Consider the following 226,147-nt stretch of genomic DNA (forward strand, 5'->3'; position numbering starts at 1 on the left):
GGTCGACGAAGTACTTGATCGCGAACGCGGCGAGCACGAAGGAGACGAGCGCGCCGGCGACCATCGCGCCGAGGAGCCCGACGTAGGGGCTGCCCGTGAGCGTGCCGAGCATCGCGGCCATGAAGGCGCCGCCGAGCAGCTGGCCCTCGATCGCGATGTTGACGACGCCCACGCGCTCGGAGATCACGCCGCCGAGCGAGCCGAAGATGAGCGGGGTGCTCACGGTCAGCGCTCCGGCGAGGAGGCCGATCATCGGCACGGTCGCTCCGGCGGCCGCCCAGGTGAGGAACCCGACGAGGAAGAGCACGGCGAAGATCGTCGTGAGCCACAGCGGGACCCGGACCGCCGCCCGCGCGAGCAGGAAGGCGCCGATCGTCGCGGCGACCATGAGGATCACGACGACGATCGTGGTCTCGGCGAGGCCGAGCGTGAGCGGCGGCAGCTGGATGGCGTCCCGCGCCTCCGAGAGCCGGTAGATCGTCGTCGGGTTGCCGCCGTCGAGGTCGGGGCGACCGACGATGAAGAACAGCAGGATCGCGATGACGGTGAAGATCGCGAAGGCGATGGGCGCCTTCCAGCTCCTCACGACGATGGGGGATGCCCCACCGGGCGTCGTCGCCGCGGACGCGGTGGTCGCGGGTGCAGCGGTCACTTCGACACCTCCGCCTTGCGGGCGATCACGGGCTTGCGCCACTGGAAGCTGCCGTCGGGCGTCGGCAGTCGGAAGATGGCCCGGACGAGCGGCGGCGCGGCGATGAAGAGCACGATGAAGCTCTGCACGACGAGCACGATGTCGACGGGGATGCCCTCGGCGCTCTGCATCGTGAACGAGCCCGCTTTGAGCGCCCCGAACAGGATGCCCGCGAAGAACACGCCCCACGGCTTCGAGCGCCCGAGGAGCGCGACGGTGATCGCATCGAACCCGATGCCGGCGTCGAGCCCGGCCGCGAATCCGCCGGTGAAGTTGCCGAGCACCTGCTGCACCCCCGCGAGACCGACGAGGGCGCCCGCGATGAGCATCACCTTCACGTAGACGCTCTTGACGTTGATGCCCGCGACCTGCGCGGCGTGCGGGTTCTCGCCGACGGCGCGGAACTGGAATCCCATCGCCGAGCGGTTGAGCAGGTACCAGACGTAGATCGTCGCGACGATCACGAGGATGAAGCCGATGTCGAGGTTGTACTGCGGGCCCAGCAGGCTCGGGTACTGCGCCGACTCGAGCATGGGGCCCGACTTCGGGTTGTTCTGGCCGGGCGCCTGGAGCGCGCCCGGGGTGCGCAGCAGGAAGGACACGAGGTAGAACGCGATGTAGTTGAGCATGATCGTCACGATCACCTCGTGCGCGCCGGTGCGGGCCTTCAGGAGACCGACGATGCCGCCCCAGAGGGCGCCGCCGATGATGCCGACGATGAGCGCGACCACGAGGTGGATGACCGGCGGGAGCGGCACGTATGCGCCGACGTAGCCGGCCGCCGCCGCCGCGATGAGCATCTGGCCGCGGCCGCCGATGTTGAACAGGCCGACGCGGAACGCGAGCGCGACGCCCAGACCCGCCGCGATGAGCGGGGTAGCGAAGGTGAGGGTCTCCAGCAGCGGGCGGATGGCGATCGCGAACCCGCGATCGGTCTCGTAGTTGAAGATCGAGCCGCGGAAGAGCGCGGTGTACGCGCCGCTCACCGCCTGCCAGGCGGCGCCGAGGGTGTCGGAGGGGCGGGAGAAGAAGTACCCGGAGGTCTCGGCGACCCGCTCATCGGTCAGGATCACGAGGATCCCGCCCGCGATGAGCGCGAGCACCACGGCGAGGACGGAGATCGCGGCGGAGCCGCCGAGGATCTCCTTCATGATCTGGTTGGACCGCGGTGCGGCGGGCGTCTCGGGCGCGCTCGCCGGGGTCGCGGGGCTGGTCGTCGTGCTCATGCGGCCACCTCCGCCGGCGTCTCGCCGGCCATCATCAGTCCGAGGACGCTGCGGGGGGTATCGCCCGGCACGATGCCGACGATGCGCCCGCGGTACATGACCGCGATGCGGTCGGCGAGCGCGACGACCTCGTCGAGCTCGGTCGAGACGACGATGACGGGAACCCCGGCGTCGCGCGTCTCGACGATGCGCTTGTGGACGAACTCGATCGACCCGACGTCGAGCCCACGGGTGGGCTGCGCCGCGATGAAGAGGCGCAGCTCGCGACTGAGCTCGCGAGCGAGGACGACCTTCTGCTGGTTGCCGCCCGACAGGCGGCCCACGCGCGTCGTGATGCCCTGCGCGCGCACGTCGAACTCGCGCACCTTCTCGGCGGCGAACCGCGCGAGGTCGGCGAGCTGCAGCGTGCCCCGCTTCACGAACGGCTCACCGGTCGAGCGGTCGAGCATGAGGTTCTCGGCGATCGTCATCTCGCCGACGAGGCCGTCCTCCGTGCGGTCCTCCGGCACGAAGCCGACGCCCGCGTCGAGCACGCCGCGCGTGGAGCGGCCGATGAGCTCCTCGCCGTCGAGGGCGATCGAGCCGTGGACGCGGTGCTGGAGACCCATGATGGCCTCGGTGAGCTCGGTCTGCCCGTTGCCCTGGACACCGGCGATCGCGAGGATCTCGCCGCGGCGCAGCGTGAACGAGACGCCGTCGACCAGAAGCTGCCCGTTGTGGTCGGTGACCGTCAGGTCGCGCACGACGAGCGCGTCGTCGCCGGGGGCGGCCGGGTCCTTGTCGACGGTGAGGTCGACCGCACGACCGACCATGAGGGAGGCGAGCTCGGCGTTGGTCGCGGTGGGCGAGGCCTCGCCGACGACCTTCCCGAGGCGGATGACCGTGATGCGGTCGGCGACCTCGCGGACCTCGCGGAGCTTGTGGGTGATGAAGACGATCGACGTGCCCTCGTCGCGGAGCTGGCGCATGATGGCCATGAGCTCGTCGGTCTCCTGCGGCGTGAGCACGGCGGTGGGCTCGTCGAAGACGAGCACGTTCGCGTTGCGCGAGAGGGCCTTGATGATCTCGACCCGCTGCTGCACCCCGACGGGGAGGTCCTCGATGAGGGCGTCCGGGTCGATGTCGAAGCCGAACCGCGCCGAGATCTCGACGACCTTCGCGCGCGCCGCCTCGAGGTCGAGGAGGCCGCCGGGCTTCGTCGACTCGTTGCCGAGCATGACGTTCTCGGCCACCGTGAAGACGGGGATGAGCATGAAGTGCTGGTGCACCATGCCGATGCCGGCGTTCATCGCGTCGCCGGGGCCGGTGAAGCCCTGGACGACGTCGTCCAGGAGGATCTGACCCTCGTCGGCCTGGTACAGGCCGTAGAGCACGTTCATGAGGGTGGACTTCCCCGCACCGTTCTCGCCGAGCAGGCAGTGGATCTCGCCGGGCTCGACCACGAGGTCGATGTGGTCGTTGGCGACCAGGGCGCCGAAGCGCTTGGTGATGCCACGAAGCTCGAGTTTCATGCTCCGCGCCTTCCCGCGCCGTCGGGTGGAGTCGGCGCTGTCCGTGAGCTGGTGTCGGAGGATGCCGCGTTCAGGGCGACCGCGGCGGGCCCGACTGCTCCACTGTACGGGAGCGTCATGGCCGGGATCTGAGCAGATGCGCGCGCATCTGAGCACGGCGTCGCGCGCGGGCGTCCTGGCGGATTCCCTCCGGAAACGGGCCGGGGGAGGCCAGCATCGCTGGCCTCCCCCGGATGGATCCGGTTGCGACTACTGTCCGGGCGATGCCGGCGACGTGACCTCGATGTCACCGGCGACGATGCCCGCGGTGACCTCCTCGAGCTCGGCGGCCAGCTCGGCGCTGACCTTCGACTCGAAGTCGTGGAACGGCGCGAGGCCGAGGCCGCCGTTCTCGAGGGTGCCGACGAACGGCGTGTTGTCGAAGTTGCCCTCGGCAGCACCGGTCGTGACGTCGTACACGCCGACCGCGATGTTCTTCAGCACCGACGTGAGGAGCAGGTCGGCGACCGAGGGGTCGGTCTCGTAGACGTCGGAGTCGACGCCGATGAGGGCGATCTCACGGTCGGAGTCGCGGATGGCCTCCGCGGCGCTCTGGTAGATCGGACCGCCGACGGGCATGAGCACGTCGACGTTCTGGTCGATGAGGCCCTGGGCCGTCGTGAGGGCCTCGGTGCCGGGAGCGAAGCCGCCGGTGAAGGCGCCGGTCTGGCCGTCGAAGTCCCAGCCGAGGGCCTGGACGTTCGTGCCCTTGACCTCGTTGTGGTACTCGACGCCCTGCACGAAGCCGTCCATGAAGATCGTGACCGGCGGGATCTGGATGCCGCCGAAGGTGCCGACGAAGCCGGTCTTCGAGTAGCTCGCGGCCGCGTAGCCGGCGAGGAACGCCGCCTCGACGGTGTTGAACTGGATCGGCTTGACGTTCTCGCCCTCGACGAACTCGTCGATGATGGCGAAGTTGATGTCGGGGTTGGCCGTCGACGCCTCGGTCGTGGCCTCGGCGAGGAGGAAGCCGACCGTGACGATCAGGTCGCAGCCCTCGTCGACCAGGCTCGAGACGTTCGGGCCGTAGGCGTTCTCGTCGGCCGACTCGACCGCGTTGAACTCGACACCGAGGTCGTTGGCCGCGTCCTCGAGGCCCATGAAGCCGGCCTGGTTGAACGACTTGTCGTCGAAGCCGCCCGCGTCCGAGACCATGCAGGGGTAGAAGTCGGGCGCCTCGTCGGTGGGCGCGGCGCCCGGGGTCTCCTCCTCGGGTGCTGCGGCGCAGCCGGCGAGCACGAGCGCGCTGGCGCCGATGAGGGCGAGACCGCTGAGGGCGGTCTTGCGGGAAGTGAACGTCACTGTGTCCTCCAGAAAGCAGGGCCCAGCGGGGGCGCTGGGGTGGTTGCGCTTTACGTTAGCGCCCGTGATCACTGCTCAGCAGTGCCTTTCGGCCGCGGTGACGCAAGCGTTACGGAACTGCGACGAGGGCGAAATCCCGCGGAAATCCGGGCTTCCCGCCGGTGGATGCGCGGCTCCGTGCGCGAATGAGCACCGGATGCGCGGCGCGAGGCGCATCCGCCCCGCCCCTCAGAACGGCTAGAGGAGGTCGTTGCGCCCCGCCGACTTGATGGCGTCGACGACCGCCTTGACGCGCTGAGCGTGCTCGCGCGTGGTGACCAGCAGCGCGTCGGGGGTGTCGACGACGACGATGTCGGTGACGCCGATGAGGGAGATCAGGCGCGGGCTCTGGCTCACCACGACGCCGCTGGAGGAGTCGGACAGCACGCGCGCCCCCTCCCCCAGGATCGCGAGGTCGCCGGGGCGGCCGCCGGAGAGGAGCTTGGCGAGGGAGGAGAAGTCGCCCACGTCGTCCCACGGGAAGTCGCCGCGCACGACCGCCAGGCGGCCGGCCTCGGCGGCGGGCTCGGCGACGGAGTAGTCGATGGCGATCTTCGACAGCATCGGCCAGATCGCGTCGACGACGTCCTCGCGCGCCTCCGTGTCCCACGCCGCCGCGATCTCGACCAGGCCCTCGTGCAGCTCGGGCTGGGTGCGGGCGAGCTCCTCGAGCAGTCGATCGGCGCGCGAGATGAACATGCCCGCGTTCCAGAGGTAGTCGCCCGAGCGCACGTACTGCGTCGCCGTGTCGAGGTCGGGCTTCTCGACGAAGCGGTCGACGAGCTCGGCGTGCGGCGCGCCCTCGACCTCGAGCGGCGCTCCGCAGTGGATGTAGCCGAAGCCCATCGACGGCTCGGTCGGCGTGATGCCGATGGTGGTGATGAGGCCGGTGCGCGCGACCGCGACGGCCTCGGAGACCGCGCGGCGGAAGCGCTCGGCGTCGGTGATCACGTGGTCGGCGGCGAAGGAGCCGATGATCACCTCGGGGTCGCGGCGATGAAGGATGGCCGCCGCGAGGCCGATCGCCGCGGACGACTCCTTCGGCTCGGACTCGAGCACCATGTTGGCGTGCGTGAGCTCCGGCAGCTGCTTCTCCACGGCCGCACGGTGGGCGCGTCCGGTGACCACCATGATGCGGTCGCTGCCGGTCAGGGGCAGGATGCGCTCCCACGTCTCGCGCAGCAGCGTCCGCCCGGTGCCGGTGAGGTCGTGGAGGAACTTCGGAGCCTCCGCGCGGGAGAGGGGCCAGAGCCTCGAGCCGACGCCGCCGGCGGGGATGATCGCGTGGAAGTCGGGCAGTGCTCCCTCGAGTTCGCGCATGCCGGTCACCCTAGCGCGGGGCGCGGAAGCACTCAGAAATCTCGACGTAGGATGGAATTCATCGGCGGCCACCAGTCGAGACCGGTATTCATCGGAGTTCAAGGACGCAGTTCACTGCGCCCGTCGTCCTTGCCCTGAGGAGGGTTTCTCGTGCCAGCGAAGGTAGCGGGAGCCGGAGCGAGCAGCTCATCGGCGCCCCTGACCGTGCCCGCCCCCCGACCACCCGTCATCGCCGGAACCCTGTACCGCGGCCATGAGGGAATGTGGTCCTGGGTCCTGCACCGCATCACCGGTGTGGCGATCTACTTCTTCCTTCTCGTCCACATCCTCGACACCGCTCTCGTGCGCGTCAGCCCCGAGGCCTACAACGTGGTCATCGAGTCGTACAAGACGCCCATCATGGGTCTCGGCGAGCTGGCGCTCGTCGGTGCGATCGGCTTCCACGCCCTCAACGGGCTCCGGATCATCCTGGTCGACTTCTGGTCGGTCGGGACGCGGCACCAGCGCGCGCTGTTCTGGGGAGTCCTCGGGCTCTGGGCCGTCCTCATGATCGGCTTCGCCCCCCGCCACCTCATCCACGTGTTCGGAGGCTGAGCATGACGACCATCGACGCACCGCGCTCCTCCGCCGCACGCACGCGCAGCGGGATGAACCTCGAGAAGTGGGGCTGGATGTACATGCGCGCCTCGGGGGTCGTCCTCGTCGTGCTCATCTTCGGCCACCTCTTCGTCAACCTCGTCGCGGGCGACGGCGTGAGCCAGATCGACTTCGCGTTCGTGGCCGGCAAGCTGAGCGACCCGTTCTGGCAGGTCTGGGACACGCTGCTGCTGTGGCTCGCGCTCATCCACGGCGCGAACGGCATGCGCACTCTCGTCAACGACTACGTGACGAAGCCGAAGGTGCGCTCGGCGCTCCACTTCGCGCTCGCCTCCTCGACGGCCGTGCTGCTGATCCTCGGCACGCTCGTCATCTACACCTTCGACCCGTGCCCGGCCGGCGCGGACCCCGAGCTCATCGCCTCGTTCTGCTCGACGCTCTGAGCGTCGGCATCCGAGCGCTCGACACCTGACATCGCGGAGACATCCTGTGAGCACTGAGACCACCATGACCCCGACCGCATCCGCGGTCCACCATCACCAGTTCGACGTCGTGATCGTCGGCGCCGGCGGCGCCGGCATGCGCGCGGCCATCGAGGCCGGCCCCAACGCGAAGACCGCCGTCATCTCCAAGCTCTATCCGACGCGCTCTCACACGGGCGCCGCGCAGGGCGGCATGGCCGCCGCCCTCGCGAACGTCGAGGAGGACAGCTGGGAGTGGCACACCTTCGACACCGTCAAGGGCGGCGACTACCTCGTCGACCAGGACGCGGCGGAGATCCTCGCGAAGGAGGCCATCGATGCGATCATCGACCTCGAGAACATGGGCCTGCCCTTCAACCGCACGCCCGACGGCAAGATCGACCAGCGCCGATTCGGCGGTCACACGCGCGATCACGGCAAGGCGCCCGTGCGCCGGGCGTGCTACGCCGCAGACCGCACCGGTCACATGATCCTGCAGACGCTCTTCCAGAACTGCGTCAAGCTCGGCATCGACTTCTACAACGAGTTCTACGTGCTCGACCTGCTGCTGAGCGAGGTCGACGGCGAGCGACGCGCCGCCGGCGTCGTCGCCTACGAGCTCGCCACGGGCGACCTGCACGTCTTCCACGCCAAGAGCGTCGTCTTCGCCACGGGCGGCTTCGGCAAGATCTACAAGACCACCTCCAACGCCCACACCCTCACGGGCGACGGCGTCGGCATCATCTGGCGCAAGGGCATCCCGCTGGAGGACATGGAGTTCTTCCAGTTCCATCCGACCGGGCTCGCGGGCCTGGGCATCCTCCTCACCGAGGGCGCCCGCGGAGAGGGCGCCATCCTGCGCAATGCGAGCGGCGAGCGCTTCATGGAGCGCTACGCGCCCACGATCAAGGACCTCGCGCCGCGCGACATCATCTCCCGCTGCATGGTGCAGGAGGTCGCCGAAGGCCGCGGCGCCGGCCCGAACAAGGACTACGTGCTGCTCGACTGCACCCACCTGGGCGCGGAGGTGCTGGAGACCAAGCTCCCCGACATCACCGAGTTCGCGCGCACCTACCTCGGCGTCGACCCCGTGGTCGAGCCGGTGCCGGTCATGCCGACCGCGCACTACGCGATGGGCGGGATCCCGACCAACATCAAGGCCGAGGTGCTCGCCGACAACGACACCGTCATCAAGGGCCTCTACGCGGCCGGCGAGTGCGCGTGCGTCTCGGTGCACGGCTCGAACCGCCTCGGGACGAACTCGCTGCTCGACATCAACGTCTTCGGCAAGCGCGCCGGCAAGTACGCCGTCGAGTACGCCAGCTCGGCCGACTTCGCCCCGCTGCCTGAGGACCCGGCCAAGGAGGTGCGCGAGATGGTCGAGCGCCTCCGGGTCGCCGACGGCCCCGAGCGCCTCGCCCCGCTGCGCAAGACGCTGCAGGAGGAGATGGACAAGAACGCGCAGGTGTTCCGCACCGAGGAGAGCCTCGGCAGCGTGACCACGACCATCCAGGAGCTCCGCGACCGGTACCAGAACATCGGCATCCAGGACCGCGGGAAGCGCTTCAACACCGACCTCCTCGAGGCGATCGAGCTGGGCTTCCTGCTCGACATCGCCGAGGTCGTCGTGTTCTCGGCGCGCAACCGCAAGGAGAGCCGCGGCGGTCACATGCGCGACGACTTCCCCGACCGCAACGACGCCGACTACATGCAGCACACGATGGCCTACCTCGTGGGCGACCTGCACTCGGCGAACCCGGAGGACCACATCCGCATGGATTGGAAGCCCGTCACGATCACGCACTACCAGCCCATGGAGAGGAAGTACTGATGGCCACGACCGCCCCCGAGGCCCCCGCGCAGGAGGTCGGCGCCGTCCAGGCCTTCACCGTCACCCTCATCGTGCGCCGGTTCGACCCCGAGAAGGACGCCGAGCCGCACTGGCAGGACTTCGACGTCGAGATGTACTCGACCGACCGCGTGCTCGACGCCCTGCACAAGATCAAGTGGGACCAGGACGGCACCCTCGCGTTCCGCCGCTCGTGCGCCCACGGCATCTGCGGCTCGGACGCGATGCGCATCAACGGCCGCAACCGCCTCGCGTGCAAGACGCTGATCAAGGACCTCGACATCTCGAAGCCGATCTACGTCGAGGCAATCAAGGGCCTGCCGCTGGAGAAGGACCTCATCGTCGACATGGAGCCCTTCTTCGAGTCGTACCGCCAGGTTCAGCCCTTCCTCATCGCGAGCTCGAAGCCCGAGAAGGAGCGCCTGCAGACGATCGAGCAGCGTGCGCGCTTCGACGACACCACCAAGTGCATCCTGTGCGCCGCGTGCACGTCGTCGTGCCCCGTGTTCTGGACCGACGGCCAGTACTTCGGCCCCGCCGCGATCGTCAACGCGCACCGCTTCATCTTCGACAGCCGCGACGACGCCGCCCAGGTGCGCCTGGACATCCTCAACGACAAGGAGGGCGTGTGGCGCTGCCGCACGACCTTCAACTGCTCGGAGGCGTGCCCGCGCGGCATCGAGGTCACGAAGGCGATCGCCGAGGTCAAGCAGGCGATCCTGCGCGGCAAGCCGTAGCGAGGGACGGCGCGTCGCGAACGCGCCGATCGAGGGCCCCGGGGATGCTCCCCCGGGGCCCTCTCCCGTTCCCGGTCCTGCCCCAGCCTGCGACGAGCCTGGACATCCGAGCGCGGCCTTCCGGACGGGCTCGTTAGGGTGTCGGGATGCCCGGACGGAAGCCCCACGAACGACCCGAGGTCGACTCCCCCGCTATCTCCCCCGCCGCCGACGCGCCGAGCGCCGTCGATCGCGCCAAGGCCCTCGTCGCTCGCGTGATGCGCTCCAAGCCGGTGCGGGTGTTCCAGCACTACGGGCGCGAGCGCGGGCCGATCCTCGCCTCGGGCCTGGCGTACTCGGCGATCTTCTCCGTCTTCGCCGCGCTGTGGGTGGGGTTCTCGATCGCGGGCGCCATCGTCTCGGAGGATCTCGGACTGCGCACCACGGTCATCCGCGTGCTCGCCGATGCGGTGCCGGGCCTCATCGACACCGGGATGGGCGACGGCGCGATCGACCCGAACGACCTGCTCGACACGGCCGCATTCACGTGGACCGGCGCGCTCGCGCTCATCGGCCTGCTCGTCACGGCGCTCGGCTGGCTCGCGTCGGCCCGAGACGCGGTGCGCGTGCTGTTCGACCTGCCGCCCGCCGAGGGCAACGTGATCGTCCAGCGACTGAAGGATCTCGTGATCGCGATCGGCTTCGGAGCCGTGCTGATCCTCTCGGCGGCGCTCACGGTGATCGGCACGCAGGCGACCGATCTGGTCCTCGGGTCGTTCGGGCTCGGCGAGACCGTCGTCGCGACCGCGCTCTCGCGAGCCGTGTCGCTCGTCGTCATGTTCGCGCTCGACGCGGTCGTGCTCGCGGCGCTGTTCCGCGTGCTCGCAGGGCTGCCGATCCCCCTCCGGCGACTGCGATCGGGCGTGCTCATCGGGGCCGCTCTGCTCGGCGCGCTCAAGATCCTCGGGTCGGCCCTGCTCGGCGGCGCGACCTCCAACCCGCTGCTCGCCTCGTTCGCCGTCATCATCGGCCTCCTGATCTTCTTCAACCTGGTCTGCCAGGTGATCCTGGTCTCGGCCGCGTGGGTCGCGGTGACGGTGCGGGATGCCGGACTCGTGCTCGACGAGTCGGTCGCCGCGCGGCGGCTCCAGGCCGCGCGAGCCCTCGTCGCCGAGCACGACGACGGGGCCGATGAGCCGGCCGGGTTCTGGGCGCGACGGCGCCTGCGTCGTGCGCGGGCGCGCGCGGAGCGCGCGAGCCAGAACGCCGCCGTGCGCGCGGCCGGCGCCGAGCGCGGGCGTTCGAGCGTCCGTGGCCGAACCTAGGATGGAGGCATGCCGAACCCGGTCCGCATCGCCTCCGTCAACGTCAACGGCGTCCGTGCCGCGTACCGGAAGGGCATGGGCGAGTGGCTCGCGCAGCGCGACGTCGACATCCTCGCGCTGCAGGAGGTACGAGCATCCACCGAGGACGTCACGGGGCTGCTCGGCGAGGGCTGGACGGTCCTGCACGACGCCGCCACAGCGAAGGGCCGCGCGGGGGTCGCGATCGCGACGCGGTGGCCCATCCACGCGCACCGGGTCGAGCTCGGCGACGAGGACTTCGACTCGGCCGGCCGCTGGCTGGAGGCCGACCTGCACGTCGGCGACGTGCCCATCACGGTCGTGAGCTGCTACGTGCACTCCGGCGAGGTCGACACCCCCAAGCAGGTCGAGAAGTACCGCTTCCTCGACGCGATGGAGGAGCGCCTGCCCCAGCTCGCCGCGCACAGCGAGCACGCCCTCGTCGTCGGCGACCTCAACGTCGGCCACCGCGAGCTCGACATCAGGAACTGGCGCGGGAACCGCAAGAGCGCGGGCTTCCTGCCGCGCGAGCGCGCCTACTTCGACCGCTTCCTCGGCCCCGTCGGTGAGAGCGTCGAGTGCGTCGACGGCACGACGGGCCCCGGCCTCGGCTGGGTCGACGTCGGGCGCGCGCAGGCCGGCGAGGTCGACGGCCCCTACACCTGGTGGTCGCAGCGCGGGAAGGCGTTCGACACCGACACCGGCTGGCGCATCGACTACCACGTCGCCACCCCCGCGCTCGCAGCCGCCGTCACCGGCTACGCGATCGACCGGGCGCCGTCGTGGGACACGCGATGGAGCGACCACGCGCCCGTGGTCGTCGACTACGCGCTGTAGCCCGACTCGCGCCCAGCATCCGCCGCTTCGATCTCCGAGAAGGACCGCCTCATGACCGCACCCCGCCTGTTCTCGGGCATGCAGCCCTCGGCCGCGAGCCTGCACCTCGGCAACTACGCCGGAGCCCTGCTGCAGTGGCGCGAGATGCAGGCGACCCACGACGCCGTGTTCTGCGTCGTCGACCTGCACGCCATCACCGTGCCGCAGGACCCGGCAGAGCTGCGCGAGCGCACCCGGCGCACCGCGGCCCAGTACATCGCCGCGGGCATCGACCCCGAGCACTCGACCCTCTTCGTGCAGTCGCACGTGCCCGCGCACGCGCAGCTCGCCTGGGTGCTCAACACGATCACCGGGTTCGGCGAGGCGTCGCGCATGACGCAGTTCAAGGACAAGTCGGCGCGCGGCGGCCTCGATGTGGCCTCGGTCGGGCTGTTCACGTACCCGATCCTGCAGGCGGCCGACATCCTGCTCTACGACGCCGTCGTCGTGCCGGTCGGCGAGGATCAGCGCCAGCACATCGAGCTCACGCGCGACCTCGCGACGCGGTTCAACTCGCGCTTCGGCGACACGCTCGTCGTGCCCGAGGTGCGGATCCTCAAGGAGACCGCGAAGATCTACGACCTGCAGAACCCGGGGGCGAAGATGTCGAAGTCGGGCGAGAGCCCCGCGGGCATCCTGTGGATGCTCGACGACGACAAGGCGCTGACGAAGAAGATCAAGTCGGCCGTCACCGACTCCGAGGGCGTCGTGCGGTACGACCCGGCCGAGAAGCCCGGCGTCTCGAACCTCCTGTCGATCCTCGCGATCGTGACGCGGCGCTCGGTCGCCGAGGTCGAGGCGGAGTTCGACGGGCTGCAGTACGGGGCGCTCAAGGGCGCCGTCGCCGAGGCCGTCGTGGAGGAGCTGCGGCCGATCCGCGAGCGCACGCTCGAGCTGCTCGACGACCCGGCCGAGCTCGACCGGCTGCTCGCGATCAACGCGGACCGGGCATCCGCCATCGCGGACGCGACGCTCGCCCGCGTGTACGACGCCGTCGGGTTCCTGCCGCGCGCATGAGGCCCGTCGTGCTGCGGACGCCGCGGCTCGTGCTGTCGACGCCGGTGGCCGCCGACGCCCCCGCCGTCTACGCGCACTGCCAGGACGCCGAGCTGCAGCGCTGGACGACCGTGCCCGTGCCCTACACGACCCAGGACGCGCGCTCGTTCGTCGAGGAGTTCGTGCCCGCCGGCTGGCGCGACGGCACGGAGGCGATCCTCGCGCTGCGCCCGGCCGGCGGCAGCGAGCTCATGGGCGTCGTCTCGTGGCAGCGGCGGCGCGGCCACGTCGGCTACTGGATGGGCGCCGAGCATCGCGGGCAGGGGTACCTGGCCGAGGCGCTGCGCGCCCTCGTGGAGTGGGTGCTCGGGCCCGAGCACGACGTCGACGCGCTGCGCTGGGAGTGCGTCGAGGGCAACCTCGGCTCAGCGCACGCCGCGCGGGCGGCCGGGTTCCGGTGGGCGGGCTCCGGGCCGTGCGACGTCGTCGACCGCGACGGTGCGCACCCGCCGGGCTGGCACGCCGAGCTGCGCCGCGAGGACCTCGGCACGGTGGAGGCTCTCGAGCGCTGGCCGGTGCTCGCGTGACGAGCGAGCCCCGGTCGAGCATCCGCGTCATGCTCTTCGATCTCGACGACTGCCTCATGGCGCACTCGCGCGCCGTCGCGATCGGGCTCGCGCGAGCGCGAGCGGAGACCGGCGGCGCGGTCGCGGCCGCCGACGACGCCGCCGAGCTGCGGCGCTGGCGCGACCTCGAGGAGCACCACTACGGCCGCTGGCTGACCGGCGAGATCGACTTCATCGAGCAGCGGCGCGAGCGGGCGCGCGCATTCCTCGCGCCGTTCGGCATCGTGCCGACGCCCGACGAGGCGCTCGCGTGGTTCGACCGGTACATGGTCGGCTACCGCGCGTCGTGGAGCCTCTTCGACGACGTGCTGCCCGCGCTCGGCGCGCTCGAGGAGGCCGTGCGGGGCATCCGCCTCGGGGTGATCACCAACGGCGACCTCGCCTTCCAGACCGAGAAGCTCGAGGCGATCGGGCTCGCCGACCGCATGGAGCACGTCATCGCGTCGGGCGAGGTCGGCGTCGCGAAGCCTGCGGCGGCGATCTTCGAGCTCGCCGCCTCGGCGTTCGGCGTGCCGGTGGCGTCGTGCGCGTACGTCGGTGACCGGCTGCGCACCGACGCGACGGGGGCGGATGCGGCCGGGATGCTCGGCCTCTGGCTCGAGCGGCCGCTCGAGACGCTCGGAGTCCCCGTGGAGGCGGGAATCGTGCCGCCCGGGGTCGTGCGCCTCACGTCGCTGCTCGACCTGCCCTCCGCCCTCGCCGCGATCTGAGGCCCGCTGACGTCCGCACGACGTCGCTGGCGGATGCAAGCCCCGGCGCCCGTGTGGTCGAGGCTCGCCGTGCACCGACTCCGGAGACCGCGCGGCGCGCATGACCACCGGTACCGGTCACTGCTGAGCGGCGGCACTTCTCCGGAGAACGTGCACGCCGGCGGGCGCCGCACGACTCGTGGCGCGGAGCACCGCCTCCACCACGGTGTCGATCCGCGACACGACGTGCGCGTAGTCGACGCGCACGACGATGTACCCGTGACGCGCCAGCTGGAGGTCGCGCCAGTAGTCGCGTTCCTGCTCGCCCTCGTGCCAGCGTCGGCCGTCGACCTCGACCACGACGCGACCCTCCACGAGAAGGTCGACTCGGCCCACCCCCGGGATGACGACCTGCACGTCCACCGCCAGGCCGACATCCCGAAGTGCGACGCGCACGAGGGACTCGATCCCTGACTCGCTTCTGCCGTCGAGATGGACGAGCTCAACGCAGAGTCGGTGCGGGGCATGCCGGACAAGGTCGTCGACCTCCGCATGCGTCACCACCCGTCGGTGGAGGGCGCTGTCGAGGACAGCGATCGCCCGTGGCCGCGAGAGGCATCGGAGAAGCTGGCGGATGGCGTCCGATGGCGAGGCGACAGCCACCGAGGGTGGAGCATCCAGCGGGACCCAGTGAAGAACGAGGTCGATCGGATCTCTCCCCGACCCGGCGGGTCGACGAAGGCGCGTCGCATCGGGGGCGACCTGCACATGGAGACCCGCGCCTGGCTGCTCGAAGCACCCGAGCAGCGCCAGCGCGGAAACGCAGGTGAGCCGACCGCCCACCACCGCCGCCTGCCGGGCTGGCGCGGGCATCCACCTGCTCACGTAGACGCCGCGGCGGGCCCGAAGGACAGTGCCGTCGGCGAGCGCCCGCCCCAGGGCCTGACGACTCACGCGATCCAGGAGCTCCTGCCTCGAGTAGGGACGACGTGGGTCCAGGGCAACCATCTGAGCACTGTCGCGGGCCGACCGCCAGGTCGTCGCGAAGCCGACGGGATCGGTGGAGACCCCGGCACCTGCGCGATGGTGGAGGAGTCTGTGTCACGACTCCGGAGAACCGTCGATGCGCGTGCTGGGCACAGGAGCACGGCGGCGCCCCGGCCCGAATCTCCGGAGAACGCACACGCACACGGGCACCCACGCGGCCACGGACACGGCCACGACCGCGCGAAGGACGCACCTGGCCGGCAGCGGCGGGCGAGCGGTGCAGGCCGCTCCCGCGTGCGGCGAACGCCGGCCGAGGCCCCACGCACGCGGAAGGGGCGGGGCGCCTGCGCGCGCCCCGCCCCTCGTGCGGCCCTACCACGGCCGCGGCGGCTCCGGAGAGCCGCACACCCGACCCGCTCGCGCGGGACGGACTGCTAGTTCACGTCGTCGTCGACCCAGTCGAACGTCTTCGTGACGGCCTTCTTCCAGTTGCGCATCTGGCGCTCGCGCTCGGAGTCGTCCATGTTGGGCGTCCAGCGCGAGTCCTCCTGCCAGTTGGCGCGCAGCTCGTCGAGCGAGCCCCACACGCCGACCGCGAGGCCCGCGGCGTAGGCGGCGCCGAGCGCGGTCGTCTCCGCGACGACCGGACGGACGACCGGCACGCCGAGGATGTCGGCCTGGAACTGCATGAGCGTGTTGTTCGCGATCATGCCGCCGTCGACCTTGAGCTCGGTCAGGTCGACGCCCGAGTCGGCGTTGACCGCATCCAGCACCTCGCGGGTCTGGAAGGCGGTCGCCTCGAGCACGGCGCGGGCGATGTGGCCCTTGTTGACGTAGCGGGTGAGTCCCACGAGCGCACCGCGGGCATCCGACCGCCAGTACGGGGCGAAGAGGCCCGAGAACGCCGGCACGAAGTAGGCGCCGCCGTTGTCGTCGACCGTCTTGGCGAGCGTCTCGATCTCGGGGGCGTCCTTGATGAGGCCGAGGTTGTCGCGCACCCACTGCACGAGCGAGCCCGTGACCGCGATCGCGCCCTCGAGCGCGTAGTGCGGCTTGGCGTCGCCGAGCTTGTAGCCGAGCGTCGTCAGCAGGCCGTTCTTCGAGTGGACGATCTCCTCACCGGTGTTGAAGATGAGGAAGTTGCCCGTGCCGTAGGTGTTCTTCGACTCGCCGGCGTCGAACGCCGCCTGACCGAACGTGGCGGCCTGCTGGTCGCCCAGGATGCCCGCCACGGGGACCTCGCGCAGCAGCGAGCTGCTGTGCACGGTGCCGTACACCTCGGAGGAGGAGCGGATCTCGGGGAGCATCGACGCCGGGACGTTGAACGCCTCGAGGATCGAGTGGTCCCACTGGAGGGTCTCGAGGTCCATGAACATCGTGCGCGAGGCGTTCGTGACGTCGGTCGCGTGCACGCCGCCGTCGGTGCCGCCGGTGAGGTTCCAGAGCACCCACGTGTCCGTCGTGCCGAACATCAGGTCGCCTCGGTCGGCGGCCTCGCGGGCGCCGTCGACGTTCTCCAGGATCCACACGATCTTCGTGCCGGAGAAGTAGGTCGCGAGCGGAAGGCCGACCTTCTGCTTGAACCGCTCGACGCCGCCGTCGGCCGCGAGGCGGTCGACGATGGGCTGCGTGCGGGTGTCCTGCCAGACGATGGCGTTGTAGACGGGCTTGCCGGTCGTGCGGTCCCACACGACCGCGGTCTCGCGCTGGTTGGTGATGCCGACGGCGGCGATGTCGTGACGCGTCAGGTTCGCCTTCGACAGCGCGGCGCCGATGACCTCGCGCGTGTTGCCCCAGATCTCCATCGGGTCGTGCTCGACCCAGCCGGCCTTGGGGAAGATCTGCTCGTGCTCGAGCTGACCGGTCGAGACGATCGAGCCCTTCTGGTCGAAGATGATCGCGCGGGTGCTGGTCGTGCCCTGGTCGATCGCGAGTACGTAGTTGGCCATGAGAGGTATAACTCCTTCGTTATCGGGTCCGGCGTGAGCCGGGGTTCATGAGGGGTGCCGCGTCGACCTAGAGGACGGGCAGGAACGGGATGGCCGCGAAACCGGCGAGCGCGCCGCCGATGAGCGGGCCGACGACCGGCACCCACGCGTACGACCAGTCGCTCGATCCCTTGCCCTTGATGGGCAGCACGGCGTGCGCGAGGCGCGGACCGAGGTCGCGGGCGGGGTTGATGGCGTAGCCCGTGGGGCCACCGAGCGAGGCGCCGATTCCGACGACGAGCAGCGCGACCGGCAGGGCTCCGAGGGCGGCGAGACCGGCGCCCGGTTCGGCGCGGCCGAAGCCGATGACGACGAAGACCAGCACGAAGGTGCCGACGATCTCGGTCACGAGGTTCCAGCCATAGCTGCGGATGGCGGGGCCGGTGGAGAACACCGCGAGCTTGGTGCCGGCGTCGGGCTCCTCATCGAAGTGCTTCTTGTAGGCGAGGAAGGCGAGCGTCGCGCCGATGAACGCGCCGATCAGCTGTCCGCCCATGTAGACGAGGATCGAGACGAGGTTGACGGGAACCCCCTGGCCGAACTCGGTCGCGCCGTTGGTGACCAGTCCGAGGGTGACGGCGGGGTTCAGGTGAGCGCCGGAGGCGTAGGAGACGGTCACACCGGCGAAGACCGCGAGGCCCCAGCCGAAGTTGATCATCAGGAAGCCGCCGCCGAAGCCCTTGTTCTTGATGAGCACGGCGTTGGCGACGACGCCGGCTCCGAGCAGGAGCAGCATGGCGGTGCCGACGACTTCCGAAAGGAAGACCACTGCGAGATTGTCCACGTTGACTTGTTCCTCTGTTCAGGGTTGTCTCCCCGACCTCGGTTCCGGTCGGGGAGGGTGCTCGACGGTCGGGACCATCGGGCGGTTCCGCTCCGGGCAGTGACGCTCGGGGCGGGGGCTGAGAGGGGATGCGCAGTCCCGGGGGTGATTCCTATGGGGTCAGGATGCTCTACCGAGCCTCCTGCGGATGATCGACTTCCACACCGTGGTGATCGGCCAGGTACTCGGCCGCCGCCGCACGCTCGGCGCGGCGCTGCGTCGCGTCCCACCCGAGCACGTCCCCGACGATCTCGGCGAGCTCGTCGAGCACGGCAGAGGTGACGGCGCCGGTGAACGCCATCGAGGTGCGGCGGAGGACGACGTCGACGAGCCGGACGACCTGCTCCGTCTCGACGAGGTGCTGCACCTCCAGGCGCGAGTAGGCGGGCGCGGAGTCGAGGGCGGAGTCCTCCCCGTCAGCGATCCGGGCGATGAGCGACTCGGCGCTCGTGCCGTACCGGTCCAGAAGGATCGCTGCGCGGTCGCGACCGATGACGGCGCCGTGCTTCTGGAGCCAGGCGGCCCGCTCGGCGTCGGTGGTCGGGTAGCCGACGGCGCCGCCGATGAGGCGCCCGTCGGTGCTCACGCTCCGCGAGCGGCGGAGCTTCTTCATGACCTCATCGGCGAGGTTCTCGCCGAGGGCGCGGAAGGTGGTCCACTTGCCTCCCACGAGGCTCAGGACGGGCACGCCGCCCCGCTCGCCGTGCTCGATGCGGTAGTCGCGCGAGATCTGACCGGTGGAATCGGCGTCCTGGCGCGGCAGCGGGCGGACTCCCGAGAAGCGGAACACGATCTGCGAGCGGTTGACCTCGATCGTCGGGAAGACGTGCTTGACGAGGTCGAAGAAGTAGTCGACCTCCTCGTCGGTGCAGCGGATGGGCTGAGAGATGTCGTGGGCGAGGTCGGTCGTCCCGACGAGCACGCGGCCCTTGAGCGGGTAGATGAGCACGATGCGGCCGTCGGTGAACTCGAAGAAGATCTCGCGCCCGTTGCAGGCCTCGAGCAGCTCCGGGTGATCGAGGACGATGTGCGAGCCCTTCGTGCCGCCCATGAACTGGGAGGGCTGGCCGAGCGCGTCGTTGGTGAGGTCCGTCCACGGGCCCGAGGCGTTGACGACGAGCTTCGCGGCGATCTCGAACTCCTCGCCGCTGACGACATCGCGCATGCGCACGGCGCCGCTCTCGCTCATCCCGATGGCTTCGACGTAGTTGGCGGCCCGAGCGTGCGCACCGGCGGCGAGTCCGTCGTTGAGGACGTCGAGGGCGAGTCGCTCCGGATCGTGCATCGAGGCGTCGTAGTACGTGGCCGTCCACTTCACGTCGTCGCGGAGCTTGGGCAGCTCGCGGCGCGAGGCGGCGGAGCCGCGGAACTGGTGGCGGGGGACACGACCGCCGTCGCGCGAGAACGTGTCGTAGATGGTGAGGCCGACCTTGATGATGAGCGCGCCGCGCTCCTTCTTCGCACCGCCCTTGATGCCGATGAACTTCAGCGGGGCGGAGAGCAGGCTCGAGAAGGTCGAGAAGATCGGGATGGTGGTGCGCAGCGGACGCACGTAGTGCGGCGCGAGGCGCAGGAGCGCGTTGCGCTCGTGCACCGACTCCTGCACGAGGCGGAACTCGCCGTTCTCGAGGTAGCGGATCCCGCCGTGCACCATGTGCGAGCTGGCGGCGGAGGCGCCCGCGACGTAATCGTCGCGCTCGACGAGGACGACGTCGACGCCGTTGAGCGCGAGATCGCGGAACGTCGCGATCCCGTTGATGCCGGCGCCGATGACGACGACGTCGGCGGAGGGGCGCTCGGTGAGCGCGCTCACGGTCGCGCGTGCGGGGGACGACTTCTGTGTCGGCATCGGTGGACTCTTCCTCGATCCAGCCGACGGCGGGTCGGCGGTGGAATAATCCTGTGACGGTCGCGAACGATCGACCAACTTGATTGCACAAACGTGCAGAGACGCGGAGGATCCGATGGCGACGACCGCGCAGCCCTCCGGACGGATGCGGGACGCCCTGCGGGCCGCCCATCTGTACTACATGCAGGACCTCACGATGGAGGCCATCGCCCGCGAGCTGAAGACCTCGAGATCCTCGGTCTCCCGCCTGATCTCCTACGCGAAGGAGACCGGACTCGTGGATATCCGGATCCGCTCGCCGTTCGAGCTCTCCACCCGCTGGGAGCAGGACATCGCGCGCCGTTTCGGCGTCTCGGCGCACGTGATCCCCGTCCCGAGCGGGTCGTCGGACGTCGATCGGCAGGACCGCGTGGCGCGCGGCGCTGCACGAATTCTCAACTCGTACTTCGACTCCAACATGTCGATGGGCGTCGCCTGGGGCTCGACGATGAGCGCGATCAGTCGGCACCTCGTGCCGAAGGAGACCCACAATTCCGACATCGTTCAGCTCAACGGGGCAGGGAACACCCACACGACCGGCATCGACTACGCGAGCGAGATCCTCCGGCGATTCGCCGAGTCGTACACCGCGCGCCTCCAGCAGTTCCCCGTCCCGGCCTTCTTCGACTCCTCGGCGACCCGCGAGCATCTGTGGAAGGAGCGCAGCATGCGTCGCGTGCTCGACATGCAGACGCACCTCGACATCGCGCTGTTCGGCGTCGGGTCACCGTTCGCGGACATCCCGAGCCACGTCTACATCGGCGGGTACCTCGACCCGGAGGACTACCAGACGCTGAGCGATCAGGGCGTCGTCGGCGATGTCGCGACGGTGTTCTTCCGCGCCGACGGCTCCACCGACGGGATCGAGCTCAACGCGCGCGCGACCGGACCGGACTTCGATGTCCTCCGGCGCATCCCCCGACGGGTGTGCGTCGTGTCGGGCGTCTCGAAGCTGCCCGGGCTCTCCGGGGCCCTCGCGGCGAACCTCATCACCGACCTGATCATCGACGAGGCCGGAGCCCGCGCGCTCATCGACTCCGCGGCGGGCTCGGTGCCGACGACGACGGGCGCCGTCACGGTCGTCGACATGACGTCGGATGACGCCGATCAGTTCCCAGGAGCCGTTCGGGAATAACCCAGGGCCGCCTGCGTTCAATACACTCGAACACGAAACGCACTTCGGGGTCGGTGAAAGTCCGAGCCGGCGGTCATAGTCCGCGACCCGTGGTCGAGCTCTCGGGCTCGGCACCGGTTGAGCTGGTGGAACTCCAGCACCGACGGTGAGAGTCCGGATGGGAGAAGTGCGGTGCACGGCTTTGCCGTGCGCCCGCGACCCCGGACTGCGCCCCGACTCACCGAAGGGCCCTCACGGGATGACCGCCATCGCCGCACCGATCGACGCCACGCGCGTCGAGGCCGCGATGCGCCGCGCGCTCGCTCTCGCCGAGCGGGGCCCGGCCGTCGGCGACAACCCCCAGGTCGGCTGCGTGCTGCTCGACGCCTCCGGCGCCATCGTCGCCGAGGGCTGGCACCGCGGCGCCGGAACCGCGCACGCGGAGGTCGACGCCCTCTCGAAGGTCGCCGACGCGCGCGGCCTCACCGCCGTGGTGACCCTCGAGCCCTGCAACCACACCGGCCGCACCGGCCCCTGCGCCCTCGCGCTCATCGATGCCGGCGTCGCACGCGTGATCTACGCCCTCGCCGACCCGAGCGAGCTCGCGAGCGGTGGGGCCGAGCGTCTGCGGGCCGCGGGCATCGTCACCGAGCGCGGCCCTCTCGCCGACGAGGCGGAGGAGCTCCTACGCCCCTGGCTCGCGAGCGCGCGCCTCGGGCGCCCCTTCGTCACCGTCAAGTGGGCGTCGACGCTCGACGGGCGCGCCGCCGCCGCCGACGGCACGAGCCAGTGGATCACCGGCGCCGCCGCCCGTCAGCGCGTTCACGAGCAGCGCGCCCGCCACGACGCGATCGCCGTCGGCACCGGCACCGTCCTCGCCGACGACCCGAGCCTCACGGCGCGCGGCGACGGCGGCGAACTGCTCGCGCACCAGCCGATCCCCGTCGTCTTCGGCGCAACGCCCGTTCCCGCGGATGCCGCCCTCCGCGATCACCCGGCCGGCCTCATCGAGGTGGGCCACCGCGATCTCGCCGCAGCGCTCCCCGATCTGCTGAGCCGCGGCATCCGCCGCCTCTACGTCGAGGGGGGCCCGACCCTCGCGAGCGCGTTCCTGCGCGCCGGGCTCGCCGACGAGGTGCTGGTCTACCTCGCGCCGATGCTGCTCGGCGGTCCGCGCACGGCCCTCGACGACCTGGGGGTCAGCACGATGGCGGAGGCCCATCGGCTGAGCATCCGCTCGATCGAGACCCTCGGGGACGACCTGCTCGTCACGTGCCGCCCCCTCCCCCGCGACTCCGCCCCCACCGCCCCGCACAGCTAGGACCCCGCAATGTTCACCGGAATCATCGAAGAGCTCGGCGAGATCGTCGACTGGCAGACGGACGGCGACGCCGGCCGCGTCACCGTGCGCGGTCCGCTCGCCGTGAGCGACGCGAAGCACGGCGACTCGATCAGCGTCAGCGGCGTGTGCCTCACCGTCGTCGAGCAGGGCCCCGACTGGTTCACCGCCGACGTCATGGGGCAGACGCTGCTCATGTCGAACCCCGCCCAGTGGGCCGCGGGCCGCACCGTCAACCTCGAGCGCGCCGCCGCCGTCGGCGACCGCCTCGGCGGGCACATCGTGCAGGGGCACATCGACGGCACCGCGGAGGTGATCGACGTGCGCGACGAGGGAACCTGGCGCGTGCTGCGCTTCTCCCTCGCACCGGAGCACGCCCCGCTCGTCGTCGACAAGGGCTCGATCGCCGTCGACGGCATCTCGCTCACGGTCAGCGCCGCGGGCGACGACTGGTTCGAGGTCTCGCTCATCCCCGAGACCCTCGAGCGCACGACCCTGGGGCGCCGCGTCGGCGGCGACCTCGTCAACATCGAGACCGACATCCTCGCTCGACACGTGGCGCGACTGGCGCGCCTCGACGGAAGGATCCCCGCATGAGCATCGGAACCATCCCCCAGGCGCTCGCCGCGCTGCGGCAGGGCCGGCCCATCCTCGTCGCTGACGACGAGAGCCGCGAGAACGAGGGCGACATCATCCTGTCCGCCGAGCTCGCGACGCAGGAGTGGGTCGCGTGGACCGTCAAGAACTCGAGCGGCTACCTGTGCGCCCCGATGACGAACGAGCTCGCCGACGCGCTCGAGCTGCCGCTCATGGTGGCCGACAGCGAGGACCCTCGCCGCACGGCCTACACCGTAAGCGTCGACTCCGCTGACCGCATCTCGACGGGCATCAGCGCCCGCGACCGCGCCCACACGCTGCGCGTGCTCGCCGACCGCGCGTCGACCCCCGCGAGCCTCATCCGGCCCGGTCACATCCTCCCGCTGCGCGCGGTGGATGGCGGCGTGCGCGAGCGCGCCGGCCACACCGAGGCGGCGGTCGAGCTCATGCGCCTCGCGGGCCTGCGCCCCGTCGCGGTCATCGGCGAGGTCGTCGCCGACGACGGAGAGATGATGCGCCTGCCCGAGCTCATCGAGTTCGGCCGTGCGGAGGACGTCGTCGTGATCACGATCGTCGACCTCATCGCCTACCTGAACTCGGGCGAGGAGTTCGCCGCGGGCGCCCCCGGTGCCCCCGCCGAGCAGCTCTCGAGCGTCTCGTTCGAGGTCGCCACGACCGTGCCGACGACGCACGGCCCGTTCTCGATGCGCGCCTACCGCGACCGCAAGACCGGCGCCGACCACGTCGCGATCGTGAGCGGGATGCCCCACGACGACATGATCGTGCGCGTCCACTCCGAGTGCCTGACCGGGGAGGCCTTCGGCTCGCTCAAGTGCGAGTGCGGGCCGCAGCTCGACGCCGCGCTCGACGTCATCCAGCGCCAAGGCGGTGCCGTGCTCTACATGCGCGGCCACGAGGGCCGCGGCATCGGCCTCATCAACAAGCTGCGCGCCTACCGCCTGCAGGAGGACGGCTACGACACCCTCGACGCCAACCTCGCGCTCGGCCTGCCCGCCGACAGCCGCGACTACCAGGCGGCGAGCGACATGCTGCGCGACCTCGGCGTCGGCCGCGTCCGCCTGCTGTCGAACAACCCGGAGAAGCAGCGCCAGCTGACCCAGTACGGCATCGAGGTCAGCTCGCTCGTCCCGCTGCTGGTGGGCGTCGGCGACGACAACCAGGGCTACCTGAGCGCCAAGCGCGACCGCATGGGCCACCGCCTTCCCGATAGCATCACGAGCGCACCCGTGTACGCGCAGATGGAAGGACGCACCGCATGAGCGGAGCCGGAAGCCCCCAGCTCGACGTCGACGGAACCGGCCTGACGGTCGCGATCGTCGCCGGCCAGTGGCACGCGGAGATCAGCGCGGGCCTCATCGCCGGCGCCCGACGCGTGCTCGAGGCCTCCGGGGCGACGGTCGTCGAGTACGCCGCTCCCGGCTCGTTCGAGCTCCCGGTCATCAGCAAGGCCGCGCTCGAGAACGGGGCGGATGCCGTTGTCGCCCTCGGCGTCATCATCCGCGGCGGCACCCCTCACTTCGAGTACGTGTCCGCGGCCGCGACCGACGGGCTGACGCGGGTCGCCCTCGACACGGGCAAGCCCGTGGGCTTCGGCGTGCTCACGCTGGACGACGAGAAGCAGGGCCTCGACCGCGCCGGCCTGCCCGGGTCGAAGGAGGACAAGGGCGCGGAGGCGGCCGAGGCCGCCCTCGCGACGGCGCAGGCGCTGCGGATCATCCGCGGCTGATCTCGCCCGGAATCGGCCCGGAGACGGGTCGGTTCTGGAAGCGTTTTCTTCTCCTGTCGAAGGGCCTCGTTCCACAGGGAACGGGGCCCTTCGGGGTGGAACGACCGGGTATCGCCATGGAACGACCGTGTCGAATTCTGAAGCTTCTGGAACCGTTTGCATGACCGCCGTCAACGGGTGATACTCCCCCTGCGAGGGGCCCAGCGCGACGACGATGTCGCCCTCCTTGCGGATGGAGAATCAATGCGAACTCGATCTGCACGATCCGCGACAGGGGCCATCGGCCTCGGGCTCGCGATCATCGCATCGCTGCTCGTCGCGCCGACCTCGGTGTCGACCGCGACCGCCGCGACCGCCACCGGCAATCCCGACTTCACCGCCAACGTCATGGCGCCGCTCGAGGTCACTGACTGGACCCAGTTCAGCAGTCAGCTCGCGACCGTCAAGTCGTACGGCGTCGACGCCGTCTCGGTCGACGTCTGGTGGGGCAAGGTCGAGGCCGCTGGCGACAACCAGTTCAACTGGAGCTACTACGACCAGGTCTTCTCGACCATCACGAGCCGCGGGCTCGACATCGTGCCGATCCTCTCGTTCCACCAGTGCGGCGGAAACGTGGGCGACACCTGCAACATCCCGCTCCCTGCGTGGCTCTGGGGCAAGTACACCGGTGCGGTCGTCAACGGCGTCACGCTCGACGCGAACGGCCTCAAGCACCGCAGCGAGCAGGGCAACGTCTCGAGCGAGACGGTGCAGGGCTGGGCCGACAGCGCCGTTCTGAACGAGTACCAGGCGTTCACGCAGTCGTTCGTGGCTCGGTACGGCACCAACTACGCGACCCGAATGCAGGAGATCAACGTCTCGCTCGGCCCGGCCGGCGAGCTCCGCTACCCCTCGTACAACAGTCATGACTCCGGCACGGGCTACCCGACGCGCGGCGCCCTGCAGGCCTACTCGCCGCTCGCGGTGAAGAGCTTCCAGCAGTGGGCGGTCGCGAAGTACGGCACGATCGCCGGCGTCAACGCCGCGTGGGGCTCGACCCTGACGGCGCAGACGCAGATCCAGCCGCCGAGCAACGCGGGCTTCTTCTTCTCGTCGGACGACTACCGCAGCACGACCTACGGCAAGGACTTCGTCGACTGGTACAACAAGAGCCTCGTCGACCATGGCGAGCGGATGCTCGATACCGTGCTCGCTGCCCTTGGCACGTCCTTCCCAGGCGCCGAGATCGGCTACAAGATTCCCGGAGTGCACTGGTCGATGACGGGCCCGACCCCGCGTGCGGCGGAGGTCGCGGCGGGACTCGTGCAGACGAGCGTCGACATGAACGCCGCCGGCACCGGCCGCGGGTACGCGACCATCGTCGGGCTCGCCAACCGCGTCGCCGACTCGGGCCGCGGCGTGATCCTGCACTTCACGTGCCTCGAATTCAACGATGAGAACTTCGCGCCGCAGTACTCGCAGGCGAAGACCCTCGTCGGCTGGATCGGCGCCGAGGCCGGCCGCCAGGGCGTGAAGATCAAGGGCGAGAACGCGCTCGCCGGCGGCATCACGTCGAACAACGGATGGGACAACGTCAACCAGGCGTTCGACAACTACCCCTACCTCGGCATGACCGTGCTGCGGGTCGGCGAGGTCGCCTCCGGCACGGGCCAGACGCGCTACGCCCAGTTCATCCAGAAGTACCGCCCCGCGGGCAGCGCCTGGACCTCGCTCTACGTGCGCGGCACGAACAACAGCTGGGGCCTGTCGACGCCGATGACCAAATCGGGCGACGTCTGGACGGCCTCCAACGTGTCGTTCGGCTCGGCCACCGGCCAGCGCTTCAAGTTCGACGTCAAGGGCGACTGGAGTCTGAACTACGGCGGCACCGGCCTGACCGGAACCGCTGTGCAGGGCGGCGGCGACATCGCGGTGAGCGCCAACACCACGTACACGATCACCTTCAACGAGAGGACGAAAGCGTACGCCGCGACCCCGAGCACCCCGCCGCCCCCGCCGCCGCCCACGTCGGGCGTCACGGTGCACTTCGCCGAGTGGCAGTCGGCGACGAGCTACTCGATCCACACCTGGAACGGGATCAGCGGCACCTTCCCGATGGCGTACGAGGGGTTCATCAACGGCCGCCACTGGTGGAAGGTGACGCTCGCGAACGCGCCGAGCTCGTTCGGCTTCACGTTCACCAACAGCAACGGCAACTGGGACAGCCCCGACCGCGCCTACACGGGCCAGGCGGGCACGATCTACGTGCTGCCGGGCAACGGCACGGTGTACACCGCGCGGCCGTAGTCGCAATACCGAAACGGACGGCGCCCGCACCCCGCGAGGGGGGCGGGCGCCGTTCGCATCCGTCGCCTGCCGCGCGAGCGGCGCTACTTCAGGAACAGCGCGCGCAGCCGGTTCGTCGTGAACACGATGCCGATCGCGATCATCACGAGGTAGTAGCCGACGTGCACGAGCATCATGCCGCTCAGGGCTCCGGTCGTGAGGCCGCGCACGAGCTCGACGCCGTGCCACAGCGGCAGCGCCTGGATGAGCCACTGGATCGGCTCCGGGTAGACCGTGATCGGGTAGAACGTCGCCGAGAACAGGAACATCGGCAGCATGATGAACGTCACCCACTCGATCTGCTGGAACGTCTTCATGTAGCTCGTGATCGCCATGCCCAGGCTCGCGAAGCCGAACGCGATGAGCAGCACCGCGGGCAGCGCGAGAAGGGCCGTCCACGCGAGGTTGAGCCCGAAGAGCTGCATGACGACCATGAAGCCGACCGCGTACATCGCGCCGCGCAGGAGGGCGAGGAGGATCTCGCCGAGCGCGACGTCGAGCGGGCCGAGGCTCGTCGTGAGCATGCCCTGGTAGAGCTTCGAGTAGTTGAGCTTGAAGAAGACGTTCCAGGTCGAGTCGTAGACGGCGCCGTTCATCGCCGAGACCGCGAGCAGCGCCGGGGCGATGAAGGCCGCGTACGGAACCTCCTGCCCCGTCGAGGTCTGCACCGTGCCGACGAGGGCGCCGAAGCCGATGCCGAGCGACAGCAGGTAGAACACCGGCTCGAAGAAGCCGCTGAGCACGACGAGGTAGTTCGTGCTGCGGGTCGCCAGAAGACCGCGGTGGATGACCGCACCGGTGTTGCCCGCATACAGGGCGCTGCGCTGCCGGGTGAGGGGCGCGCTCGTCGTCGGGGAGGCCGCGGTCACTTGTCGAGCCTCCTCGTGAAGTGGCGGCGCGTCGCCCACAGGCCGATCGCGAAGAGCGTCACGAGATAGCCGACGTGCGTCGCGGTGAGCCACGCGGGCTCCTCCATGCCGTACGTCAGCACGCGGCCGAGCTCGGTGCCGTGCCAGAGCGGCGAGATCCAGCCGATCGGCTGCAGGAAGGGCGGGAGCTGCTCGAGCGGGAAGAACGTGCCCGAGAAGAGGAACAGCGGCGTGATGCCGAAGCGCTGCAGCATCGCCATCTGGCCGCGGTCCTCCTGGATCGTGGAGGTGTAGCTCGAGATCGCCGCGCCGATCGCGAGACCCGTCGCGGCGGCCGCGAGGATCGCGAGCCAGCCGAGCGGCGAGGTGATCGCGCCGAAGAGGGCGATGACGCCGCAGTAGATCGCCACCGTGACGACCGTGCGCAGCGCGATGTGGATGAACATGCCGTTGACGATCTGCGCGCCCGTGATCGGCGAGGCGTTCATGCCGAAGAAGATCGGGTTCCACTTGAAGCCGAGCAGGATCGGGTAGCTCGTCTCGTTCGCCGTGACCGTCATCGCCGCCGACGCCATGAGAGCGGGCGCCACGAACTGCAGGTAGCTCACGCCGCCCACGCCCTGCGGCACGAGGCTCGCGAGCCCGACGCCGAGCGCGAAGAGGTAGATGAGCGGGTTGCCGACGCTCTGGAAGATCGCGTCGCCGGCGTAGCCCTTCATCGCGCGGATGCGGTGCTCGGCGATGTACCACGAGCCGAAGCGACGAGGGGCGGCGCCGGCGGCGAGCGCGCGCCGGGCATCCTCTCGATCGGGAGTGCGGGAGGTGTCGGTGGTCGTCATTCGATCAGGCTCCGGCCGGTGAGGCGGAGGAAGACGTCCTCGAGGCTCGAGCGACGCACGAGCGAGGTGATCGGCTCGAGGCCGAGGTGCGTGATGCGCTCGAGCTCGGCCTCGCCGTTGGCGCTGTAGACGAGGATGCGGTCGGGCAGCACCTCGAGGCGCTCGCCGATGCCCTTCAGCTTCTCGGCCGCCTCGGCGTTCTTGTCGCTGCCGAAGCGCACCTCGAGCACCTCGCGGCTCGAGTACTCGCGGATGAGCGCGGCGGGCGAGCCCTCGGCCATGATGCGGCCCTTGTCGACGACGACGAGGCGGTCGCAGAGCTGCTCGGCCTCGTCCATGTAGTGGGTCGTGAGCACGAGGGTCGTGCCCTGCTCCTTGAGGCGGAACAGGCGGTCCCAGAGGATGTGGCGGGCCTGCGGGTCGAGACCCGTGGTCGGCTCGTCGAGCAGCAGGATGCGCGGCTCGTTGATGAGCGCGCGGGCGATCGTGAGGCGGCGCTTCATGCCGCCGGAGAGGTCGTCGACCTTGGCCTTCGTGCGGTCGGCCAGCTGCGCGAACTCGAGCAGGGCATCCGCCCGCTCGGCGATCACGGAGCGCGGCAGACCGAAGTAGCGGCCGTAGACCAGGAGGTTGTCGCGGACGCGGAGCTCCTGGTCGAGGTTGTCCTGCTGCGGGACGACGCCGAGCTGCGAGCGGATGTCGGGGCCGTGGTCGTTCGGGTCGAGGCCGAGGATCTCGAGGTCGCCGGCGGTGCGCGTGGAGACCGCGCCGACCATGCGCATCGTCGTCGACTTGCCGGCGCCGTTCGGGCCGAGGAGGCCGAAGGACTCGCCGGGCGCGACCTCGAAGTCGATGCCGTCGACGGCGGTGAAGTCGCCGTACTTCTTGGTCAGGTTCCGGGCGGTGATGACGGGCTGCGGCACGAGAGTCGAGCATAGCCCCGGTGTGCGACACCCGCTCGGCGGCGGCCACGGCGCGCGCGAAGGCGCACTCGGCCAGGATGGAGCCATGAGCTCGACCTCCGCCTCCGCTCGCCCCCGCCGAGGATCCGCCCGCGATCGCGACGCCGACGCCGGCCCGCGCGCGACCTTCGGCCAGCTGCTGCCCTACCTGCTCGAGCACCGCACCGTGCTGTCGTGGGTCATCGTCATCAGCATCCTCGGCGCGATCGCCTCGCTCGCCCAGCCGCTGCTCGTCAGCCAGGTCATCACGCGCGTGGAGGCCGGTCAGGCGCTCGGCCCGCTCGTCGCCGGACTCGTCGCCCTCGTCATCGCCGCCGCTCTGCTCAGCGGCTTCGGCCACTACCTCCTGCAGCGCACCGGCGAGGGGGTCGTGCTGTCGAGCCGCCGCACCCTCGTGCGACGGATGCTGCACCTGCCGATCGCGCAGTTCGACGAGCGGCGGACGGGCGACCTCGTGAGCCGCGTCGGCAGCGACACGACGCTCCTGCGCGCCGTCCTGACCCAGGGCCTCGTCGAGGCGATCGGCGGCAGCCTCACCTTCGTCGGCGCGATCATCGCGATGGCCGTCATCGACCCGACCCTGCTCGGGCTCACCCTCCTCGTCGTGGCCGTGTCGGTCGTCACGGTCGTGCTGCTCTCGCGGCGCATCCGCGTCGCCTCGCGCAAGGCGCAGGAGAAGGTCGGCGACCTCGCCGCCGCGGTCGAACGGGCGATCTCCTCCGTGCGCACCGTGCGCGCCGCGAACGCGACCGACCGCGAGATCGCGGCCGTCGAGAAGGATGCCCGGGGCGCGTGGGAGCAGGGGATCCGCGTCGCGCGCATCTCGGCCCTCGTCGTCCCCCTCTCGTCGATCGCGCTGCAGGTGTCCTTCCTCGTCGTCCTCGGCGTCGGCGGCTTCCGGGTCGCGACGGGCGCGATCGAGATCGGCGACCTCGTCGCGTTCATCCTCTTCCTCTTCCTTCTCATCGGGCCGCTCGGCCAGGCGTTCGGCGCGATCACCTCCGTGAACTCGGCGCTCGGCGCGCTCGGGCGGATCCAGGAGATCATCGCGCTGCCGAGCGAGGCCGAGGGCGACGTCGGCGTCGTGCCCGAGCCGGACGAGCCGACCGATGCCGCCGTGTCGTTCCACGACGTGCACTTCTCCTACCCCGAGCGCGCGCACCGCACGGAGGCCGAGAAGGCGGCCGCGGAGGCCGAGGCGGCGAGCGTGGCGCGCGGGGCGGGCGCGGGAGCGGGAGCCGGCGCCGACGCTCGCGGGGATGCCGACGGCTCCCGCGAGGCGCGGGTCCTCCGCGGCATCTCGTTCGCGGTGCCGCGCGGCGCGCGGGTCGCGCTCGTCGGCCCGAGCGGCGCCGGCAAGTCGACGGTGCTCGCGCTGATCGAGCGCTTCTACGACCCGACCACGGGGGTCATCCGCATGGACGGCGTCGACATCCGCGCGCTCGACCGGACCGAGCTGCGGAGCCGCATCGGCTACGTCGAGCAGGACGCCCCCGTGCTCGCCGGCACCCTGCGCGACAACCTGCTGCTCGCCACGCCCGGGGCGAGCGACGAGCAGTGCGTCGCGGTGCTGCGGTCGGTCAACCTCGGCGAGGTCCTCGACCGCTCACCCCTGGGTCTCGAGGCGCCCGTGGGGGAGGACGGCGTCATGCTGTCGGGCGGCGAGCGGCAGAGGCTCGCGATCGCGCGCGCGCTGCTCGCGGCGCCGCCGATCCTGCTCCTTGACGAGTCGACATCCTCTCTCGACGGCCGCAACGAGCAGCTCATGCGCGAGGCGATCGACGCGGTCGCGGAGGACCGCACGCTCATCGTGATCGCGCACCGGCTGTCGACGGTCGTCGACAGCGACGTCATCGTCGTGCTCGACCACGGGCGCGTCGTCGGTACCGGCTCGCACAGCGAGCTCGTGCGCGACGTGCCGCTCTACCGCGACCTCGCGAAGCACCAGCTGCTCGTGTAGCGCGGGCGGCGAGATCGCAGCGGACGGTGCGCGGTCAGGATGCCGCGGGCGCGACCTCTCCGCCGGCGCCGACGATCTCGGCCAGCGCCGCCGCGCTCGGGCCCGGCGCCACCCCCGCCACGAGGTCGCTCAGGACCCGCACGCTGCGGCCCGCGGCGAGGGCGTCGAGCGCCGAGGCCCGCACGCAGTGGTCGGTCGCGATGCCGACGACGTCGACCGCGTCGATGCCGAGCTCGTCGAGGGCGGCGACGAGCGGGCGACCGTCATCGGTCGTCCCCTCGAAGATCGAGTACGCCGGCACTCCCTGGCCCTTGAGCACGTGCAGGTCGATGAGCGCGACGTCGATGGCCGGGTGGTAGTCGGCGCCGGGCGAGCCGGCCACGCAGTGGACCGGCCACGTCGTCACGAAGTCGGGAGCGGCATCCGTCGCGAAGTGCCCGCCGTTGTCGTTCGCGGCGTCGTGCCAGTCGCGCGAGGCGACCACGAGCGCGTAGTCACCGGCGTGGGCGCGCAGGTGCGCGGTGATCGCCGCGGCCGCGGCCGCGCCGCCGTCGACCCCGAGCGCGCCGCCCTCGGTGAAGTCGTTCTGCACGTCGATGATGAGCAGGGCGCGGGGCATGGCATCTCCGTGTATCAGGCCGGGCGCGGTGCGCCCGGGCGCGTCAGGTGTTGGTGAGGTTGTCGCCGCAGCGGTAGGCGCCCGCCGTGAGCGAGTCGAGCGCGGCGCGCGCCGAGCCCTGCACGTTGCCGATCGCGGAGAACGCGAAGGTGAGCACTGTGCCGTCGGCGGCGGTGATGATGCCGCTGAGCGAGTAGGCGGTGTTGATCCAGCCGGTCTTCGCCGCCACGCTCCCCCGGGCGATCGCCGCGTCGCCGGCGAAGCGGCTCGCGAGCGACCCCGAGCGCCCCGCGACGGGCAGCCCCGCGGTCAGCACGGGCAGATCTCCGCCGCCGGCGGCGATGACGTCGAAGAGGCGTGCGTAGTACAGGGGCGAGACGGCGTTCAGGTGGCTGAGCCCCGAGCCGTCGCGGATCACCATGCCGGGGTCGAGGGTCACGCCGTAGGGCTGCAGCGCGGCGGCGAACGCCTGCGTGAGCGACGCGGCCGAGCCATCGAAGCCCGACTCCTTCGACACGACGCGCGCGAGCATCTCGGCGAGCGTGTTGTCGCTGTTCATGAGCATCTTCTCGATGAGCCGGCTCACCGGCTGCGACCGGACCACGGCGAGCTCGGCGCCTCCGCTCGAGACCCCCATGGCCACCGCGGGACGGCCCCCCGAGTTGCCCGCCGCGCCGAGGGCGAGCGCGAAGGCCTCGCCGGCGCGCGTGATCGGGTCGGTCGAACGCGGGCTCGTGTCGAGAGCGGGGTTCTGCCGATCGCCGTCGACCTGGAGCGCCGTGACCTCGGAGTGGTAGCCGATCGCCTGCTCGCTGCGCTCCCACGACGAGTCCCACTTGTCCGCCGGGTTCCAGTAGGTGGCGTCGAGCAGCACCTCGGTGATCGCGGGCGCCTCGGGGTTCGCGGCGGCGTAGGCCGCCACGGTCTGCGCGGCGAGGTCGGCGAGCTTGGGGGCCCCGCGGTAGACGCTCTCCTGACCGGGGGCGAGGGCGCTCAGCGTGGCGTCCCCGCCGCCGACGAGCACGACCTGCCCGGGTCCGGCGCCCTGCTCGACCCGCGTCGAGAGCTGGTAGCCGGGGCCGAGGACGCGCAGTGCGGCCGCCGCGGTGAGCACCTTGAGCACGCTCCCGTGGCGGGCCGGCGTGGAGGCGGCGCGGTCGAAGAGCACCTCGCCCGTCTCGGCGTTGACGACGGCGCCGACGAAGTCGCCGAGTCGGCCGTCGGAGGCGAGGCCGGCGATCGAGCACGTGCGCACCCGCGTCGGGGCGGTCGCGATCGAGGGCCCGGCGCGCGTCGGCTCGGGCTCGGGCGTCGGCTCGGCGCTCGTCTCGGCCGGCTCCGGCTCGACGTCGGGCTCGGCGACGGCAGCCGCCGCGGCCTGCTGGCCGACCGCGACCCCCGCGGCGACGGCGCCGGCTCCGAGGACGGAGAAGGCGGTGGCGATCGCCGCGATCGCGAGCGCGCGCGGGTGGCGCCTCCGTCGGGCCGCGAGGCCCGCGCCGCGGGGCGGCGCACCGGCGACGGGCGTCTCTCGGGCATCCGGGGCTGTCACCCGGCCATGATAGTCGCGGCCGATCAGGCGTCGTCGTCGGGCGCGTACCGCACGCCGATCTGGCGGCGGACCTCGTCGAGGACCCCCATGATCGCGACCGTCTCCTCGATCGGGAGGCTCGTGGGCTCGGCGCCGGCGACGCGCGCCTCGAGCTCGGCGGCCTGGAACTGCATGCCGCGCTGCGCGACGACCGGGGCGATGCGCTCGACGACCTCGCCGCGCTCGTCGAAGAGCGTCGCGACGGTCGGCGCGTAGAACGTGCGCTCGATCTCGAGGTAGCCGCGCGTGCCGATCACGGCGGCGCGGTTCGGGCCGGCGGTGTCGAGCGCGGTGTGCAGGACGGCCTGCCGGCCGTCGGCGTAGTCGAGGATCATCGCCGTCTGCCGGTCGACGCCCGTCGCGGTGAGGGCGGCGTGGGCGCGGATGCCCTGCGGGAGCCCGAGAACGTCGACCGCGAACGACACCGGGTAGATGCCGAGGTCGAGCAGCGCGCCACCGCCCAGCTCCGGGTTCTGCAGCCGGTGCGCGGGGTCCAGCGGGAGCGACTGCGTGTGGTCGGCGAGCACCGTGCGCACCTCGCCGAGGGCGCCGGAGCGCACGAGCTCGCGCACGCGGATCATGTGCGGCAGGAACCGCGTCCACATCGCCTCCATGACGACGACGCCGGCCTCGGCGGCGGCGTCGGCGACGCGGCGCGCATCCCGCTGGGTGAGGGTGAACGCCTTCTCGACCAGGACGTGCTTGCCGGCGGCGATCGCGAGCAGGGCCGACTCGGCGTGGTGCGAGTGCGGGGTCGCGACGTAGACGATCTCGACGGCGGGGTCGGCGACGAGCTCCTCGTACGACCCGTGCGCGGTCGGGATGCCGTGCTCGGCCGCGAAGGACCGTGCGGCCTCGAGGCGGCGGGATCCGACCGCGGCCACGGTGAACCCCTCGGCGATCAGGTCGCGCGCGAACGCGTGCGCGATGCCGCCCGTCGCGAGAATGCCCCAGCCCGGTCGCGCCATCGTCGTCCTGCCCTCCGCCCGCGGTCGAGCGCCGGCGGATTCGGCTGCGGCGAGCAGGGCGAGGGCGCGGGGGCGCGGCGCACCGGGGCCGCGGTCGCGGGCGAGGTCGGCGCGCTGGGTGGCCGGCACGCCGCCATGGGTCATCGCGAAGAGGATGCAGACGCCCGCGGTGCTGCCGGTGTAGGTCGGCTTGTAGAGCGAGGTGCGGTGCCCGGAGGAGTCCCACCACTTCTGGGCGACCGTGGAGCCGGTGTTGTTCGAACCGCCGGCGAGGTTGCCGTCGCAGCCGACGCTCGGCACGCCGTCGCTGCGGACGGAGCCCATGTGGCCCCAGGCACTCATCGGGTCGGTCGACGGGTCCTCCGCCATCCAGAACAGGCGGTCCTCCATGCAGGAGTCGTAGCGGATGTTCGCCATCGGGACGGGAGGCAGGCAGTTGGCCACGCGGATCTCGTTGTAGCGCTGGGCGAACTGCGCGAGGTCGGCGGAGGTGGTGCCGGCGACGCCGCCCTTCGAGGTGCGGCTCGGAGCTCCCGCGGTGCTGCCGCCGGGCATCCCGGCGCAGGCCGGGGTCGTGACGGTCGGCGACGGGCTCGGAGCGGGCGCCGCGGGTGCGGGCGCCGGCCCGGAGGGCTTCGGCTGGATGGCGGTCGAGCCGGTGCCCGAGGCCGCGGCGGTGCCGCTCGGCGCGGACGAGGTCGCCGACGGTGCGGGAGCGGGCTTCGCGGTCGCGGGCTTCGGAGCGGTGCGCGTCGGCGCGCTCGGGGCCGAGGCCTCCACCGTGGCGGGCGCGGCCTCCGCCGTCGGCGACGGCGACGGCGAGGCGCTCGGCTCGACCGCGGGCGCGGCGTCGCCGGCGCTCGCAGCGGAGTAGGTCGCGCGCTGGCGCGGGTCGAGGAAGCCGCTGCCGTCGACGACGGAATCGGGCTCCACGACGGTGATGGCCGAGGCGCCGGCGGTGAGCGTACGAGCGCTCAGGACGTCGGTGACGTCGAGGCTCCCGCCCACCACGGGCGCGAGCAGGATGGCGCTCGTCGCGAGCGCGGTCCCCACAAAGATTGAACGCAGCATGTCAGGTTCCCCCCGAAACCTTGAGATGTATCCGTCAGCCCCCCGGCTGACATCTCCGACGGTACGACCCCGAGGGCCCGGGTGCCAACCCGGGGTGGTCGGAAAACGAACAGAACACCCCAGGACTGGGGGAGACGCGGCCCGGATCGGCCCCCTGATCGGGGGTATTGCCCCTCGGGGCGGGCCGTGCAGCGGCCCTGTGGAGCCCCGTACAGGATTCGAACCTGCGACCTGCTGTTTACAAGACAGCTGCTCTACCAGCTGAGCTAACGGGGCGCTGCGGAGGGCCCCAGCCTACCGGCCGGGGGCCCGGCCTAGGGGGTCGGCGACGGGGACGGGGAGGGGCTCGCCGCGAAGTCGTCGCCGGCGGCCGACAGCACGAACTGCGAGAACTCGGTCGAGTCGAACGGGTACGACGGGGTGTAGAGCTCGCCGTTGACCAGGATGGTCGGAGTGCCCTGCACGCTCTCGACCTCGGTGCCCTCGACGGGGAGCGGGCCGTTCCCCGCGCGGGCCGTCGCCGCCTTGACCCACTCGTAGAAGCGGCCGTCGTCGATGCAGCGCTCGAGCGAGGTCGAGGTCGCCCCGGAGTCGCGCGCGAGCTCCAGGAGCCGGTCGTCCGTGAGTCCCTCCGAGCCCTCCTCCGGCTGCTCGGCGAAGAGCGCGTCGTTGAAGTCGAAGAACGCGTCCGGGTTGTAGTTCGAGACGCACGCCGCGGCATTGGCGGCGCGCAGCGAGTACTGGGTGCCGGCGGAGAGGCTCGTGAGGATCGCGATCGGGTGGTACTCGACCGTGGCGGCCCCCGACTCCACGAGTCGGCGGATCAGCTCGCCGTTCTCCTGCTCGAACTCGCCGCAGACGGGGCACAGGTAGTCGACCCAGATCGTGATCGCGACCACGCCCGGCTCGTTCGGCGCGCTGGGGACGGGCGTCGCCTCGGGGGCGATGCCGGGGGTCTGCACCGGGGTCAGCCCCTCCCCGATCAGGATGCCGTCACTCGCCATGTTCCGGGGCCCGTTGCGCTCGGGCCTGATCGAGTTCGTGATGACGAGCGCGACGATCGCGATGATGGCGATGAGCACGACGGCGATGCCGCCCTGCAGGAGCCACCGGTTGCGGCGCTCCTTCTTCTTGTGCTCGGCGCGAAGCTGGCGGGCCTTCTCGCGGGCTTCGTCGCGGCGCGCAGTCTTCGACTGCTTCGCGCGGGCTGATCCGCTGTCGGTCATGGGTCCTCTTCGTCGCTTCCCGGGCGCGCCCGGCGCAGCCCGAATCGGGTTCAGGCGCACTGCGCCCCGAAGGATAGTACGGCGACGAACGATGCGCGGCCAGTCGAGGGGGCCTCGCGACCGGGCGCGCGGGGCCTCGCGGGGCCCCGCGGGCATCCCCTCGATGCGGCGCCGGCGGGCGCAGGTGGCATACTGGGCCTCGATGACCAGCGTCGCTCATCGATGACAGCGTCATCAATCCATTCACAACGGATCGTCCGGCACGTACCTGCCGGTGAAGAGGAGAGTTAATCAGCATGGCTTCCGTCACGTTCGACAAGGCGACCCGCCTGTACCCCGGCTCGACCGTTCCCGCGGTCGACGCGATCGACCTGCACATCGAGGACGGCGAGTTCCTCGTCCTCGTCGGCCCCTCGGGCTGCGGCAAGTCGACCACCCTCCGCATGCTCGCGGGCCTCGAGGAGGTCAACGACGGCGCGATCCTCATCGGCGACCGCAATGTCACCGACGTCCCGCCGAAGGACCGCGACATCGCGATGGTCTTCCAGAACTACGCGCTCTACCCGCACATGACCGTCGCCGAGAACATGGGCTTCGCGCTCAAGATCGCCGGCATCGGCAAGGAGGAGCGCGCCACGCGCGTCCTCGAGGCGGCCAAGCTCCTCGACCTCGAGCCCTACCTCGACCGCAAGCCGAAGGCCCTCTCGGGCGGTCAGCGCCAGCGCGTCGCGATGGGCCGCGCGATCGTGCGCCAGCCCCAGGTCTTCCTCATGGACGAGCCGCTGTCGAACCTCGACGCGAAGCTCCGCGTGCAGACGCGCACCCAGATCGCCTCGCTCCAGCGCCGCCTCGGCGTCACCACGGTCTACGTCACGCACGACCAGACCGAGGCCCTCACCATGGGCGACCGGATCGCGGTGCTCAAGGACGGCGTCCTCCAGCAGGTCGGCACCCCGCGCGAGCTGTACGAGACGCCCAACAACGTCTTCGTCGCCGGATTCATCGGCTCGCCCGCGATGAACCTCTTCCCCGCGACCGTCGTCGACGGCGGCGTGGAGTTCGGCTCGGGCGTCGCGGCCGTCGAGCGCGAGACGCTCGACAACGCCAGCGACAAGTCGGTCACGGTCGGCGTCCGCCCGGAGGACCTCATCGTCGGCGCGCCCGGCTCGCAGGGCCTCTCGGTCGAGGTCGACGTCGTCGAGGAGCTCGGCGCCGACGGCTACCTCTACGGCCACACCGAGGTGCAGGGCCAGCGCGTCGACGTCGTCGCCCGCGTCGACGGCCGCGTGCACCCCAACGCCGGCGAGACGGTCGTGGTCACGCCCGAGCCGAAGCACGTGCACGTGTTCGACACGGCGAGCGGCCTCCGCCTGAACCGCACGGCGATCACCCACTGAGACTCGGTCTCGACCGCAGCGAGGGCGGGCCGCGTCGCATGACGCGCCCGCCCTCGTCGCGTTCCCGCCCCGACGAAGGGAGTCCGCCCTCATGAGCGCCTCGCTCAGCATCACCTCGGCCGTCGTCGACCCCGGCCTGCTCGACCTGCCCTGGAACCTGCCGCTCGACACCTGGCCGGATGACGCGATCGCCTCGCTGCCCAAGGGCATCTCGCGCCACCTCGTGCGCTTCGTGCACCTGAGCGGCGCCGTCGTCGCCATCAAGGAGACGACGGAGGAGATGGCGCGGCGCGAGTACGAGATGCTCCGCACGCTGCAGCGGCTGGAGATCCCCTGCGTCGACCCGGTCGCCGTCATCACCGGTCGCGTCGACGACGACGGCACGCCGCTCATGCCGGTGCTCGTCACCCGGCACCTGCGATTCTCGTTGCCGTACCGCGCGCTCTACTCGCAGACGCTGCGGCCCGAGACCGCGACGCGGCTCGTCGACGCCCTCGCCGTCCTGCTCGTGAGGCTGCACATCGCGGGCTTCTTCTGGGGCGACGTGTCGCTCTCCAACACCCTCTTCCGCCGCGACGCGGGCGCCTTCGCCGCGTACCTCGTCGACGCCGAGACCGGTCAGCTCTACGAGGGCGGGCTCTCGAACGGGCAGCGCGAGAACGACCTGGAGATCGGCCGGGTGAACATCGCCGGCGAGCTGCTCGACCTCGAGGCCGGCGGGCGCCTCGACGGCAGCATCGACGCGATCGAGGTCTCCAACGGCATCATCGACTCCTACCGCACGCTCTGGAAGGAGCTCACCGGATGGGAGTCGTTCGACCGCTCCGAGCGCTGGCGCATCACGCAGCGGGTCGAGCGCCTCAACGACCTCGGCTTCGACATCGAGGAGCTCGCCATCCGCACCGACGGGGACTCCACCGAGGTGCGGATCCAGCCCAAGGTCGTCGACGCCGGGCACCACACGCGGCGCCTGCTGCGCCTCACCGGTATCGACGCGGGAGAGAACCAGGCCAGGCGCCTGCTCAACGACCTCGACTCGTACTCGGCCGCGACCTACCCCGACCGGTCGGTCGACGAGGAGCAGGTCGCTCACGAGTGGCTCGTTCGCGTGTTCGAGCCCGTCGTCCGGGCGATCCCCCGCGAGCTCAAGGGCAAGCTGGAGGGGCCGGAGGTCTTCCACCAGCTGCTCGAGCACCGCTGGTTCCTGTCGCAGAACCAGGGCAGGGCGATCCCCCTCGCGGAGGCGCTCAGCTCGTACATCGACACCGTGCTGCGTCACCGCCGCGATGAGGCCACCATGATCGCCCCGCCGACCGAGTCGATCGGGCTGCCCCTCGACACCGACGCGATCGGGATCGTCGACGACGACGAGACGCCCCGCGGGTCGTGGCGCGACAAGGTGTGAGCAGGCGCTGAGACGACGCACGGCCCCGTCCGCGATGCGCGGCGGGGCCCTGCGTCGGTGCGCGAGCGATCAGGCGAGGATGCTCAGCGGGCTCTCGATGCGGGCGACGAAGGCGGCGAGCCAGCGCGCGGCGAGCGCGCCATCCCACGCCCGATGGTCGGCCGAGAGCGTCACGGTCATGACCTGGCCCACCTCCAGCGCACCGTCGACGACGACGGGCCTCGCCGACGCGGCGCCCACGGCGAGGATGCCCGCGTGCGGCGGGTTGATGATCGCCGAGAAGGCCTGCGTGCCGAACATGCCGAGGTTCGAGACGGTGAAGCTGCCGCCCTCGAGCTGGGCGAGCGTGAGGCGCCCCTCACGGCCGCGACCGGCGAGCTCGGCGATGCGGGCGCCGAGCGCCGAGACGCTCAGGCCCTCGACGCCGCGCACGACGGGGACGACGAGTCCGTCCTCGAGCGACACGGCGATGCCGATGTCGACGCTCGAGTGCACGTGCATCCCGTCATCGCCCCACGTGCGGTTCGCCTCGGGGACGTCGGCGAAGGCGCCGGCGACCGCCTTGACCACGAGGTCGTTGACGCTCACCTTCACCTGACCGCCCGCGTTGATCTGCCTGCGCATGTCGAGCAGCGCGTCGACGCGGCAGTCGGCGGTGAGGTAGAAGTGCGGCACCGAGCTCTTGCTCTCGGTGAGGCGCCGCGCGATCGTCGCACGCATGCGGCTGTGCCGCACGACCTCGACGCCCTCGGGAGCGGGGGCGGCAGCGGCGGGGACGGCAGCGGCGGGCGCCGGGGCCGGGGTGGGCGCGGCCGGTGCCTGAGCGGCCGGTGCCGCGGCGCCGCCCTCGAGCAGGGCGGTGATGTCGCGGCGCACGATGCGACCGTCGGGGCCGGAGCCCGTGACGCCGGCGAGGTCGATGCCGTGCTCGCGCGCCAGGCGCCGCACGAGCGGGCTCACGAATCGGCGGGCGCCGTCGTGCGGGGCGGATGCCGGGGTCGGCTCCGCGACGGGGCCGGCGGCGCCGGCGGCGCTCGACGCGATCGCGGCGGCGTCCACCGCCGGGGCCGCGACCTCCGCGACGGGAGCGCCGGATTCGGGATCCGACGGGGCCGCCGGAGCGGCCCCGTCGGACTCCTCAGCGGCCGGAGCCGCTGCGGGGCTCGCGGGAAGTGCCACCTCCCCCGCTTCACCCACGATCGCGATGGGGGCGCCGACGTCGATCGAGTCACCCTCCCCCACGAGCAGTTCGAGCACGGTGCCCGCGGTCTCGGCCGCGAACTCCACGACAGCCTTCTCGGTCTCGATCTCGGCGAACGGCTGGCCGACCTCGACCGCGTCGCCGGGGGCGACGAGCCACTTCTGGACGGCGGCCTCGGTGACGTTCGCGAGGACCTCGGGCATGCGGATGGTCGTCGACATCAGGCTGCTCCCCCCGCACTGCGGCGCACGGTCTCGATGCCGACCACGACCTCCTCGGTGCGCGCGATCGCCGCGCGCTCGAGGATGCGCGAGATCGACGGCGACGACTCGGCGCCGGTCACGCGCTGCACGGGCTGGTCGAGCCAATCGAACAGTCGTCGCTGGATCTCGTCGGCGAGCCAGGCCCCGTACGAGGTTCCCTGGGCTCCCTGCTCGACGATGAGCACCGCGTTGGTCTTCTTGACGCTGGCCTCGATGGTCTCCCAGTCGAGCGAGGCGCGGTCGAGCCAGCGCAGGTCGATGAGCTCGGCATCCGCCCCCGTCTGCTCGATCGCCTCGGCGCAGTGACGCACCATCGACAGGTAGCTGATGACGGTCATCTCGCTGCCCTCGCGACGCACGGCCGCGGTGCCCGGCGGGATGATGTAGTCCAGGTCGCCCGCGAGGATCTCGTCCTTCTCGTTGTACAGGTCGACGTGCTCGATGACGAGCACCGGGTCCTGCAGGGCGAGGGCGGCGTTCATGAGGCCGACGTAGTCGGCGGCCGACGAGGGGGCCACGATGCGCCAGCCGGGGCTGGTCGCGAAGACGCCGGCCGGGTCCATGAGGTGCTGCGAGCCGTAGCCCGATCCCATCGCGACCTTCGTGCGCAGCACGAGCGGCACGGGGTTGTCGCCGCCGAACATGTGGCGCGCCTTGCCCACCTGGTTGAACACCTGGTCGGCGGCGACCCACATGAAGTCGGGGTACATGAACTCCACGACCGGGCGGTACCGGCCGTCGAGGGCGAGCCCGCCGCCGAGGCCCATGAAGGCGTTCTCGCTGATCGGGGTACCGAGCACGCGGCCGGGGTGCGCGTCGGCGAGGCCCTTGGTCGCGCCGTTCGTGCCGCCCTTGAGTCGGTGGATGTCCTCGCCGAGCACCACGATGCGCTCGTCCTCGCTCATCCGGCGGTCCATCACCGCGGCGACGGCGTCGACGAACTTCATCGACTCGCGCGCGGCGTCGGAGACGCTCGGGTCGAGCACGCGCAGCGACTCGAGCTCGCTCGCGTCCCCGCGCACGCCGACGTTGACGAACTCCGGGTCGGGCCAGAGCTCGGGGCGGATGCGCCGGCGACCCTGCTTCTCGGGGTCGGCCTCCAGCAGCTCGGCCGTGGCCGCATCCATCGCCGCGATCGCCTGGGCGCGCACGCTCGCGACGCCCGCCTCGTCGATGAGTCCGCGCTTGATCATCTCGCGCGCGACGCGGTCGAGGGGGTCGCGCTTCTTCCACTCGGCCTCCTCCTCCTTCGTGCGGTAGCCGAAGGCGCTGCCCGGGTACGGGCCGTTCTGGTGGAAGAACCGGTAGACCTCGGCCTCGACGATCGTCGGACCGCCGCCGGAGCGCATGACCGCCGCGGCCTCCTCCATCGCGAGGTGCACGGCGAGCGGGTCCATGCCGTCGACGCGCCAGGAGGGGATGCCGAAGCCCTGGCCGCGGACGGAGAGGCGCGTGTCGGCGACCGACTCCTCGATGCGGGTGGCGACGGCGTAGAGGTTGTTCTCGATGAAGAAGCAGACCGGCAGCTTCCACGCGGCGGCGAGGTTCATCGACTCGAGCACCGAGCCGATCTGCGCGGCGCCGTCGCCGAAGTAGTTGATGGTGAAGTCGGTCGTGCCGGCCTCCTTCTGGGCCCACGCGTTGCCGGTGGCCATGGGCGCACCGCCGCCGACGATGGCGTTGGTGCCGAGCGCGCCGGCCTCGAACCACTGAAGGTGCATGGAGCCGCCGCGGCCGCGGCAGTAGCCCTGGGCGAGGCCGAGGATCTCGGCGAGCGTCTTCTGCAGCACCGTCTGGATGTCGGCGGTGACGAGGGCGTCGAGCGCCAGGCCGTCCTGCGCGACGTGCGCGAGCGCCTTGGCGAGGAACTGGTGGTGGCCGCGGTGCGAGCCGTTCACGGCGTCGCTCGAGCGCAGGGCGACGATCGAGCCGACCGCTCCGCCCTCCTGCCCGATGGACGAGTGGGCGGGGCCGTGGACGAGGCCCTCGCCGGCCAGGTCGAGGACGCGCTCCTCGAAGGCGCGGATGAGATGCAGCTGGCCGAGCATCGTGGCCAGAAGCGCCGGATCGGCCTTCTTCCAGTCGGCTGCGGTGGTGGTGAGCTCGACCCACTCGGCGGTGGTGTCCAAACGGCGGCGTTGGGGCATGTCGACACTGTACGCATGATTGCATCCAATCTCAATCGCTTTTCGCGGTTTTCTTTCGCGGATGCCCGTCTGGGGGGTACGGTTGCATCCAGTCACGACAGCGAAGGGTGGAGAGCGATGGCGCTTCCCGGCATCCGCGGCACCGAGCACATCGGCTTCACCGTGCCCGACCTCGACGAGGCCGAACGGTTCTTCGTCGACGTCATCGGGTGCGAGCTCGTCTACTCGCTGGGCCCGTTCGTCCGCGACGACGACTGGATGGCCGAGCACCTCAACGTCCACCCGCGCTCGGTCATGCGCGAGCTGCGCTTCTTCCGCTGCGGCCACGGCCCGAACTTCGAGGTCTTCCAGTGGGAGCCCGCCGACGGTCAGGCGCCCCAGCCCCGCAACAGCGACATCGGCGGCCACCACCTCGCCTTCTACGTCGACGACATGGATGCCGCGGTCGCGTACCTGCGCGAGCAGGGCGTCCGCGTCCTCGGCGATCCGACCGCGAGCCGGGGTGCGAGCGAGGGTCAGCGCTGGGTGTACTTCCTCTCGCCGTGGGGCATGCAGCTGGAGCTCGTGAGCTTCCCCGGCGGCAAGGCCTACGAGACGAGCTCGAGCGTCCGGCTGTGGGACCCTCGGGATCCCTCGGCATGAGCGGAGCATCCGCCCCGATCGATCGCGCGCGCCCCGCGCGGGCCGCACCTCCGGCGACGCGCGACGGCAATGCCAGCGCCCGTGTCGCGGATGCCCTGCGCGAAGCGATCGTCGGCGGCGAGTACCCGCCCGGCAGCCGGATCCGCCAGGAGGAGATCGCCGAGCGGTTCGGAGCGAGCCGCGTACCGGTGCGGGAGGCGCTCAAGGCGCTCGAGGCCGACGGGCTCGTGACGCTCGTCGCCAACACCGGCGCGTGGGTGACGCGCCTGAGCCTCGCCGAGTGCGAGGAGGTCTACCAGACCCGCGAGCGCGTCGAGCCGCTGCTGCTGCGCTACTCGGCGCCTCACCTCGACGAGGCCGCGCTCGACGGGCTCGAGCGCCTCGCCGAGCGCATGGCCAAGACGACCGACGTCGAGGAGTTCCTGCGGCTCGACCGCGAGTTCCACCAGCGCTCCTACGCCGGGGCGGAGACGCTCGTGCTCGGCGACCTCGTCCGGCGGCTCTGGAACACGACGCAGCCCTACCGACGCGCGTACACGCTCATGATCGACGCGCACAGCCAGCGCATCGTGCACGACGAGCACCACATGCTCGTCACCGCCCTGCGCGACCAGGACGTCGACACGGCCGAGCGCGTCATCGAGGGCCACATCCGCCGCACGCGACGTCTGCTGGCGAGCCACCCCGAGGTCTTCGAGACCCTCCCCACGATCCCGTAGCAGACCGAGCCAGTACCAGACCGAGCCAGTACCAGTCAGAGAGACGAGGAGCCCCATGGCCATCGCGACGATCAATCCCGCCACCGGCGTCACCGAGCGCGAGTTCGAGGCGCACACCGATGCCGAGATCGACGCCCGGATCGGGCAGGCGCACGCCGCCTTCCAGGCGATGAAGGCGACCACGTTCGCCGACCGCGCCGGCTGGATGCGCGCCGCCGCCGACCTGCTCGAGGCCGAGGTCGAGCCCGCCGCCGCGATGCTCACGACCGAGATGGGGAAGACCATCGGGCAGTCGCGCGCCGAGGTGCTGAAGTGCGCCAAGGGCATGCGCTTCTACGCCGACCGCGCCGAGGAGTTCCTCACGGGCCGCACGCTCGACGACCCGAGCGCCGTGAACGCCTCGGCGGCGCACACGCGCTACGACCCGATCGGCGTCGTCCTCGCCGTCATGCCGTGGAACTACCCGCTGTGGCAGGTCATCCGCTTCGCCGCGCCCGCGCTCATGGCAGGCAACGCCGGGCTGCTCAAGCACGCCTCGAACGTCCCGCAGGCGGCGCTCTACCTCGACACCCTCTTCGAGCGCGGCGGCTTCCCCGCCGGCGCCTTCCGATCGCTGCTCATCCCCGCCGGGAAGGTCGAGGGCGTGCTGCGCGACCGCCGCGTCGTGGCGGCGACCCTCACGGGCTCCGAGCCCGCCGGTCGTTCCGTCGCCTCGATCGCCGGCAGCGAGGTCAAGCACGTCGTGCTCGAGCTCGGCGGCTCCGACCCCTTCATCGTGATGCCGAGCGCCGACCTCGAGAAGGCCGTCGCCACCGCCGTCTCGGCGCGCACCGCCAACAACGGCCAGGCCTGCATCAACGCCAAGCGCTTCATCGTGCACGCCGACATCCACGACGCCTTCCTCGAGCGCTTCACCGCGGCGATGAGCGACCTCCGCGTCGGCGACCCCATGGACGAGTCGACCGACGTCGGGCCCCTCGCGACCTCGTCCGGGCGCGACGACCTCGTCGGCCTCGTCGACGACGCGCTCGCCAAGGGCGCCGTCGCGACGACGGGCGGTGCGGTGCCCGACGGCGCCGGCTGGTACTACCCGCCGACCGTCCTCAGCGGGATCACCGAGGACATGCGCCTGTACGCGGAGGAGGCCTTCGGGCCGGTCGCCTCGGTCTTCCGCGTCGACAGCGCCGAGGAGGCGCTGCGCGTCGCCAACGACACGACCTTCGGGCTCAGCTCGGCCGTGTGGACGCGCGACGAGGACGAGGAGGCGCTCTTCGTGCGCGGCCTCGACGCCGGCGCCGTCTTCATCAACGGCATGTCGATCTCGTACCCCGAGCTGCCGTTCGGCGGCATCAAGGACTCGGGCGTCGGTCGCGAGCTCTCGGCCGAGGGGATCCGCGAGTTCGTGAACCTCAAGAGCGTGTGGAAGGCGTGAGCGCGGAGGAGTCGCGCGTCACGCGCGAGCCGAGCCCGGGCATCCCCGGGATCTCGGACAGCGTGCGGGTCTCGGCGGGAGACCTGCTGTTCCTCTCCGGCGTGGTCGGGCTCCGACCCGGCGGGGAGCCAGCGCGCGACCTCGCGGAGGAGATCGACCTCGTGTTCGGCGAGCTGGAGCGCGCACTCTCCGCGCGCGGCGCGACGCTCGCGAGCATCGTGCGGGTGACCGTCTACATCGTCGGGCTGACCCCGGAGAGGCTCTCGACCTACCGCGCCGTGCGCGATCGCTGGATCGACCCGGAGCACGTCCCGGCGAGCACGCTGGTCGGGGTCGCCGCCCTCTACTCCGACGCCGTCACGATCGAGATCGACGCGATCGCCGCGGTCTGAGCGGCGATCGGGCCGCGGGCATCCCCCGCGGCCCGATCGCAGAGCTCAGTAGGGGTTCGCGACGAAGGGATCCTGCGCGGGGAACTTCGTGAGGACCTCGATGCCGTAGTCGGTCACGACGACCTCCTCCTCGATGCGCGCGGCGGACGTGCCGTCGGACGCGGGGCAGTAGGTCTCCATCGCGAAGACCATGCCGGGCCTGAGCTCGACCGGGTCCTTCATCGAGTTGAGACGCGAGATGATCGGCCGCTCGTGGAGGCCGAGGCCGAGGCCGTGGGCGAACTGCAGCCCGAACGCCGCGAGCTCGTTCTCGAACCCGAAGTCCTCCGCCTTCGGGAGGACGGCCGCCACCTCGTCGGTGCCGACGCCCGGCCGCAGCGCATCCAGCGCGCTGTCCATCCACTCGCGCGCCTGCTTGTAGGCGTCGCGCTGGCTCTCGGTCGCCCAGCCCACCCCGAAGGTGCGGTAGTAGCAGGTCCGGTAGCCGTTGAACGAGTGGATGATGTCGAAGAAGGCCTGGTCGCCGGGGCGGATGATGCGATCGGTGAAGTTGTGCGGGTGCGGGTTGCACCGCTCGCCCGAGATCGCGTTGATCGCCTCGACCTGGTCGCTGCCGTACTCGTACAGCCTCTTGTTCGCGAGCGCGACGATCTCGTTCTCGCGCACCCCCGGCTTGAGCGCCTCGGCGATGTCCTGGTACACGCCGTCGACCATGGCCGCGGCCTGGTTGAGCAGCATGATCTCGTCCTGGCTCTTGATCACCCGGGCGTCGAGCATGTGCTGCTGGGCGTCGGCGACCCGCAGGCCCTGGCGCTCCATCTCGAACAGGAAGGGCGGCTCGACGATGTCGAGGCCGATGGGCGCGTCGGCGAGCCCCTCCGCCGTGAGCAGCGACTTGATCTCGGCGACCGCGTCGCGCATGAGACCCGCCCCGTCGGGCGCGACGGCGCCGCGGAATCCCAGGAAGCCCGCGCGATAGTTCTCCTCCGGCACCCAGTCGGAGTAGAGCTTGTGGTGCCGCACCGCTGAACCGAAGTCCCAGAGGATCGGGTCCTTGCCGCGCATGAGCAGCGCGTACCGGATCATCTTGTCGCCGAGCGCGCCGCCGATCCAGGTCTGCGTCGTGTAGCGGATGTTATAGAAGTCGAAGAGCAGGAAGGCGCCGCACTCGCTCGCGTCGAGCGCCGCCTTCGCCCGGTCGACGCGGTAGCTCCTCAGCCGGTCGAAGTCGACGCGGTGCTCGTAGTCGACCCCCGTCTGACCGGGCGCCCCGAGCGGGCGCACGCCGGCGGGCCGGGAGGACGGGCGCTCGAAGCGCCGCCCTCCCGCGCCGTGGTCGTGGCCGTGGCCGTGGCCGCTCACCGGACCTCGAGACCGTCGCTGACCGCCGCCTGCTCGGAGACCAGCTCGAGGCCGGAGCCGTGGGCGACCGTCACGATGAGGGAGGCGAAGTCCTGCTCGACGTTGCCGTTGCCGACCTCCTGAGCGACGAGGTTGCGCGTGACGCTCGCGACCGGCATCACGACGCCCATCTTGGCGGCGGCGGCGAGACCCAGGTCGAAGTCCTTCTGCAGCAGGACGTTCGTGAACGTGGGCGTGAAGTCCAGGTTGACCAGAGCGGGCGTCTTGTACTGCGTGAACACCGAGCCCATGACCGAGTCGTTGAGGAAGGTCAGGAAGGCCTCGCGCGTGACGCCGGCCTTCTCGGCGAGGACCGTGATCTCGGCCATCGACTGGATCACGACGCCGAGGAAGACGTTGTGGGCGATCTTGACGATGCGGGCCACCTCGCCCTCGCCGACGTACGTGACTCCGCGACCCCAGGTGGCGAGCAGCGGGGCAGCCTCGTCGTAGACCCCGCGCGGGCCGGAGGCCGCGACGGTGAGCTTCCCGACGGCGATGACCTTCGGGTTGCCGGAGACGGGGGTGGCGAGGAAGCCGACGCCGCGGGCCTCGGCGGCCGCGCGGACGGTCTCGCTCGCCTCGACGGAGACGGTGGAGGCGTCGCCGATGATGCGCGGGGCGCGCGCGGGATCCGACAGCAGGCCGCCCTCGCCGAGCATGACGTTCTCGAGGTCCTTCGAGGCGGAGACCATGCTGAAGACGATGTCGCGGTCGGCGAGGTCCACCGGTCGGTCGACGACGGTCGCCCCGAACTCGGTCAGCGGCTCGGCCTTCGCGCGCGTGCGGTTGTAGACCGCGACCTCGTAGCCGGCATCCAGGAGGCGCTTGGCCAGCTGGAATCCCATGCGGCCGGTTCCGATCCACCCGACGGTGGGCTTGGTGTCAGTCATGGTTCTCTCCTTGCGTTTCTGTGCGTCCGGTGAGCCCCGGTGCGGGTTCACAATCGATTGCATTATGGAATGGCGGGCCGGGCGGCCGTTCGCCGCCCGGACGATCAGGCGGGGGCGGCGGCGACCACGTGGAACTCGAACCGCAGGCGCGGGTCGGTCGCGAGCCGCGAGATCTCGAGGGTCGTGCTCGTCGGGATGTGCCCGCCGAACCACTCCCCCTGGTGCTTGTTGACGACGTCCTGGTCGGCCTCGATGTCGGTGAAGAAGCGGATCATGTTGACCACGTCGTGACGCTCGCAGCCGGCCGCGGCGAGCGCGAGGTCGAGGTGGTCGAAGGCGTTGCGCACCTGACCCGCGGCATCCATCGGCATCGAGTCGAAGACCTCGGGCCGGTGCGGGTGGTCGTGGTAGACCGGGGCGCCCGTCACGCCGCTGATGAACACCAGCCGCGCGTTCGAGACGACGCGAATCGCGGGCACGAACGGGCTCACGATCGACGCGTCGTACCCCTCGTGGTGGATGACCTCCGCATTGCCCACTCGTCGTGGACCGGGAATCGCGCTCATCGCGCCCTCGCCTTCATCGTTCGTCCGCCCCGACGCGCGAGAGCGCTCCGGAGTCGTGGGTGATGCGCCCCGCCATGATGGTCAGGTCGCTGAGGATGCCGCGCAGCTCGTCGTCCGCGCAGTCCAGCGGGTCGGCCGTCGGCACGCACGCGTCAGCGTCGTAGCCGGGCAGCAGCCGGCCCCGGTGGGCCTGCTCGCCCGTGAACCAGGCGGCATCGCGCGTATAGGCGGCGATCGCCTCGAGCCGCGACATCCGGTGCCGCTCGTCGCGGACGCCGCTCCCGTCCACGGTCCCCCCGGTGACGAGCCACCAGATGGCCGACCAGGGCGAGAACCAGTTCGCGCGCGTCGCGTCGGTGCCGGCACCGATGATGATCCCGAGATCGCGCATGTCGCCGATGGGCGGAGCCGACGCGGTCGCCTCGGCCCCCCACGCCTCGACGTAGTCGGCGCCCTTCAGCACCAGACGGCTCTGAACGAGGATGCCGGCCCCGAGGCGCGCGATCCGCTCGAGGTTCTCGCGCGTCGCCTCGTCGGCGTGCACGATCGAGAAGCCGCGCCCGGCGACGAGCCCGGTCTCGCGCTCGACCTCCTCCCACGCGTCGAGGACGCGGCCGAGGGTGTCGTTGAGAACGGCGTGGATGCTCATCCGCCAGCCGCGCTCGGCGCACAGCCGCACGATCTCGACGAGCTCGCGGTGCGCGGCCTCGGTGATCTCGAAGGGGTCGAGGCCCTCCATGTCGTGGCAGCCCAGGTGCGGGATCTCCCCGACGCCGGCGATGCGGAGCATCCCGTCGCCGCTGCCCGCCTGCACGAGCGCGGTGAGCCGGTCGATGTCGTCCACCTCGCCTCCGCGCGTCCAGGCGGAGATGAACAGGCGCGTGCGGACATCGAGCTCGCCGCGCCGCCACACGGCGTAGAGCGGGTCGTAGTCGCGCGGGGTGACGAGCAGGCCGCCCGCGTCGACCACGCCCGTGAGACCGTGGCGGGCGAGGACGGCGTTCATGGCGAGGATGCCCTGCTCGCCCTGCCCTTCGTGCCCGGCGAGCGCGAGACCGAGGGGGACGGCGAAGGCGCCGACGCCGCGCAGCTCGCCCGTCAGGCGGCCGCCGTCGTCGCGCAGGAGAGCGCCGCGGGCCGGGTCCGGCGACTCGTCCGACCACCCGCAGGCCGCGAGACCCGCGGAGTTGACGACCCCGCGGTCGTAGAGCTCCTGGACGTACACGGGGTTGTCCGGGGCGGCCTCGTCGAGCTCGGCCCGAGTGGGCGCTCGGCCCTCGGCCAGCTGCCGCGAGTGCCAGCCGCCGACGACGCTCACCCATTCCCCGGGGCCGCGTCGACGGGCATCCTCTCGAATGAGGGCGAGGCCCTCGGCGAGCGAGCGGACGTCCTCCCAGTGCACGGTGCGCGTCCAGGACAGGCCGCCGCGCATGGCGTGGATGTGGGCGTCGTTGAGCCCCGGGATGACGCGACGGCCCCCGAGATCGATGACCCGCGCGGCGAGGGGGGCGTAGTGGGCGAGCTCCGCGTCGCTGCCGGCGGCGATGACCCGGCCCTGGGCGATGGCGAGGGACTGCACCTCGGCGGGCCCCTGATCGGGGTCGGCGAAGGTCATCACGCGCCCCCCGGTGAGCAGGAGGTCGACGAGGGGCAGAGCGGTCGCGGCGGACATGGCGGAGACTCCCTAGATGCTCAGGTAGCGCTCGAGCAGGGCTGCGTCGGTGCGGAGCTCGTCGGCGCGGCCCGACCACGGGATGGTCCCGCTGTCGTCGAGGATGATGACGCGATCGGCCATGTCGAGAGCGAGGTCGACGTTCTGCTCGGCGATGAGGGTCGACAGCCCCGTGCCGCGGAGCCCCTCGATGCGATCGTGGATGACGTCGAGCACGCTGGGGGCGAGCCCCTCGCTCGGCTCGTCCATGATCAGCAGGCTCGGGTTGGTCATGAGCGCGCGCCCGATGGCGAGCATCTGCTGCTCGCCGCCCGAGAGCGACCTCGCCATCGAGGACTGGCGCTCGGCGAGGCGCGGGAAGAACTCGAACACGCGCTCGACCGTCCAGCGCTCCCCCGCGATCTCCTTGCGCTGGGGGATCACGGAGAGGTTCTCCAGCGTGGTGAGCGACCCGAAGACGCGGCGGCCCTGCGGGACGATCGCGATGCCGAGCCGGGAGATCTGGTGGCTCGACCTCTTCGTGATGTCGACGCCGCCGAAGGTGATGCCGCCCGCGGTGATCGTCGGCGGCCGCAGCCCGCAGATGGCGCGGACGAGCGTGGTCTTGCCCATCCCGTTGCGGCCGAGGAGGGCGACGGTCTCGTTCTCGCCGATGGTGAAATCGACTCCGTGGAGGACCTGCGCCGTCGCATAGCCGACGTGCAGTCCCGTGACGTTGAGGCTCACTTCTTGTCGCGCCTTCCCAGATAGATCTCGCGGACGGTCTCGTTCTCGCGGACCTCCGCGGGCGAGCCGGTGACGACGTGGTGCCCGTTCTCCATGCACATCACCCGGTCGGTGAGACCGAGGGCGAGAGTCATGTCGTGCTCGATCAGCAGGATCGGAAGCGATCGCGGAAGGCCCTCGATGAGCGCCTTCAGGGTGGTGCGCTCCGCGGCGGAGAGCCCGGCCGCGGGCTCGTCGAGGAGCAGGATGCTCGGCTCGCCCACGAGCGCCATCGCGATCTCGAGCTGCCGCTGCTCGCCGTGGGAGAGGTTGGCGACCGTGAGGTCCCGGCGGTCGGCGAGGCCGACCGACTCGAGAGCCGCGAGCGAGCGCTGGGACGCATCGTCCTTCGCGCGCTGAGGGCGCCAGAAGACGCGTGCGGTCGCGGTGCCTCCGCGCGCGGCGACGCGGACGTTGTCGAGCACCGTCATCTCGCGGAACAGGTTCGAGATCTGGAAGGTGCGGCCGACGCCCATCCGCGCGCGGCGCGCGGTCGACATGGTCGTGACGTCCCTGCCGAAGAGGTGGACGGCGCCCGCGGTGGGCGTGACGTCCCCTGCGATCATCTTGAACAGCGTCGTCTTGCCCGCGCCGTTCGGCCCGATCACCCCGAAGCGCTCTCCCGGCTCGAGCACGAGAGAGATCCCGTCGACGGCCTGAACGCCGCCGTAGCGCTTCCCGAGATCCTCGATGACGAGCACGGGGGCACCAGCCCCGGACCCGCGAGGGTCCGAGGCCGGCGCCATTTCCGTTGCAGTGCTCACTAGCCCTGGAAGTCCTGCGAGTAGTTCGGCTGCTGCAGCGCTTCCTCGGGGTCCTGACCGAACCACTGGTCGACGTCCTCGTAGGTCGCGATCGGCGTGTTGTACAGGTTGCCGTCGTCGCGCTTGACCACCTCGCGGATGTAGACCGGTCCGACCGTGTTGTTGTACTCGTCGAACGAGACCCGGCCGAAGATGTTGTCCTCGAAGGTGGACTCGGTGATCGCGGAGACGAGCTCCTCACCCGTGAGGTAGCCCTGCTCCTCGAGAACCGACGCGACGAGCGATGCCGTGATGTAGCCGCCGGCGATGTAGGCACCGGGCACGTTGCCGCCCGAGAACTCCTTGTACGCCTCGATGAGCTCGGCGACGGCCTCCGACTCGCGGCCCTCGGCCCAGTAGCTGACCGACTTCAGGCCCACGATCTGGTCGCCCATCGCCCGCAGCGTGCCCTGGTCGGCGGCGCAGCAGTTGAGGAGCAGCTTGTCCATGTCGAGGCCGAGGCCCAGGTAGGACGTGAGGAAGTTCGGTCCGGGCGCGCCACCGGCGGTGGCGACGTAGACCATGTCCGCACCGGCGGCCTGGATCTGCGAGACGTAGGTCGAGAAGTCGGTGGTGGAGTTCGGGAACCACAGCTGCTCGACGACCTCGCCGCCGTTGTCCTGGAAGCCCTGGACGAATCCGGCGCACGACTCCCAGCCGAAGGCGTAGTCGGCGCACAGCGTGACGGCGGTGTCGAACCCGCCCTCCGTGGCAGCCCACTCGCCGCCGGGGTAGTTCGCCTGCGAGCCGCCCATGGAGCCGGTGCGGACGGTGAGGCCGTTCGCGTTGCGCTGCGTGAGGTCGTCGGAGGCGGCGACGGGGTGGAGGTTGGGGACCCCGACGCTCTCGGCGTACTCGGCGACGGCGAGCGCGGTGTTGGCCAGGAGCGGCCCGACGAGCACGTCCACCTCGTCCTGCTCGACGAGCTTCGCCGCCTTCGTGAGCGAGATCTCGGGGTTGCCCGCGTCGTCCTCGACGATCGTCTCGACGGTGACGCCGTTGACCTCGTTGCCGTTGAGCTCCCAGTAGAGGTTCCAGCCGTCCACCATCTCCTGGCCGGCGACGGCGAAGTTGCCGGTGACGGGGGAGATGTAGCCGACCTTGAGCGTCTCGCTCACGGCCGCCTCCGTGCCGCCGCCCGCATCGGGCTCGGGCTCGGCGGCCTGGGGCGGCGCGCACGCGGTGAGCACCAGTGCGGCCGTGGCGGCGAGGCCGACGAGGCCGATCCAGCGCCGGGGAGCCGTTGTCATCGTTGACGTCATGGCAGTTCCTTTCGATTACGGATTGTGATTGCGGTCGGGCACTGCGGTGCCCTCGGGGGAACTCCGGTCGCCCGGTGGCGTGGCGGAGGGCGAGCGCCCCCGGAGCTTCGCCAGCACCTTCGGCACGCTGCCGGCGACGCCGGCGCGCGCGAAGAGGATGACGAGGATGAAGATGAGCCCGAGCGCGGTCGGCCAGCGGTCGACGTAGCTCGAGAGGACGTTCTCGACGAGCACCACGACGGCGGCGCCGATGAGCGGCCCGAGGAGCGTTCCGATGCCGCCGAGGATGACCATGACGACGAGCAGGACGGAGCGCTCGACGCCGGCCGACGACGGGCTGACGAAGTTGGTGTGCCAGACCGCGAGAACGCCGGCGATGCCCGCGACGGTTCCCGAGATCATGAACGCGCTGAGCTTGTACTGGGCGACGCTGTAGCCGAGGCTGCGCATCCGGCTCTCGCTGTCGCGCAGGCCGCGCAGGCTCGCGCCGAAGGGCGAGCTGCTGACGACCCAGAGGGCCCCTGTCGTGATCACGAAGATGCCGAGCACGACGTAGTAGTAGATCCACTCCTCGTGCAGGTTCCCGGGAGCGGCGATGCCGGAGATCCCGTTCTCTCCCCCGGTGACGGACGACAGGCGGAAGGCGAGGCCGTAGATGAGCATGCCGAGCGCGAGCGTGACCATGAGGAAGTAGATGCCGCTCGTGCGCATCGACAGCAGGCCGTAGAGGAACGACACCACAAGGGTGACCACGAGGGCCAGCAGCACCTGCGTCATCGAATCGAGACCCTGGCGGGATGCCCAGCCCACGGCGTACGCGGACGCCGCGGCGATCGCGCCATGGCCGAGCGAGACCATGCCGCCGTCGCCGCCGAGGAAGTTGACGCTCGAGGCGAGGACGGCGGCGATGAGGATGGTCGAGGCGAGGCCGAGGACGAAGTTGGAGACGCCGAAGTAGGGCAGGGCCAGGAGCACGACGAGCAGCAGGCCGAGCAGAGCGAGGTTGACGAGCATCCGACGGTTCATGCGGTCCTCCCGAAGAGACCGGTGGGCCGGAGCACCAGGACGAGGGCCATGGGCAGGAAGATCGTGAAGTAGGCGAGCTCGGGGATCCACGCCTTCGCGAACGCGTCGATGAGCCCGATGAGCACGCTGCCGACGGCCGCTCCGGTGACGCTGCCGAGGCCGCCGATGATGATCACGACGAGGGCGTAGAGCAGCACCTCGTTCTGCACGCCCGGCAGGATGCTCTGCATGCCGGAGCCGATGGTGCCGCCCAGTGCGGCGAGTCCGGCGCCTACGACGAACATGCCGGTGAAGACCCAGGCGATGTTGACGCCCATAGCGGAGATGATCTCGCGGTCGTCGACGCCGGCGCGGACGACGGCGCCGATCCGCGTCCGGGTCTGCACGAAGGCGAGGCCCAGGCCGATCGCGACGGCGACGCCGATCACGAAGATCCGGTACCAGGGGTAGACCAGGTCGCCGATCATGAGCGCGCCGGGGATCGTCGCCGTCGTCGGCAGGTTCTGCGGGTCGCCGCCGAAGACCGCGAGGCAGAGGTCGGCGATCACGAACGAGACGCCGATGGTGAGCAGCACCTCCGGCAGCTCCTGCCCCCGCACGAAGCGGAGGAGGACGACCTCGACGATGAAGGCCGTCGCGGCGACGACGATCACCGCGGTGATCACCGCGAGCAGCAGGTTGCCCGTCAGCCCGGCGATGACGACGCCGATGTACCCGCCGAGCAGGTAGAAGGCGCCGTGCGCCATGTTGACGATCTTCATGAGACCGAAGACCAGCGTCAGACCGCTGGCCAGCAGGAAGAGCAGGGCGCCGAAACTCAGCCCGTTCAGCACTTGCTGCGCCAGGAACACGGGTTCAAACACTCAGAACCGAACCTTCCACGTCGTTGAGGAGTTGGTGCATGGCGGTGTGGTGCCCCAGTAAAGCAACCGATTGCAGAAGTGTCAAGGACTACTGCACAAGTGGTGCGTCATCGACGCAGGAGGAGGCGGGGAAGCCCCGCTGGGGATCCGTCCTGCCGCCGCTGCGTCGTCAGCGCAGGCGCGGCGGGGCGCCGGTCGAGCCGCGCACCACGAGGGAGACGGGGAGCATCACCCGCTCCTGCGTGGGCTCGCCCGTGTCGAGCATGCGGAGGAGCAGTCGCGCCGCCTCCTCGCCCATCGAGCGGGCGGGCACCCGTACGGTCGTGAGCGGCGGGTGGAAATCCTCGGCGAAGACCATGTCGTTGAAGCCCACCACCGACAGGTCCGTCGGGCACTCCAGGCCGTGCCTCCGCAGCGAGCGGAGCACCCCGAGCGCGATGAGGTCGTTCCCCGCCACGATCGCGGTGGGTCGATCGGGGAGGCCGGCGATGACCGCATCGGCGGCGCGCTCCCCCGCCTCGGCGGTGAGTGCGTTCACCTCCATCAGTCGCCCGCGCACCCCCGCCTCGGCGCACGCGGACTGGAACGCTACGCTCCGCGCCTCGCTCGTGGAGAGGCTGGCCGGGCCGGCGATGTGGAGGAGATCCCGGTGGCCCAGCTCGACGAGGTGGCGGACGGAGGCGGCGATGCCCTGCGCGTCCTCCCCCGACACGAGCGGGTACGGCACGCCCCCGGCGTCGCGGTTGAGCATCACGGCGCGCACCCCTGCCCGGTGGATCTCGCTGAGGGTGGGGTCGCCCCGGTGCCCCGAGCCGATGATGAGCCCATCGACGCGGCGGTCGAGGAGGGAGGCGATGGCAACGCGCTCGCCGGACTCGTTCTCGTCGGTGTTGGCCAGGAGCGCGGTGTACCCGCGGGACTGCAGGTGGCTCTCGATCCCGCGCACGATCGGCGGGAACAGCGGGTTCGTGAGGTCGGGGATGACGACGCCGATCGTCATGGAGCTGTCGGTGCGGAGCCCGCGCGCCATGACGTTGGGCACGTAGCCGAGCGACTCGGCGGCCTCGCGAACGCGCAGCACCGTGTCGCGGCCGACGAGGCGCTCGGTCCGCTGGTTGAGAGCACGCGAGACCGTCGCCTTGTGGACGCCCGCGAGCCTCGCGACGTCATCGATGGTCGGGCGTGCGCCCATCTGGGCATCCTCTCGGATCCGCCGGCGGGGTCGCTCGGCTGTCGGTCATCGTATATACCGACAGGGCGAACCTTGCTGAACGCGACGGTGTCGCCCGCCCCGGACTCACTGAGATGCGATGCGGGCAGCTAGGCGCGCTGCTCCGGGCGCATGTTCTTCATCGCCTGCAGGACGTCGACGGCCGAGGTGATCGGCCGCGATCCACCCGGATGCTCGTGGCCGAGATCGGCGAGCGACTGGTAGGTGCCCTCACGGCTCCCGATCACGAACCAGATCCCCCGCGCCGTCTGGTCGGACTGGTTCACGTAGAGGTGCGGGCGGTTCGCGTCGAAGCAGAAGGAGTCCCCCGGCTCGAGCTCGTAGCTGTCGAAGTCGATCTTGAGCGTGAGCCGGCCCTCCAGCAGCACGCCGTACTCGAGCGCGGCGTGGCGCATCATCTTCCCCTCGACGGAGGAGGAGCCCGCGGGCGCGTAGCTCACGATGAGCGGGTCGGCGATCCCGGACTGGCCGACGGCCATGCGCTCCCAGGTGACGCCGTTCTCCATCTCGATCACCGGGTTGTCCTCGCGCCGCTGCACCACCGAGTCCGTCCGCCGGTCGGGTCCGGGCTCCGGTGCGCTCGCCGACGAATTGAGAAGGAGCGGGGTCGCGGCGGGCCGCGGCGCGCCCATGAGACCGTCCAGCGAGATCCCCAGGTGGTTCACGAGGGCGTAGAGGGTGCTCACCGAGGGCTGGGTCTTGCCGGTCTCCACCTGGGAGAGCAGACTCGCCGAGACCCCGACCGCCGAGGCGACGGCGCGCAGGCTGAGCTTGCGGGCCTCGCGCACGCGACGCAGTTCCGAGCCGACGTCGAACTGCATCGTCCGTGTCCTTCCGAGAGGGGGCCGATCAGCCCGAGTGCAACAGCCCTGGTGAACATCGAGGGTTCCGCAATGGTATATGACGCAGAGTTCCCCTGGGTCGGACTCCGTCGTTTTCCCGGGAAACGACGCCATTGCGGGGCCCGTGTGTGAAGCATTACTGTACAGACGTCCATCAGCCCGCTCGGTCGGAGCGGAATCGAGAGGAAACCCGTGGAGCCCACGTCACCCCGACACCGCGACGACGCCGCCGTCGCCTTCCTCGGCCTCGGCGCGATGGGCGCCGCCATGTCCTCCCGCCTCGCCGACGAGGGGTTCGCCGTGTCGGTGTGGAACCGCAGCGACGGCCCGGCGGCCGAGCTCGCGCAGCGCGACGGCATCCAGGTGGTGTCGGGGCCCGCGGAGGCCTTCGCCTCGGCGGAGGTGGTGCACTCCATGCTCGCGAACGACGCGGCCGTGCTCGCCGTCTTCGACGACGCGCTGCTCGACGCCGCACCCGCGGGTCGCGTCCACGTCAACCACGCCACCGTCGCTCCTCAGACCGCGGCGACCCTCGCCGAGCGCCACGCACGGCACGGCGTCGGATACGTCTCCGCTCCGGTCCTCGGCCGCTCGACGATCGCCGGCACCGGCGCGCTCCTCGTCGTCGCCTCGGGAGAGACCGCGAGCGTCGAGCGCGCCCTGCCATCGCTCGAGGCGCTCGGCCAGCGCGTCTGGAACCTCGGCACGGATGCCCGGCTCGCGCCCGTCGTGAAGATCGCCGTGAACTACTCGCTCATCAGCGCGATGCAGTCGATGGCGGAGTCGGTCACGCTCGTGGAGGCGGCGGGGATCGACTCCGGCACGTTCATCGAGGTGCTCACGCACACCGCGTTCAGCGGCTCCGCCCACCGCGGTTACGGGCCGATCATCGCCGAGAAGCGCTACGAGCCGGTCGGCTTCGCGATGGCGCTCGGCCTCAAGGACCTCGGGCTCGCCGAGGGCACGGCCGCCGACCTCGGCGTCGAGCTGCCGGTCGCGCCGGTGCTGCACGAGCTCTTCGAGGCCGCGCTCGCCGACCCGGCGCTGCGGGAGCTCGACTGGTCGGCCGTGGCCGAGATCACCCGCCGACGCTCGGGCCGGGGCTAGACCGCGAGGAGTGCGGCGAGGTTCTCCGGGCGGGCCTCGAGCTCGCCCGCCTCGATCATCAGCGACAGCTCCAGCACGCGCTCGTTGCACGGCGCGGAGCCGCCGTGCTCTCGGTGGACGGCGACGACGAGGCCGTTGATCTCGCGCACCTCGCTCCGGCGCCCCTTCATCCAGTCCTGCAGCACGGTCGTGCGGGTGGTGGGCAGCGTGAAATCCGTGAGGACGCGATCGAGGAGCGTGACGGCGTAGTCGTCCGGCTCCGCGATGTCGGCCTCGGTCATCCCGAAGATCGGCATCAGGCGACTGCCGGCGGCGAGGCACGCGCGGATCGCCTCGCGGCCCGTCTCGATCATGAACTCGCGCATGCCCGGCAGTCGCACGGCGTCGTCGAGAGGGAGCCCGAGGACGGCCGAGGGCACGAGCTCGGCGGCGTTGGCGACGAGCTTCATCCACTTCGACGAGCGGATGTCCGGCGACACCTCGACCGTGCCCGCCGCGCGCAGGACGCTCGCCGCCTCCTCCTCGCGACCGACCGTGGCCGGGTGCATGCTGCCGATCGCGAACCACGACGACGATCGGGGGCTCTGACGCTCGACCACGCCCGGCTCGAACATGTTGGCGGTCACCTCGATGACGGCGCCGAGCGTGCGCTGAGGGCCGAGGATGCTCGCCATGTCGTCGAGCGACATCCCGTTCTGCACGCCGATCGCGAGCCCTGACTCGGCCAGCAGCGGGGCGATCAGCTCGCTCGCCCATCGAGTGTCGTAAGCCTTGACGAGCACGAAGACGAGATCGAAGGGCTCGCGCAGCTCGGCGACCTCGCACAGGTGATGGACGCGGACCGGCGTGATCGCCGTCTCGTCCGGCAGCTCGACGCGCACCCCGTGCCTGCGCATCGCCTCGACATGCGCGGGCCACTGCTCGATGAAGGTCACGTCGTGACCGGCACGGACGAGGTCGGCCCCGATGCCCGCGCCGTTCGCCCCCGTGCCGAGGACGGCGATGCGGGGAGCGCCCGGCGCGGGGCTCACGGACGGGCGGTCGCGCGGCGCCGGCGCTTCGACCGGGCGATCGCGTAGAGGATCGCCGCGGCGAGGATGAGCACGCCCTGGAGGATGTACTGCCACATCTGGTCCAGGCGCAGGAACACCGTCGCGTTGAGCACCTGGATGAGCAGCATCGAGCCGAACAGGGTGCCCACGAAGGTGCCGCGGCCGCCGAGGAGGCTCGTGCCGCCCAGCACGACGGCCGTGATGCTCGAGAGCGTGTAGGCGACGCCCTGGGCGGGGTCGCCGACGCCGATCTGCGTCATGAGCATGATCGCGCCGAGGAAGGTCAAGGCGGAGGTCGCGACGTAGCCGAGCACGACCGTGCGATTGACCTCGACGCCGACGCGACGCGCCGACTCCTCGTCGGAGCCCGCCGCGCGCAGGCGCCAGCCCCACGGGGTCCGACGCAGCGCGACCTCGAGCCCGATGACGACGAGCACGAGCACGATGAAGGCGATCGGCACGGGGCCGAGCTTCGTCGTGATCGCGCGCGAGACCTCGGAGTTGATGAAGCCCTCGGCCGTCGGCCGCAGGAGGAAGCTCAAGCCCTGGAGCGCGATGTACACCGTCAGGGTCGCTGCGATGGCCGTGAACTTCACGTACCTGATGAGCGCGCCGTTGACCAGTCCCACGACGATCGACGCCGCGAGCATGGCGGCGAATCCGAGCAGGATGGACGTCGTCGGCGACTCGTTGAGGATGAAGAACGACCCGACCACCACGAGGAATCCCACGAGGGGTCCGACCGACAGATCGATGCCCCCGGTCAGCAGCGCGATCGTCTGCCCCATCGCGATGAATCCGAGCGCGGAGGTGAGCAGCAGCATCGACGAGATGTTGAAGTCGCCGAGGTAGCGGTCGTTCTGGGCGAAGATGAAGGCGCCGAGCGCGAGCATGACGATCGCCAGCAGCACGGGCGGCGCGTAGTCGCCCTGCAGGAACCGGCGGACGGATGCGCGACGGCCCGCCGCGCGCTCGTCGGCGCCGTCGTTCCTGACGTCGTCGACGTTGACGGTGCGCGTGGTCGAGCTCACCGCGGAGTGGATCATCCGCTCCTCGGTGATCTCGGCGCCGCGCAGGGTGTCGACGACGTGGCCGCGCGACATCACGATGACCGTGTCGCAGAGGCCCTCGAGCTCTTTCGCGTCGGACGACGCGACGATGACGGGGATGCCCGCGGCCGAGACCTCGCGCAGGATCCCGTAGATCTCCGCGCGCGCTCCGACGTCGACGCCCTGGGTCGGCTCGTCGGCGAGGATCAGCACCGGCTCCGAGAGCAGCGCCCGCGCCATCATGACCTTCTGCTGGTTGCCGCCCGAGAGCGAGGAGACCGGGGCGTCGAGGGAGGCCGCCTTGACCGAGAGGGAGCCGAGCGTGTCGCCGAGCATCCCGAGCTCGCGCTTGCGACTGATTAGGAGGCCGCTGCGGAAGCGCCGCAGCGCGGAGACGGCCGCGTTCTCGCGCACCGACAGGCGCATCATGAGTCCCTCGCTCAGGCGGTCGGCGGGGAGGTACGCGGCGCGCGCGAGGAGCTCCTTGCCGGTCACCGCCCGGCCCTCGATCTCGACCGCTCCGTCGAAGGAGGCGAGGCCGGCGAGGGCGCGCAGCAGGTCGCTCTGGCCGTTGCCCACTACCCCCGCGACGCCGATGATCTCGCCGCGCTGCGCGCTGATCGAGACCTCGTTGAAGCCGGGGCCGGTGAGGCCGGTGGCGGCGAAGCTCGTCGCCCCCTCGCGCGGACCGTCGAACTTGGGCGGGAAGGTCGAGTCGAGCTGACGCCCGACGATGAGCGAGAGCAGCTCGCGGTCGCTGATCTCGTCGACGATCGCGGTGGCGCGAAGGCGCCCGTCGCGGAGGACCGTCACGCGGTCGGCGAGCTCGCGGACCTCGGCGAGGCGGTGCGTGATGTACACGACGGAGGTGCCCTGGGCGACGAAGTCGCGCACGAGGGCGAAGAGCATGTCGACCGAGTCCTGGCCGAGCGGGGCGGTCGGCTCATCGAGGACGAGGAGCGAGGGCTTGACCGCGAGAGCCTTCGCGATCTCGAGCAGGTGCTTCTGCGCGACGGAGAGGGTCTCGACGCGGTCGGAGAGGTGGACCTTCAGACCGACGGTCGCGAGGAGCTCGTGCGCGACGTCGAGGCGCGAGGCTCCGCGCGGGAGGATCGAGGCCGGCAGCGCGACGAGGAGGTTCTCGAGCACGGTCATGTCCGGCAGCACGGCGGGGTGCTGGTGGACGAAGGCGATGCCGCGGCGCGTAGCCTCCCGCGGGTCGAGGACGTCCACGACCTCGCCGCCGATGGCGATGATGCCCCGATCGGGGCGGATCGTCCCGGTCGCGACGTTCATGAGGGTCGACTTGCCCGCGCCGTTCTCGCCGAGCAGGGCGTGGACCTCTCCCGGCAGCACCTCGAGGGACACGTCGGTGAGCGCCGCGGCGCCGCCGAAGCTCTTCGAGATCCCGGTCATGGAGAGCGTCGCCACGGCGGCCGGCGCTTCGGTGGTTGGCATGTTCACGAGAAAACCCTCACTCGCAGCTCTGGGGCAGGTTCGGTATGGGAGGGCTCTCCGGCCCGGCGGCGCGCGCCGGACCGGAGAGCCCGATGGAGCAGGATCAGTCGAGCAGGGCGGCCTGGTCCTCGGGGCTCATCTGAGCCGAGAGGTAGATGTCGCCCGGGAGGTCGTCACGGCAGGTGACGGGGTTCGGGCTGCCCGAGACGCTGTCCTCGAACACCGGAGCGGCGAACGCGGTCTCGCTCGGGATGACGCCGCCCGTGGCACGGGCCACGGCGTGCTGCACCGCGAGACGGACGTTGTCGTTGCCCGTCGCGACCGTGAAGAGCTTGAAGTCGGGGTTGGCGTCCTTCTTCTCCTCCCAGAAGCAGGAGAGCACGTTGCCGTCCGAGGTGACGAGAGCGGGGATGGAGCGACCGCTCTTCTCGAACTCCGGCAGGGCGCCGACGAGCGACGGGCCGAAGTCCGAGACGATGACGTCGATCTGGTCGTACTTCGCGATGGCCGCCGTGAGCACCTGCTGCGTGAGCGCCGGGTCCCAGTTCGTGACCTCGTACGGCTGCTCGCCGATGAACTCGTAGCTGTCGTCGGTCAGGACCGACTCCAGGCCCTCGCGCTCGTCGATGCCCTGGCTGTTGCCGGCCGGGCCCGAGAGGAAGAGGATCTTCGCGCCGTCGGGGAAGTTCTCGGAGATCCACTCGCCCCACGCGACGCCGTCGGCGACGAAGTCGGCGCCGACCCAGAGGTCGAAGTCCTCACCGTCGGTGCCGTTCGGGTCGACGCGGTAGGGAACCGTGACGACGCCGGCCTCGTAGGCGCTGCGCAGGGCGGGGAGCATGGCCTCGCCCGCGTCCGGGAAGACGACGATGGCGTCGGCACCCGAGGCGACCATGCCCTGGATGTCCGAGATCGACTTCTGCGTGTCGCCCTGGCCGTCGGCGTAGAGGTACTCGACGACGCTCGGGCACTTGGCGACCTCATCGGCGCCGGCTGCCGTGGTGACCAGGCGCCAGCTGTTGCCGCCGAAGCCGTCGAGCAGGCCGACGACCGCCTCGTCGGGACCGCACCAGTCAGGTGCGCCCTCGACGGGGGCTCCCGGCTCGGCGCCGGGCTCGTCGGATTCGGCGGCGCAGCCGCTCAGGATGAGGGCTGCGAGGCCCGCGACGGCGATCGCCGTCGACATTTTGCGGTGGATCATGTTCTCCTCCATGGGTCCGCGCGACGACCGTGTCGCACGTGTTCTTGGTGCGTCCGCTCCGGTGGAGCGGACTGTCAGGGTGTTGCGATTGCAGCCGGAGCGCTCGCGCGAGCGAATCGCTGCCGGAGGGCTGCCCAGTTGACCGTGTAGATCGCGACTCCGATCGCAAGCGCGGCGGCCTGGACGAGGGTGCGCACCGCGAACGGCACGCCCAGAGCGAGCACGAACTGGTCGAGCTGGCTGAGGAACAGGGCGGCCACGACCGTGGCCACGGGGAAGCCGCGACCGCCGAGCAGCGACGTGCCTCCCAGCACCACGACGGCGACCGACGTGAGCAGGTAGGTGTTGCCCTGGAAGGCGGTGGGCTGGTTGGTGATGCCGGCGAGCAGGATGCCCGCGGTCGCGAAGAGCAGCTGCGACCACACGTAGGCCGCGCCCTGGTGGGTGCGGTAGCGCAGGCCGGTGGCCCTGGCCGCCGCGGGGCTCGCGCCGACGGCCTCGAACCGACGGCCCGCCACGGTGCGCTTGACCAGGATCGAGACGAGGATGAGCGCCCCGAGCGCGAACAGCACGGCGTGCGGGATCCCGAGCGTCTGCCCGCCACCGATGCTCGCGAGCAGTCGCGTCGTCGTGCGGGGGATGCCTCCGGAGATGCCGAGCACGGCGCCGAAGAGCAGCGCGTTCGTCCCGAGGGTCGCGATGATCGGGTTGAGGCCGAGGCGGCCGACCATGAACCCGTTGAGGAGCCCCGCGCCGATCGCCCAGGCGAAGGCGGCGAGCACGGCGGGCACCAGCAGCGCGTCGTTCTCGTTGGGCATGTGCGTCACGAGCACGACGGCGAGGGACACGCCGCCCGGCACCGAGAGGTCGATCCCGCCCTGCTGGACGACGAGCATCTGGCCGAGGCCGACGATCGCGAGGACGGCTGCGAACGGCAGCATCCCGAGGACCGCGCCCGGGGACACGCTGCTCGGCGCGAGGATCGCGCTGACGACCACGAGGACGACCAGCGAGATGGCGACCGTGAGCAGGCCCTTGGAGATGCTCACCCGCGCGCTCGTGAGGCTCCGCGGCATCGAGGTGTCGGCCATGCTCTCCCCTTCGAAAGTTCTGGTCTCCACCGTCCGGTGTGACCGAACGGGGTGTTGAGTCACACTTTATGGAAAGTCGGCGCTGTTCACAACCACCGATGGTAACGATTCGGCAGAGCGCACAGACAGGGCCGAACGACCCGTCGTTCCTGCGGGGCGCGAGTCCTCCAAAAGGAGGACAATGGATTTCCATGCATCCGCATATATTCGACCTTCTTGCCCCATTCTGAGGCGGCAGGAGGCCGATCGTGCGGCGTGCAGGACCGCGCGTATCGACGTCGGGGCGACGGTGCGCTAGCGTTTATCTTCACTGAACAACGCCGTTCGAAAGGTGGCATTTCGATGAACACAGCTTCTCCGCGCCGCGCCCTCGTCGTCGGGGCGACCGGCATCGCGGGTCAGACGGTCTCCCGCCAGCTCGTCGACGCGGGCTGGGAGGTGCACGGCCTCGCCCGTCGCGGCAACAGCATGCCGGCAGGCGTCATCCCCATCCAGGCCGACCTGCTCGACGCCGACGCCACGCGCGCCGCCCTCGCCGGCCTCCGCCCCGAGATCGTCATCATCACGGCGTGGATCCGCAAGGACACCGAGGCCGAGAACATCGCCGTCAACAGCGCGACGCTGCGCAGCCTGTTCTCCGCGCTCGAGGCCGACGGCGGGGTGCGCCACGTCGCCCTCCTCACCGGCCTCAAGCACTACCTCGGCCCGTTCGAGGACTACGCGACGGGCGTCAAGGCGGAGACCCCGTTCAAGGAGTCGGAGCCGCGACTGCCCAGCCCGAACTTCTACTACGCCCAGGAGGACGAGCTGTTCGCGGCCGCTGCGCGCATGGGCTTCACCTGGAGCGTGCACCGCTCGCACACCGTCTTCGGCTTCGCCGTCGACAACGCCATGAACATGGTGCTGACGCTCTCGGTCTACGCGACCATCTGCAAGGAGCTCGGGCAGAAGTTCGTCTACCCCGGCTCGGTCGAGCAGTGGAACTTCATCACCGACGTGACCGACGCCGAGCTGCTCGGCGAGCAGCTGGTCTGGGCCTCCACCCACGAGAACGGCGAGAACGAGGCCTTCAACATCGCCAACGGCGACGTCTTCCGCTGGCGCTGGCTGTGGCCGCAGATCGCCGAGCACTTCGGCGTGGAGTGGGAGGGACCGAGCGGGACGCCGCGCACCCTCGTCGAGGCGATGACGGATGTCGCCCCCGACGTGTGGCGACGCATCGCCGAGCGCGAGCACCTCGTCGAGTCCGACGTCAGCAAGCTCGCGTCCTGGTGGCACAGCGACAGCGACCTGGGCCGCGAGGTGGAGTGCGTCACCGACATGACCAAGAGCCGCGAGGCCGGGTTCCTCAACTTCCGGTCGACGCCGAAGAGCTTCTTCGACACCGTCGCCCGCTACCGCGAGGCTCGACTGCTGCCCTGACCGGCGAGCGTGCGAAGGGGGCGGGCGCCGAAGCGCCCGCCCCCTTCTGCGTGCCGACCGGACGGCCCGGATTCTCCGGTCTGCCCTCCGCCTCAGAGCGCGGCGGAGAACTCGATGTGCGCCTTGATGGTCTGCGCGGGGTTGCGGGCGGCCTCGACGGCGTCCGTCGCGGTCGCGACGTCGAAGCGCTGCGTCACCAGGGACGTCAGATCGATGCCCGCCTGCGCCATGAAGCGCAGGGTGTCGGGCCACACGCCCGGCGAGCCGATCGAGCCCGTGATCGTGAGCTCCTTCGACTGGATGAGCCCCAGCTTCGCGGGAGCCTCGCGGCCGACATCGATGCCGATGTAGCCGACGCGACCCTTGAACGCGGCGATCTCGAGCGCCTGCGCCATGACCTCGGGGCGCCCCGTGGCCTCGATCACGACGCTCGCGCCGCGCCCGTCGCTCTCGCGAGAGAGCACGGCCTCGAGCTCGTCGGGCGACACCGCGACGTGCGCCCCGAGCGAGAGCGCCTTCTCGCGGCGGTGCTCGCTCGGCTCGACGACGATCGTCTTCGCGCCGAGCTTGGCCGAGGCGGCCGTGACGCACAGGCCGATGGGGCCCGCGCCGAGGACGACGAGCGTGTCGCTCGCGTTGACGTTCCCGACCCTCATGAGGGCGTAGTAGGCGACGCTGAAGGGCTCGACGAGGGCCGCGTTCGTCCAGGAGACGCCCTCGGGCAGCTTGTGCAGCCACGACTCCTTCGCGACGAAGAACTCGGCGGCGGCGCCGCTGATCGAGAAGCCGAAGTGGTCGTCGCCGATGACGCACTCGCCGACGACGCCGTCGCCCTTCTGCAGTCCGGTGACCTTCGAGCCGACCGCCATGACCTCGCCCGACCACTCGTGGCCGGGGATGATCGGGTACTGGAACGGGATGATGTAGCGGCCCTCGAGCAGCTCGATGTCGCTGTGGCAGACCCCGACGGAGCGCGCGGCGACGAGAACCTCGTCGTCGGCGATCTCGGGGATCGGCAGCTCGTCGACCTGCGGGGTGTCTTGCGCGACGTAGCGCAGTGCCTTCATGGCGATGCTCCTCGGTTCGGGGGTGATTAGAAGGCGCGGACGAGGACCTTGACCTGGTCGCCCGTCGGCGAGAGGAGGGTCTCGAAGCCCTTCTCCACGATGTCGGCCATGTCGATCTTGGCGCTGACGACCTTCTCGACGTCCATGCGGCCGCGGCCGATGAGGTCGATGATGCGCGGCCAGTCGGTCACCGGGTAGCACCAGGTGCCGCGGAGCGTGATGTCGCGCTCCGACAGGACCATCGGGTCGATCGCGGCGGGCTTCGTGTGCAGACCCGTCTGCGAGACGCTGCCGGATGCCCGCACCGAGGCCAGCGCCGTCTGCAGCGCGATCTCGTTGCCCGAGCACTCGATGACCGCGTCGACGCCGATGCCGCCCGTGCGGTCGCGGAGCTCTGCCGCGACGTCGGTCGAGCGCGGGTCGAGCAGCTCGCCCACGTCGAGCGAGCGCGCGAGCTCCTGGCGCTTCGGGTTGACCTCCGACATGAACACGGTGGCGCCGAGCGAGGCGGCGTACATCGAGGCGAGCGCGCCGATCGGGCCGAGGCCCGTCACGAGCACGGTGTCGCCGGGGCGCACCTGCGCCTTGTCGACGCCGTAGGCGGCGACGGCCGTGGGCTCGACGAGGGCGCCCTGGATGTCGTTCATCGAGTCGGGCAGCTTCGCCACCTTCGACTCGTGGACGATCGCCTGCTCGGCGATGCCGCCCCAGCTGTCGCTCAGACCGACGCAGGCCATGGAGGTGCAGAGGTGGTTGAGGCCGCGCTGGCAGAAGTAGCAGGCGCCGCAGAACAGCAGCGGCATGACCGAGACGCGGTCGCCGGCGCGGACGCTGCGCACGTCCTTCCCCACCTCGAGCACCTCGGCGGAGAACTCGTGCCCGAGGATCTGCGGTGCGGTCGACCCGTTGAGCCTGTGCGGCTGGGTCGGGATGACGATCGGGCCCACGGCGTACTCGTGCAGGTCGGTGCCGCAGATGCCGCACCAGAACGGCTTGAGCCGCACGTCGTTCGCGCCGAGGGCGCCGGGCTCGGCGACCTCCTCGACACGGATGTCCTTGGCGTCGTGGAAAACGGCTGCTCTCATCGCAATGGCCTCTCTGTGGGTAGCGGCGGTGTCAGGACGTGCGGGTGGGGTCGAACAGGACCTTCCCGCGGATCTCGCCGGCGGCGAGCCGAGTGAGCTGGTGCGGAACCTCGTCGAGCCCGAAGACGGCCTCGACGAGCTCGTCGCCGAGGTTCGTGCGCGCGAGGATCTCGAGCGACGGCGCCATGTCCTCGCCGCACACGTGGGCGACCGTCGTGGCGATCGTCACCTCGCTCAGGACGAGGTGGTGGACGTCGAGCTCCTGCGGCTTCGAGGGCAGGCCCACCCCGAGGATGGTCCCTCCCTGCCGCACGAGGTCCACGCACAGCTCGAGCTGGCCCGGAGCGCCAGTGGCCTCGATGACGACGTCGGCGCCGACCGGTCCGACGATCTCGCGCAGGGCATCCTTCAGGCCGTCGTCGACGGGCACGACGCGCGTGGCCCCGAGACGGAGGGCCCGGTCCAGCCGCTCCCCCGCGAAGTCGACGACGGTGATGTCCGCATCGGCGAGGGAGGCGAGCCCGGCGAGGATGAACGTGCCGATCGCGCCCGCGCCGAACAGCACGACGCGGTCGCCGTCGGCGACGGTCGACCGGCGCGCGGCGTGCAGGCCCACCGCGAGCGGCTGCGCGACGCCGGCGGCGTCGAGGTCGCAGTCGGCGGGGATGCGCACGAGCGTCGACGTCGCGACGGCGACGTACTCGGCGAGACCGCCGTCGATGTTGAGCCCGTGCGTGACGTAGTGCTCGCACAGGTTCGTGCGACCCTGCCGGCAGCGCAGGCACTCGCCGCACGCGACTCCGGCGCCCGAGGCGACGTGGTCGCCGATCACGAGTCCGCTGTCGGAGCCGCCGGGGAGGTCGACGATCTCGCCGACGAACTCGTGGCCCATGATCAGCGGACCGTGGTGGCCGCTGTGCGGGTGGGGCCGATCGATCGGGAACATGATCGGGCCGGCCTTGTACTCGGTGGCGTCCGTGCCGCAGATCCCGCTGCGGAGGACGCGGACGAGCGCCTGGCCCTCGACCGCGATCGGGACGGGGACGGTCTCGACGCGCACGTCGCCGCGGCCGTGGTAGACGGCTGCGCGCATGGTTCCGGTGACTGCGGGCATGGTGATCGCCGTCACTTCCCGCCGCGGCCGTCGAACGTGTTGAGGTGCGACTGCGAGTCGCGCAGCGTGCTCAGCTCGCCGCCGACCGAGTAGTAGCGCTTGCCCGCGACGAGCAGCTCCTCCGCGGGGAACTTCGTGATGACCTCGCAGCCGGTGGCGGTGACCACGACCTCCTCCTCGATGCGGGCCGCGCCCCAGCCGTCGGCCGCGGGCCAGTACGTCTCGAGGGCGAACACCATGCCCTCCTCGAGCACCTCGGGGTGGTCGAACGAGGTCAGGCGCGAGAAGATCGGCTTCTCCCAGATCGACAGTCCGACTCCGTGCCCGTACTGCAGCGCGAACGCGGCCTCCTCGTTCGGGAACCCGAACTCCTCCGCCTTCGGCCACACCGCGACGACGTCGGCCGTGGTCGCGCCGGGCTTCACGAGGGCGATCGCGCGATCCATGTACTCGCGAGCGCGGGTGTACGCGTCGCGCTGGGCGACGCTCGCCGAGCCGACCGCGAAGGTGCGGTAGTAGCAGGTGCGGTAGCCGTTGTAGCTGTGCAGGATGTCGAAGAACGCCGGGTCGCCCGGGCGGATCAGCCGGTCGCTGAAGACGTGCGGGTGCGGCGAGCAGCGCTCGCCCGAGATCGCGTTCACGCCCTCCACGTACTCCGAGCCGAGGTCGTACAGGGTCTTGGCGACGAGGCCGACGGTCTCGTTCTCGCGCACCCCGGGCCGCAGGAACTCGTAGAGGTTCTCGTAGGCGGCGTCGACCATCGAGGCGGCCTGGGTCAGCAGGCGGATCTCGTCGTGGGTCTTGATGCGGCGGGCCTCGAGGAAGATCTGCTGGCCGTCGACGACCTGGATGCCCTCCCGCTGCAGCGCGAAGAGGATGGGCAGCTCGATCACATCGACTCCGAGCGGCTCGTTCGCGAGCCCGAACTTCTCGAGCTCGCGCTTGACCTTCCGCGCGACCTCCTCGGCGATGCCCGCATCCGGCGGGAACGCGCCGCGCAGGGTCGAGATGCCGGCGCGCGAGCCCGACTCGAGCCGCGGGCGCGTCGCGCCATGGTGCGGCGCGTGCGGGTCGGCGTCGGCCTCGGAGTGCGTGTGGTCGAGCCACGGGTTGTAGAGCGAGTGGTGCTTCGCCGCCGAGCCGAAATCCCACACGATCGGGTCGGTCTTGCGCGTCAGCAGCGAGAAGCGGATCAGCTTGTCCATCGCCCACGTGCCGATGTGCGTGGCCGACATGTAGCGGATGTTCGAGAAGTCGAACGCGAGCACCGCGCCGACATCCGACTTATCGAGCTGCGCCTTCAGCCGCATCAGCCGCTCGGTGCGGAGGCGATCGAAGTCGACGCGCGCCTCCCAGTCGACGGCGTTCGTGCCCGTGGTACCAGTGCTCTTCATGGTCGTCGCTCTCTCTGCGAGGGAGGGAAGGGTGATCTCGTCGATCAGACGAGGATCATCCCGCCCTCGATGGGGATGATCTGCCCGGTGATGTAGTCGGAGTCGCTGCCCGCGAGGAAGATCCCTGTGGGCACGATGTCGGAGGGGTCGGCCGGACGACCGAGGAGGATGCCCGACGACATCGACGCGAAGTTGTTGTGCGCCTCGCCGATCGCCTCGAGGTCGCGGTCGAGCTTGTCCCAGAGCGGGGTCGCGACCACGCCCGGGGCGAACCCGTTGACGGTGATGCCCTGATCGGCGAACGCTCGCGCGCCCGACTGGGTGAGCGAGATGACCGCGGCCTTCGCGGCGCTGTACGGAGCGAAGGAGGAGAAGCCCTGGCGGCCGGCGATCGACGCGGTGTTGACGATCTTGCCGCCCCCGCCCTGCTCGAGGAACTGCTTCGCGGCCTCCTGGGTGCCGACGAGAACGCCGAGAACATTGACCTTCATGAGCAGCTCGAAGTTGCTCTCCGTGATGTCGAGGTACTTCATCGGGGCGTTCATGCCGGCGTTGTTGAAGTAGGCATCGAGCCGTCCGAAGCGCTCGACGGCCGCGGCGATGCCTGCGCGCACCTGGTCGCGATCGGTGATGTCGACCTTGACCGCGAGAGCGCTGCCACCGGAGTCGCCGATGCGGTCGGCGAGCGCCTGGCCCGCCTCGAGATTCAGGTCGGCGATCACGGCGTTGGCGCCTTCGGCTGCGAAGCCCTCGCACAGCGCTGCGCCGATGCCCGAGGCGCCGCCCGTCACGATGATCGTGCGGCCGTGCAGTCGTCCAGCCATGAGGAGGCTCCTTTGCGTCCGGGTGTGCAACCGTCGAGCCCTGCGGCTCGTGTGTTCACTATAAGTGAACTTACCCAGCGTCGCCATCCAAATCAAGTGAACACGGATGCTCGATCCGTGGCTTCCAGGACGGCTCCAGCGAAGCCAACTCGGGAGCGATGCGTCCCCGCTTCCGGGGCGATCGGCGGGATACCGGCGTTGTGCGCCTTGCCGGGGCCCCATCGAGTGGTGTTGAGTCTGGGTACAAGCCGTTCAGCGAGCATCCGCTCGATCGAACGAGCTCAGACCCGCAAGGAGCGACCATGGCGTTCACCGTCACCGGCGTGCACCACGTCGGCATCACCGTGCGAGACATGCAGCGCTCGTTCGACTGGTACACCCGCATGTTCGGCGTCGAGCCCGGCCCCGTCAACCACGGCGAGGGCCCCGACCTCGAGCGCGGCGTGCAGGTGCCGGGCGCGAAGCTGTCGTTCTCGATGATCCGGATCGGCAACGTGAACGTCGAGTTCCTCGAGTACCACGAGCCCGAGGGCAAGGAGTGGGATCGCACCAACGGCGACGTCGGCTCGGCCCACATCTGCCTCGAGGTCGACGACATGGACGCCGCCTACGCCGAGCTCATCGAGCGCGGGGCGGTCTTCAACGGGCCGCCGGTGACGCTCGCGGACGGCGACCTCGCCGGCTCGCAGTGGGCGTACCTCCGCGACCCCGACGGCATCCAGCTCGAGATCTGGCAGTACCCCAAGGAGTAGGGGGCGTCCGTCGGGAGACGAGCCCGTCAGCTCGGGATGCGCGGCGGCGGCCTTCGGGCCGTCGCCGCGTTCTTGTTCACAAAAGCTCAACAGAACGGTCGGATAACGCTTCTAGATTCAGTTTGGTCGAACTCTTTCCATGTGAACGCATGAAGATGTACAGTGCGGCTGAATGCACCGCCCGACGATCACCGTCGATCGTCGCTCCCCCTGCATCGGTTTCAAAGGAGAAATCACATGAGGAAAGCACAGCCGGCGCGGTTCCGCCGACTTCTCGCGGTCAGCATGACCGCCGTCGCCGCTCTCGCCCTCGCGGCGTGCGCGAGCGCCGAGCCCGCCCCCGTCGCCGACGGCGACGCCCCCGCCGAGGAGACCCTGCAGGTCGCCTTCATCTCGTTCGCCGTCGCCAACACCTACGACGAGCCGATGCTCGCCGAGATCGAGCGCGTCGCGGCCGAGAACAACATCGAGATCACCGTCTTCGACGGCAACCTCGACCCCAACCTCCAGGTCACGCTCATCCAGGACGTCATCGCCTCGGGTCAGTACGACGGCATGATCACCCAGCCCGTCTTCGGGCCGGCGCTCGTCGACGTCGTGCAGCAGGCGATCGACGCCGGACTCACGGTCGTCAACATCGACCAGATCCTCGGCGACGACTTCACCACCGGTGCGACGCAGCTCGAGGGCCTCGCGGCGAACGTCGTGTTCGTGCCGAGCGACCTGGGCACCAAGCTCGGCGAGCAGGTCGTCGACGCGTGCGCGACGCAGGACCTCGACCCCTGCAACGTCGCCTTCCTGCACGACGTCAAGGCCTCGGCCATCGGCATCGCGCTGTACGACGCGTTCAACGCCGTCATCGAGGGCACCCCGGTGACGATCGTCGCCGAGGGCGAGACCTTCTACAACCCGGCCGCAGCGCAGACCGCGGTGAGCGACATCCTCACGGCCAACCCCGACATCGACCTCATCGCGACGTCGGACCAGGGCCTGCAGGGCGCCGTCCAGGCGATCGAGTCGGCCGGCGGGGCGCTCAGCGACTACCTCATGGTCGGCTACGGCGGCTCGGTCTGGTCGCAGCAGCGGGTCTCCGAGGGCGCCGTCTACGCGAACGTCCTCCAGGTCCCCGCGACCGAGGGTCGCCTCGGCATGGAGGCCATGGTCGACGCTCTCCGCAACGGCAACAACCAGGGCGACGTCGACCCGTTCGCCGACCTCCCCGGCGGTGGCGTGATCACCCAGGAGAACGCGGCCGAGTTCACCGGCGAGTGGGCCGGATAATCCATGCCCCACACGGCAGCCGCCGGCGCCCCGCAGCTCCTCGTGGAGCTGCGGGGCGCCGGCAAGTCCTTCGGCGGTCTCCCGGTCCTCTCCGACATCGACCTGCGGCTCGAGCCCGGCTCGGTGCACGCGCTCGTCGGTGAGAACGGCGCGGGCAAGTCGACGCTCAGCAAGATCATCTCCGGCGTGTACACGGCCGACTCCGGTCAGCTGCTCGTCGACGGCGAGGAGGCCAGCTTCAGCTCGCCCCGCGAGGCGCTCGACCGCGGCATCGCGACGATCGCGCAGGAGCTCGCCCTCGTGCCCGAGCTCTCCGTCGCCGAGAACGTGTTCCTGGGGCGCGAGCCACGCACGCTCGGCTTCATCGACCGGCGTAAGCTCCGACGTGACTACCTCGCGATCGCCGAGAGCACGGGCTTCGAGCTCGATCCCGACGCGCCCGTCGGGGGGATGCGCACGGCCGACCAGCAGAAGGTCGAGATCATGCGCGCCCTCGCGCGCGGGGCATCCCTCATCATCATGGACGAGCCGACGGCGGCGCTCTCGGCGCACGACACCGTCCTCCTCCACGGCGTCGTGCGGCAGCTCGCCGCCTCGGGTCGCACGGTCGTGCTCATCTCGCACTTCCTCTCCGAGGTCCTCGACCTCGCCGACACCATCACGATCCTGCGGGACGGTCGCCTGATCCGGACGGCCCCGGCCTCCGAGGAGACCGAGTCGACGCTCATCGAAGGGATGCTCGGCCGCTCGCTCGGCTCCGTATTCCCCGACAAGCCCGACGTCGTGTCGCAGGGCGAGGTCGTGCTCACGGTCACCGACCTCGTGGCACCCGGCGTCTACGGGGTCTCGTTCGAGGTGCGGGCCGGGGAGATCGTCGGCCTCGCCGGCCTCGTCGGCGCGGGCCGCAGCGAGATCGCCCACGCGATCTTCGGCTCGGTCGCCCGCGCTGCCGGCACCGTCGAGATCGACGGGGTGGGGGCGCCCGCGTCCGTCCCCGGCGCGCTGAAGAGCGGCATCTTCCTCATCCCCGAGTCGCGCAAGGAGCAGGGGCTCGTGCTCGGGCGCCCGATCCGCGACAACGTGACGCTCTCCAACATGGGGCAGGTCGCCACGGGCGGATGGGTGTCGGCCGCGGTCGAGCGCCGCGCCTCGCGCACGCTGCTCGACCGCGTCACCGTCGCGGGCGACGACCGCCGCAGCATCTCGGCTCTGTCGGGCGGCAACCAGCAGAAGGTGCTGTTCGGCCGGGCGCTCCAGCGCACGCGCAAGCTGCTCATCGCCGACGAGCCCACGCGCGGCGTCGACGTCGGCAGCCGGCGGGCCATCTACGACCTCATCGTCGAGCAGGCCGCGAACGGCATCGGCGTGCTCGTCATCTCCTCCGACGTCGAGGAGGTCATCGGGCTCGCCCACCGCGTGCTCGTCGTCCGCGGCGGCACGATCGTCGGCGAGTTCGCCGGCCGTGCCATGACCGAGGAGAACATCATCACCGCGGCCTTCGCGGATCCGATCACGAACGGGAGCGAGTGAGCCCATGAGCAACGACACCCTCGAGAAGCCGCGGGCCGCATCCCCCGCCGGTCTCCGTCCTCCGACGCGCCGCATCCCCTGGCGATCGCTCGCGATCGTCGTGCCCTTCCTCGCCGTGTTCCTCGCGCTGACGATCGGAAGCCCCGCCTTCTTCTCGGTGCAGAACATCGGCAACGTCCTCGACCGCCAGTCGGGCATCCTCATCGTGGCGGCGGCGGCGACGCTCGTCCTGATCGCGGGCGGCATCGATCTGTCGATCGGTGCGACCTACATGTTCACCGCGGTCATCTGCGGCACGATCATCGTGCGCGTGGGCGGGGAGACCGGAGCGGCGCTCGGCATCATCGCGGGCATCCTCGCCGGACTCATCGTCGGCCTGCTGAACGGCGTCATCAGCACGTACCTCAAGATCAATCCGCTGATCGCCACGCTCGCGATGAGCTTCATCATCCTGGGCGCGACGAAGCTCGTGTCGCAGTTCGGCAAGGAGGGCATCGGCCAGATCCGCGTCGACGTGCCCGAGTTCCGCTGGCTCGCGCTCACGAAGCCGCTCGGCGTCTCGCTGCCGACCTGGATCGCCCTCATCGTCATCGTGATCCTCGGCGTCGTGCTGTGGCGCACCACCTTCGGCCGCTACGTGTACGCGGCGGGCGGCAACGCCGAGGCGGCGCGGCTCGCGGGGATCCGGGTCAACGTGGTGCGGATCACGACCTTCGCGCTCGCCGGCACCGCCGCCGGGCTCGCGGGCGTGATCGACCTCGCGCGCACGCCCTCAGCGCCCGAGAACGACGCGATCGCGACGACGCTGACCTTCACGGTGCTCGCGGGAATCGTCGTCGGCGGGACCTCGATCATGGGCGGCGAGGGCGCCGTCTGGCGCACCGTGCTCGGCATCCTGTTCATCGCGATGCTCTACAACGGCTTCACGCTGCTGCGCATCGACCCGCTGTTCCAGGGAATCGCGCTCGGCGTCATCATCCTGGTGGCTGTCGGGTTCGACGCCTGGTCGAAGGTCCGACGGACCTGAGGCGTCCGCTCCTGTGGTGAGGGGCGACGGATGGCGGCCGGGGTGCTCACGCACCCCGGCCGCTTCGGTGTGCGGGCGCGCGCTGCTCGCCCCACTCCGCACGAGCGGCAGCAGAGGGGGAGGCACCGCGCCCGCCGTCGGCGGTGCAGTGCTGCCTAGTGCTGGTGCCCGTCGTCCTCCGAGAGGTACATGTACGGGTTCGCGATGGGCTCGTCCTCGAGCAGAGCGGGGTTCATCCACTCCTTCCAGGCGTCCTCGCCGAGCTCGCCGCGCACGTACTCGACCGAGGCCGCGACTCGGTCCGCGACCGGCTTCAGGGGCAGGCCGATGCGCTGACCGTCGTACTTGACGACCTTGCCGTTGACGACGACGGTGTGCACGTCGGCGGTGCCGGCCTGGTACACGACGTGCGCGTACGGGTTGAGGATGGGCGTCATCGCGGGCGACTCGTCGTTCTTGAGCAGCACGAGGTCGGCCTTCTTGCCCACCGTGATCGAGCCGATCTTGTCGGCCATGCCGAGCGTGTGCGCGCCGCCCATGGTGGCCTGCCACACGGCGTCCTCCGCCTTCATGCGGTTGACGTTGACGGTGTCGCCCTTGCTCTGCGCCTCGAGGTGGTCGCGCGAGCGGAACGACGACAGGGTCGCCCGCATTGCCGAGAAGAAGTCGGCGCTCCACCACACGCTCGTGTCCATCGACAGCGACGCGGTGATGCCGTACTTCTTGGCGACCCACGCCGAGGGGTAGCCCTGGCCGGCGCTCTGCTCGCTCTCGGTGGCGATCGAGATCGTCCCGCCCGTGGCGGCGATCTTGTGGTAGCTGTCCGGCCCGAGCGACGAGGCGTGCACGTACGTGACCGTGTCGGTCATGAAGCCGTTGTCGTACATGTACTCGATGTTGGGATCGCCGTTGACGCCCCAGACGCCCGCGTGGGTGGTGACGCGCAGGCCCAGCTCGCGCGCCGCCTCGAAGGCCGCCTTCTCGTGGAAGTCGGGGCCCGAGTTGACGTCGAAGGCCACCTGCAGGCCCATCATGTCGTCGGCCCTGAAGTTCTTGACCCACTGCTGGAAGCCGGGCTCGTTCATCCACTCCCACGGGGCCCCGAGGTAGTTGCCGTACGCGAGCACGAATCGACCGGGGATGCTCCGCAGAGCCTCCACGGCCGCGTCGGCGTAGTCGGGCGTGCGCAGGGCGTGCGACCAGTCGACGGTCGTCGTGACGCCCTGGTCGACCGACTCGAGCGCGCTGAGCTGGTTGCCCGCGGCGATGTCCTCCGCGCGGAAGACGTGGCCCCACGTGAGGTAGTAGAAGACGAAGTACTGGCTGAGGGCCCAGTCGCCGCCGTAGCCGCGGAGGGCGGTCTGCCACATGTGGCGGTGGGTGTCGATCATGCCGGGCATGATGATGCCGCCCTTGGCGTCGATCTCGAGCGTGCCAGCCGGCACCTCGAGGTTGTGCCCGACTCCCGCGATCGTGTCGTCGGTGACGAGCACATCGGCGTTCTCGAGAACGCCGGCGGAGTCGACCGTGATCACCGTGGCATTCCGGAAGACGACGGGTCGTCCGGGAACGAAGTCCTCCGCGCGGGGCGCGACGGCATCGGTCATGAGTTCCTCCTCGTTGAGCAATTCACTATTGGTGTACGACTATGTACAGCCTCAATGAAATACTAAGTCTATTCGTCCGCATAAATCGAGTGCTCGGGCCGAATCTCCAGGGAGGATCCGCGGATGTCCGTCGACGAGCGCGATTGGGGGCGACGGGTCTCCGTCATGGCGGTCATCGCCGCGACGGGCGTCGCCGTCATCTACATCCCGCAGCCCATCCAGACCCTCGTCGGCGCCGAGTTCGGCGTCGAGGGATCGGCGACCGCGGCGGCGGCCATCGCGATCCAGGCCGGCTACGCGCTCGGCGTCGTGCTGCTCGTCTCCCTCGGCGACCGCTACTCGGCTCGACGACAGGTGACGACGCAGCTCGTCGCGACGGCGATCGCCCTCGCCGGAGCCGCGCTCGCCTCGAGCTTCGCCCTCTACGTGGCCCTGTGCTTCGTCGCGGGGGCGACGGCGACGATCGGCCAGATCCTGGTCTCCGCCGCGCTGCGCCTGGCCCCGCCCGCGGTGCGCGCGCGCACGACCGCCGTGCTCCTGGGCTCGTTCATCGTCGGCCTGTTCGTCGTCCGCACCGCGCTCGGCGCCGTGGCCGACGCGATCGGGTGGCGCGGTGCGCTCGTCGCGTGCGCGGTCTTCGTGCTCGCGCTCGTCCCGCTCAGTCTGCGCTTCTCGCCGCGCGATGCCCCGGCGGAACCGCCCGCCTACGGGCGCATCCTCGCCTCCATCCCCCGCGTCGCGGCCCGGTCGGCGACGCTGCGCATCATGACGGGCATCCACGTGCTCGTCTTCGCGGCGTTCATCGCTCTCTGGTCGATGACGACCGTCCATGCCGTCGGGGAGCTCGGGCTCTCGGTCTCCCAGGCGGCGCTCCTGGGTCTTGCCGGTCTCGCCGGCGGCGTCGCCACGATCGCCGCCGCATCCGTGCACGCGATCGTCGGGCAGCGCCTCTCGCTCGCGACGTGCGTCGGGGCCGCCCTCGTGGGGGTCGTGCTCGTCACGATCGCGCCGGGCTCGCTGCCGGTGCTGGTCGTCGGCCTCTTCCTGGTCTCGCTGGGCATGAACAGCGAGCAGGTCTCCACGCAGGCGATCGCGCTCGCCTCGGTCGACCCGAGCGAGAACGGTCGAGCGAACACCGTGTTCATGGGGGCGACGTTCTTCGCGGGGGCGATCGCGACGGCGGTCGCCGCCCAGCTCGTCGCGATCGGCGGCTACGTCGCGGTCGGGATCCTCGCGCTCGTCCTCGTCCTGACAGCAGCATCCCTCGCCGTCGTTGCCGATCGGCGAGGGATGCTGGGCGGGCGACCGGCTGGCCGGGCGCCGGGCGGTGCGAGCGCCTAGGTGAGGCGCCAGCCGCGGTCGACGTAGAGGCTCGTGCCCGAGATCCCCTTGTTGTCGAGCAGGAACATCGTGGCGCCGACGATGTCGGCCATCGTGGCGAGCTTGCCGCCGGGCGTGCGCGACTCGTAGCCCTCGAGCACCGCGCTCGGCTTGTCCGCCCAGAAGGGGCTGTCACCGATGATGCCCGGGTGCAGGCCGTTGACGCGCATGGGGGCGAGCTCGAGCGCCATCGAGTGCGTGAGGCCCTCGACGCCGCCGTTGATGGTCGCGACCGTGGTCGAGCCCGGGTACGGGGCGTCCTTCGCGCGGCCGCCGAAGAGCACGATGCCGGTGTCGTTGGTCGCCGGCAGGCGGTCGAGAAGCGCGTGAACGGTCTCGGTGTAGCCGACGAGCTTGAGGGTCACGAGGCGGCGTGCGCGAGCGATGTCGTACTCGCGCACGCTGTTGGCGTCGCGCTCGATCGCGGCGAGGACGAGGCCGTGGACCTCCTCGATCGGCTTGAGGCTCTCGGCGATCGCCTCGGGCTCCGAGATGTCGACGGCGAGGCCGCTCGCGCCTTCGCCGAGCGAGGCGGCGATCGACTCCGAGCGCTCCTTGTCGCGCCCGGTCAGGATCACGCGATCGCCGCGGTCGACGACCTCCTTCGCGATCTCGAGTCCGATGCCGGACGTCCCGCCGACGACGAGGATGGTTCTCTGGGTCACTGCTCCTCCTTGAGCTGTTCGGCACCGAGCTTGTCGGTGAGGTAGGTCCAGTCCCGCGCGAAGCGGTAGGCGTGGCGCGGAGGCATCTGGGGCGACTGGGTCTCGAGCCAGCGCACCGGCTCGCCCACGGCCGTGAACGAGTGCACGCAGCCGACTCCGGCCCAGGCGATGTCGCCCGGCTTCATGCGCACCTCGTGGCCGTCGAAGGTCGCGTCGACCTCGCCGTCCATGATCAGGTACGCCTCCTCGAGCGGGTGATCGTGGGGCCCGGCGACGCCGTCGGGCTCGTACTGCACCATGAACATGGTGTGGAGCACCGAGCCGAGGTCGCTGTCGACCATCATCTTGAGCGAGATGCCGCTGTAGACCAGCAGCGCGGTGCGCATGCTCGCCGACTGCGCGAGGAGCTCCTGCGACTGGCGTCCCGGGTTCATCTGCTCGGTCGTGATGGCGCCGAACGAGCGCGTGCGCGGGTCGCGCGCGTCGACCTTCACGGGCGTGCCGGGCTCGACGTCGGCGACGCGGTACGTGTCGGAGCCGTGCTCGATGCGCGGGGGCGGCGAGAGGATGTCGCTCCACACCGCGGCGGTGTCGCCGACCGAGAGCCAGGAGTGCGGGACGCCGAGCGGGATGACCCCGTAGTCGCCGGCGACGAGGTGCACGGTCGCCTCGGGGGTCACGAGGATGACCTCGCCCTCCACGAGGTGGAACGACTCCTCGAACGAGTGGATGTGCGTGGGAACGGCACCGCCGGGCTCGAGCCGCGACATCCCGAAGTCGGTGTGCACGGCGCCGTCCGCGTAGCCGACGGCGCACCAGCGGGTGTACCCGTGGGAGTCGGGGGCCAGGGGGCCCGGGTCGCGGTAATCGGCTTCCTCCGACGTGCGGACGACGTATCGCGTGGTCATCTTCGACTCCTTCGGGACGTGCTCGTGGTGCGGTTTTCGTTCACCGACGGTGAACACAAGTCAATGCGATCGCATGCAGTCTGTCAAGCGCCCAGGGCGCCGATGAGGAGGTCCACGTTCGCCGGCGACGGGTTCAGCTCCCCGCGCTCCACGCGCTCGGCGATGCGCAGCACGGCCTCGTTGACGGGCGCCCGTCCCCCGAGCCGAGCGCGCTGCTCGACGATGTAGCCGCTGAACGCGTCGAGCTCGGCGCGGCGCCCCTTCTCCCAGTCCTGCAGCACCGCGACCCGGGTGGTCGGGCGCGAGAAGCTCTCGAGGATCGTGTCGAGCAGGTCGAGCGCGTACTGGTCGGAGTCGGGCACCTGGTCGGCGGTCTTGCCGAGGGTCGGGAGCATGGTGATGCCGAGGTCGATGGCGAGGGCGTACGCCTCTCGCGACATCGCGTCCATGACCGGGCGCACCCCGGGCATCCGCGCCGCCTCGAGCAGCGGGACGCCGAGGATGGCCGACGGCAGCATCTCCGGGATGTTGGCGATGAGCTTCATCCACTTGGCCGAGCGGATGTCGTCGGCGATCTCCACGTGCGCGGCGTGGGAGAGCACGGCGGCGACCTGCTCGAGCCGCTCGGTGCGCTCGCCCGACATGGTGCCCACCGAGAACCAGGTGTCGGCGGGGGCGAACTCGCGCACCACGACCCCCGGCTCGTACATGTTCGCCGCGATGCCGAGAACGCAGCCGATCGAGCGCTCGGCGCCGAGGATCTCGGCGACGGCGTCGATCGTCATGCCGTTCTGCAGGCCGACGAAGACGGAGGTCTCGTGCATGAGCGGGCGGATGAGCTCGGCCGTCCAGCGAGTGTCGTAGGTCTTGACCGACGAGAGCACGATGTCGAAGGGCTCGCGCAGCTCGGCGACCTGGCAGACGTGGAAGGGCTGCACGGGCGTGACCTGGGTCTCGTCGGGCAGGTGCACGGTCAGACCGTGCTCGCGCATGGCCTCCACGTGCGCCGGCCACTGCTCGATGAAGGTGACGTCGAGCCCGGCGCGGATGAGGTCGGCGCCGACGGAGGCACCGTTCGCACCCGTCCCGACCACGGCGATGCGCAGGCCGCTGAGATCCATGATTCTCCCTCGAACATGTTCACCACTGTTGAACATTTTCGAGCGTAGCGCGACACGGCCCGCCCGTCGAGGGGAGGGCTTGCCGTGATCGGCGCAGCGCGGCTCAGCGCAGCGAGCGCCTCCGGGCGACCTCGTAGAGCGTGACGCTCGCCGCGATGCCCGCGTTGAGCGACTCGGTCGCCGCCGTGATCGGGATCGACACGATCGCGTCGCAGGTCTCGGTCACCAGCCGCGAGAGCCCCTTGCCCTCGCTGCCCACGACGATGACGATCGGCTGATCGGCGAGCTCGAGCTCGGGCAGCGACACGTCGCCGTCGCCGTCGAGCCCGAGGATGAACAGGCCTTCGCTCTTGAGCTGCTTGAGCGTCTGGGTCAGGTTCGGGGCCATCGCGACGGGCGTGCGCGCCGCGGCGCCCGCCGAGGTCTTCCACGCCGCGGCCGTCACGCCGACCGACCGACGCTGGGGCACGATGACGCCGTGCCCGCCGAACGCGGCCGTCGAGCGGATGATCGCACCGAGGTTGCGCGGGTCGGTCACGCCGTCGAGCGCGATGATGAGCGGCGCCTGGCCGCGCTTGCTCGCGGCCTCGACGAGGTCGAGCGGGTGCGCGTACTGGTACGCGGGCACCGAGAGCGCGATGCCCTGGTGCACCGAGTCGGGGCCGGTGAGCCGATCGAGCTCGGGCCGCATGATCTCGAGGACGGGAATGCCCCGCTTGGTCGCGAGGCCCAGCGCCTCCTTGACGCGGTCGTCCATCTCGACGCGCGCCGCGAGGTAGAGCGTCGAGGCGGGGATCTTCGCCCGCAGCGCCTCGAGCACCGAGTTGCGGCCGCTGAGGATCTCGGCGTCGCCCGACTTCTTCGCCGACCGCGGGCCGCCGCTCGTCGAGGTCGCGCCGGAGGGCTTGCCGCCGGCAGCCCTGCCGCCGCCCGCGCCACCGCGGCCGGTGCGCGAGCGCGCCGCCTCGAGGCGATCCTGCGCGGCCTTCCGCTTGCCGGCGACGTGCCAGGAGCGGTCCTCCGCCTTCGGGGTCGGCCCGCGACCCTCGAGGGCCTGCCGGCCCTGACCGCCCGAACCGACGGTCGGGCCCTTCTTCTTCTTGCTCGCTCCGGGGCGTGCGGGCTTAGCCATCGATACTCCAGTCGGTTCCCGTGGGGGTGTCTTCCACCACGATGCCGGCCGCCGCGAGGTCGTCGCGGATGCGGTCGGCAGTGCTCCAGTCTCGCGCATCGCGCGCGGAACGGCGTTCGACGATGAGGCGATCGACGAGGGATGCCAGGGCCCGGTGCGTCGCATCGGCTCCGCTGCGGGCATCCGCCGCCTCGAAATCGAGCCCGAGCACGTCGATCATGGCGAGCACCGCGGCCCGCGCCGCGCCTGCCGCCGCGACGTCGTCGGCGTCGAGCGCGGCGTTGCCCGAGCGCACGGTCTCGTGCAGAGACGCGAGCGCCGACGGGGTGGAGAGGTCGTCGTCCATGGCCGCGCCGAAGGCCTCGGGCACCTCGGCCGGCAGCTCGGCGAACCGCGTGCCGTCGACGCGCTTCGCGGCGCGGGCGAGGAAGGTCTCGATGCGATCGAGCGCGGACTCCGCCTCGGCGAGCGAGCCCTCCGTGTAGTCGATCGTCGAGCGGTAGTGGGCCGACCCGAGCCAGTACCGCACGACCGCGGGCCGCGCCGACGCGAGCAGGTCGGCGGCGAAGACGGAGTTGCCGAGCGACTTCGACATCTTCTGGCCGCCGACGGTGACGAGACCGTTGTGCACCCAGTGGCGCGCGAACCCGTCGCCGGCGGCGCGCGACTGCGCGAGCTCGTTCTCGTGGTGCGGGAACCGCAGGTCGAGCCCGCCGCCGTGGATGTCGAACGCGTGCCCGAGGTAGCGCTGCGCCATCGCCGAGCACTCGATGTGCCAGCCGGGGCGGCCCGGGCCCCACGGCGATGCCCAGTGCGCGCTCGCCGGCTCCTCGGCCTTCGCACCCTTCCAGAGGGCGAAGTCGCGCGGGTCGCGCTTGGCGCGCGCGGGCGCGTCGCCGGCCTCCTCCATGTCGTCGGGCGACTGGCGGGTGAGCTCGCCGTAGGCGGGCCAGCTGCGCACGTCGAAGTAGACGTCGCCCGAGCCATCAGCGGAGGCGTAGGCGTGCCCGCGCTCGATGAGCGCCTTGATGATCGCGTGCATGCGATCGATGGATGCCGTGGCGCGCGGCTCGTAGGTCGGCGGCAGGATACCGATGGCGCGGTACGCGGCCGCGAACTCGAGCTCGACGCGGTACGCGACCGCGTACCAGGGCTCGGCCGCCGAGGCGTTGGCGAGGATCTTGTCGTCGATGTCGGTGACGTTGCGGATGAACGTGACGGCGTAGCCGCGGTGCGCGAGCCAGCGCCGCCACAGGTCGTAGACGAGGGCGCTGCGCACGTGGCCGATGTGCGGGGCCGACTGCACGGTGGGGCCGCACACGTACATGCCGACGCGGCCGGGCTCGAGCGGTTCGAAGTCGACGACCGCCTGCTGCAGGCTGTCGTACAGGCGCACACTCACGCGGGCCAGCCTATCGGCGGGTGTCGGCGGCGGGAGGGTCGGCGCTCGCGGCGAGCAGCGCGGTCGCGACGGCCGTGACGCCTTCGCCGCGGCCGGTGAAGCCGAGCCCGTCGCTCGTCGTGGCGGCGACGCTCACGGGTGCGCCGACGACACGGGAGAGGTGCGCCTCGACCTCGTGGCGGCGCGGCGCGAAGCGCGGGCGGCGCGCGACGATCTGCACCGCGACGTTGACGACGGCGAAGCCGGCCGCGCGCACGAGCTCGAGCGAAGCGGTGAGGAACACCTCGCCGCGCGCGTCGGCGAAGCGCGGGTCGTCGACGCCGAAGCGGGAGCCGATGTCGCCGAGCCCGGCCGCCGACAGCAGTGCATCGCACACGGCGTGGCTGATGGCGTCGCCGTCGCTGTGACCGGCGAGGCCCGGCTCGTCCGGCCAGTGCAGCCCGCCCAGCCACAGCGGAGCGCTCTCATCGTAGGCGTGCACGTCGATGCCGATGCCGGTGCGCAGCGCGGGGCGCTCGGCACCGAGCAGCTGCTCGGCCCGCCGGAGGTCCCACGGCGTCGTGATCTTGAAGCCGCGCGCATCGCCCTCGACGACGACGACGGGATGCCCGGCGGCGCGATGCACGCCCGTGTCGTCGGTGTGGTCCGCAGCCGCCTGCGCGAGCGCCTCCCGGTAGAGCGCGAGCGGGAAGCCCTGCGGCGTCTGCACGATCGCGAGATCGGAGCGGTCGACGGGCTCGACGACCCGGTCGTCGACGTCGCGGCGCGCGATCGTGTCGACGACAGGGAGCACCGGCACGACGCCCACGCCGTCGGCGCGGACGCGCGCGACGACGCGCTCGAAGACCGCGGCGGGCTGGAGGGCGCGCGCTGCGTCGTGGATCAGGACCTCGCGCGTGCCCTCGGGCAGGGCAGCGAGCCCGGCGCCGACCGACTGCTGCCGGGTCGCCCCGCCCGTGACCACGCTCACGCTCGCGACGGCCGGGCCGGCCACGCGCGACGCGATCGCGACGGCCTCGTCGCGGTGCGAGGCGGGAGCGACGACGACGATCGTGGCGGGCTCGGCGAGCGCGAACGCCGCTTCGAGCGCGTGCTCGAGGAGCGTGCGCCCGCCGACCGCGACGAACGCCTTCGGCTGCGGATGCCCGAGTCGGGTTCCGCTGCCCGCGGCGACGATGACGATGCCGACCGCGGGAGCCGCGGACGGATCAGCGGGCGTCACGGGTCAGGACGCGAGGACCTCGTCGAGGACGCTCGAGGCCTTCTCCTCGTCGGTCTTCTCGGCGAGGGCGAGCTCGGAGATCAGGATCTGACGCGCCTTCGCGAGCATCCGCTTCTCGCCCGCGCTGAGGCCGCGGTCCTGATCGCGGCGCCAGAGGTCGCGGACGACCTCCGAGACCTTGATCACGTCGCCCGACGCGAGCTTCTCGAGGTTCGCCTTGTAGCGACGCGACCAGTTGGTCGGCTCCTCCGTGAAGGGGGCGCGCAGGACCTCGAAGACCTTGTCGAGGCCCTCCTGCCCGATCACGTCGCGAACGCCGACGAGGTCGACGTTGTCAGCAGGAACCTCGATCGTGAGGTCGCCCTGGGTGACGTTGAGCTTGAGATAGAGCTTCTCTTCGCCTCGGATGGTTCGGTTCTTCACTTCGATGATCGTCGCGGCCCCGTGATGGGGGTAGACGACGGTCTCGCCGACCTGGAAAAGCATGGATGGTGGTCCTTCCGCAGAACCTTGATTCTACCACAGGCATTTCTCAGCATCCCCGGGTGGGTCGCGCCCCGACGTCGCCCCGTGCGCGCGGTAGAGAGTCCGCGACCTGGCTAGACTGGGGGAGGTCGCTCCTGGGCAGACGGAGGTTTCGCGCCGGCGACCGCCGACTCGACGGGCTCTGGAGGCTATTCGTGAAAAACCGCTGGGCGATGACGACTGCCCTTGCCGCGGCACTGATGGTGGGCACGAGCGGGTGCACCTTCGGCGCCGCGATCGCCACGAACATCCCCTACTCCCCCAGCGACGGCACCGGCACCGTGGTCGGCGACATCGCCGTCCGCAACGCCCTCCTCATCACCGACGACGGCGACCGGCTGAACCTCGTCGTCTCCCTGGTCAACCGGGGCGAGGCCGATCGGGCCGTCACCGTCCAGTGGGAGGGCGCGAGCGGTCGCGAGAGCGAGCGAATCCTCGTCGACGGCAACGACACCGCGCAGCTCGGTGGCCCCGACGAGCCCCAGATCATCATCGAGGGCGTCGACGTCACGCCCGGCTCGCTCTACCCGGTCTTCTTCCAGTACGGCGACGAGCCCGGCAGCGAGCTCCAGGTTCCCGTCCTCGACGGCACCCTGCCGGAGTACGAGCTCTACGTGCCCGAACCCGCCACCGGGCCCCAGCCGGGCGACTGAGCGCGGCCGGCGCGCGCGGCCCGATCGATGGGGCTGCCCCTGCCGGGCATCCGCCGCCCGCTACGCCTCGAAGCGGTAGCCGAGCCCTCGAACCGTCAGCAGCAGCTGCGGGTTCGAGGGGTCGGCCTCGATCTTCGAGCGGATCCGCTTGACGTGCACGTCGAGCGTCTTGGTGTCGCCGAAGTAGTCGGCGCCCCACACGCGGTCGATGAGCTGCCCGCGCGTGAGCACGCGGCCGGCGTTGCGCAGCAGCAGCTCGAGCAGCTCGAACTCCTTGAGCGGCATGGCGACCTCGCGCCCGTTGACGCTCACCTGGTGGCGGTCGACGTCGACGCGGACGCCCCCGGCCTCCAGGACGCCGTCGTCGATGTCGTCCTCGTCGACCCGGCGGCGCAGAACGGCCCGGATGCGCGCGAGGAGCTCGCGCGTCGAGTACGGCTTCGTCACGTAGTCGTCGGCGCCGAGCTCGAGCCCCACGACGATGTCGACCTCGCTGTCCTTCGCCGTCAGCATGATGATCGGCACGCTCGACCGCTGGCGGATCTCGCGGCACACCTCGGTGCCCGGAAGTCCCGGGAGCATGAGGTCGAGCAGGATCAGGTCGGCGCCCGCCCGCTCGAACTCGGCGAGGGCCGCGGGGCCGTCCTCCGCGACCGCCGTCTCGTACCCCTCGCGGCCGAGGAGGTAGGCGAGGGGCTCGCTGAGCGAGGGCTCGTCGTCGACGATGAGGATTCGGGTCATGAGCGTGCTTTCGACGGGAGGGACGTGGTCGGGGAGTCCGCGGTCGCCCGCGGCAGGAGGAGCGTGAAGGTCGAGCCGTGGCCGGGCTGCGACCAGACCCGCACGTCGCCGCCGTGGTTCTGCACGACGTGCTTGACGATGCTGAGGCCGAGGCCCGTGCCGCCCGTCGCGCGGGCCCGCGCCTGGTCGACGCGGAAGAAGCGCTCGAAGACGCGGTCGAGATCCTCCTCGGGGATCCCGATGCCCTGATCGGTGACGGCGATCTCGACGATGTCGTCGTGCGCGGTCACGCCGATGCCGACGCGCGACGGCGAGGGCGAGTACTGCACCGCGTTGATGATGAGGTTGTGGACGGCGGTCACGAGCATCCCCTCGTCGCCCCACACGCGCTCGCCGCTCGCGGCGCCGGAGACGAGCGAGATCCGGTTCGACTCGGCGGCGACGCGGTTCTGGTCGATCGCGGCCTGGATGACGCGGTCGACCTCGACCACCTCGGGATCGGCGAGGGCGTCGGCCGCCTGCAGCCGGCTGAGCTCGATGATCTCCTGCGTCATGTGCGCGAGCCGCTTGGACTCCTTGCTCATGCGCTTGGCGAAGCGCCGCACCTGCTCGGGGTCGTCGGAGGCCTGCTCGAGCGCCTCGGCGAGCAGGCTGATCGCCCCGATCGGCGTCTTGAGCTCGTGGCTGATGTTGGCGACGAAGTCGCGGCGCACCGCCTCGAGGCGCACCGACTCGGTGCGGTCCTCCGCGAGCAGCAGCACGAAGCGCGTGCCGAGCCGCGCCACGCGCACCGTGAGGTGGATGCTCGCATCGCTGAGCGGGCCGCGCGCGATGTCGACGTCCTCGGTCAGCGGATCGCCCGAGCGCCGCACGCGGTCGACGAGCTCGATGAGCGGGGCGTGCACGAGCGAGCGCTGCCACACGAGGCCGAGGGTCAGCGCCCCCGGGCTCGCGTTGACGACGTTGTTGCTCGGGTCGAGCACGACGCCGGCCGACTCGAGCACCTCGAGCACGTGGCCGACGCCGTCGGGCACCGCGGTCGACACCACTTCGGCCGCGACACGACCGCGCCGGGCTGCGGCGACGACCGTGGCGACGGCGCCTCCCCCGATGATCGCGCCCAGAAGCAGCGCGAGGGGCACCAGCAGTGCCGAGTCCATGAGGACTAGATTAGACACCAGTCACCGCCCCGGATCGCCGGGGAGGGGGGCCCGGGCACCGGAGACCCAGAGTTCATCCTCGGGTCACTTCCCGTTCACCGGCGGTGGCCAGTGTGGGCCGCGACTGTGCGCCCCGAGAGACAGAGCTAGGACGTGACCTGATGCGCGAAGTTTTCCAGCAGGAGCTGCGAGAGGTGCAGGAGCGCCTGGTCGAGATCTCGACCCTCGTCGCCATCTCGATCGAGAACGCCACGCGCGCCTTCACCGAGTCGAACGTCTCGCTCGCCGAGACCGTCATCGCCGACGACGACAAGATCGATGTGGCCGCCGCCGAGCTCGACGAGCTCGCGATCAACATCCTCGCCCGTCAGCAGCCGGTCGCCCGCGACCTGCGCATCGTCGTGAGCGCGCTGCGCATCAGCGCCTCGCTCGAGCGCATGGGCGACATGGCCGAGCACATCGCCCAGCTCGCCCGCTACCGCTTCCCCGAGAAGGTCGTGCCGAAGAGCCTGCGCCCGACCTTCGCCGAGATGGGCCAGATCGACGTGCAGATGGCGCGCATGCTCGTCGAGCTGCTCAGCACGGAGGACGTCACGATCGCCGAGGCGATCCGCAACGAGGACGACAAGGTCGACGCCCTCCACCTCAGCGTCTTCGACAAGGTGCTCGGCGAGACCTGGAAGGGCCAGGCCGTCGACACGGTGGACGCGACCCTCGCCTCGCGGTACCACGAGCGCTTCGCCGACCACGCCGTGTCGATCGCGAAGAAGGTCCAGTACCTCGCGACCGGCGACTGGGTGCCCCAGGGCGCCTGACTCTCACGACGGGCGGCGGCGCCGTGCAGGCGGCGTCGCCTGCGACTCCTGAGCTAGTCTCAGCGGATGCCCCGCCTCCCGCTCCTCGTGCCGGTCTCGCTCGCCGCCGTCGCGGGCGTGCTCGCGGGATGCGCGCCCGCGCTCAGCGAGGGCGAGAGCCGAGCGCTCACCCTCGCTGAGCGCGTCGCCATCGGCATGGCCGACGACGTCACGCGCAGCCGCGTGGTCGTGGGCCTGCCGATCGAGCAGCTCGCCGCCGAGATGCTCACGGACCCGCGGCTGCCCGACGACCCCGGCGTGCGACCCGATTCCTTCACCATCGACGTGCTCGACTGGGGCGGCATCACGTCGTGGACGGACCCCGGCTTCATCGATCTGCGCATCCGAGCCGACGTGGACGCCGGCCAGGGCGAGGCCAGCGGGTTCATCCCGGCGCAGACGTTCCCGGCCGGCGAGGCGACGGCCTGCTTCCGCGTGCTGATCCCCGTGGCCGGTGACGACCTGAGCGCCGGCGTCTCGCGCGAGGAGTGCGTGGCCGGCGCAGTGGCCCGCGCTCCCGCGGGAGCGGAGACATTCGCACTGCCGCCCGAAGCGCGTGAGCGCGTGAGCGCGCTGCTGCTGAGCGACGCGCCGCTGAGCGAGGCGTGGACGCTCTTCGACGCGCCCGTCACGGTCGACGCGCGCGTGATCGAGGGGCGACGCGTGATCGCGGCACGGGGCAGCGACGTCGAGGACTGCATCGTGCTCGCGCTCGTCGACGGAGTGGTGACGGAGATTCCGCTCACGCGCGAGCAGCGGATGCCCGGCGAGATCGGCTGCGTCGCCGACGCCGTCCGGCTTCTCGACTGAGGCCCTCCCCCTCGGGCGAACCACAACGCCTCTCAGCTCGGGGAGCGGAACATCGCCGCGAAGCGGTCGAGCGACGACTGCAGCGCGTCGTCGTAGCCGAGCTCGGCGAGCTCGTAGAACGCGCGACGGCCCGCCGCAACGGCAGCGCCGCCGCGCGCCGCTCCCTCGAGCCACGCGACGACCGCCGGTTCGACCTCGGCCGGCTCGCGCACGGCGTTCACGAGGCCCACCTCGCGCGCCCGCTCGGCCGTGAACGGCTCGCCGCAGCCGATGTTCTCCATCGCGAAGCGCGCCCCGATGCGGTGCACGATCGGAACCTGCGCGATCATCGGCCAGACGCCGACGCTCACCTCGACTGTGCCCAGACGCGCGGTCGGGGTCGAGACGGCGTAGTCGCAGACGGCGACGATCGAGGCTCCCGACGCCACGGCATCCCCGTTCACCGCGGCGGCGATCGGGGTGCGGAGGGTCGGGAAGACGCGGAGCAGGCTCACGAGGGCCGACGCGAAGGCGACCGGGTCGGCGCCCGCGCGGATCGCGCCGACGTCGAGGCCGCCGCAGAAGCTCCCGCCCGCGCCGGTGAGGAGGATGCCCGTGACCTCCGGGTCGGCGTCGGCGTCGAGGATGCTCCGCTCGAGCCCGGCCATGACGGCCGGGTCGAGCAGGTTCGGGCCAGAGCCGCTGATCTCGATGCGAGCGATGCGCGTCATGGTGGGGCCTCTCTGCACTAGCGGACGGTGACTGACGGTTCCCGCTGCTACAGCAGCGGGAACTGATCCACGACGCGGACGCGGTCGGGGTCGCCGTCGGGCGCGAGGTCGAGCACCGCGACGGCGCGGAGCTCGAGGCGCTCGCCGCGCTCGATGCGGCCCGCGCGGTCATCCGACTCGGCGGCGACGGCCACGAACGGCCGGTAGCGGCGCCCCACCGTGGACGGGTCGACGACGCGGACCCCGAGATCTCTGAGGTCGACGACGAGCGCGAGGTGGGCATCCGCCAGATCGCCGTCGTCGACGACGAGCGTCGCCTCGACCTCGTCGGCGCCCACGAGCTCATCGTCACCGCCGCGCGCGACGAAGACGCCGTGGCTCGAGTACGCGGCCTCGACGGCCGACACGACCTGGTCGAGGTCGGCCTCGGTCGATGCGGCGCCGAGCAGGCTCACGTGCAGAGGCACCTCGTCGGGCTCGAACTCGGCCTCGAGCGCGACGTCGTCGAGGAAGGCGACGACTGCGAAGCGCAGCATGGGCGCGGGGCGCTCTCGGCTACTTCTTGCCCTGGCTCGCGACCGCGGCGGCGCCCGCGGCGGCCGCCTCCGGGTCGAGGTACTCGGCCGGCTTGACCGGCATGAAGTCGTCGCCGAGCTCGTACACGAGCGGGATGCCCGTGGGGATGTTGAGGCCGGCGATGTCGTCGTCGCTGATGCCGTCGAGGTGCTTCACGAGCGCGCGCAGCGAGTTGCCATGAGCCACGACGAGGACGGTCTCGCCGGTCGCGAGGTCCTTCGTGATGTCGCTCTCCCAGTAGGGCAGCATGCGGTCGATGACGAGCTTGAGGCTCTCGGTGCGCGGCACCTCGCCGTCGATGCCGACGTAGCGGGGGTCGTGGACCTGGCTGTACTCGGCGTCGTCGGCGAGCGGCGGCGGCGGGGTGTCGAAGCTGCGGCGCCAGGTCATGAAGAGCTCCTCGCCGTGCTTCTCGAGGGTCTCCGCCTTGTTGAGGCCCTGCAACGCGCCGTAGTGGCGCTCGTTGAGGCGCCAGCTGCGCTTGACCGGCAGCCAGTCGAGGTCGGCGGCGTCGAGCGCGATGTTCGCGGTCTGGATCGCCCGCTTGAGGAGGCTCGTGTAGAGCATGCGCGGCGCGAGGCCCGACTCGGCGATGAGCTCGCCGGCCCGGTGCGCCTCGGCGCGGCCCTGCTCGGTGAGCTCGACATCCACCCAGCCGGTGAAGATGTTCTTCTCGTTCCAGACGGAGTGGCCGTGGCGGAGCAGGATGAGCGTGTGCGACATGGGATCCAGCCTAGCCAGCGCCGGGCATCCGCGAGAATGACGGCATGACGGCGACGCGGGGGGCGAGGGGCCGCATCACGCGCGGCACGACGGGCGTCAACCGCCTGCGCCGGATGGACCGCTGGATCGCCGCCCACCCCGCCCTGCGGCACGCGGCCGACCCGCTCGTCGTCGACCTCGGCTACGGCGCCTCGCACCGGACCCCGCTCGAGCTTCTCGAACGCCTGCGCGCCGTGCGGGCCGACGTGCGGGTCGTCGGCATCGAGATCGACCCGGCGCGCGTCGCCGCCGCCGCGCCGTTCGCGCGCGACGGCCTGGCGTTCGCGGTCGGCGGCTTCGAGGTGCCTCTCGCGGGGGATGCCCGGCCGGCCGTGATCCGCGCCGCGAACGTGCTGCGGCAGTACGACGAGGCCGAGGTCGCCGAGGCCTGGGCGACGATGCTCGCGCGGCTGCAGCCCGGCGGACTGCTGCTCGAGGGCACGTGCAACGAGGTCGGCCGGGTCGGGAGCTGGGTCGGGCTGCGCGCCGCGGGGGCGCTCGGGGTCGAGGCAACCGGGCCTGAGACCTTCACGATCGCGCTGCACCTCGACTCGCTCGCCGAGGCCGGCGGGCCGTCGGTCGTCGCCGAGCGGCTGCCGAAGGCGCTGATCCACCGCAACGTGCCGGGCGAGCGCGTGCACGAGCTGCTGCGGGCGCTCGACGCGCAGTGGGCGCGGCACGCTCCGCTCGCGACCTTCTCGGCGCGGCAGCGCTGGGTCGCCGCGGTGCAGGGGCTGCGCGATGCCGGCTGGCCCGTGCGCGACGGGGTGACGCGCTGGCGGCTCGGCGAGCTGACGCTGCCGTGGGCTGCGGTCGCGCCGCGCGACGGCGCACTCGCGCTCGAGGCGTAGGCGCGGCGTCCGCTAGATCGGCGGGAGCGCCTGCCGCGCCTGCTCGGGCGTGAGCCCGACGGTCACGAGCACGTCGAACACGAGCGAGCGCAGCAGCACGACGATGACCTGGTCGGGCACGGTGACGGCACCCGGCACGAGCTCGGGGGCGAGCTCGCCCGCCATCGCGAGCCCGAGCAGTCGCGCGCGATCGCGCTCGGCCGGGTCGTCCACCGAGCCGCCGAGCGCCCGCACGATCACGGCCGACTCGTCGAGCAGACCCGCGAGCCCCGGGCGCTCGACGCCGTCGCGCACGAGGATGTCGACGCGGCGCGCGATCGAGCGCACGTGGCGGGTGACGAGGTCGGCGGCGGCCAGCTGGGCCGACTCGGCCGCGAGCCGTGCGCGCCCGCGACGCAACCACGGCGAGTACGCGGCGACGGCGCGGGCCGAGTCGAGGGTCTGCGTCCACTCGTCGATGAGGGGCTGCGTGCGGCGGCTGCGCGCGAGCGCGAGGTCGGCGGCGGGCTCGTCGCCGCGCCGCAGCGCGTCGGCGAGGCCCGTGAGCGACTGGTCGAGCACCGAGAAGAGCGCGCGCGACTCCCCGCGCGAGCGCAGCACGTCGAGTCGCGGGATCAGCGCGGTGATCGCGAGCGCCACGACCGCCCCGACGAGGCCGTCGAGCACGCGCGCGAAGACTCCGCCCTCGGGCGCCGGCAGCACCGCCACGAGCATCGACTGCACGCCCGCGGCGATCGCGAACGCGGCCGAGGGCGACAGGGCTCGGGCGATCACGAGCGTCACCGCGAGGATCACCGCGATCTGCCACACCCCCTGGCCGAGCACGAGGACGAGCACCGCGGCCACGGCGATGCCCACGGAGATGCCGACGACGACCTCCGCGACCCGGCGCGGGCGGGCGTCGCGCGCGAGCCCGAGGGCGGCGATCGTCACCGTGACCGCCACGAGGGGCAGCTCGTGCCCGAGCCCGTAGGTCGCGACGGCGTAGGCGGTGACGGCCGCCACGACGATCTGCGCGATGGCCGGCAGCGAGCGCACGACGCGCTGGGCGGCCATGCGGGCATCCATGCGGCGACGGATGCTGCGCTCCAGCCGCGCCATCGCATCGCGGTTCTCAGCCATCGCCGCCTCCGCGGGCCGCGCGCGCCGACACGTTCACGGCTCGACGCTAGCGGCGGACGGCGCCGAGGCGCGGGATCCGCGGAACCCCCGCGGTCGCCCCCGCCTCGGGCGGCACGACGACCTCCTGGGCGGCGGCGATCTCGGCGGTCTCGCCCGTGGGGGCGCCGTCGGCGCCGGGCACCTCGGCGGTGACGACGAGCGGTGCGTCGACCGCGAGGGAGCGCTTGACGACGGCGAGCGCGATCGGCCCGAGGTCGTGGTGGCGGGCGGCGGCGGTCACGCGGCCGACCTCGGTTCCGGCGCTCCGCACGGGCGATCCGGGCGCGGGCAGCAGCGAGAGCGTGCCGTCGAGGTGGAGCATGACGAGGCGGCGCGGCGGGTGCCCGAGGTTGTGGACCTTCGCGACGGTCTCCTGCCCGCGGTAGCAGCCCTTCGACAGGTGCACGGCCGAGCGCAGCCAGTCGAGCTCGTGCGGGATCGACCGCTCGTCGAGGTCGGTCTGCCGCGGCCGCCACGCGGCGATGCGGAGCGCCTCGAGCGCGAGCGAGCCGGCGACGTGCGCGAGGCCGGCGCCGAGACCCGCGACGAGACCGGGGAGCGAGCCGCGCGGCACGAGCAGCTCGACCGCCGGGAACTCCGCCCCGGGGTGCGTCTCGACGCCCGCGTACTGCCAGCCGCCCGGCTGCACCGAGCCCCACGGGTCGTGCCACACGAGCGGCACGCCGTTCGGGGCGGCCGCCGACACCAGCAGCGACGAGCCAGACGGCTGCAGCTGCCCGACCGTCGCCCAGTCGGCCGACGCGTCGGCGACCTCGACGCGCATCATGAACCGCATGCGGTCGAGCCACGCGGCGAGCGGCGCGGCCTGCCCGCCGTCGACGAGCAGCCACGCGGTCGTGCCGTCGTCCATGAGGCGGATGCTGTGCTCGAGGTGCCCCTGGGGGTCGAGCAGCAGGGTCTCCGCGCTCGCTCCCGGCGCGAGCTGCCCGACGGCCTGCGAGGTGAGCGAGTCGAGCCAGCGGAGGCGGTCCTCGCCCGTGACGGTCACGACGCCGCGGTCGGAGAGGTCGACGATCGCGCGGCCCGCGGCGAGCATCCGCTGCTCGGAGACGGGGTCTCCGTAGTGCGCCGCGGTGATGACGGGCGCATCCGGCGAGCCGGCGACCGCGCCCGGCAGGGTCAGGAACGGGGACTCAGTCGACACGGGTCAGCGTCCCCGAGGCGTGGGTGCGGAGGTCGTTGCCGAGCGCGGCGATGTCCCACGCCCACAGCAGTCGGCCGTCGACGAGACCGTAGAGGCGCGTGGCCGCGGCGTACTCCTTCGCGCTCGCCGAGCGCATGACGGCGTCGGTCTGCAGGTCGATGCGCGGGCCGTTCACGGTGCCGAGGTAGAGCTCGCTCACGCCGCCGGGGTGGATGAGCGCGACCTCGATCTCGAAGTCGCCGCGCCTCGTGCGCAGTGTCTCGACGCTCTCGGCGGTCGGGTAGGGGCGATCACCGACACCGGGCAGGAGGCCGGGGCCCGGGTCGCCCGGCAGCGACGGACGATGCAGTCGCCAGTAGCCGGCCTCGGCGTTGAGGGGAGTGACCGCCTCGTCGAGGATCCACGTCGTCGACGAGTAGTTCAGGTACGGCAGCCCGTCGTGGCTGAAGCTGACGCGCTGGCCGAACTCGTGCTCGCGCGTCGTGCCGGCGTCGTCGTAGTGGACGACGCCCGTGCCCTCCCAGACCCCGATGAGCCACGAGAGGGGGGCGAGCTCGGCGGGCAGGCTCGTGTCGAGATTGAACACGACGCCGCCGACGTCAGCGCTGGCCGCGGTAGAGGTTGCGCAGCACCACGATGGACACGCCGCCGATCGCGAGCGACGCCAGAGCGAGCAGGCCGAGGAAGAAGATTTCGATCGCGAGCAGCATGCGCTCAGTCTACGCGCTGGCGGCTGTGAGCAGCATCGCGAACGAGGCCGCGGCGAGGATGATGACGACGCCGGTCACGCTGACCAGCATCCGCTTCACGAGGCCGTCCTTCGACTGCAGGCTCACCTGCACGAGGAAGGTCAGCAGGAGGGCGCCCGCACCCACGACGGGCACCGACGGCAGCCACACCTCGGGCCGGCCGAGGGCGACCAGGACGACGAGGCCCACGACGACGGCCCCCCACACGGGGATCGCGGTCGCGAGGGTCCGGCGCATGCCCCCCATGCTAGAGCGCTTGTAGACTGAGCCGGACACCCTGGAGGACGAGTGGCTCAGCTGTTGATCCTGACCTCGCAGGTGAACAGCGACGTTCTGCCCGCGCTAGGACTCCTCAGCCATCGGGTCCGCATCATCCCGGCGGAGCCGGCGGCTCTCGTCGGAGCGCCCTCGGCCGACGCGATCATCGTCGACGGCCGCACCGACCTCGCCGCCGCCAAGGGCCTGTGCAAGATCCTCGCCGCGACCGGCGCCGGCTCGCCGCTCCTCCTCGTGATCACCGAGGGCGGCCTCACCGCGGTCACCGCCGAATGGGGCATCGACGACGTCATCCTCGACGCGGCGGGGCCCGCCGAGGTGGATGCCCGGCTCCGCATCGCCATCGGCCGCCAGTCGCGCGACACCGGGTCCAGCATGATCAAGGCCTCCGGCGTCGTCATCGACGAGGCCAGCTACTCGGCGAAGGTGCACGGGCGCACGCTCGATCTCACCTTCAAGGAGTTCGAGCTCCTCCGCTTCCTGGCCGCGAACCCCAGCCGCGTCTTCACGCGCGAGCAGCTGCTGAGCGAGGTGTGGGGCTACGACTACTTCGGCGGCACCCGCACCGTCGACGTGCACGTTCGACGCTTGCGCGCGAAGCTCGGCGACATGGAGTCGCTCATCGGCACGGTGCGCAACGTCGGCTACCGCTTCACCCTCCACGAGGAGGAGGCCGCGGAGCGCGTCGACTCGTAGTCGCAGGGCTCAGCCGGGGAGGATCTCGCCGAGGAGCACCTCGATGCGGCGCTTGATCTCGTCGCGGATGGGGCGCACCGACTCGATGCCCTGACCGGCCGGGTCGTCGAGCTCCCAGTCCTCGTAGCGCTTGCCCGGGAACACGGGGCACACGTCGCCGCAGCCCATCGTGATGACGACGTCGCTCTCCTGCACCGCCTCGGTCGTGAGCACCTTCGGCACGTTGTGCGCGATGTCGATGCCCTCCTCGGCCATCGCGTCGATCGCGACGGGGTTGATCTGGTCCTTCGGCGCCGAGCCCGCGGAGAGCACCTGGACGCGGTCGCCCGCGAGGTGCTGCAGGTAGCCCGCGGCCATCTGCGACCGGCCGGCGTTGTGCACGCAGACGAAGAGAACGGTGGGGATGCTGTTGTCGCTCATACCCGTAAGCATAGATGGTGGTCTATGCGATTTCCACTCGCTGCCGGACGATTCACCGGCTGTTCACGCGAGGGAGTCGAGCAGCCCCCGTACACGGGCGTCGATGTCGTCGCGGATCCGGCGCACCTCCTCCAGCGGGCGCCCCACCGGGTCGTCGACCGCCCAGTCGAGGTAGCGCCGGCCCGGGTAGACGGGGCACGCGTCGCCGCAGCCCATCGTGACGACGACGTCGGCGGCGCGCACGGCCTCGTCGGTGAGCGGCTTCGGGAACTCGCCGCCGAGCGGCACCCCGATCTCATCGAGCGCCGCGACCACGGAGGCGCGCACGGCCTCGGCGGGAGCGGAGCCCGCCGTGCGCACGCTCACGCGCTCGCCCCCGAGCTGGCGGAGGATCGCCGCGGCGAGCTGCGAGCGCCCCGCGTTCTGCACGCAGACGAAGAGCACCTCGAGGGGCCGGTCGGCCTCATCGCGGCGATCGACCGCGGCGAGCGCCGCGAGGCGATCGGCCGCGAACCGTGCGGTGAGCGAGGGCAGGAACCGCGTGATGCGGGCTCCGTCGGCGAGGAGGTCGTAGCTCTCGAGCACGTAGCGCTCGACCGTGCCGCGCGAGAAGGTCCCCTCGAAGCGCAGGGCGAGGTCGCCGATGATGCGCTGCAGGACGTGGCCGGTCATCCGCGCGGCCGGCGCGGCGTCGAGCACGTCGGCGACGCGATCGAGCTCCTCCGGCGCGACGGAGTACCAGACTCGTCGCCCCTCCGGCTCGCCCGTGACGAGGCCGAGATCGCGCAGACGCGCCATGTGGTGCGAGACGGTGGGCTGGGTGAGCTCGAGCGCGTCCGCGAGCGCCCCGACGGTGGCGCGCCCGTCAGGGGCGGAGAGGAGGCGCCGGAGGATGGCAGCGCGCGTCGGGTCGGTGAGCGCGCGCAGCGCGCCATCCGTCATCGCCTCGCCACTCATAGACGACAGTCTATCGACGGGCGTAGCATCGCACCATGAACCGCCCGACTCCGCGCCGCGTCGAGGGGACGTACTACGCGCTCACGCTCGGCAGCACGCTCGCGGCGTCGTTCATCTGGGGCATCAACACGCTCTTCCTGCTCGACGCCGGGCTCACCAACCTCGAGGCGTTCGCGGCCAATGCGTTCTTCACCGCGGGCATGGTGATCTTCGAGATCCCGACCGGAGTCGTCGCCGACACGCTCGGCCGCCGCGCCTCGTACCTGCTCGGCACACTCACCCTCGCCATCACGACCTTCGCCTACTGGGTGATGTGGGTGCAGCAGGCGCCCTTCTGGGCGTGGGCGATCGTCTCGGTGCTGCTCGGTCTCGGCTTCACGTTCTTCTCCGGTGCCGTCGACGCGTGGCTCGTCGACGCCCTGGGCGCGACCGGCTACCGAGGCGCGCTCGAGACGGTCTTCGGCCGCGCGCAGGTCGTCGCGGGCGTCGCGATGCTCACGGGCTCGGTCGCGGGCGGCGTCATCGCGCAGGCGACCGACCTCGGCGTGCCGTTCCTCGTGCGCGCGGGCGTGCTCGTGGCGATGCTCGTGATCGCGGCCGTGCTCATGCGCGACCTCGGCTTCACGCCCGCGCGCGGCGCGACGCCGATGGCCGCGGTGCGCGACGTCATGCGCTCGTCGGTGCGGCACGGGCTCGGGCGGCCGCCCATCCGCTGGCTCATGATCGCCTCGCCGTTCACGACGGGCGTCGGCATCTACGCCTTCTACGCGCTGCAGCCCTACCTGCTCGAGCTCGGCGGGGATGACGGGGCATACGCGCTCGCGGGCCTCGCGGCCGCCGTCATCTCCGGCGCCTCGATCGCGGGCGGAGCGCTCGCGCCGGTCGTCCGCCGACTGGTCCGCCGCCGCACGACCCTCCTGCTCGTGTCGGCCGCGACCTCCGCGGCGGTGCTCGTCGCGTTCTTCTTCGTCCGCGAGCTGTGGGTCGCGATCGCGCTGCTCGCGGCGTGGGGCATCGCCTCGTCGATCGGCCAGCCGGCGCAGCGCGCCTACCTCAACGACATGATCCCCTCGGCGCAGCGCGCGACCGTGCTCTCGTTCCACTCGCTCCTCGGCAGCGCGGGCGGCGTCGCCATCCAACCCGCCCTCGGCCGCGCGGCCGACGTCGGCGGCTACGGATTCTCGCTGCTGTGGGGCGGAATCATCTCGACGGTCGCGATCCCGTTCCTCGCCGCGAGCCGCGCGCAGCACGACCCCGCCGACACGGCGGTCGCGCCGGGCGAGGTCGTCGGCGACGAACCGTCGCCCCGGCCCGCCGACTGAGCGACGACGCGGAACCCCGGCCGGGCATCCCGCCCTGGCATGATGTGCCCATGCAGGACGAGGAGTACCGCACCGATTCGAGCTACCAGGTCGATGGGGGCGTCGGGGGCGACTTCCTCGACGACTGGGACGAGACCACGAGCGTCGACGACGGCACGCTGCCCGTCGAGCGGTACCTCGACCGCGAGCTGAGCTGGCTGCGCTTCAACCAGCGGGTGCTCGAGCTGGCGGAGGACCCGTCCGTCCCGCTGCTGGAGCGCGTCAACTTCCTCGCGATCTTCGCCTCGAACCTCGATGAGTTCTTCATGGTCCGCGTCGCGGGCCTCAAGCGGCGCATCGTCACCGGACTCGCCGTGCCGACCAACATCGGGCGGGCGCCGGCGGATGTCCTGGCCGACATCAATCGGACGGCCCTCGAGATGCAGCACCGGCACGCCCTCTGCTTCCACAGCCTCGTGAAGCCCGAGCTCGACGATGCGGGCATCCACATCGAGAACTGGGCGGACCTCGACGAGGCCGACCGCATCCAGGTCGATCAGACGTTCTCGAAGCAGATCTTCCCCGTCCTCATGCCCCTCGCGGTCGACCCCGCCCACCCCTTCCCGTACATCTCGGGGCTCTCGCTCAACCTCTCGGTGCGCGTGCGCAACCCGAAGACGGAGAAGGTCGAGTTCGCGCGCCTGAAGGTGCCGCAGGTGCTGCCGCGCTTCGTGCCGCTGCCGGACGACGGCTCGGGGCTGCAGCGCTTCCTCACGCTCGAGGACCTCATCTCGAACCACCTCGGCGAGCTCTTCCCCGGCATGGAGATCCTCGAGCACCACGAGTTCCGCGTCACCCGCAACGAGGACGTCGAGATCGAGGAGGACGAGACCGAGAACCTCATCCAGGCCCTCGAGCGCGAGCTCCTCCGTCGGCGCTTCGGCCCGCCCATCCGCCTCGAGATCACCGACGACATGGACGACCTGACGCTCGGCCTGCTCGTGCGCGAGCTCGGCATCACCGAGCAGGAGGTCTACCGCCTGCCGGCGCCGCTCGACCTCGGGGGGCTGTTCGAGATCTCCAAGATCGACCGCCCGCACCTGAAGTACCCCAAGCACGTGCCCGTCACCCCGCTGCAGCTGCAGCCGATCGAACCGAACGCGACGCCCGACCTCTTCCGCGCGATCGGACGCTCCGACGTGCTCGTCCACCACCCCTACGAGTCGTTCGCGACGAGCGTCCAGGCCTTCCTCGAGCAGGCCGCGCGCGACCCGAACGTGCTCGCCATCAAGCAGACGCTCTACCGCACGAGCGGCGACAGCCCCATCGTCGAGGCGCTCATCGACGCCGCCGAAGCGGGCAAGGCCGTGCTCGCGCTCGTCGAGATCAAGGCGCGCTTCGACGAGCAGAACAACATCGAGTGGGCGCGCAAGCTCGAGAAGGCCGGCGTGCACGTCGTCTACGGCCTCGTCGGCCTCAAGACCCACTGCAAGCTCGCGCTCGTCGTGCGCCAGGAGAAGAACGGCGAGCTGAAGTACTACTCGCACGTCGGCACCGGCAACTACAACCCCAAGACCAGCCGCATCTACGAGGACCTCGGGCTCTTCACCGCCGACCAGCAGGTGGGCAAGGACCTCACGCGGCTGTTCAACGAGCTCTCCGGCTACGCCATCGAGAAGAAGTACAAGCGCCTGCTCGTCGCGCCGCGCTACCTGCGCCGCGGGCTGCTGCGCGGCATCAGCGGCGAGATCAAGGCCGCGAAGGAGGGGCGCGAGTCGGGCATCCGCATCAAGGTGAACTCGCTCGTCGACGAGGCGATCATCGACGCGCTCTACCGGGCCAGCAACGCCGGAGTACCGGTCGACATCGTCGTGCGCGGCATCTGCGCGCTCGTGCCCGGGCTCGAGGGGGCGAGCGAGAACATCCGCGTGCGCAGCGTGCTCGGCCGCTACCTCGAGCACTCGCGCATCTTCTCCTTCCGCAACGGCGGCGAGCCGAACGTGTGGATCGGCAGCGCCGACATGATGCACCGCAACCTCGACCGCCGCATCGAGGTGCTCGTGCGCCTCACCGACCCCGTGCACCTCGCCCAGATCGACGCGCTCTTCGACCTGTCGATGAGCGAGGCGACGAGCGCCTGGACGCTGCAGCCCGACGGCGAATGGCAGCGCCGGCACCGCGACGAGAAGGGCCGCGCCCTCGCCGACATGCAGAATGTGGTCATGGCCACCGTGACCGCACGCCGACGGCTCGGCGGCGCCCGATGACCCCGACGGATGCCCGGCCCGAGCTCGCGACCGATACGGTCGTCGCGGCCGGCGCCGTCGTGTGGAAGCTCGTCGACGGGAAGGTGCGGGTGCTGCTCGTCCACCGCACGCAGCACAAGGACGTCACGATCCCCAAGGGGAAGGTCGACCCGGGCGAGACGCTGCCGCAGACCGCGGTGCGCGAGATCCAGGAGGAGACCGGGTTCGACGTCGACCTCGGCGCCCCGCTGGGCTCGGTCGAGTACACGCTGCCGAACGGGCGCCCGAAGATCGTGCACTACTGGTCGGCCGAGGTCGACCCAGGCGCCGCCGAGCGGCACAGCTACGAGGCCAACGGCGAGATCCTCGCCCTCGAGTGGCTGCCGATCGCGAAGGCCGCCAAGCACCTCACCTACGAGCACGACGCCGACGTGCTCGACCGCTTCGCCGCGCAGGTCGAGGCTGGTCACGCGCGCACCTTCGCGCTCGTCGTGCTGCGCCACGGCAAGGCCATGCCGCACGAGCAGTGGGACGGCCCCGATCACACCCGGCCGCTGCTGCACCGCGGCATCGAGCAGTCGCTGTCGGTCGCCGGGGGCATCGCCGCGTACGGCCCGGAGCGACTCGTCTCGTCGACCGCGGCCCGCTGCCTCTCGACGATCGGGCCGACCGCCGCGATCACGGGCCTCGACGTCAAGGCGTCGGCGACGCTCAGCCAGGACGCGTGGAGGGGCGACGGCGCCCGCGTGAGCGCCGCCGTGGCCAAGCGGATCGCCAAGCGCCAGTCGGTCGTCATGTGCTCGCACGGCCCGGTCATCCCGCAGATCATCGAGGCCGCGGCATCCCTCGGCGGCGCGACGATCACGCGCGACCTGCGGCGCAGCGCCGCCCTCGGCACGGGCGAGTTCTCGGTGCTGCACTTCTCGCTCGAGAGCGAGACCCCCTGGCTCGTGGCGGTCGAGACGCACTCCTCGGGGCTCTAGCGTTCCCCGCTCGTTCACCTTCCGTTCACCGACGAGGGCGACGGTGGACACCAGCGCTTCGTAGCGTCGGTCCTCGTGCGGCATCCCTCGCGCCGCGCAGAACCCGTCACCGATCCCCGAAGGGAACACAGTGAACATCACGCGTGCGAGCGGCTTCACCGCTCTCATCGCCGCCAGCGCCATCGTGCTGAGCGGATGCGCCGCCAACGAGACCGGCGGCGCCGCGCCGGAGGAGACCGAGGGCGCACCGTCGCTCGAGGGCACCCTCGTCGGCGCGGGCGCCTCCTCGCAGCAGTCGGCCCAGGAGGCCTGGGTCGCCGCATTCCAGGACGCCAACCCCGACGTCACCGTCGAGTACGACCCCTCGGGCTCCGGCGCCGGACGCGACACCTTCATCGCGGGCGGGTCGGCCTTCGCCGGCTCCGACCGCGCGTTCAACGACGAGGAGATCGCCGCGGGCGAGTTCGGCCGCTGCGTGCCCGAGTCGGGCATCGTGGAGATCCCCGCCTACGTGTCGCCGATCGCCGTCATCTTCAACCTCGAGGGCGTCGACTCCCTCAACCTCGACCCGGCCACCATCGCGGGCATCTTCGCGGGCACGATCACCAACTGGAACGACGAGGCCATCGCGTCGCAGAACGAGGGCGTCGAGCTCCCCGACCTCGCGATCACGCCCGTCCACCGCGCGGATGACTCGGGCACGACCGAGAACTTCACCGGCTACCTCTTCGAGGCGGCGGGCGACGTCTGGACCGCCGAGCCCGACGGCGTGTGGCCGTTCGAGTCCGGCGAGGCCGCTCAGGGCACCTCCGGCGTCGTCGACGCCGTCACCAACGGCACCGGCACCATCGGCTACGCCGACGCGTCGCGCGCCGGCGACCTCGGCACCGTCGCGGTGAAGGTCGGCGACGAGTACGTTCCGTTCTCGCCGGAGGCCGCTGCCGCCGTCGTCGACGCCTCGCCGTTCGTCGAGGGCCGGACCGAGGGCGACCTCGCCATCGAGCTCGACCGCGCGACCGACGCCTCGGGCGTGTACCCGGTCGTCCTCGTGAGCTACCTCATCGGCTGCGTCGAGTACCAGGACGCCGCCGACGCCGAGCTCGTGTCGGCGTACTTCAGCTACATCATCTCGGAGGAGGGCCAGCAGGCCGCCGCCGAGGCCGCCGGTTCGGCGCCCATCTCGGACACGCTCCGTGAGCGCGCGACCGCCGCGGTCGAGCTGATCGGCTAGTTCCACATCACTCCTGCCGGGCGCGGGCGCCTCTCGCATTGTGCGAGGCACCCGCGCCCGGCAGACTGTCCAGGGGAATTCCCCCGGCAGCACCATCCGCCCCCGCGTCACGCAGCGCCCCGAGCGAGGACACTCTCCGATGACCGCACTGGGAACCCCGCCCAGAATCGCAGCCAAGCAGCGCCCCGGCGACCGCGTCTTCGCCGGCTCCGCCGTCCTCGCCGGATCCCTGATCCTCGCGACCCTCGCCCTCGTGGCGGCGTTCCTGGTGATCCAGAGCGTTCCCGCGGTCACCGTGCCCGCCGACCAGCTGAGCATCCTCGGCGGCGACACCTTCCTCGAGTACGTCGTCCCGCTCGTCTTCGGCACCGTCTGGGCGGCCCTGATCGCCCTCGTGCTCGCCGTGCCCGTCTCCCTCGGCATCGCGCTCTTCATCTCGCACTACGCTCCCCGGCGGCTCGCCGAGGGGCTGGGCTACGTCATCGACCTGCTCGCCGCGGTGCCCTCCGTGGTCTTCGGCCTCTGGGGCGGCAACGTTCTCGCTCCCGCCATCCAGCCCGTCTACACCTGGCTGTGGGAGAACCTCTCCTTCATCCCGCTCTTCGCCGGACCTCCCTCGGGAACCGGCCGGACCGTCCTCACCGCGGGCATCGTCCTCGCCGTCATGATCCTGCCGATCATCACGGCGCTCTGCCGCGAGGTCTTCCTGCAGACGCCCGTGCTGCACGAGGAGGCCGCGCTCGCGCTCGGCGCGACGCGCTGGGAGATGATCCGGATGACCGTCCTCCCCTTCGGCCGCCCCGGCATCATCTCCGCCGTCATGCTCGGCCTCGGCCGCGCGCTCGGCGAGACGATGGCGGTCGCCATGGTGCTCTCCGCGACCGGCGTCATCACCGTGAACCTCATCAGCTCGATCAACCCCTCCACGATCGCCGCGAACATCGCGCTGTCCTTCCCCGAGGCGTACGGCGACAACGTCTCCGTGCTGATCGCGACGGGTCTCGTGCTCTTCGCCATCACCCTCGTCGTCAACGCCATCGCGCGCGTCGTCGTCAATCGCCGCAAAGACTTCTCCGGAGCCAACTGATGACCGCGACCACCGCGATCCGCACCGACGAGTCCAACTCCTTCGCCTCCGGCCGACTGCCGAGAGCCGCCCCGTGGTGGGTGCTCGCCGCCTGCCTCGCCGCCTCCGCCGCCGTCTTCGCACTGCTCGGGGCGGGCGCGCCCATCGCCGAGTTCAACATCGTCGGCACCGTCTTCATCGGCATGGTCGCCTACACGATCGTCATCGTCGCGATCGCTCGACTCGTGGAAGGCCAGCGGCGGGCGACCGACCGCTTCGTCACGACACTCGTCACCCTGGCGTTCGTGATCGCGCTGCTGCCGCTCATCTCGCTCGTCTTCACCGTCATCACCAACGGCCTGCCCCGGTTCGACCTCGAGTTCTTCACCTACTCGATGCGCAGCATCGTCGGCGAGGGAGGCGGCGCCATCCACGCGATCGTCGGCACCCTCCTCATGACGGGCACCGCGGCTGTCATCTCGATCCCCATCGGCCTGATGGCCTCGATCTACCTCGTGGAGTACGGCCGGGGCCGCCTCGCGCGGGCGATCACGTTCTTCGTGGACGTCATGACGGGCATCCCCTCGATCGTGGCCGGTCTGTTCGCCTACGCCGTGTTCAGCGCGCTGCTCGGGCCGGGCGAGCGCCTCGGACTCGCGGGCGCGATGGCTCTCGCCGTCCTCATGATCCCCGTGGTCGTGCGGTCCTCGGAGGAGATGCTGCGGCTCGTCCCGAACGAGCTGCGCGAGGCCGCGTTCGCGCTCGGCGTGCCGAAGTGGCTCATGATCGTCAAGGTCGTCCTCCCGACCTCCATCGCCGGGATCACGACCGGCATCATGCTCTCGATCGCTCGCGTGATCGGCGAGACCGCACCGCTGCTGATCGCCGCCGGATTCACCAACAACCTCAACTACGACCTGACGGAGGGCCGCATGCAGTCGCTGCCGGTCTTCGTCTACACCTCCTACGTGGCCCAGGGCACCGACGCGCAGGCCTACCTCGATCGCGCGTGGGCCGGAGCGCTCACGCTGATCCTGATCGTCATGCTGCTCAACCTCATCGCCCGCCTCGTCGCCCGCCAGTTCGCTCCGAAGCTCGGCCGCTGAGCCACCCCACCGGATAGGAAGCCCTCGCACCGTGTCCAAGCGCATCGAAGTCAACGACCTCAACGTCTACTACGGCAAGTTCAAGGCCGTGGAGGACATCACCATGACCATCGAGCCCCGGAGCGTGACCGCCTTCATCGGCCCGTCGGGGTGCGGCAAGTCGACCTTCATCCGCACGCTCAACCGCATGCACGAGGTGATCCCCGGCGCGTACGTCGAGGGCGAGGTGCTCGTCGACGGCGACAACCTCTACGGCCCCGGCGTCGACCCCGTGCTCGTGCGCCGCCAGGTGGGCATGGTGTTCCAGCGCCCCAACCCCTTCCCGACGATGTCGATCCGCGACAACGTGCTCGCCGGCGTCACCCTCAACAACCGCCGGATCTCCAAGTCGGACGCCGACGACCTCGTCGAGAAGTCGCTCCAGGGCGCCAACCTCTGGAACGAGGTCAAGGACCGCCTCGACCGCCCCGGCTCCGGCCTCTCCGGCGGTCAGCAGCAGCGCCTCTGCATCGCGCGGGCGATCGCCGTCGAGCCCGAGGTGATCCTCATGGACGAGCCCTGCTCGGCGCTCGACCCGATCTCGACCCTCGCGATCGAGGACCTCATCGAGGAGCTCAAGCTCGAGTACACGATCGTCATCGTCACCCACAACATGCAGCAGGCGTCGCGCGTGAGCGACCGCACGGCGTTCTTCAACATCGCCGGCACCGGCCAGCCCGGGAAGCTCATCGAGTACGACGACACCCGCGTGATCTTCTCCAACCCCAGCGTCAAGGCGACCGAGGACTACGTCTCCGGCAAGTTCGGGTAGTCGGACGCCGCGCACACGACGACGGGCCCGGGAGATCCTCCCGGGCCCGTCGTGCTGCTGCGTGCGCGGTGCGGGCTACGCCTGCGTCGGGATCGCCACGATGGGCGTCGTCGTCGGGGCGGGGCTGCCCGTGCTCGGCTCGACGGTCACGCCGACGATCGTGCCGGCCTCGAACGCGCCGTCGAGCACCTGCACGACCTGGCCGTCGGCATCGACCGTGAAGAGGCCGGCCGGGGTCGGCTGACCGTCGGTGATGTACCAGAGGGCGTAGGCCTCGTCGTCGCTCAGCTCGGGCAGGCCCTCGAAGACCATCGCCGAGAGGCCGAGCGACTCCGAGCTCACGAGCGTCGCGCTGCCGCCGTCGGACACGGGGGCCGCCACGGTCTGCACGTCGGGCGCCGCGACGATCGCGGCGAGCTGCTGCGCCGCGTCGTCGCCGGGCTGGAAGAGGTTCGCGGAGACGACTCCCCCGAAGAACAGGGCGACGGCGGCCGCCGCCGCGACGAGGGTCGCGGAGGTGCGCGTGAACCAGCGGGCGCTCGCGCGCTGCTCGGCGGGCGAGGCGGGCCGGGCATCCGTCGCCGAGGACGCCGCGGGGGCGAGGCTCGGCACGGGTGAGAGGCCCGCGGTCGGGGCGGGCTCGACGGCCTGGGCCGGGAGCTGCGGGGTCACGGCGACCTGCGACATCAGCCGCGCCTTCAGGTCGGGCGAGGGAGACACGGGAGGCAGCGCGAGCGCGAGCTCCGTCGCGACGTCGCCGAACTCGGCGTAGTCGAACTCGGCCTCGACGTCGGTGTCGGCCGCGCCGGCGCCGAGGCGCCGCAGGTCGATCGGGTCGTGGGATTCAGAGCGGCTCACGATGCCACCCCCATTTCTTCGCGCAGGCGGATCATGCCATCGCGCAATCGTGTCTTGACCGTGCCGATCGGCACGCTCAGCATCTCGGCCACCTCGCTGTGCGAGTAGCCGCCGTAGTAGGCGAGCTCGACGGCCTGTCGCTGCAGGTCGGTCAGTCGAGACAATGCCTTCTCCACTCGGTCGTGCTCCACGCGGATCTCCACGCTCTCCGAGACCGAATCGAACTCCCGGTCCAGATCGCGGATGCCCACCTTCGTATCGCGGTCACGACTCGACTGCGCGCTGCGCACGCGATCGATCGCTCGGCGATGGGCCATGGTGAGCATCCAGGTCACCGCTTTCCCCTTATTCGGATCGAACCGGGCTGCGGTTTGCCAGATCTCGAGCATCACTTCCTGAACGACCTCCTCCGACTGGGAGTGGTCCTTCAGGACGTGCCGCACGAGGCCCAGCATGCGCGAGGCGGTCAGGTCGTACAGGTCGCTGAAGGCCCGCTGGTCGCCGGTCGCCACGCGCTGCAGGAGCGCGTTCGCCGCGTCGGGGGAGGCGAGCGGGTCGCGCTCGGCCTCGGAATCGGTACTCACGAGTACCAGCATTCCAGGTGGACGCTGATCCCGCGGCGCGCGCGCCGGTCGCGTGCGATGCGCGGCGGGCCCGCGATCGCGGCGCGGGCGGGCGGCGAGCAGGGTCATGACGTCGGCCGCCGGCGCAGCGCCAGGAGCGCGGTCGCGGCGAGCGCCGCGACGAGCTGGGCGACGAGGGCCGTCGTCTTGTCCGGGTAGAAGGCCGGCTCGAAGAGCAGCGGCAGTCCGATCGCGGTCAGATCGAGCGGGACGAGGGCCGTGACGATGATGAGCGCGGCCCCGCCGGCGGCGATGACGAGGGCGAGGGCATCCGCCCATCGATGCCGCGCGATGACGACCACCGCGACCGCGACGAGGTTGGCCGCGGCCTGGATGCGGAAGAGGTCGCCCTGCGTGACGATCGTGCCCGCGATCGCGTCGAAGGGGGCGGCGAGCCGGAGGTGGATCACGGCGTTGATGACGAGGGCGACGGCGAGGAGGCCGGTGGCGATCCAGCGGAAGTAGCGCATGAGCGGGCCCTTCGGTGCGGTGACGATGCGGAGGTGCTGCGGAGGTGCTGCGGAGGTGCTGCGGAGGTGCGGAACGAGAACGGCCGGTGGAGGTGCCTGGGGGCGCCCTCCACCGGCCGAGGCGGTGCAGTTACTGCAGGATCTCGATGACTACTGGAGCTCGAGGTTGGTGGCGATGCCGCCGGCGAGCGCGTTCGCGGTCATCGGCATGTGGCTCGCGGCCTCCTTGAGGAGGTCGAAGTAGGCCGGGTCGTTCGCGATGTTGGCGTCGATCGCGGCGAGCAGCGAGACGGCGTGCATCTCGAGCTCGGCCTGGACGGCCTCAGCCGGCAGCTCCGGGACGACCGAGTTGATCAGCTGACCGAACGACACGGCGTAGCCGTTGAGGTCGGAGACGGCCTGGTCGACGCCGGCCTGGTCGCCCGTGGCCTTCGCGACCGTGTAGTTCACGAAGAACGGGATGTGCGAGCGCCACGAGTCGAGGAACGGCTGCTCGGCATCGGGGTAGGCGGAGCCGACGAGCGCGGCGACCTCGACCGAGTTCTCGTCGAGCGCGGCGACGGCGGCGCCGACCTGCTCGGTGGTGAGGTCTCCGCCGTCCTGCAGCGCCTGGTCGATCGCGGCACCGGCGAGGTACACGTGGTCGGCGAGCAGCGCGGTGAGCTGCGCGCGGAGGTTCGAGCCGTCGCTGTTGACGGTGTCGATCATGGGCGCCTCGGCCTCCTCGGAGGTCATGGGCTCCTCGGCGGCCTCCTCGGCGGGAGCCGAGCAGCCGGAGAGGACGAGGGCCGCGGCGAGGCCGAGGCCGGCGAATGCGATGGTCTTGCGCATGGAGTGCTCCTTGGTTGTGTGGTGTGCGGTAGCGGAACGTGCGGTCGTGCGGCTCGCGCCTCAGCCCTCGACGATGACCATGGCGTTCATGGTCAGGTGCGGCTGGCAGAAGTACGGGTACTCGCCTGCCTCGTCGAAGGTGAAGGTGAACGTGTCGCCCTCCTGCCCCTTCGGCGCGAGCGCGTGATCGAAGAGACCGTCGGCCGTCTGGGAGCCACGGAGACCCGTGCTCTCGTTGACGTCGCCCCAGGCACCCGAGGTGATCGTGTGCCCGATGGTCTCGCCGTTGCGCCACGTGACCGTGGTGCCGACGGGGACCGTGATCGTCTCGGGCATGAACTTCAGCCCGATCGTGATCACCTCGTTCTCTCCCGGTGCGAGCGACTCGTCGGCCGGAGCTGATTCGCTCTGCTGCCCTGGAGCGCCCTCGGTCGGCGCCGGTGCGGCGCATCCCGAGAGCACGAGCAGAGCCGCAGGGATCATCAGCAGGCCGGCGAGGCGTGCTCGCCCGGGGCGGAGGGTCCGAGTGGTGGGTGACATGCAAGGGGTTCGGCACCCTCGGCCCGAGGGTTTGCGCATTCGGGCCGAGTTCGGCTGACTCTCAGGTTCGGCGGGCCGCTCGGGCGACGGGATGGTCGAGCGCAGCATCCGGGCACAGAAGTGCCGGCCCGCAGAACGCCTCTCGGCGCGTGGCCGCTCGAAGCGGCTGAAGTTGGAGCCCGGGGTTACTGCGGACCGGCACTGTCGAGTGTAACGGCGGGGTCGGCCGCGGCATTCCGCGAGCGTCCAGGTTCGGCCCGGCGACCAGCGGGGCCTCCGTTCTCGGCGCGCGGCGGGTGCCCTCGGACCCAGCATGCGCAACTCAGGAACCGCAGACGCGCATGCCCGTCATCGCAGGCACGGCGGGGTCGAAGAGACGAGCGATTCCTGAGTTGCGCATCGGCCTCGATCCCGACCGAGGAGCGGCGCGTCCCGGTTCGCGCTAGTCGAGGTCGCCGGCGCGCTCCAGCCGCGCGCACGCGGCGAAGTCGCGAGCCGACGCCGCGAGCCGCGCGGCGCGCGTCGTGAGTTCGGCGGCTCGCGCGTCGTCGACGGCGGCGTCGGCGTCGTCGGCGAGGTCGGCGGCTCCCGCGGCGGCGGTGCGGCAGAACGCGGCGGCGCGCTCGAGGGCGACGGCGAAGTCGCCGACGTAGGCGCCGCGCAGCACGGCGTCGGCGAGGTCGCGGATCTGGTCCGGGCCGGTGGGTGCCTCGGCGCCGGCGACGACGACGTCGGCGGTCGCGAGCACCTCGCTCCCGCGCTGGAAGAGCAGCGCGGTGCCCGCGGGGTCGGCGCGGATGAGGGCCCGTAACAGCGACAGTCGCCATAGGGCGCCCGGCAGCGAGCGGGCGCCGGCGCGCGACCAGAGCTCGGCGAGCGTGTCGAGCCCGTGCTCGTCGGTGTAGGCGACCATGCGCTCAATGAGGTCGGGGTCGTCGCTCGCGCGCACGCGGTGCACGAGCGCCCGCGCGCTGTCATGGGCGATGCGCAGAGTCACGGCGGGGTCGAGCCCGCCCTCGTAGGCCTCGAAGTGCGCGCTCGGCACCCGCACGGGTCGGAGGTGTCGATCGGCCATGCGTTCCACGGTACTCGCGCGGTCTGGACGCCCCGCCACCGCCGCAGCGCACCCCGGCGCGCGGTAGATTCGTACCGCGGGCCTCTAGCTCAGTCGGTAGAGCAGCGGACTTTTAATCCGCGGGTCGTGGGTTCGAGCCCCACGGGGCCCACCGCTCAGTCCTCGGTACCGGCGCGGGGGCCGGGCATGTCCTTCGTCACGGTGAAGGCGCCGATGATCGTCTCGCCGTCGCTCGCGTACACGTCGACCACGCGCTCGCCCGACTCGAGCGAGCCGGCGACGTTGCGCGCCAGCTCGAGCTCGCTCACGCGCACGTAGCCGATCTGGCCGTCGTCGGTGGGCGCCGCGAGAAGGTCGGGGACCTGGCTGCCGTTGGCGCTGCCGTAGGTCTCGCCGCGCTCGTTGACCGGGAACTCCACGGCGGCCCCGTCGGCGCCGGCGATCTGCGCCTGGCCGCCGCTGACGCTGTCGCCGATCGCCGGCGCCATGATGAGAAGAGTGACGATCGCGGCGACTCCGGCGACGGCGGCGATGATGATCTTGACGGTGCTGGTCATGCGAGACTCCGAGTCCGACCTCCGGCCCACTCCCCCGATGGATGGCGCGGTCGATCTGGATCTCATCCAACCAGGCGCCGGGCATCCTCGATACCGCGCCGGTGCCCCCACTTAACGGGGCCGCCTCACCGACGACGAGGCGACGGATGCCCTACGCGGGCCGGCAGATCCCCCAGCTGCCCGACCACGACTCGCCGGGCTGCAGCCAGCGCAGTCCGATGCCCGAGTTGAGCGCGTCGGCGGGAGCCGTCATCGGCTCGACCGCGATCCCGGTCTGCTGGCCGTGCGCCCCGGGGAAGATGCGGGTGACGAAGACCTGCAGCCACTCCCACTCGCGACCCTGCCACAGCTCCGTCTCGGTGCCGTCGGGCGCCGAGAGCACCGTGCGGATGATCCCGTCGCCGTCGGGCTCGACGCGCCAGGCGTCGTCGAAGCGGGCGTCCTTCACCGCGACGCCGTCGCTCAGGTCGAAGAGCGTGCCCGCGACCGGCTCGAGGCCATCGGGGTTCAGGCGGTCGTCGACGATGACGTGCTCGACCGTGCGTGCGGTGATCGTGAGCTCGTCGACCAGGTGGTCGCCCACCGCGAGGAAGGGGTGCGCGCCGAACGCGATCGGGGCGGCGTGGGTTCCGATGTTGGTCGCCGAGTGCGTGACGCGGATCCCGTTGCCGGTCAGCGCGTACTGGACGGTCGTCCAGAGATGGAAGGGCCAGCCGTGCTGCGGGACGATCGCCGCGCCCAGCGTCACCGAGTCGTCCCACTTCTCCACGACGCGGTACGGGGTGTTGCGCAGCAGGCCGTGGATGGCGTTGCTCCGCTCGACCTCCGTGATGTCGAGCTGCAGCGCCGTCCCCTCGTGCACCCAGCGGCCGTCGCGCACGCGGTTCGGCCAGGGGGCGAGCACGATGCCGTGCCCGAACGGCGGGGTCGACTCGCGGGGGAAGCCCTGAACGAGCGCGTGCCCGTCGACCGAGAGCAGCCGCAAGGCGGCCGCGACCTCCGTGATGGTCGCCTCGACGGTGCCGTGGGCGCCGTCGTGGCGGAGGTGGAACTGCTCACCGGTGGGGGCTGCGATGCGGGTCACGTCGTCAGACTAACGCCGGGCGGCTCCGGCGCGCGGCCTCAGCGGCGTCGGGGCGGGACCGCTCTCACTCGCAGCCCGGCCGCATCGAGAGCCGCGGCATCCCCCTCATCGAGACCGGTGTCGGTGATGAGCTCGTCGATCTCGTCGAGGTGCGCCACGCGGCCCAGGTGCGCCTGGCCGATCTTGCTCGAGTCGGCGACGAGCAGGCGCCGGGCGGCGCTCGCGACCATGCGACGCTTGACCTCTGCCTCGGGCAGGTTGACGTTCGTGACGCCGTGCTCGACGTGGACGCCCGTCGCGCCGAGGATCGCGAGGTCGGCGCGCACGTCGTCGAGCAGCGTCGTCGCGAGCGGGTTCACGAGCGAGTGCTGCAGCGAGCGCACCGTGCCTCCCGTGACGACGACCGTGAAGCGGGGGATGGCCGGCTCGAGCGCGAGCGCGATGGCGAGCCCGTTCGTCACGACGACGAGCTCGCTCAGGTCGGCGCGCGCGACGAGGGCGTGGGCCACCGCGAGGGTCGTGGACCCGACGTCGAGCAGCACGCTCTCGCCCGAGCGCACCTGCTCGGCAGCGGCCGCCGCGATCGCCTCCTTCGCCCGGGTGAGCCGGGCGCGCGACTGCTCGAGGCTCGACTCGCGCTCGGCGACGAGGCCCTTCGGCATCGCCCCGCCGTGGACGCGCGCGATGCGGCCGTCGCCCTCGAGCGCGGCGAGGTCGGTGCGCACCGTGACCTCGCTCACGCCGAGCTCGCGGGCCAGGTCGGTGACGCGGGCGAACCCGCGCCGGGCGATGGAGGCGGCCATGCGCTCGCGGCGCAACGGGGCGGAGTCGGCCACGGGCATCCTCGTCGTATCAGTCGGGCTTTCGGAAGTCGTCGATATCGAAAGCGTAGGGCTTGTGAAATCGCAAGGCCAGGTTCGTAGCATGGAGTGTGCCCATCACCACGCGCCCCACGACGCTCGCCGACGGCCGCGAGCTCATCTACTTCGACGACGCGGACTCGACCCTCGGGCCCGAGCGCTCGATCGATGCGCGCCTGCTCGACCCGCGGCCCGACACCGCCCGCATGCGGCAGGACGTCCTGACCGGCGAGTGGGTGTCGATCGCGAGCAACCGGCAGAACCGGGTGTTCCTGCCGCCCGCCGATCAGGACCCGCTCGCGCCGCAGAGCGCCGCCAACCCGAGCGAGATCCCGTCGAACTACGACGTCGCCGTCTTCGAGAACCGCTCGCCGAGCTTCGGGCCCGACCTGCAGCACCCCGAGGCGCCCGCGGGCCTCGCCGACCTGCGCGCGATCGGCCTCGAGCGCACGCGCGCGAGCGTCGGCCGCTGCGAGGTCGTGTGCTTCGCCCCCGACCACGAGGGCTCGTTCGGCTCGCAGACCGTCAGCCGCGCGCGCACCGTCATCGAGGCGTGGGCGCAGCGCACCGAGGCCCTGTCGCGGATGCCCGGAATCGAGCAGGTCTTCGTCTTCGAGAACCGCGGGCAGGAGATCGGGGTGACCCTGCCCCACCCGCACGGGCAGATCTACGCGTACCCCTTCATCACGCCGCGGACGTCGACGCTGCTGCGCTCGATCGAGACTGTCGGGCCCGACCTCTTCGGGCGGATCCTGGAGACCGAGCAGGCGGGCCCGCGCGTGCTCGCCCGCACCGAGCACTTCACCGCCTTCGTGCCGTTCGCCGCGCGCTGGCCGCTCGAGATCCACCTCCTGCCGCACCGGCACGTGCCCGACCTCGCCGGGCTGACCGACGAGGAGCGCGACGACCTCGCGCCGCTCTACCGCCGCCTGCTGCGCGGGCTGGACGCCGTCTACGACTCCCCGACGCCGTACATCGCGGCCTGGCACCAGGCGCCCGTGAACGAGGGGCGGGATGCCGTGCGCCTGATGCTCCAGGTGACGAGCCCGCGCCGCGCCGCTGACAGACTGAAGTACCTCGCCGGGTCGGAGGCCGCCATGGGCGCCTTCATCGGCGATGTGGCCCCCGAAGCGCAGGCCGCCGTCCTGCGCGCGGCGATCGAGAAGGCAGATCAGAGTTGAGCACCGACATCCGCGACGACACCCGCGCCGGCTTCACCGAGCTCTTCGGACGCGAGCCCGAGGGGCTCTGGTCGGCTCCGGGCCGCGTCAACCTCATCGGCGAGCACACCGACTACAACGAGGGCTTCGTGCTGCCGTTCGCGATCGACCGGCGCACGGTCGTCGCCGTCGGGCTGCGGGATGACCGGGTCGTCCGCGTCGCGTCGACGATCGCCGACGATGTGGTCGAGATCGCGCTGTCGGACCTCGCGCCGTCGGTGCTGAGCGGCTGGCCGGCGTACCCGCTCGGGGTCGTGTGGGCGTTCAGCGAGTTCGGCGCCGACCTGTCGGCCGTGCCCGGCCTCGACCTGTTCATCGACTCGGACGTGCCGCTCGGGGCGGGGCTCTCGTCATCGGCGGCGATCGAGTCGGCGGTCGCGCTCGCGCTCAACGACGTCTGGCGGCTGGGCCTCGACCGCCCCACGCTCGCCCGCGTCGGCCAGCGGGCCGAGAACGTCGCCGTCGGTGCCCCGACCGGGATCATGGACCAGTCGGCGTCGCTTCTGGGGCGCGCCGACCACGCGGTCTTCCTCGACTGCCGCACGCTCGAGAGCGAGCTCGTGCCGCTCGGGCTCGCCGAGGCGGAGCTCGCGATCCTCGTGATCGACACCGGGGTGAAGCACTCGCACGCGACGGGCGGCTACGGAGAGCGCCGCGCGGCGTGCGAGCGCGGGGCCGCCGTGCTCGGCGCCGCCTCCCTGCGCGACGTCTCGGTCGACGATCTGCCGCGCGCTCAGGAGCTGCTCGACGACGTCACCTTCCGGCGCGTGCGCCATGTCGTGACCGAGAACCAGCGCGTTCTCGACACCGTCGAGGTGCTGCAATCGGGCGGCGGCGCGGCCGCGATCGGCGATCTGCTGGATGCCTCGCACCGCAGCATGCGCGACGACTTCGAGATCTCGGTGCCCGAGCTCGACCTCGCCGTCGAGACCGCCGTGCAGGCGGGAGCCCTCGGCGCCCGCATGACCGGCGGAGGGTTCGGCGGCGCGGCGATCGCGCTCGTGCGGGTCGGCGACCTCTCGCGCGTGCAGGTCGCGGTCGACAACGCGTTCGGCGAGCACGGGTTCGGCCAGCCGGACACCTTCGTGGTGTTCGCGTCGGACGGCGCCGCGCGCAACTAGCGGCGACCGCCGCCCGACGACGCTGGGTGCGCGATGTGACGGCAGCTTCCCGCGTGCACTCGCGCGGAGTGGTCCGCCTAGCGCGCGATCGCGAGCGTCGCAGCCGTCTCGCCGAGGATTCGGTCGGCGACGTCGGGGTCGTCGCTCACCTTCCCGCCGTACGACGGGATCATGCGCGAGAGCGCGGGCGCCCACCCCTGGACGCGGTCGGGGAAGCAGCGAGCGATGAGCTCGAGCATGATGGGGGCCGCCGTGGAGGCTCCGGGCGATGCGCCGAGCAGGCCGGCGATCGTGCCGTCCGCCGAGGCGACGACCTCGGTGCCGAACTGCAGCACTCCGCCCTTCTCGGGGTCGCGCTTGATGACCTGGACGCGCTGACCGGCCACCATCCTGTACCAGTCCCGGCCATCCGCCTTCGGGTAGAAGTCGCGGAGGGCGTTCAGGCGGTCCTCGCGGCTCGCGGTGAGCTCGCCCACCAGGTACTTCACGAGGTCGAAGTTGCGCAGGCCCACCTGCAGCATCGGCACGATGTTGTGCCAGCGGATCGAGGCGAACAGATCCAGCCACGAGCCCGTCTTCAGGAACTTGGGGCTGAACCCGGCGTAGGGGCCGAAGAGCAGGGAGGTCTCGCCGTCGACGACGCGCGTATCGAGGTGCGGCACCGACATGGGCGGCGCGCCGACCGAGGCCTTGCCGTAGACCTTCGCGAGATGCCGGGCGACGACCTCGGGGTTGTCGCTGCGGAGCCACTCGCCGCTGATCGGGAAGCCGCCGAAGCCGCGGATCTCCGGGATCCCGCTCTTCTGCAGCAGCGGCAGCGCGTGGCCGCCCGCGCCGACGAACACGAAGCGCGCCTCCACCTCGGTGGGGGTGCCGCCGACCTCGTGGCGCATCGACACGCGCCACGCGTCGTCCTTCAGCTTCTTCAGCCCCGTGACGCGGTGCTCGAGGTGCAGCGACGCCCCGTTCGCGACGAGCCCGTCGACGAGGAGCCGGGTGAGCGCCCCGAAGTCGACGTCGGTGCCCGCGGCCATGAACGTCGCGGCGATCGGCTGATCCTTCGCGCGGCCCGGGATGAGCAGGGGCGCCCAGGCGCGGATCTGCGCGACGTCCTCGCTGTACTCCATGCCCGCGAACAGCGGGTGGTCCTTCAGGGCCTCGAAGCGCTTGCGCAGGTACTCGACGTTCGCCTCGCCCCACACGAAGCTCATGTGCGGGGTCGAGTTGAGGAAGGCCTTCGGCTCGGGCAGCAGGCCCTCGCCGACGAGGTACGACCAGAACTGCCGCGACACCTGGAACTGCTCGTTGACCTTCACCGCGTTGGCGATGTCGATCGTGCCGTCGGGCCGCTCGGGCGTGTAGTTGAGCTCGCAGAGGGCGGCGTGACCGGTGCCGGCGTTGTTCCACGGGTTGGAGCTCTCGAGCGCGACATCGCTCAGCCGCTCGTAGATCCGGATGTCCCACTCCGGCTCGAGCTGCTGCAGCAGGGTGCCGAGGGTCGCGCTCATGATGCCCCCGCCGATCAGGGCCACGTCGATGCGTTCAGTCATGATTGACGAGTTTACGCCCGCGGCCTGCGCGTCCGCGCCGCGCGACTAGGGTGGAGCGAGTGATTCTGCCCCTTCTTCTCGTCGGCGCAGTCGGCGGACTTCTTTCGGGCATGTTCGGCGTCGGCGGCGGATTCATCATGGTCCCCCTGCTCATGTGGCTCGCCGGCATGGACCAGCGCCGAGCGGCCGCCACCTCCCTCCTCGCGGTCGTTCCGATCGCCGCTGTGAGCGCGATCGGCTACGGCATCCAGGGCGAGATCGACCTCTTCGCGGCGCTCATCGTCGGCGGAGGGGCGCTCGTCGGCGCGCCGATCGGAACCTGGCTCCTGCGCCGCCTCCCCGTCGGCTGGCTCCTGTGGATGTTCATCGTCGGCATGCTCGTCGTCGCGCTCCGGCTCGTCCTCGTCGCCCCCGAGCGCGGCGCCGAGGTGGAGTTCTCGACAGGCGTCCTGTTCGGCTACCTGCTGCTCGGCCTCGTCATGGGCACCGCCTCGGGCATGTTCGGCATCGGCGGCGGCGTCATCGCGGTGCCCGTGCTCATGACCGTCTTCGGCATGGGCGATCTGCTCGCGCGCGGCACGTCGCTCATCGCGCTCATCCCGGCCGCGATCCTCAGCTCGTCCCTCAATCTGAAGGCGGGGATGCTGTCGGTGCGCGACGCCGCGATCGTCGCGGCCCCTGCGCTCCCCGCCTCGATCGCGGGGGTGTGGCTCGCGTTCCTGGTCCCGCCGTCGGTCGGCGGCATCCTGTTCGCCGCCCTGCTGCTCGCCCTCGCAGCGCAGCTGGCGATCCGCGACCTCAGGAAGCGGCGAGCAGCTCGCTGACCCCGTCGACGATCGCGGCGACGCCTCCGAGGTAGGAGAACACGATGACGGCGCCGCGGGCCGCTCGCGTGCTGACGCGCGTCGAGAGCGCCTCGCCCGCGGTCAGTCCGATGACGATGCCCGCGATCACGATGACCCAGATCCACCAGTCGATCTCGGGCAGCCGCCCCCCGCCGGCGACGACCTTGGTGAAGAACGACGTCGCCCCCAGGGTGATGAAGTAGGGCTGCAGCGTCGCCGCGAACGACGACTGCTCCCAGCGCGTGAGGATGCCGTAGATGCTGATCGGCGGACCGCTGATGCCCGCGGTCGCGCTCATGAACCCCGAGGCCGAGCCGGTGGCGAAGGCGGCGGGCTGGTTCGCGTAGACGCGGTCGGCACGCGTGACGCGCAGCGAGATGGTGAGCGCGATGACCAGGATCACGCCGATGATGATCTGCAGCCACGGGCCGCCGAGCAGCACGCTCACGATCGACCCGGGGATGATCGCGAGCAGCGCGGGGATGACGATGCGCGCGTACTGACGCCAGTCGACGCGCCGCCAGACCCGCGTCAGCACGAGCGACGACGACACCGCGCCGCAGATGTTGACGACCATGACCCCGTCGAAGGGGCCGATGAGAAGGACGAGCACGGGCGCGACGACGAGCGCGAAGCCGAAGCCCGAGACGCGCTGCGACATCGCGCCGACGAGGACGGCGGCGCCGACCAGCAGCGCCACCGCTCCCTGATCGATCAGCGCCCCGGCTGCCGGGTGAGCAGCGCGCGCGGGGTGGTCTCGAGGATGGCCTCGTGCACCTCCGGCCGGTCGGCGAGGGCGCGGCGCACCGACCCGACAGGGTCGGGGTCGGCCATGTCGAACGGGTAGTCGCTGCCGAGGCAGAGGCGGTCCTCGCCCACGCGCTCGAGCAGGAACCGCAGCGAGGCGTCGTCGTGCGTGAGCGTGTCGAAGAAGAACCGGTCGAGCAGCTCGGATGGCTTCACCGGCAGGTGCTCGCGCGACTCGGGTCGCACGCTCCAGCCGTGGTCGAAGCGCCCGATCTGGTACGGCAGGAACCCCCCGCCGTGGAGCAGCGCGAAGCGCAGCCCGGCGTTGCGGGTGAGCACGCCCTGGAACAGCAGCGACGCGGCCGCGATCGTCGAGTCGAGCGGGTTGCCCACGTAGTTGTGGATGTAGTGGTCGTGCATGCGGTCGACGCCGGCGACGTCGGCGCCCGGGTGCAGCACGATCGCCATGCCGAGCTCGTCGATGCGCCTCCAGACGTCCTCGTGCCGCGGGTCGCCGAGATTGACGCCGGCGACGTTGGTTCCGAGCTCGAGGCCCGCGACCTGCGGGATCGCGGCGAGCCGCTCGAGCTCGGCGATCGCGTGCTCGGGGCTCTGCATCGGCAGGTGCCCGAGGGCGACGAAGCGATCGGGGTGACTGGTCGCCATCTCGATGAGCGCGTCGTTGTGCAGCCGCGCGGCCGTCGCGGCCGCGGCATCCTCGACCCGGTAGTTGAAGTGGGGAGGAGGGACGCTGACGGCCTGCATGGTCACGCCCGCGGCATCCATGTCGGCGATGCGCGCCTCGATATCGAACATGCCGGCGGGGATGGGGCCGCTGATGCGGCCCCCCGGGTACTCGAACCACCAGGCCCCGTCGCGCTCGACCACCTTCGGCGCGACCTGCGGCACCTCGCTCGCGGCGGCCGCGATGAAGCCCTCGGGGACGGCGTGGGCGTGGATGTCGATCGTCATTGCTTCTCCAGGTCGGGTCGCGTGATCTCGGTGCGGCGCCAGAACACGATCTTGCGCTCGGCGTACCAGATGCCGAGGTAGACCACGAGGCCGATGACGAGGAAGAGGAAGATGATCACCCAGTAGGCGGCGGTGTCGTACCCGCCGCGGTAGCGGATCATCAGGTAGCCCAGGCCGCCGGTCGAGCCGATGAACTCCGACACGATCGCGCCGATGATGGCGGTCGTCGCACCGAGCTGCAGGCCGCCGAAGATGACGGGCAGCGCCGTCGGGATGCGGACCTTCGTCATGACCTGCCAGCGCGACGCCTTGAGCGAGCGCATGAGGTTGATCGCGCTCGGCTCGGCGAGGCCGAGGCCGGACAGCGTCGTGATGAACACCGCGTAGAAGCACGCGATCGCGGCCTGGAGGATCTTGCCCTCGACGCCGAAGCCGATCCAGGCGATGATGAGCGGCGCGAGGATGACGGTCGGGATGGCCTCGAGCGCGGACAGGAACGGCAGGTACGCCGTCCGCAGCCGGTTCGAGGAGCTCAGCAGCACGCCGAGGAAGAAGCCGACGGTCGCGCCGAGGACGAAGCCGCCGGCGATCTCGAGGAGGGTGCGGATCACCTGGTCGCCGAATCCCATCGCGCTGAGCACGCGGGGGAAGGCGGCGACGACCGACTCGGGGGTGGGCAGGAGGATCGGCGACACCGACTTCGTCACGGTCGTCGCGAGCCACCAGGCCAGGAGGATGAGGGGCAGCAGCCCCACCGTGACGATGTACGGGGAGAACTTCTTGCGCTTCTTCTCGGACTGGTCGATCGCGATCTGCGCGATCACCTCTGTTCTCGTCATCGCTTCCTCGCTCGGGATTCTTCGGACCAGAACACCACGCGGCGCTCGACGACGTCGGCGAGCGAGACGAGGGCGACCGCGATGATGACCACCACGAGCACGACCGCGTAGGTCAGGGACATGTTGAGCTGGCTGGCGAACTCCTTGGCGAGCTTGCCGAGGCCGCCGTCGGAGGCGGAGAGGATCTCGGCCACGAGGACGCCGGTGAAGGCCAGCAGGAGGGCGTGCTTGACGCCGACCATGATCATGGGCACCGCCGAGGGCAGCTGGAGCTTCGTGAAGACCTGCCAGCGGCTGGCCTTGAGCGACTGCATCAGCTTGAACTCGTTGGCGTTCGGGAGGGCGAGGCCGACCATCGTGTCGATCCACACCGGGAAGAAGCAGATGATGACGGCGAGCGCGATCTTGCTCTCGGAGCCGAAGCCGAGCCACCCGATCAGCAGCGGGGCGAGCACGACCTTCGGGAGCGCCTGCACGGCGATCGCGTAGGGCGTGATGGCGGTGCGGATGAAGGGCGAGATTCCGAGCGCGACGCCCATGACGAACCCGAAGGTGACGCCGATGACCCAGGCGATCGCGACCGCGTAGAGCGTCTTGCCGAGGTCCTCCCACCAGTACCCGCCGCTGACGAGCTGGCCGAAGCCGAGGATCGTGTCGCTGAAGGTGGGGAAGAGGATCCGGTTGACGATGCCGATCTGCGGGATGACCTCCCACAGCAGGATCATGATCGCGACGGTCGTGATCGAGATCCAGAGCGAGCCGCGCCGGATGCGCGACCACAGGCTCTCCCGTGCGACGAGCGGGGCGGATGCGCGCGGGGTCGGCGGCATGGTCGTCGTCGTGGCGGTCACTGGAGTTCCAGCATCCGGCGGGCCTCCGCCACGAGCTTCACGAAGTCGTTCGTGGTCTGGAGGTCGGGCGTGCGCGGACGGTCGAAGGGCACCTCGAGGATGCCGACGAGGCGTCCGGGCCGCGCGCTCATGACGGCGATGCGGTCGGACATGAAGACCGCCTCGGTGATGTTGTGCGTCACGAGCACGGCCGTGCTGCCGGAGTACGCCTGCAGGCGCAGGAGCTCCTGGTTCATGGCCTCGCGCGTGAACTCGTCGAGAGCGCCGAAGGGCTCGTCGAGCAGGAGGAGCTTGGGGTCGTGCAGGAGCACTCGGCAGAGGGCCGCGCGCTGCTGCATGCCGCCGGAGAGCTGCCAGGGGTAGGAGTCGCGGAAGTCCTTGATCCCCACCATGCCGAGCAGCTCGTCGGCCTTGGCGATGTAATCCTTCTTCTTCTCGCCGAAGATCTCGACGGGCAGGAGAACGTTGTCGAGCGTGGTGCGCCAGGGGAACATGACGGCCTGCTGGAACATCATGCCGATCTCGCGGCGGGGCTCGATCATGGGCTCGCCGCTGAAGGTGATCGTCCCCTCGGTCGCGGAGAGCAGGCCGCCCATGATGTTCAGGGCGGTCGACTTGCCGCAGCCGCTCGGGCCCAGGAGGGAGAGGAACTCCCCCTCCTGGACCTCGAGGTTCAACCCACTCAGGGCGACCATCTCCTTCTCCCCCGAGCCGAAGCGCTTGGTGACGCCTTCGGCTCGTACGAGGGGTGCAGTCTGGGTCATGGTCGTCATGGTGTCGTGAATCCGTTCTCGTCGTTGAGGGTCGGAGAGCTCGGTACTACTGGTTCTGGAGCTCGTAGTTCGCGGCGTCCTCCTCGACGCGCTCACGATCGAAGTCGTTCGCGGCGTCGATGAAGTCGTCGTTGAGGACGTCCTCGGCGTTCACGGCCTGGTAGTCGGCGGAGGTCGACTGGATCAGGTCGAGGAAGGCCTGGGTGCCCTCGACGTCGTGCGCACCGATGCGCTCGATGTCGGCCGGCGGCACCTGCTCGAGCGACAGCTCGAAGCGGAGGTCGCCCTGCGAGATGCCGTCGGCGTTCTGCTCGAACGCGGCGGGGATGGCTCCTCGCATCATGTCACGGCAGGCCTCCTCGTTCTGCAGGCAGAAGTAGATGCCCATCGCGGTTCCCGTGGCGAAGCGCTGGAAGGCCTCGGGCTTCTCGGCGACCCGGGCGGGGGTCGAGATGATGCCGCGGGCGGGGAAGGTGTTGTAGATCGACGGCGTGAGGTCGTTGAGGTACACGCCCGCCGTCTGCACGGCGAAGATGTCGTTGTACGCGGTGGAGTACGCGTCGACCGAGCCGTTCTCGAGGGCCGCGAGGGTCTCGGGGCCGCCGTCGCCGATCGGGACGAACGTCACCTCGGTCAGCGGGTCGATGCCGGCCTCGCGCAGCGCCGCCTCGAGGAAGGCGACCTCGCCGCCGCCCGGCTCCGAGATACCGATGTTGGTGCCCTTGAGGTCGGCGATCTCCGTGATCGGCCCGTCCTTCGGCGCGAAGATGCCGAAGATCGCGCCGCTGGAGTACGTGAACACGTTCACGACCTCGAGGCCGACGAGGGCCGCCTCGCCGAAGGCGGGGGCGGAAGGGTTGCCGGCGTCGAGGTTGCCGGCGATGACCTGCTCCATGGCGTCGCCCGAGCCGCCCGTTCCGACGAACTCGACGTCGAGCCCGAGCTCGTCGTAGTAGCCCAGGGTGTCGGCGGCGAGCCAGCCCCACCACTCGGCGGTGTAGGTGTCCTCGGAGGCCATGCCCATCGTGAACTCGTAGCGCTCCTCGCCGTCCTCACCGGGCTCGGCCGCCGGGGCGGCGCACGCCGTGAGGGTGAGGGCCGCGATCGCGCTCAGCGCGGCGAACTTCAGCTGCGTCTTCATGCTCGAATCTCCTTTGAATCGGTGCATCGGGGTGGTGCGGGTGTTCCTGCAGTTCGGGGGCGCGGGGATCATCAGCGGTCTCCGCGTCTACTGCTCAATGTGTCAGGGCAGTAGGGCAATGTCAAGACAGTGTCTTACTTTTTCTGCGTCGTGTCGGATTCGCCCTTCGACGGCGGGGAGACGGGTGCGGAGATCTCCACCTCGGCACCCGCGGTCATCAGGGCGAACGCCTCCGGCATGCGCTCCGCGACCGCGCGCTGGGCGCGGAACCCGCTGCAGTGCATGGGCGAGACGAGTCGCAGGCCCCGCTCGATGAGGCCGTCGACCGTGCGATCGATCTTCTGCTGCGTGATGCCGGCGTGGCCGAGATGGAACCCGCCCATCACGCCGTGCAGCGGCGCGTCCGGCGCGAGCGAGGAGGCGTGGTCGAGCGAGCTCAGCACGCCCGAGTGCCCGCACGGGTCGAGGACGATGAGCCCCACCCCCGTGACGTTGATCACGAGCGTCAGGTAGTCCTCCAGCGGGTCGGCGTGCACGTGACCGTCGCGCACGCTGAACCGACCGGCCGGGACCTCGTGCTCGAAGTCGACCGAGATCGGGATCTCGCCGCTCGTCATGACGCCCGGCGCGAGGTCGAGCGGCTCGCGCACCTTCACGAGCGCCGCCCCCGCCTCCTCGAGCTCGCGCTCGGTGAGGCCGCGGTTGAAGTACTGGATCATGAGGTCGGGCCGCCGGATCGACCGGGGATGGAAGGCGCTCGGGTGCACGACGAGCGGCACGCGGCGACCGATCGCCCCGAGCGCCGCGTAGATGCCCCCGAAATGATCGGGATGCCCGTGGCTGAGCACCACCTGGTCGATCTCGTCCCAGTCGAGGCCGAGCACCGTCGCGTTGTGGATGATCGGGATCCCGCTCATGCCCGCGTCGAACAGGATCGTCGTCGTCCGGCCCGCAGTCGTCGCGCGGATCAGGAACGCGATGCCGTTCTCGGCGAGCGGGGTGCCCCGCCGCGGCAGGAAGTGCTCGGCCATCCCCTGCCGGCGGATGCCCGGCGAGTTCTGCATGAGCATGTCGATGTAGTTGTCGACGAGCACCGTGATGCTCACGTGGTCGGCTGACTGCATGTCTGACTCCGGTCTCTGACGCGAGGGGGCTAGGCGGGGGGCTGGTTCGAGAGGACGGCGGTGGCGTGCGCGGCGAGCGTGAGGCCCATGCCGTGGACGAGCGAGAGCCGGGCATCCGGCACCTGTCGTCGGCCGGCCGCGCCGCGCAGCTGCTGCACCGCCTCGATGATCAGGAACATGCCGAGCATGCCGGGGTGCACGTGCGAGAGGCCCGCGCCGTTGGTGTTGAGCGCGAGCTCACCCCCGGGGGCGACGCGGCCGCCCTCGACGAAGGCGCCGCCCTCGCCCTTGGCGCAGAAGCCGAGATCCTCCAGCAGCACGAGCAGGCTGATCGTGAAGGCGTCGTAGACGTGCACGGTGTCGATCTCGCCGAGCGTCACGCCCGCCATCTCGAGCGCGCGCGCCGAGCTGCGCGAGGCCTCGGTCGATGTGAGGTCGGGCATCTGCGAGAAGTTGCGGTGGTTCTGCGCCTCCCCCGTGCCGAGCAGGTAGACAGGGTCGGATCTCAGGTCGCGCGCGCGCTCGGCCGAGACGAGCACGACGGCGCCGCCGCCGTCGGTGACGAGGCAGCAGTCGAGCTTGTGCAGGGGGCTCGCGATGACGGGCGAGCTCACGACCTCGTCGATCGTGAGCGGCGCCGGGTACGGGGCGTCGTCGGTCAGCAGCGACCATGCGCGCGCGGCGACGGCGAGCTCGGCGAGCTGCTCGCTCGTCGTGCCGTACTGCGCCATGTGGCGGTTCGCGACCATGCCGAACGCGCCGATGGGGTGGATGAGCCCGTACGGCGCCTCGTACGGCGACGACTCGGCCATGCTCACGAGCTTCCCGGCGTCGCTGCGCTGGGTGCTGCCGTACGCGACCACGGCGACCTCGCACAGCCCCGCCTGGATGGCCGCGGCCGCGTGCCCGAGGTGCGCGACGAACGAGGCGCCGCCGATCGCGGTGGTGTCGACGAAGCGCGGATGGATGCCGAGGTACTCGCTGAGGGTGAGCGAGGGGAAGGCGTAGTACGACGACGAGGTGAAGACGCCGTCGACGTCGGCGAGCGTGAGCCCGGCGTCGGCGAGCGCACGCGTCACCGAGACGGCCATGAGGCCGACGGGCGAGCGCCCCTCCGTGCGGAAGGTGTCGACCTGCGCGGCGCCGACGATGGCAGCGGTGCCCCGGATGCTCACGAGTCCTCCCCCGCGCGCCGGAAGCGCAGCACCGTGAGGCGCTCGTCGATGTCGTCGAACCACGCCTCGACGCTCTGCCCGACCGCGACCGACTCCGGGTCGACGCCCGGCAGGTCGGCCATGACGCGGAACCCCTCGTCGAGGTCGACGAGGACGAGCGTGTACGGCACGCGATCGGCGAGCAGCGGATGCCCGGCGCGATGCTGCGTCGTGAACGAGTGGATGCTCCCGCGCCCCGACGAGACGCGATCCTCGAGCGACTCCGAGCCGCAGCCCGGGCAGACCGTCCGCAGCGGGAAGATCACGGAGTCGCAGTCGGCGCAGCCCTGGTAGGTGACCTCGTGCGCGCGCAGGCGCTCGTAGTAGCGGGCCTCCTCACCCCGCGGAGTGATCGGCGGGACGGCGGTTCCGGTCATGAGCGGGCTCCGTTCTGCGGGGCGCTGTCGCGGATGCGGTCGAGCACGGCCGCGGTCACGTCGGCGGTCGTCGCGCTGCCGCCGAGGTCGGCGGTGCGCGGGCCGCCCTCGCCGAGCACGCCGCGCACGGCCTCCATGATCGTCGCCGCGGCGGCGGTCTCGCCGAGGTGGTCGAGCATCATCGATGCCGACCAGATCTGGCCGATGGGGTTCGCGATGCCGCGCCCGGCGATGTCGGGCGCCGAGCCGTGCACGGGTTCGAACATGCCGGGGACGTCGGCGTCGGGGTTGATGTTGGCTGAGGGCGCCATGCCCATGCTTCCGACGATGACCGCGCCGATGTCGGTGAGGATGTCGCCGAACAGGTTCGAGCCGACGACGACGTCGAGGTCGTGCGGGTGGCTCACGAAGCGGGCGGCGAGGGCGTCGACGTGCATGAGCCGGCCCTCGACGCCCGGGTGCTCGGCCATGACCTCGTGGAAGACCTCGTCCCAGAAGGTCATCGAGTGGATGATGCCGTTCGACTTCGTCGCCGAGGTCAGGCGGCCCGAGCGCTTCTCCGCGGCGCGCGCGGCGTACTCGATGATGCGCTTCGTGCCGCGCTTGGAGAACACGGCCTCCTGCACGGCGATCTCCTCCGGGGTGCCGGGGCGGAAGCGCCCGCCGACCTCGGAGTACTCGCCCTCGCTGTTCTCGCGCACGACGAGGATGTCGATGCCGCGGCTCGTGTCGCGCAGCGGGCTCTCGACACCGGGCAGCAGCAGCGCGGGGCGGACGTTCGCGTACAGGTCGAACGCGCGGCGGATGGGGATGAGCAGCCCCCACAGCGAGACGTGGTCGGGCAGCGACGGGTCGCCGACCGCGCCGAGCAGGATGGCGTCGTGCTCGCGCAGCTGGTCGGTGCCGTCCTCCGGCATCATCCGGCCGTGCTCGTGATGGTAGGCGCAGCTCCAGGGAAGCTCGCGCCACCCGACCGCGAAGCCGTGCTGGGCGGCGACGGCCTCGACGACCTCGAGGGCGGGCGGCATGACCTCATGGCCGATGCCGTCGCCCGGGAGGACGGCGATCGAGTAGCGCGAGCCGCTGCTCACTTGATCGCCATGGGGTTCACGGGCGAGCCGACCGCGCGCGTGAAGGTCATGGGCGGCGCGCAGAAGAAGAAGTCGTACTGGCCGTCCTCGGCGCAGTCGTCGGCGAGCGCCTCGAAGTCGAAGATCTCGCCGATCCACAGGCCCATCCCGACGATGAACACGCAGTGCAGCGGCTGGAAGACGTCGGGCGTCTGGTTCGGCAGCACCTCCATGCCCCACGTGTCGACGGCGAGACCGGCGATGTCGCGGCCGTGGATGAACGGGATCGACTCGAGCCCCATCCCCGGCGCGGGTCCGCCCGCGTAGTCGCCCCACTTGCCCTTGCGCTCGCCCGTCATGCCCGTGCGGACCATGAGGAAGTCGCCGGCGCCGACCGTGACGCCGTGCATCTTCTCGGCCGCCTCGAGGTCCTCCGCCGTGATGGCGTAGCCGGGCTCGAGCGCGTCGACGCCCTTGAGCCGCGCGATGTCGAGCAGCACACCGCGGCCGGCCATGCTGGCGGCGGCGACGCCGACGGCGCCGACCTTGGCGCCCTTGCTCGTGACCTGCTCGGGGCCGAACCCGTTGTACATGTGGCCGTCGAAGAAGATGTGCGCGAGGGCGTCCCACTGGGTCGACGACTGCAGCGCCATGATGATGATGTCGTCGGTGCCGCGCAGGTGGCGGTCGTTGCCCTGGTAGAACTCGTCGACGACGGTGCCCATCGAGATGTCGCCGCCGTCGCGGAACATGAGGTGGATGGGGTTGAAGCGCCCGCCGAATCCGCCGCTCACCTGGGGCCCGCTCGCGTCCATCGGCAGGGCCATCGAGATGGTCTTGCCCGAGCGGATGCAGGCCGCGGCGGCCGCGACGCGCTCGGGGGTGAGGTGGTTGAGCGTGCCCCGATCGTCGTCGTCGCCCCAGCGCCCCCAGTTGGAGTACTGCTTCACGAGCTCGCGCACGGTCTCGACATTCGGCGTCGTTGCCATCGTGTCCTTCTCTCTATCCGGTGATCGGTGGTGCAGTCGGCGATTCGGGCCCTCAGGGGTAGCGGGGCGGATGCTCGGCGCTAGCCGCGCGCGCCCGCCTTGGTCGATCGCGCGCCGGCGTCGTAGCGGGAGCCGGCGCCGTAGTCGCCCGAGCGCAGGCGGTGCTTCTCGATCTTGGCCGTCGGGGTCTTCGGCAGGGCCTCGACGAGCTCGACGTAGCGGGGCACCTTGAAGGCGGCGAGCTGCTCGTCGCACCACGCGACGATCGCGGCCGGGTCGACGGTGCGGCCGTCGCGGGCGACGACGAAGACGCAGAGCTCCTCGTCGGTGAGCTCGCTCGGCACACCGATGACGGCGGACTCCTGCACGTCGGGGTGGGTGTTGACGATCATCTCGACCTCGAGGGAGGAGACGTTCTCGCCGCGGCGGCGCACGATGTCCTTCTTGCGGTCGACGAAGTAGAAGTAGCCGTCCTCCGCCTGCCACGCGCTGTCGCCCGTGTAGAGCCAGCCGTCGCGGAGCGCCTCGGCGGTCTTCTCGGGCTCGCGGAAGTAGCCGAGCATCATGGCCGGGTTGCGCAGCACGAGCTCGCCGATCTCGCCGCGGGGCAGCTCCTGCCCGTCGAGCCCGACGATTCGGGCCTCGGTCGCGGGGACGGACGGGTCGGGGTGCGAGCGCGGCACGCCCATCGAGTCCGGGTGGCGGGGCTCGTCGATCGGCTCGAGCAGGCCGTAGGTCGTCTCGCTCATGCCGAAGCCCGAGACGCACGCGAGCCCGAAGCGGCGCTCGACCTCGGTGCGCACGTCGTGCGGGAGCGCGGGCACTCCGTAGGCGACGCGCACGCGGTGATCGCGGTCATCCGGGCCCGGCTCCTTCTTCGACAGGATGACCGTCATCGCGCCGATGAAGTTGAACACCGTGACGTCGTGCTTGCGGACGTCCGGCCAGAAGCGGCTCGCGCTGAAGCGCGGCGCGAGCACCATGGCTCCCTCGGCGCCGATCGCGCCCATCGTCGAGTAGGCCTGCGAGTTGATGTGGAAGAGGGGCAGGCACGCGTAGATGCGGTCGCCGCGCTCCATCCTCATCCAGTGCGGGTAGGCCTGGCCGGTGAGCACGTAGTTGCGGTGCGGCTGCATGACGCCCTTGGGCCGGCCGGTCGTGCCGGAGGTGTAGATGAGCGAGATGAGGTCGTCGCCGACGAGGTCGACCGACGGCGCCACCGCGCGCATCTCGGCCGCGCTCGTGAGGAAGTCGTCGTAGCCCTCGGCGGCGCCGATCGTGAATGTCGAGTGCAGGCTCGGCGAGGCGTCCTCGATGCGGCGGAAGAGCTCGGCGTGCTGCGGGTCGATGAGGGCGAACCGCGCCTCGGAGTGCTCGACCAGGTACTGCGCCTCGGCGAACTTGAAGCCCGTGTTGATGGCCACGAGCACGGCGCCGATCTTCGCCAGCCCGAGCCAGGCGTGGAGGAAGGCGGGCGAGTTGTCGGCCATGAAGGCGACCCGGTCGCCCTTGCGCACCCCGACGTTGTGCCAGAACGCGGCGGCGCGGTCGACGTGCGCGTTGAACTGCTCGTAGGTCTCGACCTCGTCCTCCCAGAACAGGTAGGGCGCGTCGGCGTTGCGCTCGACGGCGCTCTCGAGGAACGAGCGGACGGTGAGGCGGCTGAGATCCATGCGAGTCTTCCTGGTCTGCGTCGGTGCTGGGGCGTCGGGGGCGGGCCGGCGGCGGGGTCAGGCCCCGGCGCGCTGCGCCGAGCCCTTCGGCGCGACGGCCTCGATGTCGGAGACCACGTCGATGAGGACGGGGCCGTCGATCTCGGTGGCGCGCGCGAGCGCGGGCTCGAGATCCTGCGGGCGGGTGACGCGGATCCCCGTGACGCCGAGCGACTCGGCGACGCGAGCCAGGTCGATGTCCTGGAAGTGCCAGAGCTCGTGGTGGCGGCCGTTCAGGCTGCCGCCGTAGGCGACGGTGTACGGGTTGATCTCCTGATTGAGCGAGCGGTTGTCGTTGACGACGACCGTGAGCGGCACGTTCCAGCGCGCCGCGGTCTCGAGCTCGGAGAGGTGGTAGAACAGCCCGCCATCGCCGGTGAAGACGACGACCTGCAGGTCGGGGCGCGCGATCTGGGCGCCGATGCCGGCGGGCAGGCCCCAGCCGAGCGATCCGGCCGCGCGCAGGAAGCCCTGGTTCGGCTTCGCGAGGTCGAGGTGCGCGGCCGTCCACATGCCGGCGTGGCCGGTGTCGCTCACGACGAGCGCGTTGTCGGGCAGCAGGTGGCCGAGGTCGCGCGCGAGGCGCTCGGGGCGCATGGGCGCGGCGTCCGAATCCTCGAGCTCGGCGACGCTCGCGCGCCAGCGCGCGCCGAGCTCGGCGGCGCGGTCGCGCCACGAGGCGAGGCGGGCGGCGTCGACGTCGCCGAGCGCCTCGAGCAGGGCGAGCACGCCGAGCCTGGCGTCGGCGACGACGGGCGTCGTGCGCGGGTAGTGGCGCCCGAGCTCCTTCGGCTCGATGTCGATGTGCACGACGGCCGTGCTCGGCGCTGGCACCTGCCAGGTGAGCGTCACCTGGCTGCCGGTCTGACTGCCGATGTAGACGACGAGGTCGGCCTCGAGGATGATCTGGTTCGCGCTCGCGCGGGCGTACAGGCCCGGGATCCCGATCGCGAGCGGGTGGTCGGCCGGGACGGTGTCCTTGCCGTTGAGCGAGGTCGCGAGAGGGGCGCCGAGGCGCTCGGCGAGCGCGACGACCTCGGGGCCGGCCCCGGACATCCGCACGCCGCCCCCGGAGAGGATGACCGGTCTCTCGGCGGCGCGGATGGCGGCCGCGGCCGCCTGGATCGCGCCGGGCTCGGGGGCGATGCGGAAGGCGGGGGTGCGGCGAGCGCCGGGCGTCGGCAGCTCGACGTCGAAGGACTGGTTCTCGATCGTGTCGCCCGTGTGGCCGGCGAGCTCGAGGTGTACGGGGCCGGGCTTGCCGGTCGTCGCGTCGCGGAGGGCCTGGTCGAGCTGGTCGGGCAGGCGGCTCACGTCCAAGACCTGGCGGCTCGAGCGCGTGACGGGCTTGAAGAGCGGGAAGTCCTCGATCTCCTGGTAGTAGTTGCGGCCGCGGCTCCACTCGTAGGGCCCGCCGGTGAGCGCGAGCACGGGCGAGCTGCCGAGGTAGGCGTCGCGGAGCCCGGCGGCGAGGTTCGCGGCGCCGATGTTCTGCGCCATGCAGACGCCGGGCTTGCCGGTCGCGCGCGCGTAGCCGTCGGCCATGTAGGCGGCGGCCTTCTCGCCGTGGGTGACGATGCGCTTGATGGAGGTCTCTCGCTCCATCGTCACGAGGGTGGCGCTGAGGGACGTGGGCACGAGGAACACGGCCTCGACCTCCCACGCGTCGAGAGAGCGCGAGAGGTACTCGGCGCCGGTCATGCGCGTCATGATGACTCCTTCGTCGTCACGACCTCGGAGCCCGGCGCGCTCGCGCGGCCCGATCCCCAGCTGGCCTACTTGTCTTGTATGTCAAGACGATGTCTTGTTATGTTCGCGCGACTCGGGGGTCATGTCAAGTCGCGCCGGGGCGGCGCGCCGTTACGATGGCCCCCATGGAGTCCGGCGCCACCGCATCGCAGAAATCCGGGATGCTCGACCGGGCCGTCACGCTCCTCGAGCTCATCGCCACCCACGCCGACGGGATCGGGGTGCGCGAGGCCGCCCGCCAGACCGGCATCGACCGCAGCGCGGTCAGCCGGATCCTCACCCGATTCGAGGAGCTCGGCTACGCGCAGCAGGAGCGCGAGCGCGGCATGTACGCCGCCGGCCCCCGACTGTTCTCGATCGTCGCCGCCCTCGCCGAGCGCGACTCCCTCGCCAAGGCCGCCGAGCCGCTGCTGAAGAAGCTCGTCGCCCGCTTCAACGAGACCTGCTACGCCGTCGCGCGCGTCGACGACACTCTCGTCTACCGCGCGAAGGTCGACTGCGACAACACCATCCGCTACGTCATCGAGCTCGGCAAGGCGTTCCCGCTCGTGAGCGGTGCTTCGGGCATGGCGATCCTCACCGGGATGACGCCGGAGGAGCGCGAGGCGATCATGCGCCGCCCGCTCGTCGCGCACACCGAGAACAGCCTCACCGACCCGGAGGAGCTGCGAGCGCAGGTCGAGCACGATCTCGAGGTCGGCTACTCGTACAGCCCGGGCCGCTGGGTGCCGAACGGCGGCGGTGTCGCCGCCCCCTTCTTCGACGCCTCCGGCCGCTGCGCCGGCGCGATCACGCTCTCGAGCCCCATGGACCGCATGCGCCGCCTCGACATCGCCGAGGTCGGCGCCGCAGTGCGCGAGGCCGCGCGACTCATGAGCGAGCGGCTCGGCCTCCTGGGCTGAGCCGCCGCACCGAGACGGATCACCCCGCGCGCTCGACCTCGTCCGCGCGGGCGAACCGATCGGCGAGGTCAGCGCGCGTCACGATCTCGTGGCCGAGGCCGCGGGCGTGCCCGATGATGCGCGCGAGCGCGAGCAGCCCCGCGGGGCGGCACCCGACATGGGCGTGGAGCGTGACGTCGACGTGGCCCCGGCCGCCGGAGGCGTCGAGCGCCTCGGCCGCGAAGGCGTAGGCGTCGACGAGCGCACGGGTCGGCTGGCCGTAGCGGACGGTCATGGGCAGATCGTTGATCTCCATGCCGAAGGGCAGCGCGACGATCGGGCCCGACTCGGTGAGGCGCCAGTACGGCGTCTCGGCGTCGAACACGTCGCCGTGCCACGTGTAGCCGGCTGCGGCGAGCAGGCGCGAGGTCGCGGCGCTCGGTGTGCAGCGCGGGCTGATCCAGCCGACCGGGCGCGCGCCCGCGATCTGCTCGATCGCCGTCGTGCAGCGCGCGATCTCCTCGGCCTCCGCCGCGGGGTCGATGAGCGCGGGGATGCGGTTCTGCGCCCAGTTGTGCCCGGCGAGCTCGTGGCCCGCGCGCGTGATCGCGCGCAGTGCATCCGGCGCCGTCTCGGTCAGGATGCCGCTCGCATAGAAGGTCGCCAGGACGCCCTCGCGCGCGAGCAGCTCGAGCGCCGACCAGACGCCCGTCCGCCAGCCGTAGTCGGCCCACGAGATCGCCTGGTGGTCGACCGCGCCGCCGGGCAGCGGGTTGCCCATGGGTCCCAGGCCCGGGGCGACGCCCGGATCCCACTGCTCGAACATGATGTTGACGACGAGAGCGCTCATGCGGGCTCCTTCTGGGTCGCGGGCGGGGACGCGGCAGACGTCGGGGCGGACGGCGGGGCCGGGGCGAGCCGCGAGGCGAGCCGGTCGTGCAGGATGCCCCGGGCATCCGCCGCATGATCGGCGACGAGCGCCACGGGCCGCGCGAGATCGGTCGGGTCGACGAACGGGAAGTCGCTGCCGAACACGATCGAACCCTCGGGCAGTACCTCGCGCGCGAGGCGCAGGGTCTCGGGCGAGCAGTTCGCCGAGTCGAACAGCAGCCGCTCGAGCGCGCCGCCGGAGTGGTCGGGGGTGCCGAGGTGCTCGGCCTCGAGGCGCCAGCGCCAGCGCAGCCGGTGCAGCAGGAAGGGCAGCGTGCCGCCGAGATGCGGGATCACCCACTGCAGCCCGGGGTGCCGCTCGGCGAGGCCCGAGGCGATGAGGCGCACGGCCGCGATCGTGTCCTCGAAGGGGGCGCCGATCGCCCACTCCATGCCGTGGTCGGCGAGCGCGCCGGGCGCGCAGAAGCCGTCGGGGTGCGCGAGCACGAGCGTCGACGCGCCGTCGGCGCCACCCTCGGCCATCGCGGCGTAGACGCTCTCGAATCGCGCGTCGTCGATGGGCGCGGTGTCGATGTGGGTCGGGATGCTGTACCCCGAGAACCCCGGAAGACCCCGGGCTCGCCTCGCCTCCGTCGCCGACTCGGCGATGTGCGGAAGAGGCAGCGAGGCGAGCAGACCGAAGCGGTCGGGAGCCCGCTCGACCACGGCCGAGCATCCGTCGTTGAAGGCCGTGACGAGACGCGCCCGCATGCCGGGGTCGGGGTGCCACACGGTGAGCGAGGCGAAGCTCAGCAGCTGCTTCTCGATGCCGGCGTCGTCCAGGAGGCGGAGGCGCTCGTCGAGCGCGCCGAGGAAGGTCGGCACCGCCGTGATGATGCGGTGCGCGAGGAAGGCGCGCGCGATGTCGCCGGCGCGGCCCTCCTGCGCGGCGACCTCGCGCACGACGGCGACGTACTCGGGCGGGTAGAAGTGGGCGTGGACGTCGATCGCCCGCGGGGAGGCGCCGCTCACGTCGTCGCCAGCCATTCCCGCACGGCGTCGTCGTGCTGCCCGAGCGTGGGCGGCGCGACGTGGGCGCGCCGCGTGCGCTCCTCCCCCTCGAGGTCGAAGAACCGTAGCGGCGGGCCGGGCAGCTCGATCGGCCCGAGCGTCGGGTGGTCGACCTCGACGACGAGGCCCTGCGCGCGCGTCTGCGGCCAGGCGTAGACCTCGTCGAGCGTGCGCACGACTCCGGCGGGGATGCCGGCGGCCTCGAGCTGCGCGAGCACCTCGGCGCTCGACCGCTCGGCGAAGGCGGCCTCGATCGTCGCGATGAGCGCGGCCCGGTTGGCGACGCGCTCGGGGTTCGTGGCGAGCCCCGGCGTCGCGGGGTCGAGGTCGATCGCCCGGCACAGCGCCTGCCACAGCGGCTCGCTGCCGACGGCGATCTGGACGGGCCCGTCGGCCGTGCGGAAGAGCCCGTAGGGCGCGATCGACGGATGGTGGTTGCCCTGCGCGCGGCCGACCTCGCCCGCGACGGTGTAGCGCGTGCCCTGGAAGGCGTGGACTCCGACGATCGCGGCGAGCAGGCTCGTGCGCACGACCTGGCCGCGGCCGGTCTCGTCGCGCTCGCGCAGTGCGGCGAGGACGCCGTACGCCCCGTACATGCCGGCGAGCAGGTCGCCGATCGGCACGCCCACGCGCTGCGGGTCGTCGGGGCTCGGGCCGGTGAGCGACATGAGGCCCGCCTCGCCCTGGGCGATCTGGTCGTAGCCGGCGCGTCCGCCCTCGGGGCCGTCGTGGCCGAAGCCCGTGATCGAGAGCACGACGAGCCGCGCGTTGAGCGCGCTGAGCTCGTCGTCGCCGAGACCCAGGCGGGCCATGACGCCGGGGCGGAAGTTCTCGACGAGCACGTCGGCGCGGGCGATGAGCGCGCGCAGGGCATCCGCACCCTCCGCGCTCTTGAGGTCGAGAGCGATCGACTCCTTGTTGCGGTTGCACGAGAGGAAGTAGGTCGACTCGCGCGCGTCCTCCGGCCCGACGAAGGGCGGACCCCAGGCGCGGGTATCGTCGCCCGTGCCCGGCGACTCGACCTTGATGACGCGCGCGCCGAGGTCGCCGAGCATCATGGCGGCGTGCGGGCCGGCGAGCGCGCGGCTCAGATCGACGACGAGGAGGCCGCCGAGCGGGCCCGTCATGAGCGTGCGCCGTCGTCCGCGCCGGCCGCGGCCTCCGCGCGGTGGGCCTCGATGGCGCGGGATGCCCGCTCGAGGTCGCGCGATTCGATCGCGTCGACGAGCTCTCGATGCACCGCGAGCCGGTGCTCGCGGTAGGCGCTCGAGTCGTCGCCGCTGTCGGTCGCCGTCGCACGCTCGGCGTGCTCGTCGATGAGCTGGAGCATCGCGAGGTACATCGCGCGCAGCATCGCGTTGGGCGTGATCGCCGCGATGAGCTCGTGCAGGTGCCAGATCGCGCGGATGAACGCGTCGTGGTCGTCGATCGCCGCCTCGATCGCGGCGACGCCCGTGCGCAGGGCGCGCACGTGGGCGGCGGTGCGGGCGCGCGTCGCGTCGAGGATCAGCAGCGGCTCCAGGCTCTCGCGGATGGCGATCGCGTCGGCGAGCGTCGTCGCCTCGCCGTGCACGCTCAGCAGGGTGTGGCGCAGGCGCACCACGGGGCCGGTGCGGGCGACGAAGACCCCGCCGCCGCGGCCGGGGCGGATCTCGATCTGCCCGCGGTCGACGAGCAGGCGCAGCGCCTCGCTCACGGTCGCGCGGGCGAACCCGGATCGCGCCCGCCACTCGTCGATCGTGCCGACGGGATCGCCGGGGGCGAGCCGCGCGTCGACGATGTGGCGCTCGATCGTCGTCGCGAGCGACTGCGCTCGCGTCGCCGGGGCTTCGGTGACCATGGCGGTCACGGTATCAGCGGCGCCTCGCCCGCGCTAGATAAACCTGTTAACCCTTGCTATGTTTTCCGCACCAGCATCGGTGAGGAGCGAGCATGCGGATCGTCGGAGTCATCACCTCGGAGGGCGAGCGCATCGTCGCCGTCAGGGAGGGCGCGCAGCTCGTGCCCGTCGCGGGCGTCGCCGAGTTCTGGAAGGATCCGCGGGCGGCGCTCGCGCGGTCGCTGGATCGCCAGCGGAGCATCCCCGCCGACGGGGCGCGCCTCGCCCACCCCGTCCCCGACGGGGCGCGCGTGCTGTGCCTGGGCCTCAACTACGTGGCGCACGCCGCCGAGGGCAGCTTCGAGCCGCCGACGAAGCCCGTCATCTTCGGCCGGTGGACGGCCTCGCTCGTGCCCGAGGGCACGCCCGTGCCGGTGCCCGTGGACGAGGCGGGGCTGGACTGGGAGGGCGAGATCGCCGCCGTCATCGCCGTGCCGATGCACCTCGTCGACGCGGACACCGCGCGCGCGGGCATCCTCGGCTACGCCCCGTTCAACGACCTCTCGGCGCGCCGCGCTCAGAGGCTCACCGCCCAGTGGACGCTCGGGAAGAACGCCGACGCCTCCGGCCCCATGGGCGACCTCGTCACCTCCGACGAGGTCGGCGACCTGCGCGACGGCCTGCGCGTCCGCACGATCGTGAACGGCGAGACGATGCAGGACGGCAATACTCGAGACATGATCTTCGAGGTCGGCGAGGTGCTCGCGCTCGTGAGCCGCACCATGACGCTCAACCCGGGCGACCTCATCGTCACGGGCACGCCCGACGGCGTCGGCTACGTGCGGACTCCCCCGGTGCTGCTCGGCCCCGGCGACACCGTGACGATCGACATCGAGCGCATCGGCTCCGTGACGACGCCCGTCGTCGCGCATCCCTCCGCGAACTGACCCGCGCATGATCGGCGTGCTCACCGGCTTCGCCGTCATCGCCGCGATCATCGGCCTCGGCTGGGTCATCGCCCGCGTCGACCTGCTGGGCCCCGGCGCCGACCGCGTGCTCTCGCGCCTGGCGTTCTTCGTCCTCACGCCCCTGCTGCTGCTCACCGTGCTGTCGGAGGCCGACGTGAGCCGGCTCTTCTCCTCGCTCATCCCGATCTCGGCGATCGCCGCGGTCTCGTGCTTCCTCATCGCGACGGTGATCGCGCGGTTCGTCTGGCGGCGCGGCGTGCCCGAGACGACGATCGCCGCCCTCGCCTCCGGCTACGTGAACGCCAACAACATCGGTCTGCCGATCGCGATCTTCGTGCTCGGCGACGCGGCGCTCGCGGCGCCCGTGATCCTGCTGAACCTGACCGTGTTCGCCCCCATCGCGCTCGCGGTGCTCGACGTGAGCACGAGCGGGCGCGCCTCGATCGGGCGCGTCCTGCTGCAGCCGGTGCGCAACCCGATCATCGTCGCCTCGCTCCTCGGCGTCCTGATCGCGGTCATGGGCTGGCGCCTGCCCGAGGTCGTGCTCGAGCCCGTGCACCTCGTGGGCGGCGCCGCGGTGCCGATCATCCTGCTGCTGTTCGGCATGTCGCTACACGGTGTGCGCGTGCTCGCCCCTGGCACGGGCCGCCGCGACGCGCTGCTCGCGACCGCGCTCAAGGTCGTCGTGATGCCGACGATCGCGTGGCTCGTCGGCTGGCTCGTGTTCGGCCTGTCGGGGATGCCGCTCTTCACGGTCGTCGTCTTCGCGGCCCTGCCGAGCGCCCAGCACGTCTTCAGCTGGGCGCACCGCTTCGACCGGCACGTCGCCGTCGCGCGCGACGCCGTCCTGCTGTCGACGGTCGGCGCAGTGCCGGCGCTGCTCGTCATCGCGGCGACCCTCGCGCCGCGATGACGCTCGTCGCGCTGACGTTCGCCGCGCTCGCGCTCGCCGCGCCTGCCGCTAGATCGAGGCCGGCAGCTCGACCGGCAGCAGCGTGGGCCGCTTCGGCGTGCGCCCGTCGCCCGACGAGCGGCCGGTGAGGCGCCGGCCGATCCACGGCAGCACGTACTGCCGCCAGTACTCAGCCGTGCGGGGGCGCGCGATGTCGGGCGCACCGGCCTCGGACGGGGCGTGCGCGGCCGCCGGAACCTCGACCCCGAGCCCCGCGAGCACGGTGCCGGCGACGCGGGCGTGGCCGAGGGCGTTGAGGTGGAGGCGATCGACCGACCAGAACCTCAGGTCGGTGAGCACGGAATCCCCCCAGTTGTCGATGTAGGCGATGCCGGTTCCGGCGAGCCGGTCGCGCACCGCTTCGGCGAGCTCGTCGCCGCGCGCCCTGATGAGCGGGCCGAGCGGGAGGTGCCGGGTCGGGTCGGCCCCGCTGACGATCGCGACGCGGATGTCCGCGGCCGTCGCCTCGCCGGCCGCGGCCACGAGGCGGTCGGCCGTCGATGCCACCGACACCCGCGGTCGCATGATGTCGTTGCCGCCGCCGTTGATCGTGAGCAGCGCGGGGCGGAGGGCGATCGCGGGCGGCAGCTGCTCGGAGAGGATGGGCCCGAGCAGCCGGCCGCGGATGGCGAGGTTGGCGTAGCCGAACGGCGTCGCCGCAGCCCCGCCGGTCGCTCCGTCCGCCTGCGCGGCCGCGTGCGCCGCGGCGAGCCCGAGCGCGACGAGATCGGCCCAACCGCGCGGGGTGCCGTCGGGCAGCTCGTCGCCCATGCCCTCGCTGAAGCTGTCGCCGATCGCGGCGTAGCTGCCGACGATCACAGGCCCAGCTTCGTCAGCTCGGCGTCCATCCGCTCGGCCATCGCCGCGTAGCCCTCGTCGTTCGGGTGCAGACCGTCGGCGGCCATCCAGTCGGGTCGGCCCTCGATCCAGCGCGAGGCGCCGGCGATGTAGTCGGCGCCGATGCGCTCGGCCTGCTCGCGCTGCCAGCCGCTGATGATCTCGACCGACTCAGGCCGGACGTCGGTGTACCAGAACGGCTCGACGACGATGAACCGCGCCTCGGGCAGCCCGGCGACGAGGCGGTCGAGGTCGGCGATCATCGCCTCGCGGATCCCCTCGCCCACCCGGTCGTAGTCGAAGTTGTCGTTGAGCCCCATCGTGACGACGACGATGTCGGGCCTCTGCTCGATGATCATCGAGGGCAGGTCGCCGTCGCCGACGAACGGGCGGTTGCGCACGTAGCCGAGACCGTTGACGCTCGGGTTGAACTCGCGCCAGCCGCGGTCGACGGCGATGATCGACGACCAGCGCTTCGACGGGTCGGAGGCCCCGGTGCCGAGCGTGTACGAGTCGCCGTAGAAGGCGACGAGCGGGCCGTCGCCGTCGCTGTCGGGGGATGCGGGCGCGCCGGACGGTCCGGCGGCGCACCCGACGAGGGCGGAGGTCGCGATCGCGGCGAGGGCCGCGAGCAGTGCGCGTCGCGCGCCGGCTGCAGGGGTCGTGGGCATCCCTCGACGGTACCGGTCTAGGCTGCGGTCTTCCTCGCGGCGACGAGCTCGGCGAGCTGCACGGCGTTGAGCGCCGCGCCCTTGCGCAGGTTGTCGTTGCTGATGAACAGCGCGAGCCCGCGACCGCCGGGCACGCCCTCATCGGTGCGGATGCGCCCCACCAGGCTCGGGTCGGCGCCGGCCGCATCGAGCGGGGTCGGGACGTCCATGAGCTGGACGCCCGGCGCGTCGGCGAGCAGCTCGCGCGCGCGCTCGGGGGTGATCGGGCGCTCGAACTCGGCGTTGATCGCGAGGGAGTGGCCGGTGAAGACGGGCACGCGCACGCAGAGGCCGCTCACGAGCAGGTCGGGCAGCTCGAGGATCTTGCGGCTCTCGTTGCGCAGCTTCTTCTCCTCGTCCGTCTCGCCGAGGCCGTCGTCGACGAAGCTGCCGGCCTGCGGGATGACGTTGAAGGCGATGCTCTTGGGGAACTTCTCCGCGGCCGGGTACTGGACGGCGCCGCCGTCGTGCACGAGCTGCATCGCGTCCTGGCCGACGACCGCGGTCGCCTGCTCGAGGAGCTCCTCGCCGCCGGCCAGCCCCGCGCCCGAGACGGCCTGGTAGGTGCTGACGATGAGTCGCCGCAGGCCCGCCTCGGCATCGAGCACCTTGAGAACGGGCATCGCGGCCATCGTCGTGCAGTTGGGGTTCGCGATGATACCGAGCTCGGCCTCGTCGATCGCGTGCGGGTTGACCTCGCTCACCACGAGCGGCACCTGCGGGTCCATGCGCCAGCCGGAGGAGTTGTCGATGACCGTGACTCCGGCGGCCGCGAAGCGGGGCGCCTGCGCCTTGCTCGTCGTGGCGCCGGCGGAGAAGATCGCGATGTCCAGGCCCGTGGGGTCGGCCGTCGCGGCGTCCTCGACCACGACATCCCGATCGCCGAAGGGGATGACGGTGCCGGCGCTGCGGGCGCTCGCGAAGAAGCGGATCTCCTCGACGGGGAACTCGCGCTCGAGGAGGAGCCGGCGCACGACGGCGCCGACCTGGCCGGTGGCGCCGACGACGCCGATGCGGATGCCCGTGGTGCTCATCGCTATCGCCCCGTTCCCGCGTAGACGGTCGCGTCGGTGTCGCCGTCGAGCCCGAAGGCGGTGTGCACGACCCGCACGGCGTGGTTGAGGATGTCGGCCCGCGTCACGACCGAGATGCGGATCTCGGAGGTGGAGATCATCTCGATGTTGATGCCCGCGTCCTTCAGCGCCGTGAAGAGCTGGGCGCTGACGCCGGCGTTGGTGCGCATGCCGCCGCCGACGACCGAGAGCTTGCCGATCTGGTCGTCGTACTGCAGCGACTCGAAGCCGACCGGGATCTGCTCGCCGCGCAGGGCGGTGAGAACCTTCTCGCCGTCGGACTTCGGGAGGGTGAAGGAGATGTCGGTGCGGCCGGTGGAGGCGGCCGAGACGTTCTGCACGATCATGTCGATGTTCGCGCCGGTCTTGGCGACGATCGTGAAGATGTCGGCGGCCTTGCCGGGGGTGTCGGGAACGCCGACGACCGTGATCTTCGCCTCGCTGAGATCGCCCGCGACGCCGGTGATGATCGGTTCTTCCACTTCTTCTCCCTCGATCGGGCTGATGACCCACGTTCCCTCGTCGTGCGTGAACGAGGAGCGGACGTGCATGGTGACGCCGTGGCGGCGCGCGAACTCGACGGCGCGGATGTGCAGGACCTTCGCGCCGCTCGCGGCGAGCTCCAGCATCTCCTCCGCGGTCACGCGGTCGATCTTGCGCGCCTTCGTGACGATGCGCGGGTCGGCGGTGAAGACCCCGTCGACGTCGGTGTAGATCTCGCAGACGTCGGCGTCCAGGGCCGCGGCCAGTGCGACGGCGGTCGTGTCGGAGCCGCCGCGGCCGAGCGTCGTGATGTCGCGGCTGTCGCGGTTGAAGCCCTGGAAGCCGGCGACGATCGCGATCGCGCCCTGGTCGAGCGCCTCGCGGACGCGGACGGGGGTGACGTCGACGATGCGGGCGGCGCCGTGCTGGGCATCCGTGATCATGCCCGCCTGGCTGCCCGTGAACGACAGCGCCTCGATGCCCATGCTCTTGATGGCCATCGCGAGGAGCGCCATCGAGATGCGCTCGCCCGTCGTGAGCAGCATGTCGAGCTCGCGCGGGTCGGGCAGAGGGCTGACCTCGTGGGCGAGGTCGAGCAGCTCGTCGGTCGTGTCGCCCATGGCGCTCACGGCGACGACGACGTCGTTGCCGGCCTTGCGCGTGGCGACGATCCGCTTGGCGACGCGCTTGATGCTCTCGGCGTCGGAGACGGAGGATCCGCCGAACTTCTGCACGATGAGGCTCACGGCGGAACTCCTGTGGCTGTGGGGGCTGGGTGCGCGTCCGCTCGCCGCGCCCGGTGGGGCGCGGGTGACTGGTGCTGCAGTGACTTCGCGGGGGTGACCGCCCTCGTCGGCCGGACGCACGGCACGACGGCGGCGGCGGGCCTTGGGTCGATTGTAGCCGGGTCGCGCGCCGCCTCAGCGCTCGACGGTGCGGCGGCCCTCGAAGGCCCGGCCGAGGGTGACCTCGTCGGCGTACTCGAGGTCGCCGCCGACGGGCAGACCGCTCGCCAGCCGCGAGACGGTGAGGTTCGGCTGAACGAGCAGGCGCGTGAGGTAGGTCGCCGTGGCCTCGCCCTCGAGGTTCGGGTCGGTCGCGATGATGACCTCGGTGACGGTGCCGTCGCTCAGCCGCCCGAGCAGCTGGGCGATGCGGAGGTCGTCGGGCCCGATGCCGTCGATGGGGCTGATCGCACCGCCGAGCACGTGGTAGAGCCCGCGGAACTCGCGCGTGCGCTCGATCGCGACGACGTCCTTCGCCTCCTCGACGACGCAGATCGTGGTGGGGCTGCGTCGAGGGTCGCGGCAGATCGAGCAGGTCTCCTGCTCGGCGACGTTGCCGCAGATCTGGCAGAACCGCACCTTCTCGCGGAGGTCGGTGAGCAGCTGCGCGAGACGGCTGACGTCGAAGCTCTCGGTCTGCAGGATGTGGAAGGCGATGCGCTGGGCCGACTTCGGCCCGATTCCGGGAAGCCGCCCGAACTCGTCGATCAGGTCTTGGATGATGCCGTCGTACACGGGCTAGTCGTCCTCTCGCGGGGGCGGGGTGAGGCTGACGGCGGGCGCGATCATTTCTTCGCCGATGAAGCGGGCGCCGAGCACCTCGCGCACGACCGCCTCGCCGTAGCGCTGTCGGCCCGCAGCCTCGGCCGGGTGGATGGGCGGAGGCGGAGGCGAGGGCAGATCGTCGGCCGGCTCGTCGTCGGCCGGCGGCGCGTCGGCGTCGTCGAGCGCGGGGGGCTCGTCGTCGGCCACGGACCCGTCCGGCACGGGAGTCGCCGCTCCCGGGATGGGGACGACGTTCCAGCCGGTCACGGGGGCCGCGGTCGGAGCGGGCGCCGGGGTCCGAGCGGGGGCCGCGGCCGGAGCGGGCGCCGGGTCGGGGTCGGCGGGCGGCGCGCTCTCGCTCGGCGCGGGCGCCGATGCGGCGGACGGGGCCGGGCGCGGGGCGCCGCCGAGGCGCACCTTGAGCTTCACGCGCACGCCGAGGTGGTGCTGGATCGCGCTGCGGACGTGCTCGCTGATGCTGTCGGCCGGGCTCGTGCGCTCCTTGAAGCGGTTCGCGTCGCTCTCGGAGGTGAAGGCGAGCGTGAGCACGTCGCCGTCCTCCAGCTCGACGGGCTCGGCGAGGTAGACGACCGTCCAGGCGCTCATCCTCTCGGCCTGGATGCGCTCGAGCACGGCGGGCCAGGCGGCGCGGACGGCGTCGAGCGTGAGGGGGCCGGCGGGCGCAGCAGGCGCATCCTCGGCAGGGGCCGGGTTCTCGACCGCCGCCGGCGCGGGTGCCGGGGGCTCCGCCGGGGCGAGTTCGGCGGGGCCGGGGGAGGCTGTCGGCGTCGGCGTCGGCGCGGACGCTGACGCGGCGGGTCCCGCTGCCGGCGCGGACGCTGCCGCGGCGGGTCCCGCTGCCGGAACCGCGACCCGAGCACGCGGCGCGGCGGCGCTCGGCGCGGCGGCTCCGCCGGGCGAGGCCGTGACGAGCACGCGCGCCATCATGAGCTCGAGATGGAGGCGCGGCGACGTGGCCCCCGTCATCTCCGTGAGGGCGCGATTGACGACATCCGCCGCCTTCGACAGGTCGGCGGGCGCGAAGAGCGCGGCGTGCTCGTGCATCCGGGCGAGATCGTCGGCGGGGATGCCCCGCAGCACGTCGCCCGCATCGCCGGCGGTGGCCTGCACGACGATGAGGTCGCGCAGCCGCTCGAGGAGGTCGTCGACGAAGCGGCGCGGGTCCTGTCCGGTCTGGATGACGCGGTCGATCGCGTGGAAGGCGGCGTTGGCGTCGCGGGCCGCGATCGCGGAGACGACCTCGTCGAGGAGCGAGCCGTGCGTGTAGCCGAGCAGGGCGACGGCGCGCTCGTAGGTCACGGTGTCGTCGTCGCTGCCGGCGATGAGCTGATCGAGGAGGGAGAGCGTGTCGCGGACGGAACCGCCGCCCGCCCGGACCACGAGCGGGAGTACGCCCGGCGCGATCGTCACGCCCTCGCTCGCGGAGAGCTCGGCGACGTAGTCCAGCAGCTGCGCGGGCGGCACCAGCCGGAAGGGGTAGTGGTGCGTGCGCGACCGGATGGTGCCGATGACCTTCTCGGGCTCGGTCGTCGCGAAGATGAACTTGATGTGCTCCGGCGGCTCCTCGACGATCTTGAGCAGCGCGTTGAAGCCGCCCGAGGTGACCATGTGCGCCTCGTCGATGATGAAGATCTTGTAGCGGTCGCGGGCGGGGGCGAACACGGCGCGCTCGCGCAGGTCGCGGGCGTCGTCGACGCCTCCGTGGCTCGCGGCGTCGATCTCGACGACGTCGAGCGAGCCGCCACCGGCGCGCGACAGCTCGACGCAGCTCGGGCAGACGCCGCACGGAGTGTCGGTCGGGCCCTCGGCGCAGTTGAGGCAGCGAGCGAGGATGCGGGCCGAGGTGGTCTTGCCGCAGCCGCGCGGGCCGCTGAAGAGATAGGCGTGGTTCACCCGGTCGCTGCGCAGAGCGGCGCGCAGCGGATCGGTCACGTGAGACTGGCCGATCAGCTCGGCGAAGGTCTCGGGCCGATAGCGGCGGTAGAGGGCGGTGGCCACCCGATCAGCGTAGTCGCCACCACCGACCCTCCGGCCCCGGGGGATGCCCCGGGGGATGCCCCGTGGAGGCGGCACCCAGGGCGGCGTGGTCGGGTGGAGGGCATGCGTATCGCCATCGCCGGAGGACACGGCCAGATCGCCCGCCAGCTCTCGACCCTGCTCGCCCAGGGCGGGCACGACCCCGTCGCGCTCATCCGCAACGCCGACCAGGAGGCCGACGTCGTCGCCGCCGGAGCCACCCCGCTCGTCATCGACCTCGAGCACTGCGACGACTCCGAGCTCGCCGAGGGCCTGACCGGCTGCGACGCGGTCGTGTTCGCCGCCGGCTCGGGCCCGGGCAGCACCCCCGAGCGCAAGCTCAGCGTCGACCGCGACGGGGCGATACTGCTCGCCGACGCTGCGGTTCAGGCGGGCATCCGTCGCTACGTCCTTCTCTCGTCGCGCGGGGCCGACACGTACGACGCCGACTCCGACGACATCTTCCAGATCTACCTGCGCGCCAAGAGCGAGGCCGACGCGGCCGTGCGCGGCAACGACCAGCTCGACTGGACGATCGTGCGGCCCGGGTCGCTCACCGACGACTCCCCCACCGGGAAGGTGCGAACGGGCGCCGAGGTCGAGGGGAGCATCCCCCGCGGCGACGTCGCCGCCCTCATCGCGACACTCCTCGCGACGGGCGCGGGCGTCGGGAAGCAGTTCGAGGTCGTCAGCGGCGAGATGCCGATCGCCGAGGCGGTCGCGGCGCTGTAGCGACGAGGCCACCCGGGGCCCGGCGGGCCTCAGCCGGCGAGCGCCGCCGCCGCGCGCGCGATCGCGAGCTCCTCGTTCGTCGGCACCACGAGCACCCTCACCGCCGCGCCGTCGGGCGAGATCTCGCGCGGCTCGCGCCACGACATCGCGTTGCGGTCGGCGTCGACCTCGAGCCCCAGATGCGACAGCCCCGCGAGCGCGCGGGCGCGCATCACGGGCGAGTTCTCGCCGATCCCTGCCGTGAACACGAGCGCGTCGAGCCCGCCCAGCTGCGCGAGGTAGGCGCCCAAGTAGTGCCGGATCCGGTGCGCCCACACGTCGAGCGCGAGCCGGGCATCCTCGTCGCCGTCATCGGCTGCCTGCACGACGTCGCGCATGTCCGACCGACCGGTGAGCCCGAGCAGCCCGCTGCGCTTGTTGAGCAGGCGGTCGAGCTCGTCGACCTCCAGGCCCGTGCGCAGCAGGTGCAGCAGTGCTCCCGGGTCGAGGTCACCCGAGCGCGACCCCATCACGAGCCCCTCGAGCGGCGTCAGCCCCATCGACGTGTCGATCGAGCGCCCGCCGCGGATCGCCGTCGCCGACGAGCCGTTGCCGAGGTGCAGCACGATGAGCCTGAGCTCCTCGAGCGGGCGGCCCAGCAGCTCGGCGGCGCGGTGCGCGACGAACTCGTGGCTCGTGCCATGGAATCCGTAGCGCCGCACCCCGTGCGCCTGCGCCACATCGCGGTCGAGCGCGTACGTGTACGCCGCGGCGGGCATCGACTGGTGGAACGCGGTGTCGAAGACGGCGACGTGCGGCACGTCTCCCATGACCTCGCGAGCGGCGCGGATGCCCGCCAGATTCGCGGGGTTGTGCAGCGGTGCGAGGGCGGAGACCCGCTCGATCTGCTCGACCACCTCGTCGGTGAGGAGCGTCGGCGCCGTGAAGAGCGCGCCGCCGTGCACCACGCGGTGGCCGACGGCCACGAAGGCGGGGGCGCCGTCGGCGCCGGACCCGCCCTCGGCACCGGACCCGCCCTCGGAACCGAGCCGGTCGAGGACGAGGCGCATCCCCTCGGTGTGGTCGGCCGCGTCGCCGCCGGGCTCGCCGATGCGCTCGACGAGACCGCCGATGACCGCCTCGCCGCTCTGCACGTCGACGAGCTGGTACTTGATCGAGCTCGAGCCGGAGTTGACGACGAAGACCCGCGTCACTCCGTGCCCCCGATGGTCGAGATCGGCTGCGTGGGCGGCGGGGGCGTGCGCTGCGCCTGGATGGCCGTGATCGCGACGGTGTTGACGATGTCGCTCACCTCGGCTCCGCGGCTGAGGTCGTTGACGGGCTTGCGCAGGCCCTGCAGCACGGGCCCGATCGCGACGGCGCCGGCCGAGCGCTGCACGGCCTTGTAGGTGTTGTTGCCGGTGTTGAGGTCGGGGAAGATGAAGACCGTCGCGCGGCCGGCGACCTCGGAGCCGGGCATCTTCGTCCGCGCGACGCTCGGCTCGGCCGCCGCGTCGTACTGGATCGGCCCCTCGACGAGCAGGTCGGGGCGGCGCTCGCGCACCAGGTGCGTCGCGGTGCGCACCTTCTCGACGTCGTCGCCGGAGCCCGACTCCCCCGTCGAGTACGACAGCATCGCCACGCGCGGCTCGATCGCGAACTGCGTCGCCGTCGCCGCCGAGCTGATCGCGATGTCGGCGAGCTGCTCGCTCGTCGGGTCGGGGATGACCGCGCAGTCGCCGTAGACGAGCACCCGGTCGGCGAGGCACATGAGGAACACGCTCGACACGACCCCGACCCCCGGGTCCGTCTTGATGATCTCGAAGCTCGGGCGGATCGTGTGCGCCGTCGTGTGCGCCGCCCCCGACACCATGCCGTCGGCGAGGTTCAGGTGCACCATCATCGTGCCGAAGTAGCTGACGTCGGTCACGACGTCGCGCGCGGTCTCGTAGGTCACGCCCTTGTGGGCGCGCAGCCGCGCGTACTCGGTCGCGAACCGATCGCGCAGCGCCTCGTCGAGCGGGCTGATGAACTGCGCGGCCGACAGGTCGAGGCCGAGCTCCGCCGCCCGGGCGCGGATGCTCGTCTCATCGCCGAGGATGCTCAGGTCGCACACGCCCCGGCGCAGCAGCGTGCCCGCCGCCCGCAGGATGCGGTCGTCGTCGCCCTCGGGCAGCACGATGCGCTTGCGGTCGCCGCGAGCGCGCTCGAGCAGGTCGTGCTCGAACATGAGCGGCGTGACGACCTCGCTGCGGCTCACCTCGAGGCGGCCGAGCAGGTCGGGCGCGTCGACGTGCGCCTCGAAGAGCGCGATCGCGGTGTCGTGCTTGCGCTGGCTGTCCGCAGCCAGCCGGCCGCGCGTCTCGGTCACCCGCAGCACCGTGTCGTAGGTTCCGGAGTCGGTCCGGAGGATCGGCAGCGCCGGGTCGAGGCCGTCGACGAGGCTCTGCACGGCATCCGGCGTCTCGAACCCGCCGTAGAGGATGATCGCCGCCATCGACGGGAAGGTGTCGCTCGCGTGCGCCATCAGCACCGCCAGCAGCACCTCGCTGCGGTCGCCCGGGATCAGCACGACGGCGCCCTCCACCAGGCGCGGCAGGACGTTCTCCATGCTCATGCCGGCGACGACGACGCCCATGACCTCGCGGCGCAGCAGCTGCGCGTCGCCGCGCACGAACCGCGCGCCGCAGGCCTCCATGACGGCGGCGACGGTCGGGGCGACGAGGTAGCGGTCCTCCGGCACGGCGGCGACGAGCGCCTGCGGGGCGACCTCCCGCACGGCGCCCACGATGTCGTCGAGCGCGTCCGGGTCGGCGCGGTTGACGATCACGGAGAGCAGCTGCGCGTGGGCGTGCTCGAGCTCGGCGACGCTCACCTCGGCGGCGCGGCGCATGTCGTCGGCGCTGCGCGCGTCGGAGTCGCTGAGCCCGCGGGCACCGGACTGGCCGGTCGCGCGGCCGCCCAGGACGAGCAGCACGGGGGCGCCGAGGTTCGCGGCGACGCGCGCGTTGAAGCTCAGCTCGGTGGGGCTGGAGACATCCGTGTAGTCGCTGCCGATGATGACGACGGCGTCGCACTTCTTCTCGACCGCGTGGAACCGATCGACGATCCGCGCGAGGGCCGCCTCGGGGTCGGCGTGCACGTCGTCGTAGCCGACACCGATGCACTCGTCGTAGTCGAGGTCGACGCGGGCGTGGGCGAGCAGCAGCTCGAGCACGTAGTCGGGCTCGCCCTCGTCGCGGCCGCGCGCCACGGGCCGGAACACCCCCACGCGCTCGAGCTTGTGCGCGAGCGTGTCGAGCACGCCGAGCGCGATCGACGACTTGCCCGAGTTGCCCTCGGCGGACGTGAGGTAGATGCTCCTGGCCATCGGGCCCAGCCTAGGTGCGCGGGCGGACAACCCGGGCAAAGAAAAGGACCCCTCGCGCACCCGCCAGAGCCCGGTTACCCTTGCTGCGTTTCCGCCCTGGGGGAGTTGGCCTGGATGGCGCCACGCGAGGAGCCGTGACCAGTTTACGGGTAGGATCGCTCCTGGTCGTCACGCGTTCGCGCAGAGCGACCTCTGGAGGATTCGCCTAGTGGCCTATGGCGCACGCTTGGAAAGCGTGTTGGGTGCAAGCCCTCGGGGGTTCGAATCCCCCATCCTCCGCACTCCGACCGCCGTATCCTGCGCAACCCTGACGGCGGTCGCCACCACGACGGAGACAAGGGGAGCATCGTGAGCCGAGCCCACGACGCCCCCCTCGTCGTGCGTCCGCGGCGCCGCCTGCTGCGCGACGGGCTGCTCGCGATCGGGCTCGTGCTCGTCGCCCTGGGAGCCCCGCTGCTGCTGCTCGCGGGGCCGAACGGCACCGCCCCCGCCGTCTTCGCGGCGGTCGGCGTCGTCGTCCTGCTGAGCGTGATCGGCGTGCTCGACTTCGCGCGCGCCGCCATCACGGTGGGCGACGGGGAGTTCGTGAAGCGCGCCTTCCTGTCGCTGCCCTTCCGGGTGGCGCTCGATCGCATCGACGCCGTCCACGTGCTCGAGGTGTACCCGTCGGGGACGATCCGCGCGGTGCCGCAGCTGCTCGCCCTCGACGCGGACGGTCAGCGCCTGTTCCGCATGCGCGGCCAGTTCTGGACGCGCGTCGCGATCGACCAGGTGGCGGAGGCCACGCGCGCGGTGGTGATCCGCGGCGACGAGCCTCTCACGCACTCGGAGTTCCACGCTCAGTGGCCGCAGGCGGCCTACTGGTACGAGAACCGTCCGCTGCTCACCGCCGCCGGCTTCACCGGCGTCCTCGTGATCGCCGCCGCGATCGTATACGGGATGCTCCTGCTGGCCGGCGTGCCGGTCAGCGGCGCTTGAGGGTCCCGAAGATTCCGCGGAGGACCTCGCGCACGATCGTCTGACCCGTGCGTGACCCGAGGGCGTCGCCGACGACGTCGCCGAGACCGCCGCCCAGGCCGCCGCCGGACCCTCCCGAGCGCGAGCCCCCGGAGCGGGTCGGCGTGCGCGTCGTGGTGCGCTCGCGCCTCTGGAGCTCGCGCATCCGTCTCTCGTACTCGCGCTGCGCCGCATCCTGCTGCTTCTGCGCGTCGCGAGCGGCGCGCTCCGCGGCCTCGGCGCGGTCCTCCTCGGCCGACCGCGCGGCCTCCGCCTGCTCGGCGGCGGCCATCCTCGACGTCAGCAGCTCGTAGGCCGACTCGCGATCCACGACCTGCCCGTACTGCGCCATGAGCGGCGACGCCGCGATCGTCGCCTCGATCGACGCCGCCGGCGCCGGATCCATCGAGCCCTGCGGCGCCCGCAGGCGCGTCCACGCCACGGGCGACGGCGCCCCCTTCTCGTTCATGACCGTCACGATCGCCTCGCCGATGCCGAGCGTCGTCAGCACCTCGCCGAGGTCGTACCCGCTCGTCGGATACGTCGAGACCGTCGAGCGCAGCGCCTTCGCGTCGTCCGGCGTGTGCGCCCGCAGCTGGTGCTGCACGCGCGAGCCCAGCTGTGCGAGGACGTCGGCCGGGACGTCCTTCGGCGTCTGCGTCACGAAGAAGATGCCGACGCCCTTCGAGCGGATCAGGCGCACCGTCTGCGTGATCGCCGCCAGGAAGTCCTTCGACGCGTCCCGGAACAGCAGGTGCGCCTCGTCGAAGAAGAACACGAGCTTCGGCTTGTCGAGATCGCCGACCTCGGGCAGATCGTTGAACAGGTCGGCGAGCATCCACATCAGGAACGTCGAGAAGAGGGCGGGCTTGTCGGCCACTCCGGGAACCTCGAGCAGGCTCACGACCCCGCGCCCGTCGGCCGTCGTGCGCAGGAAGTGCGCCGTGTCGAACTCGGGCTCGCCGAAGAACGCGTCGGCCCCGTCCGACGCGAACGCGATGAGCTCGCGCAGGATCACCCCCGCCGTCGCCGAGCTCAGCCCGCCCAGCTCGGCGAGCTCCGGCTTGCCCTCCTCGCTCGTCAGGAACTGGATCACCGACCGCAGATCGTCCAGGTCGACGAGCGCGAGCCCGTTGCTGTCGGCGTAGTGGAACACGAGCCCGAGGCTCGACTCCTGCGTCTTGTTGAGCCCGAGCACCTTGCTCAGCATGAGCGGCCCGAAGCTCGACACCGTCGCCCGCACCGGCACTCCGTGCCCGATGCCGCCGAGGCAGTAGAACTCGGTCGGGTGGGCCGTCGCCTGCCAGTCCTGGCCGATCCCGCGGGTGCGCGCGAGCAGCTTCTCGCTCGCCTCCCCCGCGACCGAGATGCCGCTCAGGTCGCCCTTGATGTCGGCCGCGAACACCGGGACCCCGGCGGCGCTCAGCTGCTCGGCGAGCACCTGCAGGGTCTTCGTCTTGCCGGTGCCCGTCGCGCCCGCGACGAGCCCGTGCCGATTCGTCATCGCGAGGGGGATGCGCACGGGCACGTCCGCGCGCGCGTCGCCGTTCACGAGCGCCCCCATCTCGAGCGCAGCACCCTCTATCGCGTAGCCGTCGCGGATCGCGGCCACCTGCGCCTCGTCGAGCGGACCGCCCGCGGTCGCGTCGACCTGCGCCGCCGCGTCGGCGGCCGAGACCGGCTCGGCCGGCGCCGCCTCGGCGGGCGCTTTCGCCGTCTCGGCCGCGGCGCGCGCCTCCGCCTCCGCCTGCGCGGTCGCCGCGGCGAGCGCCGCCTGGGCCTCCTCGAGGGCCTTCCGGGCGGCCTCGACCGCTGCCGCGGCCTCCGTCGCCGTCTCCGGACCGGTCGCCGTCGCGTCGTCGCTGTCGCTCATGCGCGCCAGCCTAGGCGAGCGGGATGCACGGGCGGGAGTGGCGTCACGCGAGCGCTCTCAGACGCGTGCGGCCGGCTCCCGCTCCTCCAGGCCCCACGACTGCCCGTAGCCGCCGGCGGCCTCGGGGCGCGCCATGAGCTCGAGGAACGCCTCGGTGTCGAACGCCTCCGGGCCGAGCACGCCCGTGCCGCTCCAGGCGCCGGTCGCGAGCAGTTCGAGCGCGATGACGGGGTTGAGCGCGGTCTGCCACACGACGCACTGGCTCTCGTACTCGGCCATCGTCCACTCGTTGTCGGAGACGTGGTACAGGTACACCTCGCGGGGCGAGCCGTCCACTCCGGTGCCCGTGACCCAGAGCCCCGCGCAGGTCTTGCCGGTCATCCGAGGCCCGATCGTGGCCGGGTCGGGCAGGCCCGCCGCGACGACATCGCGCGGGCTGACCTCGACCGGGCCGTTCGCCGAACGCACCCGCAGCGGCTCCGTCTTGTCGAGTCCGAGTTGGTGCAGGGTCTTGAGGATGCCGATGAACTCGTCGCCAAGCCCGTACTTGAAGGTCACGCGCCTCGCGTCGACCCAGCGCGGCATGAGCAGCACCTCCTCGTGCTCGACGTTGACGCACTCGACCGGGCCGATGCCCTCGGGGAAGTCGAAGACCTCGGGCTCGCTGAACGGCGGCGTCGTGAACCAGCCGCGGCCCTTCTCCCAGATCACGGGAGGGTTCAGGCACTCCTCGATGGTCGTCCAGATCGAGAAGCTCGGCGCGAAGATCTCCGCGCCGTTCTCGTCGCGCACGACGAGGTTCGCGCCGTCGCGCGTGCCGAGCTCATCGATCTCGGAGAACAGTCGGTCGGCGGCGTAGCGCGCGAAGACGTCGCTGAGGCCCGGCTCGACGCCCATGCCGACGAGCGCGAGGCGGCCCGCGGCCTCCCAGTCGGCGGTGGCCGCGAACTGCTCGTCGCCGAGCTTCACGCCGGTCTCGGCGTACGGGTTCGAGGGGTGCGGGTGCGACAGGCTCATCGCCATGTCGAGGTAGTCGGCGCCGGCCGCGAGGGCTCCGGCGAAGATCGTCGGCACGAACTTCGGCTCGACGGCGTTCATGACGTGCGTCGCGCCGTGCTCACGGGCGACCCGCTCGACGGCGGATGCGTCGCTCGCATCGATCTGCGCCGCCACGAAGCGGGCGCCCTGCTCGCCGTGGCGGTCGGCGATCCAGGCGATCGTGCGCTCGGCGCGACTCACGTCGTAGTCGCTCACGATGATCGTCTCGAAGAACGAGCGGCGAGCGGCGATCTTGGCGATGGCGTCTCCGACGCCTCCGGCACCCACGAGGAGGATTCTCATGAGCCCATATTATCCAGATGGATAACGAAGGCGCTAGAGGGTGCGCGCTCCATCCGCCGGTGTGAGCGGCGTGAGCGCCGCCCCGGTCGGCTGCCGCGCGTGCTTCGACGGCCGGGGCTCCCGCTCCAGTCGCGACGCGAACGGGGCCCACACGATGACCGTGACCGCGATGCCCACGAGCGCGCCGCCGATCGTGTCGGTCACCCAGTGCGCGCCGAGGTAGGTGCGGCTCAGCGCCATCGCCACGATCCAGGCGACGCCGAGCATCCACAGCCACGCCCTCGACCGCGTCAGCCCGAACAGGAGGACGAGCGTCGTCGCGACCGTCGCCGCGTTGGCGACGTGACCCGACGGGAACGAGCCGAAGTCGGCCACGACGAGGATGTCCTCCGGGCGGGCGCGAGCGAAGAGGTTCTTCAGCAGCTGCACCGTCGCCCCGCTCAGTGCCGCGGCGATGATCGAGAACAGCGCCCCCCAGGGGCGGCGCGCGAGGAGCAGCAGCGCGACCATCCCGAGCGGCACGACGAAGATCGCGACGATGCCGCCGCCGATGCGGTCCATGAGGAGGGCGAGGACCTCCAGCTCCGGATTGCGTCGGGAGAGGATGTCGTCCATCCACTCGACGTCGAGCCCGAGCGGAGATTCCCGCAGCACCACCAGGAGACCGAGGGCCGCGGCGAGCGCGAGGGCGAGGACCCCGCTGATCCAGCGCCAGCGGGAGGCGACGCGGCGAGTCGTGGTCGGCTGCATGTCGGAACCCTATCGAGGGCGGCGGGCGGATGCCCGGCCCCGTTCAGGGGATTCGCACGCGCCGATCAGCGCGACAGCGCCGGCACCGTCCGCGGTCGCACGACGACCCACAGCGAGAGCACCGCGACCGAGGCCGCGATCGCCATCGCCGCGCCCATCGGCGTGGCGCTGCCGATGCCGAACACTCCCACGATCGGCGAGAGCAAGCCGGCGAGGCCGAAGTTGAGCGCGCCCAGCAGGGAGGCCGCGGTTCCCGCCTCCTTGCCGTGGTTCGCGAGGGCGAGCACCTGGACCATCGGGAAGCCGAAGCCGCACGCCATGATGAAGAAGAACAGCGGCACGATCGTGCCCCACATGCCGGCGTCGGCCTGGTCGAGGACGACGATCGCGATCGCGCTGACGAGGAGGACGGCGGTGGAGACGGCGAGGATCCACTGCGGCGGGATGCGCCTCGCGATCCGCGCGCTCGACTGGACACCGATGAAGACGCCGACGGAGTTGGCGGCGAAGACCACGCCGTAGGCCTGCGGGTCGAGACCGTAGACATCCTGGAAGAGGAACGACGACGCCGACAGGTAGGCGAACAGGCCCGTGAAGGTGAACCCGCCGATGACGGCGACACCGATGAAGATGCGGTCGCGGAACAGCGCCCGGTACCGCTCGGCGATCGTCGAGTGGCCCCGGTCGGATCTCCGTGCCGGCGGAAGCGTCTCCACGATGAAGAACCAGGAGGCGGCGACGACGAGCACGCCGTATCCGGCCAGCACGACGAACAGGCCGCGCCACTCGGTCAGCAGGAGCAGCTGCGAGCCGATCAGCGGAGCCAGGATCGGTGCGAGGCCGGTGACGAGAGCGAGGCGGGAGAGCATCCGCACCAGGGGGTAGCCGCCGAAGAGGTCGCGCACCATCGCCATCGCGACGACGCCGCCCGCTGCCGCGCCCGCGCCCTGCAGGACGCGCGCCGCGAGGAGCCACGTGACGTCGGGCGCGGCGGCCACCATGAGGCTCGCGACGACGTGCACGGTCGAGGCCGTGATGAGCGGGAGGCGGCGGCCCACGCGGTCGCTCCACGGGCCGACGATGAGCTGGCCGAAGCCGAAGCCGACCATCGTCGCGGTGAGGGTGAGCTGGACGAGCGCGATGCTCACGCCGAGGTCGGCCTCGACCTGCGGGAACGCCGGCAGGTACAGGTCGACCGTGAAGGGGCCGAGAGCGGTGAGGGCGCCGAGGACGAGGACGTAGACGATGCGCTGGCGCCGGGTGAGCGAGTCGCCGGGGTGCACGACAGTGGTCATTGCGACCACTGTAGGGGCGCGCGGGGCGCGTGTCGAATCGATTCGACCGGGTGCGCGTGTCGCGGGTGCCGGCGCCCGCTCGCGGCCGCGCCGGACGCGCGTGCCGCGGGCTGCGCCGGGCGCGCGAGCCCGCACCCCGCTGTGTCAGTTCTCCGGAGTTTCGGCCGTGCTCGTCGCGGGGCCGCACGCCGGACGCGAGCGAGTCGCCAGAACTCCGGAGTACGTGCACGCTCGACCGCGCCGGACGCTCAGCCCTTCGCGGCCTTCGACTTCGCCTTCGCGGCCTTCTTCGCCTCGCGCACCTTCGCGAGCGAGTCGGCGTCGACGATGTCGGCGACCGAGCGGTACGAGCCCTGCACGCCGTAGTCGCCGGCCGCCTCGCGCCACCCCGGCGCGTCGACGCCGTACTGCTTGCCGAGGAGGGCGAGGAAGATCTTCGCCTTCTGCTCGCCGAAGCCGGGCAGCTCCTGCAGCCGGCGGAGGACCTCGGCGCCGTCGGGCGCGAGCCCGTCGAGCCCGGGTCGCGTCCAGATCGCGTCGGCGCGGCCGCCCCACTCGTCGCGCACCTCGGCGGCGAGCGCCTGCACGCGCGCGGCCATCGAGCCGGGGAACCGGTGCACCGCGGGCGACTCCTTGAACACCGCCGCGAAGGCCTCGGGGTCGGCGGCGGCGATGCTCTCGGCGTCGAACGAGCCCATCCGCTCGCGGATCTTCGCGGGCCCCGCGAACGCGGTCTCCATCGGTACCTGCTGGTCGAGGAGCATCCCGACCAGGAGCGCGAACGGGTCGTCGGTGAGCAGCGCGTCGGCGGGGGCATCCCCCGTGATGTTCAGAGCCATGCGCGTATCGAACCACGCGCGCCTGCGGCGGCGCTCAGCGAGCGGCGGGGCGGATGCCCGCCGCGCCTACTCCGGGATGCGGCGGCTCGCGATGAGCTCGCTGTACCAGTGCCCGCTCTGCTTGATCGTGCGCTCGAGCGAGTCGTAGTCGACGTGCACGATGCCGAAGCGCTTCGTGTAGCCGTAGGCCCACTCGAAGTTGTCCATGAGGCTCCACACCTGGTAGCCGCGCAGGTCGACGCCGCGCTCCATCGCGCGATGGGCGGCCGTGAAGTGGCGGCGCAGGTAGTCGATGCGCGCGTCGTCCTGCACGACGCCGTCGCGCACCTCGTCGTCGAAGGCCGCGCCGTTCTCGGTGATCATGAGCGGCAGGGTCGGGAACTGCTCGTGCAGGTCGACGAGCAGCTGCTCGAGGCCGTCGGGGGCGATGTTCCAGCCCATGGCCGTGTAGGGGCCGGGCTGCTGGATGAACTCGACGTCCTCGCTGCCGGGCCAGGGCGAGCCGGCCGCGTCGCCGTGGCCGTCCGCGTTGGAGCGCGCCGAGACGCCATCCCACATCGTGACGGTCACGGTCGAGTAGTAGTTGACGCCGAGCACGTCGATCGGCTGGTGGATGAGCTCGAGATCCCCGGGGCGCACGAACTGCCAGTCGGTGACGTGCGCGGTGTCCTCGAGCAGGTCGACGGGGTACTCGCCCTGCAGCATCGGGCCGGTGAAAGCGCGGTTGGCGAGCGCGTCGATGCGGCGCACGGCCTCGGCGCTCTCGGGCAGCGGCTCGCCGTCGGCGTCGCGCCCCGGGCGGATCATGTGCAGGTTGAGCGTCGCCGAGTACTGCGCGTCGGGCTTGCGCACCGCGTCGCGCAGGGCGCTCAGTCCGAGCCCGTGCGCGAGGTTGAGGTGGTGCACGGCGGTGAGCGCCGCGCGCCCGCTCGTGATGCCCGGGGCGTGCACTCCCGAGCCGTACCCGAGGTAGGCGCTGCACCACGGCTCGTTGAGGGTGGTCCACATCGCCATGCGGTCGCCGAGCGCCTCGCCCATGAGGTGGGCGTAGTCGGCGAAGCGGTAGCTCGTGTCGCGGTTGGTCCAGCCGCCGGCGTCCTCGAGCGCCTGCGGAAGGTCCCAGTGGTAGAGCGTCGCGATGGGCGTGATGCCGCGCGCGAGCAGCCCGTCGACGAGGCGGCTGTAGAACGCGACGCCCTTCGCGTTGGCGGGGCCCGTGCCCTCGGCCTGGATGCGCGGCCACGCGATCGAGAAGCGGTACGACTCGAGGCCGAGCCGCTGCATGAGGTCGAGGTCGGCGTCGAGCCGGTGGTAGTGGTCACAGGCAGAGTCGCCCGTGTGACCGTGGAGCACCTTGCCGGGGGTGCGGCTGAAGGTGTCCCAGATGGAGGGTCCGCGGCCGTCCTCGTGCGCGGCCCCCTCGATCTGGTAGCTCGCGGTCGCGGATCCGAAGACGAAGTCCGCGGGGAACTCCAGGCCGGAGTCGCGGTAGTCGGGGGTGCCCTGGTTCATGCTGATGAGCCTACGTGCCGCCGCGTGGAACCGCTTCCACAGGCGGCGCGCCCGAGCCGAGCATCCGCGCACGACGACGCCCCGGCCGCGCGAGGCGACCGGGGCGTCGAGGCGGTGCGGGTCAGCCGCGGGCGCGGCGCTTGTTCCAGACGTCGAACGCGACGGCGAGAAGCAGCACGAGGCCCTTGATGAACTGCTGGTAGTCGGTTGAGACGCCCAGCAGCGACATGCCGTTGTTGAGCACGCCCATGATGAGACCGCCGGTGATGGCGCCGACGACCGTGCCGACGCCGCCCTGCACGGCCGCGCCGCCGATGAACGACGCCGCGATCGCGTCGAGCTCGAACAGGTTGCCCGCGCCGGGTCCGGCCGAGTTGAGGCGGCCGGTGAAGATGATGCCGGCGAGCGCAGCGAGCACGCCCATGTTGACGAACAGGTAGAAGTCGATCTTGCGGGACTGGATGCCCGACAGGTCGGCCGCGTGGCGGTTGCCGCCGACGGCGTAGATGTGGCGGCCGAAGACGCTGCGGTTCATGACCGCCGTGTAGACGACCACGAGCACGCCGAGCACGATGAGCACGATCGGGGTGCCGCGCGAGCCGGGGGCGACGCCGAGGAGGTAGGTGAGGAACAGGATGAGCCCCGCGCCGAACGCCACCTTCACGATGAACCACCAGGCCGGCTCGGTCTCGAGGCCGAGCTTCGCGCGCTTCATGCGGCCGCGCAGCTGCGAGGCGATGAACATGACGAGCGCGAGGAGGCCGAGGCCGACGGTGATCCACTCGGCGGGCGAGGTCGCCGCCGGGAAGAGCTGCGGGAAGAGGTACCCGCCGCCGAGCTGGCGGTACTCGTTCGGGAACGGGGTGATCTGGGTGTTGCCGAGCACGATCTGCGTGAGGCCGCGGAAGAGGAGCATGCCCGCGAGGGTCACGATGAACGCGGGTATGCCGACGTAGGCGACCCAGAAGCCCTGCCAGACGCCGACGATGCCGCCGACGAGGAGGCCGAGGAGGATCGCGAGCCACCAGGGCAGCCCCCAGTCCTGCACCATGACGCCCGTCATGGCTCCGACGAACGCCGCGACCGAGCCGACCGAGAGGTCGATGTGGCCGGCGATGATGATCATCACCATGCCGATCGCGAGGATCAGGATGTAGCTGTTCTGGACGATGATGTTCGACACGTTGCCCGCCGTGAGCAGGCGACCCTCGGTCAGCACCTGGAAAAGCAGGACGATCACGATGAGCGCGACGAAGATGCCGATCTGGCGCAGGCGCGAGGTCAGGAAGCCGAGCACCTCCGAACGGCTGGACGCGGGGCGGGTTGCGCTAGCCGATGACATGGTCGGCCTCCTTCTCCTTGGTCATGAGCACCATGAGTGCTTCGGGGGTGGCCTGCTCGATGGGGAGCTCACCGGTGATGTGCCCCTCCGACAGGGCGTAGATGCGGTCGCAGATCCCGAGGAGCTCCGGGAGCTCGCTCGAGATCACGATGACCGCCTTGCCCTGCGCGGCGAGGCTGTTGATGATCGTGTAGATCTCGTACTTCGCGCCGACGTCGATGCCGCGCGTGGGCTCATCGAGGATCAGCAGCTCGGGGTCGGAGTACAGCCACTTCGACAGCACGACCTTCTGCTGGTTGCCGCCGGAGAGCTTGCCCGTGATCGCGTCGACCGAGGGCGCCTTGATGTTCATGCTCGTGCGGTAGCCGTCGGCGACGATGTGCTCGGCGCCGCCGTCGACCCAGCCGCGCGGGGCGAGCTTGCGGATTCCGGCGGCCGAGATGTTCCGCTTGATGTCCTCGATGAGGTTGAGGCCGTAGACCTTGCGGTCCTCCGTCGCGTACGCGAGCCCGTTGCGGATGGCCTCCGGCACCGTCCGCGCCTGGATCTCCTCGCCGCGCATGTAGAGCCGCCCGGTGATCCTCGAGCCGTACGACCGCCCGAAGATGCTCATCGCGAGCTCGGTGCGCCCCGCGCCCATGAGGCCCGCGATGCCGACGACCTCGCCCGCGCGCACCGAGAGGGACGCGCCGTGGATGATCGTGCGGTCGTGGTCGGTCGGGTGGTGGACGGTCCAGTCCTCGACGCGGAAGATCTCGTCGCCGATCACGACCGAGCGGTCGGGGTACCGGTGCTCGAGGTCGCGGCCGACCATGCCCTTGATGATGCGGTCCTCCGAGATGTCGCCCGTCGCGAGCGCGAGCGTCTCGATCGTGCGGCCGTCGCGGATGATCGTGACCTCGTCGGCGATCGCTTTGATCTCGTTGAGCTTGTGGCTGATGATGATCGACGTGATCCCCTGCTGCTTGAGGTGGCGGATCAGGTCGAGCAGGTGGGCCGAGTCCTCGTCGTTGAGGGCGGCGGTGGGCTCGTCGAGGATCAGCAGCTTGACGTCCTTCGACAGGGCCTTGGCGATCTCGACGAGCTGCTGCTTGCCGACGCCGATCTCGCGCACGATGGTCGTCGGGCTGTCGCCGAGGCCGACGCGGGCGAGCAGCTTGGCCGCCTCCGCGTTCGTCTCGTCCCAGTCGATGAAGCCGCGCCTGGCGCGCTCGTTGCCGAGGAAGATGTTCTCGGCGATCGAGAGGTAGGGGCTCAGCGCGAGCTCCTGGTGGATGATGACGATTCCGGATCTCTCGCTGTCGCGGATGTCCTTGAACTCCATCGTCTCGCCTTCGAAGACGATGTCGCCCGTGTAGGTGCCGTGCGGGTAGACGCCCGACAGCACCTTCATGAGCGTGGACTTGCCCGCCCCGTTCTCGCCGCAGATGGCGTGGACGTGGCCTCGCTCGACGGTGATGGAGACGTCCTGCAGCGCCTTGACGCCGGGGAACTCCTTCGTGATCGAGCGCATTTCGAGGATGGTGCTCACGGCGGTCCTCTTCCTCTTCTCGGTTCAGCGGGGGCTCGTGCGGTGATGAGGGATGGTGCGGGTCCGGCCGATCGCTCGGCCGGACCCGCACTCGGGTGGTGCGAACCTACTAGGCGAGGTCCTCAGGGGTGTAGTACCCGCTGTCGAACAGCACCTCTTCGTAGTTGTCGACCGTGACGATCGTCGACTCGAGCAGGTACGACGGGACGATCTTCTCGCCGTTGTCGTAGGTCTCGGTGTCGTTGACCTCGGGCTCCTCGCCCTTCAGCAGCGAGTCCACCATCGCGACGGCCTGCTCGGCGAGCAGACGGGTGTCCTTGAAGATGGTCGAGTACTGCTCGCCCGCGATGATCGACTTCATCGAGCCGACCTCGGCGTCCTGACCCGTGATGATGGGCAGCGCGTCGGTCGAGTAGCCGCCCGACGTGAGGGCCGAGATGATGCCGATCGAGAGGCCGTCGTACGGCGAGAGGACGCCGTCGATCTGCGTGTCGCCGATGATGGTGAGGATGTTCTCCATGCGCTCCTGAGCCGTCTCGGGCAGCCAGCGGAGGATCGCCACCTGCTCGAACGCGGTCTGGCCCGACGGGACGACGAGGGTGCCGTCGTCGATGAGGGGCTGGATGACGCTCATCGCGCCGTTGAAGAAGAACCCGGCGTTGTTGTCGTCGGGGCTGCCGGCGAAGAGCTCGACGTTGAACGGGCCGGCAGCATCCGTGCGCTCGCCGTTCTCGTCGAGGACGCCCATGCCGATGAGCAGCGACGTCGCCTGCTGCACGCCCACCTGGAAGTTGTCGAACGTCGTGTAGTAGTCGACGTTCGGGCTGCCGTTGATGAGGCGGTCGTAGGCGATGACGGGGATGCCCGCGTCGGCCGCCTGCTGCAGCACGTCGGTGAGCGTCGTGCCGTCGATCGAGGCGATGATGAGCGCCTCGGCGCCGCTCGAGATCATGTTCTCGATCTGCGAGACCTGCGTGGGGATGTCGTCGTTCGCGAACTGGAGGTCGACGTCGTAGCCGAGCTCCTCGAGCTGCGACTTGACGTTGTCGCCGTCCGCGATCCAGCGCTCCGACTGCTGCGTCGGCATCGCGACGCCGACGATGCCGCCGGCCTCGTCGCCGCCGCCGTCGCCGCCGGTCGAGCCGCCCGTGCGGTCACCGGCGCAGCCGGCGAGAGCGAGCGACATCACGCTGACGGCAGCGATGCCGAGGAGGAACTTCTTGGAGTTCTTCACTGTGTGTCCTTTCGATGGGGAGTGTGGTGGTGCGTTCGGGTCCGTCGCTCGGCCTCGAGCTCTGGCTCCGGTTCCCGGCCGCGGCCGGGAGGTCTGGGGGTGCCCCGCTCAGATGCCCTGAGCGAGTCGGTAGTAGGCGGCGTTCGCGCGCACGTCGCGCGCGAACCCCTCGAGCGTGGTGGCCTCGTCGATGACGAGCAGCTCGACGCCGGCCATGGTGGCGAAGTCTCGGAAGACATCGACGCCCACCTGGGTGGACATGACCGTGTGGTGCGCCGCCCCCGCGGTCAGCCAGGCGGCCGCCGAGGTGGCGAAGTCGGGCGCCGGCTTCCAGACGGCGTGCCCGACGGGCAGGTGGGGCATCGGGGCGGGCAGCGCCACGTTCTCGACGACGTTCGCGACGAGCCGGAACCGGTCGCGCATGTCGCTGAGGGCCGCGACGACCGCGGGGCCCGCGTCGGCCGTGAAGACCAGGCGCACCGGGTCCTCCTTGCCGCCGATGCCGAGAGGGTGCACCTCGAGACGCGGGCGCTGCGTGGTCAGCGAGGGGCCGACCTCGAGCATGTGCGCGCCGAGGATGAGCTCGTTGCCGGGCTCGAGGTGGTACGTGTAGTCCTCCATGAGGCTCGCGCCGCCGGGGAGGCCCGCGCCCATGACGGCGGCCGCGCGCACGAGCACCGCGGTCTTCCAGTCGCCCTCGGCGCCGAAGCCGTAGCCGTCGGCCATGAGGCGCTGCACGGCGAGGCCGGGCAGCTGGCGCAGCGCGCCGAGGTCCTCGAAGCTCGTCGTGAAGGCGCCGAAGCCGCCGCCCTCGAGGAACCCGCGCAGGCCGAGCTCGATCGCCGCGCCGTAGCGCAGGCTGTCGGCGCGCTCCGCGCCCGGGTGCAGCTCGGGGGCGACGTCGTAGAGGTCGAGGTACTCCTCGACGAGCCGGTCGACCTCAGCGTCGCCGACCGCGTGCACGGCATCCGCCAATTCGGTGACGCCCCAGGTGTTGACCTGCACGCCGAAACGGATCTCGGCCTCCGTCTTGTCGCCCTCGGTGACGGCGACGAAGCGCATGTTGTCGCCGAAGCGGGCGAGCCTCAGCTCGTGCGTCGCGTGCCAGCCGGCGGCCGCGCGCGCCCACACGCCGACGCGCGCCGTGACGGCCGGGTTCGAGACGTGGCCGACGACGGTCGCGCGGGCGACGCTCATGCGCGAGGCGATGTAGCCGAACTCGCGGTCGCCGTGCGCGGCCTGGTTGAGGTTCATGAAGTCGAAGTCGATCTCGCCCCACGGCAGCTCGACGTTCGCCTGCGTGTGCAGGTGGAGCAGCGGCTTGGAGAGCGCGTCGAGACCCGCGATCCACATCTTCGCGGGACTGAAGGTGTGCATCCAGGCGATGACGCCGATCACGTTCTCGGCGGCGTTCGCCTCGAGCATGACGCGCTTGATGCTCGCCGAATCGACGAGGGTCGGCTTCCAGACGATCGTGACGGGGATGTCCGCGGCCGCCTGCAGGCCGGCCACGACCTCCTGCGACTGCTCGGCGACCTGGCGCAGGGTCTCGTCGCCGTACAGGTTCTGGCTCCCGGTCAGGAACCACACCTCGAGCGTGCGGAGATCGGGGACGATGCTGCGGGTCACTGGGGTCCTCCTGCAAGGGCGTCGATCGCGCGACGCTCGATGGCGAGTCCGGCCTCGTACTGGGTGAGGTAGGCGGCGAAGCCGGCGGTGTCGGTCGGGTCGGGTGCGGTGGTGGCCGTGTCGGCGTCGGCGAAGACGCGGGTGGCGAGGTAGTCGGCGAGGGGCTGGCCGCTCTGCTGCGACACGGCCGTCTCGGCCGTGAGCGCCGACTCGGCCGTCTCGGCCGTCAACGCCGCGAGCACCGCGATGCCCCACGCACCGCCCTCGGAGGCGCTGTCGGCGACGCCGACGGGAGCATCGAGAGCGGCGGCGAGCAGGCGCTGCGCGACGCCGGCCGTGCGGAACAGTCCGCCGTGGGCCTGCATGCGCTCGATCGCGACGCCCTCCTCGTGGAGGGCGCGCATCCCGAGGGCGAGGGCGGCGAAGACGCCGTAGACCTGCGCGCGCATGACGTTCGCGAGCGTCAGGCGGCTCTCGGGCGTGCGCACGACGAGCGGGCGACCCGCGGTCAGGTGCGCGACGGGCTCGCCGGCGACCTGGTTGTAGGCGAGCACGCCCCCCGCGTCGGGAGCCCCGTCCAGCGCCTCGGCGAGCAGGAGCGCGTACGCCTCGTCGGCGGTGGTGGTCGCGCCGGCGAGCTGAGCGAAGCGGCGGTAGGTGCCGACCCACGCGGCGAGCTCGCTCGTGCCGTTGTTGCAGTGCACCATCGCGACCGGGTCGCCCGCAGGCGTCGCCACGACGTCGATCTCGGGGTGCGCGCTCGCGAGCGGACGGTCGAGCACGACCATCGCGAAGATGCTCGTCCCGGCGCTCACGTTGCCGGAGCGCGGCGCGACGGCGTTCGTGGCGACCATGCCGGTACCGGCATCCCCCTCGGGCGGGCAGGCGACGGCGCCGGGCTGGAGGGCCCCGGTGGGGTCGAGCAGCGCGGCCCCGGCGGCGGTCAGGGTGCCCGCGGTCGCGCCGGCGGGCAGCACGCGGGGGAGCGTCCGCCCCAGGGGCCCCGCGAGGGCCGACCCGGCGACGTGCGCGTGGTAGCGGGCGAGGAGGTCGGCGTCGTAGTCGGCGCCGGCCGCATTCACCGGGAACATGCCGCTCGCGTCGCCGACGCCGAGCACGCGCTCGCCGGTCAGGCGGTGGTGGACGTAGCCGGCGAGCGTCGTGAGGTGGGCGATGCGGCCGACGTGCTCCTCGCCGTCGAGGACGGCCTGGTGCAGGTGCGCGATCGACCAGCGCAGCGGGATGTTCGCGCCGAGCAGCTCGGAGAGCTCGGCCGCGGCGGCGCCGGTGCTCGTGTTGCGCCAGGTGCGGAACGGGACGAGCAGCTCATCGTGCTCGTCGAAAGCGAGGTAGCCGTGCATCATCGCCGAGACGCCGAGCGCGGCGAGCGTCGTCGGCGCGGCGTCGTGGCGCGTGCGGGCGTCGGCGGCGAGGGCGGCGTACGCGGCGCGGATGCCCTGCTCGACGTCGGCGAGGTCGTAGGTCCACACGCCGTCCACGAGCTGGTTCTCCCACTCGTGGTCGCCCGTCGCGAGCACCGTGGCCGGCGCATCCGCGTCGACGAGGCACGCCTTGATGCGCGTCGAGCCGAGCTCGATGCCGAGGGCGACGCGGCCGGCGGCGATGGCCTCGGCGGGGGTGCGGGTCGCGGCGCTCATCGGGCCGGACCCCCCGGCTGGCCGTAGACGTTCTGGTACCGGTCGAAGAGCGCGTCGACCGCGGCGGGCTCGATCGGGAGCGGGTCGCCCAGCTGTCGGGCGATGTGGATCGTGCGCGCGACATCCTCGAGCATGACGGCGGCCTTGACGGCGTCGCGCGCGTCGCGACCGATCGTGAAGGGTCCATGGTTCTGCATGAGCACGGCGCGCGAGCGGTGGCCGGAGAGCGTCTCGACGATGCCGCGGCCGATCGAGTCGTCGCCGATGATCGCGAACGGACCGACCGGGATGTCGCCGCCGAACTCGTCGGCCATCGCCGTGATGACGCACGGGATGCTCTCGCCGCGCGCCGCCCACGCCGTCGCGTAGGTCGAGTGCGTGTGGACGACGCCGCCGACCTCGGGCATGTGCCGGTAGACGTATGCGTGCGCGGCGGTGTCGCTCGAGGGGCTGCGGTCGCTGCCGGGAGTGTCGGGGACGACCTCGCCGTCGAGCGTGCAGAGGATCATGTTCGACGGGTCGAGATCGTCGTAGGAGACGCCCGACGGCTTGATGACGAAGAGGTCGGCGCCCGGGACCCGGCCGCTGACGTTGCCGCCCGTCCAGACCACGAGCGCGTTGCGGACCAGCTCGGCGTGGAGGGCGGCGACCTCGTCGCGAACGCGCGCGACGGCGACCTGCACCTCGGGGCTCAGAGCGATCACGGGACTCCATCGTCGCGGCGGCGACGGTGGACCCGGCGCCGGGGTGGTTCAGGGGTGGTGGTGCGGCGAACTCGACCCATCCGAACTGCGACTCGGGATGTGACCGTTCACATTGCGTTGATGCACTCTAACGGCGAAACGGTCACATCTGTCAACCCGCTCCCCGAGCGAAACGGTCACAAGTCGATAACAGCCGCGACATGCGCCGCCCGCCCGCGGGGCCCGCCCGCGGGCGGGCGCGCCCCCGCGCGTGACGGGCCCCCGCGCGCGCCGCGGCCTCGAGCGCAGCGAGTGCCTCATGCGCAACTCAGGAACTGTGCCGTGTGCAGCGGGGAAGCGCGCCGCCGGCGAGCGACATCGGCGGCGACACTCCTGAGTTGCGCATCGACCTTCGCCGGCGGGAGGAGTTGCCGACCCGCGCGCGGTCCGCGACCCGCGCGCGGTCCGCGACCCGCGCGCGGCGCGGGGTAGCCGGTCGCGACCCGCCTACGCGAGCCGCGCCGTCGACTGGCGCACGATGAGCTCCGGCTGCACGGGCGCGTGGCTCAGCTCGGTGTCGCCGCGCAGCTCGCCGAGCAGCAGCTCGATCGCCCTCCGGCCGATCTCGGCGAAGTTCTGCCGCACGGTGGTCAGCGGCGGCGCGAAGTGGGCGGCCTCGGGGATGTCGTCGAACCCGACGATCGACATGTCGCCGGGCACCGACAGCCCCGTCTCGCGGCACGCGTGCATGAAGCCGAGCGCCATCTGGTCGTTCCCGCAGAACACGGCCGTGAAGTCGCGGTAGCGCAGCAGCTCGAGCCCCGCGTAGTAGCCGAAGTGCGCCGTCCAGTCGCCGAGGATGGGCGCGCGCGTCCGCAGGTCGGCATCGCCGAGCTCGCGCAGGAACCCCTGCATCCGCGCCTCCGCCTCGATCCAGTCCTGCGGGCCGGAGATGTGCATGATCTCGGTGTGCCCGAGGTCGATGAGGTGCCGCGTCGCGAGCCGCGCGCCCTGGATCTGGTCGACCCACAGCGAGTGCGCCGTGTTGAGCCCGGTCGCCTCGAGCGTGACGAACGGCACCGCGACCTGGAGGTCGTCGAGCGCCTCGAACACCCGCACCTGCGGCGCGATGACGATGAGCGCCTCGATCGACTGGGCCATGAGGTGGTCGAGACCGGCCTTGATCGAGGCGTACTCGCTCGAGCTGATGTTGGTGATCGAGAGGCGGTAGCCGGCTTCGCGCGCGGCGGTCTCGATGGCCTGGATGCTCGTGGCCGGTCCGTAGTGGACGGTCTGCGCCGCGAGCACCCCGATCGTCCGCGATCGGCTCGTGACGAGCGCGCGCGCGGCCTGGTTCGGCCGGTACCCGAGCTCCTCGATCGCGGCCTGCACGCGCGCGAGCGTCTCGGGTCGGATGGAGGGGCTGTCGTTGAGCGCCCGCGAGACGGTCTGGTACGAGACCCCGGCGACCCGCGCGACGTCGCGGATGTTCGGGGCGCGCACGCGCTCCGGCTCGCTCGCCTGCTCAGGACTCGACACGAGACCCTTCCCATCCGGTGATGTGTACGTTCACATCAGCAGGCCCATTATGCACGCGGATGCCCGCTCGGGCGCGAGCGCCCCTCGCGTTCCCGAGGCGCTCAGCCGAGCCGCGCGAGCGACTGCCGTACGTCGGCGAGAAGATCCTCGACGTCCTCGAGCCCCACCGAGAGGCGGATCACCGCGTCCGACACCTCCAGCGCGGTGCCGCGCACGGAGGCATGGGTCATCTCGCTCGGATAGTTGACGAGCGACTCGACCCCCCCGAGCGACTCCGCGAGCGAGAAGACCTCGAGCCCCTCGGCGAAGGCGCGCGCAGCGGCGGCGCCTCCCGCGAGCTCGAGCGAGAGCATCCCGCCGAAGTCGCGCATCTGGCGCGCGGCGAGGTCGTGCCCGGGGTGCGAGGGCAGGCCCGGGTAGTAGACGCGAGTGACCGCGGCGTGCCCCTCGAGCGCGGAGGCGAGGGCGTGGGCCGACGCCGAGTGGCGATCCATGCGCACTGCGAGCGTCTTGATGCCTCGCGTGGTGAGCCACGCGTCGAGCGGGCCCGAGACGGCGCCGGCCGCGAACTGGTGGAAGCCGACCTTCTCGGCCAGCGCATCGTCCGACAGCACGACGGCGCCGCCGATGACGTCGGAATGGCCTCCGAGGTACTTCGTCGTCGAGTGCACGACGACGTCGGCGCCGAGCGCGAGCGGCTGCTGCAGGTAGGGAGTGGCGAAGGTGTTGTCGACGACGACGAGCGCGCCGGCCGCGTGCGCGACGTCGGCGAGCGCCGCGACGTCGGTGATCTTCATGAGCGGGTTCGACGGCGTCTCGAGCCACAGCACGCGCGCGCCGGTCGAGGTGAGAGCGGCGCGAACGGCCTCCCGGTCGTCGAGCTCGATGGTGGTGAGGCCGATCTGCCAGTCGCCGAAGATGCGGCGCACGAGCCGGTGGGTGCCGCCGTAGACGTCGTTGCCCATGAGCACGTGGTCGCCGGGGCGCAGAACGGCGCGCAGCAGCGCGTCCTCGGCCGCGAGGCCCGAGGCGAAGCTGAAGGCGTGGGTCGCGCCCTCGAGCGAGGAGAGCTGCCTCTGCAGCGAATCGCGGGTCGGGTTGCCCCCGCGACCGTACTCGTAGCCGCCCCGCAGATTGCCGATGCCGTCCTGGGCATACGTCGTCGAGAAGTGCACGGGCGGGATGACGGCACCCGTCGTCGGGTCGAACTCCTGGCCGACGTGGATGGCGCGGGTCGAGAACCCGTGGTCGTCGTGGGTCATGAAGACTCCTTCGCGAGAGCACGCACGAGGTCGTGGCGCGTGAGCAGCCCGACGGGGTTGCCCCCGTCGAGCACGAGCAGGGTGTCGGGCTGCTGGCCGCCGGGGCCGCGCTCGTCGAAGCGGGCGCGCGCGTCGCCGAGCGACTCGTGCGCGCCGACGAGCGGCAGTCGCGGACCCATCGCCTCGGTGACGGGGCTCGCGGGGGTCACGTCTCCGGCGGCGAGCGCGCGCAGCAGGGTCCGGGCGTCGACCGTGCCGACGACCTCCCCGAGCACCGCCGGGGGCGCAGACGAGAGGACGGGCAGTGCGTGATCGTGGGCCTCGAGGGCGGCGATCGCGTCCGCGACCGACGCCGTGCGGGGCACGTGGGGCAGCGCCGCGGCGTCGGGGCGCGCGGCGTCGGCGACCGTCGGCGAGCCCTGGGCGGCGGCGAAGCCGTGGCTGCGCATCCACCGATCGTTGAAGATCTTGCCGAGGTAGCCGCGCCCGCCGTCGGGCAGCAGGACGACGACCACGTCCTCCGGTCCGAGCTCGCGCGCGACCTCGAGGGCACCGACGACCGCCATGCCGCACGAGCCGCCGACGAGCAGTCCCTCCTCGCGCGCGAGGCGCACGGTCATGTCGAACGACGCCTGGTCGCTCACGGCGACGACGCGGTCGGTCACGCTCGGGTCGTAGGCGGCGGGCCAGAAGTCCTCGCCCACCCCCTCGACGAGGTAGGGCTGGCCAGACCCGCCCGAGTAGACGCTGCCGACGGGGTCGACGCCGACGATCTGCACGCGGCCGCTCGCGCGGTCGGCGCTGATCTCGCGCAGGAAGCGGCCGGTGCCCGTGATGGTGCCGCCCGTGCCGACGCCGGTCACGAAGTGGGTGACGCGGCCATCGGTGTCGCGCCAGATCTCCGGGCCCGTCGTCTCGTAGTGGCTCAAGGGGCCGTTGGGGTTCGCGTACTGGTTGGGCTTGAAGGCGCCCGGGATCTCGCGCGCGAGGCGGTCGGAGACCGAGTAGTACGACTCCGGGTCCTCCGGAGCGACGGCCGTCGGCGTGACGACGATCTCGGCGCCGTAGGCGGTGAGCACGTTGCGCTTGTCCTCGCCGACCTTGTCGGGCAGCACGAAGACGCAGCGGTAGCCGCGCTGCTGGGCGACGAGGGCGAGGCCCACGCCCGTGTTGCCGCTCGTCGGCTCGACGATCGTGCCGCCCGGCTTCAGCAGCCCCTCGCGCTCGGCGGCGTCGATGATGCGCGTCGCGATGCGGTCCTTCGACGAGCCGCCGGGGTTGAGGTACTCGACCTTCGCGAGCACGGTGGCCGTGATCCCCTCCGTCACTCGAGTGAGCTGCACGAGGGGCGTGTCGCCGATGAGGTCGACGACGGAGCGGGCGAACTTCATCCTGCGAGCCTACTCGCGCCGAGCATCCGGCCCCGAGGCCGCGACGGCCGCGAGTGCCGCGACCGGACCCGCTCTGACAGGAAGTCGAAAGGTGATCTGAGAGAATGGGGGCGCCCCGGCCGCGCTCTCGCGCGCGCCGACGAACCCCTCCCCTCACGGCTGGAGCCCCGAGCGTGTCGAACGACGAGAACCTCACGATCAAGCAGCAGCGCGAGAAGCGCCGCGCCGAGAAGGTCGCCGCCCTCCGCGCGAAGCAGGAGCGCGAGAAGCGCCGCAACCTCATCGCGATCGGCAGCGCCGTGGTCGGCGCCCTCGCCGTCGTCGCCATCGTCGTGTCGATCGTCGTCACGAGCGCGCAGCCGCGGCCCGAGCCGGTCGACCCCGACTCCATCGACATCGCCGGGCTGGAGACCTTCGAGGAGACCCAGGGCCTCCACGTCGAGGGCGCCGTCGACTACGACCAGACGCCTCCGGCGGGCGGCCCGCACAACGCGGCCTGGCTGAACTGCGGCATCTACGAGGAGGTCGTGCCGAACGAGAACGCCGTCCACTCCCTCGAGCACGGCGCCGTGTGGGTCACTTACGACCCCGAGGAGGTCACGGGCGACGACCTCGAGGCCCTCCGCGACGCCATGCCGAGCACGTACATCGTGCTCTCCCCGTTCGAGGGCCTCGACGCGCCCGTCGTCGCGAGCGCCTGGGGCGCCCAGGTGAAGCTCGACGGCGTCGACGACCCGCGCCTGGCCGACTTCATCACCAAGTACCGGCAGTCCCCCGACGCCCCCGAGCCCGGCGCGCTCTGCACGCAGGCCCTCGACGGGCCGGGCAAGATCGCGTAGGGAGCGATCATGACGATCACCGATCCGGCCGCCTCACCGTTCGGGGCGGATGCCCGACCGGAGCGCGGCCCCGCCCGCGTCCGGCTGATCGTCGCCGGGGCGCTGCTCGTGCTCGTGGCGCTCGTCGCCGGCGTGCTGCTGGGGCGCGCGACGGCGCCCGCGGGCGCCGCATCCGCCCCCTCGGCGGAGAGCGCCGAGGCCGGTTTCGCCCGCGACATGCAGACGCACCACAACCAGGCCGTCGAGATGTCGATCCTGCTGCGCGACCGCACCGACGACGAGGAGCTGCGGCTGCTCGCGCTCGACATCGCGACCGCGCAGTCGCAGCAGGCCGGTCAGCTGTTCGCGTGGCTGAACGTCTGGGGCGTGCCGCAGACCTCGACCGAGCCCGAGATGGCGTGGATGGCGCTGCCGACCCTCGACGGCGGCCACGACGAGCACAGCACCGCGCACATGCCGGGCGAGCCGATGCCCGGCCTCGCGACGCCGGAGCAGATGCAGGCGCTGCGCGACGCCGAGGGCCTCGAGGCCGAGAGGCTCTGGCTCGAGCTCATGATCGAGCACCACAAGGGCGGCGTCGAGATGGCCGAGGCCGTGCTCGCTCGCACCGACGACGAGCTCGTGACGCGGCTCGCGAACGGAGTGGTGCAGCTGCAGCAGAAGGAGATCGACTACATGACCGAGCTGCTCGAGGAGCGCTCGTAGCCCGCCTCGCTCAGAGCGCGTGCGGCGAGGCCTCCGCGGCCGGTCGCCCGAAGTCGGTCGACTGCTCGGCCACGAGCCGCGCGTACACGCCCCCGTGCGCGAGCAGCGCGTCGTGGGTTCCGCTCTCGACGATGCGCCCGCGATCGATGACGTGGATGACGTCGGCACCCGCGACCGTCGACAGCCGGTGCGCGATCGACACGGTCGTGCGTCCCCGCGTCGCCGAGTCGAGCGCCGCCTGCACGACGCGCTCGGAGACCGAGTCGAGCGCGCTCGTCGCCTCGTCGAGGATCAGCACCGGAGGGTCCTTCAGCAGCACCCGCGCGATCGCGATGCGCTGCTTCTCGCCGCCCGACAGCCGGTAGCCCCGCTCGCCGACGACAGTGCCGTAGCCGTCGGGGAAGGTCGCGATCGTCTCGTGGATGCTCGCCGCACGGCAGGCGCGCTCGAGCTCCTCGTCCGTCGCCTCCGGCTTCGCGTACCGCAGGTTCTCGGCGATCGTCGCGTGGAAGAGGTAGGTCTCCTGGCTGACGATGCCCACCTGCGCGATGAGGCTCTCCTGCGTCAGCTCGCGCACGTCGTCGCCCGCGAACAGCACGCGACCCTCGCTCACCTCGTGCAGGCGCGGGATCAGGTACGAGATCGTCGTCTTGCCCGCACCGGACGGCCCGACGAACGCCACGAACTGGTTGGGCTCGACCGAGAAGGAGACGCGATCGAGGGTGGGCGCCTGATCGGGCGCGGCGTCCGGGTAGCGGAAGACGACATCCTCGAATCGGATGCGCCCCACCTCGCTCTCGTCGACCGCACGCGCGTCCTGCGCCTCCGAGATCGCGGGCTTCAGGTCGAGGTACTCGAAGATGCGCGCGAACAGGGCGCCCGAGGTCTGGAGGTCCAGGGCGACCCGCATGAGCCCGAGCAGCGGGAAGGTGAGTCGGGCCTGCACCGTCGTGAACGCGACGAGCGTGCCGGCGGTGACCGCGACATCCGCCTGCAGCAGCCACGCCGCGACGAGGTAGATGATCGCGGGGATCACGCTGAGGAACACGTTGACCATCGCGAAGAACCACTGGCCGCTCATCTGCAGCTGCACCTGCAGGCCGCGCTGGGTCTCGTTCTCGTCCGCGTAGCGGTCGACCTCGGCGTGCTGACGGAAGAAGCTCTTCGCGAGCATGATGCCCGAGACGCTCAGGGCCTCCTGCGTGATCGCGGTCATGTCGCTCAGCGACTCCTGCGTCTTCGTCGCGATGCGCGCGCGCACCTGGCCGACGCGCTGCTGCGCCGCGATGAGCAGGGGCAGCAGGATGACCGCCGCGAGCGTCAGCTGCCAGCTCAGCAGCAGCATCGCGACGAGCGCGGCGAGCACCGTGACCGTGTTGCCGATGACGCTCGAGACGGTGTTGCTCAGCACGCTCGCGACGCCGCCGACGTCGTTCTGCAGCCGCGACTGGATCACGCCGGTCTTCGTGCGGGTGAAGAAGGCGAGCTCCATGCGCTGGAGGTGGTCGAAGAGGGTCACGCGCAGCTGCGCCATGACGGCGTTGCCGACGCTCGCCGTCAGGTAGGTCTGGGCGATGCCGAGCCCGGCGCTCGCGACCCACAGCACGAGCATGAGGCCGACGATGCGCAGCAGCACCGGCACGTTCGGCTCCCCCTCGGGCGGGAACAGCCCGACGTCGAAGGCCTGCTGCGTCAGCAGGGGCGGCAGCACGCTGAGGCCGGCGCCGACCAGCACGAGCGCGATCGTGAGCGCGAGGCGCGACCGGTGCGGGGCGAACAGCCGCGCGATCCGCGGCAGCAGATCCGGGATGCGCGGGGCGTCTGCGTTGGCCGCACGCTGCGCGGCGACGTCGCCGCTCGAGATGCGCGTCCGCGCCTTGCCGTAGCGGCCGACAGTGCCCGGCCCGGGCGAGGGATTGCTCACCTCGCGAGCCTAGAGCGGCACCCCCGACAGCGCGCAGGGAGGCGGCGCGGCCCTGAGCGAACAGCGGGCGCCCCGCGCGCGATGGCGACGGATGCCCGGGGCGCGACCGCGGGAATCCCCCGCTCGCGACGGCGCCCCCGGGAGTCTCCTCCCGGGGGCGCCGTCCGAGCTCGGTCTCTCGGCCGCTAGCCCTTCGTCGAGCCGGCCAGGAGGCCGCGCACGAAGTAGCGCTGGAGGCTGAAGAACACGATGAGCGGGATCACGAGCGAGATGAACGCCGCGGCGGGCAGTCGCTCCTGGTTGCGCCCGAAGTTGCCGACGAGCTCGGCCAGTCGTTGCGTCAGTGGCGCGACGTCGGCGGTGCCCCCGGAGAACACGAGGGCGACGAGCAGGTCGTTCCAGACCCACAGGAACTGGAAGATGCCGATCGAGGCGAGCGCCGGGAGCGACAGCGGGATGATGATCCGGAAGAAGATCTGCGTGTGGTTCGCGCCGTCGACGCGCGCCGCCTCGATCACCTCGCCGGGGATCTCCGAGATGAAATTGTGCATCAGGAAGATCGTCAGCGGCAGGCCGAAGATCGTGTGCGCGATCCACACTGCGGGGAACGTGCCGCTGATGCCCAGGACGCTCGAGAAGATCTGCAGGAGCGGGATGAGCGCCATCTGCAGCGGCACGATCTGCAGGGCGAAGATGAGCACGAAGATCGCGCCCGAGCCCTTGAACTTGATCCACGCGAACGCGTACGCGGCCATCGTGGCGAGGATGATCGGGAACAGCGCCGCCGGCACCGCGATGATGATCGAGTTCACGAAGTACGAGCCGAGGTTCGCCGAGCTCGCGCCCTGGGTGGTGAGCACGTCGGCGTAGTTCTCGAGCGTGAAGCTCGGGCTGACGAACATGTTCCACCAGCCGTTGGTGCGGATCTCCTCCGGCGTGCGGAACGAGCTCACCAGGAGGCCGAAGGTCGGGATCGTCCAGATCACGGCGATGATGACGGCGGCGATCGTCGCGCCGGGCGAGGTCAGGCTCTGCTTGGCCTTGGATGCCCGGCTCGGCCTGGCGGCGCGGGGATCGTTCTTCTGGCCGAGCGGGCGGTCGAGCTTCGCCTCGGCCTTGTCGGTGATGTCGGTCATCGGATCTCCTTCTGCTTCCGCATCACGCGCACGTTGTAGACGACGATCGGCAGGACCATGAGGAACAGGATCACCGCGAGGGCCGAACCGTAGCCGAACTCGTTGCGGTTGAAGGCCTGCGTGTACATCTCGTTGGCGACGACCGAGGTATCGAAATTTCCGCCGGTCATCGAGCGGACGATGTCGAACACCTTCAGGGTGGCGATCGAGATCGTGGTGATGACGACGACGAGCGTGCCGCGGATGCCGGGCAGCGTCACGTTGCGGAACTGCTGCCACGCGTTCGCGCCGTCCAGTCGCGCGGCCTCGATGATCTCGACCGGCACGCCCTTGATCGCGGCCGAGAGGAGGACCATCGCGAAACCGGTCTGGATCCAGACCATGACGACGATGAGGAAGAAGGTGTTCCACGGCGAGTTCACGAGGAACTGCTGGGGCTGACCGCCGAACCAGACGATGATCTGGTTGAGCAGACCGATCTGCTCGGCGAAGCCGACCTCGCGGAACTCGTACATGAAGCGCCAGATGATGCCGGCGCCGACGAACGAGATCGCCATCGGCATGAAGACGAGCGATTTCAGGACCTTCTCGCCCTTGGACTTGTCGATGAAGATCGCGTAGGCGAGGCCGATGATCGTCGACAGGGTCGGCACGAGAGCGACCCACACGAGCGTGTTGCCGAGCGTCAGCAGGATGTCGGGCTGAGTGAACATCCAGACGAAGTTGTCGAGACCGACGAACTCGTTGCCGGTGCGGTCGTAGAACGCCAGGAGCGTCGTGCGGACCGCGGGGTAGATCAGGCCGATGGCGAGAAGGATGAGCGCCGGTGCCACGAAGGCCAGCAGCTGCCAGAAGTCCCGCCCCTTCTTGGGGGCCCGATCGGCGAGGAAGAGAATGATTCCGATGACCGCCGCGAACACGGCGAGGCCGAGGAGCATGAGTCCGAACTTCTCGAAGAGATCGGACCAGAACGGCGCTAAACCTCTCATGCGGTGAACCTCCATTGGTTTGACGTCACGCTACCTGAAGAACCGGCCCACCAGACGAGGGATCGTCTGATGGGCCGGTCTCAGTGATGGTTCAGCCGAGCGGTTACGGGAAGGTGCTGTCGATCGCCGACGTCACGTCCTCGGTGGAGGCTCCACCGACCCAGTCGACCATGCCGGTCCAGAACGAGCTGGTGCCGACGGCGGCGGGCATGAGGTCAGAGGCGTCGAAGCGGAACACCGTGTCCTCGCCCTGGAGGATCTCGATCGACTGGCGAGCGAGGTCGGACTTGGCGTTAGCGGGGTCGAGACCCTTGTTCGCCGAGATCACGCCGCCGAGGGAGATGCGGTTGTTCGCCCAGACGTCGCTCGAGAGGTAGGCCTGCACCGCGCCCGTCGCCTCGTTGTCGTTGAACGCGGCGACGAATTCGCCACCACCGGTGACGGCTGCGCCGTCGCCCTCGTTGATCGGAGGAGTGATGAACGCCCAGACGTCGCCGTCAGGAGCGACCTCGACGCCCTCGCCCCACTGGGCCTCGTAGAAGGAGGCCTGGTGGTGCAGCGAGCAGTTGCCGTCGAGGATCGCCAGACCGGCGTCCTGGAAGGTGGTGGTGACGATGGAGTTCACGCCACCGAAGCCGCCGTTGACGAAGTCGGGGTTGAGGATGATCTCGCCGACGAGGTCGAAGGCCTCCTGGATCTCGGGGCTCGCGAAGTCGAGCTCACCGGCGACCCACTGGTCGTATGCCTCGGGGCCCGCGGTGCGGAGGACGAGGTCCTCCACCCAGTCGGTGCCGACCCAACCGGTCGCGTCGCCCGAGCCGAAGCCGACGCACCAGGGGCGGTACGGGCCCTCGTTGCGCTCGGTCATCTGCTCGGTGAGGCTGATGAGCTCGTCGTACGTGGCCGGGACCTCGTAGCCGTTCTCCTCGAAGTCCGACGGCGAGTACCAGACGTAGCCCTTGACGCTCGCCATGAGCGGAGCGGCGTAGAACTCGCCGTCGACGGTGCCGTAGCCCTTCCAGGACTCGCTCCAGAACTCGTCCACGTTCGCCTCGACGGCGTCCGGCGCCGGCACGACGTAGCCGTCGGCGATGAGGCGCTGGAGGAGACCCGGCTGCGGGATGATCATGAGGTCGGGCGCGTCGCCGGCCTGAGCGCGGACGTTGATCTGCGTCTCGGCCTCCTGCGTGCCGTTGTACTCGATCTCGATGCCCGTGCAGGCCTCGAAGTCGGACCAGGAGGTGACGAGGTTGTCGGCCTCGACGTCGATGATCGTCGCGTAGATCTCGACGGTCTCGCCCTCGAACTGGCCGTAGGCCTCGTAGTCGGCGCAGTCGGCGTTGCCGCCGTCGGGGCCGCCGGCTCCGGGCTCGTCGGCCGCGCAGCCCGCGAGCACGAGGCTGAGGGCACCGATTGCCGCTGCCGGCGCGATGAGCCGGCGTCGGAGGGTGGAACTCATGTGTTTCCTCCTCATTGAGGGTGAAACAGCGCTCCGGGGGTGGCGCGCCGCACTGGGTGGTAGATGGTGCGTGGTAGGTGGTGCTGTTCTGCAGGTGGTGCAGGGTGGAACGTGCTGCGCCGAGCGACATGATCCGCCACATCGGGAACCGGTTCCAGGAGTCACCGTATGTCACGTCGCGGTGCGCCGCAACAGTGGTTACGGGGGCTGTTACACGAACGTTGCGGAACGCTCGGGAATCTCCCTGACTTCTCGGTGGGGAATCGCGCGGCGATACCGTTTCCACCTGGCACCGGTTCCACAGGGGCGGGCATCCGGCTACACTGACGCTTCGACGGCCCTGCACCGCTCGTGATCCGTGCCACACCGCACGATCTGCCCGCATCGGCCGGTCCAATGGAGGACGGAGCAGCATGAGCATCCTGGCCGACGTCGCGCGCATCGCGGGCGTGTCGAAATCGACGGCCTCGCGCGCGCTCTCGGGCCGCGGATACGTGTCGGAGGACACCCGCCTCAAGGTCGAGCAGGCCGCCGCCGAGCTGGGCTACGTCGTCTCCACCGCCGCGGCGAGCCTCGTCACCGGTCGCACGCGCAACGTCGGCGTGGTCATCCCCTACATCAACCGCTGGTACTTCGGCGAGGTGCTCGAGGGCATCGAGGCCTCCCTCATCCAGGCCGGCTACGACCTGACGCTCTACCGCCTGTCGAGCGACGCCGATCTGCGTCGCCGTGTCTTCGACTACTTCCTCGTCCGCAAGCGCGTCGACGCCGTCATCTCGGTCGCGATCGCGCTGAGCCCGCACGAGGTGCACATGCTCCAGGCGCTGGGGAAGCCGCTCGTCGGAATCGGCGGACTCATCCCGGGCATCCCCTCGCTCTCGATCGACGACGTCGAGACGGCGCGCCTGGCGACCGAGCACCTCATCAGCCTCGGGCATCGCCGCATCATGCACATCGGCGGAGACCAGCACGAGCAGATGGACTTCCGCGTCCACTCGCAGCGCTACGTCGGGTTCGAGCGCGCCCTCCGCGAGGCGGGCATCACGCTCGAGGACGGCTTCCGCGACGCCGAGTTCTCCATCCAGGGCGGGCACGCCGCGGGGCTCGCGGTGCTCGGCGACCCGCGTACGCGCCCGACCGCCATCTTCGCGGGATGCGACGAGATCGCGATCGGCATCATGGTCGCGGCCCGACAGCTCGGCATCGCGATCCCGCAGGAGCTGTCGGTCATCGGCATCGACGGGCACCCTCTCGCCGAGACGTTCGGCCTGACCACGGTCGTGCAGCAGCCCGGCGATCAGGGCGCGCGCGCGGTCGAGCTCCTGCTCGGGCAGCTGGACGCGACGCCCGAGGCTCCGCCGTCGGAGCACATCGTGCTGCCGACGACGCTGAGCGTGCGCACGAGCACGGCGGCACGGCGCGAGTCGCCCGTCACGACCGGGTAGCTCGCCCGCGCACCCGAGACACCCACTCGCGGGCGCCGCGCCGCGCCGCCCCTCGCCGCCCCTCGCCGCCCCGCCGCGCGCATGCGGAGCGTGCACGTTCTCCGGAGTTCTGGTTCCACGGGTCGCGCTGGTGCGGGATCGCCGACCCGCAGGAGCCGAAACTCCGGAGGACGTGCACGCCACGGGTCGGCGACGTGCCGACGGCGCGCGCGTCTCCCCGCTTCGGGCGGATCGTGCGGGATCGCGGCGTCCGGAGCGCTCTGATCAGTACGAGTCGCGCGGCAGCGGCGGGGCGGGAGCACGAGCACGGGGGCACGGCGCGAGTCGCCCGTCGCGACCGGCGCGCTCGCCCGCGCCGGGGTCGAACCGCGCGCACCCCGCGCCGAGCATCCACCGCCCCCGGGAACGCGAACGAGGCGCCGCCCCCCTCAGGGAGCGACGCCTCGTGAACCCGGCGAGCCGGGCGGGAACTACTTGAGGGTGACGGTGGCGCCGGCCTCTTCGAGCTGGGCCTTGGCCTTCTCGGCCGTCTCCTTGTTGGCGCCCTCGATGACGGTCGCCGGGGCGCCGTCCACGAGCGCCTTGGCCTCGCCGAGGCCGAGGCTCGTGAGCGCGCGGACCTCCTTGATGACCTGGATCTTCTTCTCGCCGGCGGCCTCGAGGACGACGTCGAAGCTGTCCTTCTCCTCGACCTCCTCGGCGGCGGCGGCGGGGCCGGCGGCGGCGGCGACCGCGACGGGCGCGGCGGCGGTGACCTCGAAGACCTCTTCGAACTTCTTGACGAACTCGCTGAGCTCGATGAGCGAGAGCTCCTTGAACGCCTCGATGAGCTCGTCGGTGGTGAGCTTGGCCATGATTTTCTCCTTAGTGGTTGGTACTCGTCGTGAACCGGCGGGCTGAGATCAGCTGCCGGACTCCTGCTTCTGCCGCAGCGCGTCAACCGCGCGGGCGGCCTGCGCCAGCGGCGCGTTGAACATGTACGCGGCGCCGAACAGCGAAGCCTTGACGGCACCGGCGAGCTTCGCCAGCACCACCTCACGGCTCTCGAGCTCAGCGAGCTTCATGACCTCGGATGCGTCGAGCGGCTTACCGTCGAAGTAGCCGCCCTTCACCACGAGGTTGGGGTTTGCCTTGGCAAAGTCGCGCAGAGCCTTCGCGACGGTGACTGCGTCACCGCTCACGAATGCGATCGCGGAGGGGCCGGCGAGCATGTCATCGAGCGAGTCGATGCCTGCCTGGTTGGCCGCGATCTTGGTCAGCGTGTTCTTCACCACGGCGTACGACGCGTCTGCAGCGATGTTCGTGCGCAGCGTCTTCAGCTGCGCCACCGTGAGACCGCGGTACTCGGTCAGCAGAACGGCGGTCGAGCTGCGGAAGAGTTCCGCGAGCTCGGCGACCGTTGCTTCCTTGTTCGCCATGGTGCTCCTCTAGTTGTCGTTGGTGTTGCCCACGACCACCGGAGCCCGGCTCGAATGACGAAAGCTCCGGCGCACGCGCACGGAGCTTCTTCGCCCCCCTCGATCAGACGGGAGGAGCGGATCTGTTCTGTGTCACCTGCGCGGGCCCCCGTCTCTCCGTCAGGAGAGGCGAGCCTTCGATCAGCGGTTCTGCTCGCTCACGCAGGCAGGCACGCCGATGACCAGCGGTCTTTGGCAGAGGCCAGGCTACGCGACGCGGGGCTCCGCGAGCAAATCGAGCCGGGCATCCGCCCCGCACGTGCGATGAGCGGCGCGGCTCAGACGTGATCGAGCCACGAGTGCTGCGGCGCGTAGCCGAGCTCGGCGCGCGCCTTCTCGATCGACAGCAGTGTCTCGCGGCCGGCCACGGGGCGGGCGAGCTCGACACCCGGGAACTCCTCGGCGAGGAGCTCCGCGCTGTCGCGGCGCATGACGGTGTCGGCCGCGGCGATGATGTACGTCTCGTAACCGGTGCGCTCGGTGAGCAGCGCGCGCTCGATCGCGTGGGCGCCATCGCGGCGGTCGATGTAGCCCCAGAGGTTCCAGCGGCGCACGCTCGCGTCGTCCTGCCAGGTCTCGAACTCCGCGTAGTCCTCCGGCGCCATGACGTTGCTGAACCGGAGCCCCGTGATGGTCAGACCCGGTTCGACGCGCATGATCTTCCGCGCGAGCTCCTCCTCGAGGTGCTTGCCGATCGCGTACATGAAGTTGGGGCGGGTCTCGGCGACCTCGTCGATCGGCGCGTACGGCGGCGCCTCGGTCAGCGGCAGCCCGAGCAGCGTCTCGCTCGACGCGTGCACGATGCGCGGCACCCCCGCGCGACGGGCGGCCTGCACGACGTTGATCGTGATGGCGAGGTTGCTCTGGATGAGCGCCGTATCGGGGCGGATGCCCGGCGCGGGCGTCGCGGCGAGGTGCACGATCGCGTCGAGGCCGTTCACGCGCTCCTCCACGCCCGCGACCGCGTCGGCGACCTGCCCGTAGTCGGTCAGGTCGATCTGCACGAAGTCGGACCCCCGGGCCCCGGTCGCGTCGAAGCCGATGACGTCGTGCCCCGCCTCGCGGAGGTGGTCGACGGCCGCCTGGCCGAGCTTGCCGGAGGACCCCGTGACAGCGATGCGCATGAGGTCAGGCTAGTCGGCGGGTCGGGGCGCAGCCTGGGCGGCGGGTGCGGCGGCGGGCTGCGCGGCGAGCGGCAGACTGATCGTGAAGACCGTCTCGCCCGGCTTCGACGCGACCGTCACTCGGCCGCGGTGCGCGGCGACGACGCCCGACACGATCGCGAGGCCGAGACCGGTCGAGCCGGTCGCGCGCGACCGCGAGGTGTCGGCGCGCGCGAACCGCTCGAACAGCACGGGCCGGATGTCGTCGGGGATGCCCGGTCCCGTGTCCGTGATCGTCACGATCGCGCGCCCCTCCAGCGACCCCAGGGCCGCGGTCACCCGCGTGCCCTCCGGCGTGTGGATGCGCGCGTTGGCGAGCAGATTCGCGACGACCTGATGGAGTCGATGCTCGTCGCCCTCGACGATCACGGGAGTCTCCGGCACGCGCACCACCCAGTCGTGCGCGGAGCTCGTGGCGCGCGCGTCGGCGACGGCGTCGACGAGCACCCGGCCGAGGTCGACGGGGTCGCGGCGCAGCTCGCGGCCCTCGTCGAGGCGCGCGAGCAGCAGCAGGTCGTCGACGAGGGCGGTCATGCGCACCGACTCCGACTCGATGCGGCTGAGCGCGTGCGTGATGTCCTCCGGGAGCCGGTGGCCGCTGCGACGGGTGAGCTCGCTGTAGCCGCGGATCGCGGCGAGCGGCGTGCGCAGCTCGTGACTCGCGTCGGCGACGAAGCGCCGCACCTTCTCCTCGCTCGCCTGCCGGGCGTCGAAGGCCGACTGCACGTGCTCGAGCATGCGCGTGAACGCCGCGCCGAGCTGGCCGACCTCCGTGTCGGGGTCGGTGTCGAGCTCGGGGAGCCGGTCGGCGAGGGCGACCGTGCCGCGGTCGAGCGGCAGCTCGGTGACGCGCGTGGCGCTCTCGCGCACGCGGGTGAGCGGGCGCAGGGCGACGCGGGCGACTTCGCGGCCGAGCACGCCGGCGACGACGAGGATGCCGGCGAGCACCGCGGTGATCACCGCTCCGAGGCGGGCCGTCGTCGACTGCACCTCGCGCGTGGACAGGCCGACGATGAGGGCGCTGTCGGCGTCGAGGCGGTCGGCGATGACGCGGAACTCGCCGAGCCCGCTGCCGAGCCGGATCGTGCGCGGGGAGTCGAGGGGGAGCTCGGCGAGGACGCGACGCTGCGCGGTCGTCAGCTCGCGGACATCCGCATCGGTGTCGAGATAGGCGGCGGCGATCGTGCCGTCGGCGTCGACGATGCCGACGAGCGAGTCGACGGGGATCCCGGGACGATCGAGCCCGACCCCGGGGCCGCGGCCGCTGCCCGCTCCGAGCGTGTTCTCGACGCGGGCGGAGGTCAGCCGGAGCTCCTCGTCGAGCTGGTCGAGGAGGTTCGCGCGGAGGAGGATGACGCTGAGGACGCCGATCGCGAGGGTCGCGAGCGTCAGCAGGGCGAGGATTCCCGCCACGAGCCGCTTCTGCAGCGACCACGACTGCACCATCAGGTGGCCGGTTTGATCATGTAGCCCACGCCGCGCACTGTGTGGATCATCGCCGGGCCGAGCGTGTCGATCTTCTTGCGCAGGTAGGAGATGTAGATCTCGACGATGCTCGAGCGGCCGCCGAAGTCGTAGCTCCAGACCCGGTCGAGGATCTGCGCCTTCGACAGCACGCGGCGCGGGTTGCGCATGAGGTAGCGCAGGAGCTCGAACTCGGTCGCGGTGAGCTCGATCTCGGTGTCGCCGCGGCGCACCTCGTAGCTCTCCTCGTTGAGGACGAGGTCGCCGACGTGGATCTCGGGGTCGGGCCGCTCGCTGACCACCATCGCGCTGCGGCGGATGAGGCCGCGCAGTCGCGCGACGAGCTCCTCGAGGCTGAACGGCTTCGTGACGTAGTCGTCGCCGCCCGCGGTCAGGCCGACCACGCGGTCATCGACCGCGTCCTTCGCGGTGAGGAACAGGACGGGCACATCGCGGCCGTCGGCCCGCAGGCGGCGCAGGACCTCGAGACCGTCGATGTCGGGGAGCATGATGTCGAGCACGACGACGTCGGGGGCGAACTCGCGACCCTGCTTGACGGCGTCGGCGCCGGTCAGGGCGGTGCGGACCTCCCAGCCCTCGTAGCGGAGGGCCATGGAGACGAGGTCGGCGAGCGAGGGCTCGTCGTCGACGACGAGGGCGCGGATCGCGGACCCGTCGGGGTGGGTGAGGCGGGGAGCGGCAGGGGTCTCATCAACGGCCATGCCTCTAGTCTGCGGAATCTCCTATGAGCCTCCTTTGAAGCGGCCATGCGGCGCGGGCGAGCCCCACCACGACGAGCCAGCCGATGCCGACCGTCGTCGCCACGAGCTCGAGATGGCTGCCGAACGCCGCATTCCACCGCGCGAGCGACAGCAGGCCGCCCGCCGCGGCGATCGCGCCGACGGCGAGCGCCATCCCGAGCGACAGTCGCGCGATCGTGCGGTGGCCGGGCGCGAACGCGACCTGCAGCATCGCCCAGCACGCGGCCGCGAACGCCAGGACGGCAGCGAGCGTGTGCGTGAAGTCCTGCACCGTGAAGGTGTCGCCCACCGGAAGCGGGCACCCGGCGGTGCAGGGCACGTTCGCGGCGACGAAGAATCCGAGGCACGAGAGCGCGAGGCTGAGCGCGGGGGTTCCCCGGCGGAGGATCGGGGTGCGCGCGCGCAGGTCGCGCACCGCCCACGCGACGAGCACTCCGCCCGCGACGAGCAGGAGCAGAGCGAGGCGGAAGGCCTCGGCCGTGGGCTCGCCGAGCGCGCCGAGCTCGCTGACGTAGAGCTCGCGCGGGACGGTGAGCCGGGCGGCCCAGATGATGACGAGCGAGGCGAGCACGAGAAGCGACCCGACGACGGAGAGCGCGGCATCGCGCCGACGAGCGGGGATCATGCGGGCAACGCTACGACGCGGGCGGCGGGGAGGGCCAGGCCTCGACGGGCCGGCGCGGAGCATCCGCCGCATCGATGCCGCGACCCAGCCGCGACCGCGAGATGCGGATCACGCCGGCGCCCACGAGACCGATCACGGCGGCGATGAGGATGACGTAGAACGCGACCGAGAGGTAGCCGTTCGGCGAGTTCGTCGGGTCGAGGAACGGGTACGGGTAGTAGGGCCCGTCGCGCAGCGGGTCGTAGGTGAGCGGGCCGCGCACGAGCGTGTACACCGCCCAGACGATCGGAAAGGCGACGATCGCCCAGAGGGCGCGCCACTCCATGCGCGGGCGACCCGGGCCGAAGAGCCAGTCGATGAGCAGGTACAGCGGGCCCCACACGTGCAGCACCTCGTTCGACCACGCGAGCGTCGCGCCCTGATCGAGCTCGATGTTGCGCAGCAGCAGGTTGTACACGATGCCGGTCGTCACCATGTAGGCCGTGACGGATGCCCGCAGCACCGTGAACCAGCCGCGCTCGGTGCGCAGGAGCTGGAACCCCAGCGCCATCACGAGCACGACCGTCGCGGCGATGTTCGACTCGATCGTGAAGAAGCTGGCGAAGTTGACGAGCCGGAAGGGAACGTCGGTGAGCCCCTGGTCGGCCCAGAAGTTCAGCGAGGTGACCAGCTGGCCGACGACCGCGCCGCCGATGGCGAGCGCCCCGACGACGCGGAGCAGGAGGAACGCGGCAGTCATGGAGCCCTTTCGGCACGAGAGTCTCGATCAGGCTAGAGCCGTGGGTGCCTCTCGATGCCGCGTATCGGCTGGGAACGCGGAAGGCCCCGCCGAAGCGGGGCCTTCGCGTCGATGCGCCGCAGCAGCGGCGGCGCATCGAGGAACTCAGAGCGCGTTGACGTCGAGCGGGATGCCCGGGCCGAAGGTCGTCGAGAGCGAGCCCTTCTGCACGTAGCGGCCCTTCGAGCTCGACGGCTTGAGGCGCAGGACCTCGTCGAGCGCGGCGCGGAGGTTCTCGTTGAGCTGGTCCTCGCTGAACGCGGTCTTGCCGATGATGAAGTGCACGTTGGCGTGCTTGTCGACGCGGAACTCGATCTTTCCGCCCTTGATGTCGGTGACGGCCTTCGCGACGTCGGGCGTCACGGTGCCCGTCTTCGGGTTCGGCATGAGGCCTCGGGGGCCGAGCACCTTGCCGAGACGACCGACCTGGCCCATGAGCTCGGGGGTCGAGACCGCCGAGTCGAAGGCGGTGTAGCCGCCGGCGACCTTCTCGATGAGCTCGGCGCCGCCGACCTCATCGGCACCCGCGGCGATCGCGGCCTCGGCCGCGGGGCCCGTCGCGAAGACGATGACGCGCGCGGTCTTACCGGTGCCGTGGGGCAGGTTGACGGTGCCGCGCACCATCTGGTCTGCCTTGCGGGGGTCGACGCCGAGCTTCAGGGCGACCTCGACGGTCGCGTTGAAGTTCTTGGAGCCCGTCTCACGGGCAGCCGAGACGGCCTCCGTGGGGGTGTAGTACTTGCCGGCCTCGAGCTTCTCGGCCGCGGCCCGGTAGGCCTTGGACTTCTGTGCCATGTTGTGTCTCCTGTGCTGAGTTCGCGGTGAATCGTGAGCCTGGCTGGCTCTCCCGCTGAGTGGGAAGGGGGAAGGCGGGCGCTTACTGCTCGACCGTGATGCCCATGGAGCGGGCGGTGCCGGCGATGATCTTCGCCGCGGCGTCGATGTCGTTGGCGTTGAGGTCGGCCTGCTTCTGCTCGGCGATCGCGCGCACCTGCTCCTTGGTGAGCTTGGCCACCTTCACGGTGTGCGGCGTCGACGAGCCCTTCTGCACGCCCGCGGCCTTCTTGATGAGCTCGGCCGCCGGCGGGGTCTTCAGGATGAACGTGAACGAGCGGTCCTCGTAGACCGTGATCTCGACGGGGATGACGTTGCCGCGCTGCGACTCGGTCGCGGCGTTGTACGCCTTGCAGAACTCCATGATGTTCACGCCGTGCTGACCGAGCGCCGGACCAATCGGCGGGGCGGGGTTCGCCGCGCCGGCGTTGATCTGCAGCTTGATCAGGCCCGTGACCTTCTTCTTCGGTGCCATTTCTTCTTCCTTCGTGTCGTGCGGCGGCCGGGTGGCCGACGCGCTCCCGCCTGCTCGGCGAATCCGAGCCGCGGTGAACTGCGGGCCCGAAGGCCCAGGGGATGTTAGAGCTTGGTGACCTGGTCGAAGCTGAGCTCGACCGGGGTCTCGCGCTCGAACAGCGACACGAGCACGATGAGCTTGCCGCTCTCGGGCTTGATCTCGCTGATCGTGCCGGGGAGCCCCGCGAACGAGCCCTCCTTGATCGTGATCGTCTCGCCGGCCTCGAAGTCGATCTCGGCGGGGATGGAGCGCGCGGTGGTCGCGCCGCCCTTGGCCGCGCCCGCCTTGGCGGGAGCCTCGGCGATCTGCACGGTCGACTTCAGCATGTTGAAGGCCTCATCGAAGCGCAGCGGCGTCGGGTTGTGGGCGTTGCCCACGAAGCCGGTGACGCCGGGCGTGTGGCGCACGACCGACCAGCTGTCCTCGTTCAGATCCATGCGGACGAGCACGTAGCTGGGGATCCGGACGCGGTTGACGAGCTTCCGCTGGCCGTTCTTGATCTCGACCACGTCCTCCATGGGGACCTGCACCTCGTGGATGCTCTCCTCCATGTTCATGGAGACGCGGCGGTTCTCGATGTTCGACTTCACGCGCTTCTCGAAGCCCGCGTACGAGTGCACGACGTACCACTTGCCGGGCTTGACGCGCAGCTCGCGCTTGAACTCGTCGTAGGGGTCGACCTCGACCGGCTCCTCGTCGGCGGCCTCCGCGGCGTCGTCCTCCGCCTCGTCCTCGGTCGCCTCGGCGGCGGCCTCGGCCTCGTCGGCGGAGTCGATGTCGAGGGCGTCCTCGACGATCGCGTCGGCCTCGGGGTCGACGGCGGTCTCGAGCGCGTCGAACAGGTCGGACAGGTCGGGCTCGTCCTCGTCCACGATGTGCATCGCGGAGCGCTCGGCGGCGTCGGCCGAGTGCTCGTCGGCCTCGAGGGTGTTGCCCTCCTGCGCCTCGTCCTCCTCGGAGGACTGCTCGGCAGCGGTCGCGAGGTCGATGTCGCGGCGGTGGTCGTCGGTCACTGGATCTCTTTCCGTTGGCAGTACTGGGCCGGTGCGGCTGGTGGAGCGGTTCGGGGCAGGGGCGCTAGCCGCCCGTGACGGCCGATCCGTCGCCGAAGACGAACGACACCACCCACCCGAACACGAGGTCGAGGCCCGAGACGAGCGCCATCATGATGATCACGAACACGAGCACGACCAGGGTGTAGGTGATGAGCTCGCGCCGGGTCGGAGTGACGACCTTGCCGAGCTCGTTGAACACCTGACGGATGAACAGCGCGATGCGGCCGAAGGGTCCGCGCTTCTCGGCGCGGTCCTTCCTGGCGTTCTCGACGATGTCCTCGTTGGGCTCGTCGACCACGTTTCTTGCCACGTTCACACTGCCTTCCGACTGTCGTCGGGCTCTGAGGAGCCCGTATCACCGAGACCGGGGCGTTCCCGTACGGGAGCGCCCCGAGCCCGATCGATCTGCAGGGCGGACAGGACTCGAACCTGCAACCTGCGGTTTTGGAGACCGCTGCTCTACCAATTGAGCCACCGCCCTCGGCGTGGTCGAACTCGGGCATGCTTCACCGCGGTCGGGTTCCGGGGGATTCGCCAGAATGACGGCGCGGCAAAGCTTGGCAGAGTTCAACTACCTCGACCAGTGTAGGTGACGCTCCGGGGCGAGTCCAGCCGAGGCCCGAGCCGGGCATCCGCGCCCTCGTTCGAGACGAGCGCGCGGGGCCCGTGAGCGCTTCGCGCGGGGCGGATGCCCGCCCGTAGACTTCCCGTCGTGACCGCAGACCCCTCCCGCATCTCCGCTCGCATCGCCGCGATCGCCGAATCCGCGACCCTCAAGGTCGACGCGAAGGCCAAGGCCCTCAAGGCCGCCGGCCGGCCCGTCATCTCGTACGCCGCCGGCGAGCCCGACTTCGCGACGCCCGACCACATCGTCGAGGCCGCCGTCGCCGCCGCGCGCGACCCGAGGAACCACCGCTACACGCCCGCCGCGGGCCTGCCCGAGCTGCGCGAGGCGGTCGCCGAGAAGACGCTGCGCGACTCGGGCCTCGAGGTGAGCGCGAGCCGCGTCATCATCACCAACGGCGGCAAGCAGGCCGTCTTCCAGGCCTTCGCGACGATCGTCGGCGACGGCGACGAGGTTCTGCTGCCCGCCCCGTACTGGACGACCTACCCCGAGGTCGTGCGCCTCGCGGGCGGCGTGCCCGTCGAGGTCTTCGCCGGCAGCGACCAGAACTACCTGGTCACGGTCGAGCAGCTCGAGGCGGCGCGCACCCCCCGCACGAAGGTGCTGCTGTTCGTGAGCCCCTCGAACCCCACCGGCTCGGTCTACAGCCCCGAGCAGACGCGCGCGATCGGCGAGTGGGCGCTCGAGCACGGCATCTGGGTCATCACCGACGAGATCTACCAGGCGCTCACCTACGACGGCGAGCGCGCGATCTCGATCGTCGAGGCCGTGCCCGGGCTCGCGGACACGACCATCCTCGTCAACGGCGTCGCGAAGACCTACGCGATGACCGGATGGCGCGTGGGCTGGATGGTCGGCCCGACGGACGCGATCGCCGCGGCCTCCAACCTGCAATCGCACCTCTCCTCCAACGTCGCGAACGTGTCGCAGCGCGCCGCCCTCGCGGCCCTCACGGGACCGCAGGACGCGGTCGTGACGATGCGCGAGGCGTTCGACCGCCGGCGGAGGGTCGCGGTCGCCGAGCTCAACCGGATCCCCGGCATGGTCACGCCGACGCCGACGGGCGCGTTCTACGTCTACCCCGACGTCACGGGCCTCCTCGGCTGCGAGTGGGGCGGGGTGACGCCGACGTCGTCGCTCGAGCTCGCCGACCTCATCCTGGAGCAGGCGGAGGTCGCCGCGGTGCCCGGCGAGGCGTTCGGCCCGAGCGGCTATCTGCGCTTCAGCTACGCGCTCGGCGACGACGACCTGCTGGCGGGCATCCAGCGGCTGCAGTCGCTCTTCGGCACGCGCGACTAGGCGGGGTCGGGCCCGCCGCCGGCGGCGGCGCCGGCCCCGTGGGGATGCTGCCCGCTCGACGAGAACGGCCCCGCACGATGATCGTGCGGGGCCGTTCTCGTTCCGCGCGGCTGCCGGTGCAGCGGCGAGTGCAGCTACTTCGCGGCGGCGTACGCCTCGCGGATCTCGGCGGCGATGCGGCCGCGGTCGCCGACGGGGTAGCCGTTGGCCTGCGCCCACTCGCGGATCGCCTGCGTCTCGGCGCTGCTGCCGGCCGAGGCGCGCTTGCGGCCCGGGGCCTTCGCCGCGGGGGCGGCGGCGCGGGCCGAGCTCGCGGAGCGGGCCTTGGCGATGAACGGCGCGAGCGCGCTGCGGAGCTGCTCGGCGTTCGCGTTCGTGAGGTCGATCTCGTAGTGCCTGCCGTCGAGGCCGAACGAGACGGTGCCGCCCTCGCCCTGGCCGATGATGCCGCCGTCGAGGTCGTCGACGAGTTCGGTGGTGATGCGCTTCACGAGGTGCTCCTTGGAATCGTACGAGTCGCGGCGCGGCGCGCGCGCGAGGGAATTGCGCCGATCAGCGAATCGCGGCGGAACATATACGCGGAGGGCGCTAATCGTCGGTGCCGAGCATAAATGCCCGGTGCCGCATCAGCGTACTGCTATTCACAGAGCTAAGGTGCGCAATTCTGCTGAGCGCTCGTCATTTCGAAGGCAATTCCGAGAATTACTGTCGCACGGTCGATTGTGCGCGTCGACGTGATTCTGGGACGGACTGTATGGGCGTCGGATGGACGGGAGCTCGCGTCGGAAGTCGACCCCGCGCCGAGACGGGTTCTTGCGTCGAGACGGGCGTTCGAAAAGCCCAATTCGGTGCAGAAGTCCGTATCGATTCGGGGGTGGGCTGGCGCGGGGCAGCGCGAGGCGGGGGCATCGTAAGCGTCGCAGCGAGGAGGACGACGAGTGAGGGTGTTTGCAGCGACCAGGCCCGCGAGTGAGGGTGTTTGCAGCGACCAGGCCCGCGAGTGAGCGGGTTTGTCGCGACCAGGAGTGCGAGTGAGCGGGTTTGTCGCGAAAGTGCGGGGAATTCCTCGCTCACTCGCGACAAAAGCACGATCTCGCGAAAGGCGAGCCGCGGTTCGCCGCGGGCTGCGGTTCGCCGCAACCCGCCGCGATCAGAGCAGGCGGCGCTCGAGCGCCCAGGCCGTGAGCTCGTGACGGGAGGAGAGCTGCAGCTTCCGCAGCACCGCCGAGACGTGCGACTCCACCGTCTTCACCGAGATGAACAATTCGCCTGCGACCTCTTTATAGGCGTATCCGCGGGCGATGAGCCGCATGACCTCGCGCTCGCGCGCGCTCAGGCGGTCGAGCTCGTCGTCGTCGGCCGCCTGCTCCCCGGCAACCGCACCGAAGGCGTCGAGCACGAACCCGGCAAGGCGAGGCGAGAACACCGCGTCACCGCCCGCGACGGCGTCGATCGCGCGGGCGACCTCCGCCCCCGACGAGCCCTTCGTGATGTATCCGCGAGCGCCGGCGCGGATGACGCCGACGACGTCCTCCGCCGAGTCGCTCACGCTCAGGGCGAGGAAGCGCACGCGGTCGAGCAGCGCCGCGCTCGAGCGGATCACCTCGGCCCCTCCTCCGCCCGCACCGCCGGGTAGGTGCACGTCGAGCAGGACGACCTCGGGCTCGAGCTCGGCGATGCGCGCGACCGCCTCATCGACCGTCGCCGCCTCGCCGACGACCTCGACGACGTCGCCGAGGTCGGCGCGCAGGCCCGAGCGGAAGATCGAGTGGTCGTCGACGATGAGCACTCTCATGCGGACTCCTCGGGGGTCGCGGGCGATGCGGTTGCGGGAGGCGGGGCCGCCGCGGGCACGGGGGCCGGCACGAGCACGGAGGCCGGGGAGGGCTCGGACGCGGACGCTCCGGCGGGCGCGGCGAACGGGAGGCGCAGAGCGACCTCGGTGCCGGAGGCGAGGCGCGTGACGGTGGCCGAGCCGCCGTGGCGCGCCATGCGGCGGAGGATCGACTCGCGCACCCCCAGGCGATCGTCCGGGATGGCGGCCGGATCGAAGCCGGGGCCGCGGTCGCGCACCCAGAGCTCGAGGGCATCCGCCCGCAGCTCGACGTAGACGCTCACCTCGCCGCCCGCGTGGCGCGCAGCGTTGAGCATCGCCTCGCGCGCGGCCGCGAGCACCGGCTCGAACTCGTGCCCCGAGAAGTCGCCCGTCGTGACGACGTCGAACCGCACGGGGTGCCGCAGCTCGATCTCGAGCGCCGCCTGCCGCAGCTGGGCGGCGAAGTCGGCGTCGCTCGGCTTGGTGCCGGCGAAGAGCCAGTCGCGGAGCTCGCGCTCCTGCGCGCGGGCGAGGCGCGCGACCTCGCTCCCGGGCTCGGCGCGGTTCTGGATGAGCGCGAGCGTCTGCAGCACGCTGTCGTGCAGGTGGGCCGCGACCTCGGCGCGGCTCTCCTCCCGCACGCGCGCCGAGCGCTCGGCGATGAGCGTCGACCACAGCCCGACGACGAGCGGGGCGACGAAGACCCCGGTGCCGCCGATGATCATGATGAGCGCGACGATCACGGTCGTCGCGCCCGGGTTCGCGGCGAGCACGACGAGGGCGGTGACGATGAGGCCGCCCGCGGCGATCGATCGCACGATGACGCCCGCGCGCTCGCTGCGCGCGGGGTCGTGCCGGTCGAGCAGCAGGCTCCAGGCGACGGATGCCCCCGCGAGCAGCAGGGTCATGAACGCGGCATCGACGGGGTCGGCCCGGTCGCGCGTCACCGCGGCGGCGATCGTGACGAGCCCGGCGACCCCCGCGGCGAGGAGGAGCAGGATCGCGCCGGGGACGCAGCGGCGCACGGCGAGGGGCGCATCCGCCCGCACGGGCACGGGGTCGTCACCGGGTCGCTCGCCGCGCAGGGGGGTGAGCGCCCACAGCCAGGCGTACAGGAGGGCGCCGCCGCCGCCGAGCACGGTCAGCACCACGAGCGCGAACCGGACCCGGCCGAGCGACCAGCCGAGGTGGTCGGCGAGCGCCCTCGACACCCCGCTCAGCAGCACGTCGCGCGGGCGCGCGAGCGGCGGGCGGTCGACGAGGGCTGTCACGCGCTCAGTCAAGCATCCGGCGCGCGGGTCGGGGGCCCCCGGAAGCGAAGATCAGGGGCCGATCAGGGGAGACCCCGATAGCGAGCGGGCGACGGCGCGCGGGAGCATCGCCTCATGACCGATCCGACCACCCCCGACGGCGCGCCCGCCGCGCCCCCGCCGCCGCCTCCCGCGAGCGGCTCCGCCCGCTTCTTCGCCTGGCTGCGCTCGCTGCTCCTGACCCGCGAGCCGGGCTGGCTCGGCGGCGTCGCCTCCGGAATCGCCCTGCGGCTGCGCATCGATCCGCTCATCGTGCGCGGCATCCTCGTCGTCCTCGCGATCTTCTCCTTCCCCGTCGCCCTCTTCTACGCGCTCGCCTGGGCGTTCCTCCCCGATCACACGGGCAAGATCCACGCCGAGGAGGTCTCGCGCGGCCGCATCGAGTCCGGCTTCGTCGGCGCCGCGGTGCTGTTCGTGCTCGGCCTGCTCGGGATCGCCGACGGCGGCCCCGTCCTCTGGGACGCCGGCTACGGCTGGGACGGCGGCATGATGCACAGCTGGCCCGGAATGGGGATCGCCGCCCTCATCGGCCTCATCTGGACCGTCGCCGTCATCGGCGGCGTGATCTGGCTCATCGTGTGGCTCGTGCGCCGCTCGAAGAGCACCGCCGCGACGCCGACGGCGGGCGCGCCCGGCGCGACGTACGTCGCCGGGGCGGGCACGGCATCCGCGCCCCCCACCGCCGCCAGCACCGCCGACGCGACCGCGACGACGCCGATGCCGGCCGCCGCCGCGCCGGGCGTTGCGCCTGCCGACGGCGGCATGGATGCCTGGCGCGCGCAGCAGAGCGCCGACCGGGCCCAGCGCGACGCGTTCGTCTCCGCGGACGAGGCCGCCCGCCGGCAGGCCGAGGCGGACCGCCTCGCCGCCGAGAGCCGCGCGCGGGCCGCCGAGTACGAGAGGCAGCGCGAACTGCGCCGTCGCACACGCTCGCACCCGCTGTTCACGCTCGCGGCCGTCGGCCTCGCGCTGATCGCGGGCGCCGTGACGACGCTCACCTCGGGCGGGACGGAGATCGAGCGCGGCGACGTCGTCCTCGGCTTCGCGGTCGCGGTCGGCGTGCTCGGGCTCGCGATCATCGTCAACGGCGTCATCGGGAAGCGCTCCGGCGGCTCGACGGCCGCCGCGATCGTCGCCCTCATCGGCCTCGCGATCGCCGGTGCCTCCCCGGGCGCCGGAAGCGACCTGCGGTTCGTCGGCTCGGGCGAGTACGCCCCGCTCTTCACCGACGACGACGATCAGTCATACGTCGTCGGGGCGGGCTCGACCACGGTCGACCTCGCCGACTACTGGGACGGCACGCGCTCCGGCGGCGGGCTCGAGGGCGTCGTGACGATCGTCGCGGGCGCCGGCGACGTCACCGTCGTCCTGCCCGAGCAGGGTGCGGTCGAGTGGGAGATCGTCTCCGGCGCCGGCGACGCGACCCTCGTCGAGGGCGACGAGAGCAGGACGATTCCCCGCGAGAGCGGGCTCGACTCGCCCGACGGCGGCGACCGACTGCTGCGGCTCGAGGTCATCTCGGGCGCCGGCGACATCCTCTTCACCACGGAAGGAACGGACCGATGAGCACCGACACCACCTACGGCCCCGGCCCCTCGGGCGCCGCCGCCCTCGAGCCGCTGCGACCGCGCGTCTCGACCATCATCTGGGGCGTCATCCTGGTCGGCATCGCCGCCCTGGCCCTCCTCGCCGAGCTCGGCTGGCTCGACGAGCTCCCCAACGGCTCGGTGCCGATCATCCTCGTCGCGGGCGTCGGCGGGCTGCTCGTGATCGGCGCGATCATCGGGGCGGCGACCTCGGGGGCACGGCGCGAGAGCCGGGCATCCGGCATCACCGGCGACTGACCGCGGGACGCACCGCGCACCGCCGAACTCGCGGGCGGGGGCCTCCACCGATCGGTGGAGTCGACGACAGGCCGAACGGCCGTTGCCGACACGGCGCCCGCCCGCGAGACTCATGCCATGACCACTCCTCAGAACGTCGTCGAGGTGCGCGATCTGCGCAAGACCTACGACGACACGGCGGCCCTCGACGGCTTGAGCTTCGACATCCACCGCGGCGAGACCTTCGCCCTGCTCGGCCCCAACGGCGCGGGCAAGTCGACCGCGATCGAGATCCTCGAGGGGTACCGCCGGCGCACCTCCGGCGAGGTGCGCGTGCTCGACACCGACCCCGAGAAGGCGGGCCTCGACTGGAAGGCCCGGCTCGGCATCGTCCTGCAGAGCTCGGGCGAGGTCGGAGCGGTCACCGTCCGCGAGCAGCTGACCCACTTCGCCGCGCTGTACCCGAACCCGCGCGACGTCGACGAGGTCATCGCCGCGGTGGGCCTCGAGGAGAAGGCCGGCGCGCTCATCCGCAAGCTCTCGGGCGGGCAGCGCCGCCGCGTCGACGTCGCGGTCGGCATCATCGGCCGGCCCGAGCTGCTCTTCCTCGACGAGCCGACCACGGGCTTCGACCCCGAGGCGCGCCGCAGCTTCTGGGCGCTCGTGCGGCAGCTGCAGAGCGAGGGCACGACGATCCTGCTCACGACGCACTACCTCGACGAGGCCGCGCAGCTCGGCGACCGCGCGGGCGTCATCGCGAACGGCCGCATGGTCGACCTCGCTCCGATCGACGAGCTGGGCGGGGCGGATGCGCGCATCCCGATCGTGCGCTGGGTCGAGCAGGGCGCCGTGCGCGAGGAGCGCACGCACGCCCCCGCCGCGGCCGTTGCCGCGCTCGTCGCCCGGCTCGGCGGCGAGCCGGAGGGGCTCGAGGTGATCCGCCCGAGCCTGGAGGACGTCTACCTCGACCTGGTCGGCCGCGAGCACGCGACCGACCTCGCCTCGCCCGAGACCGTGATGGAGACCCGCTGATGGCCACGCACCCGACCGCGACCGGCGAGGCCGGCGCGCGCCCGGCATCCCCCGCTCTCGGCTCGCCGATCGCCCGTGCCCTGCGGCTGGGGCTGCTGCGCATCGGCTACGAGGTGCGCGCCTACTTCAGGCAGGGCGACACGGTGTTCTTCACCTTCCTCTTCCCCGTCGTGATGCTCACGATCTTCTCCGTCTCGTTCAGCGAGGCGAGCTTCGGGCAGACCGCCGACGGCGAGGAGATCACCGCCGCGTGGTTCTTCCTGCCGGCGATGCTCGCCGCGGGCGTGCTGCTGAGCGGCCTGCAGAACCTCGCGATCGACATCGCGGTCGAGAAGAGCAACGGCACGCTCAAGCGGCTCGCCGGCTCGCCGCTGCCAGTCGTCAGCTACTTCATCGGCAAGATCGGGCAGTCGGTCGTGACGGGCGTGCTGCAGGCGGTCGTCCTCCTGCTGCTCGCGTTCACGGTCTTCCAGGTGCCGCTACCGGAGGAGCCCGCGCGCTGGGGCGACTTCGCGTGGATCTTCCTGCTCGGCGTCATCACCTCCGCCATCCTCGGCATCGCGCTCTCGGCCGTGCCGCGCAGCGGGGCCTCGGCGACGGCCGTCGTGATCCCGATCACCCTCGTGCTGCAGTTCATCTCGGGCGTCTACCTGCGCTTCAGCGACCTGCCCGACTGGCTGCAGAGCGTCGCATCGATCTTCCCGCTCAAGTGGATGGCGCAGGGCATGCGCAGCGTCTTCCTGCCCGACGAGCTCGTCGTGCTCGAGCAGAACGAGAGCTGGGATCAGCCGGGAATCGCCCTCGCGCTCGCGGTGTGGCTCGTCGCGGGGCTGGTCCTGACGCGGCTGACGTTCCGCTGGATCCGGCGCGACTCGTAGGCGGGGCGGTCATGACCGACCGGTCGGATGCGCGGGGGCGCGTGACCTGGTGGGATGCGGCCGTCGTCGGGGTCGCCGCCCTCCTGGCCGTGCTGCTGCTCCTGCAGTCCGCCGAGCCGTGGCGGCTCGCGACGGGCGGAGCAGGGCTCGCGCTGCTCGTCGCCTCCTGGATCTCCCTCGGCCGCCGCGGCCCCGAGGCGCCGACCGCACCGTGGTTCGTCGCGCTCGCGACGGTCGCCGCTGGCGTCGCCGTCGCCGGGTATCCGACGCTCGCGATCGTCCAGGTCGTCGTCTACCCGATCGCCTGGGTCTACGCGCCGACGGTGCGGCGCGCGATCGTGCAGAACATCGGCGTCGCGATCGCCGTCGGCATCGGATTCCTCGTCTCGCTCGGCACCTCGCCGGACGACCTCGCGCAGACGGCCTTCTCGATGGTGCTGTCGCTCGGCTTCAGCCTCGCGATGGGTCTGTGGATCTCGCGCGTCACCGAGCTCGGCGAGCGCAACGGCGCCCTGCTGCGCGAGCTGCAGGGCGCGCAGGAGCAGATCGCCGCGCTCAACCGCGACGCCGGCGCCGCCGCCGAGCGCGAGCGCCTCGCCCGCGAGCTGCACGACACCATCGCGCAGGACCTCACGGGCCTCGTGCTGCTCGCTCAGCGCGCCCGACGCTCGGGCGGCGACCCCGAGGTACTCGCCCTCATCGAGGACGTCGCGCGCGAGACGCTCGGCGAGACCCGCGCGCTCGTCGCCGCGGGCGCCGCCGTCGCCGGGGCGACCGCGGCCAGGGACGCCGACGAGCGGCTCGACCTCTCCGGCGCGCTCGACCGACTCGCCGAGCGCTTCGAGCGCGAGACCGGGGTCGTCGTGTCGATCGCCCGCGCTGAGCGCGACCCGCTCGACGGCTCGGTGCTGCCGCGCGACGTCGAGGTGGTCGTGCTGCGGTGCGCGCAGGAGGCTCTCGCCAATGCGCGGAAGCACGCGCGGGCATCCCGCATGGAGATCGCGATCGGGCGCACGCCCGACGCGGTCACCCTCCGCGTCGCCGACGACGGCATCGGCTTCGACCCGGCCGCCGCGCGCGACGGCTTCGGGCTCGCCGGCATGCGCGATCGCCTCGCCCTCGTCGAGGGATCGCTCGACGTCGCGAGCGCCCCCGGCCGCGGCACCGTGCTCGGGGTGCGCGTGCCCGTCGCGACCGAGGGGGTGCGCGCGTGATCCGGGTGCTCGTCGCCGACGACCACGCCGTCGTGCGCGCCGGCATCGTCGCGCTGCTCGACGACGTCGACGGCATCGAGGTCGTCGGGCAGGCGGCCGACGGCCTCGCCGCCGTCGAGGAGGCGCGTCGCCTGCGCCCCGATCTCGTCGTCATGGACGTGCGGATGCCCGGCGCGACGGGCGATGTCGCGACGGCGCGCATCCGCGCCGAGCTGCCCGGCACGCGCGTGCTCATCCTCACGACCTACGAGTCGGACTCCACGATCATCGCCGCGATCGAGGCGGGCGCGAGCGGCTACCTGCTCAAGGCCGCGCCCGCGGAGGAGCTCATCGAGGGCGTGCGGTCGGTCGCCCGCGGCGAGACGGCCCTCTCGCCCGCGATCGCCGCGCAGCTCGTCGCCCGCCTGCGGGCGCCCGCCCCGGCCGAGCTCACGCCGCGCGAGCTCGACGTGCTGCGCCTCGTCGCCGCGGGCTGCTCGAACCGCGTCATCGGCGAGCGCCTCTTCATCGGCGAGGCGACCGTGAAGAGCCACCTGCTGCGCGTGTTCGAGAAGCTCGGGGTGCACGACCGCACGCGCGCGGTGACCCTCGCGATGGAGCGCGGGCTGCTCTAGGCGACGCCGACCGCCGGCCTACAGCTCGAGGTTCACGAACACCGGCTCGGGGTGCAGCACGACCCCGAACTCGCTCATCACGCGCGTCTGGATGTACCGCGCGAGCTGCGCGACCTCCGCCGCCGTCGCGCCGCCGGTGTTGATGAGCGCGAGGGTGTGCTTCTTCGACACCGCCGCGCGCGAGCCCGGCAGGGCGAATCCGCGGGTGATGCCGGCGTGCTCGATGAGCCAGGCGGCGCTGAGCTTCACCTCGTCCGAGGCCGGCTCGGCGGGCGGCGCGGGCTCCGCGCCCAGCGGCATCGCGAGCGCAGGTGGTTCGGGGGCGAGCGGCCAGCGCGGGGCATCCGTCGGCAGCGTTCGCGCGAACGCCTCGCTCACGATGGGATTGGTGAAGAACGAACCGGCGCTCACCGAATTGGGGTCGGCCGCGTCGAGCACCATGCCCTTGCCGGCGCGCAGCGCGAGCACCGCGGCCCGCACGCCGACGAGGGGCGCGCGCTCGCCGATCGCGACGCCGAGCGCCTCGGCGAGCTGGGCGTACTGCACGGGCCGGCTGCGGGCATCCGCATTGTGCTCGAGGGCGAGGTCGACGCTCAGGACGACCGCGCGGGTTCCGCCGTGCTTGAGGACGCTCGTGCGGTAGCCGAGCTTGAGGTCGGGCGCCGGGATCACCCTCCGCTCGCCGTCGTCATCGAGCACCTCGACGGCGATGAGGTTCTCGGCGACCTCCTGCCCGTAGGCGCCGATGTTCTGGATCGGGGCTGCGCCCGTCGACCCGGGGATGCCCGACATCGCCTCGAGCCCCGCCCACCCGTTCTCGACGGTGAGGGCCACGAGCGCGTCCCAGCCCTCGCCCGCCTGCACGCGGAGGCGGATCGGGCGGCTCGAGCCGGGCGCATCGGGCAGCCGCTCGACGCCGCGAGTGGCGATGCGGATGACCGTGCCGTCGACGCCCTCGTCGCCGATGACGACGTTCGAGCCACCGCCGAGGACCCTCCAGTCGTCGAAACCGGCCTGCGCCTCGCGCACGGCGTCGACGAGCTCGTCGATCGTCGCGGCCTCGACGAAGCGCGCGGCCGGGCCGCCGACGCGCAGGGTCGTGTGCGCGGAGAGCGGCTCGTTCTCGCGGGTCGTCGTCATGAGGGGCGTGGGCTAGAGCGCGGTGACGCGCACCTGCGCCTTGCCGAGCACGGTCTGCTCGCCGACCGTCGCGGTGAGGTCGATGCGGGCTCCGGCGTCATCCAGCGCTCCGACCTTGGCCGCGACCGTCACGACGGCGCCGACCTGCGGGTCGACGACGACGGGGCGCGTGAACCGCACCTGGTAGTCGCTGACCCAGCCACGGGCATCCAGCCAATCGACGACGGGCTGCACGGCGAAGCCCATCGTCAGCATTCCGTGGGCGAGCACGCCCGGCAGCCCGACGGCGGCCGCCACGTCGTCGCGATAGTGGATGGGGTTGAAGTCGCCGCTCGCCCCGGCGTAGCGCACGAGGGTGTCGCGCGTGAGCGGGAACGAGCGCTCGGCCACGACCTGGCCGACCTCGAGACCGTCGAGCAGGCTCACGCGTCATCCCCCCGGACGACGAGCGTCGAGATGCTCGTGACGACGTGCGCTCCGTCGCCGTCGACCATGGCGGTCTCGCTCGTGATCATGCTGTTGCCGCCGAGCGTCTTAATGCTCGTCACGCGCAGCGTCGCGGTGAGCTCGTCGCCCGCGACGACGGGGCGCGAGTAGCTGAAGCGCTGGTCGCCGTGCACGACGCGGCTGAAGTCGATGCCCGCGTCCGGCTCGGCGAGCAGTTGCTGCAGCGTGGCCTCGGCGACGACGATTGGAAAGGTCGGGGGAGCCACGACGTCGGCGAAGCCCGCGGCGCGCGCGGCATCCGGGTCGAGGTGCAGCGGGGCCGTGGCGAGCACGGCGCGCGCGAACTCGCGCACCTTCTCGCGCCCCACGAGGTAGGGAGCGACGGGCGGGAAGTCGCGCTCGGTCAGAGCGGGGTTCACGGGCACCGGCCCAGTCTAGGCGGGGCGCGCGCGGCAGGCTCCGGTTCGCAGGCCGTCGATCAGGGGGCGGATGCTCGGCGCGGGCCGAGCCGTCAGTAGAGCGTCTCGCCCAGCAGCCGGTCGAGCATCTCGCGCCCCTGCCCGGCGAAGACGAGGTCGTCGTGCTCGAGCGCCCACGCGATCGTCGCGATCGCCTGCACGGCGTGGAAGGCGTGCAGCACGGCGTGGTCGCGCTCGTCGGGGCGGCGACCGTAGCCGTCGAGGAAGGACTCGCGCAGCAGCGGGGCGTCGAGCCACTCGCGCTGCTCGAGGCGGAACAGGTCCACCGCCCACGGCTCGAACTCGACGGCGGCGAAATCGATGAGGCGCACGTGGCCGTCGGGGCCGAGCATCCAGTTGCGGGAGGAGTTGTCGCGATGCGCCGGAACCATCGGCAGCGGCCCCAGCTCGAGCGAGGTCGCCGCGATTCGCTGGGCGATCTCGAGCTCGGCCTCGCTCGCTGCGTCGCCGACGCGGTCGGCCCAGTAGGCGAACTTCGACATGACGGCGTCGCCGAAGTGGTCGTTCACGACCGCGGGGGTCGAGTCGTGCAGGCGGCGCAGGACCTCGCCGGCGCGCACGTGCACGACCGGGTCGTGCTCGGCATCCGAGCCCTCGACGAGCTCGCCCGGCACGCGCGACAGGATCAGCAGCTGCAGCCGGTCGTCGCTCGCGACCAGGCGCGGAGCGTCGCCGCCGAGCGCGGGCACGTAGAGCTGGTACGCCGAGAGCTCGCGGTGATAGTTGCGGCCGCCGCGGTGCCACTTCGCGATCGCGCGCTCTTCGCCGCGCGTGCGCACCTCGAGCACGCGCGCCTCGCCGTGCGCCCACGAGCGGTCGGCGACGACGTCGACGGGCCCGAGCACGCGGTGCACGTGGTCGAGGGCCTCGGCGTCTGAGGCGATCTCCTCGACGACGCTGTCAGGGGCGCGGTACACGGCGGGCTCCTTCGATACGACGAAGCCCCGGTCACCGAAGTGGTGAGCCGGGGCTTCGTGGAGTCAATGACCGATGACTACTGGCAGCTCTCGCACTGCAGCATGTCCATCGGGTCGACGGGCACCGCGTAGCCGCCGACGGTCTCGTTGTCGTTGTCCATTGCGGACCTCCTGTCGAATCGTTCTCCGGCCTGATCGGCCGGTGGAGTCACACTATATAACGGGAATGACAGGGATGTCATTCCCCCATATCTAGTGTTTCGGCGTGTCGTGGGCGATTCCTCGGATGCCCGCCTCGCGGCGCACGCGCAGGCGGCGGCTCCGCGGTCGCCGTAGCCTGGATGCACCGCGGATGCTCCCCGCGGCTCCCCGGGCTGACGCCCCGACAGTCATGAAGGCCGCCATGCGCTTCTGGTCCCGCCGCGCCGCGCGCGATGAGGCTCGACCGCGCCGCCCGCGCCCCTTCGAGACGCTCGACAACCTCGACCACCTCGTCGACGAGGGCCATCTCGTCGCCCTCGCGGCGGTGCGCCTGTCGACGAAGAACGAGATCGTCCTGCGCACCCTGCGCGACGGCGGCTCGTGGAACGAGGAGGACGGGGTCGCGATGGCGCAGCGCGCGGTCGACGCCCTGCTCGTCGAGCTCGGCCAGACGGCGCACCGGCTCGCGAAGGAGACCCAGCGCGCCACGCCGCTCCCCCTGCCCGACCCGGCCGCTCCCGGCGCGCGTCGACCGGGCCGCGCCGAGCGCGCCCGACTGGCCCGCCTGCGCAAGCACTTCGAGCGTCAGCGCGAGGAGTCGGAGCGCCTGAGCGCCCGCACCCGCACGATGCGCGGCGTCATGGACCGCCTCCGCACCACGCGACAGGACGACGAGACGCTCCGCGAGATCGCCCTCCGCGCGCGCGACGACACCCTCACCGAGCTCGTGCAGGCCCGGCTCATCCCCCGACGCGCAATCGTGCGCCAGACGGAGGAGGAGCAGCGCGAGGCGATCGCCGGCGTCAAGGCCGACCTCGCGCGGCTGCTCGAGGAGCACGAGGGGTACTGAGCGACGCCCGTCGGCCCGCGCGCGTGACGGCTGCGCGGTCGCCGCGGCGCTAGCATCGCGATCGTGAGCGCGACCGAGGCCCTGTGGCAGTTCGCGATCGTCGCCGCCCTGCTGACGATCACCCCCGGCATGGACTCCGCCCTGGTCCTCCACGCCGCCATCCGGCACGGGCGCGGCCCGGCCTTCGCCGCCGGCGCGGGCATCTGCCTCGGCGCCCTCGTCTGGGGCATCGCCGCCGCCCTCGGGCTCTCGGCGCTCTTCGCCGTCTCGGCGCTCGCCTTCACGGTGCTCAAGGTCGTCGGCGCCGCGTACCTCGTCTTCCTGGGGGCGCGGATGCTGTGGTCGGCATTCCGCCCCGGCCACGCCGCCGACGCGACCGCGGCGATCGCGGCGCCGGGCATCCGCGCCGCGGCGACGAAGGGGCTGCTGACGACGCTGCTGAACCCGAAGGTCGCGGTGTTCTACGTCGCCGTGCTGCCGGCGTTCCTGCCGGCGGACGTGCCGGCGGCGCTCTTCGGGGCGGCGCTCGCGAGCATCCACGCGCTCGAGAGCGCGGTGTGGTTCACGATCCTCATCCTCGGCGCGCAGGCGCTGCGGCGCTGGATGGCGCGGGAGTCGACGCAGCGCGGCATCGACGTCGTGACGGGGCTCGCGTTCGTCGGCTTCGGCGCCGCGCTCGCGTTCACCGAGCAGTAGACCGCGCGCAGGAGGACCCGCGCAGAGCGAGTCGAGAAGAAGTAGCGAGGGCGGGACTCGAACCCGCGACACCACGATTATGAGCCGTGTGCTCTAACCACCTGAGCTACCCCGCCGGGCATGGCCCCCACCGCGACCCGAGGGCGACGACGAGCGAACCAGAGCCCCGAGTCAGGATTGAACTGACGACCCCTTCCTTACCATGGAAGTGCTCTACCACTGAGCTATCGGGGCGCTGCCGAGACCCTACCGGGCTTCGGCACCAGAGAAGATTAGCACCCGTCGGCGCACCATCCGAAACGCGGTCGGGCCGCGTGCGGGAGCGCGTCAGCGGGGTGCGGCGACCTCCTTTGAGCCGAACGCCGGAAGGGCGACGCCGGGCAGGGACCACGCGGTGAAGGACATCCCTCGCGACCGGATGCGGGCATCCCCGATCTCGCCCGTGCCGGTCACGCGCACGGCGTCGCCCGCGATCGCGGAGGCCGGGAGCGCGATGTCGGCGTCGGCGCGCGCGGCGCAGACGAGGATGCTCTCTTCCGCCGTCTCGCGGACGAACACGAGCGCGTCGGCGGAGGCGTGCAGCCAGCGCATGCCGCCGTGGCTCAGCGCGGGGTGCGCGTGGCGCAGGGCGATGAGCTCGGCGTACAGGTCGATGGTGTCGGCGTGCTCGTCGACGCGGCTCCAGGGCATGGTCGTACGCGAGTGCTCGCCGTTCGTGCCCGTGTGCCCGAACTCGTCGCCCGCGAACACGACGGGGATGCCCGGCACCGTCATCGACAGGCCCACCGCGACGCGCACGGCTCCAGGTCGCGCCCACGTGGCGAAGCGCGCGGTGTCGTGAGTGTCGAGCGCGTTCATCGTGCACACGCGCGTGCGCCACGGGAAGGCGGCGGTGAAGCGGCGGTGCGACTCGTAGACCTGCTCGCCCGACCACTGCGGGATCTCGGGGTACGGCAGCCCGAAGAACCACTCGCTCGAGCCGGGCTCCGAGAGCCACGCCCAGACCGGCCGGGTGAAGCTCGGGTAGGTCATCGCGCCGTGCCACGCGTCGCCCGGGAAGTCGCTCGCGGCGTCGTTCGTCACCTCGGCGAACAGCACCGTGTCGGGGTTCGCCTCGATCATCGTGCGGCGGATCGTCTGCCGCACCTCGGCGTTGAGATCCTGCTCGCGGTAGCGGCCGGTCATGTTGGCGACGTCGATGCGCCAGCCGTCGAGCGAGAACGGCGGCTGCAGCCACTTCGCCACGACCGAGCCCGCCCCCTCGATGAAGCGGCGGCGCAGCTCGGGCGAGGCCCAGTTGAACTTCGGCAGGCTCGGCACTCCGAGCCACGAGACGTAGTCGAGCTGGGCGTCGTCGAGCCACAGGTAGAAATCGCTCTCGGGGGCGCCGGGCCGACCGCGCGAGGCGACGAACCACTCGTGCGCGTCGCCCGAGTGATTGCTCGTGAGGTCTCCGATGACGCGGATGCCGCGCGCGTGCGCGGCCTCGACCAGGCGCACGAGCGCCTCATCGCCGCCCAGCACCGGGTCGACGTGGTGGAACGAGTGCGCGTCGTAGCGGTGGTTCGACCGGCCGGGGAAGAACGGCGTCAGGTACAGCAGCGTGACGCCGAGCCGCTCGAGGTGGTCGAGGTGCTCGGTCACGCCGTCGAGGTCTCCGCCGTGGTACTGCACGGGGGTCGAGGCGCCGCGCCCGATCGGCTCGTCGTCCCACTCCGCCGGCTCGGCCCACTCGGGCACGGGCCGCGCGTCGGCCGTCGCCGATCGCGCGAAGCGGTCGGGGAAGACCTGGTACATGATCTGCTCGGGGGCCCACGCCGGCGGCGGCGCGTGCGTCACGAGCCGGAAGTCGTCGTCGTCGCGCGGCTCGATGTCGCTGAGCCCCGCGCTCGTCAGCCACTGCACGGTGCCGTCGCCGCGGCCGATGAGCCAGCGGTAGCCGTGCACGGGGTTCTCGACGAGCAGCTCGGCCTCCCACCACTCGGCCTCGGGCGACGCGGCGACGCGCACGGCCTGCGACCAGCGCGGCTCGTGATCGGGATTGGAGCGCGCGGTCACCGCGGCGACCGGTCCGTATTCGTGGGGGATGCGCATCCGCACCCGCACGGTCTCGCCGAGCTCGGGAGCGGGCGTGGAGACGTAGAGCGATGACCCGTCGTGATGGGGCTCGCTCGCGAGATCGCGGCTCACCGGATCGGGCTCACTTCACCGAGCCGGCCGTGAGGCCGCCGATGATGTACTTCTGCAGGTAGAGGAACAGGGCCATGACGGGGATCGCCGCGAGCACCGCACCGGCCGAGAAGATCGCCCAGTTGCGCGAGGTCTCCTGCGAGACGAACTGGTAGAGGCCGACCGCGAGGGTCTGCGTCTGCGGGTCGGTCAGCATGATCGAGGCGATCACGAACTCGCTGAACGTGCCGATGAACGACAGCAGGCCGACGACGGCGAGGATCGGCGCGACGAGCCGCAGGACGATGCCGAAGAAGATCTGCGCGTGGCTCGCGCCGTCGAGCTTCGCCGCCTCGTCGATCGACACCGGGATCGTGTTGAAGAACCCGTACATGAGGTACGTGTTCACGCCGAGCGCGCCGCCGAGGTAGACGAGGATCAGGCCCGACTGGGTTCCGATGCCGACCTGCGGGAAGATCTCGCCGATGCCCGACATGAGCAGGAAGATCGCGACGACGCCGAGCAGCTGCGGGAACATCTGCACGAGCAGGAGCGTCAGGAGGCCGACGCGGCGGCCCGTGAACCGCAGGCGCGAGAAGGCGTAGGCCGCGAGCGCACCGAGGAAGACCGTGCCGGCCGCGGTCACGAGGCCGATGACGAGCGAGTTGAGGAACCACGCGGCGTACGGCTGCTGCGGGCGCTGGAACAGCTCGACGTAGTTGCTGAAGTCGACGACCCGGAACAGCTGGTTCGAGCCGACGAGGGTGCCCGTCGGGTTGAGCGAGGCCGACAGCACGTAGAGCAGCGGGAACGCTGCGAAGACGAGCATGACGACGCCGATGAGGTGGCGCCAGCCGGTGTCGGCGAACCAGCGCGGGAACGACCGGCGGCGGCGGGTCGGGAGGAGGCGGCCGTCCGCGGTCTGCACGGTGCGCGGAGCGCGAGCGGCGCGATCGGTCGGCCCGCTGCCGGCGACGAGCGGGTTGAGGCGGTCGCCGACCTGGGCGCCCTGCTCGGTGTTGAACGGGTTCGACATGTCAGTTCAGCTCCTCGAGGGCCTTGGTCTGGCGGAAGGAGACGATCGAGACGGTCGCCACGATCAGGAAGATGAGGATCGCGAACGCGCTCGCGAGCCCGTAGTCGCGCCCGGTCCCTTCGCCGAACGCCACCTTGTAGACGAGCGTGATGAGGATGTCCGTGGCTCCGGCGTCGACGCCCGCCGCGACATCGCGCGGCCCGCCCCCCGTGAGCATGTAGATGAGGTTGAAGTTGTTGAAGTTGAACGCGAAGCTCGAGATGAGCAGCGGGGCGACCGAGACGAGCAGCAGAGGGAACTTGATGAGGCGGAACACCGCCCACGGTCGTGCTCCGTCGACCGTCGCCGCCTCGCTGAGCTCCTCCGGGATCGACTGCAGCGCGCCCGTGCAGATGAGGAACATGTACGGGAAGCCGAGCCAGAGATTGACGAAGAGGATGCTGAACTTCGCCAACCACGGATCGGTCAGCCACGGGATGCTCGCCCCGCCCAGCAGGACCTGGTTGAAGAAGCCGAACTGCTCGTTGAAGAGGCCCAGGAAGACGAGAGCGGAGAGGAATCCGGGGAAGGCGTACGGCAGCACCATGATGACGCGGTAGATCTTCTTGCCGCGCATGTGCGGGGCGTTGAAGACGATCGCGAGGAACAGGCCGAGGATGAAGGTCGAGGCGACCGACAGGATCGCGAACGCGAAGGTCCAGAGCGTCACGCTCAGGAGCGGCCCGCGGATGTCCTCGTTCGTGAACGCCCGCTGGAAGTTCTCGAATCCGACGTCGATCTTCCAGCCGGGCTGGAGCTCGCGGCCTGCGTCGTTGACGAAGGCGCCGTCGCCGCCGTCGACGTAGACCTCGCCTCCCGTGGTGTCGGTGAAGGAGTCGGCGGCCTCGTCGTAGACGAGGTCGGAGGTGTAGACGTAGGCGCTCGAGCCATCGGGCGTGCGCAGGGCCCCGTCGTTGGGGTCGTCGCTGAGGGGCACGCTGAGGTCGACGACGATGCTCTGGTTGGCGAGGAGGTCGCCGAACCCGAGGCTCGTCCAGCCCGTCACCGCGACGGCCTTGCCGGTGCTGTCCTCCTCGGCGTCGACCTCCTCGAGCGGCTGGTCGGGGGTGCCGAGGAGGGTCTCGCCGTCGGGGTCGGTGACGAGGAAGCCGTACGTGCCGAACTGCTCGACGACGGTCACGCGGTAGGCCGGCGAGTCGGGCACGCGCGTGAGGGAGTTCGCGATGATCGACTCGATCGCGTCCTCCTTCGTGGAGTTGTGACCGTCGCCGTAGTTGGTGAACGCGATGTAGCCGCTGTAGCCGACGATGAAGATCTGGAAGACGGCGAGGAAGAAGACCCCGGGCGCGAGGTACTTGGCGGGGAGCCAGCCGGGCCGGAGGTAGATGACGTTGATGACCACCGTCACGACGGCGGCGATGGCGAAGATCAGCCATGACTCGCGCATCACGAGGACGAACATCGCGAAGAGGGCGACGGCGTCGACGAGACCGAGCAGCGCGATCTTGATGAGCAGCCCTCGCACGGTCTGGGCATGCGAGCGGGCGGCCGTCCGCGGCCGCGAGGGCGGGGCTGCGGGGGGCGCGAGGATGGGCTGCTGGGCGCCGGGGGTCGTGCTGGTCATGAGGCTCCGAGAGGTCGGGGGTCCGATTCGCGGACGTGCCGGGAGCACGACTCCGACCCTCGCGGGGGGAGCGGCTCCCGGCACGTCATGGTGCGGAAGAGGCGGGCGGTCAGCCCGTGATCTTGCTCTGGATGCTCTCGACCATCGCGCGCCACAGCTCGACCGGGTCGCCCTGGCCGTTGATGATCGCGACCTCGGTCGAGCCCCAGTCGCTCCACACGACGTCCATCGCGGGCACGTTCGGCATCGGCACGCCCTCGGCGCCCACGGCGCCGAACGCGGCGACGTCGGCGTCGGACTGCGCGGCCTCGAAGGCGCTCAGCAGCGCGGGAGCGCGGCCGCCGACCTCGTAGAGCGCGGTCTGGACCTCGTCGGTGCCGATGTAGTTCACGAGGAACTCGTTGGCCGCCAGCTGGTTCTCGCTCTCGCTCGAGACGTAGAAGCCCTGGACGCCCACGAACGGGGTGGCCGTCTCGCCGCCGGCCGTCGGGATCGGGTCGATGGCGTAGTTGATGCCGCCCTCGCTGATCGCGGGGATGTTCCACGGCCCGGTCAGGAAGTAGCCCGACTTGCCGGCGACGAACTCCTCGCGGGCGATGTCGCCCGAGATGTTGGTGTTGAGGATGCCGGCCTGGCCCCACTCGCGGAGCTTGACAGCGAAGGCCTCGCCGCCCTCGTTGCCGAGCGCGAGCGTGGTCGGGTCGTAGGTGCCGTCAGCGGTGATCTCGAAGACGGGAGCGCCGAACGAGGCCTGCAGCGGATACAGGTGGTACGGGTCGGCCGCGGTCGGGTCGAGCCCCACGAGGAAGGGGTACTCGGCGGCGCCCTCGGCGACGGCGGCCTGGCCGGCGGCGATGAGGTCGTCGAAGGTCTCGGGCGCCTCGGGGGCGATGTCGACGTTGCGGACCAGAGCGATGTTCTCGACCGAGTAGGGAAGACCGTAGGTCTGGCCCTCGTAGCTCATGGCCGTCACCGCGACGTCCTGGAACTCGGATGCCTTGTCGCCGAGCTCGAGCGGCGCGACGACGCCGTTCTGGACGAGCTTGCCGAGCCAGTCGTGCGCGCCGACGATGATGTCGGGGCCGTTGCCGGTCGGAGCCTGCGTGATGAACTCGTCGCGGATCGCGCCGAAGTCCTTCGTGACGAGCTCGACGGACACGCCGCGCTCGTCCTCGAACGCAGCGGCGACGTCCTCGAGGACGCCGGCGCGGTCTGCGTCGACCCAGACGGTGAGCGAGCCCTCGAACTGGGGCTCCTCCGAGCCTCCGCCCGGCTCGCCTGCGGGTGCCGTGCACCCGGCGAGGACGATGGCCGACATGGCCAGAGCCCCCGTGATCGTGAAGCTGCGTGAGGTCACCTTCATCGGTGTTCACCCTTTCGTGTGCGGACGGCCTCATCGCCGGACGCGCTGCCGACACCCTCTGGGAAAGGGCACCTCGCCCAAGAGGCCATTCTCTTGATGTGCCTGCTTCTGCAAGCGCTTCCATTAGAGCAGGAGTCCGGCGCTCCCACAACTCTCGACTTCTGCGCCGTCCTTCCGGAGATCACCCAGCGAACACCAGGATTGAGTGCAAACGCTTCCAATTCGGCGCCGGTGTCGTAAGGTCGTACCCATGTCCACCGACACCACCCCTACCACCACGCGCGCCGACGCGCGAGAAGCGTCCACACCGGGATCGGAGTGGTGGCGCTCAGCCGTCATCTACCAGATCTATCCGCGATCGTTCGCCGACGCATCCGGTGACGGCATCGGCGACCTCGCCGGCATCACCGAGCGCCTGCCCTCCCTCGCGGCCCTCGGCGTCGACGCCGTCTGGCTCTCGCCCTTCTTCCGATCGCCGCAGAAGGACGCCGGCTACGACGTCGCCGACTACTGCGACGTCGACCCGATCTTCGGCACCCTCGCCGACTTCGATCGGATGCGCGACCGCGCGCACGAGCTCGGGCTGCGGGTCATCGTCGACCTCGTTCCCAACCACTCCTCCAGCGAGCACCCGTGGTTCCAGGAGGCCCTCGCGGCCGGCCCCGGCTCTCCCGAGCGAGACCGCTACATGTTCCGGGAGGGCACGGGCGAGAACGGCGAGCTGCCCCCGAACAACTGGCCCTCCGTCTTCGGCGGCGCGGCCTGGACCCGCGTGACCGAGGCCGACGGCCGGCCCGGCCAGTGGTACCTGCACATCTTCGACAGCTCGCAGCCCGACTTCAACTGGGAGAACCCGGTCGTCTGGGAGGAGTTCCGCCGGATCCTGCGCTTCTGGCTCGACCGCGGCGTCGACGGCTTCCGCGTCGACGTGGCCCACGGCCTCATGAAGAAGGACGGCCTGCCCGACATCGCCGAGAAGGCGACCGGCGACGGCATCGCGGATGCCCTCATGGCGCCTGAGGAGGTGCCCTACTGGGCGCAGCCCGCCGTGCACGAGGTCTACCGCGACTGGCACCGCGTGCTCGCCGAGTACCCCGGCGACCGCGTGCTCTGCGCCGAGGCCTGGGTCGAGCCGCTCGAGAAGGCCGCCCTCTGGGTGCGCTCCGACGAGATGCACCAGGCCTTCAACTTCAGCTACCTCAGCACGCCGTGGAGCGCGCCCCGGCTGCGGGCCGTCATCGACGAGTCGATCGCCGCCTTCACCGGGGTCGGCGCCCCGAGCACCTGGGTGCTCTCGAACCACGATGTCGTCCGTCACGCCAGCCGCTACGGCCTGCCGGAGCACGTCGCCGGCCCCAACGCCGGGATCGGCCCGAACTCGCCCGAGAAGCCCGACGCGGCGCTCGGCCTGCGCCGCGCCCGTGCGGCGAGCGCGCTCATGCTGAGTCTGCCGGGCAGCGCCTACCTCTACCAGGGCGAGGAGCTCGGTCTGCCCGAGGTCATCGAGCTCGACGATCACGTCCGCGAGGACCCGACCTTCCACCGCACCGGCGGCGAGGCCTACGGCCGCGACGGATGCCGCGTGCCGATCCCGTGGGAGGCCGACGCCCCGGCGTTCGGCTTCAACGATTCCGGCTCGAGCTGGCTCCCGCAGCCGGAGGTCTTCCGCGAGTACGCGCGCGACCAGCAGGAGGGCATGGCCGGCTCGACGCTCGAGCTCTACCGGTCGGCGCTCGAGCTGCGCGCGCGCCGCGAGCTCGGCCTCGGCTCGGTCGAGTGGCTCGACGGCTACGGCGACGAGGTCGTGGCGTTCCGCAACGGCGGGCTCACGATCATCGCGAACCTCGGCAGCACGCCCGTCGAGCTCCCCGCCGGCGACGTGGTGCTCGCGAGCGACGCCATCGACGGCCGCGCCGTGCCGACCGACACCACGGTCTGGATCGCGTAGCGGCCCGACGTCCCGAACGAGAGAAGGCCCCGGAGCGATCCGGGGCCTTCTTCGTGCATGCGGGGTGCTAGCTCGCGTTCGTGGTGAGCCAGGCGAACGGGTCGACGGGGATCCCGTCGAGGCGCACCTCGAGGTGGAGGTGGGGGCCGGTCGACGCGCCCGTGCTGCCCACGAGTCCGACGAAGTCTCCCGCGGCGACCGTCTGACCCGGGACGAGCGGGGAGCTGCCGGTCTGCATGTGGGCGTAGAGGGTCGTGACCTTCTGGCCGTTGATGACGTGGTCGATGAACACGTGCGTGCCGTACGACCAGCCCTCCTGCAGATCGGAGACGACGCCGTCGGCGACCGCCTGGATCGGGGTGCCGTAGCCGGGGGTGAAGTCGGTGCCGCGGTGGTAGCTCGAGCAGCCGCGGCAGGGGGCGACGCGGTCGCCGTAGCCGGAGCTGATCGTCGTCGCGAACGGGAACGGCCATCGCACCGCGCCCGTGCCCGAGGTCGTGTACGTGAAGTCGCGGTTGCCGTACTTCGCGCGGAGGATCTCGGCGTACGAGGTCACCGACCAGTCGTCGCGGCTGGCGACGGGGGCGGTCGCGGTCGCCGCCGCGTTCATCTCGAGCACCTGCGCGGGCTCGGTCGACCGCTCGGCGGACGCGCCGGTCGCGATCGAGCTCAGGTTCGTCGACGCGGCGACGTCGCTCGGGCGGAAGAGCGCGTTCGCCGGCACCGTCGTGCCGATCAGGAGGCCGGCGACGGCGAGCATGACGGTCGGCGGGAGGGCGCGCTGAGCGATGCGGCGCATCATGGGCACGCGAGAGGCCTGCACGCCGTGGCGCATCTGCGGACGGGGCGCGGGGCGCTCGACGGCGCGGTGCGCGCGACGACCGGCGGCCGCAGGAGCGGCGGCGGCGATCGGCGCGACGGCCGGAGCGGGCGCGGCCTCGAAGGCGGGGGCGGAGAAAGCGGGGACCGAGGAGGCGGGAGCCGAGGGTCGCCCGGAACGGCGGGCCGAGGCCCGCTCGGCCTCGCGCAGCGCGCGGCGGCTGGTCAGGGCGACGTCGGCGGCGGGGAGCACGATCGCAGCGTTCGAGGGGGCCTCGCCGCTGGTGAAGCCCAGGGACTCGATGCTTCCGGTGAAGGCGGAGGGGCTCTCAGGGAGCTCCCCAGCCGGCCGCTGGAGCTCGTCAGTCACGTGTCAGATTGCCTTAATCGTCGGTCGCGGGCCGCACGGACCACCGGTGGTGAGGGTATGAGCCTCGACGGGGTGGGTCTCCGAGCATCCGCTCTGGAACGGGTTCACCCGCGATCGCCAGCGTCACTGATTATCACGGATTGGTAAAGCCTAACCCGCCCGGCGTGATTGAGCCAGTCGAGCCGGGAATCGGTGCGCCCCCGAACAGGGGGTGCGTCGAGGTCAGGCGCCGACCTCGACGAGCAGCCGTTCGAGCTCGTCGACGGCCTCCGGGTGCGCGGCGAGCAGGAACTCGCGGTCGGGTCGGCGATCGCCGAAGCCCTTGACGACGGCGCCGGCCTCGCGGGCGATGAGAGCGCCCGCGGCGTGGTCCCACGGGCTGAGCGTGCGCTCGAAGTAGGCGTTCGCGCGGCCCGCCGCGACGCTGCAGAGGTCGAGCGACGCCGTCCCCAACCGGCGCAGGTCGCGCACGCGCGGCAGGAGCTGCGCGATCGCGACCCCCTGCTCCGCGCGCGTCTGGGCCGAGTACGCGAACCCGGTGAAGACGAGCGCCTCCGCGAGGGGCACCGCGTCCGCGACGCGGATGGGGCGCCCGTCGAGGTGCGCGCCACCGCCGCGCCGAGCGGTGAAGAGCTCGCCCGTGACGGGGTTCAGCACGACGCCCGCGACGGCCTCCCACGACTGCGGGTCCGGCTCGCCCGCGACGACGCCGATGCTGATGGCGTAGTGGGGGATGCCGTACAGGAAGTTGACCGTGCCGTCGATCGGGTCGACGACCCACGTGAGCCCGCTCTCGCTCGCGCCGCGGCCCCCCTCCTCGCCGAAGAAGCCGTCGAGCGGACGCGCCGCCCTCAGCCGCGCGCGGATCAGCGCCTCGCTGTCGCGGTCCACCTGCGTCACGACGTCGACGGGCGACGACTTGCGGTCGGCGACCTCCACGCCCGAGCGCCGCGCGTCGACGACAAAGGCGCCGGCCTCGCGCGCGACGTCGATCGCGAGTCGGAGCAGGTCGTCGTCGGCCGAGGCGGCGGAGGCGGTGGGGACGCTCGGGGTCATGCCCCGATTGTCGCAGGCGGCTCGGTGCTGGTGGCGAGTGAGGGATTCGAACCCCCGAAGGCTGAGCCGTCTGATTTACAGTCAGATCCCTTTGGCCGCTAGGGTAACTCGCCGATCGCGCGGCGGCCGGGGCCGATCGCGCGAGAACCAGGATACAAGCTCCGGCGGCCGCGCGTGACCAGGCCGACGCAAGCGCTTCCAATCGCCGCACCGCGTGCCGGTATCCTCGCGATAGGCGAGGGAATAGAGGAACCGCATGGTGGGCATCGACGACGTCGCTCGACGCGCCGGCGTGTCGACCGCCACGGTCTCGCGCGCGCTGAGCGGGCGCGGGCACGTCGCCGCCGCCACGCGCGAGCGCGTCGAGGAGGCCGCGGCCGAGCTCGGCTACGTCGTCTCGGCGAGCGCCTCCAGCCTCGCGACCGGGCGCATGCGAAACATCGGGGTCGTCGTGCCCTTCCTCAACCGCTGGTTCTACACCTCCGTCCTCGAGGGGGCCCAGCGGCGCCTCATGCAGTACGGCTACGACCTCACGCTCTACAACCTCTCCGGGTCGAGCAACGAGCGCAGCACGGTGTTCGAGCAGTTCCTGCTCCGGCAGCGCGTCGACGCCGTGATCGCCGTGAGCCTCGAGCTCAGCGCCGAGGAGGTCGACTCGCTGCACGCGCTCGGCAAGCCGCTCGTCGGCGTCGGCGGGCCGATCCGCGGCGTGCCGACCGTGTCGATCGACGACGTCGGCGTCACGCGGCTCGCGACCGAGCACCTGCTCTCGCTCGGGCACACCGTGATCGGCCACATCGGCGGCGACGTCGACGCCGAGATGTCGTTCCACATGCCGACGAACCGCCGGCTCGGCTGGGAGGACGCGCTGCGCGATGCTGGCGTCGAGCCGCGCCCCGAGCTCTACTTCCCGGCCGTCTTCACGATGGAGAGCGGCTACGTCGCCGCGAAGCAGATGCTCGGCGACCCGCGGCTGCGCCCCACCGCCGTCGTCGTCGCGAGCGACGAGATGGCGATCGGCGTCATCCTCGCCGCGCGCGACATGGGCCTCGACGTGCCGCGCGACCTGTCGGTCGTCGGCATCGACGACCACGAGCTCGCTTCCTTCTTCGGCCTCACCACGGTCGCGCAGTTCCCGGAGCAGCAGGGCGAGCGCGCCGTCGAGCTGCTCATGCGCGAGCTCGAGCAGTCGCGCGACGACGAGCCGAGCAACTTGCAGCTGCCGTTCGAGCTCGTCGTGCGCTCGTCGACCTCCCGGCCCCGGCCGGACCGCGAGTCGCGCGGCTGAGATCCCGCGGTCGACCGCGTCACGGGCATCCGCCCCGACTACGATTGGCCGCATGGCTGATTCCTCATTCGACATCGTGAGCAAGGTCGACAAGATGGAGGCGGAGAACGCCGTCAACCAGGCGCAGAAGGAAGTCGCGCAGCGCTACGACTTCAAGAACGTCGGGGCGTCGATCGAGTGGAGCGGCGAGAAGCTGCTGCTCAAGGCGAGCGCCGAGGAGCGCGTCAAGGCCGTGCTCGAGGTCCTCGAGTCGAAGATGATCAAGCGCGGCATCGGGATCCGCAGCCTCGACACCGGTGCGCCGTACGCGAGCGGCAAGGAGTTCCGCATCGAGGTGGGGCTCAAGAACGGCATCTCGAGCGACGACGCGAAGAAGATCTCGAAGATCATCCGCGACGAGGGGCCCAAGAGCGTCAAGAGCCAGATCCAGGGCGACGAGCTGCGCGTGCAGTCGAAGAGCCGCGACGACCTGCAGGCGACGATGGCGCTGCTCAAGGGCAAGGACCTGGATGTTGCGCTGCAGTTCGTGAACTTCCGCTAGCCGACCGCGGTGTCGGGCGCGGGCGCCGGGTCCTCCGGCTGGGCGGGCCACGCGCGCGGCAGCCGCGAGTACCGGCGTATGCTCGTCGCGCTCGCCTTCGCGGGCGTCGCGACCTTCACGCAGCTGTACTCGACGCAGGGCATCCTGCCCCTCATCGCTCGCGACCTCGACGTCGACGCCGCGACGGCCGCGCTCACCGTGTCGGGGACGACGGCGGGGCTCGCGGCGGCGGTGATCCCGTGGTCGTGGGTCGCCGACCGGATCGGACGCCTGCCCGCGATGCGCATCGCCCTCGCGAGCGCGACCGTGCTCGGCCTGCTCGCTCCGCTCGCGCCCGACATCGTGTCGCTCGTCGGCGTGCGCATCATCGAGGGCGTCGCGCTCGGCGGCCTCCCCGCGATCGCCCTCACCTACCTCGCCGAGGAGGTCGACCGGCGGCACGCCGCCGCGGCCGCCGCGACCTACGTCGCCGGGACGAGCCTCGGCGGGCTCCTCGGCCGGCTCGTCGCGGCCCCCGTCGCCGAGCAGACCGGCTGGCGGATCGGCGTCGCCACCGTCGCCGTCATCGCCGCGGTCGCCGCCGCCGTCTTCATGGTGCTCGCGCCGCGCGCGCGGGGCTTCGACCGCGGGCCGGTCGGCGGGGTCGCGCACGTCGCGCGGACCATCGCACGCCTCGCCCGCGACCGCGTGCTCGTGTCGCTGTGGGCGCAGGGCTTCCTGCTCATGGGCGGGTTCGTGACGGTCTACAACTACCTCGCCTTCCACCTCGAAGGCGCGCCCTTCCTGCTACCGCCGTCGCTCGCCTCGCTCCTGTTCGCCGCCTACCTCGCGGGAACGGCCTCCTCGCGCGTCGCGGGCGCGATCGCCGAGCGCATCGGCATCCGGCCGGTGCTCATCGCATCCTCCGGGGTCATGCTGGCCGGCCTCGCCCTCACGCTCGTCGAGCAGCTCGCGGTCGTGATCGTCGGCCTCGTCGTGCTCACCGCGGGGTTCTTCGCGGGGCACGCCAGCGCATCCGCCGCCATCGGCCAGCGCGCCGCCACGGGCCGCGCGCAGGCGACGAGCGTGTACACGCTCGGCTACTACGCGGGGTCGAGCCTGTTCGGCTGGCTCGGCGGCTACGCCTACCTCGCGGGCGACTGGACGGCCGTCGTCGGCCTCGTCGCGGCCCTCGCGGCGATCGCCGGCGCGGTCGCGGTCATCGGCACGCGCTCGCCGCGTCACTAGACTCCGCCCATGACGACCATCGAGCTCGACACGGCCAGCGCATGGGTCGTGTTCATCATCGGTGTCGCCGCCGTCCTGGCGCAGGTCGTCATCGCGGTGACGTCGCTCGTGATGGTGCCGCGCAACCGGCGCCCGCAGACGGCGCTCGCCTGGCTGCTGCTCATCTACATCCTGCCGATCGTCGGCTTCCTGCTCTTCCTCCTGCTGGGGTCGAGGAGGCTGCCCAAGCGGCGCCGCGAGAAGCAGACCGAGATCAACGAGTACATCCTCAACACCACCGAGGGCATGGATCGCGTCCGGAAGGACCCGCCGTGGCCGCCGTGGCTCGAGCCGATCGTCGAGCTCAACCGCACGCTCGGGGCGATGCCTCTCGTCGGCGGCAACACGGCCGAGCTGTACACCGACTACGCGGAGTCGATCGCGGCGATGACGGCGGCGGTGCGCGAGGCGGAGCGGATCGTGCACGTCGAGTTCTACATCCTGTCGCTCGACGAGGCGACCGCCGACTTCTTCGACGCGCTCGAGGACGCCGTGCGTCGCGGCCTCACCGTGCGCGTGCTCTACGACCACGTCGCCTCGGTGCGAGTGCCCGGCTATCGCGTGACGAAGCGCCGGCTGATCGCGATGGGGGTCGAGTTCCGGGCGATGCTGCCGGTGCGTCCGTGGCGCGGGCAGTGGCAGCGGCCCGACCTGCGCAATCACCGCAAGTTCCTCATCCTGGACGGGACGACGGCCTTCACGGGCTCGCAGAACATGGTCGACCGCGGCTACCACCGCAAGCCGCTGCGCAGCGGCGATCGGCTCGCGTGGAAGGAGCTCGTGGTCCGCTTCGACGGGCCGATCGCGGCGGGCATCGAGGCGCTCTTCGCGACCGACTGGTACGCGGAGACGGACGAGCTGCTGCTGCGCGAGAGCGTCGTCGCCCCGGAGGTCGACCCGGAGGTCGGGCTCGACGCGCAGGTCGTCCCGAGCGGTCCCGCCTTCGAGGGGGAGAACAACCTGCGGCTGTTCAACTCGCTGCTGTACGCCGCGCAGGAGCAGATCCAGATCTGCTCGCCCTACTTCGTGCCCGACGAGTCGATGCTCTACGCCATCACGACGGCGGCGCAGAGCGGGCTCGACGTGCAGCTGTTCGTCTCGGAGATCGGCGATCAGACGCTCGTCTTCCACGCCCAGCGCTCGTACTACGAGGAGCTCCTGCGGGCCGGCGTGCGCATCTGGCTCTACCGTTCGCCGACGGTCCTCCACGCCAAGCACTTCACGATCGACGACCAGGTCGCCGTCATCGGCTCGAGCAACATGGACATGCGCTCGTTCAGCCTCAACCTGGAGGTGTCGGTCATGGTGCGCGGGGCATCCATCATCAAGCGACTGCGCGAGGTGGAGCAGTCGTACCGCGACAACTCGACCGAGCTGACGCTCGAGCAGTGGATGAACCGGCCGGCCCACATGCGCGCGTTCGACGACCTCGCCCGTGTGACGGCGACGGTGCAGTAGGAGGTCTCGCGATGACGCCGAAGACGATGCCGACAGATGTGCCGGTCGAGGAGTTCCTCGCCACCCTCGACGCGCGCCGCAGCGCGGAGGGGGCGCGGCTCGTGGAGCTGTTCCGGTCGGAGACGGGCGCCGACGCCGTGATGTGGGGCCCGACGATGATCGGGTTCGGGCAGTACGCGTACCGATACGCGAGCGGGCACGAGGGGGTGTGGCCTCGGGCGGCGTTCTCGCCGCGGAAGGCGAAGCTCTCGTTCTACGGCCTGCAGACGCACCCGGAGGCGGCGGCGCTGCTCGAACGGCTCGGGCCGCACACGACCGGGGTCGACTGCGTGTATGTGAACCGACTCGACGCGATCGATGAGGACGTGCTGCGCGAGCTCGTTCGCCTCTCGTGGGCGACGACGGAGGAGCGCGCGGTCTGAGCGCCGGCCCCGCCCCCGCGCCGGTCTCTGCGCGGCTTCCCTCGGGGTTCCCGGTATGACCGCGTTTCCGCCCACTCCCGCCCGTGGCCGCATCGGTAGTCGCATCCACATCCGCAGGCTGGCAGGCGCAGGCTGGCAGGCGCAGAAGGCCGTCGCTCACACCAGGCTTCGATAAGTGCGGACTGCGTGACGCGGGTTCAGCTCGTCCGTACTTATCGAAGCGTGCAGATCCGGACCGTCTGATGCTCCTACTGAAAGCGATGGTGCACGCAACGCGGGAGCCGACCCGACGAACGCTCGTTCGGTCCTCCTCCTCGAGTAGGCGTCGGGTTCGCCATTCCCCATGCGCCGCGCCTGGCCCTGCGGCGAAGCCCGGCGCGCGCAACACTGGCCGACATGCTCGACCCTCAGGCACTCGATGACTACCTGTCGGCCTGCGGTGGCATCGTGTCGTTCGCCGAACTCCGGTCGCTGGGCTACGACGAGGACCTTCTCCGCGTCGCGCTCGGACGACGACGACTCGTGCGATTGCGGCACGGCTGGTACGGAACGCCCGACCTCCCGCAGGACGTCCGGCGGGGCTGGGCCGCCGGGGGTCCGCTGGCCTGCATCAGCGCTCTCGTCCATCACGGGCTTGTCCGCGCCGATGACTCCCGCCACGATCCGCGGGTGGTTCACATCTCGATCCGGCGGCACGGACGGACACCGGCGACGATAGGCCGTGACGCCGTCGGACTCGGGATCGTTCGCCACTACGGCGAGGTCGGGCCCGATCGACGGGTGGTGAGCGACGCGATAGCTCGACGTCAGCTGGCTCGGTGCCGGCTCCCGAACGCTGAGGATCCCGACCTCCATCCGCCCGCGAGCGACAGTCCATCGAAACGGAGATACGAACGCGCCCTCGCCAAGATGCCGCCGTGGGCCGAGAGCTAGTCGCGCGAGATGCGCACCATCTCGTCGCGCGGCACGACCTTGATGCGGGCGCGGCCGCGAGCGGCGCCGAGCTCCTGCTCGTGGGCGTCGAGGCGTCGCCATCCGTCGAGGTCCGTGTAGAGGACCCCTCGACTGCGGAGCAGCTCGACGACAGCGCCCTCGTCCGGCTCGGACGGGCTCCACCAGCCGGCCTGACCGTTGAGCACGTGCTGGATGGTCTCCATCGCGTCGCTCTTCGTGTGGCCGATGAGGCCGACGGGGCCGCGCTTGATCCAGCCCGTCGCGTAGACGCCGGGGAGGACGGCGTTGTCGTCGCCGAGCACTCGGCCCTCGTGGTTCGGGATGACGCCGTGGCGGTCGTCGAAGGGGATGCCGTCGAGCGGCGAGCCGAAGTAGCCGACCGCGCGGTAGACCGCCTGCACGGGCACCTCGCGGAGCTCCCCCGTTCCGACGACCCCGCCGGCGCCGTCCGGGCGCGTGCGCTCGTACCGGAAGCCCACGACCCGGCCGTCCTCGCCGAGCACCTCGACGGGCTTCGCGTAGAAGTGCAGGTGCAGGCGCCGCGACGCCTGGCCGGTCTCGCGGGCGCGCCACTGGCTGAAGACCTTGTCGATCACGAAGAGCTGCTTGTTCGACGCGATCGCCGCGCGCGCGGCGTCGTCGTACTCGAAGTCCTCGTCGTGCACGATCATGTCGACGTCGCGCAGCTCGCCGAGCTCGCGCAGCTCCAGCGGCGTGAACTTCACCTGCATGGGGCCGCGGCGGCCGAAGACGTGCACGTCGGTGACGGGCGACGCCTCGAGGCCCGCGTGGACGTTGTCGGGGATCTCCGTCGGCAGCAGATCCTCCGGGTGCTTCGCGAGCACGCGCGCGACGTCGAGCGCGACGTTGCCGTTGCCGATCACCGCCACCGACTGCGCGGTCAGCGGCCACTCTCGCGGGACGTCGGGGTGGCCGTCGTACCAGCTGACGAAGTCGGCGGCGCCGTACGAGCCCTCCAGGTCGATGCCGGGGATGCTCAGCTCGGCATCGCGCACCGCCCCCGTCGCGAAGATCACGGCGTTGTAGTGCCGCTTCAGATCGTCGAGCGTGATGTCGGTGCCGTACCGGACGTTGCCGAAGATGCGGATGTCGCCGGAGTCGAGCACGTCGCGCAGGGCGTTGATGATGCCCTTGATGCGCGGGTGATCGGGGGCGACGCCGTACCGGACCAGACCGTACGGCGCGGGCAGCTGGTCGAACAGGTCGATCGAGACCTCGAACGAGCGCTCGTGCTTGAGCAGGATGTCGGCGGCGTAGATGCCGGCGGGGCCTGCTCCGACGATGGCGAGCCTGAGCTTGGTCATGCGGGTGGTTCCGTTCCTCGATCGTGCGGGGGTCGTGGGGGCTCGCGGCGCGCGCGGGACGCTCGCGGCCCTACTTGCTGCGGTCGACGACCGCCTCGGCGAACTTCGTCAGAGCCTTCTTCACCGGCCCGTCGGGCAGCGGCGCGAGCGCGGCGACCGCGTCGTCGGCCCAGCGGCGGGCCTCGAGCAGGGTCTCCTCCGTCACCGGGTGGCCGCGCAGCTCCGCGATCGCCGCGGCCAGCTCGGCCTCGTCGGCCGCGCGGTCCTCCGCGGAGGTCGCCGCGTCGTCGAGCTCGTCGACGTTGCGCTCGATGCGACCCAGCAGCTCGGCGGCGCTCGCGTCCGTCGCCGCGGCCCGGCGAAGGAAGAGCAGGGGGAGCGTCGCGACGCCGCTGCGCAGGTCGGTGCCCTGCGCCTTGCCCGTCTCGGCGTCTGCCTCCGCGAGATCGATCACGTCGTCGATGAGCTGGAAGGCGACGCCGATCCTCTCGCCGAAGGCGACGACCGGCTCCTCGAACTCCGTCGGGGCGTTGGAGAAGATGACGCCCATCTGCGCGGCGGCCGCGATGAGCGAGCCCGTCTTGTCGGCGAGCACCTGCAGGTAGTGCTCGATCGGGTCGTCGCTCGCCCGCGGGCCGAGGGTCTCGTGCAGCTGCCCGAGGCACAGGCGCTCGAACGTGTCGGCCTGAAGCTTGATGGCGCCCTCGCCGAGGCTCGCGACGAGCTTGGAGGCCCGGGCGAAGAGCAGGTCGCCGGTCAGGATCGCCACCGAGTTGCCCCACACGTGCTGCGCGGTCGGGACGCCGCGGCGAAGCTCCGCCTCGTCCATGACGTCGTCGTGGTACAGCGAGGCGAGGTGCGTGATCTCGATGGCCTGCGCGGCGGTGACGACGGCGGGGGTCGCCCCGTCGCCGAGCTGCGCGGTGAGGAGCGTGAGCACGGGTCGGATGCGCTTGCCGCCGGCCTCGAGAAGGTAGCGGGACGTGACATCCGCCATGTCGTCGGCGAAGGCGACCTCCTTCAGCAGGCCCGCCTCGACGGTCTCGAGGCCCGACTCGATGGCGTCCGCGAAGCGGCGCTCCTCGCTCGAGGCGAAGAGCTTCTCGCCGAGCCCGAGCGACGCGCTGAGCGTCTTGCTGCGGCGAGCGAGAGGAGTGCTCCAGGTCACGGTGTGCCGATCTGTCAGGGGGTCACTCGGCCGCGGCCGACGAGGTGGGGCGCCGGCGGGCGACGCGCTTCTTGGCGGCGGATGCCCGGATCGCCGCATCGATCGGCTTGCGTCCGCGGTGCAGGGCCACGACCCCGACCGTGAGGTTGCGGTAGGCCACGCGCGTGAAGCCGGCGGCGCGCATCCACTGGCACAGGATGCCCTGCTCGGGCCAGTCCGCGATCGACTCGAACAGGTACCGGTAGGCGTCGGGGTTCGTGCTCGCGGCGCCCGCGATGAAGGGCATGACCTTCTGCAGGTAGGCGAAGTAGCCGCGGCGGATGATGCCGATCGGCGGGCGCGAGAATTCGCAGATGAGGAGGCGTCCGCCGGGCTTCAGGACGCGGTACATCTCGCTCAGAGCGAGGCGCGGGTCCTCCACGTTTCGCAGGCCGAAGCTGATCGTGACGGCGTCGAACTCGTCGTCGCCGAAGGGCAGCCTCTGCGCGTCGCCCTCGACGAACTCGAGCTCGGGGTGGCGCTTGCGCCCCTCCTCGATCATGCCGGCGGAGAAGTCGAACGCGATGACGCGGGCGCCCGACCTCGCGATCGCGGCCGAGCTCGTGCCCGTGCCCGCGGCGATGTCGAGGATGCGCTCGCCCGGCTGCGGATCGATCGCGCGCACCGTGTGCAGGCGCCAGAGCGAGGCGTTGCCGACGGAGAGCACGGCGTTGGTGCGGTCGTAGCCGCGGGCGACGCCGTCGAACATTGCCGCGACGTCGCGCGACTTCTTGCTCAGGTCGGCCCTCGTCACGCCGCTCAGTCTAGTGAGTGCTCACTGCGCGTTGTCCGCGAGCGGCCTGGGCGCTCGGGGTCCCGGCGGTACGCTTCCCTACGTGCCCTCCTCCGCGTCGCCGGGAGCCGCCCTGCGCGCGGTCTCCGAACCCGTCGATGACGCGACGGCCCTGCTCGAGTACGCCTCGGCCGCGCATCCCCTCGTCGCCCTCCGGCGCGGCGACGGCATCGTCGGCATCGGCGAGATCGCCCGCATCACCGTCACCGGCCCCGACCGCCTCGCGCGCGCCGCGGCCGCGTGGCGCGAGCTCGCCGCGGCCGCCCGCGTCGACGACGCCGTGCACCAGCCCGGGTCGGGGCTCGTCGCCTTCGGGGCCTTCGCGTTCGCCGACACCTCGGCGGTCGAGAGCGTGCTCATCGTGCCCGAGATCGTCGTGGGCCGGCGCGGGCCGGTCACCTGGGTGACGCGCATCACCTCCGACGACGGCGGGCGCGACCTCGAGCTCGCCCCTCCCGTGGCGACGCGGCTCGGGGCCCGGCCGCGGGCGACGCTCGCGGCGGCATCCCTCACGCGCCAGGAGTACGTGGCGCTCGTGCGCGACGTCGTGACTCGGATCCGCTCGGGCGAGGTCGAGAAGGTCGTCATGGCGCGCGACGCGCGCGCGAGCATCCCCGCCGATGCCGACCGGAGGGCGCTGCTGCAGGAGCTCGCCGAGGCCTACCCCGACACGCTCACCTTCGCCGTCGACGGGCTCGTCGGCGCGAGCCCCGAGACGCTCGTGAGCGTGCACGCCCGCGAGGCCTCGGCGCGCGTGCTCGCCGGGTCGCGCGCCCGGGGCGCCGGCGCGACCGACGACGCCGCCGCCGCGACGGCCCTCGCGACGAGCACGAAGGATCTCGACGAGCACGCCTTCGCGGTGCAGAGCGTGCTGCGCGCGCTCCGCCCCCACGCGCGCGCGGTGACCGCGAGCGAGTCTCCCTTCACCCTCAAGCTCGCCAACCTCTGGCACCTGGCGACGGATGTCGAGGTCGAGCTCTCGGAGGACGCCTCGGGCCTCGATCTCGTGGCCGCCCTGCACCCCACGGCCGCGGTCGCCGGCAGCCCGACGGCGGACGCCCTGCGGCTCATCGCCGAGCTGGAGCCCTTCGATCGCGGCCGCTACGCCGGCCCGGTCGGCTGGATCGACCAGGACGGCGACGGCGAGTGGGTCATCGCGCTGCGCTGCGCGCGCATCGACGACGACGGCACGCTCACGGCGTACGCGGGGGCGGGCATCGTCGCGGACTCCGACCCGGAGTCGGAGCTCGCCGAGACGCGCATGAAGTTCCGTCCGATCGCGGATGCCCTGCGCTAGTCGCCCGCTCGACCGGCCCGCGCGGTCCTAGCTCGCCGCGAGCCGCCGCTTCTCGAGCTCGACGTCGAAGTCGGCGGCCGGCCACTGCGGGTCGAGCTCGCGCAGCTCGCGCAGCAGGAGGTGCTGCACGGCGAGGCGGGCGAACCACTTGCGGTCGGCGGGCACGACGAACCACGGGGCGTGATCGGCGTCGGTCTCGGCGATGGCGCGCTCGTAGGCCTCCATGTACTGCGGCCAGAGCATCCGCTCGTCGACGTCGCCGGGGTTGTACTTCCAGTGCTTATCGGCGCGATCGAGGCGCTCCTGCAGGCGCTCCTTCTGCTCATCGGGCGAGATGTGGAGCATGACCTTGATGACGCGCGTGCCGTCGTCGACGAGTCGCCGCTCGAAGTCGCGGATCTCGCCGTAGCGGCGCTCGATCTCGTCGGCCGGGGCGAGCTCGCGGACGCGCGCGATGAGGACGTCCTCGTAGTGCGAGCGGTCGAAGACGCCGATCATGCCGGGGCCGGGGAGGCGGCGCGCGATGCGGGCGAGGAAGTGCTCGGCGAGCTCCTCCGGCGTGGGCTTCTTGAAGGCGGCGAGCGCGACGCCCTGCGGGTCGACGGCGCCGACGACGTGGCGGAGGATTCCACCCTTGCCGGCGGTGTCCATGGCCTGGAGGACGAGGAGGATGCGCCGCTCGTCGCCCGCGCGACTCGCGGCGAAGAGCTTCTCCTGCAGGGCGCTGAGCTCGTCGGCGCCGGCCGCGAGGGCCGCCTGCCCGTCCTTCTTGTCGCCGTCGAAGCCGGGGGTGGCGCGGGTGTCGATGTCGGCGAGGCGCACGTCGGCGCCGGCTCGCAGCAGCTGGTCCATGGGGCGACGCTACGCGGCGCGCGGCCTGCGCGTCGAGTGCGCTCACGGGCCTACGGCTCGAGGGGCACGTGCACGAGCAGCAGGCGCTCGCGCGCGGTGAGGGCGTCGTCGAGCTCGGCGCGCGTCGTGACGCGACGGTGCTCCCACCCGCCGGCCGCGGCGAGCGCCGCGAAGTCGACCGCGACGGGTGTGCGCATGACGCGGGTGAAGTCGTCGGCATCGGCGGTCGCGGCGACCTCGAGCGAGTCGAAGATCGTCCCGCCGCCGTCGTCGCCGACGAACACGTGCAGCGAGACGTCCTCCGGCAGCGGAGCCAGGAGCGCCCCGGCGTCGTGGACCGCGGCGAGGTCGCCGAGCAGCACGCGGACGACGCCGCGGCGCTCGGCTCGACGGGCGGCGAGCGCGATGCCGGCGGCCGTCGAGATCGTGCCGTCGATGCCGGCGAGACCGCGGTTGGCGTGGACGGGGATCCTCTTGCCGGGAACGATGCGGTCGGCCTCCCGGATGAGGCGCGAGGCCCCCAGCACGAGGCGATCGTGCGGCCAGGTGGATGCCCAGAGCGCGCGGGCGAGCATCCGCCGGTCGACGGGGGCGCGCAGGATCGCCATCTCGGCGCGGGCGAAGGCGGCTCGCACGCTCGGCTCCTCCGAG

210 protein-coding genes, 7 tRNA genes, 1 other RNA gene and 1 riboswitch (2 of these 219 running past the window's edge) are annotated in these 226,147 nt (G+C 71.3%); of the genes, 71 read left to right on the forward strand and 147 right to left on the reverse strand.

Going from position 1 to position 226,147, the window contains the following annotated elements; translation table 11 throughout:
- The 5 genes from ASC54_RS00515 to ASC54_RS00535 all read right to left on the reverse strand — a co-directional run.
- Positions 1-652 carry the 5' end (the start) of an ABC transporter permease gene (locus ASC54_RS00515; RefSeq protein WP_055858626.1) on the reverse strand. The gene continues 659 nt to the left of window position 1, outside the view, so only the first 652 of its 1,311 coding nucleotides appear in the window; its start codon is at positions 650-652; its stop codon lies beyond the left edge, outside the window.
- Positions 649-1,917: an ABC transporter permease gene (locus ASC54_RS00520; RefSeq protein ID WP_082514754.1), complete on the reverse strand. Its 1,269-nt coding sequence runs from the start codon at positions 1,915-1,917 to the stop codon at positions 649-651. The genes ASC54_RS00515 and ASC54_RS00520 overlap by 4 nt, the downstream gene beginning before the upstream one ends.
- Positions 1,914-3,428 carry an ABC transporter ATP-binding protein gene (locus ASC54_RS00525; protein WP_055858623.1) on the reverse strand — a complete coding sequence of 505 codons (1,515 nt, stop codon included), beginning with the start codon at positions 3,426-3,428 and terminating at the stop codon, positions 1,914-1,916. The genes ASC54_RS00520 and ASC54_RS00525 overlap by 4 nt, the downstream gene beginning before the upstream one ends.
- Before the next feature lie 249 nt (positions 3,429-3,677).
- Positions 3,678-4,769, reverse strand: a complete 1,092-nt coding sequence (locus ASC54_RS00530; RefSeq protein WP_055858620.1) for a BMP family protein — start codon at positions 4,767-4,769, stop codon at positions 3,678-3,680.
- A gap of 237 nt (positions 4,770-5,006) precedes the next feature.
- The gene (locus tag ASC54_RS00535; RefSeq protein WP_055896010.1) at positions 5,007-6,128 is read right to left on the reverse strand and encodes a mannose-1-phosphate guanylyltransferase; all 1,122 of its coding nucleotides are present in this window, start codon (positions 6,126-6,128) and stop codon (positions 5,007-5,009) included.
- Positions 6,129-6,332: 204 nt separating this feature from the next.
- Between ASC54_RS00535 and sdhC the strand changes: the two genes are divergently transcribed.
- The 9 genes from sdhC (at position 6,333) to ASC54_RS00580 (ending at position 14,302) form a co-directional block, all read left to right on the forward strand.
- The gene (gene sdhC, locus ASC54_RS00540) at positions 6,333-6,722 is read left to right on the forward strand and encodes a succinate dehydrogenase, cytochrome b556 subunit (RefSeq protein ID WP_255357357.1); all 390 of its coding nucleotides are present in this window, start codon (positions 6,333-6,335) and stop codon (positions 6,720-6,722) included.
- Between the two features lie 2 nt (positions 6,723-6,724).
- Positions 6,725-7,168, forward strand: a complete 444-nt coding sequence (sdhD, locus tag ASC54_RS00545; protein WP_055858611.1) for a succinate dehydrogenase, hydrophobic membrane anchor protein — start codon at positions 6,725-6,727, stop codon at positions 7,166-7,168.
- A 64-nt stretch (positions 7,169-7,232) separates the two neighbouring features.
- The gene (gene sdhA, locus ASC54_RS00550; protein WP_156376761.1) at positions 7,233-9,017 is read left to right on the forward strand and encodes a succinate dehydrogenase flavoprotein subunit; all 1,785 of its coding nucleotides are present in this window, start codon (positions 7,233-7,235) and stop codon (positions 9,015-9,017) included.
- On the forward strand, positions 9,017-9,772 hold the full coding sequence (locus ASC54_RS00555) for a succinate dehydrogenase iron-sulfur subunit (protein WP_055858604.1): 756 nt from the start codon (positions 9,017-9,019) through the stop codon (positions 9,770-9,772). The genes sdhA and ASC54_RS00555 overlap by 1 nt, the downstream gene beginning before the upstream one ends.
- Positions 9,773-9,918: 146 nt before the next feature.
- On the forward strand, positions 9,919-11,076 hold the full coding sequence (locus ASC54_RS00560) for a YihY/virulence factor BrkB family protein (protein ID WP_055858601.1): 1,158 nt from the start codon (positions 9,919-9,921) through the stop codon (positions 11,074-11,076).
- 9 nt (positions 11,077-11,085) lie between these two features.
- The gene (locus ASC54_RS00565) at positions 11,086-11,931 is read left to right on the forward strand and encodes an exodeoxyribonuclease III (RefSeq protein WP_055858598.1); all 846 of its coding nucleotides are present in this window, start codon (positions 11,086-11,088) and stop codon (positions 11,929-11,931) included.
- Between the two features lie 51 nt (positions 11,932-11,982).
- A complete protein-coding gene (gene trpS, locus ASC54_RS00570) occupies positions 11,983-12,987 on the forward strand; it encodes a tryptophan--tRNA ligase (protein ID WP_082514756.1) in 1,005 nt (334 codons plus the stop codon).
- Positions 12,988-12,995: 8 nt separating this feature from the next.
- Entirely contained in the window at positions 12,996-13,553 is a 558-nt protein-coding gene (locus ASC54_RS00575) for a GNAT family N-acetyltransferase (RefSeq protein WP_055896013.1), read from the forward strand.
- Entirely contained in the window at positions 13,550-14,302 is a 753-nt protein-coding gene (locus ASC54_RS00580) for an HAD family hydrolase (RefSeq protein ID WP_055858593.1), read from the forward strand. The genes ASC54_RS00575 and ASC54_RS00580 overlap by 4 nt, the downstream gene beginning before the upstream one ends.
- A 117-nt stretch (positions 14,303-14,419) precedes the next feature.
- On the opposite strand, the gene ASC54_RS12940 is transcribed toward ASC54_RS00580, so the two are convergent.
- The 4 genes from ASC54_RS12940 to ASC54_RS00600 form a co-directional block, all read right to left on the reverse strand.
- Positions 14,420-14,737: an endonuclease domain-containing protein gene (locus ASC54_RS12940; RefSeq protein ID WP_162242479.1), complete on the reverse strand. Its 318-nt coding sequence runs from the start codon at positions 14,735-14,737 to the stop codon at positions 14,420-14,422.
- Between the two features lie 965 nt (positions 14,738-15,702).
- The gene (gene glpK, locus ASC54_RS00590) at positions 15,703-17,217 is read right to left on the reverse strand and encodes a glycerol kinase GlpK (RefSeq protein ID WP_055858590.1); all 1,515 of its coding nucleotides are present in this window, start codon (positions 17,215-17,217) and stop codon (positions 15,703-15,705) included.
- Positions 17,218-17,284: 67 nt separating this feature from the next.
- Positions 17,285-18,040 carry an MIP/aquaporin family protein gene (locus ASC54_RS00595; protein ID WP_082514757.1) on the reverse strand — a complete coding sequence of 252 codons (756 nt, stop codon included), beginning with the start codon at positions 18,038-18,040 and terminating at the stop codon, positions 17,285-17,287.
- Positions 18,041-18,209: 169 nt separating this feature from the next.
- On the reverse strand, positions 18,210-19,928 hold the full coding sequence (locus tag ASC54_RS00600; RefSeq protein ID WP_055896016.1) for a glycerol-3-phosphate dehydrogenase/oxidase: 1,719 nt from the start codon (positions 19,926-19,928) through the stop codon (positions 18,210-18,212).
- A gap of 115 nt (positions 19,929-20,043) precedes the next feature.
- Here ASC54_RS00600 and ASC54_RS00605 point away from each other — a divergent pair, with 115 nt between their 5' ends.
- The 6 genes from ASC54_RS00605 to ASC54_RS00630 all read left to right on the forward strand — a co-directional run bounded on the left by ASC54_RS00605 (position 20,044) and on the right by ASC54_RS00630 (position 27,050).
- Positions 20,044-21,102, forward strand: a complete 1,059-nt coding sequence (locus ASC54_RS00605; protein ID WP_082514758.1) for a sugar-binding transcriptional regulator — start codon at positions 20,044-20,046, stop codon at positions 21,100-21,102.
- A 36-nt stretch (positions 21,103-21,138) separates the two neighbouring features.
- A riboswitch (FMN riboswitch) is annotated at positions 21,139-21,275 on the forward strand.
- A gap of 65 nt (positions 21,276-21,340) precedes the next feature.
- The gene (gene ribD, locus ASC54_RS00610) at positions 21,341-22,402 is read left to right on the forward strand and encodes a bifunctional diaminohydroxyphosphoribosylaminopyrimidine deaminase/5-amino-6-(5-phosphoribosylamino)uracil reductase RibD (protein ID WP_055858586.1); all 1,062 of its coding nucleotides are present in this window, start codon (positions 21,341-21,343) and stop codon (positions 22,400-22,402) included.
- Between the two features lie 9 nt (positions 22,403-22,411).
- Positions 22,412-23,017 carry a riboflavin synthase gene (locus tag ASC54_RS00615; protein ID WP_055896018.1) on the forward strand — a complete coding sequence of 202 codons (606 nt, stop codon included), beginning with the start codon at positions 22,412-22,414 and terminating at the stop codon, positions 23,015-23,017.
- Complete coding sequence (gene ribB, locus ASC54_RS00620) at positions 23,014-24,297, forward strand: 3,4-dihydroxy-2-butanone-4-phosphate synthase (protein WP_055896021.1); 1,284 nt, start codon at positions 23,014-23,016, stop codon at positions 24,295-24,297. Before ASC54_RS00615 ends, ribB begins: the two co-directional genes overlap by 4 nt.
- Positions 24,294-24,764 (forward strand): 6,7-dimethyl-8-ribityllumazine synthase, encoded by a 471-nt coding sequence (gene ribH / locus ASC54_RS00625; protein ID WP_055896024.1) that lies wholly within the window; start codon positions 24,294-24,296, stop codon positions 24,762-24,764. The genes ribB and ribH overlap by 4 nt, the downstream gene beginning before the upstream one ends.
- 243 nt (positions 24,765-25,007) lie before the next feature.
- Positions 25,008-27,050 (forward strand): family 14 glycosylhydrolase, encoded by a 2,043-nt coding sequence (locus tag ASC54_RS00630; RefSeq protein ID WP_055896025.1) that lies wholly within the window; start codon positions 25,008-25,010, stop codon positions 27,048-27,050.
- Positions 27,051-27,133: 83 nt separating this feature from the next.
- Here the strand turns inward: ASC54_RS00630 and ASC54_RS00635 are convergent, their stop codons facing one another.
- Genes ASC54_RS00635 through ASC54_RS00645 form a run of 3 tightly spaced genes read right to left on the reverse strand, consistent with a single transcriptional unit; the run spans position 27,134 to position 29,720 of the window.
- Positions 27,134-27,958, reverse strand: coding sequence for an ABC transporter permease (locus ASC54_RS00635; protein WP_055896028.1), 825 nt, complete (start codon positions 27,956-27,958; stop codon positions 27,134-27,136).
- Entirely contained in the window at positions 27,955-28,797 is an 843-nt protein-coding gene (locus tag ASC54_RS00640; protein WP_055896030.1) for an ABC transporter permease, read from the reverse strand. The genes ASC54_RS00635 and ASC54_RS00640 overlap by 4 nt, the downstream gene beginning before the upstream one ends.
- Positions 28,794-29,720, reverse strand: a complete 927-nt coding sequence (locus ASC54_RS00645; RefSeq protein ID WP_055858569.1) for an ABC transporter ATP-binding protein — start codon at positions 29,718-29,720, stop codon at positions 28,794-28,796. The genes ASC54_RS00640 and ASC54_RS00645 overlap by 4 nt, the downstream gene beginning before the upstream one ends.
- Before the next feature lie 85 nt (positions 29,721-29,805).
- Between ASC54_RS00645 and ASC54_RS00650 the strand changes: the two genes are divergently transcribed.
- A complete protein-coding gene (locus ASC54_RS00650; RefSeq protein ID WP_055896032.1) occupies positions 29,806-31,719 on the forward strand; it encodes an ABC transporter ATP-binding protein in 1,914 nt (637 codons plus the stop codon).
- A 34-nt stretch (positions 31,720-31,753) separates the two neighbouring features.
- Here ASC54_RS00650 and ASC54_RS00655 read toward each other — a convergent pair whose 3' ends face one another.
- The 5 genes from ASC54_RS00655 to ASC54_RS00675 form a co-directional block, all read right to left on the reverse strand.
- Positions 31,754-32,338, reverse strand: a complete 585-nt coding sequence (locus tag ASC54_RS00655; RefSeq protein ID WP_055858562.1) for an isochorismatase family protein — start codon at positions 32,336-32,338, stop codon at positions 31,754-31,756.
- Positions 32,339-32,381: 43 nt separating this feature from the next.
- On the reverse strand, positions 32,382-33,890 hold the full coding sequence (locus tag ASC54_RS00660; RefSeq protein ID WP_055896034.1) for a D-alanyl-D-alanine carboxypeptidase/D-alanyl-D-alanine-endopeptidase: 1,509 nt from the start codon (positions 33,888-33,890) through the stop codon (positions 32,382-32,384).
- Between the two features lie 23 nt (positions 33,891-33,913).
- Positions 33,914-35,968, reverse strand: a complete 2,055-nt coding sequence (locus ASC54_RS12515) for a Gfo/Idh/MocA family oxidoreductase (protein WP_156376685.1) — start codon at positions 35,966-35,968, stop codon at positions 33,914-33,916.
- A 200-nt stretch (positions 35,969-36,168) separates the two neighbouring features.
- Positions 36,169-36,244: transfer RNA gene (locus tag ASC54_RS00670), tRNA-Thr, on the reverse strand.
- Positions 36,245-36,282: 38 nt separating this feature from the next.
- The gene (locus tag ASC54_RS00675; RefSeq protein WP_055858550.1) at positions 36,283-37,194 is read right to left on the reverse strand and encodes a thioredoxin domain-containing protein; all 912 of its coding nucleotides are present in this window, start codon (positions 37,192-37,194) and stop codon (positions 36,283-36,285) included.
- A 296-nt stretch (positions 37,195-37,490) separates the two neighbouring features.
- On the opposite strand from ASC54_RS00675, the gene ASC54_RS00680 reads away from it, so the two are divergent.
- Positions 37,491-38,591: an ABC transporter ATP-binding protein gene (locus ASC54_RS00680; RefSeq protein WP_055896038.1), complete on the forward strand. Its 1,101-nt coding sequence runs from the start codon at positions 37,491-37,493 to the stop codon at positions 38,589-38,591.
- Between the two features lie 91 nt (positions 38,592-38,682).
- Entirely contained in the window at positions 38,683-39,996 is a 1,314-nt protein-coding gene (locus ASC54_RS00685; RefSeq protein ID WP_055858545.1) for a DUF4032 domain-containing protein, read from the forward strand.
- Positions 39,997-40,065: 69 nt separating this feature from the next.
- Here the strand turns inward: ASC54_RS00685 and ASC54_RS00690 are convergent, their stop codons facing one another.
- Together ASC54_RS00690 and ASC54_RS00695 are read right to left on the reverse strand one after the other, a co-directional pair.
- Positions 40,066-41,418 (reverse strand): dihydrolipoamide acetyltransferase family protein, encoded by a 1,353-nt coding sequence (locus tag ASC54_RS00690; protein WP_055896041.1) that lies wholly within the window; start codon positions 41,416-41,418, stop codon positions 40,066-40,068.
- Positions 41,418-43,607 carry a thiamine pyrophosphate-dependent enzyme gene (locus tag ASC54_RS00695; protein WP_055896044.1) on the reverse strand — a complete coding sequence of 730 codons (2,190 nt, stop codon included), beginning with the start codon at positions 43,605-43,607 and terminating at the stop codon, positions 41,418-41,420. The genes ASC54_RS00690 and ASC54_RS00695 overlap by 1 nt, the downstream gene beginning before the upstream one ends.
- A gap of 117 nt (positions 43,608-43,724) precedes the next feature.
- Here ASC54_RS00695 and ASC54_RS00700 point away from each other — a divergent pair, with 117 nt between their 5' ends.
- Genes ASC54_RS00700 through ASC54_RS00715 form a run of 4 tightly spaced genes read left to right on the forward strand, consistent with a single transcriptional unit; the run spans position 43,725 to position 46,792 of the window.
- Positions 43,725-44,249 (forward strand): VOC family protein, encoded by a 525-nt coding sequence (locus ASC54_RS00700; protein WP_055896046.1) that lies wholly within the window; start codon positions 43,725-43,727, stop codon positions 44,247-44,249.
- Complete coding sequence (locus tag ASC54_RS00705; RefSeq protein WP_082514928.1) at positions 44,246-44,968, forward strand: GntR family transcriptional regulator; 723 nt, start codon at positions 44,246-44,248, stop codon at positions 44,966-44,968. The genes ASC54_RS00700 and ASC54_RS00705 overlap by 4 nt, the downstream gene beginning before the upstream one ends.
- 55 nt (positions 44,969-45,023) lie before the next feature.
- The gene (locus tag ASC54_RS00710) at positions 45,024-46,400 is read left to right on the forward strand and encodes an NADP-dependent succinic semialdehyde dehydrogenase (RefSeq protein ID WP_055858533.1); all 1,377 of its coding nucleotides are present in this window, start codon (positions 45,024-45,026) and stop codon (positions 46,398-46,400) included.
- Positions 46,397-46,792: a Rid family hydrolase gene (locus tag ASC54_RS00715; protein WP_162242480.1), complete on the forward strand. Its 396-nt coding sequence runs from the start codon at positions 46,397-46,399 to the stop codon at positions 46,790-46,792. Before ASC54_RS00710 ends, ASC54_RS00715 begins: the two co-directional genes overlap by 4 nt.
- Positions 46,793-46,837: 45 nt before the next feature.
- Here ASC54_RS00715 and ASC54_RS00720 read toward each other — a convergent pair whose 3' ends face one another.
- From ASC54_RS00720 to ASC54_RS00770, 11 genes are all read right to left on the reverse strand, one after another.
- The gene (locus tag ASC54_RS00720; protein ID WP_235451347.1) at positions 46,838-48,154 is read right to left on the reverse strand and encodes a Xaa-Pro peptidase family protein; all 1,317 of its coding nucleotides are present in this window, start codon (positions 48,152-48,154) and stop codon (positions 46,838-46,840) included.
- A complete protein-coding gene (locus ASC54_RS00725; RefSeq protein ID WP_055858527.1) occupies positions 48,151-49,086 on the reverse strand; it encodes an NAD(P)-dependent oxidoreductase in 936 nt (311 codons plus the stop codon). The genes ASC54_RS00720 and ASC54_RS00725 overlap by 4 nt, the downstream gene beginning before the upstream one ends.
- A gap of 104 nt (positions 49,087-49,190) precedes the next feature.
- Positions 49,191-49,652, reverse strand: a complete 462-nt coding sequence (locus ASC54_RS00730; RefSeq protein WP_082514761.1) for a RidA family protein — start codon at positions 49,650-49,652, stop codon at positions 49,191-49,193.
- Between the two features lie 13 nt (positions 49,653-49,665).
- Complete coding sequence (locus ASC54_RS00735; protein WP_055896049.1) at positions 49,666-51,324, reverse strand: amidohydrolase; 1,659 nt, start codon at positions 51,322-51,324, stop codon at positions 49,666-49,668.
- Positions 51,325-51,336: 12 nt separating this feature from the next.
- A complete protein-coding gene (locus tag ASC54_RS00740; RefSeq protein WP_055896051.1) occupies positions 51,337-52,050 on the reverse strand; it encodes an ABC transporter ATP-binding protein in 714 nt (237 codons plus the stop codon).
- Complete coding sequence (locus ASC54_RS00745) at positions 52,047-52,790, reverse strand: ABC transporter ATP-binding protein (RefSeq protein WP_200932253.1); 744 nt, start codon at positions 52,788-52,790, stop codon at positions 52,047-52,049. The genes ASC54_RS00740 and ASC54_RS00745 overlap by 4 nt, the downstream gene beginning before the upstream one ends.
- Before the next feature lie 62 nt (positions 52,791-52,852).
- Positions 52,853-54,142 carry an ABC transporter substrate-binding protein gene (locus tag ASC54_RS00750; protein WP_055896057.1) on the reverse strand — a complete coding sequence of 430 codons (1,290 nt, stop codon included), beginning with the start codon at positions 54,140-54,142 and terminating at the stop codon, positions 52,853-52,855.
- A 27-nt stretch (positions 54,143-54,169) separates the two neighbouring features.
- Positions 54,170-55,180, reverse strand: coding sequence for a branched-chain amino acid ABC transporter permease (locus ASC54_RS00755; protein WP_082514763.1), 1,011 nt, complete (start codon positions 55,178-55,180; stop codon positions 54,170-54,172).
- Positions 55,177-56,043 carry a branched-chain amino acid ABC transporter permease gene (locus ASC54_RS00760; protein ID WP_082514764.1) on the reverse strand — a complete coding sequence of 289 codons (867 nt, stop codon included), beginning with the start codon at positions 56,041-56,043 and terminating at the stop codon, positions 55,177-55,179. Before ASC54_RS00760 ends, ASC54_RS00755 begins: the two co-directional genes overlap by 4 nt.
- Before the next feature lie 169 nt (positions 56,044-56,212).
- On the reverse strand, positions 56,213-57,235 hold the full coding sequence (locus ASC54_RS00765) for a LacI family DNA-binding transcriptional regulator (RefSeq protein ID WP_055896063.1): 1,023 nt from the start codon (positions 57,233-57,235) through the stop codon (positions 56,213-56,215).
- Positions 57,236-57,363: 128 nt separating this feature from the next.
- The gene (locus ASC54_RS00770) at positions 57,364-58,095 is read right to left on the reverse strand and encodes a helix-turn-helix domain-containing protein (protein ID WP_055858505.1); all 732 of its coding nucleotides are present in this window, start codon (positions 58,093-58,095) and stop codon (positions 57,364-57,366) included.
- Positions 58,096-58,308: 213 nt separating this feature from the next.
- On the opposite strand from ASC54_RS00770, the gene ASC54_RS00775 reads away from it, so the two are divergent.
- A complete protein-coding gene (locus tag ASC54_RS00775) occupies positions 58,309-59,223 on the forward strand; it encodes an NAD(P)-dependent oxidoreductase (protein ID WP_082514765.1) in 915 nt (304 codons plus the stop codon).
- On the opposite strand, the gene ASC54_RS00780 is transcribed toward ASC54_RS00775, so the two are convergent.
- The 4 genes from ASC54_RS00780 to ASC54_RS00795 all read right to left on the reverse strand — a co-directional run bounded on the left by ASC54_RS00780 (position 59,220) and on the right by ASC54_RS00795 (position 65,074).
- On the reverse strand, positions 59,220-60,254 hold the full coding sequence (locus ASC54_RS00780) for a ketopantoate reductase family protein (RefSeq protein ID WP_055896066.1): 1,035 nt from the start codon (positions 60,252-60,254) through the stop codon (positions 59,220-59,222). The two genes, ASC54_RS00775 and ASC54_RS00780, sit on opposite strands and share 4 nt — an antisense overlap.
- The gene (locus ASC54_RS00785; protein ID WP_055897847.1) at positions 60,251-62,782 is read right to left on the reverse strand and encodes an ATP-binding cassette domain-containing protein; all 2,532 of its coding nucleotides are present in this window, start codon (positions 62,780-62,782) and stop codon (positions 60,251-60,253) included. The genes ASC54_RS00780 and ASC54_RS00785 overlap by 4 nt, the downstream gene beginning before the upstream one ends.
- 103 nt (positions 62,783-62,885) lie before the next feature.
- The gene (locus ASC54_RS00790; protein WP_055859438.1) at positions 62,886-63,983 is read right to left on the reverse strand and encodes a substrate-binding domain-containing protein; all 1,098 of its coding nucleotides are present in this window, start codon (positions 63,981-63,983) and stop codon (positions 62,886-62,888) included.
- 74 nt (positions 63,984-64,057) lie between these two features.
- Entirely contained in the window at positions 64,058-65,074 is a 1,017-nt protein-coding gene (locus ASC54_RS00795; RefSeq protein WP_055858499.1) for an ABC transporter permease, read from the reverse strand.
- Between the two features lie 342 nt (positions 65,075-65,416).
- Here ASC54_RS00795 and ASC54_RS00800 point away from each other — a divergent pair, with 342 nt between their 5' ends.
- Positions 65,417-66,496, forward strand: a complete 1,080-nt coding sequence (locus tag ASC54_RS00800) for an SDR family oxidoreductase (RefSeq protein WP_055858496.1) — start codon at positions 65,417-65,419, stop codon at positions 66,494-66,496.
- 92 nt (positions 66,497-66,588) lie between these two features.
- Here the strand turns inward: ASC54_RS00800 and ASC54_RS00805 are convergent, their stop codons facing one another.
- Genes ASC54_RS00805 through ASC54_RS00825 form a run of 5 tightly spaced genes read right to left on the reverse strand, consistent with a single transcriptional unit; the run spans position 66,589 to position 71,980 of the window.
- Positions 66,589-67,563 (reverse strand): zinc-binding dehydrogenase, encoded by a 975-nt coding sequence (locus ASC54_RS00805; RefSeq protein WP_055896067.1) that lies wholly within the window; start codon positions 67,561-67,563, stop codon positions 66,589-66,591.
- Between the two features lie 26 nt (positions 67,564-67,589).
- A complete protein-coding gene (locus ASC54_RS00810) occupies positions 67,590-68,648 on the reverse strand; it encodes a 2,3-butanediol dehydrogenase (RefSeq protein WP_055858489.1) in 1,059 nt (352 codons plus the stop codon).
- Positions 68,649-68,679: 31 nt separating this feature from the next.
- The gene (locus ASC54_RS00815; protein ID WP_200932254.1) at positions 68,680-69,762 is read right to left on the reverse strand and encodes a zinc-binding dehydrogenase; all 1,083 of its coding nucleotides are present in this window, start codon (positions 69,760-69,762) and stop codon (positions 68,680-68,682) included.
- Positions 69,763-69,773: 11 nt separating this feature from the next.
- A complete protein-coding gene (locus ASC54_RS00820) occupies positions 69,774-71,156 on the reverse strand; it encodes a Xaa-Pro peptidase family protein (RefSeq protein WP_055858486.1) in 1,383 nt (460 codons plus the stop codon).
- Positions 71,157-71,200: 44 nt separating this feature from the next.
- On the reverse strand, positions 71,201-71,980 hold the full coding sequence (locus tag ASC54_RS00825; protein WP_055858481.1) for an SDR family NAD(P)-dependent oxidoreductase: 780 nt from the start codon (positions 71,978-71,980) through the stop codon (positions 71,201-71,203).
- Between the two features lie 302 nt (positions 71,981-72,282).
- Between ASC54_RS00825 and ASC54_RS00830 the strand changes: the two genes are divergently transcribed.
- The 4 genes from ASC54_RS00830 to ASC54_RS00845 all read left to right on the forward strand — a co-directional run bounded on the left by ASC54_RS00830 (position 72,283) and on the right by ASC54_RS00845 (position 76,570).
- Positions 72,283-72,732 carry a VOC family protein gene (locus ASC54_RS00830; protein ID WP_055858477.1) on the forward strand — a complete coding sequence of 150 codons (450 nt, stop codon included), beginning with the start codon at positions 72,283-72,285 and terminating at the stop codon, positions 72,730-72,732.
- Positions 72,733-72,969: 237 nt separating this feature from the next.
- The gene (locus ASC54_RS00835; protein ID WP_055896070.1) at positions 72,970-74,013 is read left to right on the forward strand and encodes a sugar ABC transporter substrate-binding protein; all 1,044 of its coding nucleotides are present in this window, start codon (positions 72,970-72,972) and stop codon (positions 74,011-74,013) included.
- 3 nt (positions 74,014-74,016) lie between these two features.
- On the forward strand, positions 74,017-75,543 hold the full coding sequence (locus ASC54_RS00840) for a sugar ABC transporter ATP-binding protein (RefSeq protein ID WP_055858471.1): 1,527 nt from the start codon (positions 74,017-74,019) through the stop codon (positions 75,541-75,543).
- A 4-nt stretch (positions 75,544-75,547) separates the two neighbouring features.
- Complete coding sequence (locus ASC54_RS00845; protein ID WP_055858469.1) at positions 75,548-76,570, forward strand: ABC transporter permease; 1,023 nt, start codon at positions 75,548-75,550, stop codon at positions 76,568-76,570.
- 155 nt (positions 76,571-76,725) lie between these two features.
- On the opposite strand, the gene ASC54_RS00850 is transcribed toward ASC54_RS00845, so the two are convergent.
- Positions 76,726-78,177, reverse strand: coding sequence for an amidohydrolase family protein (locus tag ASC54_RS00850; RefSeq protein WP_055896072.1), 1,452 nt, complete (start codon positions 78,175-78,177; stop codon positions 76,726-76,728).
- A 123-nt stretch (positions 78,178-78,300) separates the two neighbouring features.
- On the opposite strand from ASC54_RS00850, the gene ASC54_RS00855 reads away from it, so the two are divergent.
- On the forward strand, positions 78,301-79,518 hold the full coding sequence (locus ASC54_RS00855; protein WP_055896075.1) for an MFS transporter: 1,218 nt from the start codon (positions 78,301-78,303) through the stop codon (positions 79,516-79,518).
- Here ASC54_RS00855 and ASC54_RS00860 read toward each other — a convergent pair.
- The 7 genes from ASC54_RS00860 to ASC54_RS00890 form a co-directional block, all read right to left on the reverse strand.
- Entirely contained in the window at positions 79,515-80,222 is a 708-nt protein-coding gene (locus tag ASC54_RS00860) for an SDR family NAD(P)-dependent oxidoreductase (RefSeq protein ID WP_055896077.1), read from the reverse strand. The two genes, ASC54_RS00855 and ASC54_RS00860, sit on opposite strands and share 4 nt — an antisense overlap.
- Positions 80,219-81,130 carry a cupin domain-containing protein gene (locus ASC54_RS00865; RefSeq protein WP_055858456.1) on the reverse strand — a complete coding sequence of 304 codons (912 nt, stop codon included), beginning with the start codon at positions 81,128-81,130 and terminating at the stop codon, positions 80,219-80,221. The genes ASC54_RS00860 and ASC54_RS00865 overlap by 4 nt, the downstream gene beginning before the upstream one ends.
- Positions 81,131-81,213: 83 nt before the next feature.
- Positions 81,214-82,251, reverse strand: a complete 1,038-nt coding sequence (locus ASC54_RS00870) for a ketopantoate reductase family protein (protein ID WP_055858453.1) — start codon at positions 82,249-82,251, stop codon at positions 81,214-81,216.
- Positions 82,252-82,354: 103 nt separating this feature from the next.
- Positions 82,355-83,383 (reverse strand): 23S rRNA (guanosine(2251)-2'-O)-methyltransferase RlmB, encoded by a 1,029-nt coding sequence (gene rlmB, locus ASC54_RS00875; RefSeq protein ID WP_055896080.1) that lies wholly within the window; start codon positions 83,381-83,383, stop codon positions 82,355-82,357.
- Positions 83,376-84,785 carry a cysteine--tRNA ligase gene (cysS, locus tag ASC54_RS00880; protein ID WP_055858448.1) on the reverse strand — a complete coding sequence of 470 codons (1,410 nt, stop codon included), beginning with the start codon at positions 84,783-84,785 and terminating at the stop codon, positions 83,376-83,378. Before cysS ends, rlmB begins: the two co-directional genes overlap by 8 nt.
- A gap of 10 nt (positions 84,786-84,795) precedes the next feature.
- Positions 84,796-86,007: a 2-C-methyl-D-erythritol 4-phosphate cytidylyltransferase gene (gene ispD / locus ASC54_RS00885; protein ID WP_055896081.1), complete on the reverse strand. Its 1,212-nt coding sequence runs from the start codon at positions 86,005-86,007 to the stop codon at positions 84,796-84,798.
- Positions 86,008-86,010: 3 nt separating this feature from the next.
- Positions 86,011-86,493: a CarD family transcriptional regulator gene (locus ASC54_RS00890; RefSeq protein ID WP_055858442.1), complete on the reverse strand. Its 483-nt coding sequence runs from the start codon at positions 86,491-86,493 to the stop codon at positions 86,011-86,013.
- 212 nt (positions 86,494-86,705) lie between these two features.
- On the opposite strand from ASC54_RS00890, the gene ASC54_RS00895 reads away from it, so the two are divergent.
- On the forward strand, positions 86,706-87,185 hold the full coding sequence (locus tag ASC54_RS00895) for a hypothetical protein (protein WP_156376687.1): 480 nt from the start codon (positions 86,706-86,708) through the stop codon (positions 87,183-87,185).
- A 60-nt stretch (positions 87,186-87,245) separates the two neighbouring features.
- Here ASC54_RS00895 and ASC54_RS00900 read toward each other — a convergent pair whose 3' ends face one another.
- Complete coding sequence (locus ASC54_RS00900; protein ID WP_055896087.1) at positions 87,246-87,926, reverse strand: response regulator transcription factor; 681 nt, start codon at positions 87,924-87,926, stop codon at positions 87,246-87,248.
- Positions 87,923-89,086, reverse strand: a complete 1,164-nt coding sequence (locus ASC54_RS00905) for a cell wall metabolism sensor histidine kinase WalK (protein ID WP_055858430.1) — start codon at positions 89,084-89,086, stop codon at positions 87,923-87,925. Before ASC54_RS00905 ends, ASC54_RS00900 begins: the two co-directional genes overlap by 4 nt.
- Positions 89,087-89,247: 161 nt before the next feature.
- Between ASC54_RS00905 and phoU the strand changes: the two genes are divergently transcribed.
- Together phoU and ASC54_RS00915 are read left to right on the forward strand one after the other, a co-directional pair.
- Positions 89,248-89,901 (forward strand): phosphate signaling complex protein PhoU, encoded by a 654-nt coding sequence (gene phoU, locus ASC54_RS00910; RefSeq protein ID WP_055858427.1) that lies wholly within the window; start codon positions 89,248-89,250, stop codon positions 89,899-89,901.
- Between the two features lie 66 nt (positions 89,902-89,967).
- Positions 89,968-90,750, forward strand: a complete 783-nt coding sequence (locus tag ASC54_RS00915) for a hypothetical protein (RefSeq protein ID WP_055896089.1) — start codon at positions 89,968-89,970, stop codon at positions 90,748-90,750.
- A 32-nt stretch (positions 90,751-90,782) separates the two neighbouring features.
- Here the strand turns inward: ASC54_RS00915 and ASC54_RS00920 are convergent, their stop codons facing one another.
- The 3 genes from ASC54_RS00920 to ASC54_RS00930 are packed head-to-tail and all read right to left on the reverse strand — an operon-like array spanning position 90,783 to position 92,759.
- Entirely contained in the window at positions 90,783-91,460 is a 678-nt protein-coding gene (locus tag ASC54_RS00920; protein ID WP_055858424.1) for an enoyl-CoA hydratase/isomerase family protein, read from the reverse strand.
- Between the two features lie 47 nt (positions 91,461-91,507).
- Complete coding sequence (locus ASC54_RS00925) at positions 91,508-91,996, reverse strand: hypothetical protein (protein WP_055858422.1); 489 nt, start codon at positions 91,994-91,996, stop codon at positions 91,508-91,510.
- A 19-nt stretch (positions 91,997-92,015) separates the two neighbouring features.
- Positions 92,016-92,759, reverse strand: a complete 744-nt coding sequence (locus ASC54_RS00930; protein WP_055896091.1) for a phosphoglyceromutase — start codon at positions 92,757-92,759, stop codon at positions 92,016-92,018.
- Positions 92,760-92,803: 44 nt separating this feature from the next.
- On the opposite strand from ASC54_RS00930, the gene ASC54_RS00935 reads away from it, so the two are divergent.
- Positions 92,804-93,649: a hypothetical protein gene (locus tag ASC54_RS00935; protein ID WP_055896093.1), complete on the forward strand. Its 846-nt coding sequence runs from the start codon at positions 92,804-92,806 to the stop codon at positions 93,647-93,649.
- A 12-nt stretch (positions 93,650-93,661) separates the two neighbouring features.
- Here ASC54_RS00935 and ASC54_RS00940 read toward each other — a convergent pair whose 3' ends face one another.
- The 4 genes from ASC54_RS00940 to ASC54_RS00955 form a co-directional block, all read right to left on the reverse strand.
- A complete protein-coding gene (locus ASC54_RS00940) occupies positions 93,662-94,771 on the reverse strand; it encodes an aromatic acid exporter family protein (RefSeq protein WP_055858414.1) in 1,110 nt (369 codons plus the stop codon).
- Positions 94,772-94,817: 46 nt separating this feature from the next.
- Positions 94,818-95,975 carry a folate-binding protein YgfZ gene (locus ASC54_RS00945; protein WP_055896096.1) on the reverse strand — a complete coding sequence of 386 codons (1,158 nt, stop codon included), beginning with the start codon at positions 95,973-95,975 and terminating at the stop codon, positions 94,818-94,820.
- The gene (locus tag ASC54_RS00950) at positions 95,965-96,561 is read right to left on the reverse strand and encodes an FABP family protein (RefSeq protein ID WP_055896100.1); all 597 of its coding nucleotides are present in this window, start codon (positions 96,559-96,561) and stop codon (positions 95,965-95,967) included. The genes ASC54_RS00945 and ASC54_RS00950 overlap by 11 nt, the downstream gene beginning before the upstream one ends.
- Before the next feature lie 133 nt (positions 96,562-96,694).
- Positions 96,695-96,961 (reverse strand): hypothetical protein, encoded by a 267-nt coding sequence (locus ASC54_RS00955; RefSeq protein ID WP_055896101.1) that lies wholly within the window; start codon positions 96,959-96,961, stop codon positions 96,695-96,697.
- Between the two features lie 51 nt (positions 96,962-97,012).
- Here ASC54_RS00955 and ASC54_RS00960 point away from each other — a divergent pair, with 51 nt between their 5' ends.
- Positions 97,013-97,696, forward strand: coding sequence for a winged helix family transcriptional regulator (locus ASC54_RS00960; protein ID WP_055858404.1), 684 nt, complete (start codon positions 97,013-97,015; stop codon positions 97,694-97,696).
- Between the two features lie 9 nt (positions 97,697-97,705).
- Here the strand turns inward: ASC54_RS00960 and ASC54_RS00965 are convergent, their stop codons facing one another.
- Together ASC54_RS00965 and ASC54_RS00970 are read right to left on the reverse strand one after the other, a co-directional pair.
- Entirely contained in the window at positions 97,706-98,116 is a 411-nt protein-coding gene (locus ASC54_RS00965; protein ID WP_055858400.1) for an arsenate reductase ArsC, read from the reverse strand.
- Positions 98,117-98,179: 63 nt separating this feature from the next.
- Positions 98,180-99,073, reverse strand: coding sequence for a metalloregulator ArsR/SmtB family transcription factor (locus tag ASC54_RS00970; RefSeq protein ID WP_235451348.1), 894 nt, complete (start codon positions 99,071-99,073; stop codon positions 98,180-98,182).
- Positions 99,074-99,108: 35 nt separating this feature from the next.
- Here ASC54_RS00970 and ASC54_RS00975 point away from each other — a divergent pair, with 35 nt between their 5' ends.
- The 7 genes from ASC54_RS00975 (at position 99,109) to pstB (ending at position 107,817) form a co-directional block, all read left to right on the forward strand.
- Entirely contained in the window at positions 99,109-100,395 is a 1,287-nt protein-coding gene (locus ASC54_RS00975) for an MFS transporter (RefSeq protein ID WP_055896103.1), read from the forward strand.
- Positions 100,396-100,445: 50 nt separating this feature from the next.
- Positions 100,446-102,641, forward strand: a complete 2,196-nt coding sequence (locus tag ASC54_RS00980) for an RNA degradosome polyphosphate kinase (protein ID WP_055858396.1) — start codon at positions 100,446-100,448, stop codon at positions 102,639-102,641.
- Positions 102,638-103,603, forward strand: coding sequence for an NUDIX domain-containing protein (locus ASC54_RS00985; RefSeq protein ID WP_055896106.1), 966 nt, complete (start codon positions 102,638-102,640; stop codon positions 103,601-103,603). Before ASC54_RS00980 ends, ASC54_RS00985 begins: the two co-directional genes overlap by 4 nt.
- A gap of 130 nt (positions 103,604-103,733) precedes the next feature.
- Complete coding sequence (locus ASC54_RS00990) at positions 103,734-104,834, forward strand: phosphate ABC transporter substrate-binding protein PstS (RefSeq protein WP_055896108.1); 1,101 nt, start codon at positions 103,734-103,736, stop codon at positions 104,832-104,834.
- A gap of 139 nt (positions 104,835-104,973) precedes the next feature.
- A complete protein-coding gene (gene pstC, locus ASC54_RS00995) occupies positions 104,974-105,921 on the forward strand; it encodes a phosphate ABC transporter permease subunit PstC (RefSeq protein WP_055896112.1) in 948 nt (315 codons plus the stop codon).
- Positions 105,921-107,006 (forward strand): phosphate ABC transporter permease PstA, encoded by a 1,086-nt coding sequence (gene pstA, locus ASC54_RS01000; protein WP_055858386.1) that lies wholly within the window; start codon positions 105,921-105,923, stop codon positions 107,004-107,006. The genes pstC and pstA overlap by 1 nt, the downstream gene beginning before the upstream one ends.
- 31 nt (positions 107,007-107,037) lie before the next feature.
- Positions 107,038-107,817 (forward strand): phosphate ABC transporter ATP-binding protein PstB, encoded by a 780-nt coding sequence (gene pstB / locus ASC54_RS01005; protein ID WP_055858382.1) that lies wholly within the window; start codon positions 107,038-107,040, stop codon positions 107,815-107,817.
- Positions 107,818-107,892: 75 nt separating this feature from the next.
- Here the strand turns inward: pstB and ASC54_RS01010 are convergent, their stop codons facing one another.
- The 6 genes from ASC54_RS01010 to ASC54_RS01035 all read right to left on the reverse strand — a co-directional run bounded on the left by ASC54_RS01010 (position 107,893) and on the right by ASC54_RS01035 (position 112,214).
- On the reverse strand, positions 107,893-108,675 hold the full coding sequence (locus tag ASC54_RS01010; RefSeq protein ID WP_055858380.1) for an anti-sigma factor: 783 nt from the start codon (positions 108,673-108,675) through the stop codon (positions 107,893-107,895).
- Positions 108,672-109,271, reverse strand: a complete 600-nt coding sequence (locus ASC54_RS01015) for a sigma-70 family RNA polymerase sigma factor (RefSeq protein ID WP_055858377.1) — start codon at positions 109,269-109,271, stop codon at positions 108,672-108,674. Before ASC54_RS01015 ends, ASC54_RS01010 begins: the two co-directional genes overlap by 4 nt.
- Before the next feature lie 92 nt (positions 109,272-109,363).
- Positions 109,364-109,768: a hypothetical protein gene (locus ASC54_RS01020; RefSeq protein ID WP_055858374.1), complete on the reverse strand. Its 405-nt coding sequence runs from the start codon at positions 109,766-109,768 to the stop codon at positions 109,364-109,366.
- 150 nt (positions 109,769-109,918) lie between these two features.
- Positions 109,919-110,599 (reverse strand): hypothetical protein, encoded by a 681-nt coding sequence (locus ASC54_RS01025; RefSeq protein ID WP_055858371.1) that lies wholly within the window; start codon positions 110,597-110,599, stop codon positions 109,919-109,921.
- A gap of 60 nt (positions 110,600-110,659) precedes the next feature.
- Positions 110,660-111,082: a plastocyanin/azurin family copper-binding protein gene (locus ASC54_RS01030; RefSeq protein WP_235451349.1), complete on the reverse strand. Its 423-nt coding sequence runs from the start codon at positions 111,080-111,082 to the stop codon at positions 110,660-110,662.
- Positions 111,083-111,581: 499 nt separating this feature from the next.
- A complete protein-coding gene (locus tag ASC54_RS01035) occupies positions 111,582-112,214 on the reverse strand; it encodes a hypothetical protein (RefSeq protein WP_055896115.1) in 633 nt (210 codons plus the stop codon).
- Between the two features lie 78 nt (positions 112,215-112,292).
- Here ASC54_RS01035 and ASC54_RS01040 point away from each other — a divergent pair.
- Positions 112,293-112,365 (forward strand) — tRNA-Lys (locus ASC54_RS01040).
- A gap of 4 nt (positions 112,366-112,369) precedes the next feature.
- Here ASC54_RS01040 and ASC54_RS01045 read toward each other — a convergent pair.
- The 3 genes from ASC54_RS01045 to ASC54_RS01055 form a co-directional block, all read right to left on the reverse strand.
- On the reverse strand, positions 112,370-112,771 hold the full coding sequence (locus tag ASC54_RS01045) for a hypothetical protein (RefSeq protein WP_055896118.1): 402 nt from the start codon (positions 112,769-112,771) through the stop codon (positions 112,370-112,372).
- 151 nt (positions 112,772-112,922) lie between these two features.
- Complete coding sequence (locus ASC54_RS01050) at positions 112,923-113,855, reverse strand: aldose 1-epimerase family protein (protein ID WP_055896120.1); 933 nt, start codon at positions 113,853-113,855, stop codon at positions 112,923-112,925.
- A gap of 38 nt (positions 113,856-113,893) precedes the next feature.
- On the reverse strand, positions 113,894-114,697 hold the full coding sequence (locus ASC54_RS01055) for a DeoR/GlpR family DNA-binding transcription regulator (RefSeq protein WP_055858357.1): 804 nt from the start codon (positions 114,695-114,697) through the stop codon (positions 113,894-113,896).
- A gap of 95 nt (positions 114,698-114,792) precedes the next feature.
- Here ASC54_RS01055 and galT point away from each other — a divergent pair, with 95 nt between their 5' ends.
- Both galT and galK read left to right on the forward strand, forming a co-directional pair.
- On the forward strand, positions 114,793-115,896 hold the full coding sequence (gene galT, locus ASC54_RS01060; RefSeq protein ID WP_156376763.1) for a galactose-1-phosphate uridylyltransferase: 1,104 nt from the start codon (positions 114,793-114,795) through the stop codon (positions 115,894-115,896).
- Entirely contained in the window at positions 115,893-117,056 is a 1,164-nt protein-coding gene (gene galK, locus ASC54_RS01065; protein ID WP_055896126.1) for a galactokinase, read from the forward strand. The genes galT and galK overlap by 4 nt, the downstream gene beginning before the upstream one ends.
- Positions 117,057-117,133: 77 nt before the next feature.
- Here the strand turns inward: galK and ASC54_RS01070 are convergent, their stop codons facing one another.
- The gene (locus ASC54_RS01070) at positions 117,134-118,606 is read right to left on the reverse strand and encodes a malate:quinone oxidoreductase (RefSeq protein ID WP_055896129.1); all 1,473 of its coding nucleotides are present in this window, start codon (positions 118,604-118,606) and stop codon (positions 117,134-117,136) included.
- A 59-nt stretch (positions 118,607-118,665) separates the two neighbouring features.
- On the opposite strand from ASC54_RS01070, the gene ASC54_RS01075 reads away from it, so the two are divergent.
- On the forward strand, positions 118,666-119,430 hold the full coding sequence (locus ASC54_RS01075; protein ID WP_055858344.1) for a sulfite exporter TauE/SafE family protein: 765 nt from the start codon (positions 118,666-118,668) through the stop codon (positions 119,428-119,430).
- Here ASC54_RS01075 and ASC54_RS01080 read toward each other — a convergent pair.
- From ASC54_RS01080 to ASC54_RS01140, 13 genes are all read right to left on the reverse strand, one after another.
- Positions 119,405-120,151: a sulfite exporter TauE/SafE family protein gene (locus ASC54_RS01080; RefSeq protein WP_235451351.1), complete on the reverse strand. Its 747-nt coding sequence runs from the start codon at positions 120,149-120,151 to the stop codon at positions 119,405-119,407. The genes ASC54_RS01075 and ASC54_RS01080 overlap by 26 nt on opposite strands.
- A 14-nt stretch (positions 120,152-120,165) precedes the next feature.
- Positions 120,166-121,170: an amidohydrolase family protein gene (locus ASC54_RS01085; protein WP_055858341.1), complete on the reverse strand. Its 1,005-nt coding sequence runs from the start codon at positions 121,168-121,170 to the stop codon at positions 120,166-120,168.
- The gene (locus ASC54_RS01090; protein WP_082514769.1) at positions 121,167-122,009 is read right to left on the reverse strand and encodes an ABC transporter permease; all 843 of its coding nucleotides are present in this window, start codon (positions 122,007-122,009) and stop codon (positions 121,167-121,169) included. Before ASC54_RS01090 ends, ASC54_RS01085 begins: the two co-directional genes overlap by 4 nt.
- A complete protein-coding gene (locus ASC54_RS01095; protein ID WP_055896134.1) occupies positions 122,006-122,860 on the reverse strand; it encodes an ABC transporter permease in 855 nt (284 codons plus the stop codon). The genes ASC54_RS01090 and ASC54_RS01095 overlap by 4 nt, the downstream gene beginning before the upstream one ends.
- Positions 122,857-123,624, reverse strand: a complete 768-nt coding sequence (locus ASC54_RS01100) for an ABC transporter ATP-binding protein (protein ID WP_055859424.1) — start codon at positions 123,622-123,624, stop codon at positions 122,857-122,859. The genes ASC54_RS01095 and ASC54_RS01100 overlap by 4 nt, the downstream gene beginning before the upstream one ends.
- Before the next feature lie 55 nt (positions 123,625-123,679).
- The gene (locus ASC54_RS01105) at positions 123,680-124,774 is read right to left on the reverse strand and encodes an ABC transporter substrate-binding protein (protein WP_055858333.1); all 1,095 of its coding nucleotides are present in this window, start codon (positions 124,772-124,774) and stop codon (positions 123,680-123,682) included.
- A gap of 134 nt (positions 124,775-124,908) precedes the next feature.
- The gene (locus tag ASC54_RS01110; protein WP_055896136.1) at positions 124,909-125,898 is read right to left on the reverse strand and encodes an MBL fold metallo-hydrolase; all 990 of its coding nucleotides are present in this window, start codon (positions 125,896-125,898) and stop codon (positions 124,909-124,911) included.
- Between the two features lie 29 nt (positions 125,899-125,927).
- Complete coding sequence (locus ASC54_RS01115; protein WP_055858328.1) at positions 125,928-127,073, reverse strand: acetyl-CoA acetyltransferase; 1,146 nt, start codon at positions 127,071-127,073, stop codon at positions 125,928-125,930.
- Positions 127,070-127,489 carry a Zn-ribbon domain-containing OB-fold protein gene (locus ASC54_RS01120; protein ID WP_055858325.1) on the reverse strand — a complete coding sequence of 140 codons (420 nt, stop codon included), beginning with the start codon at positions 127,487-127,489 and terminating at the stop codon, positions 127,070-127,072. The genes ASC54_RS01115 and ASC54_RS01120 overlap by 4 nt, the downstream gene beginning before the upstream one ends.
- Positions 127,486-128,580 (reverse strand): tartrate dehydrogenase, encoded by a 1,095-nt coding sequence (locus ASC54_RS01125; RefSeq protein ID WP_082514771.1) that lies wholly within the window; start codon positions 128,578-128,580, stop codon positions 127,486-127,488. The genes ASC54_RS01120 and ASC54_RS01125 overlap by 4 nt, the downstream gene beginning before the upstream one ends.
- Positions 128,577-129,548 carry a cyclase family protein gene (locus tag ASC54_RS01130; RefSeq protein WP_055896139.1) on the reverse strand — a complete coding sequence of 324 codons (972 nt, stop codon included), beginning with the start codon at positions 129,546-129,548 and terminating at the stop codon, positions 128,577-128,579. Before ASC54_RS01130 ends, ASC54_RS01125 begins: the two co-directional genes overlap by 4 nt.
- A gap of 80 nt (positions 129,549-129,628) precedes the next feature.
- On the reverse strand, positions 129,629-131,221 hold the full coding sequence (locus ASC54_RS01135) for an ATP-dependent acyl-CoA ligase (protein ID WP_055896141.1): 1,593 nt from the start codon (positions 131,219-131,221) through the stop codon (positions 129,629-129,631).
- A gap of 57 nt (positions 131,222-131,278) precedes the next feature.
- A complete protein-coding gene (locus ASC54_RS01140; protein WP_055896144.1) occupies positions 131,279-132,970 on the reverse strand; it encodes a thiamine pyrophosphate-binding protein in 1,692 nt (563 codons plus the stop codon).
- Positions 132,971-133,134: 164 nt separating this feature from the next.
- Between ASC54_RS01140 and ASC54_RS01145 the strand changes: the two genes are divergently transcribed.
- Positions 133,135-133,911, forward strand: coding sequence for an IclR family transcriptional regulator (locus ASC54_RS01145; RefSeq protein ID WP_055858313.1), 777 nt, complete (start codon positions 133,135-133,137; stop codon positions 133,909-133,911).
- Positions 133,912-133,930: 19 nt separating this feature from the next.
- On the opposite strand, the gene ASC54_RS01150 is transcribed toward ASC54_RS01145, so the two are convergent.
- The 4 genes from ASC54_RS01150 to ASC54_RS01165 are packed head-to-tail and all read right to left on the reverse strand — an operon-like array spanning position 133,931 to position 137,671.
- A complete protein-coding gene (locus tag ASC54_RS01150; RefSeq protein WP_055896146.1) occupies positions 133,931-134,740 on the reverse strand; it encodes a polysaccharide deacetylase family protein in 810 nt (269 codons plus the stop codon).
- A complete protein-coding gene (locus ASC54_RS01155; protein WP_055896147.1) occupies positions 134,737-135,807 on the reverse strand; it encodes an amidohydrolase family protein in 1,071 nt (356 codons plus the stop codon). The genes ASC54_RS01150 and ASC54_RS01155 overlap by 4 nt, the downstream gene beginning before the upstream one ends.
- Positions 135,789-136,958: a CaiB/BaiF CoA-transferase family protein gene (locus tag ASC54_RS01160; RefSeq protein WP_055896149.1), complete on the reverse strand. Its 1,170-nt coding sequence runs from the start codon at positions 136,956-136,958 to the stop codon at positions 135,789-135,791. Before ASC54_RS01160 ends, ASC54_RS01155 begins: the two co-directional genes overlap by 19 nt.
- On the reverse strand, positions 136,955-137,671 hold the full coding sequence (locus ASC54_RS01165; RefSeq protein ID WP_055858301.1) for a FadR/GntR family transcriptional regulator: 717 nt from the start codon (positions 137,669-137,671) through the stop codon (positions 136,955-136,957). Before ASC54_RS01165 ends, ASC54_RS01160 begins: the two co-directional genes overlap by 4 nt.
- A 92-nt stretch (positions 137,672-137,763) precedes the next feature.
- Here ASC54_RS01165 and ASC54_RS01170 point away from each other — a divergent pair, with 92 nt between their 5' ends.
- Both ASC54_RS01170 and ASC54_RS01175 read left to right on the forward strand, forming a co-directional pair.
- Entirely contained in the window at positions 137,764-138,597 is an 834-nt protein-coding gene (locus ASC54_RS01170) for a fumarylacetoacetate hydrolase family protein (protein WP_055858298.1), read from the forward strand.
- Between the two features lie 7 nt (positions 138,598-138,604).
- Positions 138,605-139,531, forward strand: a complete 927-nt coding sequence (locus ASC54_RS01175) for an AEC family transporter (RefSeq protein ID WP_055896151.1) — start codon at positions 138,605-138,607, stop codon at positions 139,529-139,531.
- A 48-nt stretch (positions 139,532-139,579) separates the two neighbouring features.
- Here the strand turns inward: ASC54_RS01175 and ASC54_RS01180 are convergent, their stop codons facing one another.
- The 6 genes from ASC54_RS01180 to ASC54_RS01205 form a co-directional block, all read right to left on the reverse strand.
- Positions 139,580-140,389 (reverse strand): SGNH/GDSL hydrolase family protein, encoded by an 810-nt coding sequence (locus tag ASC54_RS01180; RefSeq protein ID WP_255357360.1) that lies wholly within the window; start codon positions 140,387-140,389, stop codon positions 139,580-139,582.
- Positions 140,386-141,078: an SGNH/GDSL hydrolase family protein gene (locus ASC54_RS01185; RefSeq protein WP_055858292.1), complete on the reverse strand. Its 693-nt coding sequence runs from the start codon at positions 141,076-141,078 to the stop codon at positions 140,386-140,388. The genes ASC54_RS01180 and ASC54_RS01185 overlap by 4 nt, the downstream gene beginning before the upstream one ends.
- A gap of 17 nt (positions 141,079-141,095) precedes the next feature.
- Complete coding sequence (locus tag ASC54_RS01190) at positions 141,096-142,151, reverse strand: aspartate-semialdehyde dehydrogenase (protein ID WP_055858289.1); 1,056 nt, start codon at positions 142,149-142,151, stop codon at positions 141,096-141,098.
- 2 nt (positions 142,152-142,153) lie between these two features.
- Positions 142,154-143,419 (reverse strand): aspartate kinase, encoded by a 1,266-nt coding sequence (locus ASC54_RS01195; RefSeq protein WP_055858286.1) that lies wholly within the window; start codon positions 143,417-143,419, stop codon positions 142,154-142,156.
- 174 nt (positions 143,420-143,593) lie between these two features.
- A complete protein-coding gene (recR, locus tag ASC54_RS01200; protein ID WP_055858284.1) occupies positions 143,594-144,193 on the reverse strand; it encodes a recombination mediator RecR in 600 nt (199 codons plus the stop codon).
- A 3-nt stretch (positions 144,194-144,196) separates the two neighbouring features.
- Positions 144,197-146,242, reverse strand: coding sequence for a DNA polymerase III subunit gamma and tau (locus ASC54_RS01205; RefSeq protein WP_055896153.1), 2,046 nt, complete (start codon positions 146,240-146,242; stop codon positions 144,197-144,199).
- 102 nt (positions 146,243-146,344) lie between these two features.
- On the opposite strand from ASC54_RS01205, the gene ASC54_RS01210 reads away from it, so the two are divergent.
- Positions 146,345-146,992, forward strand: a complete 648-nt coding sequence (locus tag ASC54_RS01210) for an SDR family oxidoreductase (RefSeq protein WP_055896156.1) — start codon at positions 146,345-146,347, stop codon at positions 146,990-146,992.
- A gap of 29 nt (positions 146,993-147,021) precedes the next feature.
- Here ASC54_RS01210 and ASC54_RS01215 read toward each other — a convergent pair whose 3' ends face one another.
- The 3 genes from ASC54_RS01215 to ffs form a co-directional block, all read right to left on the reverse strand.
- A complete protein-coding gene (locus ASC54_RS01215; protein WP_055896157.1) occupies positions 147,022-148,185 on the reverse strand; it encodes an acetate/propionate family kinase in 1,164 nt (387 codons plus the stop codon).
- Entirely contained in the window at positions 148,182-150,341 is a 2,160-nt protein-coding gene (gene pta / locus ASC54_RS01220; protein WP_055896161.1) for a phosphate acetyltransferase, read from the reverse strand. The genes ASC54_RS01215 and pta overlap by 4 nt, the downstream gene beginning before the upstream one ends.
- 40 nt (positions 150,342-150,381) lie before the next feature.
- An RNA gene (gene ffs, locus ASC54_RS12520) (signal recognition particle sRNA small type) lies at positions 150,382-150,478 on the reverse strand.
- Between the two features lie 57 nt (positions 150,479-150,535).
- Here ffs and ASC54_RS01225 point away from each other — a divergent pair.
- Positions 150,536-150,620 (forward strand) — tRNA-Ser (locus tag ASC54_RS01225).
- Positions 150,621-150,689: 69 nt separating this feature from the next.
- Positions 150,690-151,319: a hypothetical protein gene (locus tag ASC54_RS12525; protein ID WP_082514773.1), complete on the forward strand. Its 630-nt coding sequence runs from the start codon at positions 150,690-150,692 to the stop codon at positions 151,317-151,319.
- On the opposite strand, the gene ASC54_RS01230 is transcribed toward ASC54_RS12525, so the two are convergent.
- From ASC54_RS01230 to ASC54_RS01300, 15 genes are all read right to left on the reverse strand, one after another.
- Complete coding sequence (locus ASC54_RS01230; RefSeq protein ID WP_055896163.1) at positions 151,306-153,210, reverse strand: helicase HerA-like domain-containing protein; 1,905 nt, start codon at positions 153,208-153,210, stop codon at positions 151,306-151,308. The two genes, ASC54_RS12525 and ASC54_RS01230, sit on opposite strands and share 14 nt — an antisense overlap.
- Before the next feature lie 57 nt (positions 153,211-153,267).
- On the reverse strand, positions 153,268-154,551 hold the full coding sequence (locus ASC54_RS01235; RefSeq protein WP_055896166.1) for a saccharopine dehydrogenase family protein: 1,284 nt from the start codon (positions 154,549-154,551) through the stop codon (positions 153,268-153,270).
- A 33-nt stretch (positions 154,552-154,584) separates the two neighbouring features.
- Complete coding sequence (locus tag ASC54_RS01240; RefSeq protein WP_082514774.1) at positions 154,585-155,301, reverse strand: phosphatase PAP2 family protein; 717 nt, start codon at positions 155,299-155,301, stop codon at positions 154,585-154,587.
- A gap of 65 nt (positions 155,302-155,366) precedes the next feature.
- On the reverse strand, positions 155,367-156,596 hold the full coding sequence (locus ASC54_RS01245) for a multidrug effflux MFS transporter (RefSeq protein ID WP_055896169.1): 1,230 nt from the start codon (positions 156,594-156,596) through the stop codon (positions 155,367-155,369).
- 248 nt (positions 156,597-156,844) lie between these two features.
- On the reverse strand, positions 156,845-157,435 hold the full coding sequence (locus tag ASC54_RS01250) for an HhH-GPD-type base excision DNA repair protein (protein ID WP_055896172.1): 591 nt from the start codon (positions 157,433-157,435) through the stop codon (positions 156,845-156,847).
- Positions 157,436-157,501: 66 nt separating this feature from the next.
- Positions 157,502-158,947: a GH1 family beta-glucosidase gene (locus tag ASC54_RS01255; protein ID WP_055896175.1), complete on the reverse strand. Its 1,446-nt coding sequence runs from the start codon at positions 158,945-158,947 to the stop codon at positions 157,502-157,504.
- A 121-nt stretch (positions 158,948-159,068) separates the two neighbouring features.
- A complete protein-coding gene (gene mmsB, locus ASC54_RS01260) occupies positions 159,069-160,289 on the reverse strand; it encodes a multiple monosaccharide ABC transporter permease (RefSeq protein ID WP_055858256.1) in 1,221 nt (406 codons plus the stop codon).
- Positions 160,276-161,802 carry a multiple monosaccharide ABC transporter ATP-binding protein gene (gene mmsA, locus ASC54_RS01265; RefSeq protein WP_055896180.1) on the reverse strand — a complete coding sequence of 509 codons (1,527 nt, stop codon included), beginning with the start codon at positions 161,800-161,802 and terminating at the stop codon, positions 160,276-160,278. The genes mmsB and mmsA overlap by 14 nt, the downstream gene beginning before the upstream one ends.
- Before the next feature lie 127 nt (positions 161,803-161,929).
- Positions 161,930-163,006: a multiple monosaccharide ABC transporter substrate-binding protein gene (gene chvE / locus ASC54_RS01270; protein WP_055859415.1), complete on the reverse strand. Its 1,077-nt coding sequence runs from the start codon at positions 163,004-163,006 to the stop codon at positions 161,930-161,932.
- Between the two features lie 156 nt (positions 163,007-163,162).
- Positions 163,163-164,671 (reverse strand): L-arabinose isomerase, encoded by a 1,509-nt coding sequence (araA, locus tag ASC54_RS01275; RefSeq protein WP_156376765.1) that lies wholly within the window; start codon positions 164,669-164,671, stop codon positions 163,163-163,165.
- Between the two features lie 8 nt (positions 164,672-164,679).
- Positions 164,680-166,341, reverse strand: coding sequence for an FGGY-family carbohydrate kinase (locus ASC54_RS01280; protein WP_055896185.1), 1,662 nt, complete (start codon positions 166,339-166,341; stop codon positions 164,680-164,682).
- Positions 166,338-167,045, reverse strand: a complete 708-nt coding sequence (locus ASC54_RS01285) for an L-ribulose-5-phosphate 4-epimerase (protein ID WP_055896187.1) — start codon at positions 167,043-167,045, stop codon at positions 166,338-166,340. The genes ASC54_RS01280 and ASC54_RS01285 overlap by 4 nt, the downstream gene beginning before the upstream one ends.
- A gap of 486 nt (positions 167,046-167,531) precedes the next feature.
- Positions 167,532-168,563 (reverse strand): LacI family DNA-binding transcriptional regulator, encoded by a 1,032-nt coding sequence (locus ASC54_RS01290; protein WP_055858244.1) that lies wholly within the window; start codon positions 168,561-168,563, stop codon positions 167,532-167,534.
- A gap of 101 nt (positions 168,564-168,664) precedes the next feature.
- On the reverse strand, positions 168,665-169,825 hold the full coding sequence (locus tag ASC54_RS01295; RefSeq protein ID WP_055896191.1) for a cystathionine gamma-synthase: 1,161 nt from the start codon (positions 169,823-169,825) through the stop codon (positions 168,665-168,667).
- Positions 169,822-171,216, reverse strand: a complete 1,395-nt coding sequence (locus ASC54_RS01300; RefSeq protein ID WP_055896194.1) for a cystathionine beta-synthase — start codon at positions 171,214-171,216, stop codon at positions 169,822-169,824. Before ASC54_RS01300 ends, ASC54_RS01295 begins: the two co-directional genes overlap by 4 nt.
- Positions 171,217-171,389: 173 nt before the next feature.
- On the opposite strand from ASC54_RS01300, the gene ASC54_RS01305 reads away from it, so the two are divergent.
- A complete protein-coding gene (locus ASC54_RS01305; RefSeq protein WP_235451352.1) occupies positions 171,390-172,055 on the forward strand; it encodes a DUF3105 domain-containing protein in 666 nt (221 codons plus the stop codon).
- 9 nt (positions 172,056-172,064) lie between these two features.
- On the forward strand, positions 172,065-172,760 hold the full coding sequence (locus ASC54_RS01310) for a DUF305 domain-containing protein (protein ID WP_082514775.1): 696 nt from the start codon (positions 172,065-172,067) through the stop codon (positions 172,758-172,760).
- Between the two features lie 10 nt (positions 172,761-172,770).
- On the opposite strand, the gene ASC54_RS01315 is transcribed toward ASC54_RS01310, so the two are convergent.
- The 4 genes from ASC54_RS01315 to ASC54_RS01330 form a co-directional block, all read right to left on the reverse strand.
- Entirely contained in the window at positions 172,771-174,684 is a 1,914-nt protein-coding gene (locus ASC54_RS01315; RefSeq protein WP_055896197.1) for an ABC transporter ATP-binding protein, read from the reverse strand.
- 185 nt (positions 174,685-174,869) lie between these two features.
- Complete coding sequence (locus ASC54_RS01320; RefSeq protein WP_055858233.1) at positions 174,870-175,820, reverse strand: carbohydrate ABC transporter permease; 951 nt, start codon at positions 175,818-175,820, stop codon at positions 174,870-174,872.
- A complete protein-coding gene (locus ASC54_RS01325; protein WP_055859409.1) occupies positions 175,817-176,809 on the reverse strand; it encodes a carbohydrate ABC transporter permease in 993 nt (330 codons plus the stop codon). Before ASC54_RS01325 ends, ASC54_RS01320 begins: the two co-directional genes overlap by 4 nt.
- A gap of 103 nt (positions 176,810-176,912) precedes the next feature.
- Positions 176,913-178,268: an ABC transporter substrate-binding protein gene (locus ASC54_RS01330; RefSeq protein WP_055858230.1), complete on the reverse strand. Its 1,356-nt coding sequence runs from the start codon at positions 178,266-178,268 to the stop codon at positions 176,913-176,915.
- 413 nt (positions 178,269-178,681) lie between these two features.
- Here ASC54_RS01330 and ASC54_RS01335 point away from each other — a divergent pair, with 413 nt between their 5' ends.
- Positions 178,682-179,713, forward strand: a complete 1,032-nt coding sequence (locus tag ASC54_RS01335) for a LacI family DNA-binding transcriptional regulator (protein ID WP_055858227.1) — start codon at positions 178,682-178,684, stop codon at positions 179,711-179,713.
- Between the two features lie 470 nt (positions 179,714-180,183).
- Here the strand turns inward: ASC54_RS01335 and rplL are convergent, their stop codons facing one another.
- The 12 genes from rplL to ASC54_RS01395 all read right to left on the reverse strand — a co-directional run bounded on the left by rplL (position 180,184) and on the right by ASC54_RS01395 (position 188,848).
- Positions 180,184-180,567 (reverse strand): 50S ribosomal protein L7/L12, encoded by a 384-nt coding sequence (rplL, locus tag ASC54_RS01340; RefSeq protein WP_055858224.1) that lies wholly within the window; start codon positions 180,565-180,567, stop codon positions 180,184-180,186.
- Between the two features lie 48 nt (positions 180,568-180,615).
- Positions 180,616-181,131: a 50S ribosomal protein L10 gene (gene rplJ, locus ASC54_RS01345; RefSeq protein WP_055858222.1), complete on the reverse strand. Its 516-nt coding sequence runs from the start codon at positions 181,129-181,131 to the stop codon at positions 180,616-180,618.
- Positions 181,132-181,448: 317 nt separating this feature from the next.
- The gene (locus tag ASC54_RS01350) at positions 181,449-182,294 is read right to left on the reverse strand and encodes an NAD(P)-dependent oxidoreductase (RefSeq protein WP_055858220.1); all 846 of its coding nucleotides are present in this window, start codon (positions 182,292-182,294) and stop codon (positions 181,449-181,451) included.
- 9 nt (positions 182,295-182,303) lie between these two features.
- Positions 182,304-183,779, reverse strand: a complete 1,476-nt coding sequence (locus tag ASC54_RS01355) for a cell wall metabolism sensor histidine kinase WalK (RefSeq protein ID WP_055858217.1) — start codon at positions 183,777-183,779, stop codon at positions 182,304-182,306.
- The gene (locus ASC54_RS01360; RefSeq protein ID WP_055858214.1) at positions 183,779-184,519 is read right to left on the reverse strand and encodes a response regulator transcription factor; all 741 of its coding nucleotides are present in this window, start codon (positions 184,517-184,519) and stop codon (positions 183,779-183,781) included. The genes ASC54_RS01355 and ASC54_RS01360 overlap by 1 nt, the downstream gene beginning before the upstream one ends.
- Before the next feature lie 4 nt (positions 184,520-184,523).
- Positions 184,524-185,183 (reverse strand): DUF998 domain-containing protein, encoded by a 660-nt coding sequence (locus ASC54_RS01365; protein WP_055896200.1) that lies wholly within the window; start codon positions 185,181-185,183, stop codon positions 184,524-184,526.
- 10 nt (positions 185,184-185,193) lie between these two features.
- Entirely contained in the window at positions 185,194-185,922 is a 729-nt protein-coding gene (locus ASC54_RS01370; protein WP_055896203.1) for a Pr6Pr family membrane protein, read from the reverse strand.
- A gap of 144 nt (positions 185,923-186,066) precedes the next feature.
- The gene (rplA, locus tag ASC54_RS01375) at positions 186,067-186,756 is read right to left on the reverse strand and encodes a 50S ribosomal protein L1 (protein ID WP_055896206.1); all 690 of its coding nucleotides are present in this window, start codon (positions 186,754-186,756) and stop codon (positions 186,067-186,069) included.
- Between the two features lie 82 nt (positions 186,757-186,838).
- Entirely contained in the window at positions 186,839-187,270 is a 432-nt protein-coding gene (gene rplK, locus ASC54_RS01380; protein WP_055858203.1) for a 50S ribosomal protein L11, read from the reverse strand.
- Between the two features lie 104 nt (positions 187,271-187,374).
- On the reverse strand, positions 187,375-188,325 hold the full coding sequence (nusG, locus tag ASC54_RS01385; protein WP_055896210.1) for a transcription termination/antitermination protein NusG: 951 nt from the start codon (positions 188,323-188,325) through the stop codon (positions 187,375-187,377).
- A 64-nt stretch (positions 188,326-188,389) separates the two neighbouring features.
- Positions 188,390-188,677: a preprotein translocase subunit SecE gene (gene secE / locus ASC54_RS01390; RefSeq protein ID WP_055859405.1), complete on the reverse strand. Its 288-nt coding sequence runs from the start codon at positions 188,675-188,677 to the stop codon at positions 188,390-188,392.
- A 98-nt stretch (positions 188,678-188,775) separates the two neighbouring features.
- A tRNA-Trp gene (locus ASC54_RS01395) sits at positions 188,776-188,848 on the reverse strand.
- Positions 188,849-189,055: 207 nt separating this feature from the next.
- Between ASC54_RS01395 and ASC54_RS01400 the strand changes: the two genes are divergently transcribed.
- The gene (locus tag ASC54_RS01400; protein ID WP_055896213.1) at positions 189,056-190,291 is read left to right on the forward strand and encodes a pyridoxal phosphate-dependent aminotransferase; all 1,236 of its coding nucleotides are present in this window, start codon (positions 189,056-189,058) and stop codon (positions 190,289-190,291) included.
- Positions 190,292-190,425: 134 nt separating this feature from the next.
- Here the strand turns inward: ASC54_RS01400 and ASC54_RS01405 are convergent, their stop codons facing one another.
- The 3 genes from ASC54_RS01405 to ASC54_RS01415 form a co-directional block, all read right to left on the reverse strand.
- Positions 190,426-190,782: an Lsr2 family protein gene (locus ASC54_RS01405; RefSeq protein WP_055858197.1), complete on the reverse strand. Its 357-nt coding sequence runs from the start codon at positions 190,780-190,782 to the stop codon at positions 190,426-190,428.
- 659 nt (positions 190,783-191,441) lie between these two features.
- Complete coding sequence (locus tag ASC54_RS01410; protein ID WP_055896216.1) at positions 191,442-192,086, reverse strand: response regulator transcription factor; 645 nt, start codon at positions 192,084-192,086, stop codon at positions 191,442-191,444.
- Positions 192,083-193,378 (reverse strand): ATP-binding protein, encoded by a 1,296-nt coding sequence (locus tag ASC54_RS01415; protein WP_055896219.1) that lies wholly within the window; start codon positions 193,376-193,378, stop codon positions 192,083-192,085. Before ASC54_RS01415 ends, ASC54_RS01410 begins: the two co-directional genes overlap by 4 nt.
- Positions 193,379-193,492: 114 nt before the next feature.
- Here ASC54_RS01415 and ASC54_RS01420 point away from each other — a divergent pair, with 114 nt between their 5' ends.
- The 6 genes from ASC54_RS01420 to ASC54_RS01445 all read left to right on the forward strand — a co-directional run bounded on the left by ASC54_RS01420 (position 193,493) and on the right by ASC54_RS01445 (position 198,978).
- Complete coding sequence (locus tag ASC54_RS01420; RefSeq protein ID WP_055896222.1) at positions 193,493-194,983, forward strand: PspC domain-containing protein; 1,491 nt, start codon at positions 193,493-193,495, stop codon at positions 194,981-194,983.
- Positions 194,980-195,261, forward strand: a complete 282-nt coding sequence (locus tag ASC54_RS01425) for a hypothetical protein (RefSeq protein WP_055896224.1) — start codon at positions 194,980-194,982, stop codon at positions 195,259-195,261. Before ASC54_RS01420 ends, ASC54_RS01425 begins: the two co-directional genes overlap by 4 nt.
- A gap of 117 nt (positions 195,262-195,378) precedes the next feature.
- The gene (locus ASC54_RS01430; RefSeq protein ID WP_055896227.1) at positions 195,379-196,272 is read left to right on the forward strand and encodes an ABC transporter ATP-binding protein; all 894 of its coding nucleotides are present in this window, start codon (positions 195,379-195,381) and stop codon (positions 196,270-196,272) included.
- Positions 196,272-197,150, forward strand: coding sequence for an ABC transporter permease (locus ASC54_RS01435; protein ID WP_055896230.1), 879 nt, complete (start codon positions 196,272-196,274; stop codon positions 197,148-197,150). The genes ASC54_RS01430 and ASC54_RS01435 overlap by 1 nt, the downstream gene beginning before the upstream one ends.
- An 11-nt stretch (positions 197,151-197,161) precedes the next feature.
- The gene (locus ASC54_RS01440) at positions 197,162-198,364 is read left to right on the forward strand and encodes a sensor histidine kinase (protein ID WP_055896233.1); all 1,203 of its coding nucleotides are present in this window, start codon (positions 197,162-197,164) and stop codon (positions 198,362-198,364) included.
- Positions 198,361-198,978, forward strand: a complete 618-nt coding sequence (locus ASC54_RS01445) for a response regulator transcription factor (RefSeq protein ID WP_055896236.1) — start codon at positions 198,361-198,363, stop codon at positions 198,976-198,978. The genes ASC54_RS01440 and ASC54_RS01445 overlap by 4 nt, the downstream gene beginning before the upstream one ends.
- Positions 198,979-198,996: 18 nt before the next feature.
- Here the strand turns inward: ASC54_RS01445 and ASC54_RS01450 are convergent, their stop codons facing one another.
- The 5 genes from ASC54_RS01450 to ASC54_RS13120 form a co-directional block, all read right to left on the reverse strand.
- Positions 198,997-200,118: a UDP-N-acetylmuramate dehydrogenase gene (locus ASC54_RS01450; RefSeq protein WP_055896239.1), complete on the reverse strand. Its 1,122-nt coding sequence runs from the start codon at positions 200,116-200,118 to the stop codon at positions 198,997-198,999.
- A gap of 12 nt (positions 200,119-200,130) precedes the next feature.
- Entirely contained in the window at positions 200,131-200,544 is a 414-nt protein-coding gene (locus tag ASC54_RS01455) for a MaoC/PaaZ C-terminal domain-containing protein (RefSeq protein WP_082514776.1), read from the reverse strand.
- Positions 200,541-200,990 (reverse strand): MaoC family dehydratase N-terminal domain-containing protein, encoded by a 450-nt coding sequence (locus tag ASC54_RS01460; RefSeq protein ID WP_055896242.1) that lies wholly within the window; start codon positions 200,988-200,990, stop codon positions 200,541-200,543. Before ASC54_RS01460 ends, ASC54_RS01455 begins: the two co-directional genes overlap by 4 nt.
- A gap of 86 nt (positions 200,991-201,076) precedes the next feature.
- On the reverse strand, positions 201,077-201,961 hold the full coding sequence (locus ASC54_RS01465; RefSeq protein WP_055896244.1) for a phosphotransferase family protein: 885 nt from the start codon (positions 201,959-201,961) through the stop codon (positions 201,077-201,079).
- A gap of 77 nt (positions 201,962-202,038) precedes the next feature.
- Positions 202,039-202,203 carry a hypothetical protein gene (locus tag ASC54_RS13120; protein WP_235451354.1) on the reverse strand — a complete coding sequence of 55 codons (165 nt, stop codon included), beginning with the start codon at positions 202,201-202,203 and terminating at the stop codon, positions 202,039-202,041.
- A 161-nt stretch (positions 202,204-202,364) separates the two neighbouring features.
- Here ASC54_RS13120 and ASC54_RS01475 point away from each other — a divergent pair, with 161 nt between their 5' ends.
- Together ASC54_RS01475 and ASC54_RS01480 are read left to right on the forward strand one after the other, a co-directional pair.
- Positions 202,365-203,012 (forward strand): hypothetical protein, encoded by a 648-nt coding sequence (locus tag ASC54_RS01475; RefSeq protein WP_156376691.1) that lies wholly within the window; start codon positions 202,365-202,367, stop codon positions 203,010-203,012.
- A 63-nt stretch (positions 203,013-203,075) separates the two neighbouring features.
- Positions 203,076-203,708, forward strand: coding sequence for a LysE family translocator (locus ASC54_RS01480; RefSeq protein ID WP_055896250.1), 633 nt, complete (start codon positions 203,076-203,078; stop codon positions 203,706-203,708).
- Between the two features lie 42 nt (positions 203,709-203,750).
- Here ASC54_RS01480 and ASC54_RS01485 read toward each other — a convergent pair.
- The 6 genes from ASC54_RS01485 to ASC54_RS01510 form a co-directional block, all read right to left on the reverse strand.
- Positions 203,751-203,824, reverse strand: a tRNA-Met gene (locus tag ASC54_RS01485).
- Between the two features lie 46 nt (positions 203,825-203,870).
- Positions 203,871-203,942 (reverse strand) — tRNA-Thr (locus ASC54_RS01490).
- 93 nt (positions 203,943-204,035) lie between these two features.
- The gene (locus ASC54_RS01495) at positions 204,036-205,898 is read right to left on the reverse strand and encodes a glycoside hydrolase family 13 protein (RefSeq protein ID WP_055896253.1); all 1,863 of its coding nucleotides are present in this window, start codon (positions 205,896-205,898) and stop codon (positions 204,036-204,038) included.
- 10 nt (positions 205,899-205,908) lie between these two features.
- Positions 205,909-206,913 (reverse strand): sugar ABC transporter permease, encoded by a 1,005-nt coding sequence (locus ASC54_RS01500; RefSeq protein WP_082514777.1) that lies wholly within the window; start codon positions 206,911-206,913, stop codon positions 205,909-205,911.
- A 1-nt stretch (position 206,914) separates the two neighbouring features.
- The gene (locus ASC54_RS01505) at positions 206,915-208,537 is read right to left on the reverse strand and encodes an ABC transporter permease subunit (protein ID WP_055858149.1); all 1,623 of its coding nucleotides are present in this window, start codon (positions 208,535-208,537) and stop codon (positions 206,915-206,917) included.
- A 109-nt stretch (positions 208,538-208,646) separates the two neighbouring features.
- Complete coding sequence (locus ASC54_RS01510; protein ID WP_055858146.1) at positions 208,647-209,900, reverse strand: maltose ABC transporter substrate-binding protein; 1,254 nt, start codon at positions 209,898-209,900, stop codon at positions 208,647-208,649.
- A 250-nt stretch (positions 209,901-210,150) separates the two neighbouring features.
- Here ASC54_RS01510 and ASC54_RS01515 point away from each other — a divergent pair, with 250 nt between their 5' ends.
- Positions 210,151-211,848: an alpha-amylase family glycosyl hydrolase gene (locus ASC54_RS01515; protein ID WP_055896256.1), complete on the forward strand. Its 1,698-nt coding sequence runs from the start codon at positions 210,151-210,153 to the stop codon at positions 211,846-211,848.
- 67 nt (positions 211,849-211,915) lie between these two features.
- On the opposite strand, the gene ASC54_RS01520 is transcribed toward ASC54_RS01515, so the two are convergent.
- From ASC54_RS01520 to ASC54_RS01530, 3 genes are all read right to left on the reverse strand, one after another.
- On the reverse strand, positions 211,916-213,037 hold the full coding sequence (locus ASC54_RS01520) for a M23 family metallopeptidase (RefSeq protein WP_055896259.1): 1,122 nt from the start codon (positions 213,035-213,037) through the stop codon (positions 211,916-211,918).
- A 222-nt stretch (positions 213,038-213,259) separates the two neighbouring features.
- Positions 213,260-214,093 (reverse strand): inositol monophosphatase family protein, encoded by an 834-nt coding sequence (locus tag ASC54_RS01525; protein ID WP_055897860.1) that lies wholly within the window; start codon positions 214,091-214,093, stop codon positions 213,260-213,262.
- Positions 214,094-214,121: 28 nt separating this feature from the next.
- A tRNA-Tyr gene (locus tag ASC54_RS01530) sits at positions 214,122-214,206 on the reverse strand.
- Between the two features lie 143 nt (positions 214,207-214,349).
- On the opposite strand from ASC54_RS01530, the gene ASC54_RS01535 reads away from it, so the two are divergent.
- The 6 genes from ASC54_RS01535 (at position 214,350) to ASC54_RS01560 (ending at position 220,001) form a co-directional block, all read left to right on the forward strand.
- On the forward strand, positions 214,350-215,381 hold the full coding sequence (locus ASC54_RS01535; protein ID WP_055858134.1) for a LacI family DNA-binding transcriptional regulator: 1,032 nt from the start codon (positions 214,350-214,352) through the stop codon (positions 215,379-215,381).
- Between the two features lie 52 nt (positions 215,382-215,433).
- The gene (locus tag ASC54_RS01540) at positions 215,434-215,922 is read left to right on the forward strand and encodes a YajQ family cyclic di-GMP-binding protein (RefSeq protein WP_055858131.1); all 489 of its coding nucleotides are present in this window, start codon (positions 215,434-215,436) and stop codon (positions 215,920-215,922) included.
- A 9-nt stretch (positions 215,923-215,931) separates the two neighbouring features.
- The gene (locus ASC54_RS01545) at positions 215,932-217,149 is read left to right on the forward strand and encodes an MFS transporter (RefSeq protein ID WP_055896263.1); all 1,218 of its coding nucleotides are present in this window, start codon (positions 215,932-215,934) and stop codon (positions 217,147-217,149) included.
- Positions 217,150-217,158: 9 nt separating this feature from the next.
- On the forward strand, positions 217,159-218,646 hold the full coding sequence (gene cls, locus ASC54_RS01550; protein WP_055896266.1) for a cardiolipin synthase: 1,488 nt from the start codon (positions 217,159-217,161) through the stop codon (positions 218,644-218,646).
- Positions 218,647-218,657: 11 nt separating this feature from the next.
- Entirely contained in the window at positions 218,658-219,068 is a 411-nt protein-coding gene (locus tag ASC54_RS01555) for a DUF1801 domain-containing protein (protein ID WP_055896269.1), read from the forward strand.
- 396 nt (positions 219,069-219,464) lie between these two features.
- A complete protein-coding gene (locus ASC54_RS01560; protein WP_055896272.1) occupies positions 219,465-220,001 on the forward strand; it encodes a hypothetical protein in 537 nt (178 codons plus the stop codon).
- Here the strand turns inward: ASC54_RS01560 and ASC54_RS01565 are convergent.
- The 3 genes from ASC54_RS01565 to ASC54_RS01575 all read right to left on the reverse strand — a co-directional run bounded on the left by ASC54_RS01565 (position 219,998) and on the right by ASC54_RS01575 (position 223,308).
- Positions 219,998-221,347, reverse strand: a complete 1,350-nt coding sequence (locus tag ASC54_RS01565) for an FAD-dependent oxidoreductase (protein ID WP_055896275.1) — start codon at positions 221,345-221,347, stop codon at positions 219,998-220,000. The two genes, ASC54_RS01560 and ASC54_RS01565, sit on opposite strands and share 4 nt — an antisense overlap.
- 70 nt (positions 221,348-221,417) lie before the next feature.
- Entirely contained in the window at positions 221,418-222,515 is a 1,098-nt protein-coding gene (locus ASC54_RS01570) for a polyprenyl synthetase family protein (protein ID WP_055858117.1), read from the reverse strand.
- Between the two features lie 22 nt (positions 222,516-222,537).
- Complete coding sequence (locus ASC54_RS01575; protein WP_082514780.1) at positions 222,538-223,308, reverse strand: class I SAM-dependent methyltransferase; 771 nt, start codon at positions 223,306-223,308, stop codon at positions 222,538-222,540.
- Between the two features lie 82 nt (positions 223,309-223,390).
- Here ASC54_RS01575 and ASC54_RS01580 point away from each other — a divergent pair, with 82 nt between their 5' ends.
- Positions 223,391-224,644, forward strand: a complete 1,254-nt coding sequence (locus ASC54_RS01580; RefSeq protein ID WP_055858114.1) for an isochorismate synthase MenF — start codon at positions 223,391-223,393, stop codon at positions 224,642-224,644.
- Positions 224,645-224,671: 27 nt separating this feature from the next.
- Here ASC54_RS01580 and ASC54_RS01585 read toward each other — a convergent pair whose 3' ends face one another.
- Positions 224,672-225,496, reverse strand: a complete 825-nt coding sequence (locus ASC54_RS01585; RefSeq protein WP_055858112.1) for a PPK2 family polyphosphate kinase — start codon at positions 225,494-225,496, stop codon at positions 224,672-224,674.
- Positions 225,497-225,546: 50 nt separating this feature from the next.
- A protein-coding gene (gene menD, locus ASC54_RS01590; protein ID WP_055896279.1) for a 2-succinyl-5-enolpyruvyl-6-hydroxy-3-cyclohexene-1-carboxylic-acid synthase crosses the window boundary here: on the reverse strand, positions 225,547-226,147 show its 3' portion. The gene runs 1,118 nt beyond the window's last position; 601 of the gene's 1,719 nt are visible here — the last part of the coding sequence; its start codon lies off the right edge, out of view — the gene reads right to left on this strand; its stop codon occupies positions 225,547-225,549.

It is taken from the genome of Yonghaparkia sp. Root332 (assembly GCF_001425665.1).
Lineage (GTDB): Bacteria > Actinomycetota > Actinomycetes > Actinomycetales > Microbacteriaceae > Microcella.

Excerpts from the sequence above, each read along its gene's own strand:
- ASC54_RS01295 (WP_055896191.1), bottom strand. The coding sequence starts at position 169,825 with ATGACCCACGACGACCACGGGTTCTCGACCCGCGCCATCCACGTCGGC.
- ASC54_RS01560 (WP_055896272.1), top strand. The coding sequence starts at position 219,465 with ATGCTCGACCCTCAGGCACTCGATGACTACCTGTCGGCCTGCGGTGGC.
- ASC54_RS13120 (WP_235451354.1), bottom strand. The coding sequence starts at position 202,203 with ATGACATCCCTGTCATTCCCGTTATATAGTGTGACTCCACCGGCCGAT.
- ASC54_RS00975 (WP_055896103.1), top strand. The coding sequence starts at position 99,109 with ATGAACCGCCCGACTCCGCGCCGCGTCGAGGGGACGTACTACGCGCTC.
- ASC54_RS00755 (WP_082514763.1), bottom strand. The coding sequence starts at position 55,180 with ATGAACCGTCGGATGCTCGTCAACCTCGCTCTGCTCGGCCTGCTGCTC.
- ASC54_RS00695 (WP_055896044.1), bottom strand. The coding sequence starts at position 43,607 with ATGCCCCAACGCCGCCGTTTGGACACCACCGCCGAGTGGGTCGAGCTC.
- ASC54_RS00820 (WP_055858486.1), bottom strand. The coding sequence starts at position 71,156 with ATGAAGAGCACTGGTACCACGGGCACGAACGCCGTCGACTGGGAGGCG.
- ASC54_RS00865 (WP_055858456.1), bottom strand. The coding sequence starts at position 81,130 with ATGACCACGCGATACGTCGTCCGCACGTCGGAGGAAGCCGATTACCGC.
- ASC54_RS01235 (WP_055896166.1), bottom strand. The coding sequence starts at position 154,551 with ATGAGAATCCTCCTCGTGGGTGCCGGAGGCGTCGGAGACGCCATCGCC.
- ASC54_RS00600 (WP_055896016.1), bottom strand. The coding sequence starts at position 19,928 with ATGCCGACACAGAAGTCGTCCCCCGCACGCGCGACCGTGAGCGCGCTC.
- ASC54_RS01310 (WP_082514775.1), top strand. The coding sequence starts at position 172,065 with ATGACGATCACCGATCCGGCCGCCTCACCGTTCGGGGCGGATGCCCGA.
- ASC54_RS01400 (WP_055896213.1), top strand. The coding sequence starts at position 189,056 with ATGCCCGCCCGTAGACTTCCCGTCGTGACCGCAGACCCCTCCCGCATC.
- ASC54_RS00765 (WP_055896063.1), bottom strand. The coding sequence starts at position 57,235 with ATGGGCGCACGCCCGACCATCGATGACGTCGCGAGGCTCGCGGGCGTC.
- ASC54_RS01210 (WP_055896156.1), top strand. The coding sequence starts at position 146,345 with ATGCGTATCGCCATCGCCGGAGGACACGGCCAGATCGCCCGCCAGCTC.
- ASC54_RS00735 (WP_055896049.1), bottom strand. The coding sequence starts at position 51,324 with ATGTCCGCCGCGACCGCTCTGCCCCTCGTCGACCTCCTGCTCACCGGG.
- ASC54_RS00615 (WP_055896018.1), top strand. The coding sequence starts at position 22,412 with ATGTTCACCGGAATCATCGAAGAGCTCGGCGAGATCGTCGACTGGCAG.
- ASC54_RS00940 (WP_055858414.1), bottom strand. The coding sequence starts at position 94,771 with ATGGCTGAGAACCGCGATGCGATGGCGCGGCTGGAGCGCAGCATCCGT.
- ASC54_RS00840 (WP_055858471.1), top strand. The coding sequence starts at position 74,017 with ATGCCCCACACGGCAGCCGCCGGCGCCCCGCAGCTCCTCGTGGAGCTG.
- ASC54_RS01165 (WP_055858301.1), bottom strand. The coding sequence starts at position 137,671 with ATGGTCACCGAAGCCCCGGCGACGCGAGCGCAGTCGCTCGCGACGACG.
- ASC54_RS00805 (WP_055896067.1), bottom strand. The coding sequence starts at position 67,563 with ATGAAGGCACTGCGCTACGTCGCGCAAGACACCCCGCAGGTCGACGAG.
- ASC54_RS01110 (WP_055896136.1), bottom strand. The coding sequence starts at position 125,898 with ATGCAGTCAGCCGACCACGTGAGCATCACGGTGCTCGTCGACAACTAC.
- ASC54_RS00985 (WP_055896106.1), top strand. The coding sequence starts at position 102,638 with ATGACCCCGACGGATGCCCGGCCCGAGCTCGCGACCGATACGGTCGTC.
- ASC54_RS01430 (WP_055896227.1), top strand. The coding sequence starts at position 195,379 with ATGACCACTCCTCAGAACGTCGTCGAGGTGCGCGATCTGCGCAAGACC.
- ASC54_RS00915 (WP_055896089.1), top strand. The coding sequence starts at position 89,968 with ATGCCCCGCCTCCCGCTCCTCGTGCCGGTCTCGCTCGCCGCCGTCGCG.
- ASC54_RS00785 (WP_055897847.1), bottom strand. The coding sequence starts at position 62,782 with ATGCCAACCACCGAAGCGCCGGCCGCCGTGGCGACGCTCTCCATGACC.
- ASC54_RS00710 (WP_055858533.1), top strand. The coding sequence starts at position 45,024 with ATGGCCATCGCGACGATCAATCCCGCCACCGGCGTCACCGAGCGCGAG.
- sdhD (WP_055858611.1), top strand. The coding sequence starts at position 6,725 with ATGACGACCATCGACGCACCGCGCTCCTCCGCCGCACGCACGCGCAGC.
- ASC54_RS00700 (WP_055896046.1), top strand. The coding sequence starts at position 43,725 with ATGGCGCTTCCCGGCATCCGCGGCACCGAGCACATCGGCTTCACCGTG.
- ASC54_RS00630 (WP_055896025.1), top strand. The coding sequence starts at position 25,008 with ATGCGAACTCGATCTGCACGATCCGCGACAGGGGCCATCGGCCTCGGG.
- ASC54_RS01420 (WP_055896222.1), top strand. The coding sequence starts at position 193,493 with ATGACCGATCCGACCACCCCCGACGGCGCGCCCGCCGCGCCCCCGCCG.
- ASC54_RS00725 (WP_055858527.1), bottom strand. The coding sequence starts at position 49,086 with ATGACTGACACCAAGCCCACCGTCGGGTGGATCGGAACCGGCCGCATG.
- ASC54_RS00730 (WP_082514761.1), bottom strand. The coding sequence starts at position 49,652 with ATGAGCGCGATTCCCGGTCCACGACGAGTGGGCAATGCGGAGGTCATC.
- ASC54_RS01160 (WP_055896149.1), bottom strand. The coding sequence starts at position 136,958 with ATGACGGGCCCGCTCGGCGGCCTCCTCGTCGTCGATCTGAGCCGCGCG.
- rplL (WP_055858224.1), bottom strand. The coding sequence starts at position 180,567 with ATGGCCAAGCTCACCACCGACGAGCTCATCGAGGCGTTCAAGGAGCTC.
- ASC54_RS00970 (WP_235451348.1), bottom strand. The coding sequence starts at position 99,073 with ATGAGTGGCGAGGCGATGACGGATGGCGCGCTGCGCGCGCTCACCGAC.
- ASC54_RS01155 (WP_055896147.1), bottom strand. The coding sequence starts at position 135,807 with ATGGCTGGCGACGACGTGAGCGGCGCCTCCCCGCGGGCGATCGACGTC.
- ASC54_RS00705 (WP_082514928.1), top strand. The coding sequence starts at position 44,246 with ATGAGCGGAGCATCCGCCCCGATCGATCGCGCGCGCCCCGCGCGGGCC.
- ASC54_RS01015 (WP_055858377.1), bottom strand. The coding sequence starts at position 109,271 with ATGCTGGTACTCGTGAGTACCGATTCCGAGGCCGAGCGCGACCCGCTC.
- ASC54_RS00680 (WP_055896038.1), top strand. The coding sequence starts at position 37,491 with ATGGCTTCCGTCACGTTCGACAAGGCGACCCGCCTGTACCCCGGCTCG.
- ASC54_RS00690 (WP_055896041.1), bottom strand. The coding sequence starts at position 41,418 with ATGTCGACGACCATCCGCATGCCCGAGGTCCTCGCGAACGTCACCGAG.
- ASC54_RS01535 (WP_055858134.1), top strand. The coding sequence starts at position 214,350 with ATGGTGGGCATCGACGACGTCGCTCGACGCGCCGGCGTGTCGACCGCC.
- ASC54_RS01035 (WP_055896115.1), bottom strand. The coding sequence starts at position 112,214 with ATGGCCGATCGACACCTCCGACCCGTGCGGGTGCCGAGCGCGCACTTC.
- ASC54_RS00925 (WP_055858422.1), bottom strand. The coding sequence starts at position 91,996 with ATGCTGCGCTTCGCAGTCGTCGCCTTCCTCGACGACGTCGCGCTCGAG.
- ribH (WP_055896024.1), top strand. The coding sequence starts at position 24,294 with ATGAGCGGAGCCGGAAGCCCCCAGCTCGACGTCGACGGAACCGGCCTG.
- ASC54_RS00850 (WP_055896072.1), bottom strand. The coding sequence starts at position 78,177 with ATGACCGATGCCGTCGCGCCCCGCGCGGAGGACTTCGTTCCCGGACGA.
- ASC54_RS01440 (WP_055896233.1), top strand. The coding sequence starts at position 197,162 with ATGACCGACCGGTCGGATGCGCGGGGGCGCGTGACCTGGTGGGATGCG.
- ASC54_RS00640 (WP_055896030.1), bottom strand. The coding sequence starts at position 28,797 with ATGACGACCACCGACACCTCCCGCACTCCCGATCGAGAGGATGCCCGG.
- ASC54_RS01135 (WP_055896141.1), bottom strand. The coding sequence starts at position 131,221 with ATGGATCTCAGCCGCCTCACCGTCCGCTCGTTCCTCGAGAGCGCCGTC.
- ASC54_RS00870 (WP_055858453.1), bottom strand. The coding sequence starts at position 82,251 with ATGGATCTCAGCGGCCTGCGCATCGCCGTGGTCGGGACGGGTGCGAAC.
- mmsB (WP_055858256.1), bottom strand. The coding sequence starts at position 160,289 with ATGTCATCGGCTAGCGCAACCCGCCCCGCGTCCAGCCGTTCGGAGGTG.
- ASC54_RS00895 (WP_156376687.1), top strand. The coding sequence starts at position 86,706 with ATGACGACTGCCCTTGCCGCGGCACTGATGGTGGGCACGAGCGGGTGC.
- ASC54_RS01255 (WP_055896175.1), bottom strand. The coding sequence starts at position 158,947 with ATGAACCAGGGCACCCCCGACTACCGCGACTCCGGCCTGGAGTTCCCC.
- ASC54_RS01070 (WP_055896129.1), bottom strand. The coding sequence starts at position 118,606 with ATGACTGAACGCATCGACGTGGCCCTGATCGGCGGGGGCATCATGAGC.
- ASC54_RS01330 (WP_055858230.1), bottom strand. The coding sequence starts at position 178,268 with ATGAGTTCCACCCTCCGACGCCGGCTCATCGCGCCGGCAGCGGCAATC.
- ASC54_RS00535 (WP_055896010.1), bottom strand. The coding sequence starts at position 6,128 with ATGCGCGAACTCGAGGGAGCACTGCCCGACTTCCACGCGATCATCCCC.
- ribB (WP_055896021.1), top strand. The coding sequence starts at position 23,014 with ATGAGCATCGGAACCATCCCCCAGGCGCTCGCCGCGCTGCGGCAGGGC.
- ASC54_RS00890 (WP_055858442.1), bottom strand. The coding sequence starts at position 86,493 with ATGCTTTTCCAGGTCGGCGAGACCGTCGTCTACCCCCATCACGGGGCC.
- ASC54_RS00835 (WP_055896070.1), top strand. The coding sequence starts at position 72,970 with ATGAGGAAAGCACAGCCGGCGCGGTTCCGCCGACTTCTCGCGGTCAGC.
- ASC54_RS01190 (WP_055858289.1), bottom strand. The coding sequence starts at position 142,151 with ATGAGCACCACGGGCATCCGCATCGGCGTCGTCGGCGCCACCGGCCAG.
- ASC54_RS01325 (WP_055859409.1), bottom strand. The coding sequence starts at position 176,809 with ATGAGAGGTTTAGCGCCGTTCTGGTCCGATCTCTTCGAGAAGTTCGGA.
- ASC54_RS01410 (WP_055896216.1), bottom strand. The coding sequence starts at position 192,086 with ATGAGAGTGCTCATCGTCGACGACCACTCGATCTTCCGCTCGGGCCTG.
- pstA (WP_055858386.1), top strand. The coding sequence starts at position 105,921 with ATGACCGCGACCACCGCGATCCGCACCGACGAGTCCAACTCCTTCGCC.
- ASC54_RS00795 (WP_055858499.1), bottom strand. The coding sequence starts at position 65,074 with ATGGCCGACACCTCGATGCCGCGGAGCCTCACGAGCGCGCGGGTGAGC.
- ASC54_RS01130 (WP_055896139.1), bottom strand. The coding sequence starts at position 129,548 with ATGGCAACGACGCCGAATGTCGAGACCGTGCGCGAGCTCGTGAAGCAG.
- ASC54_RS01140 (WP_055896144.1), bottom strand. The coding sequence starts at position 132,970 with ATGACGCGCATGACCGGCGCCGAGTACCTCTCGCGCTCTCTCGACGCG.
- ASC54_RS00565 (WP_055858598.1), top strand. The coding sequence starts at position 11,086 with ATGCCGAACCCGGTCCGCATCGCCTCCGTCAACGTCAACGGCGTCCGT.
- pstC (WP_055896112.1), top strand. The coding sequence starts at position 104,974 with ATGACCGCACTGGGAACCCCGCCCAGAATCGCAGCCAAGCAGCGCCCC.
- ASC54_RS01300 (WP_055896194.1), bottom strand. The coding sequence starts at position 171,216 with ATGAAGTTCGCCCGCTCCGTCGTCGACCTCATCGGCGACACGCCCCTC.
- ASC54_RS01585 (WP_055858112.1), bottom strand. The coding sequence starts at position 225,496 with ATGGACCAGCTGCTGCGAGCCGGCGCCGACGTGCGCCTCGCCGACATC.
- ASC54_RS00935 (WP_055896093.1), top strand. The coding sequence starts at position 92,804 with ATGACGGCGACGCGGGGGGCGAGGGGCCGCATCACGCGCGGCACGACG.
- ASC54_RS01510 (WP_055858146.1), bottom strand. The coding sequence starts at position 209,900 with ATGAAGGTGACCTCACGCAGCTTCACGATCACGGGGGCTCTGGCCATG.
- ASC54_RS01025 (WP_055858371.1), bottom strand. The coding sequence starts at position 110,599 with ATGCGCAAGACCATCGCATTCGCCGGCCTCGGCCTCGCCGCGGCCCTC.
- ASC54_RS00845 (WP_055858469.1), top strand. The coding sequence starts at position 75,548 with ATGAGCAACGACACCCTCGAGAAGCCGCGGGCCGCATCCCCCGCCGGT.
- ASC54_RS01435 (WP_055896230.1), top strand. The coding sequence starts at position 196,272 with ATGGCCACGCACCCGACCGCGACCGGCGAGGCCGGCGCGCGCCCGGCA.
- sdhA (WP_156376761.1), top strand. The coding sequence starts at position 7,233 with ATGACCCCGACCGCATCCGCGGTCCACCATCACCAGTTCGACGTCGTG.
- rlmB (WP_055896080.1), bottom strand. The coding sequence starts at position 83,383 with ATGGCTAAGCCCGCACGCCCCGGAGCGAGCAAGAAGAAGAAGGGCCCG.
- ASC54_RS01145 (WP_055858313.1), top strand. The coding sequence starts at position 133,135 with ATGGAGTCCGGCGCCACCGCATCGCAGAAATCCGGGATGCTCGACCGG.
- ASC54_RS01230 (WP_055896163.1), bottom strand. The coding sequence starts at position 153,210 with ATGAGCGACAGCGACGACGCGACGGCGACCGGTCCGGAGACGGCGACG.
- ASC54_RS01150 (WP_055896146.1), bottom strand. The coding sequence starts at position 134,740 with ATGAGCGCTCTCGTCGTCAACATCATGTTCGAGCAGTGGGATCCGGGC.
- ASC54_RS01185 (WP_055858292.1), bottom strand. The coding sequence starts at position 141,078 with ATGCCCACGACCCCTGCAGCCGGCGCGCGACGCGCACTGCTCGCGGCC.
- ASC54_RS01020 (WP_055858374.1), bottom strand. The coding sequence starts at position 109,768 with ATGCGCTACTTCCGCTGGATCGCCACCGGCCTCCTCGCCGTCGCCCTC.
- ASC54_RS00655 (WP_055858562.1), bottom strand. The coding sequence starts at position 32,338 with ATGCCCCGCGCCCTGCTCATCATCGACGTGCAGAACGACTTCACCGAG.
- ASC54_RS00605 (WP_082514758.1), top strand. The coding sequence starts at position 20,044 with ATGGCGACGACCGCGCAGCCCTCCGGACGGATGCGGGACGCCCTGCGG.
- ASC54_RS01175 (WP_055896151.1), top strand. The coding sequence starts at position 138,605 with ATGATCGGCGTGCTCACCGGCTTCGCCGTCATCGCCGCGATCATCGGC.
- ASC54_RS01525 (WP_055897860.1), bottom strand. The coding sequence starts at position 214,093 with ATGACCCCGAGCGTCCCCACCGCCTCCGCCGCCTCGGCCGACGACGAC.
- pta (WP_055896161.1), bottom strand. The coding sequence starts at position 150,341 with ATGGCCAGGAGCATCTACCTCACGTCCGCCGAGGGCAACTCGGGCAAG.
- ASC54_RS00525 (WP_055858623.1), bottom strand. The coding sequence starts at position 3,428 with ATGAAACTCGAGCTTCGTGGCATCACCAAGCGCTTCGGCGCCCTGGTC.
- ASC54_RS01100 (WP_055859424.1), bottom strand. The coding sequence starts at position 123,624 with ATGACCCAGACTGCACCCCTCGTACGAGCCGAAGGCGTCACCAAGCGC.
- cls (WP_055896266.1), top strand. The coding sequence starts at position 217,159 with ATGACGACCATCGAGCTCGACACGGCCAGCGCATGGGTCGTGTTCATC.
- ASC54_RS01500 (WP_082514777.1), bottom strand. The coding sequence starts at position 206,913 with ATGTCGAACCCGTTCAACACCGAGCAGGGCGCCCAGGTCGGCGACCGC.
- ASC54_RS00955 (WP_055896101.1), bottom strand. The coding sequence starts at position 96,961 with ATGCGCCGGACCCTCGCGACCGCGATCCCCGTGTGGGGGGCCGTCGTC.
- ASC54_RS01055 (WP_055858357.1), bottom strand. The coding sequence starts at position 114,697 with ATGCCCGTGGCCGACTCCGCCCCGTTGCGCCGCGAGCGCATGGCCGCC.
- ASC54_RS00555 (WP_055858604.1), top strand. The coding sequence starts at position 9,017 with ATGGCCACGACCGCCCCCGAGGCCCCCGCGCAGGAGGTCGGCGCCGTC.
- rplA (WP_055896206.1), bottom strand. The coding sequence starts at position 186,756 with ATGGCACAGAAGTCCAAGGCCTACCGGGCCGCGGCCGAGAAGCTCGAG.
- ASC54_RS01450 (WP_055896239.1), bottom strand. The coding sequence starts at position 200,118 with ATGACGACGACCCGCGAGAACGAGCCGCTCTCCGCGCACACGACCCTG.
- ASC54_RS00855 (WP_055896075.1), top strand. The coding sequence starts at position 78,301 with ATGTCCGTCGACGAGCGCGATTGGGGGCGACGGGTCTCCGTCATGGCG.
- ASC54_RS01320 (WP_055858233.1), bottom strand. The coding sequence starts at position 175,820 with ATGACCGACATCACCGACAAGGCCGAGGCGAAGCTCGACCGCCCGCTC.
- mmsA (WP_055896180.1), bottom strand. The coding sequence starts at position 161,802 with ATGCGCTCGATCACGAAGGAGTTCCCCGGCGTCAAGGCGCTGCAGGAC.
- ASC54_RS01360 (WP_055858214.1), bottom strand. The coding sequence starts at position 184,519 with ATGGCCGTTGATGAGACCCCTGCCGCTCCCCGCCTCACCCACCCCGAC.
- ASC54_RS00980 (WP_055858396.1), top strand. The coding sequence starts at position 100,446 with ATGCAGGACGAGGAGTACCGCACCGATTCGAGCTACCAGGTCGATGGG.
- ASC54_RS01355 (WP_055858217.1), bottom strand. The coding sequence starts at position 183,779 with ATGGTGCAGTCGTGGTCGCTGCAGAAGCGGCTCGTGGCGGGAATCCTC.
- ASC54_RS00685 (WP_055858545.1), top strand. The coding sequence starts at position 38,683 with ATGAGCGCCTCGCTCAGCATCACCTCGGCCGTCGTCGACCCCGGCCTG.
- ASC54_RS00920 (WP_055858424.1), bottom strand. The coding sequence starts at position 91,460 with ATGACGCGCATCGCTCGCATCGAGATCAGCGGCTCTGGCCCGAACCTG.
- ASC54_RS00650 (WP_055896032.1), top strand. The coding sequence starts at position 29,806 with ATGAGCTCGACCTCCGCCTCCGCTCGCCCCCGCCGAGGATCCGCCCGC.
- ASC54_RS01245 (WP_055896169.1), bottom strand. The coding sequence starts at position 156,596 with ATGACCACTGTCGTGCACCCCGGCGACTCGCTCACCCGGCGCCAGCGC.
- ASC54_RS01280 (WP_055896185.1), bottom strand. The coding sequence starts at position 166,341 with ATGAGCGCCGCGACCCGCACCCCCGCCGAGGCCATCGCCGCCGGCCGC.
- ASC54_RS00905 (WP_055858430.1), bottom strand. The coding sequence starts at position 89,086 with ATGGACTCGGCACTGCTGGTGCCCCTCGCGCTGCTTCTGGGCGCGATC.
- ASC54_RS01425 (WP_055896224.1), top strand. The coding sequence starts at position 194,980 with ATGAGCACCGACACCACCTACGGCCCCGGCCCCTCGGGCGCCGCCGCC.
- ASC54_RS00560 (WP_055858601.1), top strand. The coding sequence starts at position 9,919 with ATGCCCGGACGGAAGCCCCACGAACGACCCGAGGTCGACTCCCCCGCT.
- ASC54_RS01030 (WP_235451349.1), bottom strand. The coding sequence starts at position 111,082 with ATGATCCCTGCGGCTCTGCTCGTGCTCTCGGGATGCGCCGCACCGGCG.
- ASC54_RS01105 (WP_055858333.1), bottom strand. The coding sequence starts at position 124,774 with ATGAAGACGCAGCTGAAGTTCGCCGCGCTGAGCGCGATCGCGGCCCTC.
- glpK (WP_055858590.1), bottom strand. The coding sequence starts at position 17,217 with ATGGCCAACTACGTACTCGCGATCGACCAGGGCACGACCAGCACCCGC.
- ASC54_RS12515 (WP_156376685.1), bottom strand. The coding sequence starts at position 35,968 with ATGCTGCGTTCAATCTTTGTGGGGACCGCGCTCGCGACGAGCGCCATC.
- rplK (WP_055858203.1), bottom strand. The coding sequence starts at position 187,270 with ATGGCACCGAAGAAGAAGGTCACGGGCCTGATCAAGCTGCAGATCAAC.
- ASC54_RS00770 (WP_055858505.1), bottom strand. The coding sequence starts at position 58,095 with ATGCAGTTCGACGTCGGCTCGGAACTGCGTCGCGTGCGCGAGGCCCGC.
- ASC54_RS00675 (WP_055858550.1), bottom strand. The coding sequence starts at position 37,194 with ATGACCGACAGCGGATCAGCCCGCGCGAAGCAGTCGAAGACTGCGCGC.
- ASC54_RS01475 (WP_156376691.1), top strand. The coding sequence starts at position 202,365 with ATGCGCTTCTGGTCCCGCCGCGCCGCGCGCGATGAGGCTCGACCGCGC.
- ASC54_RS00750 (WP_055896057.1), bottom strand. The coding sequence starts at position 54,142 with ATGACAACGGCTCCCCGGCGCTGGATCGGCCTCGTCGGCCTCGCCGCC.
- ASC54_RS01240 (WP_082514774.1), bottom strand. The coding sequence starts at position 155,301 with ATGCAGCCGACCACGACTCGCCGCGTCGCCTCCCGCTGGCGCTGGATC.
- ASC54_RS00965 (WP_055858400.1), bottom strand. The coding sequence starts at position 98,116 with ATGAGCGACAACAGCATCCCCACCGTTCTCTTCGTCTGCGTGCACAAC.
- ASC54_RS01170 (WP_055858298.1), top strand. The coding sequence starts at position 137,764 with ATGCGGATCGTCGGAGTCATCACCTCGGAGGGCGAGCGCATCGTCGCC.
- ASC54_RS00900 (WP_055896087.1), bottom strand. The coding sequence starts at position 87,926 with ATGACCCGAATCCTCATCGTCGACGACGAGCCCTCGCTCAGCGAGCCC.
- ASC54_RS00825 (WP_055858481.1), bottom strand. The coding sequence starts at position 71,980 with ATGGCTGGACGACTGCACGGCCGCACGATCATCGTGACGGGCGGCGCC.
- ASC54_RS01505 (WP_055858149.1), bottom strand. The coding sequence starts at position 208,537 with ATGACCAGCACGACCCCCGGCGCCCAGCAGCCCATCCTCGCGCCCCCC.
- ASC54_RS00790 (WP_055859438.1), bottom strand. The coding sequence starts at position 63,983 with ATGATCCACCGCAAAATGTCGACGGCGATCGCCGTCGCGGGCCTCGCA.
- ribD (WP_055858586.1), top strand. The coding sequence starts at position 21,341 with ATGACCGCCATCGCCGCACCGATCGACGCCACGCGCGTCGAGGCCGCG.
- ASC54_RS00930 (WP_055896091.1), bottom strand. The coding sequence starts at position 92,759 with ATGTCGCACACGCTCATCCTGCTCCGCCACGGCCACTCCGTCTGGAAC.
- ASC54_RS01085 (WP_055858341.1), bottom strand. The coding sequence starts at position 121,170 with ATGACGATCGACATCCACGCCCACGCCGTCCCCGAGGGCTTCATCGCG.
- ASC54_RS01045 (WP_055896118.1), bottom strand. The coding sequence starts at position 112,771 with ATGACCAGCACCGTCAAGATCATCATCGCCGCCGTCGCCGGAGTCGCC.
- rplJ (WP_055858222.1), bottom strand. The coding sequence starts at position 181,131 with ATGGCGAACAAGGAAGCAACGGTCGCCGAGCTCGCGGAACTCTTCCGC.
- ASC54_RS01515 (WP_055896256.1), top strand. The coding sequence starts at position 210,151 with ATGTCCACCGACACCACCCCTACCACCACGCGCGCCGACGCGCGAGAA.
- ASC54_RS01370 (WP_055896203.1), bottom strand. The coding sequence starts at position 185,922 with ATGACTGCCGCGTTCCTCCTGCTCCGCGTCGTCGGGGCGCTCGCCATC.
- phoU (WP_055858427.1), top strand. The coding sequence starts at position 89,248 with ATGCGCGAAGTTTTCCAGCAGGAGCTGCGAGAGGTGCAGGAGCGCCTG.
- ASC54_RS00810 (WP_055858489.1), bottom strand. The coding sequence starts at position 68,648 with ATGAGAGCAGCCGTTTTCCACGACGCCAAGGACATCCGTGTCGAGGAG.
- ASC54_RS01565 (WP_055896275.1), bottom strand. The coding sequence starts at position 221,347 with ATGACCAAGCTCAGGCTCGCCATCGTCGGAGCAGGCCCCGCCGGCATC.
- ASC54_RS00520 (WP_082514754.1), bottom strand. The coding sequence starts at position 1,917 with ATGAGCACGACGACCAGCCCCGCGACCCCGGCGAGCGCGCCCGAGACG.
- trpS (WP_082514756.1), top strand. The coding sequence starts at position 11,983 with ATGACCGCACCCCGCCTGTTCTCGGGCATGCAGCCCTCGGCCGCGAGC.
- ASC54_RS00800 (WP_055858496.1), top strand. The coding sequence starts at position 65,417 with ATGAACACAGCTTCTCCGCGCCGCGCCCTCGTCGTCGGGGCGACCGGC.
- ASC54_RS01250 (WP_055896172.1), bottom strand. The coding sequence starts at position 157,435 with ATGGCTCTGAACATCACGGGGGATGCCCCCGCCGACGCGCTGCTCACC.
- ASC54_RS01350 (WP_055858220.1), bottom strand. The coding sequence starts at position 182,294 with ATGCGCATCGCTGTCACGGGGTCCTCCGGCAAGCTCGGCCAGGCGGCC.
- ASC54_RS01555 (WP_055896269.1), top strand. The coding sequence starts at position 218,658 with ATGACGCCGAAGACGATGCCGACAGATGTGCCGGTCGAGGAGTTCCTC.
- ASC54_RS00830 (WP_055858477.1), top strand. The coding sequence starts at position 72,283 with ATGGCGTTCACCGTCACCGGCGTGCACCACGTCGGCATCACCGTGCGA.
- ASC54_RS00815 (WP_200932254.1), bottom strand. The coding sequence starts at position 69,762 with ATGCCCGCAGTCACCGGAACCATGCGCGCAGCCGTCTACCACGGCCGC.
- ASC54_RS01540 (WP_055858131.1), top strand. The coding sequence starts at position 215,434 with ATGGCTGATTCCTCATTCGACATCGTGAGCAAGGTCGACAAGATGGAG.
- ASC54_RS01335 (WP_055858227.1), top strand. The coding sequence starts at position 178,682 with ATGAGCATCCTGGCCGACGTCGCGCGCATCGCGGGCGTGTCGAAATCG.
- chvE (WP_055859415.1), bottom strand. The coding sequence starts at position 163,006 with ATGTCGCTCGCTCTCGCCGGCTGCGCCGGTGACCGCACGGGCGGCTCG.
- ASC54_RS01365 (WP_055896200.1), bottom strand. The coding sequence starts at position 185,183 with ATGATCCCCGCTCGTCGGCGCGATGCCGCGCTCTCCGTCGTCGGGTCG.
- ASC54_RS01090 (WP_082514769.1), bottom strand. The coding sequence starts at position 122,009 with ATGACGAGAACAGAGGTGATCGCGCAGATCGCGATCGACCAGTCCGAG.
- ASC54_RS01120 (WP_055858325.1), bottom strand. The coding sequence starts at position 127,489 with ATGACCGGAACCGCCGTCCCGCCGATCACTCCGCGGGGTGAGGAGGCC.